Below are 230,686 nucleotides of genomic sequence, written 5' to 3'. Positions count from 1 at the left end.
CGGCTGCCATGACAACAAGCGTCGGCCAGTCGATGATGTAGTGGAAACGGTTCTGGATGATGTCGTGCGCGGTCTCGGGCGTATAGCCGAGCCTTTCCCAGATCGACGCCATGGTCGGGTTCTGGCCGAGCGCCTCCCAGGTCTTGGCGTCAAGCGCATCGATGGACTTGGCAGCTCCCGCCAATCCCAGTTTCAGCGGCAGCCACAGCGCCACGAAGATGGCGACCACGACGACGGCGATATCGAAGACCTGCCCGGCCTTGCTCTGTTGCGGCGGCGTGTAGCGGGACATGCTTCTCTCCCCCTCAGGATTTGCGGTTGCGGTCGTAGTTCTTGATGTCGAGCCCGTAGATGAACTCCTTGTCCTCCTTGTAGTGGTTGACCATGGCCAGGATCGCCGCCGTGTTGAAGATCAGCACCGCGGCGGCGGCAATCGCGACGACGGCCTTGATGCCGTCATGTGGGATATGCGGCCATGTCATGAAGAGGACGAAGAGGATCGTCGCCCACAGGCAGATGATCAGGAGCGCGGATCCGCGCAAGTCGGAACGGTACAGCGCCTCGATGCGCTGCTGCAGGTCTGACATCGGTTTTCCCCTTTTTCGACGTCCGGTTCCGAATCCACCGCCCGCCGTTCTCTTTCAAGAGAGTGAAATTTTTTTCATAAATTCAGACCGAATTCTAAAATTGTCAAGACGAATTTACGCAGAGTTAACCGCCTTGTGCGGATGACGGATTTTGCCTGACAATGAAATTATTTGCTTTCAGGGGATTGCAGGCCTCCCGCGTTTGCGATCAATATTCGCTCAAAGCTCCAGCCCGCGCGCACAGGAGCAGGGAACATAATCAAGATATCGAACGGAGGATCGGATGACGGCATCCTGGAGATTTTCAACCCTGGCGGATCGCCATCGCGCGCTGGGTTCGAAACTCGAAGACTGGAGCGGGATGGGCACCGCCTGGACCTACGATAAGGATGCCGACGAGGAATACATCGCTATCCGAACCAAGGCCGGGCTGATGGATGTCTCGGGCCTGAAGAAGGTCCATATCACAGGCCCGCACGCCTCGCACCTCATCGATCTCGCCACCACGCGCGACGTCGAAAAGATCTATCCCGGCAAATCGGCCTATGCCTGCATGCTCAACGAGGCGGGAAAATTCACCGACGACTGCATCCTTTACCGCACCGGGCCGAATAGCTGGATGGTGGTGCATGGCTCGGGAACCGGCCATGAAGAGTTGCAGCGGGCGGCGATGGGCAGGGACGTGTCGCTGCGCTTCGACGACAATCTGCATGACCTCTCGCTGCAGGGGCCGGCGGCGGTCGACTATCTTGCCAGGCACGTGCCGGGCATCCGCGATCTCAATTATTTCCACCACATGCAGACGCAGCTCTTCGGTTTTCCGGTGATGATCTCGCGCACCGGCTATACCGGCGAGCGCGGCTATGAAATCTTCTGCCGTGGCCAGGATGCCGGCACGATCTGGGACAGGATCCTCGACGAGGGAAAGAGCGCCGGCATCATCCCGTGCCGCTTCACCACGCTCGACATGCTGCGCGTCGAGAGCTATCTCCTGTTCTATCCCTACGACAATTCGCAGAAATATCCGTTCGAGAATGAAGGCCCCGGCGACACGCTGTGGGAACTCGGCCTCGACTTCACCGTCAGCCCGGGCAAGACCGGCTTTCGCGGCGCCGAGGAGCACTACCGTCTCAAGGGCAAGGAGCGCTTCAAGATCTACGGCGTGTTGCTCGACGGCAAGGAGCCGGCCGACGAGGGCGCCCCGGTCTATCGCGATGGGAAGAAAGTCGGCGTCGTCACCTGCGCCATGTATTCGCCGCTGGTCGAGAAATCGATGGGCATCGCCCGGCTCGACGTCGACTGCGCCGTCAAGGACACAGGGCTTGAGATTCGCAACAAAAGCGGATCGATCAAGGCGACGGCACAGCCATTGCCGTTCGATGACCCCAAGAAGACCAAGCGCACGGCGAAAGGCTGAGGCATAGTCGAAGGCGAGGGTTCGAGGCACGAAGCAGAGAATGGCAGCCAAGTCGATCATCAGCCGGCCCGTCTACGGAACCTTGTCTCCGCAGCCCGGCAAGCACCATCTTTTCATCGCCGATGCCGAGGGTGCGCTCGCGATAGCGGACATGGCCAAGATGGCTCCGGACGGGTTCTTCGACGGTGCCGAGATCGTCTTCATTCCCGGGCCGGACGACAGGCATGTCGCCGCTCTCGAAGCGCTGAAACCGGCGCGCTTCCACCAGGCGCCGTCCTTCGCCAGCCTGCTGCCGCGGCTGAAGCAGACGCTTGATAACGCGCATATGGGCCTGCGCCTCTATCTCGCCGGTACCGAAGGGCTGATCGGCCAGGCCATGCAGGTGGCGCTCGAAGCCGGCATCGACCACACCGCGATCCAGACCGAACATCGCGGCTCGCTGGCGCGCCGCGTGCAGTGCGTGCATTGCAAGGGCATCACCGAGAATGTAACGACGCAACCCGCCACCTGCTCGCATTGCGGCCTGCTGCTTCTGGTGCGCGACCACTATTCGCGGCGGCTGGCGGCGTTCCAGGGCGTCTGCATCAATGCCGAGGATCGCAGCGAAATTCCTCCGATCGAGGAGGTTTTCCGATGAGCACCGGCACCACCAAACTCGACGTCGTCGTCAGCGATGTCGTCCCCGTCAACGAGCTGGTCACCCGCTTTCATTTCCGCCGCCGTGACGGCGAGCTGTTGCCGACCTTTTCAGGCGGCGCCCATGTCGTGGTCGAGATGCGCGACGGCGACCGCACAAGGCTCAATCCCTATTCGCTGATGGGGTCGCCGCTCGACACGCGCGAATACACGATCTCGATACGCCGCGACGATGTCGGCCGGGGCGGCTCGCTGTTTATGCACCGGAGCGTCAGGCCCGGGCTGGAGATGGTGATCTCCTATCCCGTCAATCTGTTCTCGCTCGATCTCAGGGCGAAGAAACATTTGATGCTGGCCGGCGGCATCGGCATCACGCCCTTCATGGCCCAGACCGCGCAGTTGGCGGGCGAGGGCGGCAATTTCGAACTGCACTACACCTGCCGCACGGCGTCGCTCTGCACCTATGCCGATGTGCTGCAACAGCGCTACGGCCGCCGGGTCCGACTCTATCACGACGACCGTGGGGAGCGCGTCGATCTCGACCGGCTGCTGTCGTCGCAGCCGCTCGGCACGCATCTCTATGTCTGCGGTCCGGCTGGCATGATCGGCTGGGTGCGCGAGCGCGCCGCCGCGCTTGGCTGGCCACCGGAGACCGTGCATTTCGAGCATTTTGCGGCACCCCAGCCGGGGTTGCCCTTCGATGTGACGCTGGCCGTCAGCGGCAAGACCATCCGCGTCGGCGAGCAGCAGAGCCTGCTCGAGGCGATCGAGGCTGCCGGCGTCGATCCGCCCTATCTCTGCCGCGGCGGCGTCTGCGGCCAGTGCGAAACCAATGTCGTCTCCTCCGACGGCAAGTTCATCCACAACGATCACTGGCTGAGCGAGGAAGACCACCGTTCCGGCTGCAAGATCATGCCGTGCGTGTCGCGCTTCGAAGGCAAATCGCTGGTCTTGGAAAGATAGGAGGCGAGCTTGGGCATCACCTTTCGCAAGGAAACGTTCCGCGACGACTTCACCTTCAGGAACAGCCCTGAGCACATCAGGCGCTTCCCGTTTCCGTTCCACGAAGACAGCTACATGTACGCCGTCAACATCGAGCCGCATGTCGTCGGTCCGAAGGGCAGCGTGCTGGAAAACCTGATCGACGTCGACGAGCACTATGTCGCCGAGATGCAGGACCGCGCTCTGGTGCTGGCCGAGGACCCGCTGCGTTGCCAGTCGCTGCCGCACATGACGCTCGCCGGCTGGGACCTGCTCGAACTTCTGATGGAGCAGCAGGCGCTGGGCTATCCCGAACATTTCACGCTGACCCGCGACAGCGATCGCTGGCGCTGGATCAACCGGCCGCTCGGCATCGACGACACCTTCACATTCGGCGACACCTCGACGCTGCCTTACGGACCGATGGAATACATCACCCGCCAGAGCCAGGGCGATTTCTGCATCCTCGACCAGCGCGACGGCAATCTTTGGATGGATGCCGGCATGGTCACCACCCAGGCCGACTGGTCGCTCGACTTCGACATCGGCATGAACTTCTTCGAGTGGCACGCGCCGGTGCCGCTGGCGCATGAGAAAGGGATTTTCGTCAGGGCGCTGAAGTTCCTCACCAACATCCAGCAGGGCAAGCCGGCGCGTCGCTTGAACTGGACCATGACCGTCAATCCGCGCCTCGACACCAGCCCGGAGAATTATCACAAATGGGGTCCGGACCGGGCGACGGTCACACCGGAGAATGTCGGCGACAAGGTGCATCTGCGCGTCGAGTTGCAGAGCTTCTGGCGCCTGCCGCGCTCGAACGCCATCGTCTTCCCGATCCGCTGCTACCTGATCAAGATGGACGAGCTGGTGACGCAACCGAAATGGGCGCGCCGCCTGCACCGCGTCATCCGCGACCTGCCCGAGGAGCTTGCCACCTACAAGGGGCTCACCCGCTACCGGCCGACGCTGGTGGAATGGCTGTCGAAGCTGGATGACGGGAGTGCGACGAGCCCCGGATTCGGGCCGGACTGAATTTGTCCCGCCGATGTTGGCGCTGCCTCTCAAGCTGCCGATCTCCCCCCAAGAGGGGGAGATGCCCGGCAGGGCAGAGGGGGGCGCGAAGGAACGCAAACCTTGCCCATCCACGGCGAAAAACCACCAATGATACCAGGGGCGCAGCTACGATTGATTGATAATTCGGCGGGACAACGCCTCCCTCTGTCCCGTCGGACATCTCCCCCACAAGGGGGGAGATTAGCAGCCGCTACGACGGCGCAAACAGTGCCTCACCCCGCGCTCTGCGGATAGCAGATGATCGACAAATAGCGCATCGGCAGTTTCGTCAGCTGTTCCGGCCCGTGCGGGGCGTCGGCGTCGAAGAACAGGCTGTCGCCGGGCTTCATCGGATAGAGATTGCTGCCGTGCCGGTAAACGACCTCGCCCTCCAGCATGTAGAGGAACTCCATGCCCTCGTGCTGGAAGGTCGGGAACACGTCCGAATCCTCGGTCAGCGTGATCAGGTAGGGCTCGACGACGACGCCGCTGGTGTTTGAGCCGATATGGCCAAGCAGATTGTACTGGTGGCCGGCGCGCGTGCCGCGGCGCTCGACGTCCAGGCCTTCGCCGGCCTTGACGAAAACGGCGCTGCGCTCCTCCTCGAAGCGGCGGAAGAAGGCGGTGACGGGAACACCCAGCGCCCGCGACAGCGCCTGCAAGGTGGTCAGCGACGGCGAGGTGATGCCATTCTCGATCTTCGACAGCATGCCCAGCGAAATGTCGGTGGCGACCGCCAGATCAGCGACGGTGATGCCGAGCTTCTTGCGGAACGCGCGCACCTCGCGGCCGATCGCGACTTCCAGCACCTTTTCACGCGTGTCGCGGATGGCGTGCGGGTTCTGGGTCAGCGGCGCCCGGATGGTCTTCCCGTCCACCGAGACCTTTGGCAGCGGCTTTGCCTTTGCGCCGCCGGCTCCAGCACCGGCCTTTGGATTTGAAGCGTTTTTCGCCATGTCGCCCCCCGGACTTCGCGGATTTATTTCACTCAAGGTGAACATGTTCGGTGGCGATACATGAGCGCAGCCGCGTCGGCAAGCCGTCTTATGTCGCATGCGCCAATCCCGCGATTTCGGCCAATGCGGGTTCTTCGCCAGGAATCCGCCTTGTGCAAACGCCGTTCCCGCAGATGGCTGTTGACAGTGCCGAAGGGCCAATTACTGTCACTGGCAGTGAAATTTGTTTCGCTGGGGAAATCAAAAAATGGAGGCCCGGAAATGAACACTCGCGTTGCCGTCATCGGGGCCGGACCGTCCGGCCTGGCACAGCTCAGGGCCTTCAAGTCGGCGGCCGACAAAGGGGCAGACATTCCCGAGATCGTCTGCTTCGAAAAGCAGTCCGACTGGGGCGGCCTGTGGAATTACACATGGCGCACCGGCCTCGACGAACATGGCGATCCGGTGCACGGCTCGATGTACCGCTACCTCTGGTCGAACGGGCCGAAGGAATGCCTGGAATTCGCCGACTACACGTTCGAGGAACATTTCGGCCGGCCGATCGGCTCCTATCCCCCGCGCGCCGTGCTGTGGGACTACATCAAGGGCCGCGTCGAAAAGTCAGGCGTGCGCAAATGGGTGCGCTTCAACAGTCCGGTGCGAATGGTGACCTTCTCGGACCAGACGAAGAAATTCACCGTCACCGCGCATGACCGCACCAACGACGTCACCTATTCGGAAGAGTTCGACAATGTCGTCGTTGCGTCCGGGCATTTCTCGGTGCCAAACGTTCCCTATTTCGAGGGGTTCTCGACCTTCAACGGCCGCATCCTGCACAGCCACGATTTCCGTGACGCGATGGAATTCAAGGGCAAGGACATCCTGATCATCGGCCGCTCCTATTCGGCCGAGGACATCGGCTCGCAATGCTACAAATACGGCGCGAAGTCGATCACCTCCAGCTATCGCTCCAAGCCGATGGGTTTCAAATGGCCTGAGAACTGGAAAGAGGTGCCGCTGCTGCAGAAGGTCGTCGGCAAGACCGCGCATTTCAAGGACGGCAGCACCAAGGATGTCGACGCCATCATCCTGTGCACCGGCTATCTCCATTCTTTCCCCTTCCTCACCGACGACCTGAAGCTCAAGACCGCCAACCGCATGTGGCCGCTGGACCTCTATGAAGGCGTCGTTTGGGAGAAGAACCCGAAGCTTTTCTACATCGGCATGCAGGACCAGTTCTACACCTTCAACATGTTCGATGCGCAGGCCTGGTATGCGCGCGACGTCATCATGGGCCGCATCAAGCTGCCGTCCGCGCAGGCGATGGCCGAGCACGGCGCCAGATGGCGGGCGCGCGAGGAGACGCTGGAAGACGCCGAGCAGATGATCTGGTTCCAGGGCGACTACACCAAGGAACTGATGGACCAGACCGACTATCCCGGCTTCGACGTCGAGGCGGTCAACCAGACCTTCATGGAATGGGAGCATCACAAGGTGGAAGACATTATGAGCTTCCGCGACCATTCCTACCGTTCGCTGATGACCGGCACCATGGCGCCGCTGCACCATACGCCGTGGCTGCAGGCGCTGGACGATTCGATGGAGAGCTATCTGGAAGTGAAGGGCGTCGCTGCGGAGTAGCTTGCCGTCAGGCCGGCGACACGACCCAGTCGTGGCGGCTTTCGCCATAGACGGCTTGTGTCGGCGCCGGGAAGGACGGATCGGCGAAACAGCCGACCGCCACAGCGACCGCCTCCGGTTTGCGCGACGGATACCAGAACACCGTCGAGCCACAGTTTCCGCAGAAGTGGAAAGTGACGGGAAAGCCGCTGTCGGAATTGCGCCGGAATGTCCGGGATGAGCCGTCGATGTCGATCGCCTCGGCATCGAAGAAAGCCGCTATTCCGAACGGACTGCCGGTGCGCCGCTGGCAGTCCAGGCAGTGGCAAAGCGATATTTTGGCCGGCTGTTGCGGACAACGGATCTGCAATTGGCCACAGGTGCAGCGGGCAATCCTGCTGGTCATATCTTCCTCCCTTGATAAGTTCGCCGCTTGAGCTTTAACCCAGCCTCGCCCGTGCCTTGGCCGTCCAGGCATTGAACAGCCGGTCGGCGACGATGCCGATGAAGGCGATGGCGAGGCCCGCCACGATGCCGCGGCCGGAATCGGCCTTTGACAGCGCGATGAACACCTCCTGGCCGAGATCACGGGTGCCGACCATGGCGCAGATGATGATCATCGCCAACGCCATCAGGATGGTCTGGTTGACGCCCAGCATGATCTCGGGCAGCGCGAGCGGCAATTGCACGCGAAAGAAAGTCTGGCGCGGCGTGCAGCCCGAAACCTTGGCCGCCTCGATCAGTGCCGGCGGCACTTGCCTGATACCGTGGTTGGTGTAGCGGATCGCCGGCACCACGGCGAAGGCTATCGTTGCGATCATCGCGGTGACGTCGCCGACGCGGAACAGCATCACCACCGGAATGATGAAGCAGAAGGACGGCAGCACCTGCAGCGTATCGATGACGGGCGTGACCGTCTTCTCGAAGCGGTCGCTGCGCGCGGCCATCAGGCCGATGGGAATGCCGATCAGGCAAGCGATAAAAGCCGAGATGCCGCAGAGATAGACCGTCGCCATGGTCTTTTCCCACAGCCCGGTGACGGCGCAGAAGGCGGTCAGCGCTGCCACCAGAGCGGCAAGGCGCAAGCCGGAAAGCTGATAGCCGGCAAGGCCGAGCAAGAACACCGCGCCTAGCCACGGAAAGCCCTCGCAGAAGGCGCGCACCGGGTTCAGCACGTTGAGGATCAGCGCCACGCGAAAGGCTTCGATCGTGTCGAAGAAATTGATCGTCACCCAATTCACCGCCGCTTTCCACAATGGCGCGGTGGTGAAGGTGATCGTCTTCGGCACCGCCGCGAAGGCAGGCACGAAGAGGCCAAGCAGCGTGGTGACGATCAGGATGGCGACGGCCAGCGTCAGGTTGGGATAGCGCCGCCAGAAGGCGGGGAGGACTTGCCGGTGGACGTGACCTTTTGCATGGTTGGCGGCGATGGCTTGGCTCAGCCGGTCGAGCGCGATCGCCAGCGCCACGATGGCCAGCCCCGCTTCCATGGCTTCGCCGACCTTCAGCGCACGCAGCGCCAGCAGCACGTCATAGCCCAGCCCGCCGGCGCCGATCATCGAGGCGATGATCACCATGTTCAGCGCCAGCATGATCACCTGGTTGACGCCCACCATCAGCGTCGGCCGTGCTGACGGCAACAGCACGCGCCACAGTTTCTGCCGCGCCGTGCAGCCGGCCATCTCGCTGAAATCGTCGATCTCGGACGGCACCCGCGACAGGCCGAGCATCGTTGCCCGCACCATCGGCGGCGTGGCGAAGATGGCAGTGGCGATCATCGCCGAAACCGGGCTGTTGCCGAACAGGAGCAGCATCGGGATGAGATACGCGAAAGTCGGGATGGTCTGCATCAGATCGAGGGCAGGGGAGACCACCAGCCTTTCCGCCCAGGGCTTGCGCCAGGCCCAGATGCCGACGAACAATCCCGTGGCGATGCAGAATGGCACGGCGATGGAAATCAGCGCCAAAGTCAGCATGGCGCTGGTCCATTGGCCGAACAGCGCGACGTAGAGGAAACAGCCGCCGACCAGCATGCCGAGCCTGCGACCGCCGGCGGCATGCCCGGCGACAAAGGCCGCCGCGCAAACGCCGATCCAGGACAGGCGCGGCAGCACATAGGCGTCGGCGCCGTGGCCGATCTTGAAATTCTTGGCCAGAAGGTTGAGCGCGAAATCGAGCGGCACGCCGAGCACCGCCGTGATCGAGCGCGTCAGCCATGACAGGTTCGACTTGATCCAGCGCATCAGCGCGCTGACCCAGTCTGCGACCGGCACGATCGCCTCGGCCGGATAATTGACGGCCCAGGGGAGATTGTCCTGGAGCAGGAACACTATTAGCACCACCGCAAGCGCTGCGGCCCAGACCAGCAGCCATGTCTGCGCCGGCCGCGCCCTCGTCCCGCTGGCGCTTGCCGTTACTGTCATGCACCGGCTCCTGACCGCTCGATGCCGGCAAGAAGGTCGATCACCGCTTGCGGCGTCACCTCGCCGATCGGCTTGCCGCTGCCGTTGACCACCGCGAACGGTCTGCCGGCCGCGACGATGCTGGCCGAGAAGCTGGCAATCTTGGCCTCCGGCGCCACCGTGCCGCCATGCTCGGCGCCGTCGCAGGCGCGCATCAGGCTCTTCGCCGAGATCACTTTGGCGCGGTCGACGTCGCGGGTGAACTCGGCGACATAGTCGGTCGCCGGGTCGACCACCAGTTCCTCCGGCGTGCCGATCTGGATGACTTCGCCATCCTTCATGATGGCGATGCGGTCGGCCAGGCGGATCGCCTCGTCGAAATCATGAGTGATGAAGACGATGGTCTTGTGCAGCATGGTCTGCAACCGCATCAGCTCGTCCTGCATCTCGCGGCGGATCAGCGGATCGAGCGCCGAGAACGGCTCGTCGAGGAACCAGATCTCCGGCTTGGTCGCCAGACTGCGGGCGATGCCGACACGCTGCTGCTGGCCGCCGGACAGCTCGCGCGGATAGAAATGCTCGCGCCCGCGCAGGCCGACGAGATCGATCACCTCGCGGGCGCGCGCTTCGCGCGTCGCACGGTCCTGCCCCTGGATGCTGAGCGGAAAGGCGATGTTGTCCAGCACGTCGAGATGCGGCAGCAGCGCGAAATTCTGGAACACCATGCCCATGCGGTGGCGCCTGAGTTCGATGAGCGCGGCATCGGAGATCTTGAGCAGATCCTTGCCCTCGAACTCGACCTTGCCGTGCGTCGGCTCGACCAGCCGCGACATGCAGCGCACCAGGGTCGACTTGCCCGACCCCGAAAGCCCCATGATTGTGAAGATCTCGCCCTGGCGGATTTCGAGGTCGACGCCGCGTACGGCCCCGACCAGTCCGGCAGCGGCGATATCGGCCATGCTGGCCTTGCCGTCGCGCTCGCGGATGAAGCTGGCTGCGTTCGAACCGAACAGTTTCCAGACATTGCGGCAAGCCAGCTTTATCGGGCGGGCATCCTTTGGCGCGCCCGCAGCGTTCGATCCCGGTTCGGTATTGTCAGGCATTCAAGCGTCCTTCTGGAATATCGACGATTGAGGCCCGGCCGATCGACGGCCGGGTCTCATTCTCCAGTAGGAGCGATCACTGTGCCCAGGCTTTCCAGTCCGCTTCGTGGGCGGCGATCCAGGCGGCCGCGACGTCCTCCGGCGTCTTGCCGCCGAGGTCGATTTCACCGCTCATCTTGTTGAGCTCGTCGGTGTCGATCGTGTAGGCCTTGGCCACCTTGTAGGCGACGGGCCATTTGTCCTTCATGCCGTTCCAGGCATATTTCCAGATCTCGCCATGCGGCTTGCCGCAGTCATATTTGGCATCGGGATTCGTCCCCCATTTCGGATCGCTGTAGCATTCGGGCGTGTATTCGGGGAATTCGACCCATTCGCCCTTGTATTTGGCCGGCGCCCAATGCGGCGAATAGATCCACAGCATGATCGGCGCCTTGCGCTGATAGGCCGAATCCAGCTCCGCGAACATCGCCGCGTCGGTGCCGGCGTGGATGACGGTGAACGGCAATTTGAGTGCCTCGACACGCTCGTCGTCAAAACCCTCCCAGGTCACGGGGCCGCCGAGATAACGGCCCTTGGGTGCCGTCTCGGCTGTCGAAAAGGCCTCGGCGCATTTCGCATCCTTCAACGCTTCCCAATTGGGCAGGCCGGGGCATTTCTCCTTCATATATTCGGGGAACCACCACTCTTCCTTGGCCTTGGGGCCGAGTTTGCCGAGGCGCTCGGTCTGGCCGGTGGCATCGGAAGCCTTCATCGCCTCGCCGGCGGTCGTGTCCCAGAATTCCAGGCCGACATCGAGGTCGCCATTGGTGAGACCGGTGGTCAGGCTGGAGAGGTAATCGGCGGTCGGATATTCGACGGTGTAGCCGAGCTTTTCGAGAATGCCGCCGAGAATCTTGGCGTTGAGATTGACGCTGGTCCAGTCGAACAGCGCGATCTTGATGGGATCGTTGGATTCAGGGGCTGCGGCGTGGACGGAAAGCGTTGGCAGGCTTAGTGCCGCGAGCGCGACGGCGCCCATGGACAGTTTAGAAACTCTGCTCCGAAATGACATGCTTGTTCTCCTTCAAGCTGTGACGGTTATCGTTCGTTCCCTTCTTGCGTCTTTCTGCCCTTGTTGGGTTTTTTCTTGATTGTGTTGGAAAGACCTGCCTTTGCGCAAGGCCGTTTCCACCATCGCGCGGCCAAAACCGGCGCAGGCGGGATCGTGCAGAGTTTTTGATTGCGGAAACGGTGCTGAGAGGGTCGGCGTCATAGCTGCCGACGGATCGCTGCGACAGCGATCGCCTGCGGGTCGATTGCCAGCCTTATGGCGCCCTGCAAAATGCGAGCCATCAGGGTCCCCTGACCTCGGCTATCGGCCCGGCAAGCCCCATCGCCGGGACGCTTTCATGGGATGAAATTATATATACCAACGTTCATCGCGCGCAACGACTAAGGCTTGCTGGATGCATAATTCGGACCGCAGGCGAGGTCGCCTCCCAACCGGCCGAGCCACCTTACCAGCAGACATAGCCGCCATCGACGATCAGGTCGAGGCCGGTGACGAAGCTCGACGCGCGGCTGGCCAGGAACACGGTCGGCCCGACCATTTCCTCGGGCGCCGCCATGCGGCCCATCGGCGTGTCTCGCTTGAAGATCTTGATCTCTTCCGCCACCTCCGGCCGCTTGTTCATCGGCGTCAGCGTGTAGCCGGGGCTGACCACATTGACGCGCAGACCGCGGTCGGCCCACTCCATGGCGAGGCTCTTCGACATGTGGATGACGGCGGCTTTCGAGGAATTGTAATGCGCCTGCGTCAGCCCGCGATTGACGATGGTGCCCGACATCGAGGCGATGTTGACGATCGAGCCCTTGCGCCGCGCCAGCATCTTGCGCGCTTCGGCCTGGCAGGACAGGAACACGCCGGCGACATTGACCTCGTGTACCTTCCGCCACGTCTCCAGGGCCATCGTCTCGGCCGGCTCCGATCCGGCGATCCCGGCATTGTTGACGGCAATCGTCAGGGCGCCGAGTTCGCTCTCGACGCGGTCGGTCGCCGCCGCGAGATCGCTCTCGGACGTCACAGTGCCCGTCAGCACCAGCGCCTTGCGCCCAAGCGCGGTGATACGCTGTGCGGTCTCCTCCAGCCCGCCCTTCGATGCATGGCCGAAACAGGCGACGTCGGCGCCGGCCTGCGCCAATCCGATCGCGATTGCCTGGCCGATGCCGCTGCCGGCACCGGTAACCAGCGCGACATCGCCGTCCAGCTTGAAAAGATCCATCGATACCCTCCCTGCTTCGGGGAGGGTATGCGCTGTCCCGCGTTCCGATCAAGCCTTCAGCGCGGGCATGGCGACACGGCTAGAAATAGCCGTCGGAGGCGGCCGTGGCTTCTTTCGGGATCTCGACGCCGTCCACCAGGATCTTGTCGACCAGTTCGTGATGGAAGCAGACCAGACCCTTGATGCGCTCCGCCTCATGCACCGGCTCGGGATAGTACCAGACGAGGTTCTCGTGGCGTTTCTTGCCCGTCGTCACGTGATAGTAGTTGGAGATGCCCTTGTAGGGGCAGCGCGAGATGTAGCGGCTGGGCGCGAACATATCGAGCCGCGTGTCGGAGATCGGCAGATAATGGCGTACCGGATGGCCGGTCTCGAACAGGAACACGCCGCGCCGTGAATCGGCGACCTGCTCGCCGTCCAGGATCACCTGCACCCGCCGCGTGGACGGCAGGCAATCGACCCGTCGGAACGGGTCGCGGGCGTGGACGAAGATCTCCTCGTCCTCCTCATACCAGTGCGTCATCTTGGGCCAGTAGAAGGACATATAGTCCTCGATCGGCGGGCAGCCCTTGACGGGGTCGAGATAGCGCCAGGCGGCATCCTCGACCAGCGTGATACCGGTGTTGAGCGAGTAATGCGTGGCCAGGCCCTTGAACGGATCTTCCGTCACCGTCCTGCTCGGCAGCAGGAACTCCTCGCGCACGTCGCTCATCGGGAAGTAGTAGACCGGCAGGTGATCGGATTCGTAGAACACCAGCGCCCTGGTCGTGTCGGCGACGATCATCGGTCCCACGTGCACGCGCAGCCGCTTCTGCGTCGGCATGGTGAAGGCGACGTAGCCGGGCTCGAACTCATACTGCACGATCGTGTCGAGCAAGGGAAAATGCGGACCGCGGCCGCGCAAATGAGGCTTGCGAATGGTAGTCTCCCGTTTCTTTTCTTTTGTCATCGAGTGTTGGCGCAAAGCGAAATGAACCTGGATTGAGTCATCGTATCGGAGTGGGTTTCCGGGCGGCGGGCTTCTCCTGAGTCGGGCGGCTCGAACGATGGCCCCCCATCGCCCTTCGCAGCCCCGCTGGCGGATAGCCTCGCCGCCCGAAAGCAGAAATTGTCCATCCAGCCTCTATCCCAGCGACACCCGGTCGAGCAGCAGGCCGGCGGCGATCGGCGGCAGCCCGCTGACATTCTTGCGCACCGGCACCAGGAGGTCGGGGAAATAGCTGAAGATGACAGGCGTCTCGTCAAGCAGCAGCTTCTGGATGTCGGACGCCGCCGCCCGCTGCGCGCCGATGTCGAGCGCCTTGAGATAGGAAGTGACCATGCCGTCATAGGCCGGGCTCTTGAAATGCGCCGCGTTCCACGGACCGTCGCTGACCAGCGGGCTTTTCAGGAACACGTTCGGCACGCTGCGATGGGCGTAGTCGGTGATGCCGAGCGGGCTGTCCAGCCAGTCCGATTGACCGAACACCGCCTTGCCGTAATATTTGTCCTGGTCCTCGATGTTGAGCGAGACGCGCGCGCCGATCTCCTTGGCGAAGTTCTGGAACAACTGCGCGTAGCCGGGAATATCGGAATAGCGCAGCGTCGTCAGCGTGATGTCGAAGCCGCTGCCGAGGCCCGCCGCTTCCATAAGCTGCTTGGCCTTGGCGATGTCCTGGGAGCGCTGCGGCACCGACTTATCGGTTGCGGGAAAGGCCGGCGCAAACGGGCTGTCATTACCGGTCGCCGCCATCCCGCGGCACAGCCCATCCACCAGCTTGGAACGGTCGATGCACAGCGCCAGCGCCTGGCGCACGCGCTTGTCGGTGAAAGGCGCCATGTCGCAGCGCATGTGAAGCTGGCGGTGCGCGGTCGAGGCGACGCGCAGCACGGTGATGTCTGGGCTGTTCAGCACCACCTGGCTGACATCGAGCGGAACGGCGTCGAGTATGTCCACTTCGCCGGCCTGCAGCGCCAGGATGCGCGGCTGCACATCGCCGTAGAATTTGAACTCGAGCCGGTCGGGCAGCGCCTTCTCGCCCCAATAATCGGGGTTGCGGATGAAGGTCGCGCCGACTTTCGGCGTGTAGGTCTCCAGCCGGAACGGGCCGGTGCCTTCAAAGGTCTTCTCGTAATCGCCCTTGTAGCTCGCCGGCAGGATGACGGCATTGTAATTGTCGATCGACACCGAATAGGGAAAGCTGCCGTTCGGCACGTCGAGATGGAAGGCGACGGTGTGGTCGTCGACCTTGCGGGTGCCGCCCTTCGACAGCAGCCCCTTGAACACCGAAAGCGCGTTCGAGGCCCAGTCCGGGTCGGCCAGCCGGTCGAAGGTCGCGACGACGTCGTCGGCCTTGAAATCCTCGCCATTGTGGAATTTCACGCCCTTGCGCAGCTTGAACGTCCAGACGCTGCCGTCTTCGTTCGGCGACCAGCTTTCCGCCAGCACAGGCTTCAGCGTGAGGTCCGGCTGTGTGACGCAGAGGAACTCGGCGGTCTGGAAAACCAGCTGGTAGCTGCCGCTGTCGTAATAGGTCACGGGATCGATGGCGCCGCCGGGCGTCGCCACGCCGGCGCGCACCGTACCGCCCGGCTTGCCTTCGGCGCGTGCCTTTTGCGTGCCGAGGCCGGCAGCGGCGACAAGGCTGCCCAGGAACGGCAGCGAAAGGCCGAGAACGCTGCCATGGCGCAGGAAATCGCGCCGGTCGAGCCGGCCGGCCAGTAATTCGTCGACAGCGGAATTTTCGATTGCAGTGAGATTCCGGCGGGCGATGTCGATCCTCTCGAAATGCTTCGGCATGGCCGCAATCCTCGCTTGTCTTGGGGCAGGCCATCTAGTTCATCGTTGACCGCGACCGGAAAGCGATATTTTTTGATAGGGTCTATCGGAATTTTCGATGCGGGAGCGAAGGTATGGACACCGAAAACCTGCGCAGTTTCCTGGAGATTGCCGAGCATGGCAGCTTCACCGTCGCGGCCAATCGGCTGAACCTTGCCCAGTCCACCGTCAGTGCGCGGATAAGGGTGCTGGAGGAGCAGTTGGGGCGACGGCTTTTCGTCCGCGACCGCGATGGCATCACGCTGACGCCGGCCGGCCGCCAGTTCCTGCCGCATGCGTCCGCAATTACCCGCACCTGGGAGCAATCGAGGCAGGACATCGCAGTTCCCGATGGCTACGAAACACTGCTGCGGCTGACCGCGCCCGCCTATCTGTGGGAGCGCATCACCTCGCCATGGGTCGAATGGATGCGCGCCGAGCGGCCGAACGTGGCGTTGCGGCTCGAGGGCAGTTTTCCCGATCTGGCGATCGACCAACTGGCCGAAGGCCTGCTCGACATCTGCATCCTCTATCTGCCGCGGCCGCATCCCGGCATCGTTTACGAAACGCTGGCGGTCGATCAGGTGGTGCTTGTCCAGCACGCTGCACAGACGAAGCCGTGGACCGAGAACTACATACTGATGGACTGGGGGCTCGAATTCCGCATCGAGCATGATCGGGCGTTTGCCGGCATGGTCAAGCCGGCCATTTCGGCCGGCCTGGTCTTCATCGGGTTGCAGCACGTGCTGTCGCAGCAAGCCGCCGCCTATCTGCCGCTCAGCGCCGTCAGCGGCCATATCGAGCGCGGCGAAATGAAACGCGTCGCGAACACGCCCGTGTTCCAGCGGCCGATCTATCTTGCCTATCCCAGCAATCCGGCGTCGTCGGACGTGCTCGACGTGGCCTTGGCGGGATTGCGGGCGCTGACGAGGGATTGGGCCGGCGAGCAGGGCTTTGCCGAGGGCGACAGATCCTTCAGCATGGCCGGCCATCTGTGAAGGGCAGGGGCCGCATTTTCGGCTACGCCGGCTGGGTATCGACCGCTACCGGCCTCTGCAGCCTGGCGAGTTCCGCGTAGGGGATATGGCAGCGGATCGAGTGTCCGGGGCGCGCCTCGGCCAGCGGCGGCTCCCGCTGTTCGCAGATCGGGCCGATCTTGCGCGGGCAGCGCGTGTGGAACACGCACCCCGAGGGCGGGTTGGTGGCGCTGGGGATTTCGCCGTCGAGACGGATGCGTGCCGTTTCGGTCTGGTCGAGCCTGGGCACGGCCGACAGCAGCGCTTCGGTGTAGGGGTGATGCGGGCCGGAGAAAACCTCTTCCGACGGCCCAAGCTCCATGATGCGGCCGAGATAGAGGACGGCAATCTTGTCGGAGAGGTAGCGCACCACGCCAAGGTCATGCGAGATGAAGATGTAGCTGACGTCTTCCTTCGCTTGCAGATCGGCGAGCAGGTTGAGGATCGCCGCCTGCACCGACACGTCGAGTGCGGAGGTCGGCTCGTCGCACACGACGATGCGTGGATCGCCGGCGAAGGCACGCGCTATGGCAACGCGCTGTTTCAGTCCGCCCGACAGCTGGCGCGGCTTCACGGCCAGATGCCGGTCGGTCAGCCGCACCGAGCGGACGAGGTCGTCGAGGCGCGCCTCCAGCGCCTTGCCGCTCAAGCCTGCCAGCCGCTTCAGCGCGCGGCCGATCAGATGCCTTATCGAATGCGAGCGGTTGAGTGCGGAGTCCGGATTCTGGAAGACGATCTGCATCGCCTTGACCTGGTCGTCGCTGCGGTCCCCAAGCCGCGGCGCCAGCGCCTTGCCCTCGAGCTCGATGCTGCCGCCGTCGTCGGGCGGCACGAGGCCGAGCAGCAGCCTGGCGAAAGTAGTCTTGCCGCTGCCGGATTCGCCGACCAGCCCGAGCGTTTCGCCCGGCCTGAGATCGAGCGACACGTCCTTCACCGCGCGCAGCGAGTGGCCATGGCTGGCAAAGGTCTTGTTCAGTCCGGCGACCCGCAATACCGGCGCGGCCGCGGCTTTCGGGGCGGCGGGCGCGTCGATGGGCGTCGCGCGCGGCAGGGATTGCGCCTTCTCGTGATAGTGGCAGCGCGACAGCCGGCCGCCCAGCTCGTAGAGCGGCGGCAACTCGTTGCGGCAGCGGTCGGTAGCGAGAGCGCAGCGGTCGGCGAAGGGGCAGCCCTTGATGTCGGCCCCGATGCCGGGCAAAAAACCCGGGATGGTGTCGAGGCGGCCCTGGTCCTTGCGCTGGCCGCCGCGCGGCAGGCAGCGCAGCAGCGCCACCGTATAGGGGTGGCGGGGATCCTTGAAGACGGCCTGCGTCGGTCCTTCCTCGACCAGCATGCCGGCATAGAGCACGCCGACGCGGTCGCACATGTTGGAGACGACGGCGAGATTGTGGCTGATGAACAGGATCGAGGCCGACAGTTCTTGCCGCAGCTGCGCGATCAGGTCGAGAACCTCGGCCTCGACCGTCGCGTCGAGGCCAGTCGTCGGCTCGTCGAGGATCAGCATCGAGGGATCGTTGGCCAGCGCCATGGCGATCGCCACGCGCTGCTGCATGCCGCCGGAAAGCTGGTGCGGATAGCGTTGCATGACCCTGACCGGATCGGAGATCCGCACCCGGTTGAGCATGGCGATTGCGCGATCCTCGGCTGCCTGCCCCGTTTTGCCGCCAAGCTCGAATATCTCGGTCAGCTGGCGACCGATGCGGATCGACGGGTTCAGCGCCTTGCCGGGGTCCTGATAGACCATGGAGACGCTTTCGGCCCGCGCCTGCCTGAGCGCCTCGGCATCGAGCTTCATGACGTCCTGCCCGTCGAGGAAGATCGCGCCGCCTGATATCGAACCGTTTCTGGGGAGGTAGCGTACGACGGAAAGGGCGACCGTGGATTTGCCGCAGCCGGATTCGCCGACCAACCCATAAGCCTCGCCCCGGCCGATGGTGAGGCTGAGATTGCGCAGCACCGCCCGGTTGCGGCCGGAAACACGATAGGCGACCGACAGGTCGTTGAGGTCGAGTGCGTTCTGGGCCTTCGCCTTCCGGATCTTGGCGGGTTCAGTCATTGAACGCTCCATGCACGCCGTCGGCCGCCAGGTTGACGCCAATCACCAGCGAGGCGATGGCGAGCGCGTCGAACAGCACGGTCCACCAGAAGCCGCCGCCGATCATGCCGTAATTGCTGGAGATCGAGAGCCCCCAGTCCGGCGATGGCGGCTGGATGCCGAAGCCCATGAAGGAGAGCGTGGCGACCGCGAAGATGGCGTAGCCCAGCCGCACCGTGGTTTCGACCAGGATTGGCGGGATGACGTTGGGCAGGATCTCGACGAACATCGTATGCAGCGCGCTTTCATGCCTGAGCTGGGCGGCGGCGACATAGTCGAGCTCGCGCTCAGCCAGCACCGCCGAGCGCACGGTGCGCGCGATGATCGGCGCGAAGCTCAGCCCAATGACGACGATGACGGTGGTCTTGGACGTGCCGAGCGCCACGATGGCGAGCAGCGCCACGATCACCACCGGGATTGCCATGAAGGCCTCCAGGATGCGGCTGACGACATCGTCAACGATGCCGCGGAAGTAACCGGTGAGCAGCCCGAGCGCCGTGCCGGCCACCGTCGCCAGCAATGTCGCCAGCGGCGCGACTGTCAGGATGTCGCGCGAGCCGACGATGACGCGTGAGAAGACGTCGCGGCCGATCTGGTCGGTGCCGAACCAGTGTTCGGCCGAAGGCGGCGCCAGCGCGTTGATGATGTCGTCGGCAAGCGGATCGTAGGGCGCGAAATGTTCGCCGAACAGCGCGCAGGCGACCCAGAACAGCACGATGGTGATGCCGACGAGGAAGGTGCCGGAGCGAAGCAGCGAGGACAAAACCTCCGCCAGCGGGCTGCGCTGACGTGTGTCGTCCTGCCTGGCGGGACTGGTCTGGACGGCGCTCATTGTTCTGACCCCAGCCGGATGCGTGGATTGAGCACGGAATAGAGGAAGTCGGCCACAAGGGTGGCCATGGCATAGACGATGCCGATGGTCAGGATGCCCGATTCCAGCATCGGGAAATCCTTGCCCCGCGCGGCGGTGAAGATCAGCGAGCCGATACCCTGGTAGCGGAACAGCGTCTCGATCACCACGAGGCCGCCGATGAGATAGCCGGTCTGGGTGGCGATCACGGTGATGGTCGGCAGCAGCGCATTGCGCAGCACGTGGCGCCAGATCACCGTGCGCCAGGGCAGGCCCTTCAGCACCGCGGTTCGCGTATAGTCGGAATCGAGCGCCTCGATCATGCCCGAGCGCGCCATGCGCGCGATATAGCCGAACAGCACCAGGAACAGCGGCAGCGCCGGCAGGATCAGGTAGTAAAGCTGCGTGAAGAAACCGGCATCACGCGGCCATGCCGCCGAGATCGGCAGCCAGCGCAGCCAGACGCCGAAGATCAGGATCAGGATGATGCCGGTGACGAACTCCGGCAGCACCGTCACCGACAGGCCGCCAAGGCTGATGATACGGTCGAGCGGCCGGTTGAGATTGAGGGCTGCGACGACGCCGCCAAGGATTCCGATCGGCACCACCAGCACGAAGGCGACCGCCGCCAGCTTCATCGAATTTCCCAGCGCATCGATAACGAAGGGGGCGACCGGCGAGCGGAAGATGTAGGACGTGCCCATGTCGCCCTGGACGAAGTTTGAAATCCAGCTCCAGTACTGGGCAAGCAGTGGCCGGTCGACGCCGAGCGAATGGTTGAGCGCATCGACGGCGCGCTGGTCGGCGAACGGCCCCAATATGGCGCGCCCGACATTGCCGGGCAGCACCTGCCCGCCCAGGAAGACCATGATGCTGAGCAGGAACAGTGTGACGAGCGAAAGCGAGACGCGCCGGACAAGGAAGGAGAGAATGGCTAACACTCCCTGAGTAGCCAGCTCCCGTCAGGAAGCTGGCTGTTATAGGATTGGCTTTCCCTTTCGCTCAGGCCTTCGACGCCTTTTCCAGGAACAGCTGCGACATCGCGGTCGGCTGCACGCCGGCCACGCCCTTCGCCGTCGCCGTCAGATAGTCGTAGAAATAGCCGAAGATGACCGGCGTCTCCTCGAGCAGAAGTTTCTGGATCTTGCCTGCCGTCGCCTTCTGCGCTTCGAGATCTAGGGCCGCGATATAGCTGGTCGCCAGCGCGTCGTAGTCCTTGTTCTTGAAGTGCGCCGCGTTCCATGTGCCTTCGCTCTTCAGCGGGGCGGCAAGATAGACGTTCGGCACGCCGCGGTGGCCGTAGTCGGTGATGCCCATTTCCGAGTCCAGCCAGTTCGATTTGCCGAACACGGCGTCGCCGTAATAGGCGCTCTGGTCGAGGATGTTGAGCTCGAGCTCGATGCCGATTTCCTTGACCCAGTTCTGGATGAGCTGGGCGTATTCGGGGATTTCGAGATAGCGCTCGGTGGTCAGCGTCATCTTGAAGCCCTTGCCGGCGCCCGCCGCTTCCATGAGCTGCTTGGCCTGCGCGATGTCCTGCTTGCGCTGCGGCACGCTCGCATCGGTCGAGGGATAGACCGGGGCGAACGGGCTGTCGTTGCCAGCCACGGCGCGCCCCTTCATCAGGCCGGCGACCAGCTTGTCGCGGTCAAGGCTGAGCGCGATGGCGCGGCGCACGCGCGCATCCTTCATCGGCCCGTCGTCACAGCGCAGGTGCAGTTGCTGGTGCGCCGACGATTTCAGGCTGATGATGTCGATGTTGGGATCGTTGAGCAGCGCCACGCCAGACAGGACAGGCATCTGGTTGATGATGTCGACCTGCCCGCCTTGAAGCGCCAGGATCATTGGCTGCATGTCGGCAAAGAACGTGAATTCGGTGCGTTCCGGCAGCGCCTTCTCGCCCCAATAGTCCTCATTGCGGACGAAGGAAGCGCCGACCTTCGGCGTGTATTTGTCGATCTTGAAGGGCCCGGTGCCGTCGAAGCTCTTTTCGTAGTCGCCCTTATAGCTCGCCGGCACGATGACGGCGTTGTAATTGTCCGATGACACCAGGTAGGGAAAGTTGCCGTTCGGGGCGTCGAGGTGGAATTCCACCGTGTAGTCGTCGACCTTCTTGCTGGCGCCCTTCGACAGGATGCCGGTGAACACCGACAGTGCGTTGGATGAGTTGGCCGGGTCGGCGAGCCGGTCGATGCTGGCCACCACGTCGTCGGCCTTCATTTCGCCGCCGCTATGGAACTTCACGCCCTTACGCAGCTTGAAAGTCCACACCGAGCCGTTGTCGTTCGGCTTCCAGCTTTCAGCCAGCGCCGGCTTGAGCACGAGATCGGGACCGTCGACGCAGAGGAACTCTGCGACTTGTTGCATGATCAGCAGGCCGCCGGCATCGGCGATCGTGACAGGGTCGATCGTCGCCGCCGGCACGCTGCTTGCGACGCGGATCGTGGCGCCTGGCGCGCCTTGCGCCCGGGCGGGCGACGGCACGGCACCGAGGCCCGCGGCCGTGGTGATGCCGCCCAGCAGCGGCAGAGACAGGCCGAGCAGGCTGCCATGGCGGATGAAGTCGCGGCGGCTGACACGGCCGTCGACGAGACCGTCGATGAGATGATTTTCGAGCGGCGAGCGATTGCGCCGGATGAGATCGAGAATGCGATAATTCTTGCTCATGGGTTTGACCCTTTCCCCTGTTTCTTATGGTTGACGAAAATTCGCGACTACACCGTTTCCGGTCGCCAGAGGCCTGTAGACCGGGACTGTAGCACGCGGTTTTGTCCGGTCCATCCAGTCCTTGGCGTGGATGTGCCGGATTCTGGGCTGCACTGCTTCCTCTGGTCCGTGGCCACCTTTCCGATCGGGATCGCGGCGGCTGGCTTCTTCTGTTTTGGCCGGCCGCCCTCATCTAGTTCAGCGGCAAACGACGGTAAGTTCCGGGCCTTGCCGGATCGTGATATTTGTCGCAGGGGCCGTTCTCTGCGAAGTCGCGATGGCAGGCAGAGAGCCGTTCTCGCGACAATGTGATGCCGAGACCGGCCCCCTCCGGGACGCGCACGATATTGTTCCTCGGGCAAAACGGTCCCTCTTCGGTTACGTCCGTCGGTTGCATGCGAAACAGCGACTGGTTCGGCTCCCGTATCCAGCCGAGTGCCGCGCACAGATGCAGGTAGGCGGCGCTGCCGATGCCGCTGTCGCCGCTGTAGCACCAGAAATCGATGCCGGCGTGCTCGCAGGCGCCGACGAAGCGCAGCATGCGGCCGATGCCGCCATGCGCCGTCGGATTGCCGACGAAGGCGTCGGGCACCTTGAGGTCCATGGCGCGGGCGATGTCGATGTTGTGGGTCGAGAACGGGATCGAGCAATGGCGCCTGAGTTCGCGCATCTCCTCGATCGTCGCCACCGGATCCTCCCAATTGCGCACGCCAAGCTCTTCCAGCGGCCGCGCCAGTCGCCGGGCGGTGCTGAGCGAATAGGCCTGGTTGGAATCGATGCGGATCATCGCATCGTCGCCGAGCTTCCTGCGGATCAATTCGATCATCTTCAGCGAGATTTTTGGAGCCTGCGTCGAGAACTTCCCTTCGAAGAAGGTCGTTCCGTGCGTCTCATGAAGCTCGACGCAATAGTCGGCGACCTCCTCCGGCGTCGTCTCGCCTTTCACCCTTGGCCCGTCGCCGCGCAGCGAGAAATAGTCGGTGAATGGGATGTCCTTGCGCACGGCCCCGCCGAGCAATTGGTAGAGCGGCTGGTTCCACGCCTTGCCGCGCAGGTCCCAGAGCGCCATGTCGATCGCGCCGAAGGCCATGATGCGGGTGCGGTCGTTGATCGACTGCACGCCGGTCCAGTAGGGGAGGCAGACATGCTCGGCGCCGGCGATGTCAAAGGCGTCGCGGCCCACGAGCCGCGGTGCCAGGATGTCGTTGATGATCGCGGCTGCTGCCGGTGTCGGTGCTTCGCCGAGGCCGATCAGGCCATCTTCGGTCTCCACTTCGACAATGGTCGGCGAGAAGCCGTCGAGTTCACCGAACACCCAGGCATAAGGCGCCTCCAGCCTGAGGTTGATCGGCGTCGCCTTGATGCCGCGGATTTTCACCGGCCGACCTCGAAGAAGGGCTTGCCGAGAAGATCCGGGAGGACGTCGATGCCGAGGCCCGGACCATCCGGAACGCCCATGCGGCTGCCGGTGACCGGCGGCTTGTTCGACGCCGTGCGCACCGTCACCCATTCGTGGAAGGCGATGGCGTGCAGGCGGCGCTCCAGCGGCGTCGACAGCGACAGATGCGCCATGGCCGCAGTGTCGATCTCGGCGCCGCCAGTGTCCTCGACGGTGATCATGAAGCCGAGGTCTACGGCGACATCGCGGATCAGCCGGGTCCTGGTGACGCCGCCGAGCCGCGAGATCTTCAGCGTCAGCCCGTCGGCCGCGCCCCGGCGATGGATTTCCAGCATGTCCTCGAGCGAGGTGACGGATTCGTCGAGCACCATCGGCTTGTCGAGCATGCGGCGCACCGACATGGTTTCCTCGATCGTCGTGCAGGGTTGCTCGAATGTGTAATCGACCGAGCGCGTCGCATCGGCGAACTGGCGCGCCTGGTAGGGCGTCCAGCCGGCATTGGCGTCGCAGAAGATGACAGTGTCTTTCGGCACTGAGGCGGCGACCGCCGTGACGCGTTCGATGTCGTCGCGGACGTTGCCGCCGACCTTGACCTGCAGCCGGTGGAAGCCGTCCTGGACGATGCGCTTCGCAAGCGCGGCCATGGCATCGACGCTGCCATGGGTGACGACCTTGTAGAGCTCGGCCGTATCGCTCTCCTTACCGCCCAGCATCGTCACCAGCGGCACGTCGGCGGCGCGCGCGGCGAGATCCCAGCAGGCCATGTCGAGTGCCGACTTGATGTAGGGGTGGCCCTTGAAGACGGTGTCCATCAGCCGGCCGATGCCAGCGAGGCCGCGTGGCTCCTGGCCGATGAGGTGCGGGGCGATCTCCATAACGCCGGCACGGGCGCCCGCCGGGAAGGCGGCCGAATAGAAATTGCCGAGCGGCGCCATCTCGCCCCAGCCGGTGATGCCATCGTCTGAGGAGATGGCGACGATCACCGCGTCGAAGGCGTCGGCGACGCGCCCCTTGGACATGCGGTAGGGGCCGTCCACGAAGGGCTGCACGACATGGTAGGCCTTGATGGTTGCGATCTGCACGTTGATGTCCGTTATCCGCCGGGGAAGGATCAGGCGCCTTTCGACGGGCGCTGTTCGAGGGCGCGCGCGTAGGCAAGAAGCTCTTCAAAGTCGTGGTCTATATGCTCGCGGGCGTGGCGCTGGGCAGCGCGCATGTCGTCGCCCTTGAGCAGCCGCACGTAGGTCTCGTGAACGTCCTCGGCGGGCACCGCTTCGTTGCGTGCCTGCTGGTGCAGGGCGAAATACATCTGCAACCGGCTGGTCAGCCGCTGCCATGTTTCCAAAAGAACGGAATTGTCGGCCCATTCGTGAATCAGGCCATGCAGTTGCAGTGCGGTTTCGATCTGCCTTGTGGTGTCGCGGTCGCGCGTCGCCTGCTTCACCGCCTCATGGCGCCGGTCGAGCTCATCGAAAAAGCGCCGGTCGCGCAGCTCCCATGTCCGCTCGATGGCGAATTCGTCGAGCACCTTGTTGAGCGAGTAGACATCGTCGATGTCCTTGGCGGTGACATTGATGACGAAGGTGCCGGCATAGGGGATGCTGGTCAGTATGCCTTCCTGCACCAGCTCGCGCATCGCTTCGCGCAAAGGCGCGCGGCTGACGCGCATCTGCTCGGAAATCCGCAGCTCGTTGAGCTTCTGGCCCGGCTCCAACTGGCCGGTCAGGATTGCCCGTCGCAGCAGCGCCACGATCTCCGCGCGGCGCGTCGTATCCGCGATTGGACTGAAATCCGCCTTTGCCATCCGGCCACTCCCGACGAAACAGGGCAAGACAAGCAGATTGTCGACAATCTAACAAGAGCTTTGCGGCTTTTTTACATCGCCGGTACTGGTCGGGCGGAACTGCTCGCAAAAGCGGCGCCCGCGACCTGTGGGAAGGCCGGGGCGCCGCGCTGAAACCGGGCCTGCGGGGGAGTCAGGTGGCCGGTTTCTGTGGCAGTGGCGAAATCGGCATTCCAGGGCCGATCTTCTGCAGATTGCCTGTTATCACCTGGTCGCCTTCCGCGACGCCGCTGAGGATGGCCACCAGGTCGCCGCTGGTCGGCCCGGTCGAAACCAGCCGCTGGTCGACCGTATTGCCCTTGCCGACGACGTAGAGATATTTGCCGAGTTGGCTCGAACCCAGTGCGACCTGCGGCACCATCAGCGCATCGGGCTGCTGTTTGACGTGCAGCCGTACGCGGACATATTGGCCAGGCAGCAGCGCGAACTTGGCGTTGCCGATGGTGGCGCGCGCGGTGATGGTGCCGGTCGAATGGTCGATCGTGTTGTCGATGAAGGTGAGTTCACCCTTCTGATGGGCTTCGGTCTCGCCCGGGAGCAGCACCTCGACCTCGATCGGGCCGGCGGCGCGAGCTTCCTCGATCTGCGCCAGATCGCTCTCGCTCGGATTGAAGGTTACATAGATCGGGTCGAGTTGCACTAGCGTGTTGAGCACCGTGCCGGCGACACTGACCAGCGTGCCGATCGAGGCCTGGTTACGGCCGATGCGGCCGGCGAAGGGAGCGCGGATCTCCGAATAGCTCAGATTGAGCTCGGCCGTGCGGACCGCCGCCTGGTTGAGCGCCAGCGACGCCTGCGCCTCGCGCAGAGTGCTGGTGCGCTGGTCGAAGCTGTCCTTGGCCAGGTAGCCGCTCTTGGCGAGCTCGGTGCCGCGGCCGAGATTGGAGCGGGCATAGTCGAGCGTCGCGGTGTCGCGCTGCACCTGCGCTTTCGCCTGGTCGAGCGCCGCCTGGAAATCCTGCGGCGCGATCTTGTAGAGGAGGTCGCCTTTTTTGACGTCGGCACCGTCTTCGGCGACCTGCTCTTCCAGGTAACCCGGCACTCTGGCCTGCAGCGTGACGCTGCGGATCGGTTCGGTGCGGGCGGCATAGTCGAGATAGATCGGGATCGTCTTCTTCACCACGCTGGTCACCGGCACCGGCATGACGAATGCCGCGGGAGCGGGGGTCGCCGCTCCGGCCGTGCCGGCATTGAGGCTGAGGCTGCCCATATCGAGCAGGTGAACGCTCGCCACCGAGATTGCGCCCAGCGCGACAGCCGCGCCCAAAGCGATTTTCCATTTACGCATGTTCAGTCTCCAATCTTATTCGGCCGCTTGCGCCATGGGCGGCAAGGCGGGTTTGGCAGTTGGTTCGGAATGCAGGGAAGCGGGCTCGTCGTCGCCGCGCCGTTCGCGCAGCTGTTCGATGACCGCATAGAAGACCGGCACGAACACCAGCGACAGGATGGTCGCTGCCACCATGCCGCCGAAGACGGTCGTGCCGATCGATTGACGGCTGGCGGCACCGGCGCCGGTCGCGAACATCAGCGGCAGCACGCCCAGGATGAAGGCGAAGGCCGTCATCAGGATCGGCCGCAGCCTCAGCCGTGCCGCTTCCATCGCCGCTTCGACGATGCTGAGGCCTTCTTCGCGCCGTCGCCGGGCGAACTCGACGATCAGGATGGCGTTCTTGGCCGCCAGGCCGATCAGCATGACGAAGCCGATCTGCGAGTAGACGTCGATCTGCATGCCGCGCACCCACAGCACCACGAATGCGCCGAACAGGGCGAGCGGCACTGCCAGCAGCACCATGAACGGCATCGCCCAGCTCTCATATTGCGCCGCCAGGATCAGGAAGACGAAGACGATGGCGAGGCCGAAGACGACCGACGCGATCGATCCCGCCTTGAGCTCCTGGAAAGTGATGCCGGTCCATTCGAAGCCGAAATCCCTTGGCAGAGCCGTTGCGGCGGCCCGTTCCATGGCGGCGACCGCCTGGCCGGACGAATAGCCGGGCGCAGCGCCGCCATTGATCGAGGCCGAGGCGTTGTTGTTGTAGTGCGGCACCGTTTCCGGGCCGACGAACGGCACCAGCTTGCCCAGCGTGCTGAGCGGCACCATGCCGCCGGAGGCATTGCGCACATAGAGCCGCGAAATGTCGGCCGCACCCGCGCGTGCATCCTTATCGGCCTGGATGGTCACCCGGAAGGTGCGGCCGAACAGGTTGAAGTCGTTGACGTAGAGCGAGCCGAGATAGATCTGCAGCGTGTTGAAGACGTCAGGCAGGTTGAGCCCAAGCAGCTTCGCCTTGGCGCGATCGAGGTCGTAGTTGAACTGCGGCGTCGAGGTCGAGAATGGCGAGAACAGCTGCTGCGGGTTGATTTCCGGCTGCTTGCGCGCCTCGGCGATCACGGCTTGCGTCGCGTCGTTGAGTGCGGTGCTGCCACGGCCGGTGAGGTCCTCGACGACGAATTCGAAGCCGCCGGTGGTGCCGATGCCCGGGATCGATGGCGGATCGAAGGAGAGCGCAAACGCCTCCGGGATCTGCATCAGCTTGCCGCGTACGTCGGCGACGAGCTTGGAGGCGCTCTGGTCGGGACCACGCTCCTCCCACGGCTTCAGGATGGCGAATTCGACCGCGGAATTCGACTGCGCCGCGCTGGTCAGGAAGTTCAGGCCGCTGATCGAGCCGACGATGTCGACGCCGGGCGTCGCCTGCAGGATGTCGCGCGCCTTTTGCGCCACCGCGTCCGTGCGCTCCAGCGAAGCGCCATCGGGCAGTTGGATGACGACGAAGAAATAGCCCTGGTCCTCGACCGGAAGGAAGGTCGAGGGAAGCTTCGCCCAGACGAAATAGGTGGCGACCAGCCCGGCCGCGAACAAGCCGAGCATGATCCAGCGCAAGCGGATGAGGACGCGCACGCCATTGGCATAGGCATGAGACAGCCTGTCGAAGCCCGAATTGAACCAGCGGAACAGCACGAACTGTTCGCCATGGCGATGACGCAGGAAGGCGGCGCTCAGCGCCGGGCTCAGCGTCAGCGAATTGAAGGCGGAAATGCCGACCGAGATCGCCACCGTCAGCGCGAACTGGTTGTAGAGCCGCCCCGAAACGCCGGGGATGAAGGCGACCGGCACGAAGACGGCCATCAGCACGGCTGTGGTGGCGATGATCGGACCGGTGACCTCGGCCATGGCGGCCTTCGTCGCCGCCAGCGGTTTCAGCCCGGCCTCGAGCTGTCGTTCGACATTCTCGACCACCACGATGGCATCGTCGACGACGAGGCCGATCGCCAGCACCATGCCGAGCAGGGAGAGCATGTTGAGCGAGAAGCCCATCATCTCCATGACGACGAGCGTCGCTACCAGCGACACCGGAATGGCAATCGTCGGGATGATTGTGGTGCGCCAGCTTTGCAGGAAGATGAACACCACGGCGACGACGAGAACCAGAGCCTCGCCAAGCGTGATCAGCACGTCATGCATGGAGGCCGAGACGAAGCGCGTCGTGTCGTAGTGCATGGCATAGCTGACGCCCTTGGGAAAGCGGGCGGACAGCTCCTGCATCTTGTCCTTTACGCGCTGCTGCAGATCGAGCGCGTTGGAACCGGGCATCTGGTAGACGGCGAGCACCACGGTCGGGTCCTTGCCGAAGAAGGCCGACGACGAATATTGCAGGGCGCCGAGCTCGATGCGGGCGACGTCGCGCAGCCGCACCAGCGAGCCGCTGGTGGTGTTGGCGCGCACCACGATGTCGCCGAACTCCTTGGGATCGCTCAACCGGCCGACGGCATTGACCTGCATCTCGAAAGCCGTGCCGGCAGGCGCCGGAGACTGGCCGATCTTGCCGGCGGCCACCTGGACGTTCTGCTCGGCAATGGCGTTCTGGACGTCAACGGCGGTGATGCCGAGATTGGCGAGCTTGTCCGGATCGAGCCAGACGCGCATCGAATAGCGCCGCTCGCCGAAGATCTGCACGTCGCCGACACCGGGCAGCCGCTTCAGCGGGTCCACCACTTGCAGATAGGCAAGGTTCGACAGCGCCACCGGATCGACGGAGCCGTCGGGGGAGGTGAGATTGACGATGAGGACAAAGTTCGGATTCTGCTTCTTGATCGTCACGCCGCCCTGGTTGACGATCGCCGGCAGCGACGAGGCAGCCTGCGAGACCCGGTTCTGGACGTCGACGGCGGCGGTGCTCAGGGAATAGCCGACATCGAAGGTGATGGTGATCGTCGAGGAGCCGTCGTTGGAGCTGGTCGACGACATGTAGGTCATGCCTTGCACGCCGTTGATCTGCTGCTCCAGCGGCGTCGTCACCGTGTCGGCGACCACCTGCGCGCTGGCCCCCGGATAGTGGGCGCTGACCACGACCTGCGGCGGTGTGATGTCGGGAAACTGCGAGACGGGCAGCAGGAAATAACAAATCGTCCCGGCGAGCACCATAATGATGGCGATCGCCGAGGCGAAGATCGGGCGGTGAATGAAGAAGTTTACCACGACACGCACGCCTCTCCGGCTGCTCTTGCCCTGCCGAACGCAGTGGCAACCCTGGACAGCCTCTGGCCGCGCCCGAACTCTTCCGACGAACGGAGCAACGGCACATCGCCGCGCTGCGTGCCCGCAAGCCTGCGCAGCATTGTTTCGAAAGCGCGCGGATCGACCCCGTCGGCTTTCATGACCAGCCGGATCATCGGATCCCGGACGGCTTCATCTATGGTAAGATCGCGGCGCTGTGGCATTGGCCGGCTCCTTGTCTGTCGATTCGCAGCCCATGCTCGCGAACCGTTTTTCATCTCTTCACCGGCCGGAGCCGCATGAAATGCAATTTTTCGCCCGCCCCGATCTGGCCGGACCAGATCACGGTCTTGTTATTGACGGCGGGCGCCATAGGTGTTACCAGTAAGTAACATGCTGGAAGTTACAGACCGGTAACACCCTAGTCAAGAGGTGGCCGAGGGATTTTTGGAAACGAAAGGAGATCAATGATGACAGACGGCGTCGTGGAGCGCCCTCGTCCCCGGGATCGGATCCTGGAGACGGCGCGCGACATGTTCCACAAGCACGGCATCAAGGGCGTCGGCGTCGACGCCATCACCGAGGCTGCCGGCACGAACAAGATGACGCTCTACCGTCATTTCGAATCCAAGGACGATCTGATCATCGAATGCCTGCGCGCCACCGCATCAAAGGCTGGCGCGATGTGGGACGCATTCGAAGCCGAGCATCCGGGCGACAAGCTCGCGCAACTGCATGCCTGGGTTCGCAAGGCGGCCGAGATGCTTACGGCCGATTGCCGGGGCTGCGACATGGCCAACGCCGCGGTTGAGCTGACTGAACCCGACCATCCGGCCAGGCGCGTGATCAAGGAGCTCAAGGAAGCCCAGCGTGAGCGCCTGGTGGCGCTGTGCCGGGGCGCCGGTATCGGCCAGGCCGAACTTCTGGCCGATACGCTTTCGCTGCTGTGCGAGGGCGCGCGCGTGAGCGTGCAGACCGTTGGAACCGAAGGCCCTAGCGCGCAATTGGTGCGCATGGCGGAAGGGTTGATCCAGTCGTTCAGGGGCGGAGCCGCCGCGGGCTGATCCATCGGCAAGGCTCATTGGCGCCGGACAGCGCGTACGCTTCCGGTTTGCCATACCTTTTGATCCTGCGAGAATTCCCTGCCGTTCCCGGAAATGTCCGGCAATAAAAAAGCCCGCTGCCGGGAGGAGGTGGCAGCGGGCTCGATTTCGAATGTGGTGCGGGAGGAGGTGCACCCCACTCAGCGCCGGCATCGCATCTGGGAGGAGTAGATGGCCGACAACCAGAAGCTATGAGTTGCCCAATGATTCGGCAATCATGAATCGTGCATAGCAGCTGTGCAGATTCGCCGTATCGCTCGCGAACACCGTGACCGGAAGACCTCGCGGCCCGCGTCACTGCACCGGGACATTTTCCCGGAAGATCAGCCGCGGCTCGATGAACTTCCGCGTCAGGTAGGGCGCCGATGATGCGATCGAGCCAAGCAGGCGGATGACCGATTGCTCGGCGATCAGCCTGGCATTCTGGTCGATGACGACGTCGGCGAGATCGTCGACGAGATAGCCGCGCGTTTCCCTCGTCAGGTCGTGACAGATGAATACCGGCTTGCGGTTGGGCCTGGCCTCCCGGATGGCTTTGGCGACGCCGGAGCGTCCAGCTCCAATGCAATAGATGCCGAGCAGTTCCGGCTCGTTGCGCAGCGCCTTCATGGTTTCGGCATAGCTGGCATCGGGCTCGTCGTTGATCTCGACGGCGCTGCTGACGCTGAGGTTGGGGAACTCCTCGCCGAGCACGGAGCGGAAACCCATCTCGCGTTCCTCATGGCCGCGATAGGAGCGCGAGCCGACCACCATCGCCAACTGGCCCTCGCGGTCGCCGAGAAAGCGCCCCATCAGGAGTGCGGCGGTCCGTCCGGCCACCCGGTTGTCGATGCCGACATAGGCCGAGCGGGGTGCCGCCGGAATATCGGACACCAGCGTCACCAGGCGGATGCCGGCCTCGACGATGTCGCGCAGGATGTTGCGCGTCCTGGGATGATCGACGGCGATGACGCCGACGCCGTTGGCTTTCAGCGACAGGTTTTCGACCGCGGTCTGCAAGGCGTTCGGCGAGATTCCGGCGAGGTTATGGATCCGGCAGGAGGCAACGAGCGGCAGGCGCGAGGCATAGTCCTCGATATGCCTGGCCAGATCCTGCATGAAGGCGTTGCTGCCGATCGGCAGGAAGAATTCGAGATTGGCCGGCCGGGACGGGAGCGTTACCTGGTCGGCGACCGGCAGATAGCCGAGCTGCTTGGCGGCCTCCATGACGCGCTGCCGGTTGGCCGCGCTGACCCCCTTGCGGTTATTGAGCACCCTGTCGACTGTCGCGGTCGACAGTTCGCAGCTCCTGGCGATGTCGGAGACGGTGGCTTTCATGCCGCAACCTATGCGCCGATGCGATGGCACGCCAGGCGGGCGATGCGGCCTGAGCGCTCCCATCGTCCGGATGCCCACTCTGCTGCTTCGCCAGGACGGTTTGCGTTCATCCTCAATGCGCCGGCTTGCCATCGGCGATGGCGTCGCGGATCTCCTTGTCCGACATGCCGGTGATGATGCGTTCGACCTCCGCCACGCTGGTCGTCTTGGGGTCGATGTCCCCGGCCACCACCTTGCCGCGCCGCATGACGACGATGCGGTCCACTACCTGGAAGACATGGTGGATGTTGTGCGCGATGAAGATGCAGGAATGCCCGGAATCGCGCGCGCTGCGCACGAAGCTCAGCACGCCCTGGGTTTCGGCGACGCCGAGATTGTTGGTCGGTTCGTCGAGGATGATGAGGTCGCTGTCGAAATGCATGGCGCGCGCGATCGCCACCGCCTGGCGCTCGCCGCCGGAGAGCGAGCCGATCGGCGTGGTCGGCGGGATGTTCTTGGAAATGCCGACCTGCTTGAGCAGGTTGCGCGCGACCGTGTTCATCGCCTCCTGATCCATGCGGTTGAGGAAGCGCGGCGGCTTGATCGGCTCACGTCCGAGGAACAAATTGCGGGCGATCGACAGTTGCGTGACCAGCGCCGAGTCCTGGTAGATGGTCTCTATGCCGTTGGCGATGGCGTCGCTGGTGCTGCGCAGGTTCACCTTCTTGCCGCGGATGAAGATGTCGCCGCTGGTCAGCGGCACCGCGCCCGACAGCACCTTAATCAGCGTCGACTTGCCGGCGCCGTTGTCGCCGAGCAGGCCGACGATCTCGCGCTCGTTGACGTGGAAATTGGCGTCCACCAGCGCCTGCACGCGCCCGTAGGACTTGCGGATGTTCTGCATGCGGATCAGTGGCTCGGCCATGGTTCACGTCCCTGCCTGATGCCGGCGTTCCAGCCATGAATGAAGCGCCATCATGCCAAGGATGATCGCGCCGATGAAGATGTTGTAGGCAAGGCCCGGCACGCCGATCAGCACGATGCCGTTGCGCATGACGCGCAGGATCAGGATGCCGAGCACGGTGCCGATGATCGTGCCGCGCCCGCCCGTCAGCGCCGTGCCGCCGATCACCACCATGGCGATGACCTCGAGCTCGTAGCCGGTGCCGCTATTGGGGTTGGCGGCCGAGGTGCGCAGCGAGGATATGACGCCGGCAAGCGAGGCCATGACCGAGGACAGCACGAACAGGCCGATCTTGACGCCGTTGACGTTGACGCCGCGCGCCCTTGCAGCGTTCGGGTTGCCGCCGGCCGCCTGGATCCAGTTGCCGGTGCGGCTTTGCGTCAGCACGTAGCCCAGCGCGATGGCCGCGGCGATGAACCAGAAGAGCGACATGTAGATGCGGAACGGGCCGATGAAGAAATCGCCGACCAGCGCCTCCGCAAGCCAACTGCCCTCGGCGCTCCAGGTGCGCTGCGGAAAACCGTCGGTGACGAACAGCGCGGTGCCCCGCACCACCAGCAGCATGCCGAGCGTGACCAGGAAGGACGGGATCTTGAGCTGCGTGACGAACCAGCCATTGACCAGCCCGATAAAGGCGGCGACCAGCAGCGCGAGGACGAAGCCGATCTCCAGCGAGGTGAGGCCGCTGTTGAACAGCGTCCACATCAGCACCGGCGAGAAGCCGAACAGCGAGCCGACGGAAAGGTCGAATTCGCCCGACGTCATCAGCAACGTCATGGCCAGCGCGATCAGTCCGAGCTCGACGGTGAAAGCCAGCGTGTTGGAAATGTTCTGCGGTGATAGGAAGTCGTGGTTGAAGCCCCAGAAGACGGCGATCTCGACGACGAGCAGCACGAAGGGGCCGAATTCCGGCCGCGCGATCAGACCTTGGACAAGCGAACGATTTTCCACGTGTAACCCGCGACTGGTTGGAATGGGCCGGACTGTCGGGCCGCGTCGAACGGCTCGATACCGGCAAAAGGGCAGGGCGCCGCACGCCGGTGACGTGCGGCGCTGGAGATCAGGGACTATTTGCCGGACAGGATCTTGTCGTAGACCCCGGCGGTGTCTTTCTCATAGAGCGCGCCGGTGATGACGTTGAAGCCCGGGGGAATGCCGCTCGCGGCCATGTTGGCGAGCGACAGCGCGACATAGCTGGTCGCCTGCGGGTCCTGCCACTGGCCGGCATTGACATAGCCGTTCAGCACTTCCTGCGTGGTGTCGAGCGAGTTGCCCCAGCCCACGACCGGAATTTCGCCCGGCTTGACGCCGACCTGGTCGAACACGCGTTTGATCGAGCCGGTGACGAGGTCGCCAAGGCCGATGATCGCCTTCACCTTGGCCTTGTTGGCGGTGAGATAGTCGACCATGCGATTGATCACTTCCGCCTGGTCGAGCGTCGCCTCGGTCACCTCATAGGTGATGCCCAGCGGCTCGAACACGCTCTTGATGCCTTCCTCCTCCTGGACGCCGTAGGTGGCGCCGGGAATCTCGACCGGCATCCAGACGAAGTCGCCCTTCTTCACCAGGCCCTTGTCGACCAGATACTGCGCCCAGTGCTTGCCGAAGGTTACGTTGTCACCGCCGACATAGGCGTTGAAATTGGCCTTGGGATCGGGCGTGTTGAAGTTGATGATCGGGATGTTGGCCGCGCGGGCTTCCTTTACGATCTCGACAAGGCTGCCCGGATCGGGGCTGGTGGTGGTGATGCCGTCGGCCTTGGCCGAGATCGCGGCCCGCACCGCCTCCTGCTGGGAGGCGACGTCGCCATTGTGGAACGAGGTGTTGACGGTGTTGCCGGTGTCCTTGGCCCATTGCTTGGCGCCGGCAAGGAAGTAGGTCCAGACCGGATCGGCCGGGCCGCCATGTGAAATCCAGTAGAACGTCTTGGCCTGCGCCGCCGCCGGAATGACCGCCAGCGCGACCAGCAGGCCGTATAGAACCACTCTTAGCCGTGTCAGCATTTGATTTCCTCCCGTTTGAAATTGATCAGTTTGAAACCGCCCTTTGATCGGGCAAGATCGCGTCCTCCTCGCCAACGCCGTGTTGGATGATCAGAGCATCCTCTTTTTCGACAAATGGCAAGCCTCCGCCTGTCAGTCGTAGTCGGCGCCTGACGGGGCGCCATCAGGAGACCCATCAGATTGCATCAGTTCGAATGATTTTTCGCGGCAGGCGATACCGGCCCCGAGGGTCGCCGAAGCGATGGTTGACCGCCTCCGGCAACGCGAGGAGCTAGAGGAGGCCGGCCCTGGCAAGATCGCGCATCAGATGGCTGGCGCCGTAGGTCCAGTGCGGGCAGTCCGGCGACAACCGCACCCGGTTGACCAGTGCGCCGAATTTCTCCGACGAGATGGTGACGATGTCGCCGACCTTGTGGGTAAACCCCTTGCCCTTCTCGCCGCGATCCTTCGACGGCACGAACATGGTGCCGAGATAGAGCGCCAGGCCGTCGGGGTATTGGTGATGCGGGCCCATGGCGGCCGCGACGAGCTCTTCGGGAGAGCGGCTGATCTCTGCCATCGAGCTTGCGCCCTCAAGCTCGAACCCATCCTCACCCTCGACCTTGAGGCGCACGACCGCATTCTTCACGTCGTCGATGGAGAACGTGCCGTCGAACAGGCGGATGAAGGGGCCGAGCGAGGCGGAGGCGTTGTTGTCCTTGGCCTTGCCGAGCAGCAGCGCGGAGCGCCCTTCGACATCGCGCAGATTGACGTCGTTGCCGATGGTGGCGCCGACGATCCTGCCGCTGCTGGCGGCAATCATGGCGATCTCCGGCTCCGGATTGTTCCAGGTCGAGACGGGATGCAGGCCGACATCGGCGCCGAAACCGACCGAGGCCATCGGCTGGCATTTGGTGAAGATCTCGGCATCCGGACCGATGCCCACTTCCAGATATTGCGACCAGGCGCCGCGCGAGATCAGCTTGGCCTTGATCTCCATCGCTTCGGGAGACCCCGGCTTGAGCTTGGACAGATCGTGGCCGATCAGCCCGGCAATGTCGGCGCGGATGGCATCGGCCCGTTCCGCCGAACCGCGCGCCTGTTCCTCGATGACGCGTTCCAACAGGCTGACGACGAAGGTGACGCCCGAGGCCTTGATTGCCTGCAGGTCGACCGGGGAGATGAGATAGGGCTTTGCCGGATCACGCGCGGCCTCGAAACTGTTGGCCGCGATATCGTCGAGCGAGCCGATCGGCTTGCCCCTGGCCGAGCGCACATAACCGGCCGGATCGGCCATCTCGCAGATATCACGCACGGTCGGCGCCGTGCTCGAGGTGATGTCGAAGACGGTGCCATCACGCACCGTGACCACCAGGGGATGCGAGGCATCGCTGCTTCTGGCGCGCCCGACAAAAAGGCCTTCGGCGGGCAGATGCATCGGGTTCGTCATGCGTGCGGTCCTCTGATCATCGAAATGCGGCTTGCCGGTTCGGCGCGGCACTTTCACCGGATTCCTGTCAAAGGTCTATCCCGTTTATGGTGATCCAGGCGCCATGTCTGCCGGCGTTGTCTGCGATTGGCGTACCGCAAGGAACCACTCCTTCAGGGGTTGGATGCATGCGGCGGTGCGGGAGCCCCAATGCCTGCGTCATTTTTGGGCTTGAGTTTGTTCTTGTTTTGTTCTAATATGGTCAACCTGAGTCAATTGGCGGACGAGATCAGTATGAGTGGGCAACCCGCATTCGGAACCGCGAAGAACGGCCAGGCCTTTTTCCGATGGGAGCAGGCGGGGAAGCATCTCCACCGGCTGTTCTTTGCCATCCTCGTCGGCAGCGCGATTGCTGGTCGTCTCGCGCGAAAGGCCCTTGCTTTGAACCGTGAGTTCGGATTGCAAGGCTGGCTGGTTCCGGAAAATCACATCCACATCTCGCTGGTCGGCCTCGGCGACCATGAGGAGTATCCGCAAGAACTGGTAGAGACCGCCTGTCATATCGGATCGATGATCGTTGCGAAGCCCTTCGAGGTCTCGTTCGATCGCCTGTCGGCTTTTGGCGGTGGCGCGCTGGTCCTGCGCGGCAGCGATGGCAATCCGTCGCTGCAAAAGTTCTGGCGTGATCTGACGGCGGTGATCTCGGACAGTCCGTTGAAACCCTTTCTCACCAGGTCCATGGAACCGCATGTTACGTTGCTTCGTGACGAAGTGGGCGTTCCCAGGATACGCGAGCGGTCGATCGATCCGGTCGGCTGGACGGTTCGGGATTTTGTGCTGATCCACAGTCTCATCGGGAAGAGCGCCTACAAGCAGCCCGGACGTTGGCGGCTGACCGGCCAGGACGATGCACTACCCGCCATGTGAGAGCCTGGAACCGTCCCCACATGCGTCGCGCGGTCCATCCTCCTGACAGGACATGTCAGCTATCAAGCGGAACGATGATGGCAGGCCGACGAGCTTTCCCTATTTGCAAGACGTCTGAACAGGAGGAACACATGACCAACGCGGAAATTGCGAAGGATTTCACGGCGCTTCTCAAGCGCGGTGACTACGAAAGCGCTGCCGAGAAATATAACGCCGACGACATCGTCAGCTATGAAGCGATGGAGGGGCCAATGGCCGTCTGCCGTGGCAAGGATTCTGTCAAGCAGAAGGGCCAGTGGTGGCAGGAAAACAACGAGGTCCATGGCGGCTCCGTCGAGGGCCCTTACGTCAACGGCGACCAGTTCGCCGTGCGCTTCACATTCGACATAACGCCCAAGGCCACAGGCCAGCGTGTCACCATGGACGAGGTTGGCCTGTACACGATGAAGAACGGCAAGATTGCCGAAGAGCGCTTCTATTATTGAGCCGGGTTTTCCGGCTGTCGGCACGTTTCGCCGCATCCAAAGCGGCCAGGATCATGTCCTGGCCGCTATCCCCTATGCACGTCGTTCACGGATCGGCGACCGCCATTGAAGAAACTCACCCCTCGATGATTCCGCCGGCCGCTGGCAAAGCGCGCGGGGGCTGCTTAACCTGCCGCCAGATTCGAAGTCCGAAAGGCGCGTGTTTTGACGATAACCATGTACGGCATCACCACTTGCGACACGATCAGGAAGGCCCGCGTCTGGCTGGAGGGCCATGCAGTGCCATATCGTTTCCACGATTACCGGGCCGAAGGGATCGAGGCGGGCAGGCTGGATGACTGGGCCCGCAAGGTCGGCTGGGAAAAGCTGCTCAACAAGGGCAGCACGACGTTCCGCGAGTTGCCGGACAAGGATAAACAGGACCTGGATGAAAAGAAGGCCAAAGCCCTGATGCTGGCCAAGCCGACGATGATCAAACGGCCTGTGCTGGAGGTTGGCGACCAGATTTTGGTTGGGTTCAAGCCGGATGTTTACGAGGCGGCGGTGGGCGGGAAGTAGAACAACACTCCGTACCCGGCGTTCCTTCGCGCCCCCTCTGTCCGGCCGGACATCTCCCCACGAGGGGGGGATTGGCTGCAACGGCGGCTTTCGCAAATCGCCAATGTGGAAGCGGGGCGCGGCAACTGCCGATCTCCCCCCAAGTGGGGGAGATGTCCGGCAGGACAGAGGGGGGCGCTGCCCCGCCGGCGTCTCAAGGCTAACGCGCTCCCACCAGCTGGAAGTGTGGTCGCTCAATCCGCGCGCAAATACCCCATCAGCGCGACCGCATTGTTGTGCGCCTCGTCATGCGCGCCGTAGAGCAGCGTCACCTTGCCGTCGCGGAGCAGGGCGCGCAATTGCGCCACCGCCTCGCCATTGCCGTCCAGTTCGGCACGATACCGCTTCTGAAACTCTGCCCAGCGTTCAGGCTTGTGCCCGAACCACTTGCGAAGCTCGTCGCTCGGCGCGATCTCTTTCAGCCATAGCGCCAGCGCGGCCTCCTTCTTGGCGACGCCGCGCGGCCAGATGCGGTCGACCAGAACCCGCTGGCCATCGGCCTTTTCGGGTGCCTCATAGATGCGCTTCACCGCGATCTCGAAGGCCATCGGCTCTCCTTCGTGCGCTCCCGTCAGGCCCACTCGCCCTTGCGCATGACCGGCACGCGGCTGCCATCCTTGCCGACGCCGTCGATGTCGATCTTGTCCGAGCCGATCATCCAGTCGATATGGATGAAGCTCTTGTTGCCGCCGCGCTCCGCGATCTCGGCCTGGCTGAGCGAGGCGCCGTCGACGAAGCACTTCGAATAGCACTGGCCGAGCGCGATGTGGCAGGCGGCGTTTTCGTCGAACAGCGTGTTGAAGAACAACAGGCCGCTCGCCGAGATCGGCGAGGAATGCGGCACCAGCGCCACTTCGCCAAGCCGGCGTGCGCCCTCGTCGGTATCGAGCACTTTCTTCAGCACGTCCTCGCCCTTCGAAGCCTTCGCCTCGACGATCCTGCCGCCCTCGAAACGCACCGAGATCTCGTCGATCAGCGTGCCCTGGTAGGAGAGCGGCTTGGTCGACGAAACATGGCCTTCCACCCGCCGCGCATGCGGCGTGGTGAAGACCTCCTCAGTCGGGATGTTGGGATTGCAGGTGACGCCGTTCTTGGCGGTGGAGGCGCCGCCCATCCATTCATGGCCGTCGGCCAGCCCGACCGTCAGGTCAGTGCCCGGCCCGGTGAAATGAAGCGCATGGAAATTATGGCCGTTGAGCCATTCGGTGCGGCTGCGAAGGGCCGCATTGTGGGCCTTCCAGTTGCCGATCGGGTCTTCCACGTCCACGCGCGAGGCGGCGAAGATGGCGTCGGCGAGCTTGGCCACTGCAACGTCGTCGGCGTCATCGGGGAAGACCTGCTTGGCCCAGGCGAGATCCGGATAGGCGACGATGTTCCAGTTGATGTCGAAGCCGGTGATCTTTTCCAGCGCCGGCTGGTAGGCCATCGAATTGGCCTTGTTGGCGCGCGCCACTTTCGCCGGGTCCTGCGCCGACAGGAGCGAGGGATCCTCGCCGCGCACGGCAAGTCGCGCCGCATTGTTGGAGAAGGCTTTGGCCATGCCTTCGTACAGCCATCCGGCGGCCCGGTCGAAGCCGGCGTCCGCGCCATAGCGAAAACGCGCCAGTGTGATCTCGTCATCGTTGAAGATCGGCGTCACCAGCCCCGCGCCGGCCTTGTAGGCATGCTCGACGATGCGCCTGGTCAGCGGCAGCGCGGCGATGGACGAGGTCAGCACCAGGTCCTGCCCGGGCTGCAATTGCAGCCCCACCTTGATGGCGACTTCCGCCAGCCTGTCGAGCTTCACCGGGTCGATCGTTGCGGAAACGCCGCGCGAATGTGTGGTCATGATCCTGCCTGCCGTAGTTTGATGTCGGACTCTACATAGACCGGCGTCACCGTGCTTTCCACCGTGATCGCGTCGCTCGTGCCCGTCTTCGCGGAGCCGAACCGCGCCATCGTCGCCTCGATCTCTTCCCTGATCCAGAGCTTGAAATCCTGGACCTTGCGGCTTTCGGCCTTGGCGGCGGAGGTCACCAGCCAATAGCCAAGCCCGCTCTGGGCGCGTATCCCGAATGGCGCCACGAGCCGCCCGTCGGCCAGCGCATCGGCGGCGAGGAGCTGCCAGCCCAGCATGACGCCGTGGCCGGCAATCGCCGATTCCAGGCAAAGCATCGGATCGGTGAAGCGCGCGCCCTTCAGGAAGGTGACGGGTTCGACACCGGCCGCGGCGAACCAGCTTTGCCAGCTGATCATCGCCCGTTCGTCGGTGATCGCGCAGGTCTGGGCAAGGTCTTCGATCGATTTCAGTTTCTTCGCGATCGAGGGCGCGCAGACCGGGAACACCTCTTGTGCCAAAAGCAACTCCGCCTTGCCGCCCGGCCATTTGCCGTCGCCAAGCCGGATGGCGATATCGATATCGGAATGGTCGAGGTCGGCCAGCCGCACAGAGGCGTCGATGCGCAACAGCACATTGGGATGCCGGGTGAAGTGATGCGACAGCCGCGGCAGCAGCCATTTCGAGGCGAATGCCGGCGCCACTGAAACCACCAGCGTGCATTGGCGCGCCTCGTCGGCCAGCGCCACGGCCTGGGTGAGCTCGCGGAAACCCGCGCCGAGGCGCGTCGCGAACATGGCGCCGAATTCCGTCAGGACGAGCCCCTTGGCCGTTCTCTCGAACACCGACTGACCGAGCTGCTGCTCCGCGCGCTTTATCTGCTGGCTGACGGCGCTGGCCGAAACGTTGAGTTCGCCGGCGGCCGCGGCAAGCGAGCCGAGACGGGCGACGGTCTCCACGGCGCGAAGGCCATTGAGGTGGACGCGGTTGAGCATGGCCATTGAGTTTTTCTAAACCAGCGGGGCTGAAATCTCAATTGAAAGTGATGCCGAAAGCGCAGACTTTATCCCCAAGACAGGCCTGCGGAGGCTGAGATGTTAAGGCTGTTCGCGTCGCTCAAGATATTCTTCCCTATGCACGAGCCGCCTTGCGGTGGCGAAACGGTCGCATGGCTGACCGATCCGCTGTCGCATCCCGTGCTGAGCGCCATGTCGGAGCGCGAACTCGGCGACATGCCGTTTCGGCTGACGGCGCGTCGCACTGCCCACGAGACGGCGCAAGCGGGCTGCCGCTGATTGGTGCTTACGGCCCGGCGCCTGGCCCAACGCAAGCGCGTTGTGTCGCCGGTCCACGGACTTATTGTGCACCGCGATGACATCCGCTACCTCAACAGCGCTGCGGTTCGCTTTCGCCGGCATGATCGCCATGGCTGTCGCCATGGGCATTGGTCGTTTCGTCTACACGCCGATCCTGCCGGGCATGATGGAAGAACTCCATCTGTCGGCGGCCGATGCGGGCTGGATCGCGTCAGCCAATTATCTCGGCTACCTCGCCGGCGCCTTTGCCGCGGCGGGCGGTTGGGCGCATGGGCGCGAGCGCCTGCTGATGCTGACAGGTCTGGGCGCCAGCGCTCTGCTTGCCGCGCTGATGGGGCTGTCGGATACGATCCCCGCCTTTCTTGTCATCCGCTTTCTGGCCGGCCTGGCCAGCGCCTTCGTCATGGTGTTCCTGGCCAGCATTGTTTTCAGCCATCTTGCCGCGGCCGGCCGCAGCGATCTGCAGGCGTGGCATTTCGGCGGCGTCGGCCTCGGCATCGCCGTGTCCTCGGTGCTGATGGCGGCCCTGGTCAGCGACCATGCCGGCTGGGCGGCGGGCTGGCTGTGGTCGGCGGCGATCTCGGCTTGTGGCTTCGTCGTCGTGGCGCTGTTGGTGGACAGCGGGCCGTTGGCCAGCGGCGATACCGGCCGCGAGCCGGCGCTGCCGAAAGACCGCTCGCTGACCAAGGTGATCGTCGCTTACGGCTTGTTCGGCTTCGGCTACGTGGTGACGGCGACCTTCCTGGTCGCCATTGTCCGGCAAGGCGGCGGCGGACGCGTGTTCGAGGCGGTGGTCTGGATGGTCACCGGTCTCGCCGGTTTTCCCTCGGTCTGGCTCTGGCAGAAGATATCGGCACGGATCGGCCTTTACACGACCTATGCGCTGGGATGTTTCGTCGAGGTCGTCGGCATAGTCGCAAGCGTCGCGGTAGGCGGGCGCACCGGGCCGCTGCTCGGCGGCCTGCTCGTTGGCGGCACGTTCATCGCCATCACCGCGCTCGGCCTGCAGACCGCGCGGCAACTGGCGCCACAGGCTCCCCGGCGGACCTTCGCCTTGATGACGGCTTCGTTCGGTCTTGGCCAGATCATCGGCCCGATAGCCGCCGGGCTCCTGGCGCAGGCGTCGGGCGATTTCTTCCTTGCCTCGATCGCCGCCGCGGCCGTTCTGGTCGCCTCCGGCGTCATCACATGGTCGGCCGCGCCAAAATCGCCATGATTGTGGGTTTGCTCGGTGCCGGGCATCGGGCATGGGCATTTTCTTTCCCCCTAATGTGTGACTTTATGCCCGCTGAACTCAGCTGATTTGCGCAAAAATCGAGGAATTCGCCACAGTGTTCGTATCCTTCTTCCCGCAGCCGAAGCTGTTTTTCTCTTCGGCCGCCGTCTGGAGCCTTGCGGCGATCCTGTTCTGGTTTTTCGGGGGTGAGCAGCTGGGCGCCGTCTTCGGCCTGCCGCCGGCAGCAGCCGGTGCGCCGCCCATTATCGGCATCGCAGTCCTCGTCTCGAAGCCGTTTCTCTGGTTCTACATCTACTTCGCGTTTTGTGTGTTGGCCTTCTACGCTTTCTGGAGCTGGTATTCTCCGCATCCGTGGCAACGCTGGTCGATCCTGATGACGGCGGTCATCCTGTTCTTCATCTATTTCAATGTGCAGGTCAGCGTTGCCGTCAACGCCTGGTACGGCCCCTTCTTCGACTATGTGCAGGGACTGATGTCGGGGACCGGAAAATCGACTAATGCCGAATTCTACATAGGACTGGCCGATTTCTCGTGGCTTGCTCTGGTCGGCATGAACGTGCAGGTGGTCAACGCCTTCATCGTCAGCCACTGGATTTTCCGCTGGCGCACGGCGATGAACAACTACTTCGTCGAGAACTGGGGCAGGTTGCGCCATATCGAGGGCGCCTCGCAACGTATCCAGGAGGACACGATGCGGTTTTCCCAGATCATGGAAGATCTGGGTTCCAGCTTCGTCCAGTCGATCATGACGCTCATCGCCTTCCTGCCGGTCATGATCCAGTTGCAGGCCCATATAACCGAGTTGCCGATCATCGGCGCGATCCCCCAGCCATTGGTGGTCGCGGCACTGGCCTGGTGTCTGTTCGGAACGATTTCGGTCATGATTGCCGGCATGAAGCTTCCAGGGCTGCAGTTCCGCAACCAGCGCGTGGAGGCGGCCTACCGCAAGGAGCTCGTTTACGGCGAGGATCATGCCGACCGGGCCCAGCCCGCCACCACCGCCGCGCTGTTCGCCAACGTCCGCCACAATTATTTCCGGCTCTATTTCCACTACATCTATTTCAATGTCGTCCGGTACACGTACCTGCAGGCCGACAATATTTTCTCGCTGCTGATCCTGGGGCCGTCGCTGGTCGCCCACAAGATAACGTTCGGCGCGCTGAACCAGATTTCGAACGCTTTCGGCAAGGTGACGGGCTCTTTGCAGTTCCTGCTCACCTCCTGGTCGACCATCGTGGAACTGCAATCGGTGCATAAGCGCTTGCGCGCCTTCGAGGCGACGCTGCAGGGCGAGCCGCTGCCGGAAATCGACCAACGCTATCTGGCACGGCAAGGCGCCGAGGATCCCGCTTAAGTCAGGGAAGACCTGGGCGCGAAACGGGTTGGCGGCTCAGCCGCCGACCGAAGCCTGCTTCTGGCCAGCACCCTGCCGCGAGATATAATCGCGAAAACTGATGCATTCGACGTCTGATTTGACGCAGACCTCGCCGGCAAAACGCTCCAGCGCGTTCCAGTAGGCGCCGTCATTCATCAGCGTGAAGTGGAAGCCGAGTTCCAGCGGAACGCGCTTGCCCCGATACTGCGCGTCGAAGGCGGCGCGAAACGCCTGGTAGGTCCGGTCGGCGAATTCCGCCGCTCCGCTCGGCCGCTCGAAGCCGCCGGAATGCCTGACATAGAGATTGTAGTCCATGGCGATCACCGGCCGCGATTTCGGTCCCTCCGGAATCTGCGGCAGCGAAAAGCGGGTGATGCCGCCGGCGGTCGGCGGCTGAACAGGACCGCGCGAGACGCCGCTGGCGTCGAACCGGTAACCGGCGGCGGGCAGCGCCTCGTAGAGTGCCTTGCCCGTCGAAAGATAGGGCGCGCGGAAGCCGACCACCGCGTGCCGGGCGAAATCGCGCCAGCCATCGGGCTCGGGCGCAATCCCGTTGATCGCATAGGCGTTCTCGAGAATGTGCTCGAAGGCACCGAATTCCTTCAGCCAGTCGGCCTTGCTCCAGTCCTTGCCGTCGAAATGGCCGCAGGCGTGGCTGGCGATGTCGTGGCCTTCACGTGCGGCAAGCCCGATCTGTTCGAGCCGATCGGCCACTTCCTGTTTGGACGCGGCAAAGCCGATGTTGGATTTGCCCGATGTCTTGCCCGGCGCGGTGTACTGGTTGCGCGTCTCCGGTGACAGCAGGAAGACGCAGGACAGAAAATAGGTGAAATGCGCGCCGGTGCGCTGCGCCAGCGCCCGGCTGCGCTTCCATTGCGAGATGTCGCGGGCGCTGTCGAAGGAGATGATGACGACCTGCTTCGGCCTTGCCGGCAAGGGCGCCCGCGAGCCGGGTGGATCGGCGAAAGCCGCACCGGCCGTGGCAAGCGAAGCGAGACAGAACGCGGCAACGCGAGACGAAAAGGGTATTGGCAACAACTACTGACCTTGGGGCGGTTTTGGCCCCGCTATAGCGCAAATGTGGCGCCGGTACGATTGGCTTTTCGTCCGTTTGCCCCGCGAATAGGTGATTTTCCGGTCGAACCCCTTCCATGCCGACAAAATTTCGCTAAAACGCGGGCTCGCGAACGCCCCGTCCCGGGGCAGGAATGGTTTTATTGATGTCCGACGACAGTTTTATCCGTGAAGTCAACGACGAGATCCGCCGCGAACAGGCGCAGAAGCTGTGGGACCGTTTCGGCCCGGCCCTGCTTGTGGTCGCGGTGTTGGTCGTGCTCGGCACCGCCGCCTTCGTCGGCTACCGTTACTGGGACGAGACCCGCGCCAACCGTTCGGGCGATGCCTTCTCGCAGGCGTTGAAGCTGGCCAATGACGGCAAGAATGACGAGGCGCTGGCCGCGCTCGATCAATTGGAGAAGGATGGCTACGGCGCCTATCCGCTGCTCGCCCGCATGCGCGCTGCCACCGTCAAGGCCGACAAGGGCGACGTCGATGCCGCCGTCAAGGATTTCGACGAGGTGGCCGCCGACGCCGCCATTCCCCAGGGCATTCGCGACATGGCGCGGCTGAGGGCGGCGCTGCTGCTGGTCGACCACGGCTCCTTCGCCGATGTGTCGAGCCGCGTCGAGGCCCTGACCTCGGACACAAACACGCTGCGCCACACCGCGCGCGAGGCGCTTGGCCTCGCCGCCTGGAAGGAAGGCAAGACCCAGGACGCGCTGAAGCTGTTTGATCAGATCGCCGCCGATGACGGTGCCCCGCGTAACACCCGGGAACGGGCGACCCTGATGTCCGAGCTGATCCGCGGCTCGGGCAACGCATCGTGACATATGAGCTTCAAAGTCGCCATCATCGGCCGGCCTAACGTCGGCAAATCGACTCTTTTCAATCGGCTGGTGGGAAGGAAGCTGGCGCTTGTCGACGACACGCCTGGCGTCACCCGCGATCGCCGGGTCCATGCGGCAAAACTTTATGACCTGCATTTCGACGTCATCGACACTGCGGGTTTCGAGGACGCCGGCGCCTCGACATTGCCCGGCCGCATGCGCGCGCAGACCGAGATCGCTATCCGTGAAGCCGACCTGATCTTCTTCACCGTCGACGCCAAATCCGGCCTGTTGCCGGACGACCGGACCTTTGCCGAGATCGTACGCAAATCCGGCAAGCCGGTCGTGCTGGTCGCCAACAAGGCCGAGGCCAAGGGTGCCCAGGGCGGCATGCTGGAGGCCTGGGAGCTCGGGCTTGGCGAGCCGGTCCCGGTCTCGGCCGAACACGGCCAGGGCATGCCCGACCTGCGCGATGCGGTGATCGCCGCCCTTGGCGAGGCCAGGGCCTTTGGCGAGGATGAGGACGACGACGAGGAGATCGCCTCCAGCGAGGTGCTGATCGGCGAGGACATCGTCGATCCCGACGCCGAGGAGGTGCCGGCCTATGACGACACCAAGCCGATGCGCATCGCCGTCGTCGGTCGTCCCAACGCCGGCAAGTCGACGCTGATCAATGCGCTGATCGGCGAGGAGCGGCTTTTGACCGGACCGGAAGCCGGCATCACCCGCGATTCCATCTCGGTCGATTGGGACTGGCGTGGCCGCCGCATAAAGCTGTTCGACACCGCCGGCATGCGCCGCAAGGCCAGGATCCATGAAAAGCTCGAGGTCATGTCGGTGCAGGACGGCCTGCGCGCCATCCGTTTCGCCGAGATCGTCATCATCGTGCTCGATGCCACCATCCCTTTCGAGAAGCAGGATCTTCAGATCGCCGATCTAATCATCCGCGAGGGCCGCGCGCCGGTGATCGCCTTCAACAAATGGGACCTGATCGACAATCCGCAGGAACTCTTGGTCGAACTGCGCGAGAAGACCGAACGGCTTTTGCCGCAGGCGCGCGGCATGCAGGCGGTGACAGTTTCGGCCGAGACCGGGCGCGGCCTCGACAAGCTCATGGACGCCGTCATCCGCACGCACAAGGTCTGGAACAGCCGCGTCTCGACCGGCAGGCTCAATCGCTGGCTGGAAGGCATTCTTGCGCATCATCCGCCGCCCGCGGTTGCCGGTCGCCGGCTGAAGATCAAATATGTCACGCAGGCCAAGACGCGCCCGCCGGGCTTCGTCGTCTCGTGCTCGCGCCCGGATGCGATGCCGCAATCCTATGTCCGCTATCTCACCAACAGCCTGCGCGAAGCCTTCGACATGCCGGGCGTGCCGATCCGCATGGCGCTGCGCACATCGGACAATCCCTTCGCCGGCAGGGCCAAGAAGCGCTGAAGCCGGCGCATTGGTGCGGTGAGAAAATCCAAAATGCCGGCAGGACAGAGGGGGGCGCGAAGGATCGCGGCCTATCCTTCGTCCTAGATCTCTCCTGCATGTGGGCGGTGGACCAGCTCGGGTCCGTCAGACCGCCTTGCTCAGAAGTCAGGCGGCATCTTTTACGGCCGTGTTCACCTGCGCACTCTCAGGCAGCGCCTCGAAAGCCGACTGCAGCAGAATATCGCCCAGCCGCGCCGCTACCGGATCGAGCTCCGCGTCTTTCCGATGCAGATGCAGCGCCATCCTCGGCAGGGCCGGCAGCCCGGCGATCTCCGGCGTCATCGCGCTGACATTTGCCGGCAGGCCGATGTCGGTGCGGATCGTCAGCCCTAGCCCGGCTGCGACGGCGGCCCAGATGCCGCCAAGGCTCGGGCTGGAGAAGGCCATGCGCCAGGGCAGGCCGGCGCGGTCGAGCGTTTCGGTCGCCACCGTGCGCAACAGGCAAGGTGCCTCCAGCGCCACCAGTGGCAGCGGCTCGCCATGGCGCAGGTTGGTCTCGATGCGCTTTGCCGGGCCGATCCAGCGCATCTGCACGTCGGCAACATGCTGGCTGTAAGGCAGCGTCGCGCCGCTGTGCCAGGCAAGCGCGATGTCCAGGCTGCCCGAGATGATCCGCTCCGCGAGTTTGTGGCTGCGCGCGATGCGGGCCTCGATCTTGACTTTGGGATGGGCACGGGCGAAGCGGCCGAGCACGTCGGGCAGCACCGCCTCGCCAAAATCCTCCTGCAGGCCGAGCCGTACCCAGCCTTCCAGCTCGACGTCATGGATGGCGGAGGCCGCCTCGTCATTGAGCTCGACCAGCCGCCGCGCATAGGCGAGCATGGTCTCGCCGGCTTCCGTCAGTGCCAGCCCGCGTCCCGACTTGCGGAAGATCGGCGTCGCCGCCTGCTCCTCCAGTTTCTTCAACTGCGCGCTGACCGCCGAGGTCGAGCGGCCAAGCCGGTCGGCCGCCTTGGCGAAGCTGCCAAGCTCCATTCCGGTGACGAAGCTCCTGAGGACGTCGAGGTCGAATGTCACCCGTCGCATGATAATCCCGTTTTTTAGGATTTTTGATCAAAAACTTCCTGATTTTATGGACAAAGCTATGGCGATAGACATGCACCGTCAAGGCCGGTCACCGGGCCGCAAACGGGAATGAAACCATGTCCGCCATCGTCACCCGCACCGATTGTCAGTCGGCGCCACGAGCCGCAGGCTCCGGCTCCAGGACCTTCACGCCCAACCACCGCTGGAAGGTGCTGGGTATCGGCGTCGCCGCCAATGCCGGTTTTTCCGCTACTTTCTCCGGCATACCGGCAACCGCGGTGCTGATGCGGCAGGGCTATCATCTCGGCAATGCTCAGCTCGGCCTGGCGCTTGGCCTTCTCGGTCTGGGCGTTGCGCTCAGCGAACTACCCTGGGGCCTGCTCACCGATCGCTGGGGCGACCGACGTGTGCTTTTGACCGGGCTCGGCGCCACGGCGGCGTGGCTGTTCCTGATGGCGTTGCTCATCGTTCCATCCCCGTCCGGCGTGCCGGGCGTGCATGTCCTGGCGGCCGCCTTGCTCGTAACCGGCCTGCTCGGCGGCAGCGTCAACGGTTCGAGCGGCCGCGCCATCATGGGCTGGTTTCGCGAAGGCGAGCGCGGCTTCGCCATGAGCATCCGGCAGACGGCGGTGCCGCTTGGCGGCGGGCTGGGCGCTCTTGTCCTGCCGTCGCTCGCCGCCACGCATGGCTTCGCGGCGGTCTATGGCCTGCTCGCCGTCTTCTCCGTGCTATCCGCCTTCTTCGCCTGGCGCTGGCTGCACGAACCACCAATGCAGGGTGATGGTTCGGCCGCGTCCACCGCTTTTGCCGGGCCGCCGCCGCTGCGCAATGGCGAGGTCTGGCGCATCGCGACAGCCATCGGCCTGCTGTGCTTTCCGCAAGTGGCCGTACTCACCTTCGCATCGGTCTTCCTGCACGACTTCGCAGGCATGGGAACCCTGGCCACCAGCGCAAGCCTCGCCGCCGTGCAGACCGGCGCCATGGCGATGCGCGTCTGGAGCGGCCGCTTCACCGATCGCCACGGCAACCGCCGGCCGTTCCTGCGCCTGTGCAGTGCGCTCAGCGCGCTTGCCTTCACGCTGCTTTGGCTGCTGGTCCTGGCCGGCCCGACCCTATCAGGCGGCCAGCCCATCGTGATGGCTACGCTTCCCGTGATGCTGATTGTCGCAGGCATCCTGGTCTCCGCCTGGCATGGCGTCGCCTACACCGAGCTTGCCACGCTTGCCGGCGCCGGCCATGTCGGCACCGCGCTCAGCCTGGCCAACAGCTTCGTTTTCATAGGCTTCTTCCTGGTGCCGGTGGCCATTCCGGGGCTCTTGCATCTCTGGTCCTGGCCCGGCGTCTGGTTGTCGGCCGCGGCGTGCGCGTTGATCGCGTGGCCCATCTTCCTGCGGCCGGCCTGCGTGTCCGTCCCGCCGCAAAACCGCCCCACTTCGCAACCACGAGCCCTGAGCCGACCGGGAAAACCCGATCGAAGCTGTTAACGTCCCATCAAGGTTAATGCATCATTTTGCTCTCCAGTGGGGTCAGTAGCGTTCCTGGAGAGAGTTCCGTGCATCGACGTGTCTTGACGCGCCTTGTTGCCGTCGCCGGTGAGAAGAAACGCAGCCTTGTGGCGCCTTTCATCGTCGGCCTCGGCATCTGGATCGGATTTCCGACCGTTTCCGCCTACCAGGACATGACGAGCCTCGTTTCCGGCCTCGAAGCGCCCACCCGCTGGAATTCCTATGTCGAGAAATCCGTCGCCGGATCGGTCCATGCGGCCGAGATGCCGTTTGTCGACGACGCCGTGACGGGGTCGCTCTCCGGGTCGGGGGTGCGCCTGCCCGGCGTCGGCGCCGTCTCCTTTCGCGGCGAGGGCGGCAAGGTCAGCACCTCGCCCGACGAGGACCGCATCGTGCGCGCCGACAAGAAGGGGCGCATCGTCCAGATCTCTCCCGTCGCCCCGCCGAAGAACTTCAACGCCGGCTCGATCTTCGAGCGCACCTCGTCGCTGCTGCGCCCCAGCATGGACAGCGGCCTGAAGATGGCTTTCGCCAAACCCCGGATCAAAGGCAAGGAAATCCAGATCGCCGCGGCATTCCATGCGCGTGAGGACAAGAAGCCGGATCCCGGCGTGTCGCCCATGCTCGCCGCCCTGGTCAATAATGACCATCCGGATGTGCTGGCGACGGCCTATGCGCAGGCCGCGCCCGATTATGCCAAGGCGTCGCCCTTCGAGGCCCTGCTCCAGGACGAGGAGCCCAATAACGGCCGTTTCATCCCGCCGATGGCCAAGGGCGACCATTCGTGGATCCAGAATCCGCTTCCGGCAAGCGTCTTCTCCAAGCCCGAGCAGAAATGCCTCGCCAACGGCATCTATTTCGAGGCGCGGGGCGAATCCGTGCGCGGCCAGGCCGCCGTCGCCCAGGTCATCCTCAACCGCGTCCGCAATCCGGCCTATCCCAATTCGATCTGCGGCGTCGTCTACCAGAACGATAGCTGGTTCAACCGTTGCCAGTTCTCCTTCGCCTGCGACGGCAGGAAGAAGCGCATCGACAACCCAGTCGCCTACAAGACCGCGCAGGATGTCGGCATGGCGGTGACCGCCGGCAAGGTCTTCATTCCCGAAGTCGGTTCGTCGACCCACTATTATGCCAATTACGTCCATCCGGGCTGGGCGCGCACGATGCAGAAGATGACCAAGATCGGCCTGCATATCTTCTACCGCACCTATGGCGGCGGCTGGAGCTGAACGCCCGATAGCCGCCGATATTTTCGCACGGCTGCGCGGCCTGGCGAAGAGCCGTCGCGCGGGGGATTCGCGCAAGGCGTCCGCGCCGCCATGGCGGGCACGATGTCGCACCTCGCTACTGCGTTGATTTCATTGTATAAAATACATGGTAAGGAACTTCCGCCCGTGGCTTGACGGGCGCAAACCCTCTAACTATGTTGCCGGCGACTTTAGAAGCGGACGGACGGTGACGGTCTGCCCGGGCAGGGGGGTTGCGATGGCCGACGAAACTGGGCCAGGCGGAACCGGAGAAACCGGCCGCGGCAAGCAGCACGAAGCCGCCATCCGCGACGACGAACTTGAGCGCCGCCGGCGTGAACTTGAAGCATCGCTTGCGACAAGACGGCCGGACCGGCTCGAGGGGAAAGACGCGAAACCAGTGACCGGGTACGGTCAGGCACTCAAGCTGTCCAGCGAGTTCATCGCCGGGGTGGTGGTCGGTGCCGCCATCGGCTGGATCATCGACCGTCTGGCGGGGACATCGCCATGGGGTCTGATCGTGTTTCTGCTGCTTGGTTTTGGCGCGGGCGTGCTCAATGTCATGCGTTCGGCAGGCGTTGTGGCGGAATTCGGACAGGGCGACAAATCGCGCCCTGGCCGCGACGACAGCAAGTGACCGCCTGAAGGCGGCACTTGGAAATAGCCGCCTTTCGACGGGCGGCATGGTAACAAGGCCGCATGCGGCACTGACGGGGTTTGAACGTGGCAGCTGACAAGGTCGATCCGATCCACCAGTTCCATATCAACAAGCTGATACCGATCGATATCGGCGGCTACGACTTGTCCTTTACCAATTCGGCGCTGTTCATGGTCGCGACCGTGGTCGTGGCCGCGGCATTCCTGTTTCTGACAACGTCGAGCCGCAGCCTCGTTCCCGGCCGGCTGCAATCGATCTCCGAAATGGCCTATGAATTCGTCGGCAACATGTTGCGCGACGCCGCCGGCACGCAGGGCATGAAGTTCTTTCCCTTCGTCTTTTCCCTGTTCATGTTCGTGCTGGTCGCCAACCTGCTTGGCCTGTTCCCTTATTTCTTCACCGTCACCAGCCACATCATCGTCACCTTCGGCCTCGCCGTCTTGGTTATCGGCACCGTGATTGTCTACGGTTTCGGCAAGCACGGCCTTGGTTTCCTCAAGCTGTTCGTGCCGCAAGGCGTGCCGGTGTTCCTGCTGCCGCTGGTAGTTCTGATCGAAGTGATCTCCTTCGTGTCGCGCCCCGTCAGCCTCTCGGTTCGTCTGTTCGCCAATATGCTCGCCGGGCACATCACGCTGAAGGTCTTCTCCGGCTTCGTCGTCAGCCTCTCGGCGCTGGGCGCGGTCGGCGTCGCTGGCTCGGTTCTGCCGCTGGCGATGGCCGTGGCGTTGACGGCGCTCGAACTGCTGGTCGCCTTCCTTCAGGCCTACGTCTTCGCGGTGCTGACCTGCATGTACCTCAACGACGCCCTGCACCCGGGACACTAAATCAAAAGTTTCCGACGCAAGAGTTTCCAACATTGCCGCCGGAATGGAATCGCAACGGAATTTCAGATCCAAAGGAGTTGAACAAATGGACGTAGAAGCAGCAAAGTACATCGGCGCCGGCATCGCTTGCCTCGGCATGGGCGGCGCGGGCATTGGCCTCGGCAACATCTTCGGCAGCTATCTCTCGGGCGCGCTGCGCAACCCGTCGGCCGCCGATGGCCAGTTCGGCCGCCTGATCTTCGGCTTCGCCGTGACCGAAGCTCTGGGCATCTTCTCGCTTCTCATCGCGCTGCTGGCCCTGTTCGGCTGAGCCCCTGTTTGGCTGAGCCGTTATTTGGCGAAGCTATGGGAAGATTGGACAGGCCGGCCGCGAGAGCGGCGGGTCTGATATCAGGGGATAGTCCATGTTCGTGACATCTGCCTTTGCGCAAGAGTCCGCGCCTGCCACCGAGGCAGGCCACGCTGCGACGGAAGGCGACACGCATTCCGGCACCAGCGTGCCTGCCGAAGCGCATGGCATGTTTCCGCCATTCGATCCGGCGACGTTTCCGTCGCAGCTTCTTTGGCTGGCGATCACGTTCGGGCTCTTCTACCTCTTCCTGAAGAGGGTGGTGGTGCCGCGCGTCGGCGGCATCATCGATGTCCGCAACGATCGCATCAGCCAGGATCTCGATCAGGCCGCGAAGTTGAAGGGCGAGGCCGACGCCGCCGTTGCTGCCTACGAGCAGGAATTGGCGGAAGCCAAGAAGAACGCCAACGCCATCGGCCAGCAGGCCAATGATGCGGCCAAGGCGGAAGCCGAGACCGCGCGCAAGAAGATCGAGGCCGCGCTCGACGAGAAGCTCGGCGAGGCCGAGGCGCGCATTTCTTCCATCAAGGCCAACGCCATGAAGGAAGTCGGCAGCATCGCCGAGGACACTGCCTCGGCGATCGTCGAGGCGCTGGTCGGCGGCAAGGCCAGCAAGGCCGAGATCGCGGCCGCGGTCAAATCCGTGGCCGGGTGAGGAGCGCATCATGGACGCCACATCTCTTGCAACGCTCTGGGCCACGATCGCCCTGGTCATCTTTTTGGCCATCGCCATCTACATCAAGGTGCCCCGCCTGATCGCCAAGGCGCTCGATGCCCGCGCCGCCAGGATCAGCAGCGAGCTCGACGAAGCGCGCAGGCTGCGCGAGGAGGCCCAGCAACTGCTTGGCCAATACCAGCGCAAGCGCAAGGAAGCCGAGCAGGAGGCCGCAGACATCGTCGCCGCGGCCAAGCGCGAAGCCGAACTGCTCGCCGCCGAGGCGCATAAGAAGACCGAGGACTACGTCGCGCGGCGCACCGCTCTCGCCGAACAGAAGATCGGCCAGGCCGAGCGCGAGGCGATCGGCGAAGTGCGCGCCAGCGCCGTCGACATCGCCGTCGAAGCCGCTCGCACGCTGCTCGCCGGCAAGATCGATGCCAAGGCGGGAGCCGATTTGTTCAAGGCCTCGCTGCAGGACGTGAAGGCGAAGCTGAACTGAGCTGACGCCGTTTGGAAATCAAAAAGCCGCCGGGGAAACCTGGCGGCTTTTTTGTTGGGCGGTGCGCCGAGGCCGCCAATCTCCCCCCTCGTGGGGGAGATGCCCGGCAGGGCAGAGGGGGGCGCTGTCCCGCCAGCCCGTCAGACAATCCCTCAGACAATCCCTGCGCGGCCTTGCGACTTCTGCGTGAGTAGAGGTAGTTCTGGAAGGTAGCGATCTTTCGCGCCCCCCTCTGTCCTGCCGGACATCTCCCCCACGAGGGGGGAGATCGGCTGTTATCGCTGCCGGCTCACTCCAGCCCCGCGAAGCTTTCTTCTTCCACCACCTCGGCGCCCCCGAGCCTGAACGGCGCAAACGAGGTGCGGTGCAGCCGCGCCACCGGCCCGTGCGTTTCGATCGCGGTGCGATGGCGGACCGTGGCGTAGCCCATATGCACTTCGAAGCCGTAGTGCTGGTGATGGCTGCCGCAGCCGCACATCATGCGGTCGCGCATCACCTTGGCGACGATCGAGGCGGCGGCGATGGATTGCGAGCGCTGGTCGCCCTTGATCAGCGCGCGCCCCGCGCAAGCCAGGCCCGGCGGCACGTCGCGCCCATCGGCAAGCGCGAGCTTCGGCCGCACCGGCAGGCCGGCGACCGCACGGCGCATCGCCTCCAGGCTCGCCTTGAGGATGTTGCTGCCGTCAATGCCCTCGGCGCTGACCGAAGCCATCGACACGCCAAGCGCGGAACCGATGATGCGCACGAACAGCGCCTCGCGCTGCAAGTGGCTAAGCCGTTTGGAATCGTCGAGGCCGTCGGGGATGTTGGCAGGGTCGAGCACAACCGCAGCCGCCACCACCGGTCCGGCCAGCGGGCCGCGTCCGGCCTCGTCCATCCCCGCCACCGGCCACAGGCCTTCGGCCATCGCCTTCGTCTCGAAGGAGAAATCGGGTTTCTCGACGATTTCGAAGAGAGGCGGAGAATCAGAACGCGCGCGAGCCATGTTGCGGCGAGGTTCGCATCGGCTCTGATTCTCCGCAAGTCCCTCCGGGTCGGGTGGGGCGCCGGACCGGGAGGGCACGTCTGCAGGCCGGGGCAGGCCGGACGGGATTTTTTCGCCACGGCGGCAAACAGCCGTGGTCGTTCAAAGCAGCATCAACTGCTCCTGGTCCTTGCCGGCGGCGACGAACTGGTCGGTCCGCAGCGTGCGCCGCTCGGCATTGAGACCGAGCCGCTTGGCGGTGATCTCGAAGCGCCGGCCGATCTGCCAGGCGTAAGGACCCGCGCCCTTCATGCGCTTGCCCCATTCCGAATCGTAATCCTTGCCCTCGCGCATCGAGCGGATCAGCGACATCACATGGCGATAGCGGTCGGGATAGTGGCGCAACAGCCAGTCCTTGAAGATCGGGCTGACCTCGAGCGGCAGGCGCAGCACGACATAGCCCGCCTCGCGTGCGCCGGCATGGTGCGCCGAATCGAGGATGCGTTCCATCTCCTGGTCGGTCAGCCCGGGGATGATCGGTGCCACCATGACCGAAGCAGGGATGCCGGCATCCGCAAGCTGCCTGATCGCCTCCAGCCGCTTGCTCGGCGTCGAGGCGCGTGGCTCCATGGTGCGCGCCAGCATGCGGTCGAGCGTCGTCACCGACAACGCCACCTTGGCGAGGCCCCGTTCGGCCATGCGTGACAAGATATCGATATCGCGCGTCACCAGAGCGGATTTGGTGACGATGCCGACCGGGTGCCCGCGCGCCTCCAGCACTTCGAGGATCTCGCGCATGATCCGGTACTGTTTTTCGATCGGCTGGTAGGGATCTGTGTTGGTGCCGATGGCGATGGTCCTCGGCTGGTAACCGTCCTTCGACAGTTCCTTGTCGAGCAGGCGCGCCGCGTCCGGCTTGGCGAACAGCTTGGATTCGAAATCCAGCCCCGGCGACAGGCCCATGAAACTATGCGTAGGCCGCGCAAAGCAGTAGACGCAGCCATGCTCGCAACCCCGATAGGGATTGATCGAGCGGTCGAAGGAGATGTCGGGCGATTCATTGCGGGTAATGATGGTGCGCGGCTTCTCGACCTGCACCTCGGTCTTGAAGGGAGGCAGTTCCTCCAGCGAGTTCCAGCCATCGTCGAAGACATGCCGGCTGACGGGCTCGAACCGACCGGACGGGTTGATGCCTGCCGACCGGCCGCGGTTGCGGTCCGGACGCACGCGCATGCCGCTCTGCTCGATCATCGCGTTGGCCATCTCGGCTCGTCCTGCTCCGAAGGCGGCAATGTCGGCGCGCATGATCGGTTCCATCTTCGCCCGCTCCCAGGGACTGTCCATGTTGCTTCGAATCGCTCTGCTCATGAATTTAATCCTATTTGCCGAAAGAGAACAAAGCAAGAACTTTTTATGGTGCGCCGCAAAAACTGGCGCTGCGTTCCGCTTTCCGCTATTCGGCAAACGATGCTCACCGTTCTCATCGAGACCCACAATGACGAGGAGGGCCTCGCCCGCACGCTGGCGACGCTGATCGGCGGCGCGGTCGAGGGCGTGGTGCGCGAGGTCATCGTCTGCGACACCGGTTCCACCGACCAGACCCATCGCGTCGCCGAGCATGCCGGTTGCCAGTATGCGACCGACGGGGTCGCGGCCGCCATCCGGCATGCGAAGGGCGATTGGCTGTTGCTGCTGGAACCGGGCGCGCGACTGGTCGACGGATGGATCGACGAGGTCGTTGCGCATACCGCGAGGCAAACCATGGCGGCGCGGTTTTCACGCACACGCGCCGGCCGCGCGCGATTCCTGGCCCGGATCTTCTCGGGAAACCGGGCCTTGGCCGACGGGCTGCTGATCAGCAAGCGCCAGGCCGCGTCCTTGTCGAAAAATGCCGGCAGCGCCGAGGCCCTCGCTCGCGGCCTGGCGACCAAGCGGCTGGATGCCGAAATCTGGGCCGCTCCGGCAAAACAAGAGCACCGCCCGTCCAAATGATTTTGCAGCTGCTCTGTCTACGTGCGTTGCACATGTGACGCGCAGCTAGCTTCCGATCACGCGGGTGCCGGCGCGCAGGCCGCGGCTGATGATGGAAGTGGTTTCGGCGTCTCGCGGCCTTGGCGTCGACGTTTCCACGGCGAGCCGGTCATTCGCCAAAACGCATCTCCACAGGCATCCAGCGAAGGCGACGTCTAGCTCGACGCTGTGCCTTGCTTTCCGCGTCGTAGTCGACAGGGATCGGTTCCTGACTGAACGACCGTTGATCGTCCAGGGCGTTGATGATGACGATTGCCCTGGCATCGTCCTCTCCGGCGATTGCGGCGGTATAGACGCCGCATTCGCCGCAGATCAGGTAGTCGGCCGTCCCCAATCCAAAACGGTATTTCTTCAATCGCCGGACGTCCTTGACTGAGATGATCAGCCTGCCGTCCGGATCGGCGACGGCGCGCGAACCATGCCTGGTACAGAACGAGCACTGGCAGGCGCGAACCTCGATTTTCGATGGATCGAGCTCGGTTGAAAATCGAAGGCATATGTTGCCGCAATGGCACCCGCCACCATGCACAGTCATCGCATCCATCCCGTCGTCAACGGCGATGGCCGCCGCCGCGAGACGATACGTCCTCCCGCATCCGGTTTGGAATGGTCTTCCGAAGGCGAAGGTGGTGTTCTGCCTGGCAAGAGCGGCGTGAACCCGGCGCCTTGCCTCCGTTTTACGGAGCCGACATGCCGCGCCGCAGGTGCTCGTCCAGGCGCGGCATGATCTCGACGAAGTTGCAGGGCATGTGCCGGTAATCGAGCTGCGCCTTCAAGATGCCGTCCCAGGCATCCTTGCAGGCGCCGGGCGAGCCCGGCAGCACGAAGACGAAGGTGGCGTTGACGACGCCGCCGGTCGCCCGGCTCTGGATCGTTGAGGTGCCGATCTTGTCGTAGGAAATGCGGTGGAACACCTCGGAAAAGCCGTCCATGCGCTTTTCGAAGATCGGCTCCAGCGCGTCCGGCGTCACGTCGCGACCGGTGAAGCCGGTGCCGCCGGTGGTGATGACGACGTCGATGTCCTTGTCACGCGACCACGCCAGAACCTTGTCCTGGATCTTGTCGCGGTCGTCGGTGACGATGTCGCGGGCGGCGAGGATGTGGCCGGCTTCCGCGATGCGGTCGGCCAGCGTCTGGCCGGACCTGTCGTCGGCAAGGCCGCGCGTGTCGGAAACGGTCAGCACCGCAATGCGCACGGGGATGAAAGAACGGCTCTCGTCAATCCTGGCCATGGGCATCTGCTTCCGCTGTCATGCTGCGCGTCGCGGCGACGAACCAGTCGGGTTGCCGGGCGCGGATGTCGGCTGCCGCGCGCTTGGCGACGTTGCCGGTCTCGAACAGGCCGAAGCAGGTGGCGCCGGAACCCGACATGCGGGCAAAACCGGCTCCGGCCCTGTTCAGCACCGAAAGCGCCTTGCCGATCGCGGGCTCTATGGCGCGGGCCGCCGGCTCGAGGTCGTTGCGGGTAATCTCCAGCCAGTTGCGCAGGCCGTGGAAGTCGACCACGCGCGGCAGCGGCGGCAGCCCTTCATTGTCGCGCCGCGACAGCGCGTTGAACACCTCGGCTGTCGAGACCGCCTTGCCGGGATTGACCAGCACCAGTCCGAGCGCCGAGAAATCAGGCACGAGCGACAGCACCTCGCCGATGCCGCTTGCAATCAGCGGCCTGGCCGCCAGGCACATGGGAATGTCGGCGCCGAGCGAAAGCCCGATCCGCGCCAGCGCGGCATCGGCGATGTCGAGTCGCCAACTCGCCGCAAGCCCGCGCAGAACCGCTGCCGCATCGCTCGATCCGCCGCCGACGCCGGAAGCGACCGGCAAGTTCTTTTCAAGCTTGATCGAGACCGGCGGCGTGCCGCGAGGACCGGCCGCCTGCCGCAGCGCGTCGCGCGCCCTGAGCACCAGATTGCTGCCGTCGAGGGGAACATCCGGAGCGTAGCGGCCGGACACGTTGAAATCGTCTCGCTCGGCAAGCGCGATCTCGATCCTGTCGCCAAAGCGCGTGAACACCGCCAGGCTTTCGATCAGATGGTAGCCGTCATCGCGTCTGCCGGTGACGTGCAGGGCGAGGTTTATCTTGGCGGGCGCCGGCCACATCCGGACGCGCTGGCCGGATTCCAGGCTCTCGATTGCGAGTGAAATGAGGATCAGTCCTTGGCCAGCCGGTACTCGCCGGTCTTCGGATCCTTCACCAGCGTCCCCATCGCGCCGTTTGCCGTCTGCTTTTCGGTGCGCCGCACCTTGGCGGTCACGCGCTCGGCCTCGCGGATAAAGGTGCGGTAGCCAAAATAGGCGGCGATCCCGACGACGGCGAAGAAAATGATCTGCGGCATATCAAAACTCCTCCCACGCTGGGCCGGCGAAGGGCGGCCGGTCAGGTCGGTTGACGCATGTCGTCCAAAGGCGGTTCCTGGAGAAAAACGACATGCATGGAACTTCGGGGTTCATGGTAGACGGTTTTACCGGGTTTTCAAAGCCCGAAGCGCGCCCACAAGGCGCGCTCTTGCGCCGCATCGATCACGCCGCCGGTGGCAGCGGCGGCAATGTCGGGCGCCGAAAAGCCCTTGCTCGAGCCGAACAGCCCGAAGCGGCCGAACAAACCGCGCGGCGCCGAGATCAGCTTGAGTTGGGTTTTCGCCCCGAACCGCGTCTTGAGCACGGATCGCATGTCGCCGAGCGCATCGACAAGCCCAAGCTCCAGGCCCCGCTTGCCGGTCCAGAACAGGCCCGTGAACAGGTCGGGATCGTCCTTCAGCTTGGTACCGCGCCGCTCCTTGACCAGATCGATGAAGGTTTCGTGCACGTCGAGCTGCAGCGCCTTCAGCCGTTCGATGTCTTCCTTCTTCTCGGGCTTGAACGGATCGAGCACCGACTTGTTCTGCCCCGCCGTGTGGACGCGGCGCTCGACGCCGATCTTCTTCATCAGCTCCGGGAAGCCGAACGAGGCCGACACCACGCCGATCGAGCCGACGATGGACGACGGGTCGGCGAAAATCTCATCGCCGGCAACCGCGATCATGTAGCCGCCCGAGGCAGCGACGTCCTCGACGAAGACCAGCACCTTTCTGTTCTTCTCGATCGCCAGGTCGCGGATACGCTTGAAGATCAGCCGCGACTGCACCGGCGAGCCGCCGGGCGAATTGATGGAGATGGCGATCGCAGGCGCGTCGAAGGAAAACGCCTTCTCGATCAGCCCGGCGGTGGAGGCAAGCGACAGGCTCGGACGGAACGGGCCGCCCCCCGCCAGGATGGTGCCGTGCAACCGGATAACCGGAATGGTGACGACCGTGGAACGCCAGGATTTCGGCAGCAGGCGGTTGAAAAGGCGTTTCACTGAGGTCGATCTCCGCTCGATGGGTTGCCAGCATGTAGGAATTTCAAGGCCAACGGCAATGCCGCGGCCATCGCGGCCAGGTTGTGTTCAATCTCCGAACAAGGAGGCGAGGCCGTTGTTGATCATCTCCGTCCGTTCCGACGGGCCGTCGCCCGTCTGCGCGTGAAGCATCAAAGGTGGCCGGATGGCGAGTTTGCCGCGCGCTCCGAGCGTTGCCCTGACGATGATGCGGATCGCCGCGGCATCGGGGCGGGGATGCACGGCCAGCATCTCGGCGTCGCCGAAGCGGCCCGCGATCGCATCGAGAAGCGAACCGAGTTGCTCGGGCCGCGCGATGACGGCAAGCCCGCCGCGCGGCCTGACCACCGCTGCGGCACTGCGGATCCAGCCCTCTAACAGCCCGTCCTCCATGACATGCGCTTCCTTTCTCAGGCGCTCGGGCGTGGCGCGGTCCTGCGCGGCGTTGAAGGGAGGATTCATGATGACGAAATCGAAATCATTGTCGCCGAGGCCGGCCGCCGTCCTGGCGCGGCCCGAAAGCGCGACATTGGCGACGAGCACGCAAGCGCGGTCGGCGAGATGCGCGTTGCCGGGATGCGCGAGCGTGGCCGCGGCGAAAGCCGCCATTTCCGGCGCGCGTTCGACCAGAACGGCCCGGGCCGTCGGGCAGCGCGCCAGAACGGCAAGTGCCGCGGCACCGGCGCCGGCGCCGAAATCGGCGAGACGCCCGCCGAACGAGGATGGCACGGCAGCCGCCAGCATCATGGCGTCCATGCCGGCGCGATGGCCGCCATGCTTGGGCTGCACCAGCCAGAACCGGCCGCGATGGAAGGCATCGACCGTGTGGGCCGGCGTGTCCGGGGCGAGGGCGGCTGGCGCGGCGGACATTATTTTTGGCGGATCTCGTTGGCGATGCCGGCATCCGTCAGGATGCGCCGCGCGGCATCGGCCTTGTCGGCGTCGACCATGACGCGCCGCGGCAGGATGCCGAGCGAGCCGTCGAGCACGCTCATATTCTGGTCGGCCACGAAGCAGCCGATGCCGGCATCGCGCATCAGCGATTCGACGAAGGAGATGATGACGGCGTCGTTGGTGCGAATGAGCTCTATCATCGGACGAAACTCTCAGTTTGCCGCGTTCATGTAAACGCATGCGGGGCCCGAAACCAGAGCAGCCGCGCCAATTCGCCACTTGCCGTGGCAGCGTTCGCCGCCCTAGAGTCCGTAACGGAACCAAGGGTGCCGTCGCACGCGTTACATCAGACGGGAGAGTTTGTCGTGGGTGTCGTTCTCAACATCGAAAATGGAAAGCGGGAACCCGCCTCCATCAAGGATCTGATCGACCTGACGGCGGCCGACATGGGGCGCGTCAACGAATTGATCCTGTCGAAGGCCGGATCCGATGTCGAGATGATCCCGGAGGTCGCCAACCACCTGATCTCGTCGGGCGGCAAGCGGCTCAGGCCAATGCTGACGCTCGCCGCCGCACAGATGTTCGGCTATGGCGGCGAGGGCCACGTCAAGCTCGCCACATCGGTCGAGTTCATGCACACGGCGACGCTGCTCCACGACGACGTCGTCGACGAGAGCGGCATGCGACGCGGCAAGAAGACGGCCCGCATGATCTGGGGCAACCAGGCGAGCGTTCTGGTCGGCGACTTCCTGCTCGGCCAGGCATTCCGCATGATGGTCGATGTCGGTTCGCTGGAGGCGCTCGACATCCTGTCGAGCGCGGCCTCGATCATCGCCGAGGGCGAGGTCATGCAGCTTGCCGCCGCCAAGAACCTGGAGACCACCGAGGACGAGCATTTCGCCGTTATCAAGGCCAAGACCGCTGCCTTGTTCTCGGCTGCCGCCGAGGTCGGCCCCGTCATCGCCCAGGCGACGCGCAACGACCGCGCCGCCTTGCGCTCCTACGGCATGAACCTGGGGCTCGCCTTCCAGCTGATCGACGATGCGCTGGACTATGGCGGCACCAGCAAGGATCTGGGCAAGAATGTCGGCGACGATTTTCGCGAGGGCAAGGTGACGCTGCCGGTCATTCTCGCCTACCGGCGCGGCAGCAAGGCCGAGCGCACCTTCTGGAAGCGGGCCATCGAGGACAATGTCACCGATGACGCCGGCCTCGAAAAGGCGATCGGGCTGATGACCCACCACGGCGCGATCGCCGACACGATCGGGCGTGCCCGTCATTTCGGCGAGATCGCCCGCGACGCGCTGGCGCCGCTGGAGGCGACGCCGCAGAAATCGGCGCTGATCGACGTCATCGATTTCTGCATCAGCCGGGTGAACTGAGCCGCTGCCCTTCACGCAGGCCTCCTTTGGCTCGTGCTGGGGAGAAATCCGTGAATCCGTCTCCGCCGCCTCGACAAGCTGCCCGGCTGCAAATTATCTATAAAACATGGCAAAGGGCACGGACGACACCATCGCGGTGCGCATCGGCAAGGTTCTGGCGGATCGCATCATCTCGGGCGCGATCGAACCCGGCGCGCGGCTGCGGCAGGATCACGTGGCCGAGGAATTCCACACCAGCCATGTTCCCGTGCGCGAGGCCTTTCGCCGCCTCGAGGCGCAAGGCCTCGCCGTCAGCGAACCGCGCCGCGGCGTGCGCGTGGCGGCTTTCGACCTCGGCGAAGTCAAGGAGGTCGCCGAAATGCGGGCGGCGCTCGAAGTTCTGGCGCTGCGCCACGCGGCGCCGCATCTGACCTCGGCTATTCTCGATCGGGCCGAGGAGGCCACCAAGGCCGGCGACAAATCCCGGGACGTCAGGTCGTGGGAAGAAGCCAACCGCGCCTTTCACCGGTTGATCCTGGCGCCATGCGGCATGTCGCGTCTTCTCGCCACCATCGATGACCTGCACGCCGCAAGCGCCCGTTTCCTGTTCGCCGCATGGCGCTCGGAATGGGAGACCCGCACCGATCAGGACCACCGGGCGATATTGGCCGCCTTGCGGCAGGGGAACACCGAATCGGCCGCGGCCACATTGGGGCGGCACGTGCAATGGATTGGCCGCAAGCCGGTCAGGACCGCCTCCGGCACCACGCGGGAGGCCTTCGCGATCGTGGGCTAACCGCCCATGCGCAAGGCATGCCTTGCCATCGTCCAAAAATTGTGGCTTCGATAATAGATCGAAGGCAGAAATTATCTATAATTTTGGACCGACCAAGGGAGTCCCTATGACCGACATCGCGTTCTCGTCCGCAAAACCGTCCTTCAGCCCGCTCAGGCTTCAGGAGCGATCGCTCGGCTGGCAGGCGGGCGCCGTCGTGCTCGGCACTCTCTTGCTGGCGCTGTCCTCCTATATCGAGGTGCCGATGGTGCCGGTTCCTGTGACGATGCAGACCTTCGCCGTGACGCTGGTCGGCGCGCTCTATGGCTGGCGGCTGGGCGCGATCACCATCGCCGCCTGGCTGGTTGAGGGTGCGGTCGGCTTCCCGGTTCTGGCCGGCGGGGCTGCCGGCGTACAGCATTTCGTCGGCCCGACGGGCGGCTACCTCTTCGCCTTCCCGGTTGTCGGCGCGCTGGTCGGCTGGCTGGCGGAGCGCGGCTGGAATGGCGGCAGGGTCGTGCTTGCCTTCGCCGCCATGCTGCTCGGCAACCTGCTGTGCCTTGCCCTTGGCACGGCGTGGCTCGCCGTCATCATCGGCGCCGAGAAGGCTGTCGCCTACGGGTTCCTGCCGTTCGTCCTTGGCGGCCTGCTCAAGTCGGCGCTTGGCGCCGCCACGCTGATGGCGCTCCCGCGCGGCAAGGCGAAATAGCTGGCGCGGATGCGACAGGCTTTCCCTGTCGGCCTTATGCGCCGGGCCTGCCAAGGCTGCGAATGGAGCGGCCTGTGCAGCCCGGTGGCGTCGGGTGGATATCACGGTGCACGCCTGCGGCGCCCCGCCTGCCGGCAACTCCTGACGCCGATGCGCCGGTTTCGGACTGAAAACCGTTCTTTGCCGGCATGGTTTGTTAATCGGGTGACCCGATTGTGAATTCGAGGCGGATTGAAGCGTGACCCCAAAAAGGCCATGCTTTTCTCCGAAAGATCGAATCTACGTCGATCCCGCTGACGCGGAGATGGCGCCTGGCTGAAAGGGATACGATGCAGCAGGGACGTGCGCGCTGGCTGACAAGGCTGGCACTTGTGACGGGCATGGCGATTTCGGCGCTGCCGGCCTATGCCAAGCAGACCACCGAACCGGTGAAGATCACATCCTTCTCGGGAGCCTATCTGGCTGCCCGGATCGCCGAGGGTGACAACGACCTCGACAACGCCATCGCCTATTACAAGCAGGCCCTGGCCTTCGATCCGAGCGACACGGGCCTGCAACAGAGCCTGATGCTATCGCTGATCGCGCAAGGCCGCTTCGACGAATCCCTTGTCTATGCCGACAAGCTCAAGGAAGTTCCCGACGTCGAACGGTTCTCGCGCCTGGCGCTGGCGGTCGATTCCTTCCACAAGAAGGATTTTTCCAAGGCCCAGTATTGGCTGAAGCTGTCGCTGGAATCCGATCTCGACCGGCTGATCTCCGGCGTCATGTCCGGCTGGGCCCAAGAGGGCGCCGGCGACCCCAGCGAGGCGATGGCATCCATCGACAAGCTGCAGGGGCCGGACTGGTTCGGCCTGTTCAAATCCTTCCACCGCGCTCTGATCGCCGATGCGTCCAACATGCCTGAGAAGGCCGACGCGATCTACGCCGCGACCATGCAGGACACCGCCGCCGGCAGTGCGGCTCCCGAAACCTGGATGCGCAATGCGCAGGCCTATGCCTCGTTCCTGGCCCGCAAGGGCGACACGGCCAAGGCAGTATCGGTGCTCGACCAGGCCGAGGCGTTTTCGCCGGGCAAGCTGGAAATCGTCGCCTTGCGCGACAGGATCAGCAAGGGCGACAAGATCCCGCCCTTCGTTGCCGGTCCATCCGACGGAGCCTCCGAGATACTGCTCGATCTGGCGACCGCGCTCAATCGCGGCGGCGGTGAGCCTTTCGTCAGGCTCTATCTGCAATATGCGCTGGCGCTGAAGCCCGACAGCGATGCCGCCCTGGTGCAGCTTGCCGCCGTTTCCGAACAGCTGAAGGACGGCGAGGGGGCCATCGCGCTTTACCGGCGGATACCGGATACCTCGCCGCTGAAGGAGCTTTCGGACTTACAGCTTGGCCTCAACCTTGCCGATCTCGATCGCCATGACGAGGCGATCACGCATCTGAAGGCCTTCGTCGATGCGCATCCCAACGACATGCGCGCCTATCTGGCGCTCGGCGGGGTCTATTCGTCGAAGGAGGATTTCCGTTCCGCCGCCAATCTCTACGACAAAGCCGTCGAGGCGCTGAAGACGCCGACCGCCGCCAACTGGAATATCTTCTACCAGCGCGGCATCGCCTATGAGCGGCTGAAGGAATGGCCGAAGGCCGAGCCGAATTTCCGCAAGGCGCTGGAATTGCAGCCCGACCAGCCGCAGGTGCTGAACTATCTCGGCTATTCCTGGGTCGACATGAATATGAACCTGAAGGAAGGCCTGGCGATGATCCAGAAGGCCGTCGACCTCAGGCCGAGCGACGGTTACATCGTCGACTCGCTGGGTTGGGCCTATTTCCGCCTCGGCAGGTACGATGACGCGGTCCGCGAAATGGAACGCGCGGTGTCGCTGAAGCCGGAAGATCCGGTGCTGAACGACCATCTCGGCGATGCCTACTGGCGCGTCGGCCGCAAGCTGGAAGCAACCTTCCAGTGGAACCAGGCGCGCGACCTGAAGCCGGATCCCGACGTGCTTGCCGCCTTGCAGCAGAAGCTGATGAAGGGCCTGCCGCCGATCGAGTCCAACACGGCGCAGGAAACCCCCAAGGTCAAGCCGGCGCCGGCCGCGCCGAAGGGCTAAGATGAAATGATGTTGCTCGCGAGCGGGGCCCTTGTCGGCCCCGTTTTCGTTGGCGGCCGTGTCAGAACAGCTTGCGGTAGACGAAGAAGCCCGAGCGCTCGCCGATCCTGTCGTAGAGCTTCATGGCGGTGTGATTGGTCTCGTGCGTCAGCCAGTACACCCGGCCCGACCCGGCCGCTTGCGCCCGCTCGTAGACGCCCTCGATGAGAGCCCGGCCGATGCCTTTGCCGCGCAAGGTCTCATCGGTGAAAAGATCCTGCAGGTAGCAGTTCGGCGCGATCGCCGTGGTGCTGCGGTGAAAGAGGTAATGGACAAGGCCGACAAGCTGGCCCTCGCTTTCGGCAACCAGCGCATGCACCGGCTCATAGGCGTCGAAGAAGCGCGACCATGTCATGGCGGTGATCTCGCTTGCCAGCGCCGTCTCGCCCGAGCGCCCGTAAAACGCGTTATAGCCGTCCCACAGCGGCAGCCATTGCTCGAAATCCTGGCGCGTGACCGGGCGGACGGTGATGGAGTTGGGCATGGCTGACCTGTTGTCTGGCGAGGCGGAGTTGTGAGCCTTCACCAGAAGGCACGCACTCGTGGCCGGCAATGGGCCAGCCGCTCGCAAAGCTTTCGACATGCCTCGCGACGCCCGCCTTGCTTGACGCTTCGCCGCCGTGTCTCTAGGACGGGGCCGCAAGTCAGCCCTTGCAGCCGAGGCCCCCGTGACGATTGAAATCTCGACGATTGAAATCCCCGCCCATATGCATCCCAGCCGCTCCTTTCAGGGGCTGATCCTGACTTTGCACAATTACTGGGCGGACTATGGCTGCGTGATTCTCCAGCCCTACGACATGGAGGTCGGTGCCGGCACCTTCCATCCGGCAACGACGCTGCGGGCGCTTGGACCGAGGCGCTGGAACGCCGCCTACGTCCAGCCTTCGCGCCGCCCCAAGGACGGCCGCTACGGCGAGAATCCGAACCGGCTGCAGCACTACTACCAGTATCAGGTGATCCTGAAGCCCAATCCGCCGAACCTGCAGGAGCTCTATCTCGGCTCGCTCGCCGCGATCGGCGTCGACCCGCTGCTGCATGACATCCGCTTCGTCGAGGACGATTGGGAAAGCCCGACGCTCGGCGCCTGGGGGCTTGGCTGGGAATGCTGGTGCGACGGCATGGAGGTGTCGCAGTTCACCTACTTCCAGCAGGTCTGCGGCATCGAATGCGCGCCGGTTGCGGGCGAGCTCACTTATGGTCTGGAACGGCTGGCCATGTATGTGCAGGGCGTCGACAATGTCTACGACCTCAATTTCAACGGCCGCGAGGGCCCCGACAAGGTCACCTATGGCGATGTCTTCCTGCAGGCCGAGCAGGAATATTCGCGTCACAATTTCGAATACGCCGACACGGCGATGCTGCTGCGCCACTTCGACGATGCCGAGGCCGAATGCAAGGCGCTGCTCGACGCCGGCGCGCCGGCATCGAACGACAATCTGCCGATGCACCGCATGGTGTTTCCCGCCTACGACCAGTGCATCAAGGCCAGCCACGTCTTCAACCTGCTCGACGCGCGCGGCGTGATCTCCGTCACCGAGCGGCAGAGTTATATCCTGCGGGTGCGCAATCTGGCGAAAGCCTGCGGCGAGGCGTTCTTGAAGACGCAGGCCGGCGGATTGGCGGCCTGAGCTTCAGGCATCCTCCCTCATCAAATCGAGGGAAGCGTCGATCGACGATAGAATCTGGCCGCTTGGGCCGGCCATTATACGCAATGCTTGGCGCACGCCCGGCATCGAGAAGGCGCCATGGGCCTGGGCTGCGAAGCAAGCGCTGAGCGCCAGGATTTGCAAAAGTCTGGATGCCGTTTTCATGGTCGTTCAGCCAATAGCTCTCTGCCTGAGCGTGGGTCGCTTCAGCGCTGCGTTCGGTTCATGGAAATCTTTGATCCAAGGACGGGTGGGGTCATCCCGTCCCGACAGGACGCCCAAAATTTCTGGAAAGGGTGACAGCGGCCAGCCGAGTTGCTATGGCCCGCGGACCATTGCTGCGTGAGCTTCAACCATGCCTGACCTGCTTCTAGAACTTCGCTCCGAGGAAATACCCGCCCGCATGCAGCGCAAGGCGGCGGGCGATCTCAAGAAGATGCTGACCGACGGTCTGGTCGAGGCAGGGCTGACCTACGAGGCGGCGCGCGAGTACTGGACGCCGCGGCGGCTGGCGCTCGACATCAGGGGCCTTACCGCGCGCTCGAAGGACATCCGCGAGGAGATCAAAGGTCCATCGACGACAGCGCCTGAACAGGCTGTCCAGGGCTTCCTACGCAAGGCCGGGCTTTCCTCGATCGCCGAGGCACACGTCCATTCCGACCCGAAGAAGGGCGACTTTTATGTCGCGCACATTTCCAAGCCGGGCAGGGCGGCCGAAGAGATCATCGCCGGGCTGGTGCCTGATATCATCCGCAATTTCCCGTGGCCGAAATCGATGCGCTGGGGGCCGGCCTCGGCCAAGCCCGGCTCGCTGCGCTGGGTACGGCCGCTGCAATCGATCCTGTGCACCTTCGGCCCCGAAACCGAGGAGCCTGTAGTGGTCGATTTCGAGATCGACGGCATCCGCTCGGGCAATGTCACCTACGGCCACCGCTTTCACGCACCCGGCGAAATCACCGTGCGCCGCTTCGACGACTATGTGAGCAAGCTGGAGGCCGCCAAGGTCGTGCTCGACGCCGACCGGCGCAAGGAGATCATCCTCGCCGACGCCCGCAATCTGGCTTTCGCCAACGGACTCGATCTTGTCGAGGACGAGGGACTTTTGGAAGAGGTCTCCGGGCTGGTGGAATGGCCCGTGGTATTGATGGGCGAATTCGAGCAGGATTTCCTCGCCATTCCGGCCGAGGTGATCCGGCTGACCATCCGCGCCAACCAGAAGTGTTTTGTCACGCGCCCGCAGGGGCAAGCCGAAACCCTTTCGAACCGCTTCATCCTCACCGCCAACGTCGAGGCGAGCGATGGCGGCAAGGAGATCGCCCACGGCAACGGCAAGGTGGTGCGCGCGCGCCTCTCCGACGCGCTGTATTTCTGGACGACCGACCAGGGCGATCTGCCCGATCTCGCCGAGCTCGAGGCGTCGGCTGAAAAGTTCGCGCTCGACCTCAAGAAGCCGCTCGACCAGCGCATGGCCCGGCTCGACCATCTCAATGTGACCTTCCATGCCAAGCTCGGCACTCAGGGCGAGCGGGTGGAGCGGATCAAGCGGCTGGCACAAGAACTGGCACCGACGGTGGCGCAAGCGATCTCCCCCTCAAGGGCGGCGATTGCCGCGCTCGCGGGTCGCGCCGCCGTTTTGGCGAAGGCCGATTTGACGACCGAAGTGGTCGGCGAATTCCCCGAATTGCAGGGCGCCATGGGCCGCAAATACGCGTTGCTCCAGGGCGAGCATCCGTCCGTGGCCGCAGCCATCGAAGAGCATTACAAACCGCAGGGCCCTTCCGATTACGTGCCGAGCGATCCGGTGTCGATCGCCGTCGCGCTCGCGGACAAGCTCGATACGCTTGTCGGCTTCTGGGCCATCAATGAAAAGCCGACAGGCTCCAAGGATCCTTACGCGCTGCGTCGCGCTGCGCTCGGCGTGGTGAGGGTTCTGGTCGAGAACCGCATTCGACTGGGGCTGACGACGATCTTCGGCAGCGCTTCCACGAACTACACGGTTGGCAATATGGATCAGGTCCGAGACCTTCTCGCCTTCTTCCATGATCGCCTGAAAGTCTACCTCCGCGACAAGGGGGCCCGCCACGACCTCATCGACGCGGTCATCACGCCGCAGTCCGACGACCTCTTGCAGGTCGTGCGCCGTGTCGAGGCGCTGGGCTCCTTCCTCGACACCGAGGACGGCAAGAACCTGCTCGCCGGCACCAAGCGCGCGGCCAACATTTTGGCTGCCGAGGAGAAGAAGAAAACGCTCGTCGCCGAAACCGTTGAGCCGGTGCTGTTCCGCGAGGATGCCGAGAAATCGCTTTTTGCGGCGGTGAATCAGGCCGAGAAGCAAGCCGGCGAAGCGATTCAAAACGAAGACTTTTCCGCCGCCATGCTGGCGCTTAGCGTTTTGCGGGAACCGGTTGATTCATTCTTTGAACGCGTTCTCGTGAATGATGAGGATCAAGCCGTGCGCGCCAACCGGCTGGCGCTGCTCGCCCGCATCCGCGCGGCCACTGACCAGGTCGCGGATTTCTCCAAGATTGCCGGTTAAGCTGCTGACAGAGAAGACGGAAAACGGCGGCGCGGGCGTCGTCCTTCTCGTCAGTCTGCCAGAATGCTGACGCGCACACTGTTTTCGTAGACATCGACCTGGATCAGCGGCTCGCCATTGACGATGGCGCGTCGGGTCGAGGAACTCATCGCGCCCGAAAGTTCCAGCATGCGCTGCAGATCGGCGCGGCCGTCATTGGTCCGGAACCAGGGGTCGCTCTCGTCGTCGCGGTCGCGGCGATGGAATTTGTGCCAGTTGGCGCGGTCCTGCCGCACCATCTGTGCGGCGCTGCCGAGCGCATAGCCATCGCTCGCCTGGTGATCCCGATCGGAAATGCGCGCGACATACGATCCCAGCATCTCGTCGGCTTGGGCAACGCCTTGGCCAACCAGCGATGCCAATACAAAACCGGCCACGGCGACTATTCTGAATATGCTCATGTACCCCCCTCAAATGATCGAATTCTGTCAGGCGAAGCGACGCTCGTCCACGTCGGCAAAAGCGGCCTGTCCGGCAATGGTGCCGGACGCCGGACCGACGTCAAGACAGTCGCTACTTGAGCTTGCCGACCCCAGGGACGGGCTGCTGCGCTGCCGCCGCGGGCGCGGCTGCCGGTGATGTCGCCGGGGTCTTCTGCCCATTCGCCGCCGGTGCCGCCGAAGCGGTGGCGGTTGCAGGAGCAGTGGCCGGCGCCTTGGCCTGCGTGGGCGTCGAGAAGGCGCTGCCGACGATACCGCCGCGAATGATCATCGGGTTTTGCAGCAAGCCGTGCCGCGCCTCGGGCGCGTTCGGGATCGCTGCCACCTTTTCATAGGTGACGTCAGGGTCACCGAGCGCCACAACCGATCGCATATCGCCCGCCTCGGCGGCGTCGGTCGCCTGCAGCACGATGATGGATGGCGTCGAGGCCGGCGCACCGGGAAAGACGAGTGACGAGGCCTGGGCGCCGCCGCCGGCCATCGCCGCCAGAGTGATAGCAACCGTTCCCCAGATACGCATAGACACGATGAAAGCTCCCCATTGCCCGGAAGCCGCACGATAGCGGGCCGGAATTGATGCCGGCTTTCGCGGAACCGTAGCATTTTAGGGATTGGTAAATCGCCAAGGGACGGGCTTGCCCCTTGGACGCCATCGTACTACGCAGCCGGTATCCGTGAGGTGAGCAGAGTGGCTGAAATTCTTGCCGTCGGCGAGGCGATGGAACGGGCGCTGGCGCTGCTTGAAAGCGGCGACGTGGTCGCCATTCCGACCGAGACCGTCTATGGGCTCGCCGGCGACGCCACCAACGGCATCGGCGTGGCGCGCATTTTCGAGGCCAAGGGACGGCCGCGGTTCAACCCGCTGATCGCCCATGTCGCCGACATGGCGATGGCCGAGCGCGTTGCTTTGTTCGATCCGCTGTCGAGGAAATTGGCGCTTGCGTTCTGGCCAGGTCCTTTGACGCTGGTGCTGCCGCAGCGGCCCGGCAACGACATTCATCCGCTGGTCACGGCCGGGCTCGACACGATCGCCTTGCGCATGCCGAGGGGCTTCGGCGGCGACCTGATTGCAAGGCTCGGCCGGCCGCTTGCGGCTCCCAGCGCCAATTCCTCCGGCAGGATCAGCGCGACGACGGCGCAAGCCGTGGCGGCTGATCTCGGCGCACGCATAAAGTTGGTCGTCGATGGCGGCGCGACGCCGGTCGGGCTGGAATCGACCATCGTCAAGGCCGAAGGGGGAAAATTGCGCCTATTGAGGCCCGGCGGCATTGCCGCCCAGGAAATCGAGGCGGTCGTCGGCATGGAGCTGTTGCGCGGCGCCGACGCCGGTGTCGAGGCGCCGGGCATGCTTGCCTCGCACTATGCGCCTGACGCCGCGGTGCGGCTCAACGCGGGGGCCGTCGGGGAAGGCGAGGCGCTGCTGGCCTTCGGCAAACGTCGCGCTGAAGGCTGGCAAAAGGCGGCCGCCTGCCTCAATCTGTCCGGGGCCGGTGACCTGCGCGAAGCGGCGAGCAATCTTTTCGCTTACATGCAGGAACTCGATCGCAGCGGCGCGCGGACTATCGCCGTCGAACCCGTTCCCTTCGACGGGCTCGGCGAAGCGATCAACGATCGGCTTTCACGTGCCGCCGCCCCGCGTGACAATAGCTTGCCGCCAACATAGTTTCGCGCACATGACCGACATCGCCCAGACTCTCGACACCGCTCTCATCGACCGCTTCGCGGCGATCGTCGGTGAGAAATACGCGCTGCGCGACCAGCGCGATATCGCGCCCTACATCACGGAACGACGCGGGCTCTGGCATGGCGCGACATCGCTTGTGCTGCGGCCGGGCAGCGTCGACGAGGTCAGCCGGATCATGCGGCTGGCGACCGAGACGGCAACGCCAATCGTGCCGCAAAGCGGCAATACCGGGCTGGTCGGCGCCCAGGTGCCGGACAGGTCCGGCCGCGAGATCGTGCTGTCCCTGTCGCGGCTGAACCGCATCCGCGAAATCGATGTCCTGTCCAACACCGTGACGGCGGAGGCCGGTGTCATCTTGCAGACGCTGCAGGAAGCGGCCGATGCCGCTGACCGGCTGTTTCCGCTGTCGCTGGCCGCGCAAGGTTCCTGCCAGATCGGCGGCAATCTCTCCTCCAACGCGGGCGGCACCGGCGTGCTGGCCTATGGCAATGCGCGCGAGCTTTGCCTCGGCGTCGAGGTGGTGTTGCCGACGGGCGAGGTGTTCGACGATCTGCGCAAGCTGAAGAAGGACAATACCGGCTACGACCTCAAGAACCTGTTCGTCGGCGCCGAAGGCACGCTCGGCATCATCACGGCCGCGGTGCTGAAACTCTTCCCGAAGCCGAAAGGCCGCGAGGTTGCGTTCGTCGGCCTGCCGTCGGCCGAGGCGGCGCTGTCGCTGTTCAGCCTGGCGACGGACCGCGCCGGCGCCGCGCTCACCGCCTTCGAGCTGATCGGCAAGCGGCCTTACGATTTCACGCTGGCGCATGCCCAGGGCGTGGTGCGGCCGCTGGCGCAGGATTGGCCGTGGTATGTGCTGATGCAGATCTCGTCCGGCCGTTCGCCGGAAGATGCCAGGGCCCTGATCGAGGACGTGCTCGGGGCCGGCCTGGAACAGGAAATCGTCGGCGATGCGGTGATCGCGGCCAGCCTTGCGCAAGGCGATGCCTTCTGGAATTTCCGCGAGGTGCTGCCCGACGCGCAGAAGCCCGAGGGCGCCTCGATCAAGCATGACATTTCGGTGCCGGTGGCATCGATCCCGCGTTTCATCGAGGAGGCTGCCGGCGCGGTGGCTTCGGTCAGCCCCGGAGCGCGCGTGGTCTGCTTCGGCCATATGGGCGACGGCAATCTCCACTATAACATCTCGCGGCCCGTCGACGGCGACGACCAGGCGTTCCTCGATCTCTACCATCCCATGAACAAGGCCGTGCACGACGTCGTGCGCTCCTTCCACGGCTCGATCTCGGCCGAGCACGGCATCGGCCAGTTGAAGCGGGACGAACTGATCGCCACCGCCCCGCCGATGGCGATCGACCTGATGCGCAGGGTCAAGCAGGCTTTCGACCCGGCCGGCATCATGAACCCGGGTAAGGTTATCTGATCCTTTCGGAATCAAGCGCTCGGTCGCATTCCGATAACCATCCCCATGATCAGCAAAATTTAACCGACTTTCTTAAGCGCGGCGGTAAGGAGGCCGCGCTACTGTTTCCCCATAACGAGGCCGGGAAAACTGGCCCGGAGAGAACCGGACACCGGCTCTCAGGAGAAACAGGAAGGCATTCAATGAACACTGGACTGAAGCCAGTCTGGGCGGGACGCAACATGCGCCTCGACCCATTCCGCCTGCCGCAGGTGGTAAGCTACGCCACACGCGACGACTATGGCGATGTTACCTTCACCATCGACCACCGTGGCGCCGTGATCCGCCGCCTGCTGGAGATGAGCGGCGTACCGGCGATCATCGCTCTGCCCGCCAATGCGTTCCGCGGCGTTGCCGCCCGCGCGATGGAAGATCCGGAAGGCAATGTCACGGTGACCCTGGAACTCCTGCACAATGATCCCATGCTGTCGGTGCCGCTGCTGGTCGCCGACGACCTCGACGACGTCGCCGCCGACTGGCGCGCCTGGGCCGACGCCTATCGCTTGCCGATGCTGTTGATCGAATCGGACGGCGTTGCCCGCACCCTGGAGGAATCGCTCGGTGCCGCCATCAAGACGCTGCCGCCGCAGGATCGCCGCAAGGGCCGCGTTTCCAACATGCGCCGCCCACGCTTCCTCGCCCGCCGCAGGGCGGGCGACCTAGGTCTCAGGCTGGTGATCGGCGGCGAGGAGATCATTGCAAGGGAGTAGGTTGGGCTTTCCTTCTCCCCTTGTGGGAGAAGGTGGCCGAGCGAAGCTCGGTCGGATGAGGGGTGTTCCAGCTTGGCATCGACGGCGCTCCGACACGCACCCCTCAACCGTCTTGGCGCTGCGCGCCAATCCACCTTCTCCCACAAGGGGAGAAGGAAACAAGCCGCTACACCAGCGGCTTCAGCGCCACCCACAGCGCGCCGCCGATGAGGCCGAGGAAGATCAGCCAGCCGACCTGGTTGTTCGACCTGAACAGCCGCAGGCATTGATCCGGATTGTCGATATCCAGCACCAGGATCTGCCGCGCCATGTGGGCGCCGGCGGCGATCAGCCCGGCCAGAGCCACGACAGGAGCCTGCGCCGACGCGAAGGCGATGGCGAAGCAGACAAGCGCGCCGCCGTAAAGCCCGGCCAGCCACGATTTGGTGTTGTCGCCGAACAGGCGCGCGGTCGAGCGTACGCCCACGATCGCGTCGTCTTCCTTGTCCTGGTGCGCATAGATCGTGTCGTAGCCGATCACCCACAGGATCGAGCCGAGATAGAGCATGACGGCCGGCCCGTCCAGATCGCCGAACTCAACCGCCCATCCCATCAGCGCGCCCCAGGAAAAGGCAAGGCCGAGAACCAGTTGAGGCCAGTTGGTGATCCGTTTCATGAATGGATAGATGGCGACGATGACCAGCGAACAGACGCCGAGCAGGACGGCGAAGCTGTTGAACTGCAAGAGCACGGCAAGTCCGACCAGTGCCTGCAGGATGACAAACAGCCACGCCGCGCGCCGCGTGACCTTGCCCGACGGAAGCGGCCGCGAGCGCGTGCGCTCGACCTGATTGTCGATGTCTTCGTCAGCCAGGTCGTTATAGGTGCAGCCGGCGCCGCGCATGGCGATTGCGCCGGCCAGGAACAGCACGAGGTACAAGGGTGCCGGCAGCAGCGAAAGCAGCGGATCGCCCGGGCGGGGATAGGCACTGGCCGCGAGAGCCACGGACCACCAGCACGGCCACAAAAGCAACTGCCAGCCGATCGGCCTGTCCCATCTAGCGAGCTGTGCATAGGGCCATATTGGTCGCGGCAGCACGCGATAGACCCAATGGCCGTTCGGCGCGTCGGCGACGCGGCCCTGGGCTGCTTTCGACTGAACCGTTTCCATGGACGATGGAGTGGCAGCCGCCGCGCAAACCGTCAAGCGGCGAGCAGGGCAGTGGCATTCGTCAGCGCTTCAGGAGGCGAAGATGTCGCGGGTGGAGAACCAGCCCTTTGCCACGTCGATGAAAGCCAGCACGGCATTGGGCAGGCGCTGATGCGTGTCATGGGTGAGGATGATGCGCTGCATGGGCAATGGATCGGAAAGCGGCTTGCAGACGAGAGGCAAGCCGTCATAGCTGCGGTCGCCATGCGGCCTCGTGTAGCTGACGGCGACGCCGAAGCCGTTGGCCACCATGCTGCGCTGGAGTTCGAACGAGCTTGTCTGCCTATCGGCGACCGCCGACAGGCCACGGCTGCGAAACAGGTCCAGCATGTGCTGCCAACTATGCGGCTGGTCCGTCGTGATCAGCGGGTAGGCGGCCAGATCGGCCAGGCTGACATCGGGACGATCCGCCAGCGCGTGTCCGGCCGGCAAAAGCGCATGCGGCCTGAGTTCATGCAGCAGGATGCGGGCGAAATGCGAAGGCAGGCCAAGATCATAGGTGAGCCCGAGGTCGACGGCGGCATCGCCGAGGCGCCGCCCGAGCGTCTCGAAGGTCTCGTCGCGCACGATCACCGCAACCTCCGGATGACGTTCCGAGAAGGCGCGGATCAGAGCCGGCGCGAAATAGGGAGCCAGATCTTCGAAGCATCCGAGCACCAGTTCGCCGCCGAGCGCCGACTTGCGCGAGCCGAGACCGATGAGTTCATCCGTCTCGACGAGAACCTGTTTTGCCTTGGCCACCACGGCGCGGCCGAAGGAGGTCAGCGAAACGCCGCTTCCGCGCTGGCGCACGAAGAGCTTCTGGCCGAAATCCTGTTCGACCGCGTCGATCGCCACCGAAATGGACGGCTGTGACACGTTCAGCGTCCTGGCCGCGCCGGTAACGCTGCCGTGGCGAGCGACGGCAACCAGATAGCGCAGCTGCGTTAGGGTCAGACTCATAGAGTGGCACTATTTGACAGATGAGAAGTTATTATTTTACTGAATGAAAGAGGCTTGCGATAGTGGCGTCGATCCTTGAAAGGAGAACGCCATGGCTTCCCAGACTGCACTTCGCGCGATCGACACAGGCTTGATCGATGCGCAGACGATTGCGGATTACCAGCGCGACGGCGCTGTCTGCATCCGCGGCGCTTTCAAGGGCTGGGTCGAAACGATTGCCGCCGGCATTGAGCGCAACATGCAAGACCGCAGCGCAACCGCGTCGGATATCGCCAATGGCCGCGGCAGCTTCTTCGATGACTACTGCAACTGGGAACGCATTCCCGAATTCGTCAAGCTGGTGCGCGAATCGCCCGCGGCCGAACTGGCCGCCGCGGTGATGCGGTCGCGCACTGCGCAGTTCTTCCACGACCACGTCCTGGTCAAGGAACCGGGCACGCAGAAGCCGACGCCCTGGCATCAGGACATCCCCTATTATTTCGTCGACGGCCGGCAGACGGTGAGCTTCTGGATCCCTATCGACCCTGTAAAGGAAGCAACGCTGCGGCTGATTGCCGGCTCGCACAAATGGGACAAGATGATCCTGCCGGTGCGCTGGCTCGACGACAGCAATTTCTATGCCGACGAGGGTGACTACCTGCCGGTGCCGGATCCAGACAAGGACCCCTCGCTGGAGGTGCTCGAATGGGAAATGGAGCCGGGCGATGCCATCCTGTTCGATTTCAGGACCGCGCATGGCGCACGCGGCAACCTGACCGCGGCGCGGCGGCGGGCACTCTCGCTGCGCTGGGTCGGCGACGACGCCCATTACGTCGAACGGCCGGGGCGCACCTCGCCGCCCTATCATGGCCATGGCATGCAGCCGGGGCAGAAGCTGCGCGAGGACTGGTTCCCGATCGTCTTCCAGAGCTGAGTTGGAAAGGCCCGCAACCGTGGAAGCAACTTATCTGCCGAAGGCAAATGCCATCCGGCGTGCAGGCGGCACAGGCGGTCGCGCTCTGAGATAGGAACGTGACAACACAACGGATGTCATGACGATTTGATATGCGCCAATGATTGCCCCTGCCACAGACAGGATTAGAGATGCGGCACTTGAATCCTTCGGATCGATGCCCAACAAAGAGGACAGCAACATCAATATCGCTACAAACAATACCGTGACCAAGCCGAACGAGATGAGCAGACGCGGGAACGCATATCCGAAAACCTTGGAGCCGCGTTGGCCTGCAACGGCAAGCGTTTGATCATCATCGGCAATGACCGCAGGCAACATCGTACCCCATTTTGCGAACGCGGCGATGCCGGAAAAGACCCAGACAACAAGAGCTGCCAGAAGGGCGAAGGACGGACGAACGCCGCCGATGACCATAGCTATCGCAATCGTCACGGGAGCTATAGCACCGAGCAGGCCGAGTAACAGGCAACGTTTTACAAAACTGAAGAATGCCTTGGGTCTTTCCTTTAGCCAATCGGATACCTGCTCGGGGTCAAGCTGCGTCAAAACGGCAATGTGAGCAGGAATAGCCAAGAAGGTCGACGTCATTACGCCGATGAAGATTGAAGCTCCGGAGTTGATGTGTATGAACCTCTCGAGCAGCGCCAGCCCACCAGCCAAGCAGATGTATCCGACAACCCATTTCCGGTTGCGGGTATAAACTTCGAGCGAAGCCATCCAAATATTGTCTTCGAGCACCACCAGTCTCCTACCAAGCCCGGACGTGCAAGGAGTATCGGAACCATGTTGCGGCTTTCCTAATTGCAGAGGGAAAATTTTCTCTTTGCGAAATCTATGGGCTGGACTCGCAGAAGATCTCTGCATGGATCAAAATTCTTTTCGAAGGCCAATGCAAATATCGCAAAGGCGGCCGGGCTGGCTTGCTTCATTTTCGGGCAGGGGTAACGTTCCCGTGCGCAATTCCGATCAAAGCGCCCGGATACCTTGACCCGTCGTCCAGAGAGCAATAGCGGGTTCTCTGGAAGATTACAGGCATCAAGAGGTGGCCATGAACGTCCTTCTTCTCGGCTCCGGCGGCCGCGAACATGCGCTCGCCTGGAAGATCGCCGCGTCGCCGTTGCTGACCAAGCTCTATGCCGCGCCCGGCAATCCTGGCATCGGCCGCGAGGCGGAGCTGGTCAAGCTGGACATCGCCGATCATTCCGCTGTCGCCGCCTTCTGCAAGGACCGAGAGATCGGCCTCGTCGTGGTCGGGCCGGAAGGGCCGCTGGTGGCCGGCATATCAGACGATCTGCGTGGCTGGGGCATCCGCGTCTTTGGCCCGTCGCGCGCGGCGGCGCGGCTCGAAGGGTCGAAGGGCTTCACCAAGGATCTTTGCGCCAGATACGATATCCCCACCGCCGCCTATGGCCGTTTCGCGGACCTGGCATCGGCCAAGGCCTATGTCGAGAAGATGGGCACGCCGATCGTCATCAAGGCCGACGGCCTTGCCGCGGGCAAGGGCGTCACGGTGGCAATGGCGATGGATGAGGCGCTGGCCGCGCTCGACGCCTGTTTCGACGGTTCTTTCGGCACCGCCGGTGCGGAAGTGGTGGTCGAGGAGTTTCTGACCGGCGAGGAGGCCAGCTTCTTCTGCCTGTGCGACGGCACTACAGCACTGCCCTTCGGCACCGCGCAGGATCACAAGCGCGTCGGCGATGGTGATGTCGGCCCCAACACCGGCGGCATGGGCGCCTATTCGCCGGCCCCGGTGATGACGCCGCAGATGGTGGAGCGCACCATGCGCGAGATCGTCGAACCGACCATGCGCGGCATGGCTGCAACAGGTGCACCGTTCGCCGGCATTCTCTTCGCCGGGCTGATGATAACGGACGAAGGGCCGAAGCTGATCGAATACAACACCCGCTTCGGCGACCCCGAATGCCAGGTGCTGATGATGCGGCTGAAGGACGACCTGCTGGTGCTGCTCAATGCCGCCGTCGATGGCCAGCTCGCGCACATGTCGGCGCGCTGGAGCGACGAGGCGGCACTGACCGTCGTCATGGCCGCGAGGGGCTATCCCGGCACGCCCGAAAAAGGCTCGGTCATTCGAGGGCTCGATGAGGCCGCCAGCGAGGGCGCCCAGATTTTCCATGCCGGCACCGCCATCAATGGCGGCGCGCTGGTCGCCAACGGCGGTCGCGTCTTGAACGTCACCGCGATCGGCGCGACTGTCGGCGAGGCGCAGAAGAAGGCCTATGCCGCGCTCAACCGTATCGACTGGCCGCAGGGCTTCTGCCGCCGCGACATTGGCTGGCAGGCCGTGGCGCGCGAAAAGGCAGGAGCAAGCTGAACGCAAACATCCGGTCGCGCACTTTCAGCGTTTGCCCCGGTCGAGTTCGGTCGAACCGGTGCTCATCGGATCCGTCGCCACCGCGAAGGCGGCGTCGAGTTGCGCGGGCGAGCGCTGCCCGGCGCGCTTCCAGGCGACATATTGAGCGATGCCGAAGATTGGCCGCCGCGGCACCGTCTTCACGACAGGCATGCGGAACCCGTCGCGAAATTTCGACCAGCGCGAACCAAGCACCGCGACCATTTCCTCGAAACTCGGCGGCGTCGCCACGTCGGCGTAGATAAGGGTGGTCTTGCCCGCCAAAGCGGCTGCGCGCGAGAGCGGCACCGGTACGCTGGCGAGATAATCCGCCGGCACGTCGATCAGCCCGCCGAACGGCCATTGCTGGCGCAGCGTGGCGGCATCGGTCGGCGCGACGTTGACGTCGATGTCGTTGGGCGTCCCGGCTACCCGATAGGGGCAACGGAAGCGGCCGCAATTGGCCTGCGCCGAAAATTGCCAGAGCGCATAGCCTTGCCAGTTGCCGATGGGAAAATGCACGTCGATGTCAGGCTTGTAGCGCGCATACCAGAGCGGCAGCCGCGACAGCAGCCCGTATTTGTAGCTGTTGTCGGCGATATACTGGGCGGTCTTGCCATTGGTGTAGAGCACCGGGAAGCGGCCGATGCGCCGATGCACCTGGCGCACGAACGCCTCGGCGTCGTCGAGCGACATCCATTGCGCGGGATCGATGCCTTCGATGTCGAGGGCCATGAGGTCGTCCGGCGCGGGATCGGCGAAATCGAGGAAATTATTGGCCTGCTCGACCGGATTGCCGGGGCGGGCGAGGTGATAGGCGCCCCATTTCAGGCCGAGCGCCTTGGCCACGACCTTGCGCGTCTGGAACAGTTCGCGTGTCACCGCATGGCGCTTCCACAGCGCCTTGCAGAGTTTTACCTCGGTATCGTCTCCGGAGCAGGAATAGGGCGGCGACATGCCGTCGGAGGCTTTGTTGATGAAGCCGACGACGCGCTTGTCCGTGGCAAGCTGCGCCCAGTCGATGGAGTTGTATTCGTAGGCGTCGACGACAAGCGCCCGATCGGCACTTTTCCACGGCTCGGAGAAATCCGAGGCCCTTGCCGCCGGTGTTAGCGCCATTGTCACCGCAAGGGCGAAAAGCGCTATGCGGCGAGGAAAACGCGCCGTCCTTTTCAAACAGGGAATCCCCTTTGATCCAAGGCGGATCCTGAACCGCCATGGTTAAGGATTTGCTTTCAAGGCAATGCGGTCCGTCAGCCGAACAGCCTCAACGCCGTCGCTACCGATAGGAACAGCGACAATGGCCGGTCTTGGAATGGCCTGAAACCATGTTTGCAATAAAAAGCCGCGGCCTTGTTGTCCTTTGCGTCGACGATCAGTGCGAAGGAAGCAGGAGCAGCTTGGGCGCAGCGCCGAAGTGCGTCCACGATCAGTATCGATCCTACTCTTTGTCCCTGATATCGGGTATCGACTGCCAACCTTCCGATCAATATGGCGGGCAGGACCGGGTAACGCGGTAGGCGTCTTGTCAGGTCTTCCGGCGGAGAAGTGATGGGCACATTTGACGCTGCAAGAGTGTAGTATCCGGCAATGAGACGACATCACGACCTGCGGCGACAAAGCAGTTGCTAACTCGGCGTTTGACGTCCTGGCTTGCCAGCTCGTGTAGATATTGGTCGAGTGCCAGCACGCTACAGCTGAATGCCTTACGATCATACGATCCGGCCAGCGGCTCGATGATCAAGCCTAGACTCACCGGGATTCGACGACAAGTCGCTTGTAGGCGTCGGCGGCTTTGCGCAGCGCTTCATTAGGTTCGGGCGGATTGAGAATGGCCTCTGCCAGAGCGAGCTGATCCTCGATGGACAGGCGGATGATAGCGGTCTCCTCAACGGTGCGTTGTGCAGCTTCCTGCGCTGCGGAGACCACGAAGTCGCTGACGCTGCGGCCCTGGATTTCGGCGGCACGTTTCACCACACTCAGCATATCAGGGGATATCCGAGCTTCGAGACGGGAGGTACGGGTCAGTTGGTTTGTCCTTGCGATCACCTCTAGCACAGTATGTACGGGATTTACCCGTACATATCGAGTGCGACGGTCAGCGCCGGCCGAATGGCTGAATTTCAAACGGATCCGGCGCCGGGCCCTGTTGCAACGTGCCTTCGGCCGCGCGTTTGCGGTGGTGGGCGAGCGAGCATTTCGGCGAGCACAATATGCCGCGATCCGACCAATAGGCGGCGCCGTTTTCCACTTCGCCATGATAGTACGAGAACCCCGCCGCCCGGTAGGGCAGGCCGCATTCGATGCAACGGTAGGCGTCAGGTCTGGCGAGCATGAGTTGGTTTCCAGTTGGCTGGTTCCGGTCTGTCGCCGGTCGATTTTGATCCGGCATCCATCGAATTTAATACGAGCCCGCGCGATTGCAAAATCAGCGTGACAAAATTTGACGTTTACGTAAAAAGAAGATGGGAGATCGCCCAAAGGCGAATACGGTTTGGGGCAAGCAGGTCCTAGGATCAGCCGGGCCGATGCATCAGGAGGAGCGAGCGGCATGTATCGGGCACCCGTCGAGGACATCGCGTTCACACTCAAGCATGTGGCCGGCCTGAAGGCCGCCCTCGATGGCGGCACGTTCGGCGATCTCGGCGAGGATATCGTCGACGCCGTTCTTGGCGAAGCCGGCCGCTTCGCCTCCGAGGAGGTCGCGCCGCTCTACAAGATCGGTGACGAGCACGGCGCTGTGCTGAAGGATGCGGCGGTGACCATGCCGCCGGGCTGGAAGGAACTTTATCGCCGTTGGATCGAGGGCGGCTGGAACGCGCTCTCCGGCCCGGAAGACTATGGCGGCCAGGCGCTGCCGACCATGCTTGGCGTCGCCGCGCTCGAAATGTGGAACTCCGCTGCCATGGCCTTCGGCATCGGCCCGACGCTGACCATGGGCGCGGTCGAGGCGCTCGACAAGCATGCCTCCGAAGACCTCAAGACCAAATATCTCGCGAAGCTCGTCTCCGGCGAGTGGATGGGCACGATGAACCTGACCGAGCCGCAGGCCGGCTCCGATCTCGCCGCCTTGCGCGCGCGCGCCGAACCGGCCGGCGACGGCACCTACCGCATCTTCGGCCAGAAGATATTCATCACTTATGGCGAGCATGATCTCACCGACAACATCGTCCATCTGGTACTGGCGCGGCTGCCTGATGCGCCTGCGGGCACGCGCGGCATCTCGCTCTTCCTGGTGCCGAAATTCCTGGTCGGCGCCGACGGCTCGCCTGGCGCGCGCAACGACGTCTTCTGTTCGGGCCTCGAGCACAAGCTCGGCATCCATGCCTCGCCGACCTGCACCATGATCTATGGCGACGGTTTTCAGGGCGCCAGGCCCGGCGCCGTCGGCTGGCTGATCGGCGAGGAGAACAAGGGGCTGGCCTGCATGTTCACCATGATGAACAATGCCCGCCTCGCCGTCGGCATGCAGGGCGTGGCCGTCGCGGAAGCCGCGACCCAGAAGGCGATTGCCTATGCCAACGAGCGCCGCCAGGGCAAGGCGTCGGGCTATGGCGGCGCCGGCATGGCGCCGATCGTCCACCACCCCGACGTGCAGCGCAATCTCCTGACCATGAAGGCGCTGACGCAGATCGCGCGGGCGATCAGTTATTCCTGCGCCCATGCCATCGACCTGGCGCGGGTCTCGGATGGTGACCAGGCGGCCCATTGGCGCGACCGGGCCAACTTGCTGACGCCGCTTGCCAAGGCCTTTTCGACCGATATCGGCGTCGAGGTCGCCTCGCTCGGCGTCCAGGTCCATGGCGGCATGGGTTTCATCGAGGAGACGGGGGCCGCGGCACTCTACCGCGACGCCCGCATCGCGCCGATCTACGAGGGCACCAACGGCATCCAGGCCATCGATCTGGTGACCCGAAAACTGCCGCTCGGCGGCGGCGAGCATGTGCACGGCTACATTGCCGAGCTTGGCGCTGTCGCCAATGCCGTGCGGACATCGAATCTCGAAGGGCTTGGCCGCACGGCCGATGCTCTCGACAGCGGGCTCGACGATCTGACGCAAGCGACGCGTTTCCTGCAAAAACTGTCGGCCGATGGCCGGACGGACGAGGCGCTTGCCGGCGCGACACCCTATCTCAGGCTGATCTCGCTTGCAGCCGGCGGCGCCTACCTGGCGCGGGGCGCCCTTGCCGATCCGGGCCGCGTCACGCTTTGCCGCTTCTTCGCCGAGAACCTGCTCGGCGAGACAAGTGCCTTGAAGGGGCGCGTTGTCGACGGCGCCGCAAGCCTCGCCGCTGCCGGCAAGACATTGATTTCCGCTTGACGTTCACAAGGAAAGAACCGTGACAGACCATATCCTCGTCGAGCGCCAGGGCGCCATCCAGATCATCCGCATGAACCGCCCGGACAAGAAGAACGCGCTGACGCGCGCCATGTACGCCAGGATGTCGCAAACCTTGGCCGAAGGGGATGCGGATCCGGCAGTCCGCGTTCATGTCTTTCTCGGCGTGCCCGGCGCCTTCTCCTCCGGCAACGACCTCGCCGACTTCATGGTCGTTGCTACCGGCGGAGAAGGCGGCACGGAAGTCTGGGATTTCCTGATGGCGCTGGCCAGGGTCGAAAAACCCATCGTCTCCGGTGTCGACGGCATCGCGGTCGGCATCGGCACCACGCTCAATTTGCACTGCGACCTGACTTTCGCCACGCCGCGCACCGTGTTCAGGACGCCTTTCGTCGACCTTGGCCTTGTGCCCGAAGCAGGATCGAGCCTCTTGGCGCCGCGCATCCTCGGCCAGCAGGGCGCGTTCGCGCTGCTCGGCCTTGGCGAAGGCTTCTCGGCCGAACGCGCCAAGGCCGCCGGCCTGATCTACGAAGTGGTCGAGGAAGGAGCGCTGGAGGCGTCGGTTCTGGCGGCCGCCGGCCAGATCGCGGCCAAGCCGCCGCAGGCGCTCAGGATCGCGCGCGACCTGATGCGCGGGCCGCGCGAGCACCTCGTCGCTCGCATCGGCGAGGAAAGCGAGCATTTTCGCGAGCGGCTGAAATCGGATGAGGCACGCGCCGCGCTGACGGCATTCATGACCAGAAAGAAGAGCTGAGTCCTCTTCAGGGATAAAGCCGCGTCTTGTCCCAACCGCCTCCGGCATTGCGCGAAAATACCACCCGGTCATGCAGCCGGAACGGCCTGTCGTGCCAGAACTCGATCGTCTTCGGCACGATGCGGAAACCCGACCAGTGTTTTGGGCGCGGAATCTCGCCGATGGCGTAGCGGGCAGTATATTCGGCCACCGCCTTTTCCAGCGCGAACCGGCTTTCCAGCGGCCGTGACTGTTTGGAGGCCCAGGCGCCGATGCGGCTGCCGCGCGGCCGTGTTGCATAATAGGCGTCGGCTTCGGCATCGCTGACGATCTCCACCGGCCCGCGCACGCGCACCTGGCGGCGCAGCGATTTCCAGTGGAAGCACATCGCCGCCTTCATGCTGCCCAGGATCTCCCGGCCCTTGGCGCTTTCGAAATTCGTGTAGAACACAAAGCCGCTCTCATCGAACCCCTTGAGCAGCACCATCCGCACATCCGGCATGCCCTCGGCATCCACCGTTGCCAGCGCCACGCCGTTGGGGTCGTTCATTTCGCTTTTGGTGGCGTCGTCCAGCCATGCGGCAAAAAGGCGAAACGGCTCGGCGGCCTCGGTAAAGTCACCGCTTGTTAACTCAGTGTCACTCATAGTTTTTCTCAAATTTTCACCAAACAGGGGAGGTTGCCGATTGTCGCGTATCGCGCAAGCTTTTGACAGCAGGCAAGGCAGCCTATTTGCTTCAGCCAGCGCCAAAGCCGCGGTCGTGATGATTGCCTTGCCGCTTGCCGCATGCGGCGCGGGCGGCTTCAGCCTGCAAAAGGCCGAGGTCGATCGCTCGATCCTGACCGGCAGCATTTCGGCGCCGGCCGCGCCGGCCGCGCCGGCCGATTCGGACCGCGATTCCGACCAGACGACGATCGGCAACGCGGTGTCCTCCGCCGACATCGAGCAACTCCGCGGTCAAGCCGTGCCGTGGGCCAATGCCGGTACGGGTTCGCGCGGCTCCATCACCGAACTGGCGGAATTGAAGGACGGGGGCCAGACCTGCCGCCGCTTCAAGGCTTCGCGCGAAAGCTTTGACGGCGTTGCCATGTTCGCGGGCGAACTCTGCCTGGCCAGCGGCGGCGGCTGGCGCATGCAGGACTTCAGGACGCTTTGATCTTCCACCTTTGAAATAACGTCCAGCACTGGAATTTCTTCCTATGCGAGCGCATATAAGAGGCGACTATGGACTCACTCTTTCTCCAGGGCAGGAAGCATGCGCGACCCCTATGAGGTGCTGGGCGTTGCAAAGAACGCATCGGCCAAGGACATAAAATCGGCATACCGCAAACTCGCCAAGAAGCATCATCCGGACCAGAATCCGAATGATCCCAAGGCGAAGGACCGGTTTGCCGCGGCCAATCAGGCCTATGAGATCGTCGGCGACGAGAAGACCCGCGCCGCTTTCGATCGCGGCGAGATCGACGCCGACGGCAAGCCGCGTTTCCAGGGCTTCGAGGGCGCCCCCGGTGGCGGTGACCCCTTCGCCGGGTTTCGCCGCCAGCAGCAGGGAGCCGGCGGTTCGCGATTCGAGTTCCGCTCCGGACGCCCGGGCGGCGATCCGTTCGACGGCAACAGCGATATCTTCAGCCAGATTTTTGGCGACGTCTTCTCCGGCTCGCGAGGCGCCGGCCAAAGCGGGGCAGGAATGGGTGACCGCCGCCAGCCGGCAACCGCCGCCGACCTCAATGTCACGCTCGACATCACCATCGAGGAAGCGGCGAACGCTGAAAAGGTCACGGCGATGTTCCCCGACGGCCGCAAGGTGGCGGTCAAGCTGCCGGCCTATGTAGAGGACGGGCAGACCATCCGGCTGAAGGGGCAGGGCGAGCAGGGGCCGGGCCAGCCCGGCGACGCCCTGGTCAAGATCCGCTTCCGCCGGCATCCTCGCTACCGCCTGGACGGCCGCGACCTGCATGCCGATCTGCCGGTGGAACTGGCCGACGCGGTGCTTGGCGCCAAGGTGGCCGTCGAAACGCCGACCGGCAAGCTCGCGGTCAACGTTCCCGCCTGGTCGAGCTCGGACAAGGTCCTGCGCCTGAAGGGCAGGGGCCTGCCGGAAAAGGCCGGCGGCCACGGTGATCTCTACGCCCATGTGCGCATCATGCTGCCGGAAGGCGGCGACAGCGCGCTCGAAGGGCTGTTGCGCAGCCAAAAAGGCTGATTGGCGGCTCTTGTCCCCGAACTGTCCCGTTTGAGCGCTTGAAGGGGCTCTGTGCCTGTGCGATAGGGCTCTCCACAAATAAGAAATCTTGCGGAGAGCACGCATATGGCGGGTGGACAGGGCCTGATGGCCGGCAAACGCGGCCTGATTCTCGGCGTCGCCAACAACAGGTCGATCGCCTACGGCATCGCCAAGGCATGCGTCGACCATGGCGCCGAGATCGCACTGACCTATCAGGGTGAAGCGTTCAAGAAGCGGGTCGAGCCTCTGGCTCAGGAACTCGGCGCCTTTGTCGCCGGCCATTGCGATGTGACCGATCCGGCGAGCCTCGACGAGGTTTTCGCAAATGTCGCCAATCATTGGGGAAAGCTCGACTTTCTCGTCCACGCCATCGCTTTTTCCGACAAGGACGAACTGACCGGCCGCTATGTCGAGACGACGCGCGATAATTTCCTGCGCACGATGGACATTTCGGTCTATTCCTTCACCACCATCGCCAAGCGCGCCGAGGCGCTGATGACCGATGGCGGTTCGCTTTTGACGCTGACCTATTACGGCGCCGAAAAGGTGATGCCGCATTACAACGTCATGGGCGTCGCCAAGGCTGCACTCGAGGCCAGCGTGCGTTACCTCGCCGTCGATCTCGGGGCCAGGAAGATCCGCGTCAACGCGATCTCGGCGGGCCCGATCAAGACGCTGGCCGCTTCCGGCATCGGTGACTTCCGCTACATCCTGAAATGGAACGAATACAATTCGCCGCTGAAGCAGACGGTCACCCAGGAAGAGGTCGGCGATTCCGGCGTCTATTTCCTGTCCGACCTGTCGCGCGGCGTCACCGGCGAAGTGCATCATGTCGATTCCGGCTATCACGTCGTCGGCATGAAGGCGGTCGACGCACCCGATATTTCGACGGTCAAGGATTAACTCCCTCCGCCTATCCTCCGCCCAGGCCCTGGCCCGACCTCCGGAAGACCCGATGTACCCGCTGGTTTATATCGTGCGCCACGGCCAGACCGCGTGGAATGCCGAATTCCGGCTTCAGGGGCAGGCCGATACCGACATCAACGCGCTCGGCCGCGAGCAGGCGAGCGCAAACGGGCATCGGCTGGCTGACCTGATCTCCAACCCCGCGGAGTTCGATTTCGTCGCCAGCCCGATGCGGCGCACGCGCGAGACCATGGAGCGCATTCGCGCCGCCATGAAGCTCGACCCCGCTGCCTATGGGACCGATCCCCGCCTTGTTGAAGTGAATTTCGGCGACTGGCAGGGTTTCACCTTTGCCGAGCTCGAGACGCAATTTCCGGGTGCGAGCAGGACGCGTGCGCTGGACAAATGGAACTTTCAGCCGCCGGGCAAAGATGCCGAGAGCTACCAGATGCTGCTCGAACGGGTAAAGCCGTGGTTCGACGCGCTCGAGCGCCAGACAGTCTGCGTGACGCATGGCGGCGTCATGCGCACCTTGTTTCGCTTCGTGCTTGACATGGCCGAGGACGATGCGGCGAAGCTGGCGATACCGCAGGACCGCGTGCTCAAGCTGGAAGGCGACAGCCTGGGGTGGCTTTAGCCCCCGGCACGATCCAGGAAGGCTCATGCCGGTTGCAGGTGCATAAAACGGCTGTAACGGCTCAACAAACGCCGAACAGCCGATTTGCATTGGAAGCCTAGTTGGAGTCGCTGTCCGGCAACTGCATATCGGTGACGACGTTTTCACCATTGGTCACGTCATAGGCGATGACGATGTCCATGCCGGGCTTCAGCGCGTCGAGATCGGTTTCCGCGTTCAGCTTGTAGGATTTGCCGTCGTCCAGCGTCAGGGTCAGCGCGTCCTTGTCGATCTTCTTGATCAGGCCTTCGGTCTGCCCGGCGAAAGCGGCGGTGCAAAGCAGGAATGTGGCGGCAACAGCGCCAATCAGGGTACGCATCATCGTCCTCTTTGGTATTGCGCCGGCATGGGTAGCGGCGGATCCTCAACGGCGAATGGAGCAGAGCAGAAACCAATCGAATGTGTCAAAACTAAATCCGAAGATCACGGTTTGACCCCTGTGGAAAAGGCCAATAGAAGGCAGGCTTCAGTCGGCTCCGATGCCGGGCAAGGCACTTTGCGATGTCTCACAATACGTTCGGCCATCTTTTCCGCGTCACCACCTGGGGCGAAAGCCATGGGGCCGCATTGGGCTGCGTGGTCGACGGCTGCCCGCCCGGCATCCGCTTCGCGCGTGACGAAATCCAGGCCGAACTCGACAAGCGCCGGCCCGGCCAGTCGCGCTTCGTCACGCAGCGCCGTGAACCTGACGAAGTGAAGGTGCTGTCGGGCTTTATCCTTGACGATGACGGCGAGACGATGATCACGACAGGTACGCCGATCTCCATGCTGATCGAAAATGTCGACCAGCGCTCGAAGGACTATGGCGAGATCGCCCGCCAGTACCGGCCGGGCCATGCGGACTACACCTATGACGTCAAATACGGCGTGCGCGACTATCGCGGCGGCGGCCGATCCTCGGCGCGCGAGACAGCGGCTCGGGTCGCGGCCGGAGCCCTGGCCCGCAAGGTCGTGCCGGGCATGGTCGTGCGCGGGGCGCTGGTATCGATGGGCGAGAAGTCGATCGACCGCGCCAACTGGAACTGGAATTTCATCGGCGACGCGGACAATCCGTTCTTCACGCCCGATCCGGCGTCCGTTCCGGTCTTTACCCGATATCTCGACGGTATCCGCAAGGCGGGTTCCTCCGTCGGCGCCGTGATCGAGATCGTCGCCGACGGCGTTCCGGCCGGCCTCGGCGCGCCGATCTACGCAAAGCTCGACCAGGATATCGCGTCGGGCCTGATGTCGATCAACGCCGTCAAGGGCGTCGAGATCGGCAACGGCTTCGAGGCCGCCCGCATCACCGGCGAACAGAATGCCGACGAGATGCGCATCGGCAATGACGGCAGGCCGGTATTTCTGTCCAACAATGCCGGCGGCATCCTTGGCGGCATCTCGACCGGCCAGGCGATCATCGCCCGCTTCGCCGTCAAGCCGACGTCTTCAATCTTGACGCCCCGGAAGTCGATCGACAAGGACGGCAACGACGTCGAAGTGATGACCAAGGGCCGCCATGATCCGTGTGTGGGCATTCGCGCCGTACCGATCGGCGAGGCGATGGTTGCCTGCGCCATCGCCGACCATTATCTGCGGCACCGAGGGCAGACAGGTAAGGAAGGCAGTAAGGCAGTAGGGCAGTAGGGCAGTATGTTAAGCTGCCCGCGAGACGAGCAATTTTTCCTTCCCCCTACTGCCTTACTGCCCTATTCCCCTACTCCCTTGCGAGCGAAGCGAGCGTTCATGTCTTACGACCAGAAGAAGATCGTCGAAGCAATCCGGGCCTTCGAGCGTGGCGAGATCGTCGTCGTCATGGATGATGACGGGCGCGAGAACGAGGGCGACCTGATCGTCGCCGCCGTCCATTGCACACCGGAAAAGATGGCCTTCATCGTGCGTAACACTTCGGGCATCGTCTGCACGCCGATGCCGCGCGAGGAGGCCAAGCGCCTCAACCTTGCGCCGATGGTCGCCGACAATGATTCAGCGCACACCACAGCCTTCACCGTCAGCGTCGATTTCAAGCATGGCACCACGACAGGCATTTCCGCCGACGACCGCACGCTGACCGTGCGCAATCTCGCCAATGGCAATGTCGGTGCCTCCGATTTCGTCCGCCCCGGCCACATCTTCCCGCTCATCGCGCGCGAAGGCGGCGTGCTGATGCGCTCGGGCCATACCGAGGCTGCCGTCGATCTGTGCAAGCTCGCCGGCCTGCCGCCAATCGGCGTGATCTCGGAACTGGTCAATGATGACGGCACCGTCAAGCGCGGCCCGCAGGTCGCGGCTTTTGCCGAGGAACATGGCCTCAAGCAGGTTTCTGTCGCCGACCTCATTGCTTACCGGCAACGCAAGGAAACGCTGGTCGAACGCGTGGCATGCTCCGAGATCGATACGCTCGGCGGCAAGGCGCAGGTCTTCACCTATACGCTGCCTTGGGATTCCATGCATCATGTCGCCGTCGTCTTCGGTGACATCCGCGATGGGGAAGAGGTGCCTGTGCGTCTCCACTCCGAGGACGTGGTGACGGACGTGTTCGGCACCAGCCATCGGCTGGACGGCATCATGAAGGCGATGGGCGAGCGCAAGCGCGGCGTCATCGTCTATCTGCGCGAGGGCTCGGTCGGCGTCGCCCACCAGGAGCGCAACCGGCCGGCGAGCGGCGACCGCGAGGATCACGAAGAGGCGCGCCGCCGCGAGAATGAATGGCGCGAGATCGGGCTCGGCGCGCAGATCCTGAAGGATCTAGGCATTTCCTCGATCAAGCTGATCGCCTCGCGCGAGCGCCACTATGTCGGCCTTGAAGGTTTTGGCATCCACATCGCCAAGACCGAGATTCTCTGAAGTTCGACTGCGGCAGTAGCGTCCGATCCGCTGAACCGGACGCGTCATGGATCATTCCGCGGCAACGACGGCCGCTTCACACCCATCCAGCTCGCATTTGTGAGTGGCAAGGCTGCGTTGGCCGAGCAGCACCGTGACCAGGGCGATGCCGCCCGCGACCACCGAGACCCAGAACCCGTTCTGGGCCCCGAACGCATCCACCACCGCGCCGGCGGCGAAAGAGCCTAGCGCCATGCCGATGCCAATCCCGGTGGTTACCCAAGTGATGCCCTCGGTCAGCATCGCTTCCGGCACATGCCGTTCGATCAGGCCGAACGCCGTGATGAAGGTCGGCGAGATCGCCACGCCGCTGATGAAGACGGTCAGCGCCAGCAGCGGCACGCTGTCGGCGGTGAGCGGCAAAAGCGTGCTGACCGCGATGATGCTGACCGCGACTGCCAGCTGGCGCTGCAATGGCGCCTTCAGGTTGAGCGCGCCGACCACGATGCCCAGCACGAAGGATCCCAGCGCATAGACGCCGATCACCAGGCTTGCGGCACCGGCTTGGCCGAACTCCTTGGTGATCGCCACGGTGCTTACTTCCGTCGTCGCGAAGGTCGCGCCGATGAAGATCAGGGCGAAGGTGATGATCTGCACAGGACGCAGGCGGATCGCCGAGCCGGCCGAACCACGGTCCACCGGCCGCACTTTCGGCTCGGTCGATCGCTGCAGGATGAAAGCTATCGAGCCCAAGGCGAGAAACAAAGTGCTCGCCAGCATGCCTGCTTCCGGAAACAGCGCTGCACTGAGGCCCACCGACAGCGACGCACCGGCGATATAGACCAGCTCGTCGGCCGCCGATTCGAACGCGAAGGCAGTGTTCATCTCCGGCCGGCCGCGAAAAAGCTCGGTCCAGCGCGCGCGCACCATTGCCGGCATGCTGGGCATGGCCGCGGCCAGCAGCGCCGACACGAACAATGTCCATACCGGCCAATCCTGATTGGCCGACGCAATCAGCAGCAGGAATGCCAGCACGGAGATGATGGTGGTGGGTACGACGATCCGTGTCTGGCCGAGGCGGTCGACCAGCCTGGAGATCTGCGGCGCCAGGAAAGCGTTGGCCAGCGCGAACGTCGCCGAGACGGCGCCCGCCAGCCAGTATTCGCCGCGCGTCTGCGACAGCATCGCCACGATGCCGATCGGCGCCATGGCGATCGGCAGGCGCGCCATGAAGCCTGCAGCGGCAAAGCCCTTGGCACCAGGGGCTCGAAAAATCTCGGAATAGGGGTTCTGCATGGTCCGTTCCTCGACAAAAGGCGATTCGGAAATTACATACGATGCGTATGAACACTAAATAGATCATACGTTGCGTATGTCAATTGGCATACGGAACGTATGTGGATAAGGCCAGAAGAGATGCACAAGCCCCGCAAGGAAATGATCGCCGAAACGCGCGCCAAATTGATTGCCGCGGCCCGGCATGCGTTCGGAACGATCGGCTATGCCGAAGCGTCGATGGACGATTTCACCGCATCGGCAGGACTGACGCGCGGTGCGCTTTATCATCATTTCGGCGACAAGAAGGGGCTCTTGCAGGCGGTCATCGCCGAGATCGACGCCGAGATGGCGGCACGGGTGAATGAGGTTGCAGCGAAAGCACCGACCCGCTGGCAAAGCTTCGTCGACGAATGCACGAGCTACATCGAAATGGCGCTGGAGCCGGAAATCCAGCGAATCATGTTCCGGGACGGTCCGGCCGTGCTGGGGGATCCCGCGCAATGGCCGAACGCCAATGCCTGCGTCGCGTCGATGACCGATCACCTGACGACGCTGCAGGGCGACGGGGTGGTCGTCTCGGGCGTCGACCCCGAGACCGCGGCACGGCTGATCAACGGGGCGAGCAGTCAGGCGGCGCAGCGGATCGCCAATTCGAACGACCCGGAAGCGACATCAAAGACCGTGGTGGCGGCATTCAAGCAACTGCTCGAAGGATTGTTGAGGAAGGGTGCCACAGCCGCCTGAAGGCGGATAGCCGAGGTGCTTCCAGGTTCAGATGCTCAGGACAAGGCGCAGGCCGCCGGCAGCGCTGAGCATGCCGTAGCGGCAATCAAATCAAGGGTTTGCCAGATTTTTCGCATGTTGCCACCTTGAGGCGGGCGATCGTTGACTTGAGCGGCACTTCGCCCTGTCCGCAAAACGTCTCGCTCATGATCAGCTCGGGCAGCGGCAGCCGTCGACCCCAGCCATGTGTTTCGAGGTCCGGTTTCGGCGCGAATTCGGAGACGCGGCCGACACAGAGATAGGCCACCGGCGTCACATGCTCGGGAATCGACAGAAGATCTTTCAACGCCCGCGCCTCGATAATGCTGACCCAGCCGACGCCGACGCCTTCGGCGCGTGCCGCCAGCCAGAAATTCTGCACCGCGCAGACCGTGCTGTAGAGATCCATCTCGGGATTGTGCCAGCGTCCCAGCGGCGAACCCTGTGAGCGTCGGCGGTCGCAGGTGATGCAGATATTGAGCGCGCTTTCGCAGATGCCTTCCAGCTTGAGCTTGCGGTAGAGCGCCCGCCGCTCTTCTTCGATGGCGGGCAATTCCTGCTCGCGCGCCGCCAGGAACAGGTCGCGCACCTGTTCCCGTCGTGCGGTGCCACGAATGACGATGAAATTCCATGGCTGCATGAAGCCGACCGATGGCGCGTGATGGGCGGCAAGCAGCAGCCGTGCCAGCGCCTCGTCATCGACGGCCTCTGATGTAAAATAGCTGCGGACATCGCGCCGCGTGAACATGGCGCGGTAGACCGCATCGCGCGCCATCTGGTCGAATCCGTCACCCACGGGGATGGTCATATCGTCCGGCATCGCTTGTCCCCTTGCGATTGCAATCAACTGCCGTCCGCCTGACCATGCGGATGACGATGCCTGCCAGGCCGGTCTTCTGGCTCGGGATCAACCCGCGTCCGGCGCCTTCCCGTCATCGACAGTGGCATTTACCGGCGCGGTCCCCCTTACAGCGTTGGGCACGCCACGGGATCAAACCGTGTTCCCGATTCTCCCGCTCGCAGCGGGCACCAGGCAGCGGCCGGGACTTTACGACGAAGCCTCCGCGCCGCCAATCCCCGCGGCGACGCGAATGGACGCAGGCGCGATTTTCCCCAGCCATCAGGCCGCAACGCATGGCTATCGCCGCTCCGGGGCACTAGATAGGGAGCATGGCCACTCGTCTCTACACCCATCCGATCTTCCTCGAGCACATCACGCCACCCGGCCATCCGGAGCGGCCGGACCGCTTGCGCGCCATCGAGCGCGTGCTCGACGAGGAGGCTTTTGCCGCGCTCGACCGCCTCGAGGCGCCGGAAGGCGACGAGGCCACCATTCTCTACGCGCATCCCGAGGATTTCGTCGAGCGGGTACGCGCCGCCATTCCCGAGACGGGCATCGCCCGCATCGATGCCGACACAACGGCCAGCCCGAAGAGCTGGCAAGCGGCGATCACCGCGATCGGCGCCGCCAACGCCGCCGTCGACGACGTCTTTGCCGGCAGGGCAGACAACGTTTTCGTCGCCGCCCGGCCACCCGGCCATCATGCGGAGAAAGCGACGGCGATGGGCTTCTGCCTGTTCAACACGGCGGCCATCGCCGCACGTTATGCACAGCGCAAACACGATATCGAACGTGTCGCCATCGTCGACTGGGACGTGCATCACGGCAACGGCACGCAGGATATTTTCTGGGACGATCCGTCCGTGCTTTACTGCTCGACCCACCAGATGCCGCTCTACCCCGGCACCGGAGCAAAGAACGAAACCGGCGCGGGCAACATCGTCAACGCGCCGCTTGCGCCGCAAACCGGCAGCGACGCGTTCCGCGATGCCTTCCTGTCGCGCGTGCTGCCCTCGCTCGACAATTTTGCACCCGACCTGATCATCATTTCGGCCGGTTTCGACGCGCATCATCGCGACCCGCTGGCCGAGATCAACCTGACCGAGGATGATTTCGACTGGGCGACCGGCCAGCTCATGCAGCGCGCGGCGCGCCACAGCGGCAACCGGCTCGTCAGCCTGCTCGAGGGCGGCTACGATCTGCAGGGATTGGCATTTTCGGTCGCCGCCCATGTCGGGCGACTGATGAAAGGATGAATGATGGCTGGTGAAACCAACGAAGACGTCAAGGCTATGAGCTTCGAACAGGCTCTCGACGCGCTGGAGAAGATCGTCGATGATCTGGAGCGTGGCGATGTGCCGCTCGACCAGTCGATCAGGATCTACGAGCGCGGCGAGGCGCTGAAGGTGCATTGCGACCGCTTGCTCAAGGCAGCCGAGGACAAGGTGGAGAAGATCAGGCTGTCCCGCGACGGCAAGCCGGTCGGGACGGAGCCGCTGGACGCGGATTGAGGCACGCGGCCGTTGCCGGTTTTTGACACGATCATGATTGAGGATAGAACGCATCCCGATTGAAACGGCTTCAGGACAAGAGGAGATACGGAAGCGATGTGCAGAAACATCAAGACCCTGTTCAATTTTGATCCGCCGGCAACCGATGACGAGGTGCGCGATGCTGCCCTTCAGTTCGTCCGCAAGCTGAGCGGAACGACGCGGCCCTCGAAGCAGAACCAGCACGCCTTCGACCATGCCGTCGAGGCCATCGCGGCGTCGGCGCGCGAGCTTCTCGATTCGCTTGAAACCAACCAGCATCCGCGCAATCGCGAGGAGGTTGCGGCCAAGCTGCGGGCGAAGGCGGCGATCCGCTTTGCCTGATCTGCCCAAAGCAGCCATCGGCCGCTGACAAGGAGAGTTCATGAGCTTCTTCCCCGGGAAGGACCCCGAAATAGGCGACGCCTTTGCCAGCGACCAGATCGAATTGATGGTCATTCCGAACGCGAAGGACATTGGCGGTTTTCAGGTTCGCCGTGCCTTGCCGACCGCCAGAAGGCGGCTGGTCGGTCCCTTCATCTTCTTCGACCGCATGGGGCCTGCCATCCTGCGCGCCGGTCAGGCGCTCGACGTCCGGCCGCATCCGCATATCGGTCTGTCGACGGTCACCTACCTGTTCGATGGCAGGATCAGGCATCGCGATTCGCTCGGCACCGAAATGGTGATCGAGCCGGGTGACGTGAACCTGATGACCGCCGGCCGCGGCATCGTCCATTCGGAGCGCACGCCGGAAGAACTGCGCGGCGCGCCGATGTCGGTCTCGGGCCTGCAGACATGGCTGGCGCTGCCGGACGGCAAGGAGGAAGTGGCGCCGGTGTTCGAGAACACCGCTGTCGCGCGGCTTCCCGACATCGACGCGGAAGGCGTCAGTGGCCGCATCGTCATCGGCGATTTCCAGGGGCTGCGTTCCCCGGTGCGGGCCGATTCCGAGACGCTCTACGCCGACCTCAGGCTGGCGCCGGGCGCCAGCGTCAAAATCCCGGCCGACGCGGAAGAACGCGCCATCTACACGCTGGAAGGCGAGGTCTCGATTTCCGGCGACGTGTTTCCGGCCGAACGGCTGCTGGTGTTCCGGCCCGGCGACGAGATCGTCGTATCCTCACAGGCCGGTGCCCATTTCATGCTGTTCGGCGGCGCCTCGCTGGGCTCGAAGCGCTACATCTGGTGGAATTTCGTCTCGTCCTCCAAGGAGCGCATCGAACAGGCCAAGCAAGAATGGAAGACCGGCCGCTTCGACATCGTTCCCGGCGATGAGAAAGAGTTCATTCCACTGCCGGAAGGCTGAGGAAATCGACGACAGGGCCGTGCCTTCCGCGTCATTTGACAGGCATTTACTTTCGCCTGACGGCGGCCTATCCCGCGCATGAACAGAAGCCTGGGCCTACCCGTGAACGCAACGCCGCATACGCCGCTTCTCGACAAGGTCCGCATCCCGGCCGAACTGCGCACGCTTTCCGAAAGCGAATTGCCGCAACTGGCATCGGAGCTTCGCCTCGAACTGATCGACGCGGTGTCGCGCACCGGCGGTCATCTCGGCGCCGGGCTTGGCGTTGTCGAACTGACCGTGGCGCTGCACTATGTCTTCAACACACCCGATGACCGGCTGATCTGGGATGTTGGCCACCAGGCCTATCCGCACAAGATCCTGACCGGGCGCCGCGATCGCATCCGCACCTTGCGCCAGGAGGGCGGCCTCTCCGGCTTCACCCGCCGCACCGAGAGCGAATACGATCCGTTTGGCGCCGCCCACTCCTCGACGTCGATATCGGCGGGCCTGGGCATGGCGGCGGCCCGCGATCTTGCCGGCGGCCGCAACAATGTCATCGCCGTCATCGGCGACGGCGCCATGTCGGCCGGCATGGCCTACGAGGCGATGAACAATGCCGGTGCGCTCGATGCCCGCCTGATCGTCATTCTCAACGACAACGACATGTCGATCGCCCCGCCGACCGGCGCCATGAGCGCCTATCTGGCGCGCCTGGCCTCTGGCAAGGCCTATGTCGGCCTGCGCGACTTCGGCAAGAAACTGACCTCGTATCTTGGCAAGCGAGCCGACCGTGCCATCACCAGGGCCGTCGAGCACGCGCGCGGCTACGTGACCGGCGGCACGCTGTTCGAGGAGCTCGGCTTCTACCATATCGGCCCGATCGACGGTCATAATCTGGACCATCTGATCCCGGTGCTGAAAAATGTCCGTGACAATGGCAAGGGCCCGGTGCTGATCCATGTCGTCACCCAGAAGGGCAAGGGCTACGCGCCGGCGGAGGCCGCGGCCGACAAATATCACGGCGTCAACAAGTTCGACGTGATCACCGGCGCGCAGGCCAAGGCTCCGGCCAACGCGCCGGCCTACACCAAGGTGTTCGCCGAAAGCCTGATCCGGGAGGCCCAGGAGGACGAGCGCATCGTCGCCGTCACCGCCGCCATGCCGGGCGGCACCGGGCTTGACCTGTTCGGCGAAGTGTTCCCGGCCAGGACCTTCGATGTAGGCATCGCCGAGCAGCATGCGGTGACGTTCGCGGCCGGCCTCGCTACCGAAGGCTACAAGCCGTTCGCGGCGATCTATTCGACCTTCTTGCAACGTGCCTACGACCAGGTCGTGCACGACGTGGCGATCCAGAAATTGCCGGTGCGCTTCCCGATCGATCGCGCCGGCTTCGTCGGCGCCGACGGCGCCACTCATTGCGGCGCCTTCGACACCACCTTCCTTGCCTCCCTGCCGGGCTTCGTCGTCATGGCGGCGGCCGACGAGGCGGAACTGCGCCACATGGTGCGCACGGCGGCAACCTACGATGACGGCCCGATCGCCTTCCGCTATCCGCGCGGCAATGGCGTCGGCGTCGACATGCCCGATCGCGGCTCGGTGCTCGAAATAGGCAAGGGCCGCATCGTCAGGGAAGGCAGCAAGGTGGCGCTCCTGTCCTTCGGCACGCGCTTGCAGGATTGCTTGGTCGCGGCCGAGGAACTGGGCGCGGCCGGGCTTTCGACCACCGTCGCCGATGCCCGCTTCGCCAAGCCGCTCGATGCGGACCTGATCCGCCGGCTGGCCCGCTCGCATGAGGTTCTGGTCACGGTGGAGGAGGGCGCCATCGGCGGCTTCGCCAGTCACGTTTTGCAGTTCCTCGCCCATGAGGGCCTGCTGGAAAGCGGCCTGAAAGTGCGCCCGCTTGTGCTGCCGGACGTGTTTGCCGACCACGCCAAGCCGGAAAAGATGTATGCCGATGCCGGTCTCGATGCCGCCGGCATCGTCCATACGGTTTTCACCGCCCTCGGGCAGGCGGTCCGCGCCCAGCGCGCCTGAATCAAAGTCTCAAACCTCTGGATCGGTTTGTCGGCTATTTGTAATAACACATTGTTTACGCTGCTGTTTGGCGGTTTGATTACCGTGTCTCTTGGTCATTTTTGAACGGCGCCCTGCTAGATACGCATCAGGCAGGGAGACAATTGGAATGAGGACGTTTCTGTACGGCACGGCCGTTTTTGCCGTGATGGTCGTGCCGGCTGCCGCAGAGACGCGATACGACCGCAATCTCGAAAAGGCGGCCGCGGGTATAGTCGCCGGCAAGATGGGCGATATCAGGGGCGGCTTTTCCTACAAGCAGGTGCCGCAACTGGTGCCTGACGCCGCACCAGTGCCGGCTGTTCCGGTCGAGCATTCACGTGAGCAAGCGTCAGGCAATGCGGATGACGGCCTGTCTCCCGCCGTCGAGCGCCAGGTGCCGCGCGCCACATTTTAGCCCAGCCTAAAACCACATGTCGCGCACGCAACGGCCGTCGCGTGGAAGATCATCATAGGTATCGAGACCGTCGAAATGGTCGATCGGCAGATCGGCGACGTCCTCCGGCGGCGCCAGCCGCACATTGACGGCGATGCGTGTTCGACCGGAAGCATCGGCGCGCAATCCGCGCCAGGCCAGCACGCAGGCACAGGCCGGGCAAAACAGGATTTCCAGCGAAGGCGTGCCCTTTTCGGTCCGCCTGTAGCTTCTCGTCGGCCCCGCGACGCAGATCCGTTCATCGACATAGTCGTAGGCCCAGAGCACGCCGTAGCGGCGACAAAGCGTGCAGTTGCAGGCTGTGATGGATCCAGGATCGCCTTCCAGCGTCCAGTGCGTCGCCCCACAGTGACAGGTTCCGGTCAGCACTTTCGACTACCCCGTATAGACAGCAACCCCATTGTGCCGGCCCGCCGCGACGCTCGCAAGCCGCGCAGCGGCCTGACGCCCCCGCATGCTTGCGATGATGTTTCTTGTTCCCCGCCCAATGTCCTTGCCTTCGCAGCGCGCATTCGCCATGAAGGCCGATGAACTCGCCCCTGCCAGCCAGCACCCGCCAGCGGCTCGACGACCTGCTCGTCCAGCGCGGGCTGTTTGCCAGCCGCTCACGTGCCCGCGACGCCGTCGAGCGCGGCACGGTGACGATCGATGGCGCCATTGCCCGCAAGCCTGGTCAGAACGTTTCTCCGCAATGCCTTGTTGTCGTCGACGATCCGGCCCAGGGCTATGTCTCGCGCGCGGCGCTGAAACTGATCGCCGGGCTCGACCATTTCGGCCTCGATCCGGCCGGCCGCGAGGCGCTCGACATCGGCGCCTCGACCGGCGGATTCACCCAAGTGCTGCTCGAACGCGGCGCGACCCATGTCACGGCGATCGATGTCGGTCACGGCCAGATGCATCCCGATATCGGCAATGACGCGCGCGTGACGGTCATTGAAGGGCTGAACGCCCGCGATCTCTCGGCCGCCGATCTTGGCGGCCGCAATCCGCACTTCGTCGTCTCCGACGTCAGTTTCATTTCCCTGAAGCTGGCATTGCCGCCCGCGCTCGCCATTGCGAAGCCCGGTGCCGCCGCGGTCTTTCTGGTCAAGCCGCAATTTGAAGCGGGCCGCGAAGCGATCGGCAAGGGCGGTTTGTTGAAAGATCCTTTCGACGCCGCCCGTGTCGCCGGCCTGCTGCACGATTGGCTGGATGCCGTCCCGGGCTGGCGTGCGCTCGGCCTGCATCTGTCGCCGATCGAAGGGGGCGATGGCAACCGCGAATTCCTGCTCGGTGGAATAAAGGACCGATGAGCGCGCGCTTCACCATCGGCAAGCTCGGCGCGCAGGGTGACGGCGTCGCCGAGACCGAGACCGGAGAGGTCTTCATCCCGTTCACGCTGCCGGGCGAAACCGTCACCGCCGCGCGCGAAAGGGATCGCGCCGCGCTGATGGCGCTGATCGAGGCCTCGCCCCTGCGCATCGAACCCGCCTGCCGCCATTTCGGCGAGTGCGGCGGCTGCGCCCTCCAGCATCTGGAGGCGCAAGCCTATCAGCAGTGGAAGCGCGAGAAGGTCGTGCATACGCTGAGGGACATCGATTGCGAAATAGGCGATCTGGTTGCCTGCGCGCCGCATACGCGCCGCCGCGTCGTGCTCGCCGCCAGGCGCACCGAAACAGGCATGCTGCTCGGCTTCAATCGCCATCTGTCGCCCGAGATCATTTCCATCTCCGAATGCCCGATCTCGCTGCCCGGGATCGTCGGCGCGCTCGACGGCTTGAGGGCGCTCGCCGAATTGATCTGCGCCACCCCGAAATCGTTTCGGATGGCGGTCACCGTGACGGGTTCCGGCCTCGACGTGGCGGTGCATGAATCGGGCAAGCTCGGCGAAAACCAGCGACGCGTCGCTTCCAATTTTGTCATTGCGCAGGGCTTTGCCAGACTGTCCATCGATGACGAGATCGTCATCGAGCCGAAGAAGCCTGTCGTCATGTTCGGCAGCGTTGCCGTCGCGGTGCCGCCGGGCGCCTTCCTGCAGGCAACGGAGGCAGCCGAACGGACCATGGCCGATATCGTCGGCGGACATTTGAAACGTGCCAAAAAAATTGCCGATCTCTTCGCCGGCTGCGGCAGCTTCGCCCTGCGGTTGGCCGCGAGATCGGAAGTGCATGCGGTGGAAGGCGATGCGGCCGCGCTTTCGGCGCTCGATCGGGGTTCACGCTTCGCCACCGGCCTGAAACGCGTGACCGGCGAGCGCCGAGACCTGTTCCGCCGTCCGCTGACGTTCAAGGAGTTAAACGCCTTTGATGGCGTTGTCTTCGATCCGCCCCGTGCGGGCGCCGAGGATCAGTCGAAGCAGATCGCCCGCTCGGATGTTCCATTCGTTGCCGCGGTCTCGTGCAACCCGGTGACGCTCGCGCGGGATTTGCGCATCCTCATCGACGGCGGCTACGCCGTGAAAGGCGTGACGCCGATCGACCAGTTTCTGTGGTCGCCCCATGTCGAGGCGGTTGCCTTGCTGGAGAAGCCGCGGAAAAGGCGTTAGGCGCTTAGCCCTGCTCAGCGAGACTGGCTGCGTCATGCAGTCTGCCCCCGAAATCCCCAGCCAGGTTTATCGCTAAAGTTGTGGATGATCGCCACTGCAGTTGAATCTGCCCTCGAAAAAGGCATAATCCAAATTGGGATAGGGGGAGAAGATGATTTCATCGGGACTTGTTGCCGAGATTTTTGGCTCGGCTCTCATCATGGCGCTCACCGGTGCGGTGCTCGCTTGGATCTTGAGAAAATTCACGCGTATGGGGCTGGTGCCATCCTATGCGCTTGGCGTCGCGGTCATGACGTTTGTCGGCGCTGCGCTCTATGTCTCCGGCCACGATGGGACCGTCGACTACCTCAGTGCGTGGACCCAGTACGCGATCGGTGGCGTTGTCGGTTTCCTGATCCTGTACGCTACGTCGCGCCGCTCTGTGAGCAAGACCTAGCAGACTGGCCACGAGGCGGCTTCAAACCCTCGTGCCGCCGACCGTCATCTGGTCCATCCTGAGGTGCGGCTGGCCGACGCCGACCGGCACGCCCTGTCCGGCCTTGCCGCACATCCCGATGCCGTTGTCGAGCTTCATGTCGTTGCCGATCATCGAAACGCGGTGCATGGCGTCGGGTCCATTGCCGATCAGCATGGCGCCCTTGATCGGCTGCGTCACCTTGCCGTTCTCGATCATGTAGGCTTCGGTGCAGCCGAACACGAACTTTCCCGAGGTGATGTCGACCTGGCCGCCGCCGAAGGAGACGGCATAGATGCCGTTCCTGACCGAGGCGATGATCTCGTCCGGCTCAATGTCGCCCGATGTCATGTAGGTGTTGGTCATGCGCGGCATCGGCTGGTGCGCGTAGCCCTCGCGCCTGCCGTTGCCGGTGGCCCGCATGCCCATCAGCCGGGCGTTCTGGCGGTCCTGCATGTAACCGACCAGCTTGCCGTCCTCGATCAGCACGTTGCGCGCCGAAGGCGTGCCTTCGTCGTCGACGGTGAGCGACCCGCGTCGTTCCGCGATCGTGCCGTCATCGACGACGGTGACGCCCTTTGCCGCCACCTGCTGGCCCATCAGGCCGGCGAAGGCGGAAGTCTTCTTGCGGTTGAAGTCGCCTTCCAGCCCATGGCCGACGGCCTCGTGCAGCATGACGCCGGGCCAGCCGCTGGAGAGCACGATGTCGAAGGTGCCGGCCGGCGCCGGTATGGCTTCGAGATTGACCAGCGCCTGGCGCAGCGCCTCCTTGGCGGCGTGCTTCCAGCTGTCCTCGACGAGGAAGTCGCCGAACGCCTTGCGCCCGCCCATGCCGTAGGAGCCGCTTTCCTGGCGGTCGCCGTCGCCGACCACCACTGACACGTTCACCCTGACCAGCGGCCGGATGTCGCGTACCACCTGGCCGTCGGCGCGCACGATCTCGACATGCTGCCATGACGAGGTCAGCGATGCCGAGACCTGGCGCACGCGCGGATCTTCGGCGCGCAGCCAGGCGTCGATTTCCTGCAACAGCTTCGCCTTGGCCTCGAAGGAAGGCGAGGGGATAGGGTTCTCATCGCCATAGAGATAGCGGTTGGTGCGGGCGGGCGCGGTGGCAAGCGTCCCGGAATAGCCGCCCTTGACGGTTGAGACGGCGTCAGCCGCGCGTCGCAGCGAGGCCTCGGACAGGTCGCTGGAGTGGGCATAGCCGCTGGCTTCGCCGGCAACCGCGCGCAGGCCGAAACCCTGGTCGGTGTTGAAATTGGCTGTCTTCAGCCGACCATTGTCGAACATCAGCGCTTCGCTCTCGCTGTATTCGACGAACAGCTCGCCATCGTCGGCGCCGTTGATGGTCTCTGCGACGATCTCCTTGACGCGATCGTCGGAAATATCGAATTGGCCGATAAGGCTGTTCATGGCGTATGTCCGTGGATGAATGGTTATATCCGGGATGTAGGCGCGAAGCCGTGCCCAGACAATCGCCAATCGTCATTCAGATGCAGGGCGGCGGCGTCCCGGATTCATCCCAGGTCCGGAAAACCTGTCGCTGATCGGCAGATCCCGGGTCGAGGCGCGGGAGTCTACGGCAGGGCTGCAAATCCGTCGGCAAAACCCTTGAGGTCCACAGGGATGCCGATGCCTTCTTCCGGCGTCTGGAAGACGATGAACGTGGCCGACGTGCCGGTCTTCAGCGTATCGAGCAGCGGCTTCTCGAGAATGACCTCGGCGTAGCAGCCGTCCTGGAAGCAGCGCACGAAATAGGCGCGGCCGATATCCTTGCCGTCGACATTGAGGCCGAGCCCGTTGGGCAAGAGCACACCGAGCGGCGCCAGCACACGCAGGATCTCCGCCTTGTTGTCGGCGGTGCGCAGCACGACGACCGACAGTCCCATCTCCGGGCGGTCCTCGGCGACGACGTTCTGCATCATCACGCATTGTTCTGACGTGGCGCCGGCCGGTGTGTCGCAGATGATCGACCACGCGCCATGGGTCGACTTGACCGTGCCGCTCGGCTGGGCCGCGTTGGCCTGGCCGGCGGCAGACAAGCCGGCGACGGACAAGGCGGTGAGAAAGATGACCTTCGCCAAGGGGCTCGAAAGCCCAAATCCCGACAGCCAAGAGTTCATGACGGCTCCATTGCGAATCACGGCACTTTAAGCCGCGCCAAAGCCAAGTAAAGGACGAGACAGCGGCCGAGCCGCTACGAAAATGCCAATGCGGCGCTTTTCCTAGCCAATTTCGCCCGAATTACGACGCTAGGCGCGCCGGCCGGCAGGAAGCAGCCGATCCGTCGAACATAGCCGATTCGCCATGGCGGCCGCCGCCTTCAAAGATGCATTCCGGCTTGCGCGCAAAAATGCCGCACGGTTTCCTCCGCTCCTTTCTTGCGGAGGGAAAAAGAGTATGGTTTGAACCAGCTTGAGACAGTCGGGATTCCCGTCCCGGCATTGTTCGTTATTCTCGTGGACACAGCCGCGAGGAACTGGGAGACGAAGAGGGCGATGAGAAATTTCCTGGCAAACGCCAAGTTTCCAGCAAGTGCCAAGTTTCTAAGCGCTTGTGCCGTTAACACGTTTTTCGCCGGCACGGCCGCCCATGCCGATCAGCCTGTCGAGTGGGAGACGACCTTCCAGGCGCCGGCAACCGACATGATGCGCCAGATCGAGTGGTTCGGAAACTACACGATGTGGTTCATCATCCCGATCACCGCCCTGGTATTGGTCCTTCTGATCTACTGCATCGTGAAATTCCGCGCGAGCGCCAACCCGGTTCCATCCAAGACCAGCCACAACACCCTGATCGAGGTGATCTGGACTGTCGGCCCCGTCGTCGTCCTGCTCTGCCTCGCTATCCCGTCGTTCCAGCTCTTGACTGCGCAGTACACGCCGCCGGAAGAAGCCAAGCTTACCGTCAAGGCGACGGGCAACCAGTGGAACTGGGATTACGAATACCAGACCGACAACACGCTCTCGTTCAACTCGGCGATCCTCCAGGATGGCGACCGCGCCGCCGCGGGCAAGGAGGATCGCAAGGTCTATCCCCGCCTGCTTGCCGTCGACAACGAGATGGTGGTGCCCGTCCACACGATGACCCGGGTGCTCGTCACCGCGACCGACGTGATCCATTCCTTCGCCATGCCCTCCTTCGGCATCAAGATCGATGCCATTCCCGGCCGCACCAACGAGACCTGGTTCAAGGCGGAGAAGGAAGGCCTCTATTACGGCCAGTGCTCGCAGCTTTGCGGCAAGGACCATGCCTTCATGCCGATCGCCATCCGCGTCGTCTCCGACGCGCAGTTCAAGACCTGGCTGGCTGCGGCCAAGACCGATCTGCCCGGCGCCAACAAGACGCTGATGGCCGAGGTCGATGGTCAGAACAAGGTAGCGGCCGCCGGCAACTGATGCCGCTGGTTAGCAAGATTTAGGGAACGGAGCGGAACATGGCAGACGCTGCAGCTCACGACGGGCACGACCACAAGCCTTATCATGGTTGGGTGCGCTGGGTTTATTCGACCAACCACAAGGACATCGGTACGCTCTACCTGATCTTCGCGATCATGGCCGGCATCATCGGCGGCGCGCTGTCGGTCGCCATCCGCATGGAGTTGCAGGAGCCTGGCATCCAGATCTTCAGCGGTCTGGCGCAGATGGTCTACGGCATGAACGGTGACGCCGCGATCGACGGCGGCAAGAGCATGTACAACGCCTTCGCCACGGCGCACGCGCTGATCATGATCTTCTTCATGGTCATGCCGGCCCTGATCGGCGGTTTTGCCAACTGGATGGTGCCGATCATGATCGGCGCCCCGGACATGGCGTTCCCGCGCATGAACAACATCTCGTTCTGGCTGCTGCCGCCGGCTTTCATCCTGCTGCTTATCTCGATGTTCGTGCCGAGCGCGCCCGGCGCCTACGGCGTCGGCGGCGGCTGGACGCTCTATCCGCCGCTTTCGACCTCCGGTCAGCCCGGCCCGGCCATGGATCTGGCGATCCTGTCGATCCACATCGCCGGCGCGTCCTCGATCCTGGGTGCCATCAACTTCATCACCACCATCTTCAACATGCGCGCGCCAGGCATGACGCTGCACAAGATGCCGCTGTTTGCCTGGTCGGTGCTGGTCACCGCATTCCTGCTGTTGTTGTCGCTTCCGGTTCTTGCCGGCGGCATCACCATGCTGCTTACCGACCGCAATTTCGGCACGACCTTTTTCGCTCCCGATGGCGGCGGCGATCCGCTGTTGTTCCAGCACCTGTTCTGGTTCTTCGGCCATCCGGAAGTGTATATCCTGATCCTGCCGGGCTTCGGCATCATCAGCCATATCGTCTCGACCTTCTCGCGCAAGCCGGTGTTCGGCTACCTCGGCATGGCCTACGCCATGGTCGCGATCGGCGCGGTCGGCTTCATCGTCTGGGCGCACCACATGTACACGACCGGCCTGTCGCTCGACACGCAGCGCTATTTCGTCTTCGCCACCATGGTCATCGCGGTGCCGACGGGCGTGAAGATCTTCTCCTGGATCGCGACGATGTGGGGCGGATCGATATCGTTCAAGCCGCCGATGCTGTGGGCGCTGGGCTTCATCTTCCTGTTCACGATCGGTGGTGTTACCGGGGTTCAGCTGGCCAATGCCGGTCTCGACCGGTCGCTGCACGACACCTATTTCGTGATCGCGCATTTCCATTACGTGCTGTCGCTGGGGGCGGTGTTCGCCATCTTCGCCGGCTGGTACTACTGGTTCCCGAAGATGACCGGCTACATGTATTCGCCTGTCATCGCCAACACCCATTTCTGGGTCATGTTCGTCGGCGTCAACCTTGTCTTCTTCCCGCAGCACTTCCTCGGCCTTTCCGGCATGCCGCGCCGCACCATCGACTATCCGGACGCGTTTGCGGGCTGGAACATGGTGTCGTCCTACGGTTCGTATATTTCGGCTGTCGGCGTGGTGATCTTCCTCTATGGCGTGTTCGAAGCCTTCCAGAAGAAGCGGATCGCTGGCGCCAATCCATGGGGCGAGGGCGCAACGACGCTGGAATGGCAGCTGCCTTCGCCGCCGCCGTTCCACCAGTGGGAGCAGCTGCCGAAGATCAAATAAGGCGGCAGCCCGGAATCGAAACCGCCGGCCTGCCGGCGGTTTCGGCCAAACGGAATATGGATTTGAGTACGCATGGCCCTTGTCGACGAAACCAGCATTGACGAAGCGGGCTTCCGCATGTCGGAAGCGACGGCGGGTGATTTCTTCGCCCTCCTGAAGCCGCGCGTCATGTCGCTGGTGGTGTTCACCGCCTTTGTCGGACTGGTCGCGGCACCCGTGACCATCAATCCGCTGCTGGCGGTGATCGCGATCCTGGCTATTGCCATTGGGGCTGGTGCCTCCGGCGCGCTCAACATGTGGTACGATGCCGATATCGACGCGGTGATGACGCGCACTGCCACCCGCCCGGTGCCGGCCGGCCGCATCCAGCCCCACGAGGCGTTGAGCTTTGGGTTGGTGCTTTCGGTTTTGTCGGTGATGACGCTCGGCGTACTGGTCAACTGGCTGTCGGCGGCGCTGCTGGCCTTCACCATCTTCTTCTATGCCGTCGTCTACACGATGTGGCTGAAGCGCTGGACGCCGCAGAACATCGTCATTGGCGGTGCTGCCGGCGCCATTCCACCCGTCATCGGCTGGGCCGCGGTGACCGGCACGGTCAGCCTGGAGAGCGTCGTCCTGTTCCTCATCATCTTCCTGTGGACGCCGCCGCATTTCTGGGCGCTGGCGCTGTTCAAGTCGCAGGATTATGAACGCGCCGGCATCCCGATGATGCCCAATGTCGCCGGCCCGGCGTCGACCCGCCGCCAGATCTTCGCCTATGCTCTGGTGCTGGCCCCGGTCGGTGTGCTGCCGTGGCTGCTTGGCTACACCACGCCGTTCTATGGCGTGGCTGCCCTGCTGCTCGGGCTCGGCTTTGTCTGGTATGCGTGGAAAGTGCTTGGCATGGCCGACGACGATCGCGCGATGAAGCCAGCCAAGGCGTTGTTCGGCTATTCGCTGCTCTATCTCTTCGCCATCTTCGCCGTCTATCTCGCCGATAGCGTCGTCGAACGTGCACTCGCGGTGGGTGGAGCATGAGCATGATCGAAGACAAGCTCGAAACGGTCACCTTGACCGAGCGCCAGCGGAAGGCCCGGCGCAACCGCTCGGTCGCCATCGGCGTGGCCTTGGCCGTGCTGGTCGTTATCTTCTATATCGCGACGATCGTGAAGTTCGGTCATAACCTCTCTGGCACGATGTGAGGCAGGAGATGGGTGTCGACACGAGCGCCAAACCGGCCAGGAACAACAGCAACCGCCTTGTGGCGGCCGTCTGCCTTGCCTTCTTCACCGGCATGATCGGCATGGCCTATGCCGCGGTGCCGCTCTACAAGATGTTCTGCCAGGCGACAGGCTATGGCGGCACGACGCAACGCGTCGAGAAGCAATATGCCGGCCGCGTGCTCGATCGCGAGATCACCGTCCGCTTCGATGCCAATATCGCCGGCGTGCCGTGGGATTTCCAGCCGGTCCAGCGCTCGATGACCATGAAGATCGGCGAAACGGTGCAGGCGCACTATCAGGCGACCAACAAGTTCGATCGCCCCATCACAGGCCGTGCCACCTTCAATGTCCAGCCTGAACTGGCGGGGCCCTACTTCAACAAGGTCGAATGCTTCTGCTTCACCGACACGACGCTGAAGCCTGGCGAAACGCTTGACATGCCGGTCCTGTTCTACGTGGACCCCGATATCGTCAACGTGCCGGAACTGAAGGACGTGAAGACGATCACCCTGTCCTACACGATGTTTCCGGTCGAGAAGAACAAGCCGGTCGCATCGTCGGAGCCGGTCCGGGGCAACAGCAAGACAATTTCAAATACCGAAGGAAATCTCGGGGGTTGATATGGCAGACGCGCACGCAAAACATCACGACTATCATCTCGTCGACCCGAGCCCGTGGCCTTTCCTGGGATCGATAGGGGCTCTCGTCACCGCCTTTGGCGGCGTTTGCCTCATGGAATACCTGAAGGGCGGCTCATTCCCGATCTTCGGCTTCAACATCGCCAATCCGTGGCTGTTCTTCATCGGCCTCGCGATCGTCCTCTACACCATGTTCGCCTGGTGGTCGGACACCATCAAGGAAGCGCATGAGGGCCATCACACGCGGGTCGTGTCGTTGCATCTGCGCTACGGCATGATCATGTTCATCGCCTCCGAGGTGATGTTCTTCGTCGCCTGGTTCTGGGCCTATTTCGACGCCAGCCTGTTTCCGGGCGAAGCCCACCAATATGCCCGCACCGCGTTCACCGGTGGCGTCTGGCCGCCGAAGGGCATGGAGGTTCTCGATCCTTTCCATCTGCCGCTCTACAACACCGTGATCCTGCTGCTGTCGGGCACCACGGTCACCTGGGCGCACCACTCCCTAATCCACGGCGATCGCAAGGGGCTGATCAACGGCCTGGTGCTGACCGTCGGCCTCGGCATGCTGTTCACCATGGTGCAGGCCTACGAGTACATGCACGCTCCGTTCGCCTTCAAGGATTCCATCTACGGCGCCACCTTCTTCATGGCGACCGGCTTCCACGGTTTCCATGTCATCATCGGCACCATCTTTCTGCTGGTTTGCCTGATCCGGGCCATGAAGGGCGATTTCACGCCCAAGCAGCATTTCGGTTTCGAGGCTGCCGCATGGTACTGGCATTTCGTCGACGTGGTCTGGCTGTTCCTGTTCGCCTCGATCTACGTCTGGGGGTCGGTCGGCGCGGTGATCGAAGCCCACTGATGCCGGTCTGATGAGTTTGAAGGGGCGGCTGCGGCGACGTGGTCGCCTTCTTCTTTTCGGTGGAATACAATCCGGGCGGTTGCGAGGGCGCACAGCGTCGACGCCGGCAGCATGATCATGATCACGGCCAGCCGAACGGATTCGGCGGCTGCTTCAATTGGTCGGCTGGACCGACGGCGGCATTGCCGTTAGGGACTCCGGCATGGACGAAGCCTGCGCAGTGGTGGTCGATGGGAGACCCATCGGGATTGAGCGGTAAGCGATGAGCGACGACGCTTCGAGGAGTGAAGATAGGGCGATCTGGCCTCCGATCGACCCGATTTCGGCGGGCCTGCATGGACGCTGCCCACGCTGCGGCGAGGGGCGGCTGTTTTCCGGCTTTCTCACGGTAGGCAAACGCTGCACCAGTTGCGGTCTCGATTATTCCTATGCCGATGCCGGCGACGGGCCCGCGGTTTTCGTCATCCTGATCATCGGCTTCCTCATCGTCGGCCTGGCGCTCTGGGTCGAAGTGACGCTGAGCCCGCCGCTCTGGCTGCATCTGCTGGTCTGGATCCCGCTGGCGCTGGTGCTGTGCCTGACGGCGCTCCGGCTGATCAAGGGGGTGCTGCTCACGCTGCAGTACCGCAACAAGGCGGCCGAGGGCCGGCTGGATCGCGGCGAATGACCGACATGTCCGCCAAAGACGGCGGTCGTTCGCGGCCAGGATCGGTATTGCTGCTCGGCATTGGCCTCGTCCTGCTCCTGATCCTGCTGGCGCTCGGCACCTGGCAGGTCCAGCGCCTGCACTGGAAGGAGGGTCTTCTCCAGACCATCGACCAGCGCACCCACTCGCCGCCGCTCCCGCTGGCCGAGGTGGAGAAACAATTCGCCTCGACCGGGGACGTCGACTACACGCCGGTGACGGTGACCGGCACGTTCCTGCATTCGGGCGAGCGGCATTTCTACGCGACATGGGAAGGCGAAGCCGGCTTCAACGTCTACACGCCGCTGGCCCTCGACGATGGCCGCTTCGTTCTGATCAATCGCGGTTTCGTGCCATACGATCTGAAGGATGCCGCCAAGCGCGCCAAGGGACAGGTCGCGGGCAAGGTGACGGTCACCGGCCTCGCTCGCAATCCGCTGCCGGAGAAGCCGTCGATGATGCTTCCCGACAATGATGTTCCGAAGAACATCTTCTACTGGAAGGACCGCGACGCAATGGCGGCGAGCGCCGGCCTGCCGGCGAGCGCCAAGCTGGTGCCAATCTTCATCGACGCCGACAAGACGCCCAATCCGGGCGGTTTGCCCATCGGCGGTGTCACCATAATCGACCTGCCGAACAGCCATCTGCAATATGCCGTGACCTGGTATGGGCTTGCCGCCGCGCTTGCCGCCGTTCTCATCCTGCGGCTTCGCAGGCCAGCGAAAGAGGAATGAGCGCGACCGACCTGCTTGAAGGGCCATCGCCCTTGACAGGACGGGGGTAGGCACCTCATTTCGGCTCTGATCAAACGGCCCGGATTCATGCTTCAGACCACCACAAAGCTTCCTCTGACGATCCGCCTCTGCCAGCCGCGCGGTTTTTGCGCCGGCGTCGACCGTGCTATCCAGATCGTCGTGCTGGCGCTGAAGAAATATGGCGCGCCGGTGTATGTCCGCCACGAGATCGTGCACAACCGCTATGTCGTTGAAGGGCTGCAAAGCCTTGGCGCCGTGTTTATCGAGGAACTTTCCGAGATTCCGGCAGAACATCGGCAGTCGCCCGTCGTCTTTTCTGCGCATGGCGTGCCGAAGTCGGTACCGGCGGATGCCCAGGCGCGCAATTTGTTCTATCTAGACGCCACCTGCCCATTGGTCTCGAAGGTCCACAAGCAGGCGATGCGCCACCAGCGGCTCGGCCGCCACGTGCTCCTGATCGGCCATGCCGGACATCCCGAGGTGATCGGCACCATGGGACAATTGCCGGAAGGCGCGGTAACGCTGATCGAGACCGAAGCCGATGCCGCGAGGCTTGCGCCGGCGGACCCGAAGGCGCTCGGCTTCGTCACCCAGACCACGCTTTCGGTCGAAGACACGGCCGGCATCATCCGGGCGCTGCAGGACCGCTTTCCCGAACTGCAGGCGCCGGCGGCGGAATCGATCTGTTATGCCACCACGAACCGCCAGGAAGCGGTCAAGGACACTGCCGCGGGCGCCGATCTCTACCTGATCGTCGGCGCGCCCAATTCGTCCAATTCGCGGCGTCTTGTCGAAGTGGCCGAGCGTGCGGGGGCTGCGATGTCGCTTCTGGTGCAGCGTGCCGCCGAGATTCCGTGGGACGACATCGGCGACATCTCGACGCTCGGTTTGTCGGCGGGGGCGTCGGCGCCGGAGATCATCGTCGACGAGATCATCGATGCGTTCCGCCAGCGCTTCGATGTCACGATCGACCTGGCCATCACGGCCACTGAAACGGAGGATTTTCCCGTCATGCGGGTACTGCGCGATGTCGAACTGACGGCGGCCGACATGGCTTTCGTCAACGGGGCGCCGTAAGGCACATGGCGGTCTACACCGACGTTGCGGAAGGCGAACTCGGCGCATTCCTGAAGCACTATCCGGTCGGCGATCTCCTGTCTTACAAGGGCATCGCGGAGGGCACCGAGAATTCGAATTTTTTGCTGCACACCTCCAGCGGCTCCTACATCCTGACGCTCTATGAAAGACGGGTGGAGAAGGCGGATCTGCCGTTTTTCCTGGGGTTAATGGGCCATCTCGCCAAAAAGGGCGTGTCCTGCCCGCTGCCGGTAACCGCGCATGACGGCAGCGTCATCGGCACGCTGGCGGGCCGGCCAGCCGTCATCATCACTTTCCTCGAGGGTCTCTCGCTTCGGCGACCGACAGCGATCCACTGCGCCGAGGTCGGCAAGGCGCTGGCCGCCCTGCACCTGGCCGGAGCCGATTTTCCGATGACCCGCCCCAATGCGCTCGCCATCGACGGCTGGCGCAAGCTCTGGTCGGCAGCTCGCGACCGTGCCGATGAAGTCGAGCCGGGCCTTGCGGCCGAAGTTGATGCCGACTTCGCCGATTTCGAGCGGAATTGGCCGAAGGGTCTCCCGGAAGGCATCATCCATGCCGATCTTTTCCCGGACAACGTGTTCTTTCTCGGCGAGAAGCTCTCCGGCCTGATTGATTTTTATTTCGCTTGCAACGACCTCTACGCCTATGACGTCGCCACCTGCCTGAACGCCTGGTGCTTCGAGAAGGATTTTTCCTTCAATCTCACCAAGGGCAAGGCGTTGCTTGCCGGCTACCAGGGTGTGCGGCCTCTGAGTGATCAGGAAAAGGCAGCACTTCCGATGCTGGCACGGGGCTCGGCGCTGCGTTTCATGCTGACCCGGCTGTATGACTGGCTGACCGTTCCCGATGGCGGGCTGGTGATGAAACGCGATCCAACCGAATACATCAGGAGAATGCGGTTTCATCGGACGATCAAATCTGCTTCGGAATATGGACTGGCATGAGCAAACACGTTGAGATCTTCACCGATGGTGCCTGTTCGGGCAATCCCGGCCCGGGCGGCTGGGGCGCGATCCTGCGCTTCAATGGCGCCACCAAGGAACTATCGGGTGGCGAGGCCGAGACGACCAACAACCGCATGGAATTGCTTGCCGCCATCTCGGCGCTGAACGCGCTCAGGGAACCTTGCACGGTCGATCTTCACACCGACAGCAAATATGTCATGGACGGCATTTCAAAGTGGATCCATGGCTGGAAGAAGAACGGCTGGAAGACCGCCGACAAGAAGCCGGTCAAGAACGGCGAGCTCTGGCAGGCGCTCGATGAGGCCAACCGGCGTCACAAGGTTACCTGGATCTGGGTCAAGGGCCATGCCGGCCATATCGAGAACGAACGCGCGGACGAGCTTGCTCGTGAGGGCATGGCGCCATTCAAGAAGGGCCCGGTCACGCTTGTTTCTACCCCACCCAAGCCGGTCGCGCAGTCCAAGCAGCCGGCGGTGGCAAAGGCGCGGCGTTCGACCCAAAGCTATTGAAATTCCGGGGCGGCGCCATCCCCAGGCTGGGATCTCTATCATGCCGGTCCTGCACCATGTGACGCATCCCCAGGTTCAGGTGGACGCCAAGATTCCGGTACCGGGATGGGGCCTGCCCGATGTTGGACGCGCGAGAGTGATTGCAATACTGGCTGCTTTAACCAACGCCAGCGGGCGTGCGCATAGAGCCCATAACGTTGCAGTTGCTCCGGGATGGGAGTAATATTTCCTACCAAAGAGCAATGAAGGAACCGGCATGGCGAATGTGGAAAAAATGAGCATTGCGGTGACGCCGCAGCAGGCAGCCGTCATGCGAGAGGCGGTGGAAGCGGGCGAGTATGCCACTGCAAGCGAGATTGTGCGGGAAGCAGTGCGAGATTGGCTGGCCAAACGCGAACTGCGGCATGACGATATCCACCGGCTGAGGCAGCTGTGGGATGAAGGCAAGGCAAGCGGAAGACCCGAGCCTGTGGATTTCGACGAGCTGCGAAAGGAAGCTCGGCGAAAGCTGACGGACGTCTCGCCGAATGGCCGTTAGGCTAGTCTGGTCACCCGCAGCTAGAGCGGACCTCATCGACATCTACATGATGATCGGCAGCGAAAACATACGGGCAGCCGATCGTTATTATGATCGGCTGGAGGCGCGAGCCATGCAACTGGCAGACCAGCCGCGCATGAGAATTAGACGACCGGACATTAGGTCGTCCGCACGAATGCTGGTGGAGACGCCGTTTTTACTGCTCTACGAAACAATTCCGGACACCGACGATGGCCCTGTTGAGCAAGTTGAAATCGTCCGGGTTGTGGATGGACGGCGAGATTTGAACCGCTTGTTCTAGCCATTCACCGGATCAACAGTGCGGTGCCCCAAAGCCCGAGGGCGAACACGGTATGTGACACCAGGTTGAGCGCCCGTACCTTCATCGGGTTGGGCCGCTTCGATGCTGCCCAGCCCGCGCCCATGCCGGGCGCCAGCAGGAACCAGCCGGCGCCGACGGTGACGATGCCGAGGATGAAAGCAGGCAGGAAGGTCGGCGCGACAAGCCAGCTCGCTCCGGCCACGACGACAAGGATGATGCCGTAGACGATGCCGACGAAGTAATGGAAAGCCCAGCCCAGCACCTGCTCATGCGCGTACGGCGCAGCCTCGCCGATATCGTCGTGGAAAACCTTGTCGCGGAGGTGCCATACCCAGCGCCCGACCGGTCCCCAGTTCGGCCGCGGCTGGCCGAACGCCTTGTGCAGGAACAGGGCCCAGATATCCATCAGCAGCGTGGCGCCGATGCCAATCGCGACGGCGCGCCAGAAGATGTCAAACATCGTTGGAATCCCCCCAAAAGTCAGGCAGTTCCGGGGCGCGGTCGCTTGTCGGCGAGGCCTGGCGCCGCGGCCCCGCCTAACGGCCGCTGAAGCTTACAGCTGTCCCAGAATATGTGCCGCGCCGGATTCATCGACGCCGGGCTTGGTCTCGACATTGAGGGCGGTGACCTTGCCGTCATCGACGATCATCGAAAACCGCTTCGACCGAAGACCCATGCCGCCGCCGGAGAAGTCGGCGTCGAGGCCGATCGCCTTGGCGAAGTCGCCATTGCCGTCGGCGAGGAACAGGATCTTGCCTTCACCGCCGGTGAAGCGCGCCCAGGCCCCCATGACATGGACGTCGTTGACCGAAACGACGGCTATCGTATCGACGCCGCGCACCAGGATGGCGTCGCGGTTCTCCAGATAGCCGGGCAAATGATTGTTGCTGCAGGTCGGCGTGAAGGCGCCTGGCACAGCAAACAGCACGACCTTCTTTCCTGCAAAAATCTCGGCCGTCGTGATCGGCTTGGGACCGTCGGCGGTCATCGTCTTGAACGTCGTATCGGGCAGTCTGTCGCCAGCGAAAATGGACATGGGTTCCTCGTTTGCGAGAATGGGGAAGGACGTGGCCTTGGGTAGCGAACTATGCGGTTTCCCGCAACCATCGCGGAGGGCTGGATCAAGGGAAAGGCAGAAGCCCTTCGACCGCGCCTGCCGAACTCGTCAGCGTATAGTGTAGTCCGCCATCCGTGGGTGTCGTCGAGGGCCGGTCGAGGATCGGCACGGTGAAGATCAGCTTGCCGTCCTTCTGGCTGCGGGCCGGCGAACCGAACATGTAGTCGCGGTCTCCTGCGACGAAGAAGTCCGCCGCTTCCGGATCGCCGGGAAAGCTCGCCTCCACAACCAGCGTTTCATGGTCGCCCGGCAGCACGTTGATGCCGAAGTCGGATCTTGCCGGCGCGGGCAAGGCGGCGAAGCTCGCCTTGACCAGCTCCGCGTCCTCGGCATTATCCGGGTCGGAGCCGGGGTCGACGGTCAGCCGCGTCTGCACAGGGATGCAGATCGTCTCGCAAATGCCGAGGAAAATGTCGGCGTCGATGACGGACGGATCCTTCGCGGCCGACAGCGTGAACGTCACCGGCAGCGAGACCGGATAGTCGTAGCCCGCCCATTTGCCGTAGCCGTCGTCATGACGCTTCGGCGCCGGGAAGGAAAGGCTGGCATCGGAAATGTTGGTGCTGGCCGAGATATCGAGTTGCGGCGGCACGCCCGCGTCGCCCGGGTCGCGCCAATAAGTCTTCCAGCCAGGCTTGAGCGCTATGTCGAGAACGCCCCGGATGCGGCCGGCATCGTCGGGCTTGCCGCTCGTCACCAGCCGTACCTTGCCGCCTTCGCTGTTGTACCAGGCGGACGAGGAGGCGGCGGCTGGGAGTGTGATTGCCGATCCGACAGCGGCGCCGAGCAACAGGATTTTCAAGCTTTGCATGGTGGTGATTTGATCGTCCGTTCATGGCCGTGCAATGATTTCATGGTCTTGCCGGTATCATATTTGCGTGACCTTTGCCGCAGGTAATGATCGGCCGGCGGCATGGGCTTGGTCGAAAACCGGCGCGGTACATCTTTTCGGCGCCCGGGAAACGCGTTACGCTCTGATCATGGACTTGTTGCGCCACAAGAAGACGGCCGCCGGCAGCGGCTTTCTCGACGATCAGTTCCTCATTGCCATGCCCGGCATGAAGGACGACCGTTTCACGCGCTCGGTCATCTACATCTGCGCCCACAGCGATGAGGGCGCGATGGGCCTGATCATCAACCAGACGCAGCAGATGCTGTTTCCGGACCTTTTGGTGCAACTCGGCATCATGAACGAGCACGAGGCGATCCGGTTGCCCGCCCGTACCCGTGATTTCGTCGTTCGCAATGGCGGGCCCGTCGACCGCAGCCGCGGCTTCGTGCTGCATACGGGCGATTACCGGGTGGAGTCTTCGCTGACCGTTTCCGACGATGTCTGTCTGACCGCGACCGTCGACATATTGCGCGCCATATCGTCGGGCCGCGGACCCCGTCACGCGCTGATGGCGCTGGGTTATTCGGGCTGGGGCGCCGGCCAGTTGGAAACCGAGATAGCCGAAAACGGCTGGCTGACCTGTCCGGCTACTCCGGAGCTTTTGTTCGATACCGACATCGAGCGCAAATATGACCGGATTCTTGCCTCGATCGGCATCGACCTCGCCCATTTGAGCGTAGCGGCCGGCCACGCCTGAGCTCCAGCGGCGTGAAAGCCAATTACGCCTGCGTCAGCGGATACTGTTCCTTCAGCGTCTTCAGCACCTGATCACCGGGCATCGGGGCACCGAACATGAAGCTCTGCACATATTCGCAGCCCATCTGGCGAAGCTCCAGCGCGTCGCGCTCGTCCGAAATACCTTCGGCGACCACCGACAGGCCCAGCTCATGCGCCATGCTGACCATGGATTTGAGCAGCACGGCGCGTTTGGGCGTGTTGTCGTCGACGAAGCTCTTGTCGATCTTGATCGTGTCGAAGGGAAAGCGCGTCAGATAGGCGAGCGACGAATAGCCGGTGCCGAAATCGTCGAGCGACAGGCCGATGCCGAGCTGCTTCAGCTTGTTCAGAACATGGGCGGTCTGCTCGGGATTGTCCATGACCAGCGATTCCGTGAGCTCGAGCCGGAAGCAGCGCGGCTTCAGATTGGCCCGAGCAATAACGGAGCGAACATCGCTGACCAGGTCGCGGCGGATGAGCTGGCGGCTGGAGAGGTTGACCGACACCGACAGCGGCGCGTCGCCGATCTGCTTCTGCCATGCCGCCAGATCCTCGGCGGCCTGCTGCATGGCGAACAGCCCAAGCTGCACGATCAGCCCGCAGCTTTCGGCGACCGGGATGAAATCGGCAGGCGGGATCATGCCGCGGCGCGGATGGTCCCAGCGCAGCAACGCCTCGAAGCCGGCGACGCTGCCGTCTTCCAGCCGCACGATCGGCTGGTAGGCAAGCGTGAATTCGCGCCGTTCGATGGCGCGGCGCAGGTCGGATTCGAACTGCAGCCGGTCGGTGCCGACGGCGCGGAAGGCCGGACGGAACGGTTCGATCCGGTCGCCGCCGAAGCGCTTGGCCTGGTGCATGGCAAGCTCGGCGTCTTTGACCATGTCCTCGGCCGAGGTCTGCGCCGAGGTCCAGGTGATCAGCCCGATCGAGGCGGTCAGCACGATCTCGCGCTTGGCAAAGGTGATCGGAGCGTTGATGGCATGCTTGATGGCGTCCGCCACCGCGGCGATGCGGGCCGGGTCCTGTTCGGAAAGCAGCATCAGGGCGAACTGGTCGCCGGCGAAGCGTGACAGCGAGTCCTTTGGCTTCAACAGCCGGTGCAGGCGGCGCGCGATGGTGAGCAGGATGGTATCGCCGGCCGAGATGCCGAGCCCGTCATTGACCTGCTTGAAGCGGTCGATATCGATGACGAAGACGGTCGGACGCACTTTCTCTTCGGTCCGTGCGATCGAGATGATCGCCTCGAGCCGGTTCATGAACAATTCGCGATTGGGCAGGCCGGTGAGGTTGTCGTGCACCGCGTCGTGCAGCAGCCTCTCCTCGGATTTCTTCTGCTCGGTGACGTCGACCATGGTGCCGACGCAGCGGATGACCTCGCCGTCCGATCCGATCACAGGGCGCGCGCGCAGAGCAAACCAGTGATAGTGGCCGTCGGCGCCGCGCAGCCGGAAGTTCTGCGCCACCTTGCCGCGCCGATGCTCGAGCACCACGTCGAGCGTGGTGCGGAACGTGTCGCGGTCATCGGCATGCAGCACCGGCAGCCAGTTGCGGGCAGCACCCCCCAGACTGTTGGGGGCGAGGCCGAGTTGGATGCTGACGTCGGGCTTGGTGACGACGCGGTCGCGCAGCACGTCCCAGTCCCACACCGTGTCGCCCGAGCCGGCCACCGCCAGCGCCTGCCGCTCGAGGTCGGAAAACAGTCCCTGGTGCAGCGCGCCGCCGGCAAAGGCATGCTGCATGACGGTGAAGCCGATCAGCAGGATGATAAGGATCAGACCGCCGCCAAGCGCCGGCTGGGCGATGTCGTTGTCGAGCATGCCGGTTATCGCCATCCACGATCCGCATAGCCACAACAGCACCATCACCCAACTGGGCACAAGCATGATCGCGCGATCATAACCGCGTATGCCGAGGAAGATGATCAGGCCGAGCCCGGTCAGCGCGGTAGCGGCGAAGGACAGTCTGGCGATGCCCGCCGCGACCGCCGGGTCGACGATGGCGACGCCAGCGATCAAGAGCAGGCCGAGGATCCAGACCAGCGCCCCATAGCTGAAATGGCCGTGCCATCGGTTGAGATTGAGATAGGCGAACAGGAACACCACGAAGGTAGCCGCCAGCGCCACCTCCGTTCCCGCCCGCCACATCTGCTCGTTGCCGGGCGATATCTCGATGATTTTGTTGAGAAAGCCGAAATCGACGCAGATATAGGCAAGCACGGCCCAGGCGAGTGCCGCGGTCGCGGGGAACATGGAGGTTCCCTTGACGACGAACAGGATGGTCAGGAACAGTGCTAGAAGGCCGGCGATGCCGATGACGATGCCGCGGAACAGCGTGTAGGAATTGACCGAGTCCTTGTAGGATTCCGGATCCCAGAGATAGACCTGCGGCAGCTTGGGTGAGGCGAGTTCGGCGATGAAGGTGATCACCGTTCCCGGGTTCAGCGTCACCCGGAAGACATCGGCGTCGGGGCTGCTCTGGCGGTCGAGAGCGAAGCCTTCGCTGGGCGTGATGGCGGCGATGCGGGTCGAGCCGAGATCCGGCCAGAAGATGCCGGAATTGACCAATCGGAAATGCGGCGCCACGATCAGCCGATCGAGCTGCTGGTCGGTGGTGTTGGCAAGCGCGAACACGGCCCAGTCGCCGGTTGAGCGGGCGTCATTGGCCTCGACCTCGATACGCCGCACGATGCCGTCGGGTCCGGGTGCGGTCGAAACCTGGAAGTTTTCGCCCTGGTTGCGGTAGATTTCCACGGCGCCGGACAGATCGAGCGCGACATCGTCGCGGGCAATCTTGATCGGTTCGACGGCAAAGGCCGAGGACGCAGCGCACAGCGTCAGGATCGTCGCGAGGACAAAGGCGAACAGTGGCCCGTTGCGCAGGAATTTCGTCAAAAATCAGTCCTTCGTTCCAGCGCCTGGCGGATCGTCCGCGATCCGGGCGTAGAGGTAGTGGTCCTGCCAGATGCCATTGATCCTGAGGTAGGATCGCAGAAGTCCTTCGCGCCGGAATCCGGCTTTTTCAAGCACACGGATCGACCTGATATTGTCGGGAATACAGGCCGCTTCGATCCGGTGCAACCTCAGCGTATCGAAGGCGAAGCGGGTCACGACCTTGACGGCGTCGGTCATCAGGCCGCGACCGCCGAAACGCTCGCCGATCCAGTAGCCGACATGCCCGCTTTGCGAGACCCCGTGGCGTATGTTGCCAAGCGTAATTCCGCCCGCCAACCTGCCGCTCGACTTCTCGAAGATGAAGAAGGCGATCGCCGTTCCTTGCGCATAGTCCTCGCGGTAGCGGCTGATGCGCAGCCGCCATGCCGCCCGGTCAAGCTCGTCCGGCGCCCAGCGCGGCTCCCATGGTTCGAGGAAGGCCCGGCTTTCGCCGCGCACCGCCGACCACTCCCGGTAGTCATTGGTGAACGGCACGCGCAGCGTCACGCGGTCGCCCTTCAGTGCCGGCAGGTCGCGGCGAAAGAAAGGGAGCGCGAACACGGCGCTTGTGCAGGCTTAGACGGCGAGCTTGCGGGCCGTGGTGTGCGTGCCCGGAAGCGAATCGAGGATCGCTTCGTATGGCGCCAGCGTACCCACGGGCCCGACAGCGGTAAGCGTCGGTTTGGTCGAGAACAGCCGTGACGACAGGTCGGTCAAACGATCGACCGTCAGCGCCGAGAGCCGCTCCATCAGTTCCTCCTTGGCGATCGGCCGGCCGAACAAGAGCAGCTGTCGCGCGATCTGCGAGGCGCGGCTGGCCGGGCTTTCGGCCGACATGATCAGACCGGCGCGGTATTGCGCGCGTGCCCGGTCGAGCTCTTCCTGCAGGATGTTCTCGCCGGCCTTTTGCAATTCCTCGATGATGACAGGCACCAGTTCGGCGATGTCGCTCTGCCCGGTCGCTGCATGGACGCCGAATATGCCGGTATCGGAAAAGCCCCAGTGGAAGGCATAGACCGAATAGCACAGGCCACGCTTTTCGCGGACTTCCTGGAACAGCCTCGACGACATGCCGCCGCCGAGGATCATCGACAGCACCTGCGAGGCGTAGAAATCGCGCACATGGTAGGCACGGCCCTCGAATCCCAGCACGATCTGCGCATCCATCAGGTCGCGGTCCTCGCGGAAATCGCCGCCGACATATTGCGCATATTGCGGGATCGTGTTGTCGGCCTTGGTGCGGAAGCCGCCGAGCTGCTTTTCCACTTCGCGCACGAAATTGTCGTGCTTGATGTCGCCGGCGGCCACGATCACCATGCGCTCGGCGCCGTATTGGCGCTCGATGAAATCGTGCAATTGCTTCGAGGTGAAGGATTTGACGGTTTCCGGCGTGCCCAGAATCGAACGGCCGATGGTCTGGTGGCGAAAGGCAGTCTCGGTGAACCGGTCGAACACGATGTCATCGGGCGTGTCGTGCGCGGCGCCGATTTCCTGCAGGATGACGTGCTGCTCGCGTTCGAGCTCCTGCGGGTCGAATTCCGATTCCTGCAGGATGTCGGCAAGAATGTCGACGGCCAGCGGCACGTCGTCGGAAAGCACCCTGGCATAGTAGGATGTGGTCTCGACGCTGGTGGCGGCGTTGATCTCGCCGCCGACGTCCTCGATTTCCGAGGCGATCTCGAAGGCTGTTCGCCGCTTTGTGCCCTTGAACGCCATGTGCTCGAGCAGATGGGCCATGCCATGCTCTTCGTCACGCTCATTGCGGGCACCCGACTTGACCCAGGCACCCAGGGCAACCGATTCGATGCTTGGAAGGGTTTCGGTGGCGACTGTCAGGCCGTTCGACAGACGGCTTACCTCAACACCCATATGGTTCGTACTCCTTAACGCGCCGCTCGCGCACGGCGGCTGACGTAATCTTCCACCATTTTCAGGTCGGATGGAAGTACCGTGTATTTTTCCTCCGATGTCATCAACCCACCTAGCCATGCGGGCAGTGCGGGCGACACGCCGCTGGCGGCCTCGACGGCGGCCGGGAATTTTGCTGGGTGCGCAGTGCCCAGCACCACCATCGGCGCGGCATTCGAAGCCTTGCCGGCCGCGACATGCACGGCGGCCGCGGTATGCGGATCAAGCAGGTAGTTGCTGGCCGCGAGCGTCGAGCGGATCGTGGCGGCGACCTCGTCCATATCGGCGCGGCCGGCATCGAATTCGGCCCGCATCCCTGCGATTTCCGCGGCTTCTATGGTGAAGGCGCCGGATTGTTTGAGCCCGGCCATGTAGCGCCGCACGGTCGCCGGGTCGCGGCCCGACGCCTCGAACAGAAGGCGCTCGAAATTCGACGACACCTGGATGTCCATGGACGGCGAGGTGGTCGCGAACACGCCCTTGGTGCGGTATTCGCCGGTCGCGAAAGTGCGTGCCAGTATGTCGTTGTCGTTGGTGGCGATGACCAGCCGCTCGATCGGCAGCCCCATTTTCTTGGCGGCGTAGCCGGCGAAGATATCGCCGAAATTGCCGGTCGGCACGGTGAAGGAGATCGGGCGGTCGGGCCCGCCGAGCGACAGCGCCGAGGAGAAATAATAGACGATCTGGGCCATGATGCGGGCCCAGTTGATCGAATTCACCCCCGAAAGCGAGACCCGGTCGCGGAAGCCGTGGTCGTTGAACATGTCCTTGAGTAGGCCCTGGCAATCGTCGAAATTGCCTTCGATCGCCAGCGCATGCACGTTTTCAGCCTTCGATGTCGTCATCTGCCGTTGCTGCACCGGCGAGACGCGGCCATGCGGGAAAAGAATGAAGATGTCGGTGCGGCTGCGTCCGGCGAAGGCGTCTATCGCTGCTCCGCCGGTGTCGCCCGATGTGGCGCCGACGATGGTGGCATGCTGGCTGCGTTCGGCGAGCACATGGTCCATCAGCCGGGCAAGCAGCTGCATCGCCACGTCCTTGAAAGCCAGCGTAGGTCCATGGAAGAGTTCGAGGACAAAAGTGTTGGGGCCGGTCTGGACCAGCGGGCAGACGGCCTCGTGGCGGAAGGTGGCATAGGCCTCGCGCACCAGGCGCTCGAACACGGGCGCCGCGATTTCGTCGCCAAGGAACGGCGACAGCACGCGGATGGCCAGGTCGGGATAAGCAAGGCCGCGCATGGCGCGGATCTCGGCCATCGAGAATTGCGGCCACTGGCGCGGCACATAGAGCCCTCCGTCGCGTGCCAGGCCTGTCAGCACGGCATCGCAAAACCCAAGCGCGGGCGCCTCGCCGCGGGTACTCACATATTGCATCGTCACAATTCCGTTACTGCCTTGGGTTTTCCACCCACCGCAAGGTGGTTAATTTCTACGCTGGCTCAGTCGCATTTTTGCCGCGCGGTTGATATACGTCACCGGCTTTGCGAGAGGGAAGTGCAGTTTCATGGCGTTTCATACATTCAACGGTCGCTTTTTCGCGGGTCTTGCGCTCACCGGCTTTATGCTTGCCGCCGCCGGCTGCCAATCAGGCGACAACGGTATTCTGAACCTGGGTTTCGGCAAGAAGGACCCGACCGCGCCACCGCCGCCGCAGGACCCCAAGATTCTGGCCAGCCAGTTGAACGCCTATTGCCCGAGGGTGACGCTTCGCGACGGCACGGCATTCTTCAACACCTACGCCAACGAAGCCCGGAAGCCCAGGCCCAAGCTCAAGAAGACCGGCGACGCCGCGCAGGATGCCGCGGCCCAGGCGGAGGCCGACGCTGCCGCTGCTACTCCGCCGGACGATTCGGCGAGGATCATTTATCAGGCCTCGATCAGCGACGTGACGCGGGATTGCAGCCGCGCCGACGGACAGCTGACGATGAAGATCGCGGTCGCCGGCAAGATCGTGCCGGGGCCGAAATTCACGCCCGGAACCATCACCATGCCGATCCGCACCGCCGTGATGCATGGCACCGAGGTGCTTTATTCGCAGATCCACCAATATCAGGTCCAGGTTACCGATCCCTCGGTCGCCACCCAGTTCGTCTTCACCGATTCCAACATCGTCGTGCCGGCGCCGACAGCGCAGGATTATCAGGCCTATGCCGGCTATGACGAAAATGCGCCGAAGGCTGCGACCGACAAACCGAAGAAGGGCAGGAAGAAAGCCGCCGCGACCAACTAAGTCCGCGGCAGCGGTGCTCTTGAAGCCAAGCGGACGCTCACGCGTCCGCCGACCACTCGGATAAAGCGGCCAGCGTGCCGCCCAGCTCCGCCCAGCGGCGGATCACCGTCTCGGCGCCCGCCTCCGTCAGCGCATCGGCATGGCCGGGATAGCTATGGGCGGCGCCGGTGAAGCCGATGACACGCATTCCCGCCGACCTTGCGCCGGTGACGCCGTGCACGGAATCCTCGATGACGAAAGTGTTTGCCGGATGGGCGTCGAGCTTTTCGGCGGCCAACAGGAACACGTCCGGAGCCGGTTTGGTTTTTCCGGTCGGCGTCTCCATTGCGGAGAAGATGCGCCCGGCGAAGAATGGCAGCAGATGCACCTTCTCCAGCATGAATTCTATCCGCTCCGAGCGTGAGTTGGAGCAGATGCAACGTTGCGCCGTCACCGAGGCGACCGCTTCGCGCACGCCCTCGATGGCACGAACGTCGCTGCGCAGTTTCCGGTCGACCAGTTCCTCGGCGCGATCGATCAGCGATACCTGGAACGGGATGTCGGACTTCTCCTCGACCCGCATCAGGATGTCCTTGAACGTCAGCCCCGCATAGGTCTCGGCGATCTCCTCGGCCGAGATCTCGTATCCGGACAAGGTCAGGAGCTCGGCCTCGACCCGCGCGGCGATGATTTCGGAATCGACGAGCACGCCGTCGCAATCGAAGATGACAAGGTCTGGCTGGGGCATGGTGATCCGGGCAATGAGGGCGGACAGGCTTCAGGCGGCGCGGCATACACCAACGGGCACATCGGTGCAAACCGGCGGCGCCCGATCGTTGCCCTTCACCGAATATTTACGCTGATCGGTAACCATAACCGGGAGTAAACAGTAACGCGTGCCTTGGGTGTAAAAATGTCAGCCGTGCGTCTTGTCGACGAGCTTTCCCATGCTCCCCAGCAATCCGAATGGCTGGACACGATCCTGAAGGGCGACTGCGTCGCGGCGCTCGACCGGCTGCCCGAGAAATCCATCGACGTCATCTTCGCCGATCCGCCCTACAATCTTCAGCTCGACGGCGACCTGCACCGACCCGACCAGTCCAAGGTCGACGCGGTCGACGACGACTGGGACCGGTTCGAGAGCTTCGAGGCCTACGATGCCTTCACGCGCGCCTGGCTGCTGGCGGCGCGCCGGGTGCTGAAGCCCAACGGCACCATCTGGGTCATCGGTTCCTATCACAACATCTTCCGGGTGGGGGCCAAGATGCAGGACCTCGGCTTCTGGATCCTCAACGACGTCGTCTGGCGCAAGACCAACCCGATGCCGAATTTTCGCGGCCGCCGCTTCCAGAACGCGCATGAGACGATGATCTGGGCCTCTCGCGACCAGAAAGGCAAGGGCTATACCTTCAACTACGAAGCGTTGAAGGCGTCGAACGACGACATACAGATGCGTTCCGACTGGCTGTTCCCGATCTGCACCGGCGCGGAGCGGCTGAAAAACGACAATGGCGACAAGCTGCATCCGACGCAGAAGCCGGAAGCATTGCTCGCCCGTATCATGATGGCCTCGACCAAGCCGGGAGACGTCGTGCTCGATCCTTTCTTCGGCTCCGGCACGACAGGCGCGGTGGCCAAGCGCCTTGGCAGGCATTTTGTCGGCATAGAGCGCGAGCAGGCCTATATCGACGCCGCCAATGAGCGCATCGACGCGGTGCGGCCGCTCGACGGCGCGGACCTGACCGTGCTGACCGGCAAGCGCGCCGAGCCGCGCGTGGCTTTCGTCAGCCTGATCGACACCGGGCTGGTGACGCCCGGCGCCACGCTCTACGATGCCAAGAAGCGCTGGGCGGCCAAGGTGCGTGCCGACGGCACGGTGGCGATCGGCGACAGTGCCGGCTCGATCCACAAGATCGGCGCCGAAGTTCAGGGCCTGGATGCCTGCAACGGCTGGACCTTCTGGCACTATGAACGCAGCGGCGGCCTGACTCCGATCGACGAACTGCGCCGTATCGCCCGGCTCGGCATGGAAAGGGCAGGGGGCTGACCCTTGTCCGATGCCGCGCCTTGGCGTTGATTCAAAGTCTCAACGAAGCGCTGGAAGCGATTCAAATCACGCCTTGATTCCGAGCCGCTCAAGATCTGCCTTAAGCGTCTTGGCATCGGTGAACAGCACCGCTTGCCAGCCGGCCGCCTTGGCGCCGTCGACATTCTTCTGGCTGTCGTCGATGAACAGCGTCGCGGACGGCTCGAGTTCGAACGCGGCGACGTGATGGTCGTAAATGTCGCGATCCGGCTTGATCTTGCCGATCTCGCCCGAAATGGTGACACCGCGGGGACGATTGAGAAAGTCGAAGCGTTGGCGTGCTTCGGCCAGCGTATCGGCGGCGAAGTTGGTCAGCATGGTGACATCGTGCCCGCTGTCGATCAGGCCGACCATGATGGCGACGCTGTCATCATAGGCATGCGGCACCATGTCGTGCCAATGACGGCGAAAATTGCGGATGTTTTCCGCATGATCCGGGTAGTCGGCAATCAGCAGCGTTTCCGCCTCTTCCCATGTCCGGCCGCGGTCCTGCTCGATGTTCCAGTCATGCGTGCAGACATTGTCGAAGAACCATTTCCGTTCTGTCTCATCGGGAATAAGCCGGCTGAACGGGATGTTGGGATCGTAGTGGATCAGCACTTTGCCGATGTCGAAAACGATGTGACGGATTTCAGTCATGCGGTCCTCGTTCAATGCGGGCGTTGCCTTTTCGTCGCGCCGGGTATTGCAGCCTCGATTGCCTTTTTCATGACAGTGGGCAGCGCTTCGCCCGAAATGTCCGCTGGCAGCGACCAGAAATGGCCGGCTGGAGTCTCACCGTTGCTTCGGGCAAGGAACACTTCGAGCTCAAGCGCAAAATGGGTGAAGACATGCGCGATCCGGCCGGCTTGCCGCCAGTCGCCGGGAAAGGGTGCGGCGGCCACTGTGGTTGCGCCGTCCAGCCGTGCCGTCCAGCCGGTCGTCGGCACCTCGGTCATGCCGCCGAGCAGCCCCTTGTCGGCCCGTTTGCGCAAAAGAATGGCGCCGTCGTTTCGCACGGCGACGAAAGCAGCGCCGCGCCGTAGCGGTTTGCCAGCCTTGGGCAGGCGCACCGGGTATTTTTCGGGATCGCCTGAAACGACCGCGCTGCATTCCTCGCGCAGCGGGCAAAGCATGCAGCGCGGCCGGCGCGGGGTGCAGATCGTGGCGCCCAGATCCATCATCGCCTGCGCGAAATCGCCGGGCCTCATGGCAGGAACCATGCGCTCGACACGGGCGCGGATGTCGGCCTTGGCTTCGCTCAGCGGCGTGGCAATGGAGAACAGGCGGGTCACGACGCGCTCGACATTGCCATCGACGACGGCAGCCGGCCGGTCGAAAGCGATCGCCGCGATCGCTGCCGACGTATAGGCGCCGATGCCGGGCAATTCCTGCAAGCCGGCTTCCGTATCCGGAAACCGGCCGCCGCGCCCGGCCACCAGATCGGCGCAGGTCTTGAGATTGCGGGCACGGGAGTAGTAACCGAGCCCTGCCCAGGCCTTCATCACGTCCTCGACAGGCGCCGCCGCCAGCACCGCGACGTCAGGCCATTTCTCGACAAAGGCGCGAAAATAGGCCTTCACGGCTTCAACCGTGGTCTGCTGCAGCATGACTTCCGACAGCCAGATCCGGTAAGGATCGGGCCGCACGCCACGGGCATGGTCGCGCGGGGTCACGCGCCACGGCAACTCGCGGTGATGCATGTCGTACCATGCGAGCAGGCGGGACGCGGTAGACGCAGCGCTGCCGCTGTCACTGGACGCAGCTTTCCTGCTGTCACTGGACGCAGCTCTGCTGCTGTCCTCTGATATGGCCTTGCGGGTCTGCTCGTGCGGTGCCATTGATCTCGTGTCGGCCTCGGCCGGGAAGAGTGGAGGTGGGTGGCTGGAGAACGCACATGGCAGGGAAAAAGCCCTTCGGCAATCCCGTTCCGGTGAGCGATCTCGCGACCGCGATCCTCGATCCGGTGCTGCGCAAGCGAGCGGGCATTTCGGTCAGCCTGGTCCAGTCGTGGGAAGAGATTGCCGGTTCGCGCCTGGCCGGCCATTCGCGCCCTGAAAAGATCCAGTGGCCGCGGCGGCTGCACGAAGACGATCCGTTCGAACCTGCCGTGCTGGTGATCGCCTGCGAAGGCATGGCGGCGCTCCATCTGCAGCACGAGGCCGGCGAGATCATCAATCGCGTCAACGCTTTTCTCGGCTTCACGGCCATAGGCCGTATCAGGATCGTGCAGAAGCCGGTTCTAAGTGAAAAGGCGCGGCCGAAACCGCCAGCCAGGCCTCTCAATGAAGCGGAAAAATCAAGACTGTCGCACATCGTCGGCAAGATAGAAGACGATGGCCTGCGTGCCTCGCTGGAGCGGCTCGGCGCCACTATTCTGGGACAAAGAAAGTCATAGCACCGTCGCCAATCTCGCGATTTCGTGATTATAAGCTTCAAGTTTCACGATTGGATTGGGGACGGCGATGCCTTAATTCGCGCCAACTCTCGCCTTTTCGTGCCTTTGCGTTGCAAAATCCAACCCTTGTCAGGTGATTCGTATGAACCGTCCTCCGTTCGGCAAAAGCTTGTCCCGCAGAAACCTGCTGTCTTCGCTGGCCGCCATTCCGGCGGTGGCCATGCTCGCGGCATGCAGCGACTCTGGTGAGGAAGCCAAGGCGGCCGATGTGAAGCCTGCCGCTCCCGCCGCGCCTGCGACAGCGGCCACGCCGGCCGCCGTCAAGGCGCCGGAGGCTCAAGGCACGGTCGACATGGCCGAACTGCTTAAGCCCGGCGCATTGCCCGACAAGCAACTCGGCAAGGACGACGCCAAGGTCACGATCGTCGAATACGCCTCGATGACCTGCCCGCATTGCGCGCATTTCGCCGAAACCACCTTCCCGGAATTGAAGAAGAAATACATCGATACCGGCAAGGCACGCTACATTCTGCGCGAATTCCCGTTCGATCCGAGCGCCGAGGCCGGTTTCATGCTGGCGCGATGCGCCAAGGACAACTACTTCCCGATGGTGGATGTCCTGTTCAGGCAGCAAGCGAACTGGGTGGGTGTGTCCAACACCAAGGATGCGCTGCTGCAAATCTCCAAGCTCGCCGGTTTTACACAGGAGTCCTTCGAAGCCTGCTTGACGGACCAGAAACTTCTGGACGATGTGAGGGCGGTCCAGAAGCGCGGCGCCGACGAATTCAAGGTCGACTCGACGCCGACCTTCTTCATCAACGGAAAGACCTACAAAGGGGCGATGTCGATTGAGGAAATGTCGGCCATCATCGACCCTCAGCTCTGACGTCCTGGCAATGCCGAAGCGGCAGCGCTTCGGCACGCGCGGCCCTTTTGCCGCGCCGCGACCGTGCGCCCCGCCGCAAACCCGCGGCGCGGTTTCGCGTTCAGGGCGGCGTGAATGAAGTTTTCACGCCTTCGCCTCCTCGGTTTCAAATCCTTCGTCGAACCAGGCGAGTTCGTGATCGAACGCGGCCTGACGGGCATTGTCGGGCCGAACGGCTGCGGCAAGTCGAACCTCGTCGAGGCGCTGCGCTGGGTGATGGGCGAAAGCTCCTACAAGAACATGCGCGCGTCCGGCATGGACGACGTGATCTTTTCCGGCTCGGGCACGCGTCCGGCCCGCAACACCGCCGAGGTCACGTTGTTCCTCGACAACAGCGATCGCTCGGCGCCGGCAGCCTTCAACGACGCCGACGAATTGCAGGTGTCGCGCCGCATCGAGCGCGAGGCGGGCTCGCTCTACCGCATCAACGGCAAGGAAGCGCGCGCCAAGGACGTGCAGCTTCTGTTCGCCGATCAGTCGACCGGCGCGCGTTCGCCCTCGATGGTCGGCCAGGGCCGCATCGGCGAGCTGATCCAGGCCAAGCCCCAGGCGCGCCGCGCCCTGCTGGAAGAAGCGGCCGGCATTTCCGGCCTGCATACGCGCCGCCACGAGGCCGAACTCAGGCTCAAGGCCGCCGAGCAGAACCTCGAGCGCCTGGACGACGTCGTCGGCGAGCTGGAAAGCCAGATCGAAAGCCTGAAACGCCAGGCACGCCAGGCCTCCCGCTTCAAGAACCTGTCGGCCGACATCCGCAAGGCCGAGGCGACGCTGCTCCATCTGCGCTGGACGCTGGCCAAGACCCAGGAAGGCGAGGCACGTTCGGCGCTGGCCGTCGCCACCGCCCTTGTCGGCGACCGCGCCGCGGCCCAGATGGCCGCCGCCAGGGAGCAAGGCATCGGCGCGCATCGGTTGCCCGATCTGCGCGATGCCGAAGCTGCGGCGGCCGCGGCCTTCCAGCGTCTGTCGATCGCCAGATCGCAGATCGAGGAAGAAGCCGGCCGCATCCGCGCTCGCCAGGCGGAACTCGAGCGCCGGCTCCAGCAGCTCGACGGTGACATCGCCCGCGAGGAGCGCATGGTGCGCGACAATGCGGATATCCTCGAACGCCTGCGCACCGAGGAAGCAGCGCTCAATTCCGAAAATGCCGGCGCGGCCGAGCGTGAAGCAACCACCCGAGCCGCCTTCGAACAGGCAGCCGCGACGCTCTCGCAGAGCGAAGCCAGGCTTGCAGCGCTAACCGCCGAGCGGGCCGAGGCCGCCGCTTCGCGCAATCAGGTCGAGCGGACGCTGCGCGAGACCGCCGAGCGTCGGGACCGTTTCGCCCGCCAACTCGCCGATGTCGACCGTGAATTGTCCGAAATCCTCTCCAAAGTCGCGGGCTTGCCCGACCCGGCAGAGAAGCGGCTTCTGGTCGAGGATGCAATGGCGAGGCTCGAAGAGAGCGAGGCTGGGGCGATTGCCGCCGAACAGGCGGTCGCAGAGGCGCGTGCGGCCGAAAATGCCGCCCGTCCGCCATTGCAGGACGCCAGGGCCGAACTGGCGCGCATCGAGACCGAGGCCCGCACGCTGGCCAAGATCCTGAACGCCGCCAGCGGCGATCTCTTCCCGTCCGTGCTGGAACAGATCAGCGTCGAGCGCGGCTATGAGACGGCCTTGGGCGCCGCCCTTGGCGAGGATCTCGACGTGCCGCTCGATCGCAGCGCGCCGGTGCATTGGGGCGAGGGCGCGATCCAGGCCGGCGACGCCGCGCTTCCCGAAGGCATCAAGAACCTGGCCAGCGTGGTACGTGCCCCGCCGCAGCTTGCCCGCCGGCTGGCGCAGATCGGCATTGTCGAGAGCGCCGACGGCCGCCGCCTGCAAGGACTGCTCGCGCCCGGCCAGAGGCTGGTCAGCCGTGAGGGCGCGCTGTGGCGGTGGGACGGGCTGACCGCCAGCGCCGACGCGCCGACCGCAGCCGCGCAGCGCCTGGCGCAAAAAAACCGGCTGGCCGAGCTCGATGCCGAAGCGGCGCAGGCGACGCTTGTTCTGCGCGAGGCCGAGGCGGCGCTCGCGCAGGCTGAACAGGCGCTTCGCGAGGCCAGCGAGGCCGAGCGCGCCGCGCGTCAGGCCGGCCGCGACGCCCAGCACGGACTGGACGCCGCCCGCAACGCGCTGGCCGAAGCCGAAAAGGCCGGCGGCGAATTGTCGAGCCGGCGCGCCGCCCTGGACGAGGCCCGCGCCCGCATTGTCGACAGTCATGAAGAAACTTCGGCCGCCTTTGCCGAGGCGGAAATGCTGCTGCAGGACGCGCCCGATCTTGGCGACCTGCAGATACAGCTCGAACAGTCCTCGGCCAATGTCGCCCGCGACCGCGCCACGCTCGCCGATGCGCGTGCCGTCCATGAAGGATTGCGGCGGGAGGCCGAGGCGCGTTCGCGCCGGCTCGATGCGATCGGCGCCGAGCGCAGCAACTGGCTGGAGCGTGCCGAGAACGCTTCGACGCAGATCGCCTCGCTGGGCGAACGCAAGGCAGAGGCCGAGGCCGAACGCGAGAGATTGGCCGACGCGCCCGACGAGATTGATGCCAAGCGGCGCGCCTTGCTGTCACAGCTCACCGAAGCCGAGACCTTGCGCAAGGCGGCAGCCGACCGTCTGCAGGAAGCGGAGAACAGGCAGGCGGAACTGGACAAGGCGGCCACCGGCGCGATCCAGTCGCTGGCCGAGGCGCGCGAGACCCGTGTCCGCGCCGAGGAGCGCTTGACCGCAGCCGACGAGCGCCGGCTGGAGGTCGAGGCGCGCATCCAGGAGACGCTGAACACTCCGCCGCATCTGGTCATCCGCCATACCGGGCTGGAAGCCGACGATCCGATGCCCGAAATGGCCGAGATCGAGCGCCAGCTCGACAGGCTGAAGATCGAGCGCGAGCGGCTCGGCGCCGTCAACCTGCGCGCCGAGGAAGAGCAGAAGGAGCTTTCGGACCGGCTGGAGACCATCGTCTCGGAGCGCGAGGACATCATCGAGGCGATCCGCAAGCTCCGGCAAGCGATCCAGAGCCTCAACCGCGAAGGCCGCGAGCGGCTTCTCGCCGCCTTCGACGTGGTCAACGGCCATTTCCAGCGGCTGTTCTCGCACCTCTTCGGCGGCGGCACGGCCGAATTGCAGCTCATCGAATCCGAGGATCCGCTCGAGGCAGGGCTTGAAATCCTTGCCCGTCCGCCCGGCAAGAAGCCGCAGACCATGACGCTGCTGTCCGGCGGCGAGCAGGCGCTGACGGCGATGTCGCTGATCTTCGCCGTGTTCCTCACCAACCCGGCGCCGATCTGCGTGCTCGACGAAGTCGATGCGCCGCTCGACGATCACAATGTCGAACGCTTCTGCAATCTGATGGACGAGATGGCCAAGACCACCGAGACGCGCTTCGTCATCATCACCCACAATCCGATCACCATGGCGCGCATGGACCGGCTGTTCGGGGTGACCATGGCCGAGCAGGGCGTCAGCCAACTCGTTTCGGTGGATCTGCAGGCAGCCGAAGCCATGCGCGAGGCAAGCTGACGCGTCCTCAATGGGCGGATCATTTCAAGTCACTTGGTATTCGATGGATCGTGGAACGGCTCGAAGTCGACGTCACGCGATCCCGCACGGAAAGCCGCTCCGCATGTCTCTTGGATGCTCTAACCAGTATGGCCGTGCTTGTGCGGATGATGCCTGGCCGACGACCAGACGAAATACAGCGACCCCAGCTTCAGCACAGGCACCCGACGATCCCGCTCGCGATCACGCAGTTCGCGATAGACCTTCACCTTCAGCGTGCCCCCCGGCAGTCTGATTCGCAGAGCCATGGCGGCCGCAGTATGCGCAGCTTTCCAGGCGGCTGAGAAGGGGCGGTCCAAGTCGTCCCGCCGGCGTCCGGGCGTTCGGACGACCGGTCGGGAATCATGTCTGCCCACCCGACGGGGAAATATTTGCCATCTGCCAGGCCGGCAACTCGCGCCTGTGCTCGCGGCGCCGCAGCTCATTGACGTTGCTTCACCTTCAACGTGCCGTGCTGAAGCCTGATCTTAAGTGTCGTCGTGTCGTTCGCGCGGTAAGGCAGGCGATTCGACTACTTCTCGCCTTGCGCGTTGCACGATCCAGGTCGCACAGATCGCGGCCAGCAGACCGCATGCCATGCCGACGCAATCGGCAACCCAGTCGAGCACGTCGAAATCGCGGCCTATCGCCGTGGTGCCCTGGAGGACTTCGATGGCGGCACCGACAAAAGCGAGGAAGACGATCAGCACCGGCTTGTGCCGCGGCCAGCCAAGGCTGCCCAGGAAAGCCAGCACGGCGAATGCGCTGGCGTGATTGAGCTTGTCATAGTGGAAACCGATATCGATCCCGAATTGCTTGAGGCGATGTACCGGCAGCAGCGCGAGAACGAGAACGGCCACGAGCGTGACGACAAAGGCAATCCGCTCGGCGACGGAATAGATTCTCATTCTGCTCCAACAACATGTCTCCGGTATAAACCGTAACCTGTGTGTCCGGAACGGACCCCTGTGCGCTTGGCTGGGGCGCCAGGATTCGAACCTGGGAATGTCGGTACCAAAAACCGATGCCTTACCACTTGGCGACGCCCCAGCAGCTGACATGCGTCGACTGCGCGCGGCCTTATAGGCTGTGCCGGTGGAAAGCTCAATGCTGGAGATTGCGACATTCCGGTTGATCCACGGTTCCGTTGGCGACGGCCGCACCGGTCGCGCCGCCTATTCTCCCCACACTGCCATCTCGTTTCCGGCCGGATCGGCAAAGTGGAACCGCCTGCCGCCGGGAAACGAAAAGATCGGTTTGACGATCGTGCCGCCGGCATTCTCGACCGCTGCCAGCGTCTCTTCCAGATCCTGGGAGTAAAGCACCGGCAAGGGCTTGGCGGTGGCGTCGCCGCTGTCGGCCTGGAAACCGCCGTCCAGTCCCTCGCTAAAGGCCGAATAGGTCGGTCCATAGTCGGTGAACGACCAGGCGAAGGCGGCGCTGTAGAAGGCTTTCACACTGTCCAGCGTCGCGCCGGTTGCCGGCAGTTCCAGATAGTCGAGTTTTCCGGTGAGCTTCATGAGGTACCTCTTCGTTCCCTGTATGTTCTAGCCTCGTGCCGTTGGAGTAGCAAGTCCTTTTGCCGTAGCTTTTGCTTAATCGATTGTAGCGGCCAAACGGCCTTTCCGACGCCTTGCCTTTCGCATTGCAGCATCATATCGCTCCAAAGTCGGGCATGGCGGGACTTTCCGTTTCGTCAATCTTTCCAATCTCCTGCAACCGGAGAGCAAAGCATGACCAAGTGGGTTTTCACCTTTGGCGATGGTGCGGCAGAGGGCCGGGCCGGTGACAGGAATCTGTTGGGTGGCAAGGGTGCCAATCTGGCCGAGATGTGCAGTCTTGGCCTGCCGGTACCGCCGGGCTTCACCATCACGTCGGAGGTTTGCAACGCCTACTATGCCAACGGCCGTGCCTATCCGGCAGGGCTTGAGGCTGACGTCGCCGTGGCGCTGGACCATATCGGCCGGCTCACCGGCCGCCGTTTTGGCGATCCGTCGAAACTGCTTCTGGTATCGGTCCGCTCCGGGGCCCGCGCCTCGATGCCCGGCATGATGGATACGGTGCTCAATCTCGGTCTCAACGACGAGACCGTCGAGGCGCTGGCCGTCGATTCCGGCGATGCGCGCTTTGCCTATGACAGCTACCGTCGCTTCATCCAGATGTATTCCGATGTCGTCATGGGACTCGACCACGAGGTGTTCGAGGAGATCCTCGAGGACCAGAAGGCCAGCCTCGGCCATGAGCTCGATACCGAACTGACGGCTATCGAGTGGCAGGGCGTCATCGCGCTCTACAAAGCCAAGGTCGAAGAGGAACTCGGCAGGCCGTTCCCGCAGGATCCGCACGAACAGCTCTGGGGCGCCATCGGTGCGGTGTTCTCGAGTTGGATGAACAACCGCGCCATCACCTACAGGCGCCTGCACGATATTCCCGAAAGCTGGGGCACGGCGGTCAATGTCCAGGCCATGGTGTTCGGCAATATGGGCGAGACCTCGGCCACCGGCGTCGCCTTCACCCGCAATCCCTCGACCGGCGAAAAGCAGCTCTATGGCGAGTTCCTGGTGAATGCGCAGGGCGAGGACGTCGTCGCCGGTATCCGCACCCCGCAGAACATCACCGAGGCGGCCCGCATCGCCGCCGGCTCCGACAAGCCGTCATTGCAGAAACTGATGCCGGATGCCTTCCAGTCCTTCGTCACCATCTCCGACAGGCTGGAAAAACACTACCGCGACATGCAGGACCTCGAATTCACCATCGAGCGCGGCAAATTGTGGATGTTGCAGACGCGGTCCGGCAAGCGCACCGCCAAGGCGGCGCTGAAGATTGCCGTCGAGATGGCCAGGGACGGCCTGATCTCGAAAGAGGAGGCGGTCGCCCGCATCGATCCCGCCTCGCTCGACCAGCTCCTGCACCCCACCATCGATCCGAAGGCCGCGCGCGACGTCATCGGCGTCGGCCTGCCGGCGTCTCCAGGCGCCGCCACCGGCGAAATCGTCTTTTCCTCCGCGGACGCCGAGGATCTCAAGGCGCAAGGGCGCAAGGCTATCCTTGTGCGTGTCGAGACCAGTCCCGAGGATATCCACGGCATGCATGCGGCGGAGGGCATCCTGACCACGCGCGGCGGCATGACCAGCCATGCCGCGGTCGTGGCGCGCGGCATGGGCAAGCCGTGCGTTTCGGGCGCCGGTTCGCTGCGCGTCGACTATAAGGCAGCTACGCTGATGTCGATGGGGCAGACCTTCCGCAAGGGCGACATCATCACCATCGACGGCGGCAACGGGCAGGTGCTCAAGGGCGCTGTGGCGATGCTGCAGCCGGAGCTTTCCGGCGATTTCGCCGCCATCATGGAATGGGCGGACGCGGTGCGGCGCATGAAGGTGCGCACCAATGCCGAAACCCCGCTCGACGCGCGCATGGCGCGCTCCTTCGGCGCCGAAGGCATCGGCTTGTGCCGCACCGAACACATGTTCTTCGATGGTGCCCGCATTGTCGCCATGCGCGAGATGATCCTGGCCGACACCGAAAAGGACCGGCGCGCCGCGCTTGCCAAGCTGCTGCCGATGCAGCGAGCGGATTTCCTGGAGTTGTTCGAGATCATGGCCGGCCTGCCGGTGACCATCCGCCTGCTCGATCCGCCTTTGCACGAATTCCTGCCCAAGACCGAGGCTGAGATAGCCGAAGTCGCGGCGGCGATGAATGTTGCGCCGGACAAGCTCAGGCAGCGCACTGAGGCGCTGCACGAATTCAACCCGATGCTCGGCCATCGCGGCTGCCGGCTTGCGGTGTCCTATCCCGAGATCGCCGAGATGCAGGCGCGCGCCATTTTCGAGGCCGCCGTCGAGGCCGGCCGCAAGGCCGGCGCGCTGGTGGTACCCGAGATCATGGTGCCGCTGGTCGGGCTTGTGAAGGAACTCGATTACGTCAAGGCGCGCATCGATGCGGTGGCCAAGAGCGTCATGGACGAAAGCGGCGTCAAGATCGATTACCTGACTGGAACCATGATCGAGCTCCCCCGCGCGGCGATCCGCGCCCATGTCATCGCTGAATCGGCCGAATTCTTCTCATTCGGCACCAACGATCTGACCCAGACGACATTCGGCATCTCGCGCGACGACGCGGCCTCGTTCCTGGAGACCTATCGCCAGAAAGGCATCATCGAACAGGATCCGTTCGTCTCGCTGGACATCCACGGCGTCGGCGAACTGGTGCGCATGGCCGCCGAAAAGGGCAGGGCGACGCGGCCGCGGATCAAGCTCGGCATTTGCGGCGAGCATGGCGGCGATCCGGCCTCGATCCGCTTCTGCGAGGAGGTCGGACTGGATTATGTGTCCTGTTCGCCCTACCGCGTGCCGATCGCCCGGTTGGCGGCCGCGCAGGCGGCCGTTCAGGCGGCGAAGGCGGGCCGCGGCTGAGTGCTTGCCGCCGGTCGGAACGAGGGACTGCCGCAAGACGGTCAGATTGTCGCGTCTGATGCTTTTCTGCTATCCAGCTCCCGATTTCCGCCTTCATGCGGGTCTTGGGATGGCCGCTTGAAACGCCGCTTGGAATTGTTTGATGCGCCTGCTGCAAAAAAATCTCTGTATCATGGCCATGTCATTGGCCATGGTGTCCACCGGCCATGCCGCATCGCTGGTCGAACCCATCCTGCACATCAAGCCGGATGCAGGCGGAGCCGGGCGCATTGCCTTGACCCTCGACGCCTGCGGCGGCCGGACCGACAACCGCATCCTCTCGGCGCTGGTGGAAAACAGGATACCTGCGACCATCTTCGTCACCGGCATCTGGCTGAAGCGGAACGCCGCCGCCGTCGAGATCATGCGGGCGCATCCTGACCTGTTCGAACTGGAAAACCACGGCGGCCATCACATCCCGGCCGTCGACACGCCGCAGAAGATCTATGGCATACGCAGCGCCGGCAGTCCGGAAGCCGTGCTGGCCGAGGTCGAGTCGGGCGCCGTCGCCTTGGCCGGAACTGGCGAGCCGGCGCCGAAATGGTTTCGTGGCGCGACCGCGGAGTATAGTCCGTCGGCGATCGCCATGATCCGCAAGCTGGGCTTTAAGATCGCCGGCTTCTCGATCAATGGCGATGGCGGTTCGCTGCTCGGCGCCAGGGAAACCACAAGGCGCATAGAAGCGGCCAAGGACGGCGACGTCATCATCGCCCATATCAACCAGCCGACCCATGCAGCCGGGGAAGGCGTCGTGCAGGGCCTGCTGGCGCTTAAGAAAAAGGGGCTGACCTTCGTGCGGCTCGACGATGCCGACGGCCTCGGCAATAACGGCACCACCGACTGATCCGCAGGACGGCACGTCCGGCCTCCTCGTTGGTCCGTTCAGCCTGGCTTGGCTTCGATGCTGACCTTGCTTGCGTAGAACGCCCCGTGGTTGCGAATTTCAGCCATTTCGTCGAAAGGCTGCTCATAGGCCCACATCGCATCCTTGCCTGCCTCGCCGGCAGGCAGCACGCTCCAGTAGCTCGCGTCGCCCTTGTAGGGACAATGGGTGGAGGATTGCGTGCCGCTCAGCTTGCTGAAATCGATGTCTGCGAACGGGATGTAGAAGGCGGCCGGGTAGGGCGCTTCCGTAAGCACCTTGGCGTTCGTCGATGAGGCGATAACCGTGTCGCCTGCACGCACGGTGACGGTGCCCTTATACGGTTCGACGGTGATGACCTTATCGGGATTGCGCCGGAAGCCGGGTGCCGGGTTGGCGATCTTGTCCATGCTGTTTCTCCTCGTCTCAGCTTTAAGTGTGTCGACGAGGTTGTTTGCGCAAGGCCGACGGTCGCCGGCAATCCGCAATCGATCTCCAGCCGTGGGCGCTGCCGACGGTATTTTTCGCGATGACCTTGTCCGGCGAGGCTCAGGCCGCGGTTCTGAACGCGTCCATCAGGCCGGCATAGGCGGCAGCGATACCGGCCACCGGATTGCTGCTCCTGGACGCGGTCTCGACTTTCAAGTGACCGCCGCCGGTCGGCAGGGTGAGCAGCAGGAATTGACGATTGCCGCCGTCGCCTACCGATGCCGCGGCGACGTGCTCGCCTTCCCCTTCGCTCTGAACGCACATCTTGAACAGCAGCGTGCCGCCAACCGCTTCGAGCGCACCGCCGACAACTTCAACAAATTCGTCTTCGGAAACAGTCTTTGTGTCCGGCACCAGATCGCCCAGGCTTTCGGCAAGCGTACTTTCCAGTGCCTTATCGTCGAGCTGCGTGTCCATGCGAACCTCTTTCAGTCGCCAATCGCACCCCTTTGCCCATTAACGAAACTTAATGCCGACGATGGCCGGATTGTGGCGGATTCTCCTCTCGGTCGAGTAATTTAGTCTCCTCTGATATAATGGGTTTCAAGGCCGCCGATCCCATTGCATGAGCACCAGGCATTCGGACTCCAAGAAATACGCGATGCGATCGCTTCCCTGCGACCGGCATCCGGATTTCCTTCGCCACCCGGCGGTGGCTGGACAATCCACCGGTTCGCTTCACAATGGGAACAAAAGCGAGAAGCGTAAGGGAGGAACGAATGCTGGGGCTGATGCAGGAATGGCCGCTTCTTTGCCATAAGCTTATCGACAACGCAGAGCGGCAGCATGGCGGGCGAGAGATCGTATCGCGGTCGATCGAAGGTCCGATCGTGCGCACAACCTACGCCAGCATCCATCGTCGCGCCCTGAAGGTCTCGCAGCGCCTGGAGCGTGACGGCTATCGGCTGGGCGACCGCATTGCGACGCTGGCCTGGAACACGGCGCGCCACATCGAGGCCTGGTATGGCATCATGGGCATCGGCGCGATCTATCACACGCTCAATCCGCGGCTGTTTCCCGAGCAGATCGTCTGGATCATGAACCATGCCGAAGACAAGGCGGTCTTTGTCGACCTGACCTTCCTCCCTTTGCTCGAGAAGATCGCCGGCGCGGTCAAGTCCCTGAAACAGGTGATCGTACTGACCGACAGGGCGCATCTGCCGCAGACCACGCTGCCCAACGTCGTTGCCTACGAAGAATGGCTCGACGAGGCCGACGGCGACTTCGCCTGGAAGAGCTTCGACGAAGGCACCGCCGCCGGCATGTGCTATACGTCGGGAACCACGGGCGATCCAAAGGGCGTCGTCTACAGTCATCGCTCGAATGTGCTGCACGCCATGATCGCCGCCATGCCCGACGCGATGGGCCTGTCTTCGCGCGACACGATCCTGCCGGTGGTTCCGATGTTCCACGCCAATGCCTGGGGCCTCGGCCAGAGCGCGCCGATGGTCGGCGCCAAGCTGGTCATGCCCGGCTGCAAGATGGACGGCGCCTCGATCTACGAATTGCTCGACACCGAGAAAGTGACCTTCAGTGCAGCCGTGCCGACGGTGTGGATGATGCTGCTGCAATATCTTGAAGAGACCGGCAGGAAGCTTCCATACCTGAACAAGGTCGTCATCGGCGGCTCGTCATGCCCGCGGATCATCACCAAGAAGTTCCAGGACAACTACGATGTCCAGGTCGTCCACGCCTGGGGCATGACCGAAATGTCGCCGCTCGGCACACTGTGTACGCTGAAGCCGGACTATGCAGGCCTTCAGGGCGACTCCCGGCTCGATGTCCAAGGCAAGCAGGGTTACCCGCCCTTCGGCGTCGAGATGAAGGTGACGGACGACGACGGCAAGGCGCTGCCTTGGGACGGCAAGACATTCGGGCGGCTGAAGGTGCGCGGCCCGGCGGTGGCCAGTGCCTATTATGGCGGCGCCGGCTCGGAGCAGTTCGACGACGACGGCTGGTTCGATACCGGGGATGTCGCCCACATCGACGCGAGCGGCTATATGCAGATCACCGATCGCGCCAAGGACGTCATCAAGTCCGGCGGCGAATGGATTTCGACCATCGACCTGGAGAATCTGGCCGTCGGCCACCCAGATGTCGCCGAGGCAGCGGCAATCGGCGTTCCTCATTCGAAATGGGGCGAACGGCCTTTGCTGGTGGTTGTCCGCAAGCCGGGCAAGGAACCGACCAAAACCGATATCCTTGGTTTTCTCGACGGCAAAGTGGCCAAATGGTGGATGCCCGACGATGTCGCTTTCGTCGGCGAAATTCCGCACACCGCCACCGGCAAGATCCAGAAGATCACCTTGCGACAGCAATTCAGGGACTACCGCTTGCCGACGGATTGACGCGATATTGCGTGTCTCGGCCTGGTGCCGTCGTAAAAGGACAGCGCAGCGCCTTGCAGCTTTCGCAAGGGGCACTATGGCATTTTCCAACTGGCGCGTGATCCTTCTCGAAAATCGATTCCGATTTTGGTGACCATGCGCTAAGTCTTCGTTCGGCTTGGGATAACGCAGAGAAACATGGTCAGCATTTCCGAACGGCAAACATCGAAGGCTGCCGGATGGTCGCGGCGCACCGCTGCTTTTTCGGCGGTGCTTTTGCTGACCGTGTTCATCGGCCATTATTTCAACCTCGTTGAAACGCCGGTGTTCCTGTGGGTGCTGGCTATTGTCGCGCTGCTGGCGGCGCTGGCGCTGCTGTTCGCCGGATTTGCCTTCTCGAGGGTGTGGAATTTTGGCGACTACGGCGGCCGCGACATCACGGTCGGCGTCTTGCTGGCATTGCTGGTGCTGACCCCCTATGGCATCGCCGCCTATTGGGCGACAATCTTTCCGCCGCTCAGGGATATTTCGACCGATTTTGACGAGCCGCCGGCACTCGACGTCACCGGTCGCATAAAGGATATGAACGTGCTCTCGCCGCCGACGCCTGGCGAGCAGCGGTTGCAGACCGACAGCTACCCGCTTGTCACCGCGCGCAGTTACGACCTGCCGTTCGAGACCGTCGTCACTGCCGTTGAAACTGTGCTCGACCGCCGCGATTGGGATCTTACCGGACCCTATCCCGAGCTCGCCGGGCAGAGCGAAGTGACGATTACCGCCATCGCCAGGAGCTTCGTGCTGGGCCTTCCCGCCGACGTGGCGATCCGCATTACGGACGACGGGGACACGGTCATAGTCGACATGCGGTCGGCTTCGCGCTACGGCCGCCACGACCTCGGCGACAACGCTGCGCGCATCACCGACTTCCTGGCGGAGTTGGACCAGGAAGTCGCCGGCCAGGTCGGCGCGGCTCCGGCCGAATAGCCTAGCTGCTGGACCTATGCGGGCGGCGTGAAAACGCCATCTATGGCCGGCGCGGCGTCTGTCGCTACCAGGCCGCGGGCCACCAGATCCTCCAGATGGGCAAGCACCGACAATCCGGCGGCGCCGTGCAGCCGCGGGTCGGTATCCCTGTAGATCGCCTTGACCATGTCTGCGATCGTGCGGTCGCCGACGCGGACCCGCTCCAATATGGCCCGCTCGCGCATTTTGCGATGGGTCTTCAACCCGCGCATGAAGCCGCGCGGTGCCGTCACCGGGCCGCCGTGGCCGGGCAGCAGCAAGCGGTCGCCGCGTTCGATCAGCCGGTCCAGCGAGGCCATGTAGTCTGCCATCGCCCCGTCCGGCGGCGCGACGATGGAGGTCGCCCACGCCATGACATGGTCGGCCGAGAATAGGATGCCGGTGCCCTCCAGTGCGAATGCCGCGTGATTGGCGGTATGGCCGGGGGTCAGGACCGTGCGGATCGCCCAGCCGTCGCCGGCGACCCGCGCGCCGTCCGGCAGCGCGACATCGGGCACGAATGACGTATCGGCGCTGGCATCGAGCGCGTTGATCTCGCCAATATGCAATGGCCTTGCCGGCCGGTGCGGCCCTTCCGCCAGCACCTGGGCTCCGGTTTCCTGCTTCAGCCGTGCCGCCAAAGGGGAATGGTCGCGATGGGTGTGGCTGACGAAGATGTGGCTGACTGGCCTGCCGGTGATGACGTCGAGCAAGGTGCGCAGGTGAGCTTCGTCATCCGGCCCCGGATCGATCACTGCGAGCGTATCGCGTCCGACGACGTAGCTGTTGGTGCCGTGGAAGGTGAAGGGACTGGGATTTCGGGCCGTGACGCGCTGCACGTCGCGCGCGACGCTGACGCCTCCGCCGTAGCAGGGATCGAAGCTGGTATCGAATTCGAGGGCCATGACGGTGTCGATGCCTGTTGCGGGAATGGCAAAACCGATTGCCGCATAGCACGCAAGCCAATATAGGAAAACGCAAGACCGCGATCATCGGATGGCGGCAATCGGATGGGGAAGACCATGGCAACTGCAACGACAATGCGCCCGCTTATTTCTCTGGCTCTGCCGCAAGATGGCGCGGCGCGGCTGGCAACGCAGCTTTTCCTGGCTATAGTCGGAACGCTGTTGCTGACGCTGTCGGCCAAGACCAAGGTGGTTTTGGGGCCCGTCGATATTTCGATGCAGACGCTCGCCGTCCTGCTGATCGCCGCCGCGTTCGGCCTGCGGCTCGGCGTCGCCACCTTGCTGCTCTATATGGCCGAGGGCGCGATGGGCTTCCCGGTCTTCCAGGGCACGCCGGAAAAGGGCATCGGCATTGCCTACATGCTCGGCTCGACCGGCGGCTATCTCGCCGGCTTCGTGGTCATGGCGGCGATTGTCGGCTGGGCCGCCGATCGCGGCTGGGATCGCCATCCCATCAAGCTTTTCAACGCGATGCTGGTTGCCGAGTTCGTCATGATGGCCATGGGTTTTGCCTGGCTGGCGATGCTCATCGGTCCGGAAAAATCCTGGCAGTTCGGCGTCGTGCCGTTCATCGTCGGTGATCTGATCAAGGTTGCTCTTGCTGCCAGCCTGGTGCCCGCCGTCTGGTCGCTGCTGAAGCGCTCCTGAATTTAGCGATCCACTGAGGCATTCCGGGGAAGAACCTGGTTCATCCAGGTCGGACGGATGTGACTGGCAGGTCTTGGCCAAGCAGCCAGCCAGTCACCACAGATACGAACATCCATTTACCTTCATGCGTCCAGACATTCTCGATGACTGGCAGTAAGTCAATCTATTAGCGATAGCTTTTGAATCGCATTCAGCGACGCGATTGATAAAAAATCCTGCCGATTGCTACAGTGTAAATAGATACTTGCTGGTATCGTTACAGTGTCGTAGTTGTTGATCTTCGACTGAGTCGAACAGCCAGTAGCGAGAGGCCCGATTCCGCTTTGCGAATGAACGGCCAAGCCAAGCGCATTATTGCAATGGTAATCGCCGACATGGCAGCTTCGAGGGGGGAAGAAGTTGAATGTCGCAACATCAACTCTTGTCGGAAGCCGGCACTTCCTGTTTAGAATTCGCTTTCAACTTATTGGCGGACTGACATTCGCGATCGTCGCGCCGGCCCTCATCCGGATTGCCTTCAAACCCGATGCGGTCTACGTCGCCAATCTTCAGGTAACCGTCGCCGCCGCGGTCATTGCGCATGTAGCAGGCTTCCTTGCCTATCGCCGCATTGGGAATTTCCCCGGCGTGGCCGCTGCCAGCTACATCCTACCGACATTTGTGCTGTCCTACGGGCTTGTTTTCCTGACCATTTTCTTTTTTCGCTTCGAATACAGCCGGTTTCAGGCGGCGGCCAGCTTCACCCAATCCACGCTCTGGTATTTTGGCCTGAGCCTCATAACGCGGCATCTCGACCCGTACCGGCTGGTCGTCATTCCCGGCGGGGATGTAGAGCGCCTAAGGACACTGCCGGGAGTGCACTGGTTCTGGATCACCTCGCCCGCCACCGTCATCGAACGGGCCAATGGCGTGGTCGTCGATCTGCGGGCCGACCTTGACGCCGAATGGGAAAGATACATCGCGGACCGGGCTCTTTCGGGCACGCCGGTCTACCACGTCAAGCAGGTCAGCGAATCGCTGACCGGCCGCGTCGCGATCGAACATCTGTCGGAGAACACGCTCGGCTCGCTCAATCCGAACCAGGCCTATCTCAAGATCAAGCAGGCAATCGACTGGATCTCCGCGCTTGTCATGGTCGTGGCCCTTTCGCCTTTCGTGGTGCTGATCGCGCTGCTGATCCGGCTGGACTCGGAGGGTCCGGTGCTGTTTCGCCAGCCCCGCATTGGCTACAGGGGCCGGATCTACACGGTCTACAAATTTCGCTCGATGAGGCAGCAAGCCGGCATTGGCAGCGACAAGGACAAGGCGATCACGAAACGTGACGACGATCGCATCACCCGGATAGGGCATTTTTTACGCAAGTTCAGGATCGACGAGCTGCCGCAGGCCATCAACATCCTGCGCGGCGAAATGAGCTGGATTGGACCACGGCCCGAGGCCGTCGTCCTGTCGCAGTGGTATGAGGCGGAATTGCCGTTCTATCGCTACCGGCACATCGTCAGGCCGGGTGTGAGCGGGTGGGCGCAAGTAAATCAGGGTCATGTCGCGGCGGTCGACGATGTGATGGAGAAATTACACTACGATTTTTACTACATAAAGAACTTCTCGCCTTGGCTTGATGTTCTCATCACCCTCAGAACCATAAAGACGATGATTACCGGCCATGGCGCGCGATAGCGGAGGCGGTGGCTGATTAAGGCTTGCCGGACAGGAAGCAAATGGACCTCGGTTCCAGGAAAATAGCTGTCATCGGGCTTGGCTATGTGGGTTTGCCGCTGGCGGTGGCCCTCGGAGCGATCAGGGACGTCGTCGGCTTCGACATCAGCCAATCGCGTGTGGATGCGCTGAGGCGTGGCGAGGATCACACGCTCGAGGCCAGCAGAGATGAAATCGACGCCGCCACGCGGCTGCGGTTCACCAGCGACAAGGCCGATTTGCGGGATTGCGGAATTTTCATCGTCACTGTCCCCACTCCGATCGACAGGGCCAACCGGCCGGATCTGAAGCCCCTTGTCATGGCCTCCGCCACGGTCGGCGAGGTGATCTCCCAAGGTGCGGTGGTGATCTTCGAGTCGACTGTCTATCCCGGCTGTACGCAAGAGGTGTGTGCGCCGCTGATCGAGAAACATTCGGGTCTGCGCTACAACGAAGACTTCTTCCTGGGCTACAGTCCTGAGCGCATCAACCCCGGCGACCGCGAGCACCGACTGCAGACGATCGTCAAGGTCACCAGCGGCTCCACGCCGGAGGTGGCGGACGCCATCGACGCCCTCTATGCCTCGATCATTCCCGCCGGCACGCATCGTGCATCGAGCATCGCGGTCGCCGAGGCAGCCAAGGTCATCGAGAACACGCAACGCGACCTCAACATCGCCCTGATGAACGAATTGTCGCTGATCTTCGGCAAACTGGGCATCGACACGTCGGAGGTGCTGGAAGCGGCCGGCACCAAATGGAATTTCCTGCGCTTCAGCCCTGGTCTCGTCGGCGGCCACTGCATAGGCGTCGATCCCTATTATCTCACCCACAAGGCTCAGGAACTCGGCTATCATCCCGAGGTGATTCTTGCCGGTCGCCGCATCAACGACGGCATGGGCCGGCATGCGGCGGACCAGACGGCCCGCCTTATGATGCGCAAGGGCATACCTGTCGTTGGCAGCCGGATTCTGGTCATGGGCGCAGCCTTCAAGGAAAACTGTCCGGACCTGCGAAATTCCAAGGTCGCCGACATTGTCGCGCAGCTGAGGCAGTACAATGCCGGCATCGATATCTGGGATCCTTGGGTCGATGCGCAGGAATGCGCGCGCGCCTTTGGCGTAACGAGCGTTAAAGAGATGCCTGCCGCGCGTTATGATGGCGTTGTCGTCGCCGTGGGGCACGGGCAGTTTCGCACCCTGGGCGTTGCCGGCCTGCGAGCACTTTGCAAGGACCCTAGCGTCGTCTACGACATCAAGGGTCTGTTCCCCAGGGATGTTACGGACGGGCGGTTCTGATGAAGGTCCTGGTCACCGGCGCTGCCGGCTTCATAGGTTACCACGTCGCCAGGCGGCTCCTCGAACGCGGCGACGAGGTCGTCGGCATAGACAGCATCAACGACTACTATGATCCGCAGATCAAGCAGGCGCGCCTGCGGCTTTTGGCCGAAGCCAGCCGCAGCACCAATGCGGGCTACCATTTCATCCACGGTAATCTCGCAGAGCGAAACGTGGTGGACGGCTGCTTTGCCGATCACGCCTTCGACCGCGTGATCCATCTCGCCGCCCAGGCCGGCGTCCGCTACAGCCTTGAAAACCCGCACGCCTATGTCGAGAGCAACATTATCGCCTACGCCAACATGCTGGAGGCCTGCCGCAACAGCCGTGTCGGCCACCTGACCTATGCCAGCACGTCGAGCGTCTACGGCGCCAACACCGACATGCCGTTTTCCGAGCATCGCCCGGCCGACCATCCGCTGCAGTTCTACGCCGCAACCAAGCGCGCCAACGAGTTGATGGCGCACAGCTACAGCCACCTGTTCGGGCTGCCGACCACCGGCTTGCGTTTCTTCACCGTGTACGGCCCTTGGGGTCGTCCCGACATGGCGCTGTTCCTGTTCACCAGGAACATCCTGGCCGGCGAGCCGATCAAGCTGTTCAACAACGGCAACCACACGCGCGACTTCACCTACGTCGAAGACATCGCCGAAGGCGTGATCCGCGCCAGCGACAGTCCCGCCGCGGCTAACCCCGCCTGGGATTCCGATCATCCGGATCCTGCGACGAGCAGCGCACCTTGGCGTATTTTCAATATCGGCAACAACAACCCGGTGAAGCTGACAGCCTATGTAGAGGCGCTTGAAAACGCGCTTGGCCGCAAGGCCATCGTGGAACTCTTGCCGCTGCAGGCCGGCGACGTGCCTGACACTTTTGCCGATACTTCGGCGCTGCAGGCGGCGGTCGGCTATCGCCCCGGCACGTCCGTGACGGAGGGCGTCGGGCGGTTCGTCGAATGGTACCAGGAGTATTTTGAGCGGAGGTAGGGGGAGTCACGTCTTGTCCACAAAATCGATGACGGGATAGCGTCGTTGCTGCGGGGCTTTGTTCGCACGAACGTGGCGGTCTCAGAGTGTCTGGACCGAGCCTTGCCGCTACGGCTGCGCACGGACGGCAACCACGCCTTTGCTGCGGAAATCGCACCGGCGCTGCTTACACCTGACGCACTGGTCTATGATCTGGGCGGAGGAGCAAGGCCGCTTGTAGGCCTGGCCGAGAAGCGTCGTCTGCGGCTGGTCGTCGTCGGGGTGGACCGCGATGCCAAGGAATTGTCGAAGGCTCCAGACGATATCTATGACGAGCGGATCGAGGCGGACCTTACCTCGTTCAGGGGAAAGGGAGATGCCGATCTGGTCATATGCCAGGCCACCCTGGAGCACGTCCGCGACGGCGAAGGCGCATTTCGCGGTATTGCCAGTTGCGTAAGACCGGGCGGCACGGTCGCCATTTTCTCGCCTTCACGCAACGCCGTTTTCGCCAGGCTCAATCGGGTCTTGCCCGAGGCGATCAAGCGGCGCCTGCTGTTTGCGGTCTATCCCGAAAAGGGCAGGGGGCACGACGGCTTCCCGGCCTTCTATGACAGATGCCTGCCGAGCGAGGTGGAAAGGATCGCAGCGCAAAATGGCCTGGAGCTTGTCCAGCGTCATCTGTTCTGGAGGAGTTCATACTTCTACGCTTTCGTGCCGGCCTTCCTTGTCTGGCGCCTCTGGCTAGGTCTCTCGGCTCTTCTCATCGGGAAGGATGCGGCTGAAACCTACGCCTATGTCTTTCGGCGAAGACATTGATCACCCAAGCATATTCTCCGCTTTGGTGGACCCGAACGCGACGGGCGGTCTCCCCGTATCCGGGTGGAGCACCGCTCGTCGCGCACGGTCAGGCGCAAGCAAAAAAGCTTTCGCCGTGACCGGCCAGGAAAGGTGGTGAACCGAGTGACGCGCACGCGCCAAGACAAGAGATCGTCAGGCAGCCCAGACGCTCGGATTGCTATCTTCATTCCCTCTCTTCGTGCTGGTGGCACCGAGCGGGCAATGCTTACCCTGGCCAGCGAATTTGGCCGGCGCGGCTTGCCGATCGATCTGGTGCTTGGATGTGCGACGGGCGAGTATCTCGCTTTGGTACCGAAGACGATAAGGATACAGGACCTCCGGGCCTCGCGGTTGCTGTTTTCCGTATTGGGCTTGATCCGGTATTTGAGACGGGAGCAGCCGCGGGTGATGCTGACGGCGTTACCCCATGCCAATATCGTTGGCATCATCTCGTCCATGCTGTCGCTGCGCCGGATACCGATCGTGATATCCGAAAGGAGCAATCTTTCCAGGACCGTCGCCGATACGAAGTTGGTTCGTGAGAAGTTCCTGCCATTCCTCATGCGGCTGACCTATGGTCGAGCCGACACGATCATCACTGTATCGCATGGCGTTGCGGAAGACCTGATCCGGAGCATCGGGATCCACCGGAGTTCCGTCAAAACAATCTACAATCCGCTGGACATCAAACATGTTGAAGAGCAGGCGGATGAACCGCTCGAACACCCTTTCGCGGTTGAGGATGGCAGGGTCTTGCTGGTGGCCGTTGGGCGGCTTGATTTTGCAAAAGACCATGCCACGCTCATAAGCAGCTTCGCACGGATTGCGACGAAGAGGCCCGTCAAATTGGCCATTGTCGGGGAAGGGCCGCTGCGGGGATCGCTTCAAACACTGATCGACGAACTCGAGCTGAATTCTTCGGTCGCTCTGGTCGGCTTTTCGAAGAATCCGTATCCGTGGATGCGGCGGGCAGCGTTGTTTCTTCAATCCTCCCGCAGGGAGGGATTTCCAAACACGATCATCGAAGCAATGGCTTGCGGGACCAATGTGGTGAGCACCAACTGCGAAAGCGGTCCGGCCGAGATTCTGGAGGACGGCAAGTGGGGGCGCCTCGCCGCGGTCGGCGATGCCCAGGGTTTTGCGGCAGAAGTGATGGCCGCCCTTGATGAAACTGATCCTCCAGACGTCAGGCGTCGGGCGCGGGATTTCAGTGTCGAAAAGGTGGCCGACGCCTACCTGCTCGCGATGGGTGTCGATCCCACGAACGCCGTGGGGAAGGAGCGGTCGTATTAAGATCCTGCACGTCATCACCGGACTTGAGAACGGCGGTGCCGAGGCAGCGCTATACCGCCTGTGCACGGCCGAGCGCAGCCATTCCCATTTTGTCGTCTCGCTTTCGGGCGAGGGAAAATATGGCCCGTTGCTTCGCGCGGCCAAGATACCGCTCGCTTGTCTGGCGATGCCAAAGGGAAGATTGAGTCTCAGGGGGCTCGCCTCGCTCAGGCGCGTGTTCTCGACCTATCGGCCGGACGTGGTTCAGTGCTGGATGTATCACGCCAACCTCGTCGGAGGCATCCTGGCGCGGCTTGGCGGCATCAGGCCGGTTCTTTGGGGGATGCACAATTGCGGACTGGATCCGCGGGCGGCTTCCTTTACGACCAGAGCGGTGGACAGGATATGCGCTCTCATATCCGGTATCATCCCGGCTCGGATTGTCAGTTGCTCGCAAAACGCGTCGCAGCGCCACATTCATGCAGGATATTCGAGTTCGAACTGGACGATCATACCGAATGGCTACGATCTGGCCGTGTTCGAGCCGGACGACCGGGCGCGCGCACGGCTCCGTCAGGATTGGTCAATAGGCGACGGCCAGTTCGTTGTCGGAAACGTCGCTCGCTGGCATCCCGACAAGGACCACCAGAATCTCTTCGCTGCCTTGTCCAGGCTGTCGATGCACAAGAGCCTTCCCTTCAAATGTGTTCTTGCCGGCCCGGGCATGACGGCTGAAAACACTGCGCTTGCCGTGCTGTTGGAGCGCTATGATGTTCGCCACAAGGTGAAGCTTCTCGGGCCGAGCGACGACATTGCCGGTTTGATGAATGCATTCGACATTCATGTGCTGGCCTCCAGCAGCGAAGCGTTTCCGAACGTGGTTGCCGAGGCCATGGCATGCGGCACGCCATGCGTGGCAACGGATGTCGGAGACATCGCGATGCTTGTCGGCAACACGGGATCTATCGTTCCGCCGCGGAACCCTGACGCGCTATCGCGTTCCATCGAGATTATGGCTTCGGAAATCCAGGATACCCGGTCTTGGGCGAGCAGGCGGCAAGCATGTCGCGACCGCATCGCTGCGGATTTCTCGCTTGAGCGGATGGCGCACTCGTATGGCTTGCTGTGGGAGAAATCGTCCCTGGGCTGCTAAGGGGTGAGAACAATACGAATATTCAGATGGCGATGAACCGAAAGTGAAGCACCTAAAACGAGATTATTTTGTTTCGCCATTTGCGCTCACGCCGCAGATGTTGTTGCTTTTGTCGAGCTTGATCTACTTTGTGCCATTCGTCACCTGGGGATTTCAGTATGTTGATGTCGGCAGAAGGAAGTATGATTTCATATATCACGCGGGCACTGGATATGCCATTGTGCTTTCTCTTTCTTGCATTGTTGCCGCGATGCTGGTCTTCATGCCAAGGCGGCAAGATTTCGAGGTCGAAGGCAACGTTCGGGGAGAGTCGATCGTAATAATTGCGATGCTGGTGGTGTTCGGAGGGATTTCGATGGCAAATCCGGCACTTTTTTCGGCCTCAAAGGCCGATATTTTGTCATCTACCGGGCGGATCCAGTATGTATTTTACAACAGCTGCATCATCGGCGTTGTGTTCGGAGCCCTGTCGGGGTGGAAGAAATCCAGGCTGGTCATCATCTTGAGCTGCCTGGGGCTGATACTTACGCTCTATATCGGGCATCGCTCTTCGGTTGCCATCGCGATTTTAGCTTGTTTGTACGTAAGGTACAGGAACATTTCCCTTCTTTTGATCAGGAAAAGATACATAATTGGAGGAATTGGCGCATTCTTTTTTCTTGCAGTGTACAAAGCAGTATATGCAGCAATAAAAGCAGGAAATTTTGAACTTGTAGGTCAGAGAATACAGTTTGACCAATTGTCCGATTCCGCTCTCGTGGGGCTGGAGCAGTTCGTGACATTGGCTCACCTGGATCTGGTCGTGAAATATGACTACACCTTGCCGTGCTCGAATCTTTGGCTGGTGCCGCTTTCCCTGTTTCCGTTCTCGGATACCGTCTTTGGCAAGGACGGATGCACCTACAACGAGCAGGTTCAGCCGTTCCTATTTCCGGGTTACAGTGGTGGCGTCGCTGCAAACATCTGGGCGGAGTTCTATGCCAATTTCGGGTATGCCGGATTTCCGCTGCTCGTTGTCATTCTGTCGCTCGTGTGTGTTGCCGTCGAGGCGATAATCCGCAATGTGCGCAGCGCGGCGCTCAAGGCCGGGCTGATCGTGGCTATCGTCCATCTCACATTCTACATCCAGCGCAAGGAATTGCTTGGTGCGTTTATCTCCGCCAAGCGAGCCGTTCTCGTTGCGCTTTTCATATTTGGCTTGGTTTATGTGCACCGGAAGTGTTTTCCGCCGGTCCCCGCCGAGGTGATGCCGCAGGCGGCGCGCGCCTTGCGCCGAGACAATGGCTGAGGACGTGACGGCGGTCGCCAAGCCTTCCGGGTGGATACGCGCGCGGCGGGTCGCTCGCGACGTTACGTTTACGACGTCCGCAAGCGGAGTGGCCGCGTTGTGCTCCATCCTTGCACTGGCGCTCAACGCACGGTCGCTAGGACCGGGGAATTTTGGCACACTCGCCGTAATTCAGGCCTATGTGGCGTTCGTTTCCGGCCTCTGCACGTTCGAGAGCTGGCAGCCTGTGATCAGGCTGTGTGCGAGGTCGCCTTTGCGTCTGGGGCCCGCGGCATCTTGCGGGATCGCCCTCGACGTTTCGGCCGCCCTTTTCGCCACGGTCCTGGCGATAGGCGGGATCTTGCTGTTTGGAGAAGCTGTTGGCGTGTCGCGGGATAATCGCCTTCTGGCGATTATCTACAGCCTCACCCTGTTGGCGAGTCTTTCGGGTACGCCGAAAGGTGTGCTTCGGCTGAACGGCCGGTACGACGTCATTGCCGGCAATCAACTCATGCAAGGGATTGCCGTGGTGGTTGCCTCTCTCGTCCTTTGGATCCTGGATGCCTCATTGCCGGCTTATGTAATCGTGCTGGCAGCGGTCGGCGCATTCTACAACCTGACGCTGTTCGTTCGCATGCTGCTCTATGCCAGGCAGGCGGAGATCGAACTGTTCAACCCGCTTCGCTCCCGGTCGAAACGCCGTTTCTTCTGGACGTTTCTTGCCATGGCCACGGGCACCAGTCTGCTCTCGACGCTTGTGAGTGCCAGGCGGCATCTCGCATTGTTCCTTGTCGCGGGCCTGCTGGGAGAGGTCGCCGCGGGCTCTTATTCGCTCGCATCGCGCCTGGCGACGATGGTTTCCCGGCTGACCGGTCCCTTGAACCAGGTGATCTTTCCCGAAATCGCGAAACTGTCGAAGCAAGAGCCTCCTTCTCGTCTATACCGCTTGAACGCCCGCATCACTGTGGTTTCGGCATGCGCCGCCGCCGGCATGGCGGTCGGGGGGGGGCTGCTGCAAAACCCCATCGTCCTTCTGGCTGGCGGTTCGGCCTATGCCGAAGCATCGCTGCTCTTTGCCATTTTGTTCGCGGCCGAATGCTTCGGCCTCGCTGGAATACATCTCAATCCGTTGATCCAGGTCGTGGCCGGGACGAAGCCGCTTTTGAAAATCACGGCGCTGGCGGTCGTCGTCTATGTTCCGCTTTGCCTGGTTTTGTCCGGATGGATCGGGATCTCAGGCATCGCCTGGGCCGGCTTGCTCGTATCGGCGGCGGTCTATGCGGCGATGATAGTGGTTTCGCACCTATTGTTGAAAAGGCGAATCCGCATGGCGGAAGATATCTGAAGGCTGATGTTTTGAGATACCTGTTTTGCCTGCCAAGATACCACACCAATGCGGTACCCTGGGTTCGCATTCTGACTTCCGCGGGGCACCATGTTGCGGTCGACGTGGTCGGAACGAGCGTCACCGAGAATCACGCGCTTGTTTCTCCCAATTTGATGGCTCCATCCGCGCTGTCCCGTATGATCATGCGTCGGCGCTCGAGCAACATTCCGAATTCGCCTTTTTCCTCTCCCGGCGTCTTTTCCTACTGGAAGCGCTTGCGGGCCGAAGACCCCGACATCGTGATCGTTCGCGGTGTGACGCGAAGATTTTCCAGGGTCGCGGCACTCTGTTCAATCCTGCAAGGGCGCAGACTGGTCATCTACGACCAGGAGGACGCCACGCCTCGGGCATGGAGTGGCACTTGGGTTCGAAGAGCCGTCTTTCAGGGGCTGGGCATTCCGCATTTCACCTCGCGGCTATCACCGAACCCTGGCCCGCTCAGGGTCGGCGATGCCATGTCCCTGCCATTCGGGAGCCCTTTCGAACCGGCCCGGACTGAAGGCCTGGAAAGCAGGCCATTGCAGTGGCCGCCTCGAATTTTGATGGTGGCAAAATACCGGGAGCGCAAGGGGCACAGTTTGCTTCTGAGGGCGTTGTCGGCGATTTCATCCATGCCTTTCTCCCTGACATTCTGCGGCGAGGAGGCAACGCATGCCGACACGGCTTTTTGTCAGGCCTTGCGGCGCGAGGCTCAGGCGCTTGGCGTGGCCGACCGGCTTCGGTTTCGAAACAACATTGCCCATGACGACATGATCTCGGTCTTTTCCGGTCATGATCTCTTGATATTGCCATCGCGGGCTGAACCCGCGGCGGTGTCTCCCATCGAGGCGGCCTGGGCGGGATGTGCCGTGCTGATGTCGCGAGACAGCGGCACGAGGCACTACATGCCCGAGGGAGCCGCTTTCGATTTCAACCCCGACGATCCGCACGACATCGCACGCGCGGTCGCAGGGCTGATCGCTCGGCCGCAGGATCTGGGGCCTGCAAGGGACGCTTGCTTCGCGCGCATATCATCGCTCGCCAATGACGACGAAATCTTGCGGCTGTTCGAGACCTTTGGGCCGGACAGGGCACGATTGCATACGCGACGGTGAGCGAAACGGCATTTGGGGGAGGCGGGGACGATGCATGGGATCGGAAGAAAGATAGTCATCTCCATCAACACGTCCTGGAATGTCGTCAATTTCCGCAAAGGTCTCATCGAGGCGCTGCAAGGGCAGGGCTATGAGATAGTGGTTGCGGCACCCAGGGACGAGTATTCGCGCCTGATCCCGCCGATGGGCTGCCGGTATGTCGAAATCGAGATGGATAATTCCGGCACCTCGCCGTTTCGCGACATGGTGCTTCTGTGGCGCTACTGGCGCCTGCTGCGCCGCGAGAGGCCGCTGGCGTTTGTCGGCTTCACCATCAAGCCCAACGTGTTCGGATCGCTGGCGGCAAATCTCAATGGCATCCCGGTCATAAACAATGTTTCAGGGCTCGGCACGGTTTTCGTCCGTGGCGGCCTTCTCCAGAAAATTGCCAAGGTCCTGTACCGGCTGGCGCTGGCCCGTTCGAAAATGGTCTTTTTCCAAAATGACGACGACAGGATGCTCTTCCTCGACGAGCGCCTGGTTCGGAAGGAACAGACCGCGCTGCTGCCGGGCTCCGGGGTCGACCTTGTTCGCTTCTCTCCGGCGCCCCGCCAAAGCCAATCGTCCGGCGCGATCGTCTTTCTGCTCGTGGCCAGGCTGCTCTGGGACAAGGGCGTGGGCGAGTTCGTCGAGGCAGCTCGCCAGATGCGCCGCAACATGCCCGGCGCGCGCTTCCAGCTTCTTGGATTCCTCGATGTCGAGAACCGCACCGCAGTCAGCCGTGTCCAGGTCGAGCGATGGGCAGGCGAGGGCCTGGTCGAGTATCTCGGAACCACCGACGACGTCCGTCCCTTCCTCGGTGCCGCCGATTGCGTCGTCTTGCCATCCTACAGGGAAGGAACGCCGCGCTCGCTGCTGGAAGCAGCCGCGATGGGCAAGCCGCTGATCGCGTCAGATGTGCCCGGATGCAGGGAGGTGGTGGACCACGGCGTCAACGGCCTGCTGTGCAAGGTGAAAGACGCAGACGACCTGGCGAGCAAGATGCTCGAATTCGCAATGATGGACGCCGCATCCAGGGATAAGATGGGCACAGAGAGCCGAAAGAAAGTCGAGCGGCAGTTTTCAGAACGGATCGTCATCGAGCGCTACATGGCGCAGATAGGGAAGCTCAATGCTCGCCAGGCGATGAACGGGCCGGCGTATAGTTGAACGCGGTTGAAGTGCGAGCCGAGAAGGTCAGGCATTCAACCAGGTGCCAAGCTTGTCTTGCTGCATTGCAGATCGGGACTCGGCTTTCGAGGTGCTCGGCTTTGATCAAGTTGGCTCGGTGTAATCAGGATGAAAAGGAAATCGTAATTTCTCTTTGGAGGGCAGACATCCATCGCCGACAGCTCGGGATTATTTATGCATAATTGCTAAAATGGCGTGTTGTTCAGGTCAAATTTCTCCGCATCGTGCGACACGGGTTGGAATTGTGGCAAAAAAATGTTAGGCGCTGATGTCACCACCTTTTGATCTGGCATATCCGGGATGATTTGAAGGAAAGGCGAAACGGATGAATGTCATCATTAGAACCGCAGTGAGCGCGTTGGTTGCCTCGAGTGGTTTCACTTCGGTTTCATCTTTCGCCCAGGATGTATCTTGCAGCTGCGCTGCCGCCTATCGCGGCCCGGCGAGTGCCATTGGATCCATTCGTTCCGCAGATGGCGACGTGATGGTCTCGCAGTCGGTCGGCTATAGTCGTGCAAAGGCGGGGAGCACTCTCGGTCTCGGCAGTCGGGTGGTAGTTGGTGCCAACGGTTCGGCATCCGTGCTTGTTGGCGGTTGCCACATGAATGTACCGGCGAATTCCAGTCTGGATGTTTCACGCGTGGGCGGCAACATCTGTCTGAAACTCGTGGATTCGGAGCGGACGGCGGCCATCCAGCCGTCCGGCGGCACAAGTGGGTTTGGGCTGCCCGAAGGGATTTTCGTCGGTGCGCTTGTCACCAGCGGTGTGTTGGCGGCGACGCAGGATGACGACAAAGCGGTCAGTCGTTGAGGGGCGGATCACCGTGAATGCTGGTGAGTTATTTGAGCGTTGTTGATCGAAGGGGTGCGTAAGCGATTCGTTCCGGGGGGCGGATCGTTGGTTCGAAGGGGGGTAGAAATGACAGGGCGTCATCGGGTTGGGGTTGCTTTAGCTTTTGTCACGCTCGCCGGGGGAGGTGCCTTGTTTGGAGCGTCCGATGCTGTTGCCCAGTCGGCTCAGACATGTTCGTGCCTGGCCGCTGCGCCCGTGTCTGGCATTGTCGGCCAGTTCACCCAAGTCCAGGGTGAGGTGCAGATGGCGCAGGCCGGCGGTTACGCCGAGGTGGACGCGGGAGCGCCGATCTATCCAGGCGCGCGCATCATGACCGGGCCGCAAGCATCGGCTTCCTTGGCTGTCGGCGCCAATTGCGCGCTTGATGTTCCGGCCAACGCGACCGTCAGCATCGATCCGGTGCAAGGCGGTATGTGCGTCTCGCTTGATGCGCAGCAGGCTGCTACCGGACCTGCCAATTCCGGACCTGGCATTTTGCCGGTGCTGTTGGGCGCCGGCGCGGTTGGTGGCGGCGCCGCACTGGCTATTGGACTACAGGATGACGACGACGCAGTCAGCCGCTAGCCAAGGTCTGGTCTCGCCGGTTCGCGCAAGCTCGGGCACGATAGTGCAGAACCAGTTGCTCACACCATCGAAAACGAGCGAAGAAGCCGGGAGCCAGCTGTGCGGGCCATTTCGATGGACTGCCCAAGCTGTTCAAAAGTGGGGCTCTGTGATGGGCATTCTCGATCTTGAGGGAAGTGGCGCGAGGATGCCGGCACTGCTTGTATTGCTCGCCCTCTCTGCTTGCGCGAGCAGTTCATCATCGTCCACGAGCTCTGTCGATGCGCTGCAGCCGACATCGTCCTCAACGGCGCTTGCCGGTGGCGGCGCGCTACAGATGGTGAAGGATCTGCCGGCACCGCAGAATACACAAAACGGCAGCGAGCAGCCGCTGTCTGCCAACGATGTACTCGAAGTCAGCGTATTCCAGGTCGACAACCTGAACAGGACGGTTCAGGTGGATGCCGGCGGCCAGATTTCCCTTCCGCTTATCGGGACGATGACAGCGGCCGGCAAGACGGTCCGCCAGCTCGAAAAGGATATCGAGACCGCCTATGGCGCAAAATATCTGCAGTCGCCGGATGTGACGATTTTCGTCAAGGAATCGATAGGCCAGCGCATCACGGTCGACGGCGAGGTCAACAGGGCCGGCATCTACCCGGTGTCCAGCAGCGCCTCCTTGCTGGATGCGATCGCCCTTGCGGGAGGCTTCAACGCCATCGGCGATGCCGGCAAGGTCTTCGTCTACCGCAATGTCGGTCAAAACAAGCTGGTCGCAAACTACAATGTCGAGGAAATCCGCACCGGCAAGAATCGCAACCCGCGTATCTATGGCGGCGACGTGGTCGTGGTTTTCGCTTCGAAGTCGAAAATCGCAATGAACAATTTGAAGGATGCCTTGGGCCTCGCATCGAGCGCGGCCCGAATTGCGGTCATTCCGTAAGAGGGCCTGGCCGGCCAGGATACGGACAACCAGGATCACCTCGCGCATGCTCGATCGCAACAGGCAGTCCCAAATCGCCGGTCCTCGATATGGCCAGGCTTTGTCCGCGGACCTCTATTATGACGGGGCGCAGAATTATAGTCCTTACGGTCGAGACTATGCCGCTCACGACGAGAGATTCAATCCGCTCAAGCTGCTTTTCTATGTCGTGCAATATCGCTGGCTGATCGTCATGATGGCGGTGGCTGGCCTGGTTGCCGGTATCATAGTGACAATGATGCAGACGCCGAAATATCAGGCAACCACGCAGCTGGAAGTCCTGGTCCCTTCGGCAAAGGTTTTTCAGGACATCGAAGTGGTTTCCGAAAACAGCGACTTACGCGCATTTCTGACCGCTCGCGAGAAATTGAAGAGCCGGGCGCTGGCCCAGCGCGTCGTGTTTCAGCTGGGGCTCTCCGAAAAACCGGATTTCCTGTTCCCGACCCCGAGCTTCTCGCTCAGCAACATCTTCTACCGTGCATTCGGAATTTCCAAATCGCCTTCGATCCAGGAAAAGACCCCCGAAGAGCGAGAGGCGATGGCGATCAAGCGCGTTCTGAAGGATCTGACGGTCAACCTTGTGACCAACACCAGCTTGCTGTCGATCACCTTCATCGACCAGAAGCCAAGATATGCAAGTGACGTCGCCAACCAGGTCGCGCAGAGTTTTATCGATCAACGTCTCGACCAGACCAGCGAGACGTCCGATCTGGCGAGACAGTTCATCCAGGAACAGGTCCTGCAGGTCAAGCAGAAGCTGCAGAAGTCCGAGGAGGAACTGGTCACCTATGCGAAGGATGCCGGCATCACCGTCACCGGCGACGATAAATCGCTGATCGGATCGAACATCGAGGCGCTGAACACGGCGCTCGCGACCGCTATCCAAGATCGTCTTGATGCCGGTCGCGTCGTGGACCAGATAGACAAGGGCCGAGGCTCCAGCCTGTCACCGGTTCTGGAGAGTGATGGCTTACAAAAACTCAGCGAAAAACTCGCGGACCTCAAGAGCCAATATCAGCAGAAACTGAGCATTCTGAAGCCTGGCTTTCCGGAGATGCAGCAACTCCAGTCGCAGATCAAGGAGCTGACGCGGCTCTATAACAACGGCGTCCTGGCGATAACCGATTCGCTGCGCCTGAAGTACCAGGAAGCGCAGAACAAGGAAGCCGACCTCAAATCCAAGCTCGCCGAGATGGAAAAACAGCAGGTCGTCTTCAATGACAAGAATATAAAATACACCATCCTCAAGCGCGAGGTCGATTCCAACCGGTCGCAATATGACAGCCTCATCACCAAGTTGAATGACGTAGGTGTCAGCTCCGAGCTCAAGACGCAAAGCGCAGCCATCGTCGATTACGCGACCCTGCCCGTAAGTCCCTATTCTCCGCGCCTGATCATCAATCTGGCGATCGCGCTAGCGCTGTTCATGGCTCTCACTGCATCGATCATCTACATCATCGAGTTGCTGAACAACACCTTCACCAACCCCGAGCAGGTCGAAAGGGAGCTGGGGCTGGCCATGCTCGGCATCCTGCCGCTCGTCGATGACCGCGAACTGATGGCCAGCATCGCCGATCAGAAGTCCGGGCTATCGGAAGCTTATCGTTCGCTGCGAACGTCGCTGCAATTCTCCGGCGCGGAGGGCGCGCCGCGTTCTCTCCTGGTGACCAGCTCCGAGCCTTCCGAAGGCAAGTCGACGACCTCGTTCAAGCTCGGTCAGGATTTCGCCGCCCTCGGTGCGAAGGTCTTGCTTATCGACGGCGATCTGCGCAAACCGAATCTTCATCGGCTGTTCGGTCTCGACAACGCGATTGGGTTGAGCAATCTCCTGACGAATACCGTGCGCAAGGAAGATGTGGCGGGCATATTCAGGACGACCAAATATCCCAACGTGACCGTGCTGACGTCGGGAACGATCCCGCCCAACCCTGCGGATCTGCTTTCGTCGCCGAAGATGGCGCTGATCGTCACAAATCTCGGCAAGCGCTTCGACCTCGTCATCATCGACGCTCCACCGATCGTCGGCCTGTCCGATGCGCCCATTCTCAGCCGGCTTGCCGAGGGCACGCTGGTGGTCATTTCCACCAACCAGGTGACGCGCAAGGCGGCCAAGACGGCGCTGAAACGACTGCGCGCAGCCGGAGCGAATGTGATCGGGGCGGCAATGTCGAAATTCGCGGTGAACAAGTTCGACTACAACTACGCCTATAAGTACATGAACTACCAATATTACGAACATGGCGCGGGCACGCCGAAGATTGAGGGCAAAGTCGATGACGAAGCAGGCCAGCCCGCTCATGCAAAATCTCCTGCGTTCAAGCGTTTGGTTCGTCGCCTCCGTTCTGGTGTTGATGGCTTCGTCGATCGGGCTAAGTCGGCTCCTTGAGGAGGGAACGCCGAGCGTGTCTCTGGCATTGGACCCGCTGAACGCAGATGCCTTGATAAACGAAATTGCCGGCGAGCTGAACGAAACGAGCGCCGATATCGGCGCCTTGGCCGCCAAGGCCAAGAATGCGCTTCGCTTCAATGTCGCGGACGCCCGTCTCTACAGCCTGATCGGCGAGATCAAATATCGGCAAGGCGAACAGACCCAGGCTTTCGAACTTTTCGACCAGGCGCGAAAGCTGTCCAAGACTGAAATCCATGCGCTGCAGAGGTCCATCGATCGCTCGATCTCGGCAGGCGATCTGGCGAGAGCCGTGGGCGAGATCGACACCTTGCTGCGCCGGTGGCCAGACCAGTTTTCGGCCGTCGCCCCAGGCTGGCCTGCTATCCTTTCCAGTTCCGACGGCTATCAGGCCGTGCTGGCAGCCCTGGAGGCAGAGGCGCCGTGGCGTGGTAAGCTTTTTCTCGCCCTTGGCCAGAACCCGCAAAGCCTGGGCCCTGCAAACCAGCTGCTGCTCGATCTCGGGCGCACGGGTGCTCCGCCGACATCCAGCGAATTGTCCGCCGTTATCACCGGTTACATCAAGCAGAAGGACTATGGCCCGGCCTATCGGCTGTTTCTTTTCAGCCTGTCCGATCGGGAGCGGAAGCTGGGCGGCTATATCTTCAATGGCGGCTTCGAGCCGCTCTTCAGCGGCAAGCCGTTCGACTGGGTGATACACGACCGATCTGGGCTGGAGATCACCTTTGCCGGATCGCAGGGCGCGGGTGAAACCGACAGCGGGGCGACGGTTCGATTTCTAAACACGCCGGTCAAGAACGCCGCGCTTCAGCAATATGTCGAATTGCCGCCCGGCTCTTACCGGATGTCCATGACCGCGTCCGCGACAAATCTCAAACTGCCAAAGCAGCTGTTCTGGTCTGTCAGATGCGCGGACCCGTCAAGCGAGATAGCGCGCTTCAACATACCGGAAGGCACATTCAACCGGCGAAGCCTGAGCCTGGATTTCACCGTCGGACCGGCTGCGTGTCCGATACAGTTGCTGAGGCTGGAAACGGCCGCAATTGCCGAGAGCTGGCGGTTTCGATACGTCGGCACGCTGGTCATGCACAGATTGAGCATCGAAAGGGTGTCGTCGTGAGAGCACGGTCACGGCAGACCGGGCAGTGGGACAAATACCTGCTTGGGTCGGTGCTTTTCCTGTCCCTGCTGATTGGCGGCGGCACCGCGAGCGGTCTCTATACCGAAACGCTGATCGAGATAGCGGCGATTGTCTCGGCCGCGGTCATCCTGTCACGGCCCAGCGGACAAACAATTCCCCGGGCGATCTTGTGGCTGATCGCTCTCGGCCTGGCCATGTTTTGCTTCCAGATCGTTCCGCTGCCCGGGGCCTTGCTGGATGGGTTGCGGCCCGAGGTGCTGCTTGCCAAAACCTGGATGGAGGGTGAAACGCAATCGCGCTTCGTCAGCGTCGGCGTAGGGCGCACGATCGAGTGCATGTTGTATTTCGCCGCCGCCGCGGCATTCTTCCTCAGCGTCACCCGCCTGCGCACCGAGCAGGTCTACGGCCTTGTTCCCTTCTTTTTCATGGGAGTCATCTGCAATGGCCTGGCCGCGGCGATCCAGTATTCGCTCTCCGATACAGTCGCCATAGAAGGATTGCTGCCGTTTACGATCAATGCGGGCCTGTTTGCCAATCAAAATCACTTTTCGGCCTTGCTCTTCGTCTCCATCCCATTTGTGGTCTATTACGGCCTGTTCCGTGGACATTTTCTGTCCGGATCGCTTGGGCTGACGATGCTCTTGCTGCTTCTTCTGGCAGCCGGCTCGCGCGCTGGCATTCTGATCGGACTGGTGACCACCGCGATTTCCGTTGTCTTCCTGTCCGCTCGCTCGAGGGCGGGCGGATATGGCATTCTTGCGGTTTTCATCGGGCTTTCCGTCTACACGATCGGCGCATGGGCTAAGATCGATGCGAAAGTTGTCGATCCGGCATTCGGCAGGACGGAGTTTGCTCGCACCACGATCGAAGGAATGAAAGAGAACTGGGTGACTGGCGTTGGTTTTGGCAGCTTCCCGAAGGTCTATCAGATATACGAAAAAGCCGGAATGATTTTCAAAACTTATGTAAATCATGCCCACAATGACTACCTCGAATTGGCATTTGAGGGCGGCATACCGGTCGTTTTGTTAATGATTGTGTATGCCATATTGCTTTTCGCCTCGTCGGTCCGGATTCGCCGGGAGCCGTTACAGAAGGCTGCGTTTCTCTCGGTGTCGTTTTTGCTCGTTCACTCTCTTGTCGACTATCCCTTGCGAACCGCAGCACTCGCGATGACGTTTGCCTATTTGAATGCGATCGTCTTTCACAAGGGTTTTGCCGAGCGGCTGAACCAAAGGCGCGAGATGGGCGAGATAGGCCATCACGATGAAGACAATCTGCTTGTCCCGGCCATGACCTCGGGCCCGGCAAGGCAAGGGCGGTTGGCCGGGGCCGGGGACACTCGCTCGGCTCCTTCGTCGGGCACCAGATTGACAAGCCGCGGCATGAAACCTAAGCACGGGCGGCTTGTGTCAGGGGAGGGGACTTAGGCATGTCAAGGAGAGTTTCTTGAAAGGAATTATCCTTGCTGGAGGCAGTGGAACGCGCCTTTATCCGCTAACGTTAGCGGTCTCCAAGCAAATACTCCCGGTATACGACAAGCCGATGATCTATTACCCGCTGAGCGTTTTGATGCTTGCGGGGATTCGAGAGATTCTGGTCATTTCCACGCCGCGGGACCTGCCGGTTTTCCGCGAGCTGTTGGGCGATGGATCGGAATTCGGGCTTGAATTGTCCTACGCCGAGCAGCCGCAGCCCAACGGACTTGCGGAAGCCTTCATTATCGGCCGTGACTTCATCGGCGCGGACAGCGTGTCGATGATACTGGGCGACAACATTTATTTTGGCGACGGATTGTCCAAGCTTTGCCGCACCGCGGCATCGCGCGAAAGCGGCGCTTCGGTGTTCGCCTACCATGTCGAGGATCCGGAGCGCTATGGCGTAGTGTCCTTCGACAAGACCAGTGGAACCGCGCTCACGATTGAAGAAAAACCACAGAAGCCGAAATCCAACTGGGCCGTCACCGGCCTTTATTTCTACGACAACGAGGTTGTCGACATCGCCTCAAGGATTCGGCCCTCGGCTCGAGGCGAGCTCGAAATCACGGCGGTCAACAATGCCTATCTCGAGCGTGGCCAGTTGCAGGTGCATAGGTTGGGGCGCGGCTACGCCTGGCTCGATACCGGCACTCACGACAGCCTGGACGATGCTTCTTCGTTCGTGCGTACAATCGAACGTCGCCAAGGCATCAAGGTCGCCTGTCCGGAGGAAATCGCCTTCGAACAGGGCTGGCTGAGGGCTGAGGAGGTGTTGCAGCGCGCAACCCGCCTGGGAAAAAATGAATATGCCGCCTATCTGCGCCGCCGCGTGGTCGAGTTGTCGGAGGACTAGATGCTGGAGGTGAGACCCCTTGGCATCGAAGGTCTGCTCGAAATCATTCCGAAGCGGCACGGCGATGCCCGTGGCTACTTCACCGAAACCTGGAACGCCGCACGCTTCGCCGAGGCCGGCCTTGAACTCGCCTTCGTCCAGGACAATCACTCCTATTCCGCAGCGGCCGGTGTCGTCAGGGGGCTGCACTATCAGTTGCCGCCACGTGCCCAGGACAAGCTGCTGCGCGTTGTCAGAGGCAGTGTCCTTGATGTCGCGGTCGATATCCGCCGCTCCTCGCCGACATTCGGAAAATGGGTTGCCCTCGAGGTCTCGGCCGAGAAGGGCAACCAGATCCTGGTGCCCAAGGGCTTCGCCCACGGCTTCATGACGCTCGTGCCCGATACCGAGGTACTGTACAAGGTGACCGACACCTATTCGCCCGAACACGACCGCTCGATCCGTTTCGACGACCCCGCCATCGGCATCGAATGGCCGCCGCCGGCTGGCGGCTTCCAGCTTTCCGACAAGGACCTCAAGGCGCCGTTGCTCGCCGCCGCCGAGGTGTTTGCCTGATGAACATTGCCAGATGCATGGGGATAGCGGCATGAATTTTCTGGTGACGGGTGGGGCTGGCTTCATCGGTTCGGCGGTGTGCCGGCATCTGTGCGCCAACCCGGCCTACCGGGTGACCAATCTCGACAAGCTGACCTATGCGGGCAATTTGGCCTCGCTGCGGCCGATCGAGAATGCACGGAATTACAGCTTCGCCCATGCCGACATCTGCGACGAGAGGGCGGTGCTCGACATATTGCGCCGCGACGATATCGACATCGTCATGAACCTCGCCGCCGAGAGCCATGTCGACCGCTCGATCGATGGGCCGGGCGCCTTCATCGAGACCAACATCGTCGGCACCTACCGCATCCTCAATGCAGCGCTGGAGTATTGGCGCGGCCTTTCCGACGACAGGAAGGGCCGTTTCCGCTTCCATCACGTCTCGACCGACGAGGTGTTCGGCGACCTGCCCTTCGATGGCGGCATGTTCGTGGAAGAGACGCCTTACGCGCCGTCCTCGCCCTATTCCGCCTCCAAGGCGGCGTCCGACCATCTGGTGCGCGCCTGGCACGAGACCTATGGCCTGCCGGTGGTGCTGTCCAATTGTTCGAACAACTACGGGCCCTACCATTTTCCCGAAAAGCTGATCCCGCTGGTCATCCTCAACGCGCTCGACGAGAAGCCGCTGCCGGTCTACGGCGCCGGCGCCAATGTGCGTGACTGGCTGTTCGTCGAGGACCATGCGCGCGCGCTGGAACTGATCGCCACCAAGGGGCAGCCGGGTGAGAGCTACAATGTCGGCGGCAATTCGGAACGCACCAATCTGGGTGTCGTCGAGACGATCTGCGATCTGCTCGACGCCAGGCGCCCGCGGGCCGGCGGCAAAAGCTATCGCGACCTGATCTCTTTCGTCACCGACCGCCCCGGCCATGATCGCCGCTACGCCATCGACGCCTCCAAGATCGGCCGCGAGCTCGGCTGGGCGCCGAAGGAGAATTTCGACAGCGGCCTGGCAAGGACGGTCGACTGGTACCTGGACAACAAGTGGTGGTGGGGACCGATCCGCGAACAGCGCTATGCCGGCGAAAGACTGGGCGGAGCGCGCAAGGAGGCGGTGTGAGGCTCGTTGTCACCGGACGCGAGGGCCAGGTCGCGGCAAGCCTTCTGGAGGCCGGGCGCGGGCGCGAAGACGTCGAGGTCATCGCCATCGGCCGGCCGCAGCTCGACCTGACACAGCCCGAGACCGTGACCGCAGCGCTCGAGGCAGCTCAGCCCGACATCGTCGTGTCGGCCGCCGCCTACACGGCGGTGGACCAGGCCGAGGATGAGCCTGAGCTGGCCCATGCGGTGAACGCCGCCGGCGCCGGCGAGGTGGCGCAAGCGGCAGCGCGGCTCGGCGTGCCCGTCATCCATCTTTCGACCGACTATGTCTTCGACGGCACCAAGGACGGTCCCTATCTGGAAACCGACGCGACCGCGCCGATTGGCGTCTACGGCGCCTCCAAGCTTGCCGGCGAACAGGCCGTGGCATCAGCCAATCCGCGCCACGTGATCTTGCGCACTGCCTGGGTCTACAGCCCGTTCGGCAAGAATTTCGCCAAAACCATGCTGAGGTTGGCCAGCGATCGCGACGAGATACCGGTTGTGGCCGACCAATGGGGAAACCCCACTTCCGCGCTTGATATCGCCGACGCGATCCTGCATGCGGCAGCACGGCTGCACCGCAACGAGGATTTCGCCGCGTGGGGCATCTATCATCTGGCCGGCACGGGCGAGACCAACTGGAGCGGCTTCGCCCGCCATATCCTGGACACAAGCGGTGGGCTCGGGGGCCCCTCCGCGCGGGTACGGGACATTGCTGCGACGGACTATCCGACCAAGGCGCGCCGCCCCGCCAATTCACGGCTGTCGAGCGCGAAGTTTGCCTCCGTGTTTGGATGGCGTGCGCCGGTACTGCAGAAGTCGGCGCGAGAGGTGATCCGTCGTCTCCTGAGCAGGTGACCTGACCGGCTTTGACTGCATCAACAATCAGCAACCAGCGGGGGATTCACCGGCTGCCGCAGCGCGAAGCCGTATTTCAGCGTCGGCGGTTATCGAGTTGGTGATAGAGCTCGGCGTATGCTTTTCCCATCCTGTCAGCTGTAAAGAGGCGAACGTAGCGATCGCGAGCAGCTCGCCCCCAGTTCGCTGCCTCGATCGGCGATTCTACGACCTGGTTGATGGCTTCGGCAAGGCGTGCTGGATCGGAAGGCGGTACGACCAACCCGGTCTCGCCGGCTTTGTTCACATAACTTGTTCCCGTTCCGATCTCGCAAGAGATCATCGGTTTGCCGCACATCGCAGCCTCGACGAGAGAAAGCCCGTAGGCTTCCGACCTTTGGTTCGACGGAAAAACGAACCCCAGGCAGTTGTGGAGGAGCGCCATCTTGTGCCGCTCGGTGACCTCGCCTAGGAAAATCACATTGTTGCGACGCAACGTTTTGGCCTGAAGCTTGAGCCGCTCTTCGATAGGCCCTGATCCGGCAATAACGATCTTGCACCTGACTTTATCGGCCGCCTGGATCAGCACGTCCAGCCCCTTATAGTAGCGCAGGACGCCGACGAAGAGCACGAAGGGCTCCGCTACTGCCGCTTGGCACCATCTGTTGTCGGCTTCGGCCGGCGTGGGATAATCTGTTTCATCTATGCCGATCGGGATGATCGTCGATTTGCCCTCCAAGCCCCTGAGAACGGAGCTCGATTTCAAATAGTCCGGAGATGTCGCGACGATAGCGTCCACATCCCTGAGGAAGCGCAGCATCAGCGGCCGATAAAGAGGCAGCAAAAGTCTTTGTTTGACAATGTCGGAATGGTAGGTGACGACGGTCGGTTTGCCGTGACGGGATTGAAAATGCACCATGTCCATGAATGGCCATGGGAAATGGTAGTGTATGAGGTCGGCTTTCCCAGCGAGCGCCCCGAACTTCCGAAAGACCTCGAGCGAAAACCCGGTCGACGCCAGTTCGAAATCCAGCCTGGCTTTCCGGGCCATGTGCCCGTCGCGGTGCTGCGTGTTCTTGTCCGGAGCACGGCTCAAGGAGAGCACTTCGGTTTCGATGCCATGACTGGCGGTGCTTCGAGCGATGGCATGTATCGTCCGCTCTACCCCGCCAAAGGTATCGGGCCAGTATGTCTTGAAGAAATGGAGGACTTTCAAGCGTTGGTCTTCCGTCTTCGCTCGATGGCGAGTTCAAAAATCTGAAGCATACCCTTGGCGTAATTCTCCCAGGTGAAACGCGCGGCATTCTTCTTCGCGCCCGCAGCGATCCCGTCTCGGAATTTTACATCGACACAGAGCCGGTGGAGTGCAGCGGCAATTGCCGCGGGGTTCTTCGGATCGACGAGCACGGCGTTGTTTCCCGCGACTTCGGGCATTGACGAGGTGTTCGACGTCAGCACCGGTTTGCCGAAAGATTGTGCCTCGACGATCGGAAAGCCAAACCCCTCATAAAGCGATGGCATCACGAGAAATAGGCAATTCGCATAGATCGTCGCGAGCGTCGCGTCATCGACGAAACCGGTAAATTTGATGTTTGTCCCGAGGTCGCTATTTCGGACCTCGTCGGCCAAGCCCGTTTGTTTCCAGCCCTTGGCGCCGACCACGACCAGGTCGCAGCCAGACTGGGTGGCAGCCGGCAACAGGCCGTAGGCCTTTATCAGATTGCTGAGGTTCTTGCGTGGCTCGATTGTGCCGACAAAAAGCGCATAGGGCCTAGTGATGCCGAGCGGTTCCAGGCTCCCGACATCACCGGGCGCCGGTAATGCCGCGGTACCAGGGGCAACTGTCCTGACCGGCGACTTCAGCCAGGGGAATTCGTTCGTCAAGGCAGTGGCAGTGGCCATCGAATCCGCGACTACGACATCAGCGGTCTTCAACGCCGGCTTCATCAGCAGGCGGTCACCCATCCAGGTCCGGGTTCGCATGGTCTGCGCAGCGTGCAACCAGACGAGGTCGTGAATCGTGACCACCCGCCCGATCTCGCGGTCGAGCAGGAAGGGCAGGCGGTGCGATGGGCCCCACAAGATCTCCACTTTGTCACGCGCGGCCCAGGAGGGCACCACGGCCTGTCCCCAATAGGTTCGGGCGACAGAACCCTTGAAGTTGGCGGTCCGCACGGGAACGCCATGCGGAATATCGTAATCTGCGTTGATCTTGCCCGGTGCGTACAGAAAGACATCAGCGCCGAGAGCCGTCAGCGCTTTCACGGCATTGTGGACGAACCGCCCAATTCCGTCGGAGGCCGATCCCAGATTCCTGCCATCGATCCCGATTCTCAATCTTCTCTCCGGAAGCGAATTGAGCAGCGAATTGGGCAAAGGATTCCGGACATTTTTGCGGTGATAGCAGAGACAACGCTTCGAGGGGCGATCAGGCGACAAGTCATTATGAAAAAACGCTATTATACACTTCGCCGACTCCGTTCATCAAAATGATGCTGAGATTCCGCCAGGGGAAAACCGCTTGCGCCTCAGTCTGATAATGGTAGATGCATGGGTATCAGGGTCCCAATTCGAGAGTACGCCGCTGCCAAAGCTGATTATCCAGATCCCTTGCTATAACGAGGCGGAAACGCTCGCGATAGCGCTGAATGATCTGCCGCGGACCGTTGCTGGTTTTGACTGCGTCGAATGGTTGATCATCGACGATGGAAGCAGCGACGAGACAGTGAGGGTCGCCGAGGAAAACGGGGTCGACCACGTTGTCCGTCATACCAGCAATCGCGGTCTCGCCTATGCCTTCATGACGGGCATTGAAGCCTGCCTCGCGCGGGGCGCGGATGTCATCGTCAACACCGATGCCGACAATCAGTATAACGCGGCCGACCTGCCGGCGCTGACCAGACCGGTTCTCCAGGGGCGTGCGGATATGGTCATCGGCGCCCGACCGATATCGGAGATAGAGCATTTCTCGCCGGTGAAGAAGCTTCTGCAGAAGATCGGCAGCTGGGTGGTTCGCGTCAGCAGCGGCACCGATGTCCAGGACGCGCCAAGCGGATTTCGCGCCATCTCGCGGAACGCGGCCCAGCGTCTTGCCGTGTTCAACAACTACACCTACACGCTGGAAACCATCATTCAGGCAGGCCGCAAGAACATGCGCGTGGTTTCGGTGCCGGTCCGCGTCAACGGCGACCTGCGGCCGTCGAGGCTGGTGAAGAGCATACCATCTTATCTGAAGCGCTCGATTTTCACCATCATCCGCATTTTCGTTATCTACCAGCCGGCCCGGTTCTTCGGCACGGTTGCGGCCATTCTTTTTGGCGTTGGTTTTCTGATCGGCCTGCGTTTTCTTTATTTCTTTCTGTTTGACGGAGGTAGCGGCCACGTACAGTCGGTGATCCTGGCGGGTGTGCTCATGTCGATGGGCTTCCAGGCACTTCTGGTTGCCTTCCTGGCCGATGTGATAGCTGCCAACCGTAAGCTTCTCGAAGACATCCGCTATACGCAGCGCGCGACGCCAGGACAGATCACGCGAACGCGCACGAAGTTGCAGGAAAGCAGGCTGGACGGATGAAGGTAGCTGGCGGACAGGCAGAGGATGGCATTGTCATAGGCAACACCTATGACAAATACGGCACGCGGAACCTGATCGCCCGTCGGATGGTCGCAGGATTCGACGGCGCCCTGTCCGGCCTGGTGGCAAAGGTCGGCCCCGCCACCATCCACGAGGTCGGATGTGGGGAGGGCTATTGGGTCATGCGTTGGCTTGGCCAGGCCATCGATGCGCGGGGCACCGATTTCTCCACGCAGGTTATCGGAATGGCAAAGGAAGAAGCCCGCGGGCGCGGTATGGATCCCGGGCGTTTTGAAGTACGCAGTATCTACGAGGTGATGCCCGAACGGGATGGCGCCGATCTTATCGTGTGTTGCGAGGTGATGGAGCACCTCGAGGAGCCGCAAAAGGCCTTGCAGGCACTGCAGCGCATTGCAAGGTCGGACCTGATACTCAGCGTGCCTCGGGAGCCGCTTTGGCGTGCACTCAACCTGGCGCGCGGGAAATACGTATCTGCCCTGGGAAACACACCCGGCCATCTGCAGCACTGGTCGCAGCGCGGCTTCATTTCGCTGGTGTCGCAGTTTTTCGAAGTGGTCGAGGTTCTGTCGCCCTTGCCCTGGACCATGTTGCATTGCCGCTCTAGGAAGACAAAATGATTGTGCCAGTCCGTCCTTATGCAGGGTTCCGACTGAATCGGTACCTTTTTGCATTGTGAAAAACATCCAGGGTATAGAAATTGGCTGACCAAGCGACCGAGGGGGTGCTTTCCCCATTCTTGAAGCGGCAGCGAATTTTCGCTGTTAGAGAATACATAAAAGGCCGCGTATTGGACGTCGGTTGTGGCAATGGTGCGTTGGCGGAGCTTGTTGACAGCCGGAACTATGTAGGGATCGACCTGGATCCAGTATCGATCGCGGCTGCTAGAAAGAAATATCCTTCGCATAAATTTGTCCAGGCGGAACATCTGGCCGTTGGAGTGTTCGACACCATTGCTGCTTTGGCGGTAATCGAGCACGTAAAGGATCCTCGCACTTTCTTGGCGACTTTGAAATCAAACCTAGTGCGCGCCCCGGCTGCACGAATTGTCTGTACGACGCCTCATCCCTCGATGGATTGGGTCCATTGGGTAGGTTCTCGAATCGGTGTTTTCAGTCGAAGTGCGAACGAAGAGCATGAAGACCTGTTGGATAAAAAGAAGCTATCGGATGCTGGACGCTCGGTAGGTTTAAAGATGGTTAGCTACCGACGCTTTCTTTTTGGAGCGAATCAGGTTTTTTCGTTCACGCATGATGATTTATAAAACAATAGAGAGGTTTGTTAGAGACAATATTAGGGCTCTTGGATTTTCATTGGCGTTGTTTGCTCTGTTTTTCGTTTTTTATAAAATAGTATTGTATGGCAGTGAGATAAGTTTCCGAAATTTTGACACACTAGATTTAGTGTTTCTAATATTTGTCTCATTTATATGCGGAATTTCGAGTATTTTACTTGCTTTCGGCTGGCAGGAAATTCTTGTTTATGTAGGTGTAGAGCGACCATTTCGTTGGGCAGTGTGGGCTTACGCCACTTCACAACTGGCGAAATACGTTCCAGGTAATGTTTTCCAACTGGTCGGCAGACAGGCATTGGGGGTCGCCGCCGGTATCAGTAACGCCCCGCTTGCAAAGTCGTCCGTTTTGGAATTGCTGATAATCGCAGCGTCTACGATTTTGTTTGTCCCCCTCGTGTCACCATTCGTGTTTCTAGACGTTGGTTGGACCACTAGCTTACCCTTATTTTTTATTCTTGCTGCAGCACTTCTCCTGCTGACAGGATGGTTGTTCGGATCGACTCTCGCGAGGTCAGTGGCGTTCTATGCCTCTTATCTTGCTGTTTCTGGCGCGATCTTCGTTGTCGCCTACAGCCTTGCCGGTGGTTCGAGCGACCTTAGCCTCTATCCGGCGATAGCCGGTGCATATGTAATTGCCTGGCTTGCGGGACTTTTAACCCCAGGCGCGCCGGCAGGCATCGGGGTCAGGGAAGCCGTTCTGCTCTTTCTGCTCGACGGGCTCAGCCCCAGCTCGGTCATTCTTCTAGCGGTGGTGATTGGACGAATGATCACTGTCCTGGGCGATCTTCTATTTTTTGTTGGCGGGCTGATCGCCGGTCGACTGTATGGGACGACCAATGAACGAGACTGATGGGACCACCTCTTACAAAGTCGGATTCGGCCTGCTCGCCGCGCTCGCCTTTTTTATCGGCTTGTTTGTAAATGGAGCTCTCCCTGGGTTGATGGTGCCCACAACTGGTCAGGCTGTCTGGACGCTGGGCTTCGCACAGTCCTTCGCAAATGGCTTTTCGATTTACGCGACAAATTTTGGCTTGCCGGACCCCGCGGCGATCTCATTTGGACTTGCTGCGGCCTTGCCAACCGCTTTTTTCCTAAAAATCGGCGTCCCCCCCGCCGACGCATATTCGCTGGCATTCTCGATGTGGCTCGCTGTCGCATTTTATGGGGCGTACAGGTTTGTGCGCCTTATCGGAGGCAGGGGCGGGATTTCGCTTCTGTGCGCTCTGCTATGGCTCACGCTACCTGTCATATGGCAGCACGCAGATTATTCCATGGTATCCCTCGGATTTGCGCTTTTGCCAGCGTATTTCTACACCGCATTGCGGTTGGTGCGCTACGAGCAAAATCTGCGATCATCCGTCTTGTTCTTCGGAGCCACTCTGTCCGCAGCCTTCATGGATGGATATAGCTTCATGATGTTTGCCTCGGGAGTGGCAATTTCGCTCCTCGTTAGTTTTGCGACCAGTTCGACCGAACGCAACGAGATATTGTATAAATGTTTTCCGGTCACAGGAGCAGCATTTGCAACTTCTTATTTATTGTATACGGCCTACATCGGAAGGCCAAGCTTTGAGCCAGAGGATCTGGATTTTTTCCGAGCGTTCGGATCAAATATAGAGTTTTTTTTCATTCCTACTCAAGGGGCGCTATGGCTTCCTGATTCTGTCGGCCTCAGTGCTTTTCGTCAGGAGATTAACTATTTCGGCGATGGCTCAGTATTTAATGCCTCGTTCGCATTGATGTTAATCATAGCTGCGTTCTATGCCTTGGCGACTAGGTCATCCGACATCAAGTTGAAAGCTGCATTTCTGCTTATCGGCTTGTGCGGTTTCTATATGGCGTTGGGGCCATCGTTCAAATGGAATGTGCTTAGGCCTGATGGCGATTTCGGTCCGCTGATGCCTCTTCAGTACGCACCGTGGCGAACTGGAACGGAATTCCTTTCAACATATGTTCCCGGGTTTAACAACATGCGCGCCAGTTATCGCTGGGTGGCGCTTGGCATGTTTGGAGCGTGGGCATTGCTCGCTTTGCATGTGGCGAGTCGTCGCGTGCAGCCGGGGACTACAATTGCAATTATATTGGCTGGTATTGCTTTCAACATGCCGACGCGTGCCGTTATCGCGGATAATGTTCAGGCCCGGGAGATGATAGTCGGAATCGATCGCTATGTTGAAAGTCTACGGCCAATCTTTCGACCGGGGGAAAGGGTCGCCTTTCTGCCGTTTCGGAACGATTTTTTTGCCAACTATATGACCAGCAAATTGGATATTCGGACGTACAACATTGGTGGCGACAAGAACCTTACTGTCGCGATGGCCGGTTGGCCTGACACAATGCTTGCCTTTGAGCCCGGCAAGACAGGACCAGAATTCGGAAAGAAAGTGTTGCGGCTGCTCACGGAGCAAGACGCCGACGTCGCAGCGATACCGTACATGGATTTGTTATGGGCTGCGCATCACTGGCCGCGGACCGCTGAGTACTACGACGAGATGCAACCCTATTTAGACCAGATGCAATCGTCCGGAGTGGTCGATATAACGCGCGATGAGAACTTCGCTTTTGTTCGTCTCAAACCCACGCCTCCTGTCTCTCCACCGATACCATGAGGATAGTAGCACCACCTTCGGATTCAGACGAGCGCCGGCGTTGCCTCTTGGAGTTCTGAAGATGTTGCGAAGCAAGATTCCCTATGCAAGGAATTGTCGCCTGACTGTACGAAAAGGCAAAACTCAGGGGGCGGAATGAACTGGCGTCCTAAATCTTGGGGGTCAAAGCAGCCCCGTCAAATACCACCGGATGGCCCGACCCTGAAAGATCCCGTGTGGCAGATGTGCACGGCGGTACAATTCGAAGAGGATGCGTACATTGAGGCATCGCGGGCCCTCTTCCTTCCAGCAGGGGTGAAGCACAGGAAGCTATGGGAATGGGCCTACATCCGCTCTGCCCTGCTTTCTTACTTCGGGTCCCTCGAGGGGAAGCGCGGTCTTGGTTTCGGCGTGGGCCGTGAGCCTCTAGTAGCAAACTTCGCAGGCGCAGGGGCCTTAATTGTCGCCACGGATCTGGGTGGGGATGAGGCGGCTGCTGCGGGGTGGATAGAAACTGATCAACATGCTGCGTCGCTCGAAGCACTTCGCTATCCGGGGCACTGCCCGGCCGACTTGTTTAGCCAACGTGTCGCGTTTCGTGCTGTCGACATGAACGCAATACCAGTCGACCTTGTGGGCTTCGACTTCCTTTGGTCAAGCTGCAGCTTGGAACATCTAGGCAGTCTGCAGCATGGAATGTCTTTCATAGAGAACTCAATGAGGTGTTTGCGCTCTGGCGGGTTGGCAGTACACACAACGGAATTTAATGTCTCATCGAATGGTGCAACCATGGAGAGTCCGACCCTCTCTATCTATCGTCGCCGCGACATCGAGGCGCTCGCTAAGTCGCTTGCATCCAAAGGTCATAGCGTCCCCGCCATAAACTTTTCCCCTGGCGATCAGCCGCTGGACCTGCATATCGACTTGCCCCCGTACTCTTCAGACGGGCACCTCAAGCTCCGTGTGGCGAAGTTTGATACCACCTCGTTTGGAATGAACATATGTGCGGCGGACTAACTAATTGTTCGCAACTTTGACCTGATCCTCCGGTTCATGAACCAAGCCAACTGTCGTGATGGTGCTTGTTGTGAAGTGCCTTAAGCATCCCCTCCAGCCGCGCCGACAGGCGTTTTTGTTGGTGCGCCGCACGCCAACGCTCCGCATCACTGGCTTTCTGTTTGGCGGAGCTAGAATTAATGGCAAGCTCGGCAAGAAGGTTTCGAATTCCGACGGAAATCGACTCCGCATCGTGACCTGGCAATTCAAACACCGCTTCACGAACGTCATCGAAAATCGGAAGTGGAGTAACAGCCACAGGCCGCTCAGCGGCAATTCCATGACGAACGGCCGCACTTGAGGATTCGCCAGTATTCTCGTACGGGAAAACAATTAAATCCGCATCGGCCAAAAGTGCGAGGCTTTCTTGGTCATCCAGGAACTCGGTATGAATTTCCACGTGCCGATCCAATCCCAAATCGTTAATCAATTCGAGGGCTTGATTAATAAGCTGACGCGATTGTGGGTTGGCGTACTCTGCGTTCACCATCCGGAGTCTCACTTCGACGCCATTCTTCCGAAGCAGGCCTACTGCTCGGATAAGTGTGTGAAGTCCTTTGTGAGGTAGAAAAAAACCATACGAAGCGAGGAGGTAAGACCTTTCGGCGGCGCGGTGCCCCACATGCTGCGAGGGCCTTTCGGACATCTCGATCAGCCCATGTGGAAACAATGTGACATTATCGACCAAGCCGACGTCCTTTAGGCGGTTCATATCATCTACAGAATGAACGAGAAGTCTGTGGCAGATCGATAGAGCTTCGGCAATGTGGATGAGCTTTTTGTATGGAGTTGCAGGATGATCAAAAGTTGAATGAAGAACTACTACAACAATAATTCCTCGATTTATCTGCTCTTTGACAAAATATGAAAATTCATTAAATTCAAAAAAAGCATAATTAAACTGTATGACTAGTACATCTATCGTTTTTTCTCGAATTAAATTGGAAATTTCGTCCAAAGGTCCGCTTTCTGACCAGCACCGAAATATTTTTTCTTTTGGAAGGTTGACGGCTGAATCGGTTGTGCCAAAGATGACTGGCCTCTTGGAAAACTCTGCTAGCAGGTGCTCTGAGTATCCCGCGATACCGCAGGTTTTTTTCCAGGTAGACATCCATCCGATCGAGGGCTCTTTCCGTTGTGTTCCGGACAAGGATCCCGCTGCGGCTTCCACAAGGCGTTGAGCAACTCCAGTCCAGCGAAATTCTCGTAGGAGTTTCTTCCGTCCGAGAGCGGCACGCTGCGTCAATTCCTCCTTCGGTAGTTCGAAAACTCCGCGCATGGTGTCAGCCAAGTGACTGATATTTGCCGTGGCCCAAACGGAGTCGCTCAAGCCGAAATGTGTTTGCGCTCTTTCGAAATGATAGTCGACCAGCCAAGCTATTTCCGGTTTGCAAAAATCAAGTTGCCCCCCCCAAGCTGTCGTAATTACAGGGAGGCCTGACATCATAGCCTCAGCCATAGGCAGCCCAAATCCTTCAGCACGACTTGGAGCTACCAGAACATCGCACGCTTCATACAGCGCCTTTAGACGCGAATTATCAAAGTCCTCGATGATTATCTCAACTTTTGGAAAATCGGGGCGGTCGCCAACAGCCTCTCGAAACCAGCGGTCAATCTCATTATGTGGATTTGGGAATGTCTTTATGATCAGGACAACATTGTCCCGCGATGAAAAGGCTCTCCCGTAGGCGTCCAACAACAGGTCCGCACCCTTTCGGGGAAAGCAGGAAGACACGTGCAGAAACTTGAAGCGGGCAGGTGGCAGCTTAAACGTGGGGTCCGCAATTACACGATCCCAATGGTCGATGCCGCATCCGGAAACCGACAATGGTACAGTGACGCCGTGATCGATAAGAATTTTTTCTACATGAGGCGAGAGACACGTGATCGCCTGCAAATGCTTGTTGAACTCTTCTACCCATTCGAGAGGAAAGCCAGATTCTTCCCAGGCATAGTGGTGCAGCATGTTGATCGGACTAACCATGTCCTGGACGCGCGGCGGATAGAGAATGCGACTGGTTACATCGACGTCCCTTTCCCCAAGCTCTCGGGATCGAATCCACATAGCATTGAGATCCGGATTCTGAGCCAGATAATGCGAATTTGGTAAGAAGTCGCCCGGTCCCTCTGTGGAGAACAGCGCCACATCGTGGCCCAATTCCGATAGCGCGCGCGCTGTCTCTCGATTAAGTAGCGCTAAACTATAGCTACTGTCGAACGGTCCTTCGACTCGCCACTTTAGCTTTTTCGACAAGTCGAGAGGCGCTTCACGCCTTCTTGTATCTCGGAAGCTGGCTCCTATGGCTTCTGCAGTACACAGAAGATCTTCCTCTGTAGCTCCGTCAATTGATGCAATGGAGTCGATTAAGGCCCGATATCCAAGGTCGATCCCACCCTTTACGGCGGCTCGGTCAGATTGGCTGAGTGCGCTCTCGAATGCTCCGATCGCCTTCTCCGCGGACATATCCCAGGAAAATAAACGCGCACGGTCCAACCCGCGTAGCGATAGCTCTTCGCGAAACTCGTCATCGGTAAGAGCTGCCAGCATTTTGTCCGAAATGGACCGTACGTCCATCGGATCGAAAAGCGCTTTGTCCCAGCCCACGACTTCTGGAACACTTGTTGTTCCGGCAGCAATGGTGGGAGCCCCGCATTTCATTGCCTCCAATGCGGGAAGACCGAAGCCTTCATGCAAAGACGGAAAGACAAAGAGCCGACATATATTGTAAAGCGCTACAAGTTCGGGATCGCTCACATAGCCAAAGAGCCGAAAATTATCGTCGGTCAGGCCCAACGAGTACGCTTTGGTCCTTAGCTGTGCCGCAGGGAGTTCCCCCATCTTTCCGGCAATTCCTAGGACATGTTGGCGACGAATATCGACGGGGAGGGCAGCAAATGCGCCAAGCAACCGATCGATATTCTTACGAAAGTCGATTCCACCAGTATATAAAACCAATTCTCGACTTAAAGAGAATTCCTTGGCGGCCTCGTTTTTATTAAATTGAGCAATTTTCTTAAATTCATCAGACGTTGATCCTGATATGTTGAATACTTTTTTCTTCTCCAAGGAAAGAAGAGAGACAGCTTCGTTGGCGGTATAGTCTGATATCGCTAAGCATATATCAGATCTTTTAAGATGGTCAATCTTGTCTAGATAGAACTTCTCCGACGGCATTCCGGACGGAATATACATATCTCTGTATATATATGGGATTAGGTCGTAAAGAGTAGTTGCCACTAGGGACGACCCTGGCGGGTGCCGTACACTAGAAGCTGAGTGGTCGCTGAACCCCTCAAACAAGCTACTTATGTGGATGATATCCGCATGAAGTGATTCGGTGAAAGCTTCAAATATTTTTTCAGAGGCCGATTTTCGCCAGCCGACATCATACCAGTTATCACCGAGGCGGCGATCAGGCCCGTTCCAAATGTGAAAAGAGTGATGTGGCACAACATTGCCAAGAGTGCTGAAGATGAGATCAACCGATTCTGGCATATTCCCGTTTAGTACAAAGCATACCTCATGGGCTCCACGGTTGCGATAGATCGCTTCCGCGAGAGAGATGGTATAGCGGCCAATTCCTCGAAATCGACTTTCGGTTTGCGCGCCTTGGAGATCAAGAGCAATTCGCATTAGACTTTTTTTCTTCTCTTTAAAGCTTGCTCGAGATCCAGAAAAATTCTGTTGGCAACGGACGACCTCAATATTCTAGGATTGATGTCAGGAGTTGGTCCAGTGGAATGAAAATAGGGTTTGGAATATTTTAAAAAACCAGGCGATGTGCCAGGCAAGCGATTGTCAGATATAATTTTGGCAATTGCGAAATCGCGAAAACGATTGAATAATGGTGGATAGCGCCTTAGTTGTTTAGCTAAAAAAGCCCTCAATTGTGGTCTCTGCATAATGAAACGAATAACACGAATCGCAAGGTAATCTCTTTTTGTCTTTAGTCGGCCCAAGTGAGTGGCGGAAAAAACTCTCTTCGACATCCTGCCAATTCGGCGATAGGGCCCCATCAGTTTCCATGACGTGCTTCGATAAATCTCTTCTATTTGCCTTTGTTGAGCTTCAGATTTTAACCACCAATCGTGAGTGCGCGATTTTTCTACCCGCAGCTCATATTTTAAATTTGCTATAGTCTCGCCATTTTCCACGGCAATGGAAGCGAGCCGAGCGATTTCGGCATCCCGTTCCTCAATGGCAGCTTGTCCATCAGCCAATTGCCTCGCGGTTACATCGTCCATGTCCGCCAATTGTTGCTGGAGGCGAACAATTTCGTCTTCACGCGCATCCAGTTCCTGCCGAATCGGCGAAAGCATATTGGACTTGCTGGAAACGGGAAGAACGAACTCGTCGAAATAGTTCGGCCCAGGCCCGAATGAGTTTTTCAGTTCGGGGTGGGTTTCGCTGATGTAAAAGCGATTTAAGCCGTCGAAATAGACAAATTCATAACCCAGTTCCTTCAGGTGGGGATCCCATTCGTCGTAGCTCTCCTCTTTCGTAAGTGGTTTGGTACTTTCCACAACGACGATCCAGGGACGAACCGGCGAAGAACCCCAGCTCTCGATGACCGCCGATTCCATGCCCTCGACATCAATCTTGAGCCAGTGAACGTCCCTCTCGGCATTGCGATTTAGGAGATCCTGGAGGCTGACAAGTGGCACCGAAATCTCTTTGACCTCAAATCCGGCTTCGGCATGCTGCTTGGCAATGACAGGGTCCCCAGTACTGAGGCCGGTTCCCGGAAATTCATGGAAGGTCAGAAGACCGGTCTCCAGACCGATCGCTGTCTCGATCACCTCCTCATCCGGGCGCGCAGCGCGCAATTTGTTGGCATAATGGGGGGTGGGCTCCACATGCACCCCGCGCCAACCTTGCTCGTAAAAGGAGAGACTTACAGAATGCTCGACCGGATCCTGAGCGCCAATGTCGATATAGAACCCGCGTTCAACCGACTTGAGGGCACGCCACAAGATGACGTCTTCGAAATTCTGAGCGTATGAGGTGATCATCAGAGCTCAGGAAACAGCGAAAGATGAGCCTTGTTCAGCGACATGGGCGGAAGTTCGATGCGCCGATCTTCGGGAAAGAAGCTCGCCGCGATCAATCCGTCGCCGCTGTATGACTGCTGCACGTCATGCTCGGCCAGGATGACCCCTCCTAGCTCCAGCAATGATTGCCTGCAATCGACATGCGTGGTTCGCGAGCCCGAAATGCTGCTGTGATGTGTCGAGACGATCACAAATCGCAGCCGTTTGTGCTCTGCCGCTGAAACCATTGAGCGAATGAAGGGCAGCTCCGCTCCCTGTACGTCCATATGCAAAATCTCGATCGTCCGTTCATTGGCCAATCTGGATACCGCTGCCATGTCGAGACAAGGCAATGTATGCATTTGTCCGTCCGATTCACAACGCAACTCGACCCTTTCGCGGCTCTCGCCACCGACGCAGCCATTGTGAAAATCGATGCGATCCTCAAGCCCATTCAGGCTCGCATTGTATTGGCCCAACCGAAGATTATTCGGGTCTGGTTCGATGCAAATTGCCGACGAACCGGGAATCTCATTCAAATACCATAAGCTATAGTAGCTCCAATAAGCGCCCAACTCCACGATCAGCGAATTGTGACGTGCGTAACGCAGGATGTGGTGAAAGACCAGTTCCTCCTGCGGCTCGTGATGCCCCTGTAGCGAGCGGATGATCTGCGCCATCCAGTCGCCGTGGTATCCTCCTGCTTTCACCTGCAAGCCATTGTGCATGATCTGAACCGGGCCGTTTGGCCTGTCCACAATGCACCCTGCCTCCGATACCTTCGGGATGCTGGCGCAATCGAGACAACTGCTCGTCATTATGGCCCGTTCAAGTTCGTTCATGTTGCAGATCACCGATGACGAACCGGGCGTCAAGTGCGGACGTTCCGATGAAGAACGGGCGCGTCGCATTAATTACGTCGAACACCTGTGCATTATCCTGCCACTCGTAATTGTTCTCCAGGTGGGTGTCTGAACTGGCTAACGACAGCGAGAAGGAATAAGAGCCTGGGCCTAGAGTACAAGTGAAAGGCAGCTGGAATTCGATCTCCTCGCCTGCCTTTACATCCTGGAGAGCTTGCTGCGTGTGCCAAGTGTTGGTGCCCCACACGACGTGGCCGGTACGGTCGCGTAGCATAAGGCCAAGCACAAGGCGGGAAACATCCGCCTCCACCTTAGCGACCAGCCTCAAGACCAGAGACTGCCCAAGGCGTGCAACCTTCACCGGCTCACGGCTCTCTGCGTCGAGGAGTTCCAGTGCCGACGCCTTGACCTGAAACGTTCCCGATCTGGTGAAGGCCCAACCATCTTTTTCCCGCCGCTGTTCCACGGTCAGCTTATCGTTCTCCTTGGCCGCAATCAGGGCATTGTAATAGTCGATCACCTCGTCAGGCGGCCCGTCCTTCAGCACATGCCCTTTGTCCAGCAGAATGACCCGGTCGCACAATGATCTCACGTCGCCCAGACTGTGGGTGACCAGAATGATCGATGTGCCCGCCGCCCTGAAGCTGCGTATCCGGTCGAAGCTCTTGTGCTGGAAATAGCTGTCGCCAACCGAAAGCACTTCGTCGACGATCAGCATTTCCGGTCGCTCCGCGGTGGCTAGCGCAAAGGCCAGGCGCGCCTGCATGCCGCTCGAATAGGTTCGCAGCGGCTGATCGAAGAAGTCACCGATCTCGGCGAAGTCCTCGATGTGAGGCATGAGTTCGGTCAGCCGTGCCTGTGAAAGACCCATCAGCCCGCCGGCATGGAATGCGTTCTGCCGTCCGGTGAATTCGGGATTGAAGCCAAGGCCGAGTTCCAGAATGGCGCTGACGCGGCCGCCGACATGTGCCACGCCTTCGGTCGGGCGCACCGTGCCGGTGATCAACTTCAGAAGCGTGCTCTTGCCGGCGCCGTTCTGCCCGATGAGACCGAGCGCCTCTCCGGCCGCAAGCGAAAACGAGATGTCCCTGACCGGCCAGAATTCCTCCGTTGGCTTGACCGGCGCACCGAACCAGCCCGCGAACCTTTCGAGGTTGCTTGCATAATTCGCATAGCGCTTCGACAAATGGCTGACGGAAAGCATGGTCATGGTTACAGCACGTCGATGAGTTCGGGGCTTGCACGCCGAAAGAAAATCATCGCAAAGCTCACGCTCACGAGACCCAGGACTGCCGGCATGATCAGGCTTTCCGGGCTCGGCCAGCGGTTGAACAACAGCGCATCCTGGTAAAGTGCCACCAAGGGCGCTACCGGATTGATATCCAACACGAAACTGTACCTTTCCGGCAGTACATTAGCCGGATACACGATCGGCGTCAGCCAGTACCAGAGCTGCAGCACTATCATCATAACCTGCGCAACATCTCGAATGAACACGTTCATCACGCCGAGAATCACGCCAAGGCCGAAGCCGATCGCCGCAATCAAGATGATCCCGATTGGCAGCAAGACCAAAGCGCGGCCCGGAATATGCCCGAGGAAAATGAAGATGATAAAGAGCGCGATGAGCAGCAGCAGGTGATTGATCAGCGCCGTGCCCCCGACGATCACGGGGAGGCACAAACGCGGAAAGGCAATCTTCTTCATCACGGGCGCCTGCTCGATGAAGACGGTCATGCTGCGCGTGAGAATCTCGCTGAACAGCGTCCATGCGGCCATGCCCGACAGGAGATAGATCGGGTAGGCGGCGGGACTATCCGTGTCCGGCAGCCGTGCCTTGAGAACTTCCGAAAGAACGATCGAGAAGATGACGGCCTGCGCAAGCGGGTGAAGGATGAACCATAGGCCGCCCAGGCGCGACCGCACGAAACGCCCTTTTAGGTCGCCTCTGATGGAGGACATGATGAAATGGCGGTACTGCCATAGGCTTCGGAACATATGATCGATCCCTTGCGCGCCTCGCAGTCAACGGGCGCTACATATCCGGTGCCAATACCCCAAAACGTCGCTTAGTGTCTGCTCGAATGGCACTAGAGGCTTCCAATTCAGCCTTTCGCGCGCCTTTGTCGCATCACCCGAGGCAACAGGGATGTCGTTTGGGCGAAATTTTTCCGGATCGGCGCGCACTTCGATATCGATGTCCGATTGCGCGACAAGCATATCCAGTATGTCTCGGATTTTTCGGGGCTGCCCGGATGCGATGTTGTAGACATGGTCCGGTCCGTCCTCCAGATCCATCGTCGCGGATTTCGCATAGGCGCGCACCACGTCGCGAACATCGAGGAAGTCGCGCTCGGCTTCGAGATTGCCGACATGAATGATTGGCTTGATCTTGCCCGACGCGATCTCTGCAACTTGGCGCGCGAAGGCGGAGACAACGTAGGCATCGGACTGGCCTGGGCCGGTATGGTTGAACGGGCGAAAGCGGATGGCGCGCAGACCGTCATATGCCATTTGCCCGACCATTAGGTCCGCGGCCGCTTTGGTGGCACCGTAGACGGTCATCGGCCGAAGCGATGCACTCTCCGTCACCGGGCCGGCCACGCTCTGGAACGAGGCGCCATAGGCTTCCGAACTGCCGATGTAGATGAACCGGGCCTTCGGGGCGTGACGCATCACGGATTCGGCAAGATTCATGGTTCCCGTAACATTGACGTTCCAGGCATGCCGTGGCGCATTGCGCGCATCGGAAGGCGCGGCGACCGCTGCCAGATGGATAAGCGCGGTGGGCTGTACCTTCTGAACGGCCGTGTCGACCGCGTCCTGGTCCAGCAGATCGATCGGGTTTTGCCCTTCGCCGTGACCAAAAGCAAAAACCTCGCAGGAACCGTGCTCACGCTCCAGCAACTGCAAGAGTGTCGTGCCGACGAACCCACTGGCCCCGGTTATCAGGATGCGATGCGTCAACGTGCCGAACATGTTGGCAAAAACGGCTTTCCGATTACCCGCGTCTCGGCGGGTTGGCATGGCGGTCGAGGTCCGCGTCCACCATTTCGCGGATCATCGCTTCCAGCGAGGTCGTCGCCTCCCATCCCAGCTTCTGCTTTGCCTTAGCGGGATTTCCGAGCAGAATTTCGACCTCGGCCGGTCTGAATAGTTCCGGATCGATCACAAGGTGGTCATCCATCTTGAGCCCAACGTGTTCGAATGCGATTCGACACATGTCGCGCACAGTTGTTGTCCTGCCTGTCGCGACCACGTAATCATCCGGCTGGTCCTGCTGCACCATCAGCCACATGGCGCGGACATAGTCCTTGGAATGACCCCAGTCACGCTTGGCGTCGATGTTGCCGAGACGCAATTCCTTTGCCATGCCCTTCTTGATGCGTGCGACCGCATCAGTGACTTTGCGGGTGACGAACTCAATGCCGCGAAGCGGAGATTCATGATTGAACAGAATGCCGCTTGAGGCATGCAGGCCGAAACTTTCGCGATAATTGATCGTGATCCAATGGCCGTAGAGCTTCGCCACCGCATAAGGAGAGCGTGGGTGGAAAGGTGTGGTTTCCGATTGCATCGGCTCCTGGATAAGGCCGTACATTTCCGAGGACGAGGCCTGATAAAAACGCGCTTCGGGCGATTCCAGGCGAATTGCCTCAAGCACATTGGTCACGCCTATGCCGGTGACGTTGCCCGTCAGGATCGGCTGCTGCCACGATGACTTGACGAAAGATTGGGCGGCAAGATTGTAAACTTCATCCGGCTTCACATCGCGCATTGTTCTGACCAGACCAGACAAATCCGTCAGGTTTCCGTCCACGATCCGAACGTCTTTCTCGATGCCAAGCCACTTCAGGCGCGTGGTGTTCACATCGGCGGTGCTTGAACGCCGTGCAAGTCCGTGAACCTCATAGCCTTTGGCAAGCAGAAGCTCTGCCAGATAGGCGCCGTCCTGCCCGGTGATTCCGGTAATCAAAGCTGTCTTTGTCATCGATGTTCTCGGTTTTATCCGGTGATTGGTCGCCCAGCACCGTGAGCCAATGGATTATCAGGCGCGGCCGTATACGTCGTCAAAACGCACGATATCGTCCTCGCCGAGATAATCGCCGCTTTGCACTTCAATGATCACCAGGTCAATCCGGCCCGGGTTCTCAAGCCTGTGTTTATGACCGCAGGGGATGTAGGTTGACTCGTTTGTCGCCAGGAACAGCTCCTGGTCGCCGTTGACTATTTTCGCGGAGCCGCTGACCACGACCCAGTGCTCGGAACGATGGTAGTGCATCTGCAGGCTCAAACGTCTGCCGGGTTTCACCTCGATGCGTTTGATTTTGAAGCGCTCGCCTTCCTCCAGAACCGTATAGGTGCCCCACGGCCTATGTACGGTGCTGTGGACCAGATGTGCCTCATGCCCGGAAGCCTTGAGGCCCTCGAACAGCTTCTTGACGTCCTGAACGCGATCGCGGGAGGCGACAAGCAATGCGTCGGGAGAATCGACGATCACCAGATCGCTGACCCCGACCGTACCGATGACGCGCTTGTCGGAACTTACGTAGCTGCCGGTGGTGTCGACCATGTGAACATCGCCGCGTAGCCTGTTCCCGCTTTCGTCAGGAGCGATCAAATCGGCCATCGCGTTCCAAGATCCGATGTCGTTCCAATCCATGTCGCAAGGAACCACGGCAAGATTGTTTGTCTTCTCCATAACCGCGTGATCGAGAGAGATACGCGGAGCGGAGCCAAAATGCTCGGGCGCGAGTTCGATCTTCGCAAAGCCTTCGCCTTGACTGAATCGGCCGTTCTCATAACTGTCGGAAACTGCCTGGATCACTTCAGGGCAATGCAAAGCCATCTCATCCAGCATGCGTTGCGCGCTGAAGCAGAAGATGCCCGCGTTCCAGAAGAAGCGTTTGGATTCGACATAGGCCTTGGCTGTGTCGAGATCCGGCTTTTCAACGAAGCGGACGACTTTCTCACCATCGGCTTCGATGTAGCCGAATGCCGTGTCCGGTCTTGTCGGGCTGATGCCCAATGTGGCAATCCGCCCCAGTTTTGCGTATTCGATGGCCCGGCCCATAGCGTCAAGAAATGCAGGCAGGTTGCCAATCATGTGATCGGCCGGGAAGACGCATAGAATCGCATCAGGGCCCTGCGTTGCCTTGGCATGGACAGTGGCTGCCGCCACGGCAGCGGCCGTATCCCGGCCTTCCGGCTCGAGCAGAAACGTACGCGGCAACACAACCGAATCCAGTTCGTCGAAGTCGTCCTTTGTGAGGAAAAGGTGGTCCCCGGACGTTACGGCCACGAGTTCCACCACTCCCTCAATCGACGCGGCGCGCAGCACCGTGTGCTGAATAAGCGAATGCCCATCCGCCACTTTAAGAAAAGGCTTGGGGTGCGATTGCCTTGAGGCAGGCCATAGTCGCGATCCGGCTCCACCGCTGATGATGACGGGAACCACTTTCATGAAATGACCTCTGCTTCGTTTGTGGATGCGATTGCCCGCGCCCTGTCGAGCGTCAGCGCCACAATCGCTCTCGCTCTGCCTGGGTCTGCTGCCTCCGAATAACAGCGAAGTTCAGGCGCGTTGCCGGACGGCCGCAGATGGATGATCTCGCCAGTCAGCATTTGTGTCCTTAGGCCGTCGGTCTCGTCAACTTCAGCAACAGTCCCGAACGGGGCCAGAAATCGCTGCAGTGCAGGCCGATCCGCGAGCCGACGCATCAAGCTGCGCGAACTCTCCACTGGGAAATTCTCAAGGCGTTCGCTTGCACAGGCCGGAAGATTCCACAACGCGCGCAGACCTGACAGCGATTTTCTTGTCGACGCGACCATTCCGAGGACAGCCAGGATGGGGAGCAGTGAATCCCGTGTCGGCAATGCCGTCAATGTCCTTCCGTGTAGCGAACAGTCCGACCCCAAGAGAACGCCACCATTGGCTTCAAAGCCCACAATGATTTTCTCGGGATGGTGTGAGGCTTCCATGGCTTCGACGACGAAGGGAGATCCGACTTTCGTTCTCAGAACCGTAAAACCGAAGGCTTTCGAAATACCTGAATTGGAAGTCACGGGCGTCACCACAATGTCAGCCCGCAGGAACAGAGCCGTGGCGAGGCCGATCAGGTCGCCGCGAAACAGGTCACCATTCTCATCGGCAATCAGTGGCCGATCAGCATCGGCATCGGTCGACACGATGGCGTCGAGATGGAATTCTCGCGCCCAACCCTTGAACTTTGCGATTGTGGTTTCGTCAACGGCTTCGGTATCGACGGGTACGAAGGTCTCCGATTTCCCGACAGGTGTCACATCTGCGCCCAAGGATCGGAGAACCTCCACCAGAAGATCCGCCGCGACCGAGCTGTGCTGATAGACGCCGAGCCTCAGGCCCGAAAGGGACCCAGGCTCCAAGATGTCGCCGGCGCGCGCGCGATAGGCGGCGATCGCGTTGTCGTGATGCCCCGGCAAAGCCGTGCCTATTGGCGGCGGGGGGCAATAGGCGTCTAGCCGTTCGGCAGCATAGTGTGCCATAGCGGCTTCATCGGCCTTGGTGATCTCGCCCCGCGGGCTATAGAACTTGATGCCATTGCGGTCCGCAGGGATGTGCGAACCCGTAACCATGAGCGCCGCTGCGTCGTGCTGCCCGGCATACAACGCCAAGGCTGGCGTTGGAATGGCACCGCAATCGATCGGTTGAAACCCACTTGCCGCCAAAGCAGCCATGCAGTTGGCGGCGATCGTCGGACTGCTATCGCGCAAGTCGCGACCTACGAACACCTTGGCCTTCGATCGGACCCCATCGGCAGCGAGACGCCAAGCAAAAGCCTCCGTATAAAGGCCGCTGGGTTTCCCGACTAATTCTGAAGCCAACCCTCGCAGGCCACTTGATCCAAACTTCATCACTTCGCTTTGGCTGGTAAAGGGAAGACCGTCATATTGCAGCAGACTTCGCTGTCAACCGCAAAATCGCTTCGAGCGGTTCACCTTTCCTTCCAGCTACCCACAGCGCATTCCCAGCCTCGTCGACAGGTGAGAGCGGTTAGGCGTCACGAGTAGACAGCCTCACGATCGCGCTGCTGGCGATTCTCTAATCGCCTGATATCTGCGGAACCATAGGCGCATAGCTGCGAGAGCAGAGCGCCCCAAGGGCAAAGAGTGAAAGGATCGAAACGGTCCCTCCGACCAGCCTTCTCTCTATCCTGAGTTGCTGCCGGCTTCCAGGGCTCTTTGGGGTTGATGTGCAAGATCTTGATCAAACGGACTTCCTCTTCACCCGCCGACCTATGAAAAAATCTCTGGCGATGATTTCAAGTCCACGCTATGCGATACAGGCGGCGGGGGCCGAAGATTTGGTACTAAAAAGAAGCCGCTGGTGACGGATGGTATTCGCTCTAGAGCCACTTTAGTATTGAAGTCTTCGCGCCTGGAGTTCAGTACCGTCCGATGACATCCTATGTAGAAGCTGTACCCGGACTCCGGCCCACAATGCGTCGCGCCATCATCATGATTCAAGACATCGCCATGGTTTTGGTGGCGGTGGCGCTTAGCCTGACTTTATCGCAGTCGAGGCTGTCGTTCGAAGCGTTCTCTCCAGCGGGTTTCGCTTGCTGGGCAAGCATCATTATTCTTAGTCATCTGTTATTCAGATATTGCGGCCTATACAATACTGTGTGGCGGTTCGCCTCGACGCCGGATTTCTTCAACATCCTGAAGGGCTGCGCGATACTGACCATCGCCCTTTACTGTGTTTCGCTTTTTGTTCGTTCCTTTCAGCCGGTGGCGGGCCTCAATGAGCGCCAGTTCATCGTCTTCTTCCTGGTTTCTTTCACTATCATCTCGGCGCCCCGGATTTTCTACCGGTTCTTTCGCGACGGCGCGAGCTGGCGCATTCTGAGTCGCGGCAAGGCTTCGACCAAGCGAGCGGTGTTTGTCGGCAGGCTGAGCGAGGCCGACGTAATCATCCGTTTCACGCGCACGACGCAGCCTGTAGAGTATTCAATTGCAGGGATTATGGCGATTGAGCACGGTGTTCCGCAGGGCACTCGGATCCAGGGCGTTCCCGTCGTGGCCACCCGCCCCCGCCTGATCGAGGTGCTGGAAGAATACGCCAAGGGCACGACAAGCCTGGACCTGCTGATTTTCGGCAGCGGCGCCGAGCATGAGATCGAAGAGTATTCGGAGCTCGTCCGTGTTGCCCGGCAAGGCGACATAGCGGTGGTGCAGTTCTCAGGGCTTTCGCAGCTTGGTCAGGAAGGAAAGCTCGTTCTCGACGAGGTCGAGATGGAAACGATCCTGCGCCGCCCCACGGTTCCGTCCGACATCGAACGCATCGGGGCCTTCGTTGGCGGCAAGCGCGTCCTGGTCACCGGCGGCGCCGGTTCCATCGGCCGCACCCTGGTCAAGAGGTCACTGGAACTGGGCGCGGAGGCGGTGCTGGTTGCCGACAATTCCGAGTTCGGCATTTTCCAGTTGAGCCAATATGTCGAAGAGAAGGACCACGACCGCCTCAAGGTCCGCATTGTCGATGTCGCCGACCGGCGCCAGATGACGCGTGTCGTCACCGAGTTCAAGCCGGACATCGTTTTCCACGCCGCGGCACTGAAGCATGTGCCTTTGCTCGAGGAAAACTGGGATTCGGCCATCCAGACCAATGTCTTCGGAACGCTTGTCTGCGCCGAGGTTGCCGCCAAATGCGGCGTCAAGCAATTCGTGCTTGTGTCGAGCGACAAGGCCGTGGATCCGACATCCGTGCTGGGCCTGACGAAGCGGGCGGCCGAACAGATCGTCAGCGCCTTGCATGAAACGCCCGCCGGCGAGCCCGGCGCACGGCGCCCCGCCACCAAGTTCATAGCCGTTCGGTTCGGCAATGTCTTTGGCAGCAATGGCTCGGTCGCAACCATATTCCAGGCGCAGATCGAGGCCGGAGGCCCGGTCACCATAACCGACCGGCGCATGACGCGCTATTTCATGACCGTGGCCGAAGCCGTCGACCTCGTCATCATGTCGGCGGCCGATGCCGCCTCGCGGCAAGCCGGCGACGACTACGCCGTCTACATGCTCGACATGGGCAAACCGGTGCCGATCCTCGAAGTTGCCGAGACGATGATCCGCATGTCCGGAAAAAGCCCATACACGGACATCCCCATTCGCTTCACCGGAATCCGGCCGGGTGAAAAACTCCATGAAACGTTGCATGGTGAGGATGAGGAGCTGGTCGAACTCGGCATTTCCAAGATTTTTGGCCTGAGCACCGATGTCGCGGAATGGTCCGATGTCCAGGCGGCGCTTGCGGCCCTGCAGCAATCCGTGAAGAGCCAGGACAAGGCATCCTCGCTCGCTGTGCTTGCGGGTCTTGACCATACCAAGAAGGCAAGAGGGGACGTGCCTGAGGCCGTGATCCCGAAAGCGGCCGGGCAGGCGAACTGATGCTTCAAAAGACCCTGGCCTTCTTCGGCGCTTGAGCAGCCTGCGCAAGGGCGCATTTATCGGCTGACCTTCGGGACCCCGGGCGCTGGCTGGCATTCCTCTGCGGGCGCATCTGAGCAGGCGAGGGGCGAGCTTGGTCGAGCGATAGCCTCATGCTACGTCGAGCGGATTCGTATTTTCGTCTTTGGTTTTGGCAACGAGCACTATCTGCGGTTCATGAAGACAGCCAAGCAAATCTTCGATCTTGCCGGCGCGGCGCTGCTGCTCCTGGTCACGTCGCCCGTCCTGGCGCTCGCCGTCCTGGCTGTTCGTATATCATCGCCCGGTCCGGCCATCTTTTCTCAAACGCGGGTTGGCCGCGATGGCGTGCTCTTTCGCTGTCACAAATTGCGCACGATGTATGTCGGCACGCCATCCTTGCCTTCGCACGAGGCGCCCGCGAATGCCGTGACGCCGGCCGGAAAGACCCTGCGGAAGTTCAAGCTCGATGAACTGCCGCAGTTCTGGAATGTTCTGAAGGGCGAGATGAGCTTGGTCGGACCGCGTCCCTGTCTGCCGACGCAAACCGAGCTGATCGAGTGCCGCCGACGGCTGGGCGTTTCATCGGCGCTTCCCGGCATCACCGGCCTGGCTCAGGTCAAGGGCATCGACATGTCGGACCCGGCCCTATTGGCCGAAACCGATGCCGACTATCTCAAGGTCGCGTCGATCGGCCTTGATCTTCGCATCCTGCTCGCGACGATTTATCCAGGTTGAGCTTACCTGCTGCGCGCCGCGATTTCGCTTAGACGATCAAGCGTCGCGGTTTCCGGCAGCCAGCCCTGCGAGATGAGCAGGGAAGGGTCGCATATCTGTGTCGCCGTCATGCTCTCCCAAAACGCCCGCTTGCCTAGCGCCACCGCGGCCATCCGCATCAGGCTGGCCGGTACGGCAGTCAGGCGCACCGGCCGCCCAAGTCCCTTACGGAAGGCGCTTACGACGGCTGCCATCGACACCGGGGACACGTCGCTGGCTATATAGGCAGGGCTAAGCGGCCCCGGATGAGCCAACAAATGCCGCACGGCTTGCGCCGCTGCGTCGGCCGACACCAGCGAGCGGGTTCCCGTCAGAATACCCGTCGGCAGCGGCAGGCTCGTATCGGCCAGGCGTAGCAGCATCGCCAGATTGCCTTTCATGCCGCTTGCGTAGGCGGCAGGCAGGCGCAGCACGGCGGCGTCGGCGCGGCCGTGCGATGCATAGGCGTCCAGGACCCTGATCTCGCCCTCGCGTTTCGAGCGCCCGTAGGCGCATTGCGGATCGGGGACCGCATGCTCGTCGATCGTTGCACTGACGCGGGCGCCGATCACGGCCCGGACCGATGACAGTTGGATGAAGCGTCCGCTTGCCTGCATGGCAGCCGCATGCGCCAGTCGCGCGCTCAACTCCGCGTTGGCGGCTCGGTAGTCGGCTTCGGTGGCCCCGCCGTGATCATTGTTCAGGCCGGCGCAATGAACGACGTCCGTGACATCACGGGTAACGGCAAGAAAGGCCTCGGCCGGCGCATCGAAACGCGGCAAGGCGACGATGTCGCTGCCCGAACCGAGCCTTTCAGGATAGCGCGAGGCGAGGCGAACCTCCACGCCTGCCTCGCGAAGCCTTTGCACGACGAGACGTCCGATGAAGCCCGATGCGCCTGTGACCAAGACCTTCATCGCCTTGCCCGGAGCCGTTATTGCGTGACTGGCGGATGTGGCATCTCTTCCGGCAACGGGGCCTGGCGGCCCGACGCAAGATAGGTCCCGGACACCAGGAAGACCATGAACACCGAGTCCAGGATGTCTTGGCCGATCAGGATGCCCGTCATTCCGGCCGTCAGATAGGTGATCACCAGGACGACGACCATGGTGGCGCCAAAGCGCTCGATCGGGTCGGCGCTGTTGCGCAGAACCAGGGCGGCGTTTCTGGCGGCGACGGCAAAGATCGCCGCCAAAGTCACGGCGCCCAGGATGCCCGCCTGCACCAATGCGGTCAGAAAACCGTTGTGGAAATGGTTGTAGCCCTGCGACTTCGCGAACAGGTCTTGAAAACCTTGGTTGATCAAAGGCCGACTGGCACCCACTCCATGTCCGAACAAGGGCATGTCGCGGAATGCCTTCAGGCCGATGTCCCAAAGGGCAACACGTATTCCAAGCGAGGTGTCGGAATTGCCGTGCGCCCCAAGCGCGTCCCAATCAGAGCGCAGAAAATCGAATCTGTCGGATATCGTATGGAAGCCGATAGCGGCGACCGCGACGCCAATCGCCGCCAGCAGAAGCAGCAGACGAACGGCATTCTTCCCTTTCAGCCAATGCTGGTTGATCAACAGCACGGCAATGCCGGAAATCAGCAGCGCCAGCCAGATGATGCGCGTGCCGGAATAGATGATGGCGATCGTTCCGCCGAGCGCTGCGCAGATCAGCGCACTCCTGTGTCTTTCGATGCCCGACAGGGCACCGGCCACGCAGGCCATCACTGCAAGGCAGACGACCGTGGCGAACACGATCGCATTTCCCGCTCCGCCCTCCGCCCTCATCCCGATCCAATATTGCTGGATGATTGCCAACAGCAGCGCGACGAAACAGGCGGCCATGCTGCTGAGGATGATGATCCGGACAAGGGTTGTTTTCTGCGTAATGCTCCAGGTTGAATAGGAGAGGGGGAAAAACAGGAAGGTGACGAGCGGAATGAGATGCGGCGCATCCCTGACGATTGCGTTGTTGGCGAGCGAAGCCAGGAGATTTGCCGCGCAATAGGCATAGATCGCGACCGTGAGCGCCATCATCGCTCGGTCGATGTTGAAGCGCCTCTTTTTCGAGGCGATCAAAAGAACCGACCACAGGCCGCCGCCGTTGAACACGAAGCTCACCGCCGACCCCAGGACCGGTGGAAAAAAGAAGCAAGCGATGGAAAAATAGATATTGATCCGCGAGGGCGAGAATTGCTGCCTTATCGATGAAAGCTGGCTCAAGGGCGGCTCACCATTCTCGGACGCTTCACACGGCGGATTGTCTGACGGCGGCGAACATAGCCCTGCCGAAATTGCCCGTGTCGCATCGTGCATCTGCCCGCTTTCAGTGGCCGGTATAGCGGCTTGGGTCTTTTCCTGAAAGTGCATCAGGGCCGATTGCCACCGAAAATCGGCAGCCGCTGACAGACGATCGGATTGGGCGCGGCGAGACTGCGTGCTTTTCATCAAGCAATTTTTTCCCCCGCATTTTCTCAGCCGCCGGCGTGACAAGCAGGAATTTCCGGATTTTGACGCATGGATGGAAAATTCATTCCCGAACCACTCCTTGCCGGGCGCGTCTTGCATTGTTCTGGGCAGCGGCGATCTGCTAGAACGCCCGCAAGAATAACATTGTCCAGAAGCAAGCTTGAACCGGGCGCGAAGCTCGATGATTTGATGCCAGGTCTTCTGTCGGAAGGCACGAGAGAACGCTAGACAGGCCATGACAACAGCGCTTACGCACCTGCAGCGGCTTGAGGCCGAGTCAATCCACATATTCCGTGAAGTCGCGGCCGCCTTCGCCAAGCCGGTCATGCTCTATTCCGTAGGCAAGGACTCGTCCGTGCTGATGCACCTGGCGATGAAGGCGTTCTATCCCGCCAAGCCGCCCTTTCCGTTCCTTCATGTCGACACAACCTGGAAATTTCGCGAGATGATCGCCTTTCGCGATCAGATGGCGCAAAAACTCGGCTTCGATCTCCTGGTTCACGTCAACCAGGATGGCGTGCGCGACAACATCAATCCCTTCGATCATGGCTCGAACACGCACACCCATGTGATGAAGACAGTGGCGCTGCGCCAGGCGCTCGACAAATATGGTTTCGATGCCGCCTTTGGCGGCGCTCGCCGCGACGAGGAAAAATCGCGCGCCAAGGAGCGCATCTTTTCCTTCCGCAACGCCCAGCATGTCTGGGATCCGAAGAACCAGCGCCCCGAAATGTGGAAGATCTTCAACACCCGCATCGCCACGGGTGAATCGATCCGCGTCTTTCCGCTGTCCAACTGGACCGAGCTCGACATCTGGCAGTACATCCTGCAGGAGAACATCCCGATCGTGCCGCTCTATTTCGCCAAGCAGCGGCCGGTCGTCGAACGCGATGGCATGCTCATCCTCAAGGACGACGATCGCATGAAATTGCGCCCCGGTGAGACGGTCGAGAACCGGCTGGTGCGCTTCCGCACGCTCGGCTGCTACCCGCTGACCGGCGCCATCGAATCGGAAGCCGACACGCTCGAGGCCATCGTCGGCGAGATGCTGACCGCGCGCACCTCCGAACGGCAGGGCCGCCTGATCGACCGGGACGAAGCCGGCTCGATGGAAAAGAAGAAGCGCGAGGGGTATTTCTGACCATGCGCCACATCATGGCAAAGAGCCTCGCACCTACCGACGGCGTCCGCGACTATCTGGCGGCGCAGGAGAAGAAGTCGCTGCTGCGCTTCCTCACCTGCGGCTCCGTCGACGATGGCAAGTCGACGCTGATCGGCCGCCTGCTGTCCGACACCAAGCAGATTTTCGAGGACCAGCTCGCCGCGCTCGAACGCGATTCGCGCAAGCATGGCACGACCGGCGACGACATCGATTTCGCGCTGCTGGTCGACGGCCTCGAAGCGGAGCGCGAGCAAGGCATCACAATCGACGTCGCCTATCGCTTCTTCGCCACGCCAAAGCGCAAATTCATTGTCGCCGACACGCCCGGCCACGAGCAGTACACGCGCAACATGGCCACCGGCGCCTCCACCGCCGACCTGGCGATCGTGCTGATCGATGCGCGCCAAGGCGTGCTGCGCCAGACCAGGCGCCACTCGATCATCGCCTCGCTGCTCGGCATCCGCCATATCGTGCTGGCCGTCAACAAGATCGATCTCGTCGATTTCGATCAGGCGGTCTTCGACCGGATCACGCAGGACTATCAGCAGTTTTCGCGCGATCTCGGCTTTGAGACCATCGTGCCGATCCCGATGTCGGCGCGCTACGGCGACAACGTCACCGGCCGCTCCGACAGGATGGAATGGTATTCCGGCCCGACGCTGATCGAACATCTCGAAACCGTTTCGGTCGACGAGGCCGCGGCCGAGTTGCCGTTCCGTTTTCCGGTGCAGTACGTCAACCGTCCCAATCTCGATTTTCGCGGCTTCGCCGGAACGATCGCCTCGGGCGCGATCTCGCAAGGCGACGAGGTCGTCGTCGCCAAGTCTGGCAAATCCTCCCGCGTCAGGCGCATCGTCGCGCAGGGTGGCGACCTTGTCCAGGCGGTTGCCGGCCAGGCCATCACGCTTGTCCTCGATGACGAGGTGGAGATTTCCAGGGGCAACATGCTGGTGGCGCCTGCCGCACGCCCGCAGGTCGCCGACCAGTTCGCCGCCAACATCGTCTGGTTCGACGAACATGCGCTGCTGCCGGGCCGCTCCTATATCCTGCGCACCGAGACCGACCAGACCAGCGCCACCGTCACCGATCTGAAATACCGGGTCAATGTCAATGATTTTGCCCGTGAAGCTGCCAAGTCGCTCGAGATGAACGAGGTGGGCATCTGCAACATCTCGACGCGCACGCCGATCGCTTTCGACACCTTCGCCGAGAACCGTACCACCGGCGCGTTCATCCTGATCGACCGCATCAGCAACGCTACGGTCGGCGCCGGCATGATCCTGCATTCGCTGCGCCGTGCCGAGAACATCCATTGGCAATCGCTCGATGTCGGCAAGCGGGTACGTGCCGACATCAAGAACCAGCGGCCCGCCGTGTTCTGGTTCACCGGGCTGTCGGGCTCGGGCAAATCGACCATCGCCAACCTGTTCGAGAAGAAGCTGTTCGCCTCCGGGCGCCATACCTACATTCTCGATGGTGACAACGTCCGCCACGGCCTCAACCGCGATCTCGGCTTTACCGACGCCGACCGCGTCGAAAACATCCGCCGTGTCGCCGAAGTGGCCCGCCTCATGGCCGATGCAGGGCTGATCGTCATCGTTTCCTTCATTTCGCCCTTCAGCGCCGAGCGGCGCATGGCCCGCGAATTGATGGCCGAAGGCGAGTTCGTCGAAGTGTTCGTCGACACGCCGTTCGAGGAATGCGCCAGGCGTGACCCGAAAGGCCTCTACGCCCGCGCGCTCAATGGCGAGATCAAGAACTTCACCGGTGTCGACTCGCCTTACGAAGCGCCGGAAAAACCGGAAATCCATCTGAAGACACTCGGCAAATCGGCCGAGGAGATGGTAGATGCCCTGGAACACTGGCTGAACGAGCGTGACATTGCCGAAGACCAATACGACAATGGCGGCGGCATCTGACGACAGGTCGATGCTCGAAATTTTCGAGGGGCTCGCTTTGGCGGCCGGCCGCGAGGTCATGCGTGTGTTCCACGCCGGCTGCGCGGTCGACCAGAAATCAGATTCCTCGCCGGTGACCGAGGCGGACCGCGAGAGCGAGAAGATCATTCTGGCCGGATTGCGTGCCGCCTTTCCCGACATTCCCTGCGTGGCCGAGGAGGAAGCATCCGCCGGCGTCGTGCCGCCGGACCTGGACGGGGCTTTCTTCCTGATCGATCCGCTGGACGGCACCAAGGAATTCGTCAATCGCCGCACCGATTTCACCGTCAACATCGCGCTTGTCCGTCATGGCGTGCCGGAGGTCGGCGTCGTCTTCGCGCCCTGCACGGGGCGCTTCTTTTCCGGGCTGCCGGGGAGGGCGGAATGCCTCGAAATAGATGGCGACTACCGCATCGCTTCTCGCCGGCCGATTTCTGTGAGAGCGTCTGCGACGCCGCTGGCTGTGGTTGCGAGCCGCTCCCACAACACGCCCGAAACCGAAGCCTATATTCGCGACCTAGGCGTCGCTGAGATCGTCTCTGTCGGCTCGTCGCTGAAATTCTGTCTGGTCGCCGGTGGCGAAGCGGACATTTATCCGCGTTTCGGTCGTACCATGGAGTGGGATACCGCAGCCGGCGATGCCGTGCTGCGCGCCGCCGGTGGCATCACGCGCACGCTGGACGGACAGCCCTTGATGTATGGCAAGCGAAACCAGGGCGGCGATGCGGATTTCGCCAATCCGCATTTCATCGCCAGCGGCAGGGCAGGGGCAAGCCCCGCCTGAAGCCGGCTGGTTACTCGGCCGCGGCCTGCGCCGAGTTCGATCCGACATAGTTGCGGATTGTCTCGATGATCCGGTCCTGATCGGCTTCGCTGAGATAGGGGTGCATCGGCAGGCACAGGATGCGCTTCGGCAATTGCTCGGATACGGCAAGGCCGGTCGGCGTTCTCGGATAGTCGCGATAGGCGATCTGCTCGTGCAGCGGCTTCACATAGTAGATGACCGACGGAATGCCTTTTTCGCCGAGATGAGCCTTCAGCCCGTCGCGCTTGGGCGTCTCGATGGCGTATTGCGCCCAGGCCGAGCGGCTGCCATCCAGGTTGCGGGCTGCCGTGACGACATCGCCAAGCCCTTCCGCATAACGGTTCGCCACCGTTTGCCGGGCAACCATCTCATCCTCGAGAATGGCGAGCTTTTCGATCAGGATCGCGGCCTGCAGCGTGTCGAGCCGTGAATTGATGCCGACCCGGATGTTGTCATATTGCGTCTCGCCCTTGCCGTGGAAGGCGAAGGAGCGCAGCTTGTCGGCCAAGGCATCGTCGTTGGTGAACATCGCTCCACCGTCGCCGTAGCAGCCGAGCGGCTTCGCTGGATAGAAACTGGTCGAGCCGACCGTGCCGAACGACCCGCACATCTTGCCGTCCGCCGAACCGCCCATCGACTGGGCGGCATCCTCGATCACCATCAGGCCCTCCCGATCGGCGATCGCCATGATGGCATCGTAGTCGGCGGCAAGGCCGAAGAGGTCGACCGGAATGATCGCCCTGGGCTTCAGCCGGCCTTCGTTCTTGATCATCGTGATCGCCGCCTCGAGGCTGGCGATATCGATGTTGTAGGTGTTGGGATCGACGTCGACGAACACCGGCTCGGCCTTGGCCAGCGCTACCACTTCCGCCGTGGCGGCAAAAGTGAAGCTCGGAACGAACACGGCATCGCCCGGGCCGATCCCGGCGGCGAACAGCGGCAAAAGCAGTGCGTCGGTGCCGTTGGCGCAGGCCACGACATGCTTGACGCCGACATAGGCGGCGAGCTTTTTCTCGAATTCGGCTACCTGGGGACCGAGGATATAGCGGCCGTCCTCAACGACATGGTCGATCGCGGCCTTCAGCCGGTCGCGGATTCGTTCGCGCTGTGCGCCAAGATCGATGAACTGCATGTCGTCCTCAAACGATTTTTAACCAGGCGGTCTAACCTCGGCCCGCTGGTATCAGAGTTGCGCCTGCCGAGAAAGCCGGGCGCGCGGAGCGACAAATTGCCCGGTCATGGCGGTCTGTTACCGGATTTCCCAGTGCTGGTCAGCCAGACGCCGGAAATCCGGGCTTCGTCGGGCGCAATTACGAGTTTATAACCCCAGAGTCGACCCTGCGAAACATAAAGTGATCGACCGGCTCAATCCATGTTGGGCCTTTACCGAGGCCCGAACCTGGGTCAGCCAAGGCCTGAGAAGGGCAAGTCCGCTGTGCCGCAGCTATCCGAGGATAGGAATTTTTTCTTGACGGGGTGAAGGCAACTATGCTACATATTTGCCTATGGTGCTGAGTTGCGCCAGGGACCCGCCGCACAGGCGGGTTTTTCTTTACCACTTCATCAACAGCGCGCCGGGAAGTTCCAGGGAACCCGTTAATTCGGAGTCGTTGCCCTGGAGCGCTGCTCAGGCGATCTCATGCCGCCAGGGCGGATTGGCGCCGGCCCGCGCCACGGTTACCGCTGCTGCCTTGGCACCAAGCACCAGCGCCTTGCGGATAGCGTCCTGCGATAGCCCGGAGATTGCCGTCTTCGTCAGCAGGCCTTGTTCGTGCAGGGAGGCGAGGATGCCGGCATTGAACGTATCGCCGGCGCCGACCGTATCGACCACCTCGACTTTTTGCGGCGTCACGCTGACCATGTGATCCCTGGTGTAACCGACGGCGCCTTCGGCGCCATGGGTCACGACGATCAGCTTGGGGCCGCGGTCGAGCCAGTTGCGCACGACATCCTCGTGCGAGCCGGCTTCGTCGAACCAGTGAAGATCTTCATCCGAGAGTTTTACGATATCGGCCATCGCCATCATCTCGCGAATACGCTTCAGATGCTTCGCCTTGTCCGGGATGAAGTTCGGCCGGATGTTGGGGTCGAGCATCATGACGCGACGACCATGCTCGCGCTTCATCAATTCCTCGTAGGCGGCGCCCGCCGGGTCCGAAATAAGGCTGATGGCGCCGAACAGCATGGCCTCGATCTCCGGACCGAGTTGCGGCAGATCCTCGACGGTCAGCATGCGCCCGGCGGTGTTCTCATCGTAAAAAGTGTAGGTTGCCTGGCCATCGTTCAGCCGCACGAAGGCGAGGGTCGTGGGCCGGGGCGAAGTGTGCGCATAGGTGGAACTGACTTTGCTCGCCCCGAGCGCTTCGCGGAGCTGGCCGCCGAACAGGTCCGACGACAGGCCCGAGAAGAAGCTGGCAGGAGCGCCCAGCCGACCGAGCGCAATGGCGGTGTTGAACACCGCACCGCCGACATAGGGTGCGAAGGCCCGTTCTCCCTCCGTCGTCGTGCGCGGCAGCATATCGATCAGGGCCTCGCCGCAGCAAAGGATCATCGTCTTGTCGTCTCCGGCGGATGGATCACACCCTTGCGGATGATGATGTTGGCGTGGAGCCTGGGTTCGCTGGTCGCGACGATGGCGTGCGCGGCCCTGACGCGTGCATAGAAGTCGGCACCGGCCAGCGCAACCACCTTGCGCCCGGGCGCGCGTTTTGCACACAGCACTTCAATTTCATGATGCACGGGATCGGCGAGCGAAGGGTCGCCCTTGGCCGAGGCGCGAAACAGCGCCTCCGGCACGACGTCATCGACGGGCAGCACGCTCAATATGGCGTCCAGCACCGGCATGAGATGATGGCCGTCGGCCCGCACCAGCCGCCTTGCCTGCTCTTCGGCCGGGTAGTTTCCATCGACCAGGGCGATTTCGTCGCCATGCCCCATCCCACGCAGGATCGCCAGAAGCTCCGGACCGAGCAGCGCCGGAATTCCGATCAGCATTCAGATGCTCCTGGAAATCGTGGTCGAACCGATCAGGAAGCGCTCGGATAGTGGCAGGCTGGCGCCGCCGAGAGCGCGCGCGTGAATGCCGACGGTGCCTTCGCGGACGTTTGGCAGTTTCAATCCCTCGGCATCGATCGTGTCGATGGTTGCGATGACGGCGTCGACCAGCCTGCGGCGCACCTCTTTCGGCATCCAGCCGTCGATCACCGCCGCCTCGAAGTCGATGACGGACGACGCCGCGACGATCGCATAGGCGAGCGCCCGCGAGGCGTTTGTGATCCAGTCGCCGAGCTCGGCGCCGATCTCGCCCCAGTCCTCGGGCGACGTCCACAGATGCGACGCCTCGACGCCACGCGCATTGAGCGCTTTTTCGAGCATGGCGATCGAGGCCACGTCGATCAGTTGGGTCGGCTTTCCCTCCGGTCCGGGCACCGGCATGGAGCCCAGCGCGCCGGCGTTGCCGGTCGGACCGCCAAAGAGTCGTCCGTTGAGGACGATGCCGCCGCCGGCAAAGGCGCCGATATAGAAATAGACGAAATCACGCGGGGCGCCTGCCTGGCCGAAGACCAGCTCCGCGCCGCAGGCCGAAGTGGCGTCGTTCTGCAGATAGACCGGAAAATCGCATCGCGCCTGGATCTCCGCGCGGATATCGCGATGGCGCCATTCGTCCATGACGTCGCGCGGCGCGCCGGCGGTATCGGCCCAGTTCCAGAGCTCAAACGGCATGGCGATGCCGAGCCCCGCTATGCGCTTGTCCTGCGCGGGCGAAAGCTCGCCACGCATCTTCTTCATGCCTGATGTGACGAAGTCCACCGTCTCGCGCGGGGCAGGGTAGCGGTAGGAATGCTGCAGCATCGAACGCACATTGCCGAGGAAATCGATCAGCACGAGTTCGGCGCTGCGGCGGCCGATCTTCAGGCCGATGAAGAAGGCACCTTCAGGATTGAGCGCCATGGGGATGGAGGGCTGGCCGATCTTGCCGCGCAGCGGCGCCTGCCGCAGCAGCAGGCTTTCCTCCTCCAGCTCGCGCATGATGACGGAGACGGTTTGCGCCGACAGTCCGGTCATGCGAGCGATGTCGGACTTCGCCAGGCTGCCATGCTGGCGCACCAGCGACAGCACCAACCGCTCATTGTGGTCCCGCATGCCGCTCTGGTTGGTGCCGCGGTGAATAAGGCTCTCATTCGCCTCGGGCGAACCATGCCTGGCAATGGCCGTCTCCACCCTGTTTCCTCCCGTCTTTCCCCTCAATGCTTTTGGGGCAGAATGTGCGAACGGCGCAAGGCTGTCAATAATAAATAAGAGTGATTTAATTATTGACAGGGAGATCGGTCTGGTGTCATTTGAGGCAGGCATCCGTACCGGGAGAGGTTGCTTGGATGCCGGAGGGGTGCCGGTTGGCCGGCATCTGAAATGTTCCACTGGGAGGAAATCGTGACCAATACAAAACTGTTGAAGTCCACCGTTTTCGCGGCGGCTGCTCTGGGCCTGATGGCATTCGCCTCGTCCGCATCCGCGGCCGGTGTCGGCGCCTGCCTGATCACCAAGACCGACACCAATCCCTTCTTCGTCAAGATGAAGGAGGGTGCGACCGCCAAGGCCAAGGAGCTTGGTGTCGACCTCAAGACTTATGCCGGCAAGATCGACGGCGACAGCGAAAGCCAGGTCGCGGCGATCGAGAGCTGCATCGCTGACGGCGCCAAGGGCATCCTGATCACCGCGTCGGACACCAAAGGCATCGTGCCGACGGTGAAGAAGGCGCGTGATGCCGGCCTGCTGGTGATCGCGCTCGACACGCCGCTCGATCCGATCGACGCCGCCGACGCGACCTTTGCCACCGACAATTTGGAGGCCGGCAAGCTGATCGGCGCCTGGGCCGCCGCGACGCTCGGCGACAAGGCCAAGGACGCCAAGATCGGCTTCCTCGACCTGACCCCCTCGCAGCCGACGGTGGACGTGCTGCGCGACCAGGGCTTCATGATGGGCTACGGCATCGACGTGAAGGATCCCAACAAGATCGGCGACGAGGATGACGCGCGCATCGTGGGCCATGACGTCACCAACGGCAATGAGGAGGGCGGCCGTAAGGCGATGGAGAACCTTCTGCAGAAGGATAACACCATCAACGTCATCCACACCATCAACGAGCCGGCCGCGGTCGGCGCCTATCAGGCGCTCAAGGCCGTCGGCCTGGAAAGCCAGGTACTGATCGTCTCCGTCGATGGCGGCTGCCCCGGCGTGAAGTCGGTGGCCGAAGGCGTCATCGGCGCGACATCGCAGCAATATCCGCTACAGATGGCGGCGCTCGGCATCGAGGCCATCGCCAACTTCGCCAAGGACGGCACCAAGCCGAAGCCGACCGAAGGCAAGAACTTCTTCGACACTGGCGTCAACCTGGTGACCGACAAGCCGGCCAATGGCGTGAAGTCCATCGACACCAAGGAAGGCCTCGCCAAGTGCTGGGGCTGATGCCGGTCTGACTGGTAACGAAAAACGAAGCGGCCGGACTTGATCCCCGGCCGCTTCGGGTGGACGATTGTCGCGTGACCGCGAACAATCCCGGCAGGAGACCGGAAAGGCGTGGACGGGTGTCGCCGCGTGGCTGATACCCTACGGGGAGGAAACATGTCTCAAGCTCAGGAATTCGAGAAGGTTCTCTCGGGCAGCGACACGAGCGTTGCCGCGTTTGACGAGCATAAATCGGCGGTCAGACGCATCCAGCATTTTCTGCATTCGACGCCGGCCGCGGTGCCGCTGATCGTTCTGGTCCTGGCGATCATCGTGTTCGGCCTCACCATTGGCGGGCGTTTCTTCTCGTCCTACACGCTGACGCTGATCCTGCAGCAGATCGCAATCGTCGGCATTCTGGGTGCCGCCCAGACCCTGGTCATCCTCACCGCCGGCATCGACCTGTCGATTGGTGTCATCATGGTGATTTCAGCCGTGATCATGGGCAATTGCGCCGTCAGCTACGGCCTGCCGACCGTGCTCGCCGTGGCGATCGGTCTTGCTGCCGGCGCGGCTTGCGGACTGGTCAACGGACTGCTGGTCGCCAACATGAAGCTGCCGCCCTTCATCGTGACGCTCGGCACCTGGAACATCGTCATGGCGACGAACTTCATCTATTCGGCCAATGAGACGATCCGCGACACCGACGTAGACGTCCAGGCGCCGCTGCTTCATTTGTTCGCCTTGAGCTTCAAGGTCGGCTCGGCGGTGCTGACCGCCGGCGTCATCGCCATGGTCCTGCTTGTTCTGCTCCTCTGGTACGTGCTCAACCACACGGCCTGGGGCCGCCATGTCTATGCCGTCGGCGACGATCCCGAAGCAGCCAAGCTGTCGGGCATCCAGACCAAGAAAGTGCTGATCGCGGTCTACACGCTCGCTGGCCTGATCGCGGCTTTTGCAGCCTGGGTATCGATCGGGCGCAACGGCTCGATCTCGCCGTCCGCAGCCGTCACCGACTATAATCTGCAGGCCATCACCGCGACCGTTATCGGCGGCATTTCCCTGTTCGGCGGCCGCGGTTCGATCCTGGGCACGCTGTTCGGCGCCATGATCGTCGGCGTCGTCTCGATGGGCCTCAACATGCTGGGCGCCGACCCGCAATGGAAGGTGTTGCTCACCGGCGTGCTGATCATCGGCGCCGTCGCGATCGACCAGTGGATCAGAAAGGTTTCGGTGTAGCCATGACTCAACAGCCCATTCTCACCGCCCGCGGCCTGGTCAAGCGCTATGGTCGTGTCACAGCGCTCAATAATTGCGACTTCGATCTCTATCCCGGCGAGATCCTCGCCGTGATCGGCGACAATGGCGCTGGCAAGTCGACGCTGATCAAAGCGATCTCGGGCGCCGTCGTTCCCGATGAGGGAACGATCGAGCTCGACGGCAAGCAGGTGCTGTTCAGGTCGCCCATCGAAGCACGTGAAGCTGGCATTGAAACCGTTTATCAGAACCTGGCGCTGTCGCCGGCGCTGTCGATCGCCGACAACATGTTTCTCGGCCGTGAGATCCGCAAGCCCGGCTTTGTCGGCCAATGGCTTCGCATGCTCGACCGTCCGGCGATGGAAAAGCGCGCCCGCGACAAGCTGACTGAACTCGGCCTGATGACCATCCAGAACATCAGCCAGGCGGTAGAGACGCTATCGGGCGGCCAGCGCCAGGGCGTGGCAGTGGCGCGCGCCGCCGCTTTCGGCTCCAAGATGGTCATCATGGACGAGCCGACGGCAGCACTTGGCGTCAAGGAAAGCCGCCGCGTGCTGGAACTCATCCTCGACGTGAAGAAGCGCGGTCTGCCGATCGTGCTGATCTCGCACAACATGCCGCATGTCTTCGAAGTGGCAGACCGCATCCACATCCATCGGCTGGGTCGTCGGCTGTGCGTCATCGATCCCAAACAACATACAATGTCCGATGCCGTCGCCTTCATGACCGGTGCAAAGACGCCGCCGGAGGCGGCGCTGGCGGCCTGAACCGCCAAATTGCCGCTGGGTAAGTCGGCTCCGGCTGACTTAAATCGATTGAACGTTTGCTGCAATGCGGTAGCATGGGCTGGGATGAATGATGAAAGCCGGTATGATCGTGGCAACCGCACGAGAGGCAGCATGACGCGCACGATGACATCCGACCCCCTCCCGCCACTGCTTGAAAATCCCGATCCCAAGACCCTCGCAAGGGAAGTCTTGATGGCCCTCAAATACAGGGTCGGCAAGGACACCACCGTCGCTACCCAGTACGATTGGCTGACCGCCTCGATCAAGGTCGTGCGCGACCGCATCGTCGATCGCTGGATGCAGGCGACGAAAGAGGCCTACGCCCAGCAGGAAAAGCGCGTCTATTACCTTTCGCTGGAGTTCCTCATCGGCCGCCTGATGCGTGACGCCTTCTCCAATCTCGGCCTGATGGAGAACATGCGCGAGGCGTTGTCGTCGCTGGGTGTGGAACTCGACCTCATCGCCACGCTTGAGCCGGATGCAGCACTTGGCAATGGCGGCCTCGGCCGGCTCGCCGCCTGCTTCATGGAAAGCATGGCCACCGTCGATATTCCCGCGCATGGCTACGGTATCCGCTACGCCAACGGCATGTTCCGCCAGGAGATCCATGACGGCTGGCAGGTAGAATTGCCCGAGACCTGGCTCGATCACGGCAATCCCTGGGAGTTCGAGCGCCGCGAACGGTCGTTCGAGGTCGGGTTCGGCGGCTCGGTGGAATCGGTCACCACCAGGGATGGCCGGCTGGAACGCCATGTCTGGAAGCCGACCGAGCATGTGCTGGCCGTTGCCTACGACACACCCGTCGTCGGCTGGCGGGGGAATCGCGTCAACACACTGCGGCTTTGGTCGGGCATGCCGGTCGATCCGATCCTGCTCGACAAGTTCAACGCTGGCGATCACATCGGCGCACTCGCCGAAAGCAACAAGGCCGACGCGCTGTCGCGCGTGCTCTATCCCGCCGATTCCCACATGGCAGGGCAGGAACTCAGGCTGCGGCAGGAATATTTTTTCTCCACTGCTTCGCTGCAGGACATCGTGCAGCGGCATCTCAGTCAATATGGCGACCTGAAGTCGCTGCCCGACAAGGCGGCAATCCACCTCAATGACACCCACCCGGCGATCGCCGTGCCGGAGCTGATGCGCCTTCTGATGGACGTCCACGGCATGGATTTCGACCAGGCCTGGAACACCACCAAACGCACCTTCGGCTATACCAACCACACGCTGCTGCCGGAGGCGCTGGAGAGCTGGCCGGTGCCGCTGTTCGAGCGGCTTTTGCCGCGCCATATGCAGATCGTCTACGCCATCAATGCGCAGGTGCTGCTCGAGGCGCGCGGCACCAACCAGTTCTCCGGCGAGCAGATCAGCCGCATCTCGCTGATCCAGGAGAATGGCGACCGCCGCGTGCGCATGGGCAATCTCGCCTTCGTCGGCTCGCATTCGATCAACGGCGTCTCGGCGCTGCATACCGAGCTGATGAAGGAAACGGTATTCGCCGACCTGCACACGCTCTATCCCGACCGCATCAACAACAAGACCAACGGCATCACACCGCGGCGCTGGCTGATCCAGTGCAACCCAGGTCTGACCGCACTCGCCCGCGAGGCGATCGGCGACCGCTTCCTGGATGACATCGAGGCCATCAAGGGGCTCGATGCCTTTGCCGACGATACTGCTTTCCGCGAAAAATTCGCCGGCGTGAAGCGGCAGAATAAGGTGAAGTTGGCCAATCTCGTCGCCGAGCGGCTCGGTATCAGGCTCGATCCCTCGGCGCTGTTCGACATTCAGGTCAAGCGCATCCACGAATACAAGCGCCAGCTCCTGAACATCCTCGAGGCGGTCGCGCTCTACGACCAGATCCGCTCGCATCCGGAGCGCGACTGGATGCCGCGCGTGAAATTCTTCGGCGGCAAGGCGGCGCCCAGCTACCACAACGCCAAGCTGATCATCAAACTGGCCAATGATGTCGCCAGGGTCATCAACCGCGATCCGGCCGTTCGCGGCTTGCTCAAGGTGGTGTTCGTGCCGAACTACAATGTCAGCCTCGCCGAGATTATGATGCCGGCCGCCGACCTTTCCGAGCAGATCTCGACCGCCGGCATGGAGGCTTCGGGCACCGGCAACATGAAGTTCGCGCTGAACGGAGCGCTGACCATCGGCACGCTCGACGGCGCCAATGTCGAAATCAAGGAGTGCGTCGGCGACGACAACATCTTCATCTTCGGCCTGACCACGGCGGAGGTCGCCGAGCGCCGCAACAATGGCTATGATCCGCGTGCCGTCATCGAGGCATCTTCCGAACTGTCGCAGGCGCTCGCGGCCGTTTCATCGGGCGTCTTTTCGCCTGATGATCCCAACCGCTACCGCGATCTCATCAACGGTCTCTACGACAGCGACTGGTTCATGGTCGCGGCGGATTTCGACGCCTATGCCGCTTGCCAGAGAGACGTCGACGCCGTCTGGCGCAACAGTCCGGACTGGTACGCCAGGGCAATCCATAACGTCGCGCGCGTCGGCTGGTTCTCTTCCGATCGCACGATCCGCCAATACGCGAAAGACATCTGGAACGTGCCTGTCTGATGTGATTGCATGAAGCGACGAACGATGTGGTCCTGGGTGTGAGTTCGAACGCCGAATTTATACCTTAAAACAAACATTTGGTGCCCGGGGAGGGACACTGCCCGATGAGGAAACCGCGCGCGACCGCTGCGACAAGCGGGCCGGACGGATCGGCGCCGGCCAGCGATGTCGCGGCGATTGTCGCCGGCACGCACGGCGATCCGTTTGCGGTCCTCGGCGTCCATGAGGTCGGCAAGAACCTGTTTGCCCGCTGCTTCGTCCCGCATGCGGAGTTCGTCACCGCCTATACGCTGACCGGCATGATTGCTGGTGAATTGTCCAGGCGTGACGATGGCGGCTTTTTCGAAGGCAAGCTGTCGATCAGGAAGCGCCAGCCGTTGCGCTATCACGCCAGGAATGCCGGCGGCGACTGGTGGCTGACCGATCCCTATTCTTTCGGCCCGGTGCTCGGTCCGATGGACGATTACTACATTGCCGAGGGCTCGCATCTGAGGCTGTTCGACAAGCTCGGCGCGCATGTCATCGAGCACGAAGGCGCCACCGGCGTGCATTTCGCCGTCTGGGCCCCCAACGCAAGGCGCGTCTCGGTGGTCGGCGATTTCAACGACTGGGACGGCCGCCGCCATTCGATGCGCGACCGCCGGGACACCGGCATCTGGGAGGTGTTCATCCCCGATATCGGCGCCGGCAGGCCCTATAAATACGAGATCATCGGCCCCGATGGCGTGAGGCTCCCGCTCAAGGCCGATCCGTTTGCCTTCAAGTCCGAACTGCGCCCGGCGACCGCTTCGGTGACCGCTGCGTCGCCCGCCCATCAATGGGGCGATGAGGCGCATCGCAGTTTCTGGCGCAATGCCGATCCCCGGCGCGAGGCCATCTCCATCTACGAGGTCCATGCCGGCTCCTGGCAGCTTCGCGATGACGGCACGTTTCTGTCATGGGATGAACTGGCCGACCGGCTGATCCCCTATGTCGTCGAGACCGGCTTCACCCACATCGAGTTCATGCCGATCTCCGAACATCCCTATGATCCTTCCTGGGGCTACCAGACGACCGGCCTCTACGCACCGTCGGCCCGCTTTGGTGACCCGTCCGGCTTTGCCCGCTTTGTCGACGGCGCCCACCGTGCCGGCGTCGGCGTCATCCTCGACTGGGTGCCGGCGCATTTTCCGGTCGACGAGCATGGCCTCATCCATTTCGACGGCACCGCGCTCTACGAACATGCCGATCCGCGCCAGGGTTTTCATCCCGACTGGAACACGGCGATCTACAATTTCGGCCGCCGCGAAGTGGTGTCGTTCCTGGTCAACAACGCGCTGTTCTGGGCCGAAAAATACCATGTCGACGGACTGCGCGTCGACGCGGTCGCCTCGATGCTCTACCTCGATTATTCGCGCAAGCAAGGCGAATGGATCCCCAACGAGAAGGGCGGCCGCGAGAACCTCGAGGCGGTCAGCTTCCTGCAGAAGATGAACAAGGAGCTCTACGGCCACCATCCAGGCGTCGTGACCATCGCGGAGGAATCGACCTCGTGGCCGAAGGTCTCGGCTCCGGTCCATGAAGGCGGGCTGGGCTTCGGCTTCAAGTGGAATATGGGCTTCATGCACGACACGCTGGAGTATTTCTCCAAGGAGCCGATCTTCCGCAAACACCACCACAACGACCTCACCTTCGGCCTGGTCTATGCCTTCTCGGAAAACTTCGTGCTGCCGCTCTCGCATGACGAGGTCGTGCACGGCAAAGGCACGCTGCTTGGCAAGATGGCCGGCGACGATTGGCAAAAGTTCGCGACCTTGCGCGCCTACTACGCTTTCATGTGGGGCTACCCCGGCAAGAAGCTGCTGTTCATGGGCCAGGAGTTCGCGCAGCGCCGCGAATGGAGCGAGGCGCGCGCGCTCGACTGGAGTCTTCTCGATTTCCGCTCGCATCGCGGTGTCTGGCAGGTGGTGCGCGACCTCAACTATCTCTACCGCTCGCGTCCGGCCCTGCACGGCCGCGATTGCGAGCCGGAAGGCTTTTCCTGGCTGATCGTCGATGACAGCCAGAATTCCGTCTTTGCCTGGCTGCGCAGCGCGCCGGGAGGCAATCCGGTCGCGATCATCTCCAATTTCACGCCGGTGCCGCGCGACAATTACCGCGTGCCGCTGCCGAAAGCAGGCACATGGCGCGAAATCATCAATACGGACGCTTCCGAATATGGCGGATCCGGCAAGGGCAATGGCGGCGCCGTCGAAGCGCGGGCGGTGGAGGGGGGCATCTCCGCAACGATGCTCTTGCCGCCGCTGTCGACGATCATGCTTGAACTGGTCGCGGAACAAGCCATGTCGAGACCGGGTAACTTGGGAGGGTAGAAATGGCAAACTCGAAACGAACCCAGCCGCTGGCCCGCGACGCCATGGCTTATGTGCTGGCCGGCGGCCGCGGCAGCCGCCTCAAGGAACTGACCGACCGGCGCGCCAAGCCGGCGGTCTATTTCGGCGGCAAGACCCGCATCATCGATTTTGCGCTCTCCAACGCCCTCAACTCCGGCATCCGCCGCCTCGGCGTTGCAACCCAATACAAGGCGCATTCGCTGATCCGCCATTTGCAGCGCGGCTGGAACTTCCTGCGGCCCGAACGAAACGAAAGCTTCGACATCCTGCCGGCCAGCCAGCGCGTGTCGGAGACGCAGTGGTATGAAGGAACGGCCGACGCGGTCTACCAGAACATCGACATCATCGAGGCCTATGGTCCGGAATACATGGTCATCCTGGCCGGCGACCACATCTACAAGATGGATTACGAGATGATGCTGCGCCAGCATGTCGACGCGGGCGCCGATGTCACGGTCGGCTGCCTCGAAGTGCCGCGCATGGAGGCCACCGGCTTCGGCGTCATGCATGTCGATGCCAAGGACAACATCATCGCCTTCGTCGAAAAGCCCGCCGATCCTCCCGGCATTCCTGACAAACCCGAGTTCGCCCTGGCCTCGATGGGCATCTACGTGTTCAAGACCAGGTTCCTGATGGAGCAGTTGCGCCGCGACGCGGCCGAGCCCGGCTCGAGCCGTGACTTCGGCAAGGACATCATTCCCTATATCGTCGAGCACGGTAAGGCGATCGCCCACCGCTTCGCCAAGTCGTGCGTGCGTTCGACCGCCGAGAACGAGGCCTACTGGCGCGACGTCGGCACCGTCGATGCCTATTGGGAAGCCAATATCGACCTGACCGACGTGACGCCCGAACTCGACCTCTACGACCGCGACTGGCCAATCTGGACCTATGCCGAACTGAAGCCGCCGGCGAAATTCGTCCATGACGAGGATGGACGGCGCGGCTCGGCCGTGTCCTCGCTGGTGTCGGGCGACTGCATCGTCTCGGGCGCCACGCTCCGCAAAAGCCTGATCTTCACAGGCGCGCGCATCAATTCCTATTCGACACTGGAAGAGGTCGTCATGCTGCCCGACGTTCATGTCGGCCGGAACGCAAAGTTGAAGCGCGTGGTCATCGACCACGGTGTAAGGATACCGGAAGGGCTGGTGGTCGGTGAGGATCCCGTGCTCGACGCCAAGCGCTTCCGCGTTTCGGAAAAGGGTATCTGCCTGATCACGCAGGACATGATCAACAAGTTGTCAACCTGATCAGGTTGATCAACAAGCTGTCACTTTAGGGTGGTTTGTGCATGTCCTAGCCCAAGAACCGCTGCACGGTTGTAGGCTACATGCACCAGGAGCGGTTCGGTAAGCGCATGCAGGTTCTGTCGGTCACGCCCGAGATCTTTCCGCTGATCAAGACCGGCGGGCTTGCCGATGTGACCGGCGCGCTGCCCGTCGCGCTGGCCGCCAAAGGCGTGACCATGCGCACGCTTATTCCGGGCTTTCCCATGGTGATGGACGCCTTCAAGAAAAAGAAGGCTGTCTACAAGTATCCGCTGCTGCAGGGCGGCAAGGCCTCGGTCCATTCTGTCCAGCTTGCCGGGCTCGATCTTTTCGTGCTCGATGCGCCGCATCTGTTCGATCGCCCCGGCGGTCCCTACGGCAATGCCGCGGGTGCCGATTGGCCGGACAATTGGCGCCGTTTCGCAGCGCTCAGCCAGGCCGGCGCCGATATCGCCGGCGGCGCCATCTCCGGTTACATGCCCGATATCGTGCATGCCCATGATTGGCAGTCGGCGATGACGCTGGCCTATATGCGCTACGGCAAGGCGGTGGGCACGCCGTCGATGATGACCGTCCACAATCTCGCCTTCCAGGGGCAGTTCGGCGCCGGCATCTTCGGCGAACTCGGCCTGCCGACGGCGGCGATGGCGCTTGACGGCGTGGAATATTATGGCGGCGTCGGCTTCCTCAAGGCCGGCCTGCAGGCCGCCTGGGCAATCACCACCGTCAGCCCGACCTATGCGCAGGAAATCCGCTCACCCGAATTCGGCATGGGTCTCGACGGCCTCATCAACATGCGTTCCAGCGATCTCTATGGCATCGTCAACGGCATCGACACCGCCATCTGGAACCCGGAAACCGACAGGCATCTGGTGTCGAACTATACGGCCGCCTCGCTCAAGGCGCGCGCGCCCAACAGGGCCGCTGTCGAGGACCGTTTCGGGCTCGATCGCGACGGTAGCCCGATCGTCTGCGTCGTCAGCCGCCTGACTTGGCAGAAGGGCATGGATATATTGGCGACGGCGGTCGACGGCATCGTTGCGACGGGCGCGCGGCTGGCCATTCTCGGCTCGGGCGATGCCGGCCTCGAAGGCGCGCTGCTCGCCGCTGCCGCGCGCCACCGCGGCCGCATAGGCGTGGTCGTCGGCTATGACGAAGGCCTGTCTCATGTCATGCAGGGCGGCTGCGACGCCATCGTCATCCCGTCGCGCTTCGAGCCTTGCGGACTGACGCAGCTTTATGGCCTGCGCTATGGCTGCGTGCCGGTGGTCGCCCGCACTGGCGGCCTCGCCGATACCATCATCGACGCCAACGAGGCGGCGATTGCCGCCGGCGTGGCGACCGGGTTCCAGTTCGCGCCCAACGATGGCAGCGCGCTGCTTCACGCCATCCGCCGCCTGGCCGACGCCCATGCCAGCCCCGCGATCTTCGAGGCCATCCAGCGCCAGGGCATGAAGACCGACCTGTCCTGGGATCGAAGCGCTGACAAATATGTTGAACTCTATCGCCTGCTGCTTTCGAAAAGGGTTGTTTGAAGCATGATACGCACCGTCCCCACCAAACCCTATTCCGACCAGAAGCCCGGCACTTCGGGACTGCGCAAGAAGGTGCCTGTGTTCCAGCAGGAGCACTATGCCGAGAACTTCATCCAGTCGATCTTCGACGCGCTGGACGGGTTCAAGGGCAAGACCCTGGTGATCGGCGGCGACGGCCGCTTCTACAATCGCGAGGTCATCCAGAAGGCCATCGCCATGGCCGCCGCCAATGGGTTCGGCAAGGTGATGGTTGGGCAGGGCGGCATCCTGTCGACGCCGGCCGCTTCGCATATTATCCGCAAATACAAGACGTTCGGCGGCATCATCCTGTCGGCCAGCCACAATCCGGGTGGCCCGCATGAGGATTTCGGCATCAAATACAATGCCGGCAATGGCGGTCCGGCGCCGGAAAAGCTGACCGATGCGATCTTCGCCAGGAGCAAGGCGATTTCCAGCTTCAAGACCGCCGACATCGATGCGATCGACATCGACACGGTCGGCACCGTCAAGGCCGCCGGCATGACCGTCGAGATCATCGACCCGGTCGCCGACTATGCCGATCTGATGGAAAGCCTGTTCGATTTCGACGCACTGCGCAAACTGTTCAAGTCGGGCTTTCGCATGCGCTTCGACGCCATGCACGCGGTGACCGGTCCCTACGCCAAGGAGATCCTCGAACACCGGCTCGGCGCGCCCGATGGCACCTGCCGCAACTTCAAGCCGCTGCCGGATTTCGGCGGCCACCATCCGGATCCGAACCTGGTCCATGCCAAACATCTCTATGACGAGATGATGGGACCGGACGCGCCGGATTTCGGTGCCGCCTCCGACGGTGACGGCGACCGCAATTTGATCATCGGCAAGGGTATTTTCGTCACCCCGTCGGATTCTCTCGCCATGCTTGCCGCCAACGCCCGCCTGGCGCCGGGCTACAAGAAAGGCTTGAAGGGCATCGCCCGCTCGATGCCGACCAGCGGGGCCGCCGACCGCGTCGCCGAAAAACTCGGCATCGGCATGTATGAGACGCCGACCGGCTGGAAATTCTTCGGCAATCTGCTCGATGCCGGCATGGCGACCATCTGCGGCGAGGAAAGTGCCGGCACCGGCTCCAACCATGTGCGCGAGAAGGACGGCCTGTGGGCCGTGCTCCTGTGGCTCAACATCCTCGCCGCGCGCGGCGAGAGCTGTAAGCAGATCGCCACCGGGCACTGGGCGACCTACGGCCGAAACTACTATTCGCGCCATGACTACGAGGAAGTCGAGAGCGCGCGCGCCAATGCGCTGATCGACGAACTGCGCGCCAAACTTGGCTCGCTGCCCGGCACCAGCGTGCGCGGCCTGAAGATCGCCAAGGCCGACGACTTCGCCTATCACGATCCGGTCGACGGTTCGGTGAGCGAGCATCAAGGTATCAGGGTGATGTTCGAAGGTGGCTCGCGCGTCGTCTTCCGGCTTTCCGGCACGGGCACCTCGGGCGCCACCTTGCGCGTCTACATCGAGCGCTACGAACCGGACAAGGCCAGGCACGATCTCGACACGCAGGCAGCGCTCGCCGATCTGATCGCGGCAGCGGATGACATCGCGGGAATCAGGAGCCACACCGGCCGCAACAAGCCGAGCGTGATTACTTGAGGGTGGTGCTGCGTGCGCCCATAGCTGCTCGCAGAGTATCAGGCGAGACAATGACGGGCGTATGGCGCTGTACCCCCCTCCGGCCTGCCGGCCATCTCCCCCTCAAGGGGGGAGATCGACAGTTTCAGCGCCTCGTTCCTCATGCTGCGTTGGCCGTTAGCGAAAGCGATGAGGCAGTTCGATCTCCCCCCTTGAGGGGGAGATGCCCGGCAGGGCAGAGGGGGGTGCCTCGCGCTAACCTGGGCGACATTTTCCCGTGAACCAATTCGGTGCCACCATCACCCGTGACGGCATCCGCTTTGCCGTCTGGTCGTCATCGGCGCATCGCTTGTGGGTCTCGATCTTCGACGGCCAAGGAAACCGCGAACTCGACCGGCTGGAACTGCGGCCAGAAGGGGACGGCGTACATGCACTCTTCGTCTCCGGCCTTGCCGAGGGCACCCGCTACGGCTTCCGCGCCGATGGCGACTACGCTCCCGAGCGCGGATTTTGGTTCGACCCCGACAAGCTGCTGACCGATCCCTACGCCGTCGAAATCGACCGACCCTATGCCTATCATTGGCGCCTCGCAGCGCGCCGCTACGAGGGTGCCGACACCGCGCCGCTGATGCCGAAGGCCGTGGCGAAAGCCCTGCCCACGGCTGTGCCTGTGCCGCCGCCGCTGTTCCGTCCCGGCGGCCTGATCTACGAAGTGCCGGTGCGCGCCTTCACCATGCGGCATCCCGATATACCGGAAAGCCGGCGCGGCACGATCGCCGCACTTGCTCATCCGGCTGTCATCGAGCACCTGCAAAGGCTCGGCGTCTCCGCCGTCGAACTGATGCCGGTGACCGCGTCGATCGACGAGCGGCATCTGCCGCCGCTCGGGTTGAGCAACGCCTGGGGCTACAACCCTGTCACCTTCATGGCGCTCGACCCGCGCCTGACGCCTGGCGGCCTGGCCGAATTGCGCGACACCGTTGCCGCGCTGCGTGCAGCCGGCATCGGCACCATTCTCGACCTCGTCTTCAACCATACGGGCGAAAGCGACAGGCTCGGTCCGACATTGTCGCTGCGCGGCCTCGACAATCTGGCTTACTACCGGCATCAGCCGGATGGCAGGCTGGTCAATGACACCGGCACGGGCAACACGGTCGCGTGCGACTATCCGGTGGTGCGGGAAATGGTGCTCCACACGCTTCGCCATTTCGTCCGCCACGCCGGCGTCGACGGATTTCGTTTCGACCTGGCGCCGGTGCTGGGGCGCGTCGGCGGCACCTTCGAGCCCTCGGCGCCCTTGCTTGAGGCGATCGCCGTCGATCCTGTCCTTTCAGATCGTGTGTTGATCGCCGAACCCTGGGACGTCGGCCCCGACGGCTATCAGCTTGGCAATTTTCCCCCGCCTTTCCTCGAATGGAACGACCGCTATCGCGACGATGTCAGGCGCTTCTGGCGCGGCGATGCCGGCGGTGTCGGCGTGCTCGCCACACGGCTTGCCGGCTCGTCCGATATTTTCGGCAGGGCTGGGCAGCCGACCAGCCGAAGCGTCAATTTCATCGCGGCGCATGACGGTATGACGCTGGCCGACATCGTCGCCTATGAGGAGAAGCACAACGAGGCCAATGGCGAGCAAAATCGCGACGGCCACAACGAGAACCTGTCCTGGAACAACGGCGCCGAGGGCGAGACGGACGACGCAGCAATCAGGAAGGCGCGCTTCAGCGACCAGTGTGCGCTGCTCGCTGCGCTGTTCGCCTCGCGCGGCACCATCATGCTGACATCAGGCGACGAATTCGGCCGCAGCCAGAAGGGCAACAACAACGCCTACGCGCAGGACAACACCATCACCTGGCTCGACTGGGCGGGCCGCGACCAGGCGCTGGAAGGCTACGCATATGCGCTGGCCGCTTTGCGCCACGCGGTGCCGGCGCTCTCCAATACGCATTTCCTCACCGGTCAGCCGCTGGCGGGTTCGGACACGGCCGACGTCACCTGGCTCACCGAGACGGGGGCGCCGCTTGGCGAGGCGGATTGGAACGATCCCGCCCGGCATCGCCTCGTCATGCTGCTCGGCGGCGTGGATGGCCGGCTTGCCGTCATGATCAATGGCGATCGCCGCCAATGCATCTTCACTTTGCCCACGCGAGACGGATTCCAATGGCATCCCGCCATCGAAGCGCAAGCCGTTGATCTTTCTCGCGCGCTGCCGGGCCGCAGCGTGAATTTCATGATCGAGCGCGGGGCCGGAATGGCCGACACAGGGAAAGGATCGTGATGGCTGACGATAATGCCGAGCGGCCGGTCGACTGGTGGCGCGGCTGCGCGATTTACCAGGTCTATCCGCGTTCCTTCCAGGACACGACCGGCGACGGCAGTGGCGATCTCGCCGGCATCACATCAAGGCTCGCCCATATCGCCTCGCTCGGTGCGGATGCTGTCTGGCTGTCGCCCTTCTTCAAGTCGCCGATGGCCGATATGGGCTACGACGTGTCGGACTATCGCGACGTCGATCCGATGTTCGGCACGTTGGAGGATTTCGACGTTCTGGTTGCCGAAGCACACCGGCTCGGCCTGAAGATCGTCATCGACCAGGTGCTGTCTCATTCCTCCGACAGGCACGAATGGTTCGTCGAAAGCCGCGCCAGCCGCGACAATCCAAAGGCCGACTGGTATGTGTGGGCCGACGCCAGGCCCGATGGCGGCGCGCCCAACAACTGGCTGTCGGTCTTCGGCGGCCCCTCATGGGAGTGGGATGCGACCCGCCGGCAGTACTACCTGCACAATTTCCTCGCTTCGCAGCCGGATCTCAATTTCCACAATCCCGAGGTCCAGGACGCGCTCCTGGATACGGTGCGGTTCTGGTTGGAGCGCGGCGTCGACGGCTTTCGGCTGGATACCGTCAACTACTACGTCCACGACCGCTGGCTGCGCAGCAATCCGCCCTTGGCGTCGAGCGTTGCAGGCACCAATGCCGAGACCAACACCTACCTCTACCAGGAGCACCTGTTCGACAAGACGCAGCCGGAAAACCTGGCGTTCCTGCGGCGCTTTCGGGCGCTGCTCGACGAGTACGGGGATCGCGCCGCCGTCGGCGAAATCGGCGATGAGAGGCGCTCCCTGCAGACGCTGGCCGCCTACACCTCCGGCGGCGACAAGCTGCAGATGTGCTACACCTTCGATCTGCTCGGCCCGCAATTTTCGGCGGCGCATGTGCGCGGCTGTGTCGAGGCTTTCGAAAATGCTGTCGCCGATGGCTGGGTCTGCTGGGCGTTTTCCAATCATGACGTCATGCGTCATGTCAGCCGCTGGACGCGGCCTGGCGACGATCCCGACACGGTGGCCAAATTCTCGATCATGTTGCTCTCGTGCCTGCGTGGCTCGATCTCACTCTACCAGGGCGAGGAGCTCGGTTTGCAGGAGGCGGAACTTGCCTATGAGGACCTGCGCGATCCGGTCGGCATCCGGTTCTGGCCCGGTGTGAAGGGAAGGGATGGCTGCCGCACACCCATGGTCTGGGAGTCCGGCGCCGACAATGTGGGCTTCTCCACCGGCAAACCCTGGCTGCCGGTGCCGGAAAGCCATCGCGCTCGCGCGGTCGATGTACAGAGCGGCGATGAGCAATCGGTACTTTCCGCGTACCGTTCGGCGCTCGCTTTGCGCAAGCGGCATCCGGCGCTGGTCGGCGGTTCGATCCACTTTCTCGACGCCGAAGGCGATGTGCTGGCCTTTGTCCGCGAGCATGGCGATGAGAGGCTGCTCTGTGCCTTCAATTTCGCCGGGGAACCCGCCAATTGGCCGCTGCCGCAAGGCTTAGGAGCGGCTGCGAAACTTGGCGGCGATGCCTCGCTCGCCGGGGAGGCCGGGCTTTTGCTGCCGGCACTCGGATGCTTTCTTGGACGGCTTGCCTGATTCAGCGCGTGCCGGCCACCTTACTGGACAAGCACGGCACGCCCGCACGTTGCGCCGGTGACCCGGACGTCGGCCTCGCCGAGACGCACGCCAAGAGCTCCGAGCAGATTGGTAAGCAAACTGTCGACCGGGGCCGCCACGCCGTTCAGAAGCGCCACCACCGGCGGCTTCACAAATCCCAGAAGGCTGTTCAGATTCAGCGGCAGACCCAGTAAATTCGCCGTCAGCGACAAATCGCTGACCAGCGACGTAGTCAACGACTGGGTGAAATTCTGCGTGTAGGCGGTCCTTATCGTCTTGGCATCGATATCAGCCTTGTTGAAGGTCAAAGTCGTCGGCGTGTTGTTGGCCATGTCAAACGCCGCTGAGCCCACCACTGACAGCACGGGGATGAGCAGAAGTTTCACGGCCGCGATCTCGGTGTTGGAAAACGTCTCCTTGCTGATGAAATCGGCAAAGCCGGCGCTGCTGCTGTCACCGAGATGCCCTTCGACGATACCGGGGCGCGTAGCGATGGTGACCTTGATACTGCCAGGGCCGGTCGGACAACTTATGTCGGCGAGCTTGGCCTCGGCATAGGCGACTTCGACATGCAGAGGCAGGCTGACCGACACCAGGGTGATACCGCCTCCGACATTGCTGTTGCCGGCTCCGATCTTCACCACCAGCTTGATGCGGGTCTGGGCCGTCCGCACAACGGTACCGACTTCGCCGACCGTCAGCCATGGCGTGGATTGCGGCGGTTCGCCGACGGCGATGGCGAGCGTGCTCGACAGCACCCCCGGTATGCCGGTGCTGAGACCGAGGTCGATCTGCTTCGAACCGTTTGCCAGTCCGGCGGCGGCCATCAGCATTCCCATCGCGCTGGCGTCAACGCCAAGGCCGGCCGGCCTTTGCCCGAGGCCGAGGCTGCCGACGGAACCGAGGTCAATGAGATGGCTGAGCGGAATCTTGATCGTGCTGGTCGATTTGGTCGCGATGGTTTGCAGGGCGGCCTTGGCCGTGTTGCCCAGCCCGGGAACATTGGCCATGGCGGTGGCGACCTGGCCGACTGTAGCCTTCGAGGCCAGAACGTCCGAATAGGTCACACCCGTCAGGTTCAACTGCACCGCCAGGGCATCGAGGAAGGAAAGCACGCTGACATCGGCCGAGATCAATCCGTTGTAATCCATGACGCTGAGCGAGATGTTGCCGCCGAGGAGCCCGCCGAGAAGCGCGTTAAGGATGGGGCTGTTGCTGGTATTGACGCTGAGCAACCTTGATCCGACCGAGAAGGTGGCCTGTGGTGTCATGCTGGCGGTGGCCTCGGTGCCAATGACGGGCGTGGGGATCAGCGAGCTTGCGAAATAGCGGTTGGGGATCTTGCGCAGGGTCACATGGACCGCGTTGTAAGGCGCTGCGCCTGCCTGGAAGCGTTGACCCACATTGACCGAGGAAGCCCCGGCATACCGGCCGGGCGTGACCGTCACGACGGTTTTGCCGACCGCCGCGGGGATGGTCTGACCCGCGCCTTGAACGACGACACCTGGCATGCCGTTGTCGGTGAGCGTGGTCACGACCGCGGTCTGGACATTGTCGATGTTCGAAGCCGCGGTGATCGCTGCCAGGTCGACCATTGCCTGTGCTTCCCGGCGCTCGGTGTAGATGGAGGCCTCGTCAATGGCGACCGCCGCCAGCGCCAAGGCAACGGGGGCGCTCAATGCGGTCATGACGGCGAAGTTCGCCTTCCTGTCTCGCATCATCGACCGCGCGAGCCAGCCGGCACCCTTGCGCGCATCCAAAGCCATTAGATACCTCCCACCCTGATCGTGGACTGGCGCTTAATCGTAGTATCCGGCATGGCTATGCCCGGAAACAGACTCCAGATCGGCAGGTTGCGGGCATCGTACTGGATCGACACCACGAACTGATTGCCGTCGGCCGTGCTGTCATTGGCCTGGTAGGTCAGCTTGCTGGCGTCGACGAAGGGATATCCACCGGCATTATTGGCGAGAAACGAGGCCACCAGCGTCTGCCGCTCGGTCTGGTTCAGCCCCGAGATGGCCGTCCGGGCGGCATCCGCCGCGATTTGCTGTATTGAACTGGCAGCGCCGAAATAGATACCATATGCAACCATTCCGAGCAGGAGAAGGATGAATATTGGTGACAGCAGAGCGAACTCAACCGCCGAAGTTCCCGAAGTGTCTGTCTGGAATCGGCGCCCCTGGATCCGGCGAATGAGGTTCTGAACCATGCCGCCGAGCATGCCAAAGTTCGCATGCAGAAAGCGAAAACTCTAGGCGCAACCTGGAAGTGTGTATGATTGAAAAGCTGCGCTAATTTAGCCGCGGCTTCTTTGATTCCTGGCTATTGACTTAGGGTCAATCAGTACTCGGTTGAAAAGAGCTTGCCGCCTGTCTAGTCTCCTGCCACCAGCCGACGGAGGGAACCGGCGGCGCGCTCAAAGGGGCCAGACATCGGTCCCGGGGCGTCAACACGCAAAGGCGCGCCGTTGGCAGCGCCGACAGGGAGAAACTTCATGCTGAAAAACATGCTGAAGGCGACGGCATTCGCCACAACCATGGCGCTGGCCGCCGGAACATTTTACACGCCGGCCTTTGCCGAGGTCGTCTACAACAGGGGCACTGCTGCCGAATCCGAGTCGGTTGATCCGCATAAGACCTCGACGGTCTACGAAGCCAATGTCTTGCGCGACCTGTTCCAGGGCCTGGTGATGCAGGACGAGAAGGCCAACGTCATCCCCGGCGCCGCCGAGAGCTGGACGGTGTCGGATGACGGCACGGTCTACACCTTCAAGCTCAGGAAGGACGGCCAGTGGTCCGACGGCAGCCCAGTGACGGCCGAAGACTTCGTCTTCGCTTTCCGTCGCCTCGAAGACCCGGCCACGGCCGCCGAATATGCCTCGATGCTCTATCCCGTCAAGAACGCCGAGGAAGTCAACACCAAGAAGGGCAAGCCCGAGGACATGGGCGTCAAGGCGATCGACGCGACAACCCTTGAAGTGACGCTGAAGGCGCCGACGCCCTATTTCCTCGAAATGCTGACCCATCAGGCGACCTATCCGGTCAACAAGGCGTCCATGGACAAGCTCGGCGCCGACTGGATCAAGCCGGGCAATCTCGTTTCCAACGGCCCCTATACGCTGGCCGAGTGGGTTCCCAACGATCATATGAAACTGGTCAAGAATCCGAAATTCTGGGATGCCGGAAGCGTCAAGATCGACGTCGTCAACTACATCCCGACAGAGGATCGCTCGTCGGCGATGAAGCGCTTCGAGGCCGGCGAACTCGACAGCTACGACGATCTCCCGACCGAGCAGCTCGCCGACCTCAAAGCCAAGTTCGGTGACCAGATCAAGGTGGGGCCGTATCTCGGCACCTACTACTACGCGATCAAGACCGACAAGAAGCCTTGGGACAATGTCGAGCTGCGCAATGCCATCTCGATGGCCATCGACCGTGATTTCATCGCCGAGAAGGTCTGGCAGAACTCAATGCTGCCGGGCTATTCGATGGTCCCTCCGGGCATCGAGGGCTACACGCCGGCAATGGCCAAATATGCCGACATGTCGCAGATCGACCGTGAGGACGCAGCCAAAAAAATCCTCGAGAAGCTCGGCTACACGCCGGAGCATCCGCTGAAGATGGAGATCCGCTACAACACGTCGGAGAACCACAAGAATACCGCGGTCGCCATCCAGGAACAGCTGAAGCCGCTCGGCGTCGACGTCACGCTGCTCAACACCGACACCAAGACCCACTACTCCTTCCTCGAGCAGAGGGGCGACTATGACGTGGCACGCGCCGCCTGGATTGCCGACTACAAGGATCCGGAAACCTTCCTGGGCATCTCGCGCAAGGCCAGCGGCAACAACTATTCGGTCTATGACAGCCCGCAATACGAGGCGGCCATGGACAAGGCGGCCGCCGCCGGCGGCAAGCCGGAAGAGCGCATGAAGGAACTCGCCGCCGCCGAACGTATCCTCGTCGATGACGTCGGACAGATTCCGCTTCTCTACTATAGCTACCACGATATCGTTTCCCCGAAGCTGCATGGCTTCGTCGACAACGTCATGGACGTGCATCCGTCCCGCTTCATCTCCAAGGATTGAAAACCTTGATCGACCCGCCGCCCGTTCAGGACGGCGGTTCGATCTGTCGTCGCAAGGGGCCCGAAAGTCGAAATCGATTTTCGCAGGCCACGATGCGAAGATGAGAGGTGCCAGAGCGCTGCGGGCGTCCGGTTGGATGCCCGTCACCCTGGCCGAAGCAGGGCACCGCCGATGCTACGCTACATTTTCAGGCGGCTTCTGACCGCCATTCCGACGCTATTCGTCATCGTGACGTTGGCGTTCTTCCTGATGCGCGTCGCACCGGGCGGCCCGTTCAACCAGGAGCGCGGCCTGAGCCCAGAGATCAGGGCCAATCTTGAAGCCCAGTTCGGGCTCGCCGACCCGCTCTGGCTGCAATATGTCCACTATCTCGGCAATCTCCTGCGCGGCAATTTCGGCCCGAGCTACAATATGCCGGACTTTACCGTCACCGAGCTTTTCGCCAAGGGCCTGCCTATTTCCATTCAGCTCGGCGCCTCTGCGCTGGTCCTGGCGCTGCTGCTCGGCAGCGTGCTCGGTACCATTGCGGCGCTCAACCAGAACAAACTTGGCGACTACACGGTGATTGCGCTGGCGACCGCCGGCAGCACCATCCCGACCTTCGTCATCGCGCCGGTGATCCAGCTTGTGTTCGGATTGACCTGGAAGCTGTTGCCGATCGGCGGCTGGGGCGATGGCGCGCTCATCAACAAGATCGGTCCCGTGCTGACGCTTGCCCTGCCGCAGATCGCCATCGTCGCCCGCCTGATGCGCGGCTCGATGATCGAATCGCTGCGCTCGCATCACATCCGCACGGCGCGCGCGCTTGGCCTGTCCGACTGGTCGGTGGTGGTCAAGCATGCGCTGCGCGGCGCCGTCCTGCCGATCGTCTCCTTCACCGGTCCGGCTGCCGCCGCACTGCTCACCGGCTCGATCATCGTCGAGACGATCTTCTCCATTCCGGGCGTCGGCCGCTACTTCGTCGATGCCGCGCTCAACCGCGACTACACGCTGGTGATGGGGACGGTGGTGGTCATCGCTATCTTCACCATCGTCTTCAACCTGATCGTCGACGTCATGTATGCCGTGGTCGATCCGAGGGTGCGCTATGACTGATATCGCGATCGCCGCACCGGTCGTCGGCCGTTCGCTGTGGGGCGATGCCTGGGCGCGCCTCAAGGCAAACCGCGCCGCCATGTTCAGCCTCTACTATCTGATCCTGATCGCTGTGATCAGCGTGTTCGGGCCCCGGTTCGTACCGCACCAATACACCACCATCTATGGTGATTATGTGCGTACGCCGCCGAGCCTGTCGGCCTATCCCAAGGCGGACATGATCGAGACCGCGCTTGATGAGGCGATCAGGCGCATGCGCGTCGACATCAAGGAGTGGCGCCAGGAGGGCAATCGCGTCTTCGTCACCGTCACCTCCAGCAAGGCAATCGACGACCGCAACATCCGCTATCTCGACCGGTCCGATGCCTTCGACGACACCAGGATCGAAAGCAAATCGCCCGATGGCCTGGAAGCGACGATGAGCGCCTCGGTCAAGCAGCAATATTTTCTTTTCGGCACCGACAACACCGGGCGCGATCTGTTGTCGCGGACGCTGATGGCCGGGCGCGTCTCGCTGGCCATCGGTCTGCTCGCCGGCGTCGTGGCCGTGGCCATCGGCGTGCTCTACGGCGCCACTGCCGGCTTTGCCGGAGGCAGGGTAGACGAGGTGATGATGCGCATCGTCGACGTGCTTTATTCGCTGCCCTTCATCTTCTTCGTCATCATGCTGGTGGTGTTCTTCGGCCGCAACTTCGTGCTGATGTTCCTGGCGGTCGGCGCCGTGCTGTGGCTCGACATGGCTCGCATCGTGCGCGGCCAGGCGCTGTCCATCCGCCGCCAGGAATATGTCCAGGCGGCCGAGGCCATGGGGGTCGGCCAGCGCGGCATCCTTTTGCGCCACGTCATTCCCAACCTGCTCGGGCCGGTGGTGATCTACATGACGCTGCTGGTGCCGCAGGTCATTATCCTGGAGAGTTTTCTGTCGTTCCTCGGGCTCGGCATCCAGGAGCCGATGACCAGCTGGGGCGTGCTGATCTCGGTCGGCGCCAAGAACATCGGCACCGCCAACTGGCTGCTTCTGTTCCCTGCCTTCTTCCTGGTCTCCACCTTGTTCGCCCTGAACTTCGTCGGCGACGGCCTGCGCGATGCGCTCGACCCCAAGGACCGCTAAGATGGACGCAGCAGAGACCATTCTCAGCGTAAAGGATCTTCGCGTGCGCTTCCGCACCCTCGACGGCGCGGTCGAGGCGGTGAAAGGCATCAACATCCATGTCAAGGCGGGCGAAACCGTCGCTGTGGTAGGCGAATCCGGCTCCGGTAAAAGCCAGACGATGATGGCGGCGATGAGCCTGCTGGCCTCCAATGGAGAAGCCACCGGCAGTGTCGATTATCGCGGCCGCAATCTTCTGACGCTGAGCAAATCCGAGCTGAACAAAGTCCGCGGCCGCAAGATCAGTATGATCTTCCAGGAGCCGATGACCTCGCTCGATCCGCTCTATTCGATCGGCAACCAGCTGATCGAACCGATCCGCCGGCATCGCGGCTTGAATGCGGCGCAAGCGCGCGAGGAGGCGCTCAACCTGCTCAGGCTGGTGCATATTCCCGATCCCGAACGGCGCATGAAATCCTATCCGCACGAAATGTCGGGTGGCCAGCGCCAGCGCGTCATGATCGCCATGGCTTTGGCAAACGATCCCGACATCCTGATCGCCGACGAACCGACGACAGCGCTCGACGTCACCATCCAGGCGCAGATCCTCATGCTTCTGGCCGAGCTGCAGCGCAAGCTCGGCATGGCGATCGTCTTCATCACACACGATCTCGGCATCGTGCGGCGCTTTGCCGACCGGGTCTATGTCATGCGCTCCGGCGAAGTGGTGGAGGAGGGGGACGCGCAAGCGATCTTCGCCAGTCCTCAGCATGCCTACACCAAGATGCTGCTGGCGGCCGAGCCGACCGGAACCAAGGCGCCGCCGCCGGCCAATGCGCCGGTCCTGCTCGAAGGCAGAAACGTCGAGGTCACCTTCCGTATCGGCGGCGGCTTTCTGGCTGGCGAGCCGCTGATGTTGCGCGCCGTCGACCACATCTCGATCAGGCTGAGGCGCAATCAGACGATCGGCATCGTCGGCGAATCAGGCTCTGGAAAATCGACGCTTGGCCGCGCTTTGCTGAGGCTGTTGCCGAGCGATGGCGTGATCCGCTTCGGCGACCGCGATATCTCGACCGCCGACCGCCAGACGATGCGGCCGCTGCGGCGTCAGTTGCAGCTGGTCTTCCAGGATCCGTTCGGTTCGCTGTCGCCGCGCATGACCATCGGCCAGGTCATCACCGAAGGGCTGCTGGTGCATGAACCGAACCTCTCGGGCAAGCAGCGCGACCAGCGGGCCGTCGAGGCGCTGCGCGAAGTCGGCCTGGATCCCAACTCGCGCAATCGCTATCCGCATGAATTCTCAGGCGGCCAGCGCCAGCGCATCGCAATCGCCCGCGCCATGATCCTCAAACCCAAGCTGGTGGTGCTGGACGAGCCGACCTCAGCCCTCGACCGTTCGGTGCAGAAACAGATTGTCGAACTGCTGCGCAAGCTGCAGGCCGACCATGAGCTGTCTTACCTCTTCATCAGCCACGATCTCGCCGTGGTGCGCGCCATGGCCGACTACATCATCGTCATGAAGCAGGGCAAGATCGTCGAGGAAGGGCCGACGGAAGACATTTTCAGCAATCCGCAGGCCGCCTACACGCAGACTCTGATGAGTGCCGCGATCGATGTCACGCGGTTTCGTTTGAGTGCGTGAGGCGAGCCCGGCAGCGGCGCCTGAGCTCAATTCGCCAGCCCTGGGCATTTGCGCGCCCTGGCGGCGGCCATGGCCGCTTGCTGCTGCTTCAGCCGATCGATCCTGGTCGTTTCGCGATTGGCGACCGCGGCCTTGACGCTTGAGCCGCCCAGCAGCCATCTGGGAACACTGGTGCTGGCGACCTTGCCGCGCGTGATGGCTGTCTGCGAGATGCCTTTGGCGGTTTCGCCGATGGCGTTGTTCAGTTCGGCGCATGTCATCTTGTCGTAATTCGCCGGGTCGATCGATCCGCTGGTCGACGCGCAGCCTCCGACAAGGGCGAGAAGGAGCACGGGGATGAACGGCCTGCTGGGGGTCGACTGCAATTTCATGTCCACGACCTTACTCCAGCGTAAGCGACCATGGCCACCCTCCGATATGCTCGCATCCATACGTACGCCGAAACGAACCGGGATCATTCACATTCACGACGGTCCCGAGTTCGGCCTCGGCGGAAAAGAGACCTGCGAGCCCCACCTGCGTTGACAAATATTCCTGGCTGGTTGATGGCTGAGGCGATATCCTATATCAGCGGACAGAACGAGCTTGTCATTGCGCGGCTATTGCCTAGATCGATCGTTTGTCGAAAATTTTGGATTCTTTTTGGCTGAAATGGAATAGTCATTCCATGAAAAGTTGGATCAAGAATTCAAAAGAGCCGGCAAAGGCGCTGCCGAAGGCTGGCAACGTACAATCAATACTCATAAATCAGACGAAGTTTATCGGGGATGTTGTTCTAACTTCGGTTCTGGTCAGGCATCTGCGGGCAGAGTTTCCGAACGCGACGATCACCATGCTATGCCAGGCGGCGCTGGCGAAATTCGTTCTGGAGCAAGGCATCGCCGACAGCGTGGTTTCGCTCGATCGCGGCAAAATGCGCGGCTCCCCTTTCGAGCGCATGTCCGGAATATCCAGGCTCCTGCACGATCTGAGGAAGTCGGATTATGATCTTATCATCGATCTGTCCGACTCCAAGACGTCACGGCTCGTCATGCGCTTCGTCAAGGCGCCCTTTCGCGTGGGCTATGTTCCATCGGAGCAGCCCCTGAAATTCTGGGAGCGCCAAAGCGCCAACATCTTTGCCGCCACATACGGCCATGGCGGCGAGCATTATCTGCATCGGTACCTGTCGCCGCTGTTTGCCCTTGGCATTCCTGTGACCGATCCTATCCCGTCCCTGAAGCCCACCGAATCCGGTTCGCGCCAGGCAAAGCAGCTGCTTGCCCGACACGAATTGGAAAGGAAGTCGTTTGTCGCCGTCCATGCCGGCGCCAGTTTCCCAGGGCGTTGCTGGCAGCCGGACCGTTTCGCTTCGGTCCTGGGAGAGATTTACCGGCGAAAGGGTCTGCGGGCGGTCATCGTTGGCGGCCCCGACGAGGCAGGTATCGCAGGCAAGGTGTTGGATGCGGCAACATCGCCGATCGTGAATCTCGTTGGCCAGGCACCCCTGACCACCCTTTTGCCCCTGCTGGGCGAGGCCCTGATCTTTCTTGGCAACGAGAGCGGACCCATGCACCTGGCCGCGGCCATGAAAACGCCCGTCGTTGGCCTGTTCGGTCTGACCCAACCTGACATCTGGGGGCCTCTTGGCGTTCCTAACCGTACGCTGCAGCCTCCGATGCCATGCACGTGCATAGCGCCGGCCCTCTGCAAGGTGGGCAATGCAGGGGGCGTTTATTGCGTTCAACGGCTTGATGCCGCCGACGTCACGAAAGCGGCTATCGAACTCATAGACCGCGTCAGCTAAAGCAATTCCAGGAAAAGTGTGCAGCGGTTTTCCGTCCGCAATTGCGTAAAGCAAGGAGTTGGAGCGGGCGGCGATCCCATCAAACGCTGAGCCGCTGTTGCGGGAGCGACAAACACGCGAAGTGCTTGTGAACGACCCGAGACATAGGTGACGAAACGTACCGGACACATGGGTAACACTTTTCGCTTTGCGGGAGGTGTTGATG

General features: G+C 62.2%; 214 protein-coding genes, 1 tRNA gene and 1 riboswitch (1 of these 216 cut by a window edge). Of the genes, 121 read left to right on the top strand and 94 right to left on the bottom strand.

Translation table 11 applies throughout. From position 1 onward, the window contains the following. Positions 1-292 carry the 5' portion of a hypothetical protein gene (locus tag FJ964_RS15265; protein WP_140497873.1) on the bottom strand. The gene continues 86 nt to the left of window position 1, outside the view, so only the first 292 of its 378 coding nucleotides appear in the window; the start codon lies at positions 290-292; its stop codon lies off the left edge, out of view. Between the two features lie 13 nt (positions 293-305). After that, a complete protein-coding gene (locus FJ964_RS15260) occupies positions 306-587 on the bottom strand; it encodes a hypothetical protein (protein WP_140497875.1) in 282 nt (93 codons plus the stop codon). A 283-nt stretch (positions 588-870) separates the two neighbouring features. Here FJ964_RS15260 and FJ964_RS15255 point away from each other — a divergent pair, with 283 nt between their 5' ends. The 4 genes from FJ964_RS15255 to FJ964_RS15240 are packed head-to-tail and all read left to right on the top strand — an operon-like array spanning position 871 to position 4,653. Then, positions 871-2,004: an aminomethyltransferase family protein gene (locus FJ964_RS15255; protein ID WP_140551130.1), complete on the top strand. Its 1,134-nt coding sequence runs from the start codon at positions 871-873 to the stop codon at positions 2,002-2,004. Positions 2,005-2,044: 40 nt separating this feature from the next. Then, positions 2,045-2,641 carry a dimethylamine monooxygenase subunit DmmA family protein gene (locus tag FJ964_RS15250; RefSeq protein ID WP_140551129.1) on the top strand — a complete coding sequence of 199 codons (597 nt, stop codon included), beginning with the start codon at positions 2,045-2,047 and terminating at the stop codon, positions 2,639-2,641. Beyond that, the gene (locus FJ964_RS15245; protein ID WP_140551128.1) at positions 2,638-3,603 is read left to right on the top strand and encodes a PDR/VanB family oxidoreductase; all 966 of its coding nucleotides are present in this window, start codon (positions 2,638-2,640) and stop codon (positions 3,601-3,603) included. The genes FJ964_RS15250 and FJ964_RS15245 overlap by 4 nt, the downstream gene beginning before the upstream one ends. Before the next feature lie 9 nt (positions 3,604-3,612). Continuing rightward, entirely contained in the window at positions 3,613-4,653 is a 1,041-nt protein-coding gene (locus FJ964_RS15240; protein ID WP_140551127.1) for a DUF3445 domain-containing protein, read from the top strand. A 254-nt stretch (positions 4,654-4,907) separates the two neighbouring features. Here FJ964_RS15240 and FJ964_RS15235 read toward each other — a convergent pair whose 3' ends face one another. Beyond that, entirely contained in the window at positions 4,908-5,630 is a 723-nt protein-coding gene (locus tag FJ964_RS15235) for an XRE family transcriptional regulator (protein WP_140497887.1), read from the bottom strand. Between the two features lie 261 nt (positions 5,631-5,891). On the opposite strand from FJ964_RS15235, the gene FJ964_RS15230 reads away from it, so the two are divergent. Continuing rightward, positions 5,892-7,250 carry an NAD(P)/FAD-dependent oxidoreductase gene (locus tag FJ964_RS15230; RefSeq protein WP_140551126.1) on the top strand — a complete coding sequence of 453 codons (1,359 nt, stop codon included), beginning with the start codon at positions 5,892-5,894 and terminating at the stop codon, positions 7,248-7,250. Between the two features lie 7 nt (positions 7,251-7,257). Here the strand turns inward: FJ964_RS15230 and FJ964_RS15225 are convergent, their stop codons facing one another. From FJ964_RS15225 to FJ964_RS15195, 7 genes are all read right to left on the bottom strand, one after another. Further along, positions 7,258-7,635, bottom strand: a complete 378-nt coding sequence (locus tag FJ964_RS15225; RefSeq protein WP_140551125.1) for a GFA family protein — start codon at positions 7,633-7,635, stop codon at positions 7,258-7,260. A gap of 34 nt (positions 7,636-7,669) precedes the next feature. After that, positions 7,670-9,652: an ABC transporter permease subunit gene (locus FJ964_RS15220; protein ID WP_140551124.1), complete on the bottom strand. Its 1,983-nt coding sequence runs from the start codon at positions 9,650-9,652 to the stop codon at positions 7,670-7,672. Further along, entirely contained in the window at positions 9,649-10,734 is a 1,086-nt protein-coding gene (locus FJ964_RS15215) for a glycine betaine/L-proline ABC transporter ATP-binding protein (protein ID WP_140551123.1), read from the bottom strand. Before FJ964_RS15215 ends, FJ964_RS15220 begins: the two co-directional genes overlap by 4 nt. Positions 10,735-10,810: 76 nt before the next feature. Beyond that, complete coding sequence (locus FJ964_RS15210; RefSeq protein WP_140551122.1) at positions 10,811-11,785, bottom strand: ABC transporter substrate-binding protein; 975 nt, start codon at positions 11,783-11,785, stop codon at positions 10,811-10,813. Between the two features lie 445 nt (positions 11,786-12,230). Further along, positions 12,231-12,995, bottom strand: coding sequence for an SDR family oxidoreductase (locus tag FJ964_RS15205; RefSeq protein ID WP_140551121.1), 765 nt, complete (start codon positions 12,993-12,995; stop codon positions 12,231-12,233). Between the two features lie 79 nt (positions 12,996-13,074). Next, complete coding sequence (locus FJ964_RS15200) at positions 13,075-13,944, bottom strand: DUF427 domain-containing protein (RefSeq protein WP_140551120.1); 870 nt, start codon at positions 13,942-13,944, stop codon at positions 13,075-13,077. Positions 13,945-14,118: 174 nt separating this feature from the next. After that, entirely contained in the window at positions 14,119-15,774 is a 1,656-nt protein-coding gene (locus FJ964_RS15195; protein WP_140551119.1) for an ABC transporter substrate-binding protein, read from the bottom strand. A gap of 113 nt (positions 15,775-15,887) precedes the next feature. Here FJ964_RS15195 and FJ964_RS15190 point away from each other — a divergent pair, with 113 nt between their 5' ends. After that, the gene (locus FJ964_RS15190) at positions 15,888-16,790 is read left to right on the top strand and encodes a LysR family transcriptional regulator (RefSeq protein WP_140551118.1); all 903 of its coding nucleotides are present in this window, start codon (positions 15,888-15,890) and stop codon (positions 16,788-16,790) included. 22 nt (positions 16,791-16,812) lie between these two features. On the opposite strand, the gene FJ964_RS15185 is transcribed toward FJ964_RS15190, so the two are convergent. From FJ964_RS15185 to FJ964_RS15140, 10 genes are all read right to left on the bottom strand, one after another. Next, positions 16,813-18,864: an ABC transporter ATP-binding protein gene (locus tag FJ964_RS15185; protein ID WP_140551117.1), complete on the bottom strand. Its 2,052-nt coding sequence runs from the start codon at positions 18,862-18,864 to the stop codon at positions 16,813-16,815. Then, complete coding sequence (locus tag FJ964_RS15180; protein WP_140497909.1) at positions 18,857-19,735, bottom strand: ABC transporter permease; 879 nt, start codon at positions 19,733-19,735, stop codon at positions 18,857-18,859. Before FJ964_RS15180 ends, FJ964_RS15185 begins: the two co-directional genes overlap by 8 nt. Continuing rightward, positions 19,732-20,685, bottom strand: coding sequence for an ABC transporter permease (locus FJ964_RS15175; RefSeq protein ID WP_140551313.1), 954 nt, complete (start codon positions 20,683-20,685; stop codon positions 19,732-19,734). The genes FJ964_RS15180 and FJ964_RS15175 overlap by 4 nt, the downstream gene beginning before the upstream one ends. Positions 20,686-20,755: 70 nt before the next feature. Further along, positions 20,756-22,420 (bottom strand): ABC transporter substrate-binding protein, encoded by a 1,665-nt coding sequence (locus FJ964_RS15170; RefSeq protein ID WP_140551116.1) that lies wholly within the window; start codon positions 22,418-22,420, stop codon positions 20,756-20,758. A gap of 232 nt (positions 22,421-22,652) precedes the next feature. Continuing rightward, the gene (locus FJ964_RS15165; RefSeq protein ID WP_140551115.1) at positions 22,653-23,837 is read right to left on the bottom strand and encodes a mandelate racemase/muconate lactonizing enzyme family protein; all 1,185 of its coding nucleotides are present in this window, start codon (positions 23,835-23,837) and stop codon (positions 22,653-22,655) included. Next, positions 23,834-24,940 (bottom strand): mandelate racemase/muconate lactonizing enzyme family protein, encoded by a 1,107-nt coding sequence (locus FJ964_RS15160; protein WP_140551114.1) that lies wholly within the window; start codon positions 24,938-24,940, stop codon positions 23,834-23,836. The genes FJ964_RS15165 and FJ964_RS15160 overlap by 4 nt, the downstream gene beginning before the upstream one ends. A 29-nt stretch (positions 24,941-24,969) precedes the next feature. Further along, a complete protein-coding gene (locus FJ964_RS15155) occupies positions 24,970-25,662 on the bottom strand; it encodes a GntR family transcriptional regulator (RefSeq protein ID WP_140551113.1) in 693 nt (230 codons plus the stop codon). A 172-nt stretch (positions 25,663-25,834) separates the two neighbouring features. Next, the gene (locus tag FJ964_RS15150) at positions 25,835-26,989 is read right to left on the bottom strand and encodes an efflux RND transporter periplasmic adaptor subunit (protein WP_140551112.1); all 1,155 of its coding nucleotides are present in this window, start codon (positions 26,987-26,989) and stop codon (positions 25,835-25,837) included. 15 nt (positions 26,990-27,004) lie between these two features. Further along, positions 27,005-30,181 (bottom strand): multidrug efflux RND transporter permease subunit, encoded by a 3,177-nt coding sequence (locus FJ964_RS15145; RefSeq protein WP_140551312.1) that lies wholly within the window; start codon positions 30,179-30,181, stop codon positions 27,005-27,007. Then, positions 30,175-30,423, bottom strand: coding sequence for a hypothetical protein (locus FJ964_RS15140; RefSeq protein ID WP_140551111.1), 249 nt, complete (start codon positions 30,421-30,423; stop codon positions 30,175-30,177). Before FJ964_RS15140 ends, FJ964_RS15145 begins: the two co-directional genes overlap by 7 nt. A 246-nt stretch (positions 30,424-30,669) precedes the next feature. Between FJ964_RS15140 and FJ964_RS15135 the strand changes: the two genes are divergently transcribed. Next, positions 30,670-31,263, top strand: coding sequence for a TetR/AcrR family transcriptional regulator (locus tag FJ964_RS15135; RefSeq protein ID WP_140497923.1), 594 nt, complete (start codon positions 30,670-30,672; stop codon positions 31,261-31,263). Between the two features lie 333 nt (positions 31,264-31,596). Here FJ964_RS15135 and FJ964_RS15125 read toward each other — a convergent pair whose 3' ends face one another. From FJ964_RS15125 to FJ964_RS15105, 5 genes are all read right to left on the bottom strand, one after another. After that, complete coding sequence (locus tag FJ964_RS15125; protein WP_140551110.1) at positions 31,597-32,619, bottom strand: LacI family DNA-binding transcriptional regulator; 1,023 nt, start codon at positions 32,617-32,619, stop codon at positions 31,597-31,599. Between the two features lie 112 nt (positions 32,620-32,731). Continuing rightward, entirely contained in the window at positions 32,732-33,523 is a 792-nt protein-coding gene (locus tag FJ964_RS15120; protein WP_140551109.1) for an ATP-binding cassette domain-containing protein, read from the bottom strand. 3 nt (positions 33,524-33,526) lie between these two features. Beyond that, positions 33,527-34,513, bottom strand: coding sequence for an ABC transporter permease (locus FJ964_RS15115; RefSeq protein ID WP_140551108.1), 987 nt, complete (start codon positions 34,511-34,513; stop codon positions 33,527-33,529). 116 nt (positions 34,514-34,629) lie between these two features. Beyond that, a complete protein-coding gene (locus FJ964_RS15110) occupies positions 34,630-35,565 on the bottom strand; it encodes a substrate-binding domain-containing protein (RefSeq protein ID WP_140551107.1) in 936 nt (311 codons plus the stop codon). A 271-nt stretch (positions 35,566-35,836) separates the two neighbouring features. Continuing rightward, on the bottom strand, positions 35,837-36,994 hold the full coding sequence (locus FJ964_RS15105; RefSeq protein WP_140551106.1) for a fumarylacetoacetate hydrolase family protein: 1,158 nt from the start codon (positions 36,992-36,994) through the stop codon (positions 35,837-35,839). A gap of 189 nt (positions 36,995-37,183) precedes the next feature. On the opposite strand from FJ964_RS15105, the gene FJ964_RS15100 reads away from it, so the two are divergent. From FJ964_RS15100 to FJ964_RS15090, 3 genes are all read left to right on the top strand, one after another. Beyond that, on the top strand, positions 37,184-37,900 hold the full coding sequence (locus tag FJ964_RS15100) for a 2'-5' RNA ligase family protein (protein ID WP_224713283.1): 717 nt from the start codon (positions 37,184-37,186) through the stop codon (positions 37,898-37,900). Between the two features lie 131 nt (positions 37,901-38,031). Continuing rightward, positions 38,032-38,385 (top strand): nuclear transport factor 2 family protein, encoded by a 354-nt coding sequence (locus FJ964_RS15095; RefSeq protein WP_140551105.1) that lies wholly within the window; start codon positions 38,032-38,034, stop codon positions 38,383-38,385. Positions 38,386-38,601: 216 nt separating this feature from the next. Beyond that, positions 38,602-38,943, top strand: a complete 342-nt coding sequence (locus tag FJ964_RS15090) for an arsenate reductase (protein ID WP_246676184.1) — start codon at positions 38,602-38,604, stop codon at positions 38,941-38,943. A gap of 233 nt (positions 38,944-39,176) precedes the next feature. Here the strand turns inward: FJ964_RS15090 and FJ964_RS15085 are convergent, their stop codons facing one another. From FJ964_RS15085 to FJ964_RS15075, 3 genes are read right to left on the bottom strand one after another with little or no spacing between them, the layout of a single operon-like run. Further along, positions 39,177-39,530: a DUF488 domain-containing protein gene (locus tag FJ964_RS15085; RefSeq protein ID WP_140551103.1), complete on the bottom strand. Its 354-nt coding sequence runs from the start codon at positions 39,528-39,530 to the stop codon at positions 39,177-39,179. A gap of 23 nt (positions 39,531-39,553) precedes the next feature. Next, positions 39,554-40,810, bottom strand: a complete 1,257-nt coding sequence (locus tag FJ964_RS15080) for an aminopeptidase (RefSeq protein WP_140551102.1) — start codon at positions 40,808-40,810, stop codon at positions 39,554-39,556. After that, a complete protein-coding gene (locus FJ964_RS15075; RefSeq protein ID WP_140551101.1) occupies positions 40,807-41,799 on the bottom strand; it encodes a LysR substrate-binding domain-containing protein in 993 nt (330 codons plus the stop codon). The genes FJ964_RS15080 and FJ964_RS15075 overlap by 4 nt, the downstream gene beginning before the upstream one ends. Positions 41,800-41,892: 93 nt before the next feature. Between FJ964_RS15075 and FJ964_RS15070 the strand changes: the two genes are divergently transcribed. From FJ964_RS15070 to sbmA, 3 genes are all read left to right on the top strand, one after another. Beyond that, entirely contained in the window at positions 41,893-42,093 is a 201-nt protein-coding gene (locus tag FJ964_RS15070; protein WP_140551100.1) for a hypothetical protein, read from the top strand. A 76-nt stretch (positions 42,094-42,169) separates the two neighbouring features. After that, entirely contained in the window at positions 42,170-43,330 is a 1,161-nt protein-coding gene (locus FJ964_RS15065; protein ID WP_140551099.1) for a YbfB/YjiJ family MFS transporter, read from the top strand. Positions 43,331-43,445: 115 nt separating this feature from the next. Next, positions 43,446-44,705, top strand: a complete 1,260-nt coding sequence (gene sbmA, locus FJ964_RS15060; protein ID WP_140551098.1) for a peptide antibiotic transporter SbmA — start codon at positions 43,446-43,448, stop codon at positions 44,703-44,705. A 36-nt stretch (positions 44,706-44,741) separates the two neighbouring features. Here the strand turns inward: sbmA and FJ964_RS15055 are convergent, their stop codons facing one another. Continuing rightward, the gene (locus FJ964_RS15055) at positions 44,742-45,755 is read right to left on the bottom strand and encodes a polysaccharide deacetylase (protein WP_181172495.1); all 1,014 of its coding nucleotides are present in this window, start codon (positions 45,753-45,755) and stop codon (positions 44,742-44,744) included. Positions 45,756-45,946: 191 nt separating this feature from the next. On the opposite strand from FJ964_RS15055, the gene FJ964_RS15050 reads away from it, so the two are divergent. Further along, complete coding sequence (locus tag FJ964_RS15050; protein WP_140551096.1) at positions 45,947-46,612, top strand: tetratricopeptide repeat protein; 666 nt, start codon at positions 45,947-45,949, stop codon at positions 46,610-46,612. 3 nt (positions 46,613-46,615) lie between these two features. Continuing rightward, entirely contained in the window at positions 46,616-48,049 is a 1,434-nt protein-coding gene (gene der / locus FJ964_RS15045; RefSeq protein ID WP_140551095.1) for a ribosome biogenesis GTPase Der, read from the top strand. 147 nt (positions 48,050-48,196) lie between these two features. On the opposite strand, the gene FJ964_RS15040 is transcribed toward der, so the two are convergent. Continuing rightward, positions 48,197-49,117: a LysR substrate-binding domain-containing protein gene (locus tag FJ964_RS15040; protein WP_140551094.1), complete on the bottom strand. Its 921-nt coding sequence runs from the start codon at positions 49,115-49,117 to the stop codon at positions 48,197-48,199. Between the two features lie 116 nt (positions 49,118-49,233). Here FJ964_RS15040 and FJ964_RS15035 point away from each other — a divergent pair, with 116 nt between their 5' ends. From FJ964_RS15035 to FJ964_RS15005, 7 genes are all read left to right on the top strand, one after another. After that, positions 49,234-50,601 (top strand): MFS transporter, encoded by a 1,368-nt coding sequence (locus FJ964_RS15035; RefSeq protein WP_140551093.1) that lies wholly within the window; start codon positions 49,234-49,236, stop codon positions 50,599-50,601. A 68-nt stretch (positions 50,602-50,669) separates the two neighbouring features. Next, positions 50,670-51,851 (top strand): cell wall hydrolase, encoded by a 1,182-nt coding sequence (locus FJ964_RS15030; protein WP_140551092.1) that lies wholly within the window; start codon positions 50,670-50,672, stop codon positions 51,849-51,851. Positions 51,852-52,107: 256 nt separating this feature from the next. Next, positions 52,108-52,506: an AtpZ/AtpI family protein gene (locus FJ964_RS15025; protein ID WP_140551091.1), complete on the top strand. Its 399-nt coding sequence runs from the start codon at positions 52,108-52,110 to the stop codon at positions 52,504-52,506. 86 nt (positions 52,507-52,592) lie between these two features. Further along, on the top strand, positions 52,593-53,351 hold the full coding sequence (locus FJ964_RS15020) for a F0F1 ATP synthase subunit A (protein ID WP_140497962.1): 759 nt from the start codon (positions 52,593-52,595) through the stop codon (positions 53,349-53,351). 85 nt (positions 53,352-53,436) lie between these two features. After that, complete coding sequence (locus tag FJ964_RS15015; protein ID WP_140497964.1) at positions 53,437-53,661, top strand: F0F1 ATP synthase subunit C; 225 nt, start codon at positions 53,437-53,439, stop codon at positions 53,659-53,661. A 94-nt stretch (positions 53,662-53,755) separates the two neighbouring features. Then, complete coding sequence (locus tag FJ964_RS15010) at positions 53,756-54,355, top strand: F0F1 ATP synthase subunit B (RefSeq protein WP_140497966.1); 600 nt, start codon at positions 53,756-53,758, stop codon at positions 54,353-54,355. A 10-nt stretch (positions 54,356-54,365) separates the two neighbouring features. Beyond that, the gene (locus FJ964_RS15005; RefSeq protein ID WP_140551090.1) at positions 54,366-54,857 is read left to right on the top strand and encodes a F0F1 ATP synthase subunit B; all 492 of its coding nucleotides are present in this window, start codon (positions 54,366-54,368) and stop codon (positions 54,855-54,857) included. A 289-nt stretch (positions 54,858-55,146) separates the two neighbouring features. On the opposite strand, the gene FJ964_RS15000 is transcribed toward FJ964_RS15005, so the two are convergent. Both FJ964_RS15000 and FJ964_RS14995 read right to left on the bottom strand, forming a co-directional pair. Beyond that, complete coding sequence (locus tag FJ964_RS15000; RefSeq protein WP_140551089.1) at positions 55,147-55,842, bottom strand: ribonuclease HII; 696 nt, start codon at positions 55,840-55,842, stop codon at positions 55,147-55,149. 141 nt (positions 55,843-55,983) lie between these two features. Next, positions 55,984-57,138 carry a PA0069 family radical SAM protein gene (locus FJ964_RS14995; protein WP_140551310.1) on the bottom strand — a complete coding sequence of 385 codons (1,155 nt, stop codon included), beginning with the start codon at positions 57,136-57,138 and terminating at the stop codon, positions 55,984-55,986. 150 nt (positions 57,139-57,288) lie between these two features. Here FJ964_RS14995 and FJ964_RS14990 point away from each other — a divergent pair, with 150 nt between their 5' ends. Continuing rightward, on the top strand, positions 57,289-57,813 hold the full coding sequence (locus FJ964_RS14990) for a glycosyltransferase (protein WP_140551088.1): 525 nt from the start codon (positions 57,289-57,291) through the stop codon (positions 57,811-57,813). Positions 57,814-57,961: 148 nt separating this feature from the next. Here FJ964_RS14990 and FJ964_RS30985 read toward each other — a convergent pair whose 3' ends face one another. From FJ964_RS30985 to FJ964_RS14960, 7 genes are all read right to left on the bottom strand, one after another. Continuing rightward, complete coding sequence (locus tag FJ964_RS30985; protein WP_181172480.1) at positions 57,962-58,207, bottom strand: hypothetical protein; 246 nt, start codon at positions 58,205-58,207, stop codon at positions 57,962-57,964. A gap of 322 nt (positions 58,208-58,529) precedes the next feature. Next, the gene (moaB, locus tag FJ964_RS14985) at positions 58,530-59,084 is read right to left on the bottom strand and encodes a molybdenum cofactor biosynthesis protein B (RefSeq protein WP_140551087.1); all 555 of its coding nucleotides are present in this window, start codon (positions 59,082-59,084) and stop codon (positions 58,530-58,532) included. Further along, positions 59,071-59,949 (bottom strand): 4-(cytidine 5'-diphospho)-2-C-methyl-D-erythritol kinase, encoded by an 879-nt coding sequence (locus FJ964_RS14980; RefSeq protein ID WP_140551086.1) that lies wholly within the window; start codon positions 59,947-59,949, stop codon positions 59,071-59,073. Before FJ964_RS14980 ends, moaB begins: the two co-directional genes overlap by 14 nt. 50 nt (positions 59,950-59,999) lie before the next feature. Continuing rightward, positions 60,000-60,185 (bottom strand): hypothetical protein, encoded by a 186-nt coding sequence (locus FJ964_RS14975; RefSeq protein ID WP_140497980.1) that lies wholly within the window; start codon positions 60,183-60,185, stop codon positions 60,000-60,002. Between the two features lie 137 nt (positions 60,186-60,322). Beyond that, positions 60,323-61,186 (bottom strand): S49 family peptidase, encoded by an 864-nt coding sequence (locus tag FJ964_RS14970; protein ID WP_140551085.1) that lies wholly within the window; start codon positions 61,184-61,186, stop codon positions 60,323-60,325. Between the two features lie 87 nt (positions 61,187-61,273). Then, a complete protein-coding gene (locus FJ964_RS14965) occupies positions 61,274-62,074 on the bottom strand; it encodes a methyltransferase (RefSeq protein ID WP_140551084.1) in 801 nt (266 codons plus the stop codon). Beyond that, positions 62,074-62,298 (bottom strand): DUF2007 domain-containing protein, encoded by a 225-nt coding sequence (locus FJ964_RS14960; protein ID WP_135901951.1) that lies wholly within the window; start codon positions 62,296-62,298, stop codon positions 62,074-62,076. Before FJ964_RS14960 ends, FJ964_RS14965 begins: the two co-directional genes overlap by 1 nt. 165 nt (positions 62,299-62,463) lie before the next feature. Between FJ964_RS14960 and FJ964_RS14955 the strand changes: the two genes are divergently transcribed. From FJ964_RS14955 to FJ964_RS14935, 4 genes are all read left to right on the top strand, one after another. Next, a complete protein-coding gene (locus FJ964_RS14955) occupies positions 62,464-63,480 on the top strand; it encodes a polyprenyl synthetase family protein (RefSeq protein WP_140551083.1) in 1,017 nt (338 codons plus the stop codon). A gap of 106 nt (positions 63,481-63,586) precedes the next feature. Next, positions 63,587-64,255, top strand: coding sequence for a GntR family transcriptional regulator (locus FJ964_RS14950; RefSeq protein ID WP_140551082.1), 669 nt, complete (start codon positions 63,587-63,589; stop codon positions 64,253-64,255). 106 nt (positions 64,256-64,361) lie between these two features. After that, positions 64,362-64,943 carry a biotin transporter BioY gene (locus FJ964_RS14945; protein WP_140551081.1) on the top strand — a complete coding sequence of 194 codons (582 nt, stop codon included), beginning with the start codon at positions 64,362-64,364 and terminating at the stop codon, positions 64,941-64,943. A 329-nt stretch (positions 64,944-65,272) separates the two neighbouring features. Next, positions 65,273-67,045: a tetratricopeptide repeat protein gene (locus FJ964_RS14935; RefSeq protein WP_140551080.1), complete on the top strand. Its 1,773-nt coding sequence runs from the start codon at positions 65,273-65,275 to the stop codon at positions 67,043-67,045. A 61-nt stretch (positions 67,046-67,106) separates the two neighbouring features. On the opposite strand, the gene FJ964_RS14930 is transcribed toward FJ964_RS14935, so the two are convergent. Further along, entirely contained in the window at positions 67,107-67,568 is a 462-nt protein-coding gene (locus FJ964_RS14930; protein ID WP_140551079.1) for a GNAT family N-acetyltransferase, read from the bottom strand. 223 nt (positions 67,569-67,791) lie between these two features. Between FJ964_RS14930 and FJ964_RS14925 the strand changes: the two genes are divergently transcribed. Then, complete coding sequence (locus FJ964_RS14925) at positions 67,792-68,712, top strand: glycine--tRNA ligase subunit alpha (protein WP_140551309.1); 921 nt, start codon at positions 67,792-67,794, stop codon at positions 68,710-68,712. Between the two features lie 3 nt (positions 68,713-68,715). On the opposite strand, the gene FJ964_RS14920 is transcribed toward FJ964_RS14925, so the two are convergent. Continuing rightward, positions 68,716-68,895 (bottom strand): hypothetical protein, encoded by a 180-nt coding sequence (locus FJ964_RS14920; protein WP_140551078.1) that lies wholly within the window; start codon positions 68,893-68,895, stop codon positions 68,716-68,718. 190 nt (positions 68,896-69,085) lie between these two features. Here FJ964_RS14920 and glyS point away from each other — a divergent pair, with 190 nt between their 5' ends. Continuing rightward, on the top strand, positions 69,086-71,266 hold the full coding sequence (gene glyS, locus FJ964_RS14915; protein WP_140551077.1) for a glycine--tRNA ligase subunit beta: 2,181 nt from the start codon (positions 69,086-69,088) through the stop codon (positions 71,264-71,266). A 50-nt stretch (positions 71,267-71,316) separates the two neighbouring features. Here glyS and FJ964_RS14910 read toward each other — a convergent pair whose 3' ends face one another. Both FJ964_RS14910 and FJ964_RS14905 read right to left on the bottom strand, forming a co-directional pair. Continuing rightward, entirely contained in the window at positions 71,317-71,706 is a 390-nt protein-coding gene (locus FJ964_RS14910) for a hypothetical protein (RefSeq protein WP_140551076.1), read from the bottom strand. Positions 71,707-71,818: 112 nt separating this feature from the next. After that, positions 71,819-72,265 (bottom strand): hypothetical protein, encoded by a 447-nt coding sequence (locus tag FJ964_RS14905; RefSeq protein ID WP_224659715.1) that lies wholly within the window; start codon positions 72,263-72,265, stop codon positions 71,819-71,821. Positions 72,266-72,433: 168 nt separating this feature from the next. Between FJ964_RS14905 and FJ964_RS14900 the strand changes: the two genes are divergently transcribed. The 3 genes from FJ964_RS14900 to FJ964_RS14890 all read left to right on the top strand — a co-directional run bounded on the left by FJ964_RS14900 (position 72,434) and on the right by FJ964_RS14890 (position 75,598). Continuing rightward, positions 72,434-73,408 (top strand): L-threonylcarbamoyladenylate synthase, encoded by a 975-nt coding sequence (locus tag FJ964_RS14900; RefSeq protein WP_181172479.1) that lies wholly within the window; start codon positions 72,434-72,436, stop codon positions 73,406-73,408. A 10-nt stretch (positions 73,409-73,418) separates the two neighbouring features. Further along, positions 73,419-74,849: an FAD-binding oxidoreductase gene (locus FJ964_RS14895; RefSeq protein WP_140551073.1), complete on the top strand. Its 1,431-nt coding sequence runs from the start codon at positions 73,419-73,421 to the stop codon at positions 74,847-74,849. A gap of 182 nt (positions 74,850-75,031) precedes the next feature. Beyond that, positions 75,032-75,598 (top strand): DUF6101 family protein, encoded by a 567-nt coding sequence (locus tag FJ964_RS14890; protein WP_140551072.1) that lies wholly within the window; start codon positions 75,032-75,034, stop codon positions 75,596-75,598. Between the two features lie 166 nt (positions 75,599-75,764). Here FJ964_RS14890 and ubiA read toward each other — a convergent pair whose 3' ends face one another. Both ubiA and FJ964_RS14880 read right to left on the bottom strand, forming a co-directional pair. After that, the gene (ubiA, locus tag FJ964_RS14885) at positions 75,765-76,748 is read right to left on the bottom strand and encodes a 4-hydroxybenzoate octaprenyltransferase (protein WP_140551071.1); all 984 of its coding nucleotides are present in this window, start codon (positions 76,746-76,748) and stop codon (positions 75,765-75,767) included. Between the two features lie 69 nt (positions 76,749-76,817). Then, the gene (locus FJ964_RS14880) at positions 76,818-77,729 is read right to left on the bottom strand and encodes a LysR family transcriptional regulator (RefSeq protein ID WP_140551070.1); all 912 of its coding nucleotides are present in this window, start codon (positions 77,727-77,729) and stop codon (positions 76,818-76,820) included. Between the two features lie 91 nt (positions 77,730-77,820). Here FJ964_RS14880 and FJ964_RS14875 point away from each other — a divergent pair, with 91 nt between their 5' ends. After that, complete coding sequence (locus FJ964_RS14875) at positions 77,821-78,642, top strand: phytanoyl-CoA dioxygenase family protein (protein ID WP_140551069.1); 822 nt, start codon at positions 77,821-77,823, stop codon at positions 78,640-78,642. A gap of 30 nt (positions 78,643-78,672) precedes the next feature. On the opposite strand, the gene FJ964_RS14870 is transcribed toward FJ964_RS14875, so the two are convergent. Next, positions 78,673-79,422, bottom strand: a complete 750-nt coding sequence (locus tag FJ964_RS14870) for a hypothetical protein (RefSeq protein ID WP_140551068.1) — start codon at positions 79,420-79,422, stop codon at positions 78,673-78,675. Between the two features lie 310 nt (positions 79,423-79,732). On the opposite strand from FJ964_RS14870, the gene purD reads away from it, so the two are divergent. Continuing rightward, the gene (gene purD, locus FJ964_RS14865) at positions 79,733-81,016 is read left to right on the top strand and encodes a phosphoribosylamine--glycine ligase (protein ID WP_140551067.1); all 1,284 of its coding nucleotides are present in this window, start codon (positions 79,733-79,735) and stop codon (positions 81,014-81,016) included. 24 nt (positions 81,017-81,040) lie between these two features. Here purD and FJ964_RS14860 read toward each other — a convergent pair whose 3' ends face one another. The 4 genes from FJ964_RS14860 to FJ964_RS14845 all read right to left on the bottom strand — a co-directional run bounded on the left by FJ964_RS14860 (position 81,041) and on the right by FJ964_RS14845 (position 83,369). After that, positions 81,041-82,153 carry a glycoside hydrolase family 25 protein gene (locus FJ964_RS14860; protein ID WP_140551066.1) on the bottom strand — a complete coding sequence of 371 codons (1,113 nt, stop codon included), beginning with the start codon at positions 82,151-82,153 and terminating at the stop codon, positions 81,041-81,043. 134 nt (positions 82,154-82,287) lie between these two features. After that, complete coding sequence (locus FJ964_RS31350) at positions 82,288-82,593, bottom strand: GNAT family N-acetyltransferase (RefSeq protein ID WP_224713282.1); 306 nt, start codon at positions 82,591-82,593, stop codon at positions 82,288-82,290. A 193-nt stretch (positions 82,594-82,786) separates the two neighbouring features. Beyond that, positions 82,787-83,083: a DUF1778 domain-containing protein gene (locus FJ964_RS14850; RefSeq protein ID WP_318013080.1), complete on the bottom strand. Its 297-nt coding sequence runs from the start codon at positions 83,081-83,083 to the stop codon at positions 82,787-82,789. Positions 83,084-83,132: 49 nt separating this feature from the next. Continuing rightward, positions 83,133-83,369 carry a hypothetical protein gene (locus tag FJ964_RS14845; protein ID WP_140551065.1) on the bottom strand — a complete coding sequence of 79 codons (237 nt, stop codon included), beginning with the start codon at positions 83,367-83,369 and terminating at the stop codon, positions 83,133-83,135. A gap of 216 nt (positions 83,370-83,585) precedes the next feature. Here FJ964_RS14845 and FJ964_RS14840 point away from each other — a divergent pair, with 216 nt between their 5' ends. Next, positions 83,586-85,355 (top strand): acyl-CoA dehydrogenase, encoded by a 1,770-nt coding sequence (locus FJ964_RS14840; protein WP_140551064.1) that lies wholly within the window; start codon positions 83,586-83,588, stop codon positions 85,353-85,355. Between the two features lie 19 nt (positions 85,356-85,374). Further along, on the top strand, positions 85,375-86,127 hold the full coding sequence (locus tag FJ964_RS14835; protein WP_140551063.1) for a crotonase/enoyl-CoA hydratase family protein: 753 nt from the start codon (positions 85,375-85,377) through the stop codon (positions 86,125-86,127). Between the two features lie 7 nt (positions 86,128-86,134). On the opposite strand, the gene pdxH is transcribed toward FJ964_RS14835, so the two are convergent. Next, positions 86,135-86,752: a pyridoxamine 5'-phosphate oxidase gene (pdxH, locus tag FJ964_RS14830; RefSeq protein ID WP_140551062.1), complete on the bottom strand. Its 618-nt coding sequence runs from the start codon at positions 86,750-86,752 to the stop codon at positions 86,135-86,137. A 40-nt stretch (positions 86,753-86,792) separates the two neighbouring features. Between pdxH and FJ964_RS14825 the strand changes: the two genes are divergently transcribed. The 4 genes from FJ964_RS14825 to FJ964_RS14810 all read left to right on the top strand — a co-directional run bounded on the left by FJ964_RS14825 (position 86,793) and on the right by FJ964_RS14810 (position 89,874). After that, a complete protein-coding gene (locus FJ964_RS14825; protein ID WP_140551061.1) occupies positions 86,793-87,263 on the top strand; it encodes an RT0821/Lpp0805 family surface protein in 471 nt (156 codons plus the stop codon). Between the two features lie 99 nt (positions 87,264-87,362). Continuing rightward, positions 87,363-88,310, top strand: a complete 948-nt coding sequence (locus FJ964_RS14820; RefSeq protein ID WP_140551060.1) for a DnaJ C-terminal domain-containing protein — start codon at positions 87,363-87,365, stop codon at positions 88,308-88,310. A 105-nt stretch (positions 88,311-88,415) separates the two neighbouring features. Further along, positions 88,416-89,234, top strand: a complete 819-nt coding sequence (gene fabI / locus FJ964_RS14815; RefSeq protein WP_140551059.1) for an enoyl-ACP reductase FabI — start codon at positions 88,416-88,418, stop codon at positions 89,232-89,234. A 52-nt stretch (positions 89,235-89,286) separates the two neighbouring features. After that, complete coding sequence (locus FJ964_RS14810; RefSeq protein WP_140498047.1) at positions 89,287-89,874, top strand: histidine phosphatase family protein; 588 nt, start codon at positions 89,287-89,289, stop codon at positions 89,872-89,874. 97 nt (positions 89,875-89,971) lie between these two features. Here FJ964_RS14810 and FJ964_RS14805 read toward each other — a convergent pair whose 3' ends face one another. Continuing rightward, the gene (locus tag FJ964_RS14805; protein ID WP_140551058.1) at positions 89,972-90,232 is read right to left on the bottom strand and encodes a DUF1344 domain-containing protein; all 261 of its coding nucleotides are present in this window, start codon (positions 90,230-90,232) and stop codon (positions 89,972-89,974) included. A gap of 182 nt (positions 90,233-90,414) precedes the next feature. On the opposite strand from FJ964_RS14805, the gene aroC reads away from it, so the two are divergent. Then, entirely contained in the window at positions 90,415-91,536 is a 1,122-nt protein-coding gene (aroC, locus tag FJ964_RS14800; RefSeq protein WP_140551057.1) for a chorismate synthase, read from the top strand. A gap of 99 nt (positions 91,537-91,635) precedes the next feature. Next, a complete protein-coding gene (gene ribB, locus FJ964_RS14795) occupies positions 91,636-92,736 on the top strand; it encodes a 3,4-dihydroxy-2-butanone-4-phosphate synthase (protein ID WP_140520813.1) in 1,101 nt (366 codons plus the stop codon). A gap of 51 nt (positions 92,737-92,787) precedes the next feature. Here the strand turns inward: ribB and FJ964_RS14790 are convergent, their stop codons facing one another. Then, positions 92,788-94,011: an MFS transporter gene (locus FJ964_RS14790; RefSeq protein ID WP_140551056.1), complete on the bottom strand. Its 1,224-nt coding sequence runs from the start codon at positions 94,009-94,011 to the stop codon at positions 92,788-92,790. Positions 94,012-94,131: 120 nt separating this feature from the next. On the opposite strand from FJ964_RS14790, the gene FJ964_RS14785 reads away from it, so the two are divergent. Next, on the top strand, positions 94,132-94,737 hold the full coding sequence (locus FJ964_RS14785; RefSeq protein ID WP_140551055.1) for a TetR/AcrR family transcriptional regulator: 606 nt from the start codon (positions 94,132-94,134) through the stop codon (positions 94,735-94,737). A gap of 85 nt (positions 94,738-94,822) precedes the next feature. Here the strand turns inward: FJ964_RS14785 and bluB are convergent, their stop codons facing one another. After that, on the bottom strand, positions 94,823-95,575 hold the full coding sequence (gene bluB / locus FJ964_RS14780; RefSeq protein ID WP_140551054.1) for a 5,6-dimethylbenzimidazole synthase: 753 nt from the start codon (positions 95,573-95,575) through the stop codon (positions 94,823-94,825). A 48-nt stretch (positions 95,576-95,623) separates the two neighbouring features. Beyond that, positions 95,624-95,804, bottom strand: a riboswitch (cobalamin riboswitch). Between the two features lie 121 nt (positions 95,805-95,925). On the opposite strand from bluB, the gene FJ964_RS14775 reads away from it, so the two are divergent. From FJ964_RS14775 to FJ964_RS14750, 6 genes are all read left to right on the top strand, one after another. After that, entirely contained in the window at positions 95,926-96,852 is a 927-nt protein-coding gene (locus FJ964_RS14775) for a histone deacetylase family protein (protein ID WP_140551053.1), read from the top strand. Positions 96,853-96,855: 3 nt separating this feature from the next. Beyond that, on the top strand, positions 96,856-97,107 hold the full coding sequence (locus FJ964_RS14770; protein ID WP_140498064.1) for an exodeoxyribonuclease VII small subunit: 252 nt from the start codon (positions 96,856-96,858) through the stop codon (positions 97,105-97,107). Positions 97,108-97,203: 96 nt separating this feature from the next. Then, on the top strand, positions 97,204-97,470 hold the full coding sequence (locus tag FJ964_RS14765; protein ID WP_140551052.1) for a DUF2277 domain-containing protein: 267 nt from the start codon (positions 97,204-97,206) through the stop codon (positions 97,468-97,470). A gap of 40 nt (positions 97,471-97,510) precedes the next feature. Further along, positions 97,511-98,431, top strand: a complete 921-nt coding sequence (locus tag FJ964_RS14760) for a pirin family protein (protein ID WP_140551051.1) — start codon at positions 97,511-97,513, stop codon at positions 98,429-98,431. Between the two features lie 78 nt (positions 98,432-98,509). Beyond that, positions 98,510-100,447 (top strand): 1-deoxy-D-xylulose-5-phosphate synthase, encoded by a 1,938-nt coding sequence (gene dxs, locus FJ964_RS14755; protein ID WP_181172478.1) that lies wholly within the window; start codon positions 98,510-98,512, stop codon positions 100,445-100,447. Positions 100,448-100,595: 148 nt separating this feature from the next. Next, positions 100,596-100,883 (top strand): hypothetical protein, encoded by a 288-nt coding sequence (locus tag FJ964_RS14750; RefSeq protein ID WP_140551050.1) that lies wholly within the window; start codon positions 100,596-100,598, stop codon positions 100,881-100,883. A 6-nt stretch (positions 100,884-100,889) separates the two neighbouring features. Here FJ964_RS14750 and FJ964_RS14745 read toward each other — a convergent pair whose 3' ends face one another. Continuing rightward, the gene (locus FJ964_RS14745; protein WP_140551049.1) at positions 100,890-101,291 is read right to left on the bottom strand and encodes a GFA family protein; all 402 of its coding nucleotides are present in this window, start codon (positions 101,289-101,291) and stop codon (positions 100,890-100,892) included. 158 nt (positions 101,292-101,449) lie between these two features. Here FJ964_RS14745 and FJ964_RS14740 point away from each other — a divergent pair, with 158 nt between their 5' ends. The 3 genes from FJ964_RS14740 (at position 101,450) to FJ964_RS14730 (ending at position 103,882) form a co-directional block, all read left to right on the top strand. After that, a complete protein-coding gene (locus tag FJ964_RS14740; RefSeq protein WP_140551048.1) occupies positions 101,450-102,214 on the top strand; it encodes a TlyA family RNA methyltransferase in 765 nt (254 codons plus the stop codon). Beyond that, positions 102,211-103,446 carry a class I SAM-dependent RNA methyltransferase gene (locus FJ964_RS14735; protein ID WP_140551047.1) on the top strand — a complete coding sequence of 412 codons (1,236 nt, stop codon included), beginning with the start codon at positions 102,211-102,213 and terminating at the stop codon, positions 103,444-103,446. Before FJ964_RS14740 ends, FJ964_RS14735 begins: the two co-directional genes overlap by 4 nt. A 151-nt stretch (positions 103,447-103,597) precedes the next feature. Beyond that, a complete protein-coding gene (locus FJ964_RS14730) occupies positions 103,598-103,882 on the top strand; it encodes a hypothetical protein (protein ID WP_140551046.1) in 285 nt (94 codons plus the stop codon). A gap of 21 nt (positions 103,883-103,903) precedes the next feature. Here the strand turns inward: FJ964_RS14730 and tldD are convergent, their stop codons facing one another. Beyond that, positions 103,904-105,316, bottom strand: a complete 1,413-nt coding sequence (gene tldD, locus FJ964_RS14725; protein ID WP_140551045.1) for a metalloprotease TldD — start codon at positions 105,314-105,316, stop codon at positions 103,904-103,906. A gap of 164 nt (positions 105,317-105,480) precedes the next feature. Then, positions 105,481-106,026, bottom strand: coding sequence for an invasion associated locus B family protein (locus tag FJ964_RS14720; protein ID WP_140551044.1), 546 nt, complete (start codon positions 106,024-106,026; stop codon positions 105,481-105,483). A 258-nt stretch (positions 106,027-106,284) separates the two neighbouring features. On the opposite strand from FJ964_RS14720, the gene coxB reads away from it, so the two are divergent. From coxB to FJ964_RS14645, 13 genes are all read left to right on the top strand, one after another. After that, complete coding sequence (gene coxB, locus FJ964_RS14715; RefSeq protein ID WP_181172477.1) at positions 106,285-107,301, top strand: cytochrome c oxidase subunit II; 1,017 nt, start codon at positions 106,285-106,287, stop codon at positions 107,299-107,301. Positions 107,302-107,339: 38 nt separating this feature from the next. Beyond that, a complete protein-coding gene (gene ctaD, locus FJ964_RS14710) occupies positions 107,340-108,992 on the top strand; it encodes a cytochrome c oxidase subunit I (RefSeq protein WP_140551042.1) in 1,653 nt (550 codons plus the stop codon). 72 nt (positions 108,993-109,064) lie between these two features. Next, on the top strand, positions 109,065-110,009 hold the full coding sequence (locus FJ964_RS14705; protein ID WP_140551041.1) for a heme o synthase: 945 nt from the start codon (positions 109,065-109,067) through the stop codon (positions 110,007-110,009). A gap of 2 nt (positions 110,010-110,011) precedes the next feature. Then, a complete protein-coding gene (locus FJ964_RS14700) occupies positions 110,012-110,173 on the top strand; it encodes a hypothetical protein (protein ID WP_140494968.1) in 162 nt (53 codons plus the stop codon). A gap of 8 nt (positions 110,174-110,181) precedes the next feature. Next, on the top strand, positions 110,182-110,814 hold the full coding sequence (locus FJ964_RS14695) for a cytochrome c oxidase assembly protein (RefSeq protein ID WP_140551040.1): 633 nt from the start codon (positions 110,182-110,184) through the stop codon (positions 110,812-110,814). A 1-nt stretch (position 110,815) separates the two neighbouring features. Further along, entirely contained in the window at positions 110,816-111,694 is an 879-nt protein-coding gene (locus FJ964_RS14690) for a cytochrome c oxidase subunit 3 (protein WP_140551039.1), read from the top strand. Positions 111,695-111,956: 262 nt separating this feature from the next. Beyond that, on the top strand, positions 111,957-112,361 hold the full coding sequence (locus FJ964_RS14680) for a DUF983 domain-containing protein (protein WP_140551038.1): 405 nt from the start codon (positions 111,957-111,959) through the stop codon (positions 112,359-112,361). Then, positions 112,358-113,113 (top strand): SURF1 family protein, encoded by a 756-nt coding sequence (locus tag FJ964_RS14675; RefSeq protein WP_181172476.1) that lies wholly within the window; start codon positions 112,358-112,360, stop codon positions 113,111-113,113. Before FJ964_RS14680 ends, FJ964_RS14675 begins: the two co-directional genes overlap by 4 nt. A gap of 87 nt (positions 113,114-113,200) precedes the next feature. After that, positions 113,201-114,211, top strand: a complete 1,011-nt coding sequence (gene ispH, locus FJ964_RS14670) for a 4-hydroxy-3-methylbut-2-enyl diphosphate reductase (protein WP_140551037.1) — start codon at positions 113,201-113,203, stop codon at positions 114,209-114,211. Positions 114,212-114,216: 5 nt separating this feature from the next. Next, on the top strand, positions 114,217-115,179 hold the full coding sequence (locus FJ964_RS14665) for a homoserine kinase (protein WP_140551036.1): 963 nt from the start codon (positions 114,217-114,219) through the stop codon (positions 115,177-115,179). Beyond that, positions 115,176-115,709, top strand: coding sequence for a ribonuclease HI (rnhA, locus tag FJ964_RS14660; RefSeq protein WP_140551035.1), 534 nt, complete (start codon positions 115,176-115,178; stop codon positions 115,707-115,709). The genes FJ964_RS14665 and rnhA overlap by 4 nt, the downstream gene beginning before the upstream one ends. 256 nt (positions 115,710-115,965) lie before the next feature. Beyond that, the gene (locus FJ964_RS14650) at positions 115,966-116,247 is read left to right on the top strand and encodes a type II toxin-antitoxin system ParD family antitoxin (RefSeq protein ID WP_140551034.1); all 282 of its coding nucleotides are present in this window, start codon (positions 115,966-115,968) and stop codon (positions 116,245-116,247) included. Beyond that, complete coding sequence (locus FJ964_RS14645) at positions 116,237-116,548, top strand: type II toxin-antitoxin system RelE/ParE family toxin (RefSeq protein WP_140551033.1); 312 nt, start codon at positions 116,237-116,239, stop codon at positions 116,546-116,548. Before FJ964_RS14650 ends, FJ964_RS14645 begins: the two co-directional genes overlap by 11 nt. A 4-nt stretch (positions 116,549-116,552) precedes the next feature. On the opposite strand, the gene FJ964_RS14640 is transcribed toward FJ964_RS14645, so the two are convergent. From FJ964_RS14640 to FJ964_RS14630, 3 genes are all read right to left on the bottom strand, one after another. Beyond that, positions 116,553-117,029, bottom strand: coding sequence for a DUF2938 domain-containing protein (locus FJ964_RS14640; RefSeq protein WP_140551032.1), 477 nt, complete (start codon positions 117,027-117,029; stop codon positions 116,553-116,555). A 93-nt stretch (positions 117,030-117,122) separates the two neighbouring features. Next, positions 117,123-117,605 carry a peroxiredoxin gene (locus tag FJ964_RS14635; protein ID WP_140551031.1) on the bottom strand — a complete coding sequence of 161 codons (483 nt, stop codon included), beginning with the start codon at positions 117,603-117,605 and terminating at the stop codon, positions 117,123-117,125. An 85-nt stretch (positions 117,606-117,690) separates the two neighbouring features. After that, a complete protein-coding gene (locus tag FJ964_RS14630; protein WP_140551030.1) occupies positions 117,691-118,497 on the bottom strand; it encodes a protein-disulfide reductase DsbD domain-containing protein in 807 nt (268 codons plus the stop codon). 169 nt (positions 118,498-118,666) lie between these two features. On the opposite strand from FJ964_RS14630, the gene FJ964_RS14625 reads away from it, so the two are divergent. Beyond that, entirely contained in the window at positions 118,667-119,275 is a 609-nt protein-coding gene (locus FJ964_RS14625; RefSeq protein ID WP_140494949.1) for a YqgE/AlgH family protein, read from the top strand. A 22-nt stretch (positions 119,276-119,297) separates the two neighbouring features. Here the strand turns inward: FJ964_RS14625 and FJ964_RS14620 are convergent, their stop codons facing one another. Genes FJ964_RS14620 through thrC form a run of 4 tightly spaced genes read right to left on the bottom strand, consistent with a single transcriptional unit; the run spans position 119,298 to position 125,506 of the window. Continuing rightward, positions 119,298-122,186: an EAL domain-containing protein gene (locus FJ964_RS14620; RefSeq protein ID WP_140551029.1), complete on the bottom strand. Its 2,889-nt coding sequence runs from the start codon at positions 122,184-122,186 to the stop codon at positions 119,298-119,300. Positions 122,187-122,189: 3 nt separating this feature from the next. Then, positions 122,190-122,786 (bottom strand): GNAT family protein, encoded by a 597-nt coding sequence (locus FJ964_RS14615; RefSeq protein WP_140520802.1) that lies wholly within the window; start codon positions 122,784-122,786, stop codon positions 122,190-122,192. A 15-nt stretch (positions 122,787-122,801) separates the two neighbouring features. Next, positions 122,802-124,094 carry a pitrilysin family protein gene (locus FJ964_RS14610; protein ID WP_140551028.1) on the bottom strand — a complete coding sequence of 431 codons (1,293 nt, stop codon included), beginning with the start codon at positions 124,092-124,094 and terminating at the stop codon, positions 122,802-122,804. 14 nt (positions 124,095-124,108) lie between these two features. Beyond that, on the bottom strand, positions 124,109-125,506 hold the full coding sequence (gene thrC / locus FJ964_RS14605; RefSeq protein ID WP_140551027.1) for a threonine synthase: 1,398 nt from the start codon (positions 125,504-125,506) through the stop codon (positions 124,109-124,111). 130 nt (positions 125,507-125,636) lie between these two features. Between thrC and FJ964_RS14600 the strand changes: the two genes are divergently transcribed. Next, positions 125,637-126,362, top strand: a complete 726-nt coding sequence (locus FJ964_RS14600) for a hypothetical protein (RefSeq protein WP_140551026.1) — start codon at positions 125,637-125,639, stop codon at positions 126,360-126,362. Positions 126,363-126,399: 37 nt separating this feature from the next. Here FJ964_RS14600 and FJ964_RS14595 read toward each other — a convergent pair whose 3' ends face one another. Further along, a complete protein-coding gene (locus FJ964_RS14595) occupies positions 126,400-127,089 on the bottom strand; it encodes an HAD family phosphatase (RefSeq protein WP_140551025.1) in 690 nt (229 codons plus the stop codon). Positions 127,090-127,254: 165 nt separating this feature from the next. Between FJ964_RS14595 and FJ964_RS14590 the strand changes: the two genes are divergently transcribed. Next, on the top strand, positions 127,255-128,388 hold the full coding sequence (locus tag FJ964_RS14590; protein ID WP_140551024.1) for a site-specific DNA-methyltransferase: 1,134 nt from the start codon (positions 127,255-127,257) through the stop codon (positions 128,386-128,388). A 66-nt stretch (positions 128,389-128,454) separates the two neighbouring features. On the opposite strand, the gene FJ964_RS14585 is transcribed toward FJ964_RS14590, so the two are convergent. After that, a complete protein-coding gene (locus tag FJ964_RS14585; RefSeq protein WP_140551023.1) occupies positions 128,455-129,066 on the bottom strand; it encodes an HAD family phosphatase in 612 nt (203 codons plus the stop codon). Between the two features lie 11 nt (positions 129,067-129,077). Then, positions 129,078-130,247, bottom strand: a complete 1,170-nt coding sequence (gene mutY, locus FJ964_RS14580; protein WP_140551022.1) for an A/G-specific adenine glycosylase — start codon at positions 130,245-130,247, stop codon at positions 129,078-129,080. Positions 130,248-130,303: 56 nt separating this feature from the next. Between mutY and FJ964_RS14575 the strand changes: the two genes are divergently transcribed. The 3 genes from FJ964_RS14575 (at position 130,304) to smc (ending at position 135,263) form a co-directional block, all read left to right on the top strand. Further along, positions 130,304-130,804, top strand: a complete 501-nt coding sequence (locus tag FJ964_RS14575) for a DUF721 domain-containing protein (protein WP_140551021.1) — start codon at positions 130,304-130,306, stop codon at positions 130,802-130,804. Between the two features lie 142 nt (positions 130,805-130,946). Beyond that, complete coding sequence (locus FJ964_RS14570) at positions 130,947-131,690, top strand: DsbA family protein (protein ID WP_140551020.1); 744 nt, start codon at positions 130,947-130,949, stop codon at positions 131,688-131,690. A gap of 114 nt (positions 131,691-131,804) precedes the next feature. Further along, positions 131,805-135,263 carry a chromosome segregation protein SMC gene (gene smc / locus FJ964_RS14565; protein WP_140551019.1) on the top strand — a complete coding sequence of 1,153 codons (3,459 nt, stop codon included), beginning with the start codon at positions 131,805-131,807 and terminating at the stop codon, positions 135,261-135,263. A 119-nt stretch (positions 135,264-135,382) separates the two neighbouring features. On the opposite strand, the gene FJ964_RS30980 is transcribed toward smc, so the two are convergent. From FJ964_RS30980 to FJ964_RS14550, 4 genes are all read right to left on the bottom strand, one after another. Then, on the bottom strand, positions 135,383-135,550 hold the full coding sequence (locus FJ964_RS30980; protein WP_181172475.1) for a hypothetical protein: 168 nt from the start codon (positions 135,548-135,550) through the stop codon (positions 135,383-135,385). A 219-nt stretch (positions 135,551-135,769) separates the two neighbouring features. Further along, complete coding sequence (locus FJ964_RS14560) at positions 135,770-136,189, bottom strand: VanZ family protein (RefSeq protein WP_140551018.1); 420 nt, start codon at positions 136,187-136,189, stop codon at positions 135,770-135,772. 67 nt (positions 136,190-136,256) lie between these two features. Next, a tRNA-Gln gene (locus FJ964_RS14555) sits at positions 136,257-136,331 on the bottom strand. A gap of 125 nt (positions 136,332-136,456) precedes the next feature. Further along, entirely contained in the window at positions 136,457-136,801 is a 345-nt protein-coding gene (locus tag FJ964_RS14550) for a VOC family protein (RefSeq protein ID WP_140551017.1), read from the bottom strand. 213 nt (positions 136,802-137,014) lie between these two features. Between FJ964_RS14550 and ppdK the strand changes: the two genes are divergently transcribed. Both ppdK and FJ964_RS14540 read left to right on the top strand, forming a co-directional pair. After that, the gene (gene ppdK / locus FJ964_RS14545) at positions 137,015-139,693 is read left to right on the top strand and encodes a pyruvate, phosphate dikinase (protein ID WP_140551016.1); all 2,679 of its coding nucleotides are present in this window, start codon (positions 137,015-137,017) and stop codon (positions 139,691-139,693) included. A gap of 142 nt (positions 139,694-139,835) precedes the next feature. Beyond that, positions 139,836-140,576: a polysaccharide deacetylase family protein gene (locus FJ964_RS14540; protein ID WP_140551015.1), complete on the top strand. Its 741-nt coding sequence runs from the start codon at positions 139,836-139,838 to the stop codon at positions 140,574-140,576. A gap of 38 nt (positions 140,577-140,614) precedes the next feature. Here FJ964_RS14540 and FJ964_RS14535 read toward each other — a convergent pair whose 3' ends face one another. After that, on the bottom strand, positions 140,615-141,004 hold the full coding sequence (locus FJ964_RS14535; RefSeq protein WP_140551014.1) for a DUF427 domain-containing protein: 390 nt from the start codon (positions 141,002-141,004) through the stop codon (positions 140,615-140,617). A 139-nt stretch (positions 141,005-141,143) separates the two neighbouring features. Continuing rightward, positions 141,144-141,500 (bottom strand): hypothetical protein, encoded by a 357-nt coding sequence (locus FJ964_RS14530; protein WP_140551013.1) that lies wholly within the window; start codon positions 141,498-141,500, stop codon positions 141,144-141,146. Between the two features lie 302 nt (positions 141,501-141,802). Here FJ964_RS14530 and FJ964_RS14525 point away from each other — a divergent pair, with 302 nt between their 5' ends. After that, positions 141,803-143,431: a fatty-acid--CoA ligase gene (locus FJ964_RS14525; RefSeq protein ID WP_140551012.1), complete on the top strand. Its 1,629-nt coding sequence runs from the start codon at positions 141,803-141,805 to the stop codon at positions 143,429-143,431. Between the two features lie 177 nt (positions 143,432-143,608). Further along, a complete protein-coding gene (locus FJ964_RS14520; RefSeq protein ID WP_140551011.1) occupies positions 143,609-144,394 on the top strand; it encodes a DUF1499 domain-containing protein in 786 nt (261 codons plus the stop codon). Between the two features lie 14 nt (positions 144,395-144,408). Here the strand turns inward: FJ964_RS14520 and FJ964_RS14515 are convergent, their stop codons facing one another. Further along, positions 144,409-145,317: an MBL fold metallo-hydrolase gene (locus FJ964_RS14515; protein WP_140551010.1), complete on the bottom strand. Its 909-nt coding sequence runs from the start codon at positions 145,315-145,317 to the stop codon at positions 144,409-144,411. Between the two features lie 117 nt (positions 145,318-145,434). Between FJ964_RS14515 and FJ964_RS14510 the strand changes: the two genes are divergently transcribed. From FJ964_RS14510 to rfbD, 21 genes are all read left to right on the top strand, one after another. After that, on the top strand, positions 145,435-146,025 hold the full coding sequence (locus FJ964_RS14510) for a biotin transporter BioY (protein ID WP_140551009.1): 591 nt from the start codon (positions 145,435-145,437) through the stop codon (positions 146,023-146,025). A 399-nt stretch (positions 146,026-146,424) separates the two neighbouring features. Further along, positions 146,425-147,702 (top strand): sugar transferase, encoded by a 1,278-nt coding sequence (locus FJ964_RS14505; RefSeq protein ID WP_140551008.1) that lies wholly within the window; start codon positions 146,425-146,427, stop codon positions 147,700-147,702. Positions 147,703-147,743: 41 nt separating this feature from the next. After that, positions 147,744-149,018, top strand: a complete 1,275-nt coding sequence (locus FJ964_RS14500; RefSeq protein ID WP_140551007.1) for a nucleotide sugar dehydrogenase — start codon at positions 147,744-147,746, stop codon at positions 149,016-149,018. Then, on the top strand, positions 149,018-150,043 hold the full coding sequence (locus FJ964_RS14495; RefSeq protein WP_140551006.1) for an NAD-dependent epimerase: 1,026 nt from the start codon (positions 149,018-149,020) through the stop codon (positions 150,041-150,043). Before FJ964_RS14500 ends, FJ964_RS14495 begins: the two co-directional genes overlap by 1 nt. Before the next feature lie 102 nt (positions 150,044-150,145). Continuing rightward, complete coding sequence (locus FJ964_RS14490) at positions 150,146-150,841, top strand: methyltransferase domain-containing protein (RefSeq protein WP_181172474.1); 696 nt, start codon at positions 150,146-150,148, stop codon at positions 150,839-150,841. Between the two features lie 135 nt (positions 150,842-150,976). Next, positions 150,977-152,155 (top strand): glycosyltransferase, encoded by a 1,179-nt coding sequence (locus FJ964_RS14485; protein WP_140551004.1) that lies wholly within the window; start codon positions 150,977-150,979, stop codon positions 152,153-152,155. Continuing rightward, positions 152,037-153,287, top strand: a complete 1,251-nt coding sequence (locus FJ964_RS31345; RefSeq protein WP_246676186.1) for a glycosyltransferase — start codon at positions 152,037-152,039, stop codon at positions 153,285-153,287. Before FJ964_RS14485 ends, FJ964_RS31345 begins: the two co-directional genes overlap by 119 nt. A gap of 43 nt (positions 153,288-153,330) precedes the next feature. Further along, positions 153,331-154,575, top strand: coding sequence for an oligosaccharide repeat unit polymerase (locus FJ964_RS14475; protein ID WP_140551002.1), 1,245 nt, complete (start codon positions 153,331-153,333; stop codon positions 154,573-154,575). 4 nt (positions 154,576-154,579) lie between these two features. Beyond that, the gene (locus FJ964_RS14470; RefSeq protein WP_181172473.1) at positions 154,580-155,899 is read left to right on the top strand and encodes a lipopolysaccharide biosynthesis protein; all 1,320 of its coding nucleotides are present in this window, start codon (positions 154,580-154,582) and stop codon (positions 155,897-155,899) included. Positions 155,900-156,054: 155 nt separating this feature from the next. Next, positions 156,055-157,035 (top strand): glycosyltransferase family 4 protein, encoded by a 981-nt coding sequence (locus FJ964_RS30975; protein ID WP_318013079.1) that lies wholly within the window; start codon positions 156,055-156,057, stop codon positions 157,033-157,035. 30 nt (positions 157,036-157,065) lie between these two features. Next, positions 157,066-158,223 (top strand): glycosyltransferase family 4 protein, encoded by a 1,158-nt coding sequence (locus FJ964_RS14460; RefSeq protein ID WP_140550999.1) that lies wholly within the window; start codon positions 157,066-157,068, stop codon positions 158,221-158,223. A gap of 346 nt (positions 158,224-158,569) precedes the next feature. Further along, positions 158,570-159,055, top strand: coding sequence for a hypothetical protein (locus FJ964_RS14455; RefSeq protein ID WP_140550998.1), 486 nt, complete (start codon positions 158,570-158,572; stop codon positions 159,053-159,055). Between the two features lie 237 nt (positions 159,056-159,292). Further along, a complete protein-coding gene (locus FJ964_RS14450) occupies positions 159,293-159,661 on the top strand; it encodes a hypothetical protein (protein ID WP_140550997.1) in 369 nt (122 codons plus the stop codon). Beyond that, positions 159,636-160,583 carry a polysaccharide biosynthesis/export family protein gene (locus tag FJ964_RS14445; RefSeq protein ID WP_246676182.1) on the top strand — a complete coding sequence of 316 codons (948 nt, stop codon included), beginning with the start codon at positions 159,636-159,638 and terminating at the stop codon, positions 160,581-160,583. The genes FJ964_RS14450 and FJ964_RS14445 overlap by 26 nt, the downstream gene beginning before the upstream one ends. Positions 160,584-160,629: 46 nt before the next feature. Next, on the top strand, positions 160,630-163,008 hold the full coding sequence (locus tag FJ964_RS14440; RefSeq protein WP_140550996.1) for a polysaccharide biosynthesis tyrosine autokinase: 2,379 nt from the start codon (positions 160,630-160,632) through the stop codon (positions 163,006-163,008). Between the two features lie 313 nt (positions 163,009-163,321). Continuing rightward, on the top strand, positions 163,322-164,149 hold the full coding sequence (locus FJ964_RS14435; protein ID WP_246676181.1) for a hypothetical protein: 828 nt from the start codon (positions 163,322-163,324) through the stop codon (positions 164,147-164,149). Beyond that, a complete protein-coding gene (locus FJ964_RS14430) occupies positions 164,146-165,600 on the top strand; it encodes an O-antigen ligase family protein (RefSeq protein WP_140550995.1) in 1,455 nt (484 codons plus the stop codon). The genes FJ964_RS14435 and FJ964_RS14430 overlap by 4 nt, the downstream gene beginning before the upstream one ends. A 19-nt stretch (positions 165,601-165,619) precedes the next feature. Then, positions 165,620-166,501 (top strand): glucose-1-phosphate thymidylyltransferase RfbA, encoded by an 882-nt coding sequence (gene rfbA, locus FJ964_RS14425; RefSeq protein ID WP_140551303.1) that lies wholly within the window; start codon positions 165,620-165,622, stop codon positions 166,499-166,501. Next, complete coding sequence (rfbC, locus tag FJ964_RS14420) at positions 166,502-167,056, top strand: dTDP-4-dehydrorhamnose 3,5-epimerase (protein WP_140550994.1); 555 nt, start codon at positions 166,502-166,504, stop codon at positions 167,054-167,056. Positions 167,057-167,087: 31 nt separating this feature from the next. Then, positions 167,088-168,158 carry a dTDP-glucose 4,6-dehydratase gene (rfbB, locus tag FJ964_RS14415; protein ID WP_140550993.1) on the top strand — a complete coding sequence of 357 codons (1,071 nt, stop codon included), beginning with the start codon at positions 167,088-167,090 and terminating at the stop codon, positions 168,156-168,158. After that, positions 168,155-169,039: a dTDP-4-dehydrorhamnose reductase gene (gene rfbD, locus FJ964_RS14410; protein ID WP_140550992.1), complete on the top strand. Its 885-nt coding sequence runs from the start codon at positions 168,155-168,157 to the stop codon at positions 169,037-169,039. The genes rfbB and rfbD overlap by 4 nt, the downstream gene beginning before the upstream one ends. Before the next feature lie 76 nt (positions 169,040-169,115). Here rfbD and FJ964_RS14405 read toward each other — a convergent pair whose 3' ends face one another. Together FJ964_RS14405 and FJ964_RS14400 are read right to left on the bottom strand one after the other, a co-directional pair. Next, positions 169,116-170,234, bottom strand: coding sequence for a glycosyltransferase (locus FJ964_RS14405; protein WP_140550991.1), 1,119 nt, complete (start codon positions 170,232-170,234; stop codon positions 169,116-169,118). Then, positions 170,231-171,355, bottom strand: a complete 1,125-nt coding sequence (locus FJ964_RS14400) for a glycosyltransferase family 1 protein (RefSeq protein ID WP_140550990.1) — start codon at positions 171,353-171,355, stop codon at positions 170,231-170,233. Before FJ964_RS14400 ends, FJ964_RS14405 begins: the two co-directional genes overlap by 4 nt. Before the next feature lie 184 nt (positions 171,356-171,539). On the opposite strand from FJ964_RS14400, the gene FJ964_RS14395 reads away from it, so the two are divergent. From FJ964_RS14395 to FJ964_RS14375, 5 genes are all read left to right on the top strand, one after another. Continuing rightward, positions 171,540-172,589, top strand: coding sequence for a glycosyltransferase family 2 protein (locus FJ964_RS14395; protein WP_224717409.1), 1,050 nt, complete (start codon positions 171,540-171,542; stop codon positions 172,587-172,589). After that, positions 172,586-173,227: a class I SAM-dependent methyltransferase gene (locus FJ964_RS14390; RefSeq protein ID WP_140550989.1), complete on the top strand. Its 642-nt coding sequence runs from the start codon at positions 172,586-172,588 to the stop codon at positions 173,225-173,227. Before FJ964_RS14395 ends, FJ964_RS14390 begins: the two co-directional genes overlap by 4 nt. A gap of 80 nt (positions 173,228-173,307) precedes the next feature. Then, positions 173,308-173,871 carry a class I SAM-dependent methyltransferase gene (locus FJ964_RS14385; RefSeq protein WP_140550988.1) on the top strand — a complete coding sequence of 188 codons (564 nt, stop codon included), beginning with the start codon at positions 173,308-173,310 and terminating at the stop codon, positions 173,869-173,871. Beyond that, the gene (locus tag FJ964_RS14380; protein ID WP_140550987.1) at positions 173,858-174,751 is read left to right on the top strand and encodes a hypothetical protein; all 894 of its coding nucleotides are present in this window, start codon (positions 173,858-173,860) and stop codon (positions 174,749-174,751) included. Before FJ964_RS14385 ends, FJ964_RS14380 begins: the two co-directional genes overlap by 14 nt. Further along, positions 174,738-176,510, top strand: coding sequence for a hypothetical protein (locus tag FJ964_RS14375; protein ID WP_140550986.1), 1,773 nt, complete (start codon positions 174,738-174,740; stop codon positions 176,508-176,510). The genes FJ964_RS14380 and FJ964_RS14375 overlap by 14 nt, the downstream gene beginning before the upstream one ends. A 1,030-nt stretch (positions 176,511-177,540) precedes the next feature. Here FJ964_RS14375 and FJ964_RS14365 read toward each other — a convergent pair. The 9 genes from FJ964_RS14365 to FJ964_RS14325 are packed head-to-tail and all read right to left on the bottom strand — an operon-like array spanning position 177,541 to position 190,333. Further along, positions 177,541-181,179: a glycosyltransferase gene (locus FJ964_RS14365; RefSeq protein ID WP_140550984.1), complete on the bottom strand. Its 3,639-nt coding sequence runs from the start codon at positions 181,177-181,179 to the stop codon at positions 177,541-177,543. Next, positions 181,179-182,558 carry an FkbM family methyltransferase gene (locus FJ964_RS14360; RefSeq protein ID WP_140550983.1) on the bottom strand — a complete coding sequence of 460 codons (1,380 nt, stop codon included), beginning with the start codon at positions 182,556-182,558 and terminating at the stop codon, positions 181,179-181,181. The genes FJ964_RS14365 and FJ964_RS14360 overlap by 1 nt, the downstream gene beginning before the upstream one ends. Further along, complete coding sequence (locus FJ964_RS14355; protein WP_181172471.1) at positions 182,558-183,418, bottom strand: FkbM family methyltransferase; 861 nt, start codon at positions 183,416-183,418, stop codon at positions 182,558-182,560. The genes FJ964_RS14360 and FJ964_RS14355 overlap by 1 nt, the downstream gene beginning before the upstream one ends. Then, a complete protein-coding gene (locus tag FJ964_RS14350; protein ID WP_224713290.1) occupies positions 183,405-184,643 on the bottom strand; it encodes an ABC transporter ATP-binding protein in 1,239 nt (412 codons plus the stop codon). Before FJ964_RS14350 ends, FJ964_RS14355 begins: the two co-directional genes overlap by 14 nt. Positions 184,644-184,651: 8 nt before the next feature. Continuing rightward, positions 184,652-185,437, bottom strand: a complete 786-nt coding sequence (locus FJ964_RS14345; protein WP_140550980.1) for an ABC transporter permease — start codon at positions 185,435-185,437, stop codon at positions 184,652-184,654. Between the two features lie 27 nt (positions 185,438-185,464). Next, the gene (locus FJ964_RS14340) at positions 185,465-186,466 is read right to left on the bottom strand and encodes a GDP-mannose 4,6-dehydratase (RefSeq protein WP_224713277.1); all 1,002 of its coding nucleotides are present in this window, start codon (positions 186,464-186,466) and stop codon (positions 185,465-185,467) included. Continuing rightward, positions 186,441-187,430: a GDP-mannose 4,6-dehydratase gene (gene gmd / locus FJ964_RS14335; protein WP_140550978.1), complete on the bottom strand. Its 990-nt coding sequence runs from the start codon at positions 187,428-187,430 to the stop codon at positions 186,441-186,443. Before gmd ends, FJ964_RS14340 begins: the two co-directional genes overlap by 26 nt. Positions 187,431-187,487: 57 nt before the next feature. Next, a complete protein-coding gene (locus FJ964_RS14330) occupies positions 187,488-188,903 on the bottom strand; it encodes a mannose-1-phosphate guanylyltransferase/mannose-6-phosphate isomerase (protein WP_140550977.1) in 1,416 nt (471 codons plus the stop codon). Continuing rightward, positions 188,900-190,333, bottom strand: coding sequence for a phosphomannomutase (locus tag FJ964_RS14325; protein ID WP_140550976.1), 1,434 nt, complete (start codon positions 190,331-190,333; stop codon positions 188,900-188,902). Before FJ964_RS14325 ends, FJ964_RS14330 begins: the two co-directional genes overlap by 4 nt. Positions 190,334-190,876: 543 nt before the next feature. Between FJ964_RS14325 and FJ964_RS14320 the strand changes: the two genes are divergently transcribed. Both FJ964_RS14320 and FJ964_RS14315 read left to right on the top strand, forming a co-directional pair. After that, a complete protein-coding gene (locus FJ964_RS14320) occupies positions 190,877-192,859 on the top strand; it encodes a nucleoside-diphosphate sugar epimerase/dehydratase (protein ID WP_181172470.1) in 1,983 nt (660 codons plus the stop codon). Positions 192,860-193,075: 216 nt separating this feature from the next. Beyond that, the gene (locus tag FJ964_RS14315) at positions 193,076-193,615 is read left to right on the top strand and encodes a sugar transferase (protein WP_140494844.1); all 540 of its coding nucleotides are present in this window, start codon (positions 193,076-193,078) and stop codon (positions 193,613-193,615) included. Positions 193,616-193,617: 2 nt separating this feature from the next. Here the strand turns inward: FJ964_RS14315 and FJ964_RS14310 are convergent, their stop codons facing one another. Both FJ964_RS14310 and FJ964_RS14305 read right to left on the bottom strand, forming a co-directional pair. Next, a complete protein-coding gene (locus tag FJ964_RS14310; protein ID WP_140550974.1) occupies positions 193,618-194,550 on the bottom strand; it encodes an NAD-dependent epimerase/dehydratase family protein in 933 nt (310 codons plus the stop codon). A 17-nt stretch (positions 194,551-194,567) separates the two neighbouring features. Further along, positions 194,568-195,845, bottom strand: a complete 1,278-nt coding sequence (locus tag FJ964_RS14305) for an O-antigen ligase (RefSeq protein ID WP_140551301.1) — start codon at positions 195,843-195,845, stop codon at positions 194,568-194,570. 481 nt (positions 195,846-196,326) lie between these two features. On the opposite strand from FJ964_RS14305, the gene cysD reads away from it, so the two are divergent. Genes cysD through cysQ form a run of 3 tightly spaced genes read left to right on the top strand, consistent with a single transcriptional unit; the run spans position 196,327 to position 199,974 of the window. Continuing rightward, complete coding sequence (gene cysD, locus FJ964_RS14300) at positions 196,327-197,232, top strand: sulfate adenylyltransferase subunit CysD (protein WP_140550973.1); 906 nt, start codon at positions 196,327-196,329, stop codon at positions 197,230-197,232. Between the two features lie 2 nt (positions 197,233-197,234). Then, positions 197,235-199,172 (top strand): sulfate adenylyltransferase subunit CysN, encoded by a 1,938-nt coding sequence (gene cysN, locus FJ964_RS14295; protein ID WP_181172469.1) that lies wholly within the window; start codon positions 197,235-197,237, stop codon positions 199,170-199,172. Between the two features lie 10 nt (positions 199,173-199,182). After that, positions 199,183-199,974, top strand: coding sequence for a 3'(2'),5'-bisphosphate nucleotidase CysQ (cysQ, locus tag FJ964_RS14290; RefSeq protein WP_181172468.1), 792 nt, complete (start codon positions 199,183-199,185; stop codon positions 199,972-199,974). Positions 199,975-199,984: 10 nt separating this feature from the next. On the opposite strand, the gene FJ964_RS14285 is transcribed toward cysQ, so the two are convergent. From FJ964_RS14285 to FJ964_RS14270, 4 genes are all read right to left on the bottom strand, one after another. Then, positions 199,985-201,127, bottom strand: coding sequence for a DegT/DnrJ/EryC1/StrS aminotransferase family protein (locus FJ964_RS14285; protein ID WP_140550970.1), 1,143 nt, complete (start codon positions 201,125-201,127; stop codon positions 199,985-199,987). A gap of 495 nt (positions 201,128-201,622) precedes the next feature. Then, positions 201,623-202,546, bottom strand: a complete 924-nt coding sequence (locus FJ964_RS14280; protein WP_140550969.1) for a carbohydrate kinase — start codon at positions 202,544-202,546, stop codon at positions 201,623-201,625. Continuing rightward, positions 202,543-202,989 carry an RbsD/FucU domain-containing protein gene (locus tag FJ964_RS14275; protein ID WP_140550968.1) on the bottom strand — a complete coding sequence of 149 codons (447 nt, stop codon included), beginning with the start codon at positions 202,987-202,989 and terminating at the stop codon, positions 202,543-202,545. The genes FJ964_RS14280 and FJ964_RS14275 overlap by 4 nt, the downstream gene beginning before the upstream one ends. Then, positions 202,990-204,216 carry an ROK family protein gene (locus FJ964_RS14270; protein WP_140550967.1) on the bottom strand — a complete coding sequence of 409 codons (1,227 nt, stop codon included), beginning with the start codon at positions 204,214-204,216 and terminating at the stop codon, positions 202,990-202,992. 228 nt (positions 204,217-204,444) lie between these two features. Between FJ964_RS14270 and FJ964_RS14265 the strand changes: the two genes are divergently transcribed. The 10 genes from FJ964_RS14265 to FJ964_RS14215 all read left to right on the top strand — a co-directional run bounded on the left by FJ964_RS14265 (position 204,445) and on the right by FJ964_RS14215 (position 220,757). Beyond that, positions 204,445-205,461 carry a sugar ABC transporter substrate-binding protein gene (locus tag FJ964_RS14265; RefSeq protein WP_181165177.1) on the top strand — a complete coding sequence of 339 codons (1,017 nt, stop codon included), beginning with the start codon at positions 204,445-204,447 and terminating at the stop codon, positions 205,459-205,461. Positions 205,462-205,617: 156 nt separating this feature from the next. Then, positions 205,618-206,679: an ABC transporter permease gene (locus FJ964_RS14260; protein ID WP_140550966.1), complete on the top strand. Its 1,062-nt coding sequence runs from the start codon at positions 205,618-205,620 to the stop codon at positions 206,677-206,679. Between the two features lie 2 nt (positions 206,680-206,681). Further along, complete coding sequence (locus tag FJ964_RS14255) at positions 206,682-207,464, top strand: ATP-binding cassette domain-containing protein (protein ID WP_140550965.1); 783 nt, start codon at positions 206,682-206,684, stop codon at positions 207,462-207,464. Between the two features lie 132 nt (positions 207,465-207,596). Further along, positions 207,597-210,065 carry a glycogen/starch/alpha-glucan phosphorylase gene (locus FJ964_RS14250; RefSeq protein WP_140550964.1) on the top strand — a complete coding sequence of 823 codons (2,469 nt, stop codon included), beginning with the start codon at positions 207,597-207,599 and terminating at the stop codon, positions 210,063-210,065. 104 nt (positions 210,066-210,169) lie between these two features. Continuing rightward, positions 210,170-212,416 carry a 1,4-alpha-glucan branching protein GlgB gene (glgB, locus tag FJ964_RS14245; RefSeq protein ID WP_140550963.1) on the top strand — a complete coding sequence of 749 codons (2,247 nt, stop codon included), beginning with the start codon at positions 210,170-210,172 and terminating at the stop codon, positions 212,414-212,416. A gap of 2 nt (positions 212,417-212,418) precedes the next feature. After that, a complete protein-coding gene (gene glgC, locus FJ964_RS14240; RefSeq protein ID WP_140550962.1) occupies positions 212,419-213,684 on the top strand; it encodes a glucose-1-phosphate adenylyltransferase in 1,266 nt (421 codons plus the stop codon). A gap of 107 nt (positions 213,685-213,791) precedes the next feature. Then, a complete protein-coding gene (glgA, locus tag FJ964_RS14235) occupies positions 213,792-215,237 on the top strand; it encodes a glycogen synthase GlgA (RefSeq protein ID WP_140550961.1) in 1,446 nt (481 codons plus the stop codon). A gap of 3 nt (positions 215,238-215,240) precedes the next feature. Continuing rightward, the gene (locus tag FJ964_RS14230) at positions 215,241-216,869 is read left to right on the top strand and encodes an alpha-D-glucose phosphate-specific phosphoglucomutase (RefSeq protein ID WP_140550960.1); all 1,629 of its coding nucleotides are present in this window, start codon (positions 215,241-215,243) and stop codon (positions 216,867-216,869) included. A gap of 256 nt (positions 216,870-217,125) precedes the next feature. After that, complete coding sequence (gene glgX, locus FJ964_RS14220; protein ID WP_140550959.1) at positions 217,126-219,123, top strand: glycogen debranching protein GlgX; 1,998 nt, start codon at positions 217,126-217,128, stop codon at positions 219,121-219,123. After that, positions 219,123-220,757 carry an alpha-glucosidase family protein gene (locus tag FJ964_RS14215; protein ID WP_140550958.1) on the top strand — a complete coding sequence of 545 codons (1,635 nt, stop codon included), beginning with the start codon at positions 219,123-219,125 and terminating at the stop codon, positions 220,755-220,757. Before glgX ends, FJ964_RS14215 begins: the two co-directional genes overlap by 1 nt. A 20-nt stretch (positions 220,758-220,777) precedes the next feature. Here the strand turns inward: FJ964_RS14215 and FJ964_RS14210 are convergent, their stop codons facing one another. Next, the gene (locus tag FJ964_RS14210; protein WP_140550957.1) at positions 220,778-222,544 is read right to left on the bottom strand and encodes a TadG family pilus assembly protein; all 1,767 of its coding nucleotides are present in this window, start codon (positions 222,542-222,544) and stop codon (positions 220,778-220,780) included. After that, the gene (locus FJ964_RS14205) at positions 222,544-222,990 is read right to left on the bottom strand and encodes a TadE/TadG family type IV pilus assembly protein (RefSeq protein ID WP_140551300.1); all 447 of its coding nucleotides are present in this window, start codon (positions 222,988-222,990) and stop codon (positions 222,544-222,546) included. The genes FJ964_RS14210 and FJ964_RS14205 overlap by 1 nt, the downstream gene beginning before the upstream one ends. A gap of 285 nt (positions 222,991-223,275) precedes the next feature. Between FJ964_RS14205 and FJ964_RS14200 the strand changes: the two genes are divergently transcribed. The 4 genes from FJ964_RS14200 to FJ964_RS14185 all read left to right on the top strand — a co-directional run bounded on the left by FJ964_RS14200 (position 223,276) and on the right by FJ964_RS14185 (position 228,695). After that, a complete protein-coding gene (locus FJ964_RS14200) occupies positions 223,276-224,868 on the top strand; it encodes a peptide ABC transporter substrate-binding protein (RefSeq protein WP_140494803.1) in 1,593 nt (530 codons plus the stop codon). A 171-nt stretch (positions 224,869-225,039) separates the two neighbouring features. Then, complete coding sequence (locus tag FJ964_RS14195; protein WP_140550956.1) at positions 225,040-225,963, top strand: ABC transporter permease subunit; 924 nt, start codon at positions 225,040-225,042, stop codon at positions 225,961-225,963. After that, a complete protein-coding gene (locus FJ964_RS14190) occupies positions 225,956-227,074 on the top strand; it encodes an ABC transporter permease subunit (RefSeq protein ID WP_140550955.1) in 1,119 nt (372 codons plus the stop codon). The genes FJ964_RS14195 and FJ964_RS14190 overlap by 8 nt, the downstream gene beginning before the upstream one ends. Before the next feature lies 1 nt (position 227,075). Continuing rightward, positions 227,076-228,695 carry an ABC transporter ATP-binding protein gene (locus FJ964_RS14185; protein ID WP_140550954.1) on the top strand — a complete coding sequence of 540 codons (1,620 nt, stop codon included), beginning with the start codon at positions 227,076-227,078 and terminating at the stop codon, positions 228,693-228,695. A gap of 26 nt (positions 228,696-228,721) precedes the next feature. On the opposite strand, the gene FJ964_RS14180 is transcribed toward FJ964_RS14185, so the two are convergent. Continuing rightward, a complete protein-coding gene (locus FJ964_RS14180) occupies positions 228,722-229,066 on the bottom strand; it encodes a hypothetical protein (protein WP_140551299.1) in 345 nt (114 codons plus the stop codon). A gap of 296 nt (positions 229,067-229,362) precedes the next feature. Here FJ964_RS14180 and FJ964_RS14175 point away from each other — a divergent pair, with 296 nt between their 5' ends. Continuing rightward, positions 229,363-230,481, top strand: coding sequence for a glycosyltransferase family 9 protein (locus FJ964_RS14175; protein WP_140550953.1), 1,119 nt, complete (start codon positions 229,363-229,365; stop codon positions 230,479-230,481). Positions 230,482-230,686 lie beyond the last annotated feature (205 nt).

Source organism: Mesorhizobium sp. B2-3-2, from assembly GCF_006442295.1.
Lineage (GTDB): Bacteria > Pseudomonadota > Alphaproteobacteria > Rhizobiales > Rhizobiaceae > Mesorhizobium.
This window is presented reverse-complemented; position numbering and strand designations above follow the sequence as displayed.

Coding starts and splice junctions, on each gene's coding strand:
- FJ964_RS14920 (WP_140551078.1), bottom strand. CDS start 68,895: ATGAAAACGGCATCCAGACTTTTGCAAATCCTGGCGCTCAGCGCTTGC.
- FJ964_RS14705 (WP_140551041.1), top strand. CDS start 109,065: ATGGCCCTTGTCGACGAAACCAGCATTGACGAAGCGGGCTTCCGCATG.
- glyS (WP_140551077.1), top strand. CDS start 69,086: ATGCCTGACCTGCTTCTAGAACTTCGCTCCGAGGAAATACCCGCCCGC.
- FJ964_RS14345 (WP_140550980.1), bottom strand. CDS start 185,437: ATGTTCCGAAGCCTATGGCAGTACCGCCATTTCATCATGTCCTCCATC.
- FJ964_RS14845 (WP_140551065.1), bottom strand. CDS start 83,369: ATGCTCGCCAGACCTGACGCCTACCGTTGCATCGAATGCGGCCTGCCC.
- FJ964_RS14760 (WP_140551051.1), top strand. CDS start 97,511: ATGAGCTTCTTCCCCGGGAAGGACCCCGAAATAGGCGACGCCTTTGCC.
- FJ964_RS14310 (WP_140550974.1), bottom strand. CDS start 194,550: ATGAAGGTCTTGGTCACAGGCGCATCGGGCTTCATCGGACGTCTCGTC.
- rfbB (WP_140550993.1), top strand. CDS start 167,088: ATGAATTTTCTGGTGACGGGTGGGGCTGGCTTCATCGGTTCGGCGGTG.
- FJ964_RS14540 (WP_140551015.1), top strand. CDS start 139,836: ATGCGCCTGCTGCAAAAAAATCTCTGTATCATGGCCATGTCATTGGCC.
- FJ964_RS14535 (WP_140551014.1), bottom strand. CDS start 141,004: ATGGACAAGATCGCCAACCCGGCACCCGGCTTCCGGCGCAATCCCGAT.
- ribB (WP_140520813.1), top strand. CDS start 91,636: ATGTCTTACGACCAGAAGAAGATCGTCGAAGCAATCCGGGCCTTCGAG.
- FJ964_RS14675 (WP_181172476.1), top strand. CDS start 112,358: ATGACCGACATGTCCGCCAAAGACGGCGGTCGTTCGCGGCCAGGATCG.
- FJ964_RS14720 (WP_140551044.1), bottom strand. CDS start 106,026: ATGAACTCTTGGCTGTCGGGATTTGGGCTTTCGAGCCCCTTGGCGAAG.
- FJ964_RS14600 (WP_140551026.1), top strand. CDS start 125,637: ATGGCGTTTCATACATTCAACGGTCGCTTTTTCGCGGGTCTTGCGCTC.
- FJ964_RS14975 (WP_140497980.1), bottom strand. CDS start 60,185: ATGCCGCAGATCATTTTCTTCGCCGTCGTCGGGATCGCCGCCTATTTT.
- FJ964_RS14805 (WP_140551058.1), bottom strand. CDS start 90,232: ATGCGTACCCTGATTGGCGCTGTTGCCGCCACATTCCTGCTTTGCACC.
- FJ964_RS14775 (WP_140551053.1), top strand. CDS start 95,926: ATGGCCACTCGTCTCTACACCCATCCGATCTTCCTCGAGCACATCACG.
- FJ964_RS14785 (WP_140551055.1), top strand. CDS start 94,132: ATGCACAAGCCCCGCAAGGAAATGATCGCCGAAACGCGCGCCAAATTG.
- FJ964_RS14560 (WP_140551018.1), bottom strand. CDS start 136,189: ATGAGAATCTATTCCGTCGCCGAGCGGATTGCCTTTGTCGTCACGCTC.
- FJ964_RS14350 (WP_224713290.1), bottom strand. CDS start 184,643: ATGCTTTCCGTCAGCCATTTGTCGAAGCGCTATGCGAATTATGCAAGC.
- FJ964_RS14205 (WP_140551300.1), bottom strand. CDS start 222,990: ATGGTTCAGAACCTCATTCGCCGGATCCAGGGGCGCCGATTCCAGACA.
- gmd (WP_140550978.1), bottom strand. CDS start 187,430: ATGACAAAGACAGCTTTGATTACCGGAATCACCGGGCAGGACGGCGCC.
- FJ964_RS14880 (WP_140551070.1), bottom strand. CDS start 77,729: ATGAGTCTGACCCTAACGCAGCTGCGCTATCTGGTTGCCGTCGCTCGC.
- pdxH (WP_140551062.1), bottom strand. CDS start 86,752: ATGAGTGACACTGAGTTAACAAGCGGTGACTTTACCGAGGCCGCCGAG.
- FJ964_RS15095 (WP_140551105.1), top strand. CDS start 38,032: ATGACCAACGCGGAAATTGCGAAGGATTTCACGGCGCTTCTCAAGCGC.
- FJ964_RS15035 (WP_140551093.1), top strand. CDS start 49,234: ATGTCCGCCATCGTCACCCGCACCGATTGTCAGTCGGCGCCACGAGCC.
- FJ964_RS15100 (WP_224713283.1), top strand. CDS start 37,184: ATGCCTGCGTCATTTTTGGGCTTGAGTTTGTTCTTGTTTTGTTCTAAT.
- FJ964_RS14250 (WP_140550964.1), top strand. CDS start 207,597: ATGACGCGCACGATGACATCCGACCCCCTCCCGCCACTGCTTGAAAAT.
- FJ964_RS14590 (WP_140551024.1), top strand. CDS start 127,255: ATGTCAGCCGTGCGTCTTGTCGACGAGCTTTCCCATGCTCCCCAGCAA.
- FJ964_RS14680 (WP_140551038.1), top strand. CDS start 111,957: ATGAGCGACGACGCTTCGAGGAGTGAAGATAGGGCGATCTGGCCTCCG.
- FJ964_RS15155 (WP_140551113.1), bottom strand. CDS start 25,662: ATGGCAAAGGCGGATTTCAGTCCAATCGCGGATACGACGCGCCGCGCG.
- FJ964_RS15220 (WP_140551124.1), bottom strand. CDS start 9,652: ATGACAGTAACGGCAAGCGCCAGCGGGACGAGGGCGCGGCCGGCGCAG.
- FJ964_RS14925 (WP_140551309.1), top strand. CDS start 67,792: ATGCATCCCAGCCGCTCCTTTCAGGGGCTGATCCTGACTTTGCACAAT.
- FJ964_RS14520 (WP_140551011.1), top strand. CDS start 143,609: ATGGTCAGCATTTCCGAACGGCAAACATCGAAGGCTGCCGGATGGTCG.
- FJ964_RS14280 (WP_140550969.1), bottom strand. CDS start 202,546: ATGATCCTTTGCTGCGGCGAGGCCCTGATCGATATGCTGCCGCGCACG.
- glgC (WP_140550962.1), top strand. CDS start 212,419: ATGGCAAACTCGAAACGAACCCAGCCGCTGGCCCGCGACGCCATGGCT.
- FJ964_RS14765 (WP_140551052.1), top strand. CDS start 97,204: ATGTGCAGAAACATCAAGACCCTGTTCAATTTTGATCCGCCGGCAACC.
- FJ964_RS14640 (WP_140551032.1), bottom strand. CDS start 117,029: ATGTTTGACATCTTCTGGCGCGCCGTCGCGATTGGCATCGGCGCCACG.
- FJ964_RS14770 (WP_140498064.1), top strand. CDS start 96,856: ATGGCTGGTGAAACCAACGAAGACGTCAAGGCTATGAGCTTCGAACAG.
- FJ964_RS14440 (WP_140550996.1), top strand. CDS start 160,630: ATGCTCGATCGCAACAGGCAGTCCCAAATCGCCGGTCCTCGATATGGC.
- FJ964_RS14690 (WP_140551039.1), top strand. CDS start 110,816: ATGGCAGACGCGCACGCAAAACATCACGACTATCATCTCGTCGACCCG.
- FJ964_RS14390 (WP_140550989.1), top strand. CDS start 172,586: ATGAAGGTAGCTGGCGGACAGGCAGAGGATGGCATTGTCATAGGCAAC.
- FJ964_RS15110 (WP_140551107.1), bottom strand. CDS start 35,565: ATGCTGACACGGCTAAGAGTGGTTCTATACGGCCTGCTGGTCGCGCTG.
- FJ964_RS14175 (WP_140550953.1), top strand. CDS start 229,363: ATGAAAAGTTGGATCAAGAATTCAAAAGAGCCGGCAAAGGCGCTGCCG.
- rnhA (WP_140551035.1), top strand. CDS start 115,176: ATGAGCAAACACGTTGAGATCTTCACCGATGGTGCCTGTTCGGGCAAT.
- FJ964_RS14190 (WP_140550955.1), top strand. CDS start 225,956: ATGACTGATATCGCGATCGCCGCACCGGTCGTCGGCCGTTCGCTGTGG.
- FJ964_RS14695 (WP_140551040.1), top strand. CDS start 110,182: ATGGGTGTCGACACGAGCGCCAAACCGGCCAGGAACAACAGCAACCGC.
- bluB (WP_140551054.1), bottom strand. CDS start 95,575: ATGCCGGACGATATGACCATCCCCGTGGGTGACGGATTCGACCAGATG.
- FJ964_RS30980 (WP_181172475.1), bottom strand. CDS start 135,550: ATGGCTCTGCGAATCAGACTGCCGGGGGGCACGCTGAAGGTGAAGGTC.
- FJ964_RS14630 (WP_140551030.1), bottom strand. CDS start 118,497: ATGCAAAGCTTGAAAATCCTGTTGCTCGGCGCCGCTGTCGGATCGGCA.
- FJ964_RS14820 (WP_140551060.1), top strand. CDS start 87,363: ATGCGCGACCCCTATGAGGTGCTGGGCGTTGCAAAGAACGCATCGGCC.
- smc (WP_140551019.1), top strand. CDS start 131,805: ATGAAGTTTTCACGCCTTCGCCTCCTCGGTTTCAAATCCTTCGTCGAA.
- FJ964_RS14460 (WP_140550999.1), top strand. CDS start 157,066: ATGCATGGGATCGGAAGAAAGATAGTCATCTCCATCAACACGTCCTGG.
- FJ964_RS14260 (WP_140550966.1), top strand. CDS start 205,618: ATGTCTCAAGCTCAGGAATTCGAGAAGGTTCTCTCGGGCAGCGACACG.
- FJ964_RS14730 (WP_140551046.1), top strand. CDS start 103,598: ATGATTTCATCGGGACTTGTTGCCGAGATTTTTGGCTCGGCTCTCATC.
- FJ964_RS14525 (WP_140551012.1), top strand. CDS start 141,803: ATGCTGGGGCTGATGCAGGAATGGCCGCTTCTTTGCCATAAGCTTATC.
- FJ964_RS15250 (WP_140551129.1), top strand. CDS start 2,045: ATGGCAGCCAAGTCGATCATCAGCCGGCCCGTCTACGGAACCTTGTCT.
- FJ964_RS14185 (WP_140550954.1), top strand. CDS start 227,076: ATGGACGCAGCAGAGACCATTCTCAGCGTAAAGGATCTTCGCGTGCGC.
- FJ964_RS15205 (WP_140551121.1), bottom strand. CDS start 12,995: ATGGATCTTTTCAAGCTGGACGGCGATGTCGCGCTGGTTACCGGTGCC.
- FJ964_RS14285 (WP_140550970.1), bottom strand. CDS start 201,127: ATGCAGTTCATCGATCTTGGCGCACAGCGCGAACGAATCCGCGACCGG.
- glgA (WP_140550961.1), top strand. CDS start 213,792: ATGCAGGTTCTGTCGGTCACGCCCGAGATCTTTCCGCTGATCAAGACC.
- FJ964_RS14230 (WP_140550960.1), top strand. CDS start 215,241: ATGATACGCACCGTCCCCACCAAACCCTATTCCGACCAGAAGCCCGGC.
- FJ964_RS15050 (WP_140551096.1), top strand. CDS start 45,947: ATGTCCGACGACAGTTTTATCCGTGAAGTCAACGACGAGATCCGCCGC.
- FJ964_RS14495 (WP_140551006.1), top strand. CDS start 149,018: ATGAAGGTCCTGGTCACCGGCGCTGCCGGCTTCATAGGTTACCACGTC.
- FJ964_RS15180 (WP_140497909.1), bottom strand. CDS start 19,735: ATGAGCGCCGTCCAGACCAGTCCCGCCAGGCAGGACGACACACGTCAG.
- dxs (WP_181172478.1), top strand. CDS start 98,510: ATGAACAGAAGCCTGGGCCTACCCGTGAACGCAACGCCGCATACGCCG.
- FJ964_RS14575 (WP_140551021.1), top strand. CDS start 130,304: ATGGCAGGGAAAAAGCCCTTCGGCAATCCCGTTCCGGTGAGCGATCTC.
- FJ964_RS15075 (WP_140551101.1), bottom strand. CDS start 41,799: ATGGCCATGCTCAACCGCGTCCACCTCAATGGCCTTCGCGCCGTGGAG.
- FJ964_RS14510 (WP_140551009.1), top strand. CDS start 145,435: ATGGCAACTGCAACGACAATGCGCCCGCTTATTTCTCTGGCTCTGCCG.
- FJ964_RS14995 (WP_140551310.1), bottom strand. CDS start 57,138: ATGGAACCGATCATGCGCGCCGACATTGCCGCCTTCGGAGCAGGACGA.
- FJ964_RS15150 (WP_140551112.1), bottom strand. CDS start 26,989: ATGCGTAAATGGAAAATCGCTTTGGGCGCGGCTGTCGCGCTGGGCGCA.
- FJ964_RS14530 (WP_140551013.1), bottom strand. CDS start 141,500: ATGGACACGCAGCTCGACGATAAGGCACTGGAAAGTACGCTTGCCGAA.
- FJ964_RS14860 (WP_140551066.1), bottom strand. CDS start 82,153: ATGGCGCTAACACCGGCGGCAAGGGCCTCGGATTTCTCCGAGCCGTGG.
- FJ964_RS15025 (WP_140551091.1), top strand. CDS start 52,108: ATGGCCGACGAAACTGGGCCAGGCGGAACCGGAGAAACCGGCCGCGGC.
- FJ964_RS15040 (WP_140551094.1), bottom strand. CDS start 49,117: ATGCGACGGGTGACATTCGACCTCGACGTCCTCAGGAGCTTCGTCACC.
- FJ964_RS14585 (WP_140551023.1), bottom strand. CDS start 129,066: ATGACTGAAATCCGTCACATCGTTTTCGACATCGGCAAAGTGCTGATC.
- FJ964_RS14960 (WP_135901951.1), bottom strand. CDS start 62,298: ATGATAGAGCTCATTCGCACCAACGACGCCGTCATCATCTCCTTCGTC.
- FJ964_RS14890 (WP_140551072.1), top strand. CDS start 75,032: ATGAACACTGGACTGAAGCCAGTCTGGGCGGGACGCAACATGCGCCTC.
- FJ964_RS14625 (WP_140494949.1), top strand. CDS start 118,667: ATGGACTTGTTGCGCCACAAGAAGACGGCCGCCGGCAGCGGCTTTCTC.
- glgB (WP_140550963.1), top strand. CDS start 210,170: ATGAGGAAACCGCGCGCGACCGCTGCGACAAGCGGGCCGGACGGATCG.
- FJ964_RS14360 (WP_140550983.1), bottom strand. CDS start 182,558: ATGATCACCTCATACGCTCAGAATTTCGAAGACGTCATCTTGTGGCGT.
- FJ964_RS15120 (WP_140551109.1), bottom strand. CDS start 33,523: ATGGCCGAGCCACTGATCCGCATGCAGAACATCCGCAAGTCCTACGGG.
- FJ964_RS14550 (WP_140551017.1), bottom strand. CDS start 136,801: ATGAAGCTCACCGGAAAACTCGACTATCTGGAACTGCCGGCAACCGGC.
- FJ964_RS14455 (WP_140550998.1), top strand. CDS start 158,570: ATGAATGTCATCATTAGAACCGCAGTGAGCGCGTTGGTTGCCTCGAGT.
- cysD (WP_140550973.1), top strand. CDS start 196,327: ATGACAACAGCGCTTACGCACCTGCAGCGGCTTGAGGCCGAGTCAATC.
- FJ964_RS14255 (WP_140550965.1), top strand. CDS start 206,682: ATGACTCAACAGCCCATTCTCACCGCCCGCGGCCTGGTCAAGCGCTAT.
- FJ964_RS15200 (WP_140551120.1), bottom strand. CDS start 13,944: ATGACAAAAGAAAAGAAACGGGAGACTACCATTCGCAAGCCTCATTTG.
- FJ964_RS14340 (WP_224713277.1), bottom strand. CDS start 186,466: ATGCCAACCCGCCGAGACGCGGGTAATCGGAAAGCCGTTTTTGCCAAC.
- FJ964_RS15105 (WP_140551106.1), bottom strand. CDS start 36,994: ATGACGAACCCGATGCATCTGCCCGCCGAAGGCCTTTTTGTCGGGCGC.
- FJ964_RS14445 (WP_246676182.1), top strand. CDS start 159,636: ATGACGACGACGCAGTCAGCCGCTAGCCAAGGTCTGGTCTCGCCGGTT.
- FJ964_RS14930 (WP_140551079.1), bottom strand. CDS start 67,568: ATGCCCAACTCCATCACCGTCCGCCCGGTCACGCGCCAGGATTTCGAG.
- cysN (WP_181172469.1), top strand. CDS start 197,235: ATGCGCCACATCATGGCAAAGAGCCTCGCACCTACCGACGGCGTCCGC.
- FJ964_RS15090 (WP_246676184.1), top strand. CDS start 38,602: ATGTACGGCATCACCACTTGCGACACGATCAGGAAGGCCCGCGTCTGG.
- thrC (WP_140551027.1), bottom strand. CDS start 125,506: ATGCAATATGTGAGTACCCGCGGCGAGGCGCCCGCGCTTGGGTTTTGC.
- ctaD (WP_140551042.1), top strand. CDS start 107,340: ATGGCAGACGCTGCAGCTCACGACGGGCACGACCACAAGCCTTATCAT.
- FJ964_RS14840 (WP_140551064.1), top strand. CDS start 83,586: ATGTATCGGGCACCCGTCGAGGACATCGCGTTCACACTCAAGCATGTG.
- FJ964_RS14740 (WP_140551048.1), top strand. CDS start 101,450: ATGAACTCGCCCCTGCCAGCCAGCACCCGCCAGCGGCTCGACGACCTG.
- FJ964_RS14945 (WP_140551081.1), top strand. CDS start 64,362: ATGACCGACATCGCGTTCTCGTCCGCAAAACCGTCCTTCAGCCCGCTC.
- FJ964_RS15190 (WP_140551118.1), top strand. CDS start 15,888: ATGGACACCGAAAACCTGCGCAGTTTCCTGGAGATTGCCGAGCATGGC.
- FJ964_RS15080 (WP_140551102.1), bottom strand. CDS start 40,810: ATGACCACACATTCGCGCGGCGTTTCCGCAACGATCGACCCGGTGAAG.
- FJ964_RS14570 (WP_140551020.1), top strand. CDS start 130,947: ATGAACCGTCCTCCGTTCGGCAAAAGCTTGTCCCGCAGAAACCTGCTG.
- fabI (WP_140551059.1), top strand. CDS start 88,416: ATGGCGGGTGGACAGGGCCTGATGGCCGGCAAACGCGGCCTGATTCTC.
- FJ964_RS14500 (WP_140551007.1), top strand. CDS start 147,744: ATGGACCTCGGTTCCAGGAAAATAGCTGTCATCGGGCTTGGCTATGTG.
- aroC (WP_140551057.1), top strand. CDS start 90,415: ATGTCTCACAATACGTTCGGCCATCTTTTCCGCGTCACCACCTGGGGC.
- FJ964_RS14215 (WP_140550958.1), top strand. CDS start 219,123: ATGGCTGACGATAATGCCGAGCGGCCGGTCGACTGGTGGCGCGGCTGC.
- moaB (WP_140551087.1), bottom strand. CDS start 59,084: ATGGCCAGGATTGACGAGAGCCGTTCTTTCATCCCCGTGCGCATTGCG.
- ispH (WP_140551037.1), top strand. CDS start 113,201: ATGCTTCAGACCACCACAAAGCTTCCTCTGACGATCCGCCTCTGCCAG.
- FJ964_RS14380 (WP_140550987.1), top strand. CDS start 173,858: ATGATGATTTATAAAACAATAGAGAGGTTTGTTAGAGACAATATTAGG.
- FJ964_RS14645 (WP_140551033.1), top strand. CDS start 116,237: ATGGCCGTTAGGCTAGTCTGGTCACCCGCAGCTAGAGCGGACCTCATC.
- rfbC (WP_140550994.1), top strand. CDS start 166,502: ATGCTGGAGGTGAGACCCCTTGGCATCGAAGGTCTGCTCGAAATCATT.
- FJ964_RS15215 (WP_140551123.1), bottom strand. CDS start 10,734: ATGCCTGACAATACCGAACCGGGATCGAACGCTGCGGGCGCGCCAAAG.
- FJ964_RS14735 (WP_140551047.1), top strand. CDS start 102,211: ATGAGCGCGCGCTTCACCATCGGCAAGCTCGGCGCGCAGGGTGACGGC.
- FJ964_RS15230 (WP_140551126.1), top strand. CDS start 5,892: ATGAACACTCGCGTTGCCGTCATCGGGGCCGGACCGTCCGGCCTGGCA.
- FJ964_RS15255 (WP_140551130.1), top strand. CDS start 871: ATGACGGCATCCTGGAGATTTTCAACCCTGGCGGATCGCCATCGCGCG.
- FJ964_RS14375 (WP_140550986.1), top strand. CDS start 174,738: ATGAACGAGACTGATGGGACCACCTCTTACAAAGTCGGATTCGGCCTG.
- purD (WP_140551067.1), top strand. CDS start 79,733: ATGAACGTCCTTCTTCTCGGCTCCGGCGGCCGCGAACATGCGCTCGCC.
- FJ964_RS30975 (WP_318013079.1), top strand. CDS start 156,055: ATGGCTCCATCCGCGCTGTCCCGTATGATCATGCGTCGGCGCTCGAGC.
- FJ964_RS15000 (WP_140551089.1), bottom strand. CDS start 55,842: ATGGCTCGCGCGCGTTCTGATTCTCCGCCTCTCTTCGAAATCGTCGAG.
- FJ964_RS14330 (WP_140550977.1), bottom strand. CDS start 188,903: ATGAAAGTGGTTCCCGTCATCATCAGCGGTGGAGCCGGATCGCGACTA.
- FJ964_RS14895 (WP_140551073.1), top strand. CDS start 73,419: ATGACCGACATCGCCCAGACTCTCGACACCGCTCTCATCGACCGCTTC.
- FJ964_RS15210 (WP_140551122.1), bottom strand. CDS start 11,785: ATGTCATTTCGGAGCAGAGTTTCTAAACTGTCCATGGGCGCCGTCGCG.
- ppdK (WP_140551016.1), top strand. CDS start 137,015: ATGACCAAGTGGGTTTTCACCTTTGGCGATGGTGCGGCAGAGGGCCGG.
- FJ964_RS14790 (WP_140551056.1), bottom strand. CDS start 94,011: ATGCAGAACCCCTATTCCGAGATTTTTCGAGCCCCTGGTGCCAAGGGC.
- FJ964_RS15195 (WP_140551119.1), bottom strand. CDS start 15,774: ATGCCGAAGCATTTCGAGAGGATCGACATCGCCCGCCGGAATCTCACT.
- FJ964_RS15140 (WP_140551111.1), bottom strand. CDS start 30,423: ATGCCACAGCGCCGCGATCTTACCATAGATGAAGCCGTCCGGGATCCG.
- FJ964_RS14355 (WP_181172471.1), bottom strand. CDS start 183,418: ATGAACGAACTTGAACGGGCCATAATGACGAGCAGTTGTCTCGATTGC.
- FJ964_RS15070 (WP_140551100.1), top strand. CDS start 41,893: ATGTTAAGGCTGTTCGCGTCGCTCAAGATATTCTTCCCTATGCACGAG.
- FJ964_RS14195 (WP_140550956.1), top strand. CDS start 225,040: ATGCTACGCTACATTTTCAGGCGGCTTCTGACCGCCATTCCGACGCTA.
- FJ964_RS15260 (WP_140497875.1), bottom strand. CDS start 587: ATGTCAGACCTGCAGCAGCGCATCGAGGCGCTGTACCGTTCCGACTTG.
- FJ964_RS15235 (WP_140497887.1), bottom strand. CDS start 5,630: ATGGCGAAAAACGCTTCAAATCCAAAGGCCGGTGCTGGAGCCGGCGGC.
- FJ964_RS15185 (WP_140551117.1), bottom strand. CDS start 18,864: ATGACTGAACCCGCCAAGATCCGGAAGGCGAAGGCCCAGAACGCACTC.
- FJ964_RS15085 (WP_140551103.1), bottom strand. CDS start 39,530: ATGGCCTTCGAGATCGCGGTGAAGCGCATCTATGAGGCACCCGAAAAG.
- FJ964_RS14910 (WP_140551076.1), bottom strand. CDS start 71,706: ATGAGCATATTCAGAATAGTCGCCGTGGCCGGTTTTGTATTGGCATCG.
- FJ964_RS15170 (WP_140551116.1), bottom strand. CDS start 22,420: ATGAGCAAGAATTATCGCATTCTCGATCTCATCCGGCGCAATCGCTCG.
- FJ964_RS15225 (WP_140551125.1), bottom strand. CDS start 7,635: ATGACCAGCAGGATTGCCCGCTGCACCTGTGGCCAATTGCAGATCCGT.
- FJ964_RS14365 (WP_140550984.1), bottom strand. CDS start 181,179: ATGCGAATTGCTCTTGATCTCCAAGGCGCGCAAACCGAAAGTCGATTT.
- FJ964_RS14635 (WP_140551031.1), bottom strand. CDS start 117,605: ATGTCCATTTTCGCTGGCGACAGACTGCCCGATACGACGTTCAAGACG.
- FJ964_RS15135 (WP_140497923.1), top strand. CDS start 30,670: ATGACAGACGGCGTCGTGGAGCGCCCTCGTCCCCGGGATCGGATCCTG.
- FJ964_RS14935 (WP_140551080.1), top strand. CDS start 65,273: ATGCAGCAGGGACGTGCGCGCTGGCTGACAAGGCTGGCACTTGTGACG.
- FJ964_RS15010 (WP_140497966.1), top strand. CDS start 53,756: ATGTTCGTGACATCTGCCTTTGCGCAAGAGTCCGCGCCTGCCACCGAG.
- FJ964_RS15005 (WP_140551090.1), top strand. CDS start 54,366: ATGGACGCCACATCTCTTGCAACGCTCTGGGCCACGATCGCCCTGGTC.
- FJ964_RS14180 (WP_140551299.1), bottom strand. CDS start 229,066: ATGAAATTGCAGTCGACCCCCAGCAGGCCGTTCATCCCCGTGCTCCTT.
- FJ964_RS15065 (WP_140551099.1), top strand. CDS start 42,170: ATGACATCCGCTACCTCAACAGCGCTGCGGTTCGCTTTCGCCGGCATG.
- FJ964_RS14810 (WP_140498047.1), top strand. CDS start 89,287: ATGTACCCGCTGGTTTATATCGTGCGCCACGGCCAGACCGCGTGGAAT.
- FJ964_RS15125 (WP_140551110.1), bottom strand. CDS start 32,619: ATGAAAGCCACCGTCTCCGACATCGCCAGGAGCTGCGAACTGTCGACC.
- FJ964_RS14750 (WP_140551050.1), top strand. CDS start 100,596: ATGAGGACGTTTCTGTACGGCACGGCCGTTTTTGCCGTGATGGTCGTG.
- FJ964_RS14650 (WP_140551034.1), top strand. CDS start 115,966: ATGGCGAATGTGGAAAAAATGAGCATTGCGGTGACGCCGCAGCAGGCA.
- cysQ (WP_181172468.1), top strand. CDS start 199,183: ATGCTCGAAATTTTCGAGGGGCTCGCTTTGGCGGCCGGCCGCGAGGTC.
- FJ964_RS15245 (WP_140551128.1), top strand. CDS start 2,638: ATGAGCACCGGCACCACCAAACTCGACGTCGTCGTCAGCGATGTCGTC.
- FJ964_RS14325 (WP_140550976.1), bottom strand. CDS start 190,333: ATGAAGTTTGGATCAAGTGGCCTGCGAGGGTTGGCTTCAGAATTAGTC.
- FJ964_RS14700 (WP_140494968.1), top strand. CDS start 110,012: ATGATCGAAGACAAGCTCGAAACGGTCACCTTGACCGAGCGCCAGCGG.
- FJ964_RS14315 (WP_140494844.1), top strand. CDS start 193,076: ATGAAGACAGCCAAGCAAATCTTCGATCTTGCCGGCGCGGCGCTGCTG.
- FJ964_RS14515 (WP_140551010.1), bottom strand. CDS start 145,317: ATGGCCCTCGAATTCGATACCAGCTTCGATCCCTGCTACGGCGGAGGC.
- FJ964_RS14210 (WP_140550957.1), bottom strand. CDS start 222,544: ATGGCTTTGGATGCGCGCAAGGGTGCCGGCTGGCTCGCGCGGTCGATG.
- FJ964_RS14965 (WP_140551084.1), bottom strand. CDS start 62,074: ATGTCCGCCGCGCCAGCCGCCCTCGCCCCGGACACGCCGGCCCACACG.
- tldD (WP_140551045.1), bottom strand. CDS start 105,316: ATGAACAGCCTTATCGGCCAATTCGATATTTCCGACGATCGCGTCAAG.
- mutY (WP_140551022.1), bottom strand. CDS start 130,247: ATGGCACCGCACGAGCAGACCCGCAAGGCCATATCAGAGGACAGCAGC.
- der (WP_140551095.1), top strand. CDS start 46,616: ATGAGCTTCAAAGTCGCCATCATCGGCCGGCCTAACGTCGGCAAATCG.
- FJ964_RS14610 (WP_140551028.1), bottom strand. CDS start 124,094: ATGGGTGTTGAGGTAAGCCGTCTGTCGAACGGCCTGACAGTCGCCACC.
- FJ964_RS14275 (WP_140550968.1), bottom strand. CDS start 202,989: ATGCTGATCGGAATTCCGGCGCTGCTCGGTCCGGAGCTTCTGGCGATC.
- FJ964_RS14200 (WP_140494803.1), top strand. CDS start 223,276: ATGCTGAAAAACATGCTGAAGGCGACGGCATTCGCCACAACCATGGCG.
- FJ964_RS14905 (WP_224659715.1), bottom strand. CDS start 72,265: ATGCGTATCTGGGGAACGGTTGCTATCACTCTGGCGGCGATGGCCGGC.
- FJ964_RS14595 (WP_140551025.1), bottom strand. CDS start 127,089: ATGCCCCAGCCAGACCTTGTCATCTTCGATTGCGACGGCGTGCTCGTC.
- FJ964_RS14875 (WP_140551069.1), top strand. CDS start 77,821: ATGGCTTCCCAGACTGCACTTCGCGCGATCGACACAGGCTTGATCGAT.
- FJ964_RS14665 (WP_140551036.1), top strand. CDS start 114,217: ATGGCGGTCTACACCGACGTTGCGGAAGGCGAACTCGGCGCATTCCTG.
- FJ964_RS14980 (WP_140551086.1), bottom strand. CDS start 59,949: ATGTGGCCGGCGCCCGCCAAGATAAACCTCGCCCTGCACGTCACCGGC.
- FJ964_RS14320 (WP_181172470.1), top strand. CDS start 190,877: ATGACATCCTATGTAGAAGCTGTACCCGGACTCCGGCCCACAATGCGT.
- FJ964_RS15015 (WP_140497964.1), top strand. CDS start 53,437: ATGGACGTAGAAGCAGCAAAGTACATCGGCGCCGGCATCGCTTGCCTC.
- ubiA (WP_140551071.1), bottom strand. CDS start 76,748: ATGGAAACGGTTCAGTCGAAAGCAGCCCAGGGCCGCGTCGCCGACGCG.
- FJ964_RS14950 (WP_140551082.1), top strand. CDS start 63,587: ATGGCAAAGGGCACGGACGACACCATCGCGGTGCGCATCGGCAAGGTT.
- FJ964_RS14990 (WP_140551088.1), top strand. CDS start 57,289: ATGCTCACCGTTCTCATCGAGACCCACAATGACGAGGAGGGCCTCGCC.